The 230,686-nt window shown below is 48.2% G+C and carries 199 protein-coding genes, 2 tRNA genes and 1 pseudogene (2 of these 202 only partly in view); 110 read left to right on the top strand and 92 right to left on the bottom strand.

Annotated features, from left to right (window positions below; genetic code table 11):
• Positions 1–10, bottom strand: the beginning of a protein-coding gene (locus IT233_02010; GenBank protein MCC7301394.1) for a peptidoglycan DD-metalloendopeptidase family protein. It extends 1,010 nt beyond the left edge of the window; the window shows 10 of its 1,020 coding nt (coding positions 1–10); its start codon is at positions 8–10; the stop codon falls past the left edge of the window.
• A gap of 88 nt (positions 11–98) precedes the next feature.
• Here IT233_02010 and IT233_02005 point away from each other — a divergent pair, with 88 nt between their 5' ends.
• Positions 99–1,100, top strand: a complete 1,002-nt coding sequence (locus IT233_02005) for an SRPBCC family protein (protein ID MCC7301393.1) — start codon at positions 99–101, stop codon at positions 1,098–1,100.
• 61 nt (positions 1,101–1,161) lie between these two features.
• Here the strand turns inward: IT233_02005 and IT233_02000 are convergent, their stop codons facing one another.
• On the bottom strand, positions 1,162–1,938 hold the full coding sequence (locus tag IT233_02000; protein ID MCC7301392.1) for a YdcF family protein: 777 nt from the start codon (positions 1,936–1,938) through the stop codon (positions 1,162–1,164).
• A 105-nt stretch (positions 1,939–2,043) separates the two neighbouring features.
• Here IT233_02000 and IT233_01995 point away from each other — a divergent pair, with 105 nt between their 5' ends.
• The 3 genes from IT233_01995 to dacB all read left to right on the top strand — a co-directional run bounded on the left by IT233_01995 (position 2,044) and on the right by dacB (position 8,188).
• On the top strand, positions 2,044–5,424 hold the full coding sequence (locus tag IT233_01995) for a methylmalonyl-CoA mutase family protein (GenBank protein MCC7301391.1): 3,381 nt from the start codon (positions 2,044–2,046) through the stop codon (positions 5,422–5,424).
• 131 nt (positions 5,425–5,555) lie between these two features.
• On the top strand, positions 5,556–6,632 hold the full coding sequence (locus IT233_01990) for a beta-lactamase family protein (protein ID MCC7301390.1): 1,077 nt from the start codon (positions 5,556–5,558) through the stop codon (positions 6,630–6,632).
• A complete protein-coding gene (gene dacB, locus IT233_01985) occupies positions 6,632–8,188 on the top strand; it encodes a D-alanyl-D-alanine carboxypeptidase/D-alanyl-D-alanine-endopeptidase (protein ID MCC7301389.1) in 1,557 nt (518 codons plus the stop codon). Before IT233_01990 ends, dacB begins: the two co-directional genes overlap by 1 nt.
• Here dacB and hisF read toward each other — a convergent pair.
• The 6 genes and pseudogenes from hisF to pseB all read right to left on the bottom strand — a co-directional run bounded on the left by hisF (position 8,180) and on the right by pseB (position 14,980).
• Positions 8,180–10,151, bottom strand: a pseudogene (hisF, locus tag IT233_01980) (imidazole glycerol phosphate synthase subunit HisF). The gene dacB and the pseudogene hisF overlap by 9 nt on opposite strands.
• Complete coding sequence (gene hisH, locus IT233_01975) at positions 10,145–10,762, bottom strand: imidazole glycerol phosphate synthase subunit HisH (GenBank protein ID MCC7301388.1); 618 nt, start codon at positions 10,760–10,762, stop codon at positions 10,145–10,147. Before hisH ends, hisF begins: the two are co-directional and overlap by 7 nt.
• Positions 10,740–11,813, bottom strand: coding sequence for a pseudaminic acid synthase (gene pseI / locus IT233_01970; GenBank protein MCC7301387.1), 1,074 nt, complete (start codon positions 11,811–11,813; stop codon positions 10,740–10,742). The genes hisH and pseI overlap by 23 nt, the downstream gene beginning before the upstream one ends.
• Positions 11,810–13,240 (bottom strand): GNAT family N-acetyltransferase, encoded by a 1,431-nt coding sequence (locus tag IT233_01965; GenBank protein ID MCC7301386.1) that lies wholly within the window; start codon positions 13,238–13,240, stop codon positions 11,810–11,812. Before IT233_01965 ends, pseI begins: the two co-directional genes overlap by 4 nt.
• Positions 13,237–13,956 (bottom strand): glycosyltransferase family protein, encoded by a 720-nt coding sequence (locus IT233_01960; GenBank protein ID MCC7301385.1) that lies wholly within the window; start codon positions 13,954–13,956, stop codon positions 13,237–13,239. The genes IT233_01965 and IT233_01960 overlap by 4 nt, the downstream gene beginning before the upstream one ends.
• A 7-nt stretch (positions 13,957–13,963) precedes the next feature.
• Positions 13,964–14,980, bottom strand: coding sequence for a UDP-N-acetylglucosamine 4,6-dehydratase (inverting) (gene pseB, locus IT233_01955; protein MCC7301384.1), 1,017 nt, complete (start codon positions 14,978–14,980; stop codon positions 13,964–13,966).
• An 8-nt stretch (positions 14,981–14,988) separates the two neighbouring features.
• Between pseB and rdgB the strand changes: the two genes are divergently transcribed.
• From rdgB to IT233_01930, 5 genes are all read left to right on the top strand, one after another.
• On the top strand, positions 14,989–15,585 hold the full coding sequence (gene rdgB / locus IT233_01950; GenBank protein ID MCC7301383.1) for an RdgB/HAM1 family non-canonical purine NTP pyrophosphatase: 597 nt from the start codon (positions 14,989–14,991) through the stop codon (positions 15,583–15,585).
• A gap of 54 nt (positions 15,586–15,639) precedes the next feature.
• Positions 15,640–18,306: a D-alanine--D-alanine ligase gene (locus IT233_01945; protein ID MCC7301382.1), complete on the top strand. Its 2,667-nt coding sequence runs from the start codon at positions 15,640–15,642 to the stop codon at positions 18,304–18,306.
• Positions 18,303–19,148 carry a PASTA domain-containing protein gene (locus tag IT233_01940; GenBank protein MCC7301381.1) on the top strand — a complete coding sequence of 282 codons (846 nt, stop codon included), beginning with the start codon at positions 18,303–18,305 and terminating at the stop codon, positions 19,146–19,148. The genes IT233_01945 and IT233_01940 overlap by 4 nt, the downstream gene beginning before the upstream one ends.
• Before the next feature lie 124 nt (positions 19,149–19,272).
• Entirely contained in the window at positions 19,273–21,051 is a 1,779-nt protein-coding gene (locus IT233_01935; protein MCC7301380.1) for a T9SS type A sorting domain-containing protein, read from the top strand.
• Between the two features lie 65 nt (positions 21,052–21,116).
• On the top strand, positions 21,117–22,157 hold the full coding sequence (locus IT233_01930; protein MCC7301379.1) for an RluA family pseudouridine synthase: 1,041 nt from the start codon (positions 21,117–21,119) through the stop codon (positions 22,155–22,157).
• A gap of 9 nt (positions 22,158–22,166) precedes the next feature.
• Here the strand turns inward: IT233_01930 and IT233_01925 are convergent, their stop codons facing one another.
• The 7 genes from IT233_01925 to IT233_01895 form a co-directional block, all read right to left on the bottom strand.
• The gene (locus tag IT233_01925; protein ID MCC7301378.1) at positions 22,167–22,637 is read right to left on the bottom strand and encodes a redoxin domain-containing protein; all 471 of its coding nucleotides are present in this window, start codon (positions 22,635–22,637) and stop codon (positions 22,167–22,169) included.
• Between the two features lie 28 nt (positions 22,638–22,665).
• Positions 22,666–23,298 (bottom strand): peroxiredoxin, encoded by a 633-nt coding sequence (locus tag IT233_01920; GenBank protein ID MCC7301377.1) that lies wholly within the window; start codon positions 23,296–23,298, stop codon positions 22,666–22,668.
• A 143-nt stretch (positions 23,299–23,441) separates the two neighbouring features.
• A complete protein-coding gene (locus tag IT233_01915; GenBank protein MCC7301376.1) occupies positions 23,442–24,314 on the bottom strand; it encodes a flavin reductase family protein in 873 nt (290 codons plus the stop codon).
• Between the two features lie 2 nt (positions 24,315–24,316).
• The gene (locus tag IT233_01910; GenBank protein MCC7301375.1) at positions 24,317–24,730 is read right to left on the bottom strand and encodes a DUF4258 domain-containing protein; all 414 of its coding nucleotides are present in this window, start codon (positions 24,728–24,730) and stop codon (positions 24,317–24,319) included.
• A 2-nt stretch (positions 24,731–24,732) separates the two neighbouring features.
• Complete coding sequence (locus tag IT233_01905) at positions 24,733–25,956, bottom strand: alanine dehydrogenase (GenBank protein MCC7301374.1); 1,224 nt, start codon at positions 25,954–25,956, stop codon at positions 24,733–24,735.
• Positions 25,957–26,010: 54 nt separating this feature from the next.
• Positions 26,011–26,448, bottom strand: a complete 438-nt coding sequence (tsaE, locus tag IT233_01900; GenBank protein MCC7301373.1) for a tRNA (adenosine(37)-N6)-threonylcarbamoyltransferase complex ATPase subunit type 1 TsaE — start codon at positions 26,446–26,448, stop codon at positions 26,011–26,013.
• Entirely contained in the window at positions 26,448–28,001 is a 1,554-nt protein-coding gene (locus tag IT233_01895) for a PglZ domain-containing protein (GenBank protein MCC7301372.1), read from the bottom strand. The genes tsaE and IT233_01895 overlap by 1 nt, the downstream gene beginning before the upstream one ends.
• Positions 28,002–28,069: 68 nt before the next feature.
• On the opposite strand from IT233_01895, the gene hemE reads away from it, so the two are divergent.
• Positions 28,070–29,119 (top strand): uroporphyrinogen decarboxylase, encoded by a 1,050-nt coding sequence (gene hemE / locus IT233_01890; GenBank protein MCC7301371.1) that lies wholly within the window; start codon positions 28,070–28,072, stop codon positions 29,117–29,119.
• 147 nt (positions 29,120–29,266) lie between these two features.
• Here hemE and IT233_01885 read toward each other — a convergent pair whose 3' ends face one another.
• The 4 genes from IT233_01885 to IT233_01870 form a co-directional block, all read right to left on the bottom strand.
• Complete coding sequence (locus tag IT233_01885; GenBank protein MCC7301370.1) at positions 29,267–30,085, bottom strand: DUF3108 domain-containing protein; 819 nt, start codon at positions 30,083–30,085, stop codon at positions 29,267–29,269.
• Between the two features lie 107 nt (positions 30,086–30,192).
• Entirely contained in the window at positions 30,193–30,798 is a 606-nt protein-coding gene (locus IT233_01880; protein ID MCC7301369.1) for an ATP-binding cassette domain-containing protein, read from the bottom strand.
• The gene (locus tag IT233_01875) at positions 30,795–33,083 is read right to left on the bottom strand and encodes a patatin-like phospholipase family protein (GenBank protein MCC7301368.1); all 2,289 of its coding nucleotides are present in this window, start codon (positions 33,081–33,083) and stop codon (positions 30,795–30,797) included. Before IT233_01875 ends, IT233_01880 begins: the two co-directional genes overlap by 4 nt.
• 33 nt (positions 33,084–33,116) lie before the next feature.
• A complete protein-coding gene (locus IT233_01870; GenBank protein ID MCC7301367.1) occupies positions 33,117–33,866 on the bottom strand; it encodes an ABC transporter substrate-binding protein in 750 nt (249 codons plus the stop codon).
• Positions 33,867–33,921: 55 nt separating this feature from the next.
• Here IT233_01870 and IT233_01865 point away from each other — a divergent pair, with 55 nt between their 5' ends.
• On the top strand, positions 33,922–34,353 hold the full coding sequence (locus tag IT233_01865; GenBank protein ID MCC7301366.1) for a peptidylprolyl isomerase: 432 nt from the start codon (positions 33,922–33,924) through the stop codon (positions 34,351–34,353).
• A gap of 3 nt (positions 34,354–34,356) precedes the next feature.
• On the opposite strand, the gene IT233_01860 is transcribed toward IT233_01865, so the two are convergent.
• From IT233_01860 to IT233_01840, 5 genes are read right to left on the bottom strand one after another with little or no spacing between them, the layout of a single operon-like run.
• The gene (locus IT233_01860) at positions 34,357–35,712 is read right to left on the bottom strand and encodes a pyridoxal-phosphate dependent enzyme (protein ID MCC7301365.1); all 1,356 of its coding nucleotides are present in this window, start codon (positions 35,710–35,712) and stop codon (positions 34,357–34,359) included.
• Positions 35,713–35,723: 11 nt separating this feature from the next.
• Complete coding sequence (locus IT233_01855) at positions 35,724–36,965, bottom strand: pyruvate dehydrogenase complex dihydrolipoamide acetyltransferase (protein ID MCC7301364.1); 1,242 nt, start codon at positions 36,963–36,965, stop codon at positions 35,724–35,726.
• Positions 36,966–36,975: 10 nt separating this feature from the next.
• A complete protein-coding gene (gene pdhA, locus IT233_01850) occupies positions 36,976–37,998 on the bottom strand; it encodes a pyruvate dehydrogenase (acetyl-transferring) E1 component subunit alpha (protein MCC7301363.1) in 1,023 nt (340 codons plus the stop codon).
• A gap of 56 nt (positions 37,999–38,054) precedes the next feature.
• Positions 38,055–38,534: a cytidine deaminase gene (locus tag IT233_01845; protein ID MCC7301362.1), complete on the bottom strand. Its 480-nt coding sequence runs from the start codon at positions 38,532–38,534 to the stop codon at positions 38,055–38,057.
• 31 nt (positions 38,535–38,565) lie between these two features.
• Entirely contained in the window at positions 38,566–39,294 is a 729-nt protein-coding gene (locus tag IT233_01840) for an SOS response-associated peptidase (GenBank protein ID MCC7301361.1), read from the bottom strand.
• Between the two features lie 65 nt (positions 39,295–39,359).
• Here IT233_01840 and IT233_01835 point away from each other — a divergent pair, with 65 nt between their 5' ends.
• Positions 39,360–39,914, top strand: coding sequence for a hypothetical protein (locus IT233_01835; protein MCC7301360.1), 555 nt, complete (start codon positions 39,360–39,362; stop codon positions 39,912–39,914).
• Here IT233_01835 and IT233_01830 read toward each other — a convergent pair.
• A complete protein-coding gene (locus tag IT233_01830) occupies positions 39,841–41,322 on the bottom strand; it encodes a hypothetical protein (GenBank protein ID MCC7301359.1) in 1,482 nt (493 codons plus the stop codon). The two genes, IT233_01835 and IT233_01830, sit on opposite strands and share 74 nt — an antisense overlap.
• Before the next feature lie 143 nt (positions 41,323–41,465).
• Between IT233_01830 and IT233_01825 the strand changes: the two genes are divergently transcribed.
• The 8 genes from IT233_01825 (at position 41,466) to IT233_01790 (ending at position 49,483) form a co-directional block, all read left to right on the top strand.
• Positions 41,466–41,657, top strand: a complete 192-nt coding sequence (locus IT233_01825; GenBank protein MCC7301358.1) for a hypothetical protein — start codon at positions 41,466–41,468, stop codon at positions 41,655–41,657.
• A gap of 25 nt (positions 41,658–41,682) precedes the next feature.
• Positions 41,683–43,206, top strand: coding sequence for a CotH kinase family protein (locus tag IT233_01820; protein ID MCC7301357.1), 1,524 nt, complete (start codon positions 41,683–41,685; stop codon positions 43,204–43,206).
• A 41-nt stretch (positions 43,207–43,247) separates the two neighbouring features.
• A complete protein-coding gene (locus IT233_01815; protein ID MCC7301356.1) occupies positions 43,248–46,310 on the top strand; it encodes a CotH kinase family protein in 3,063 nt (1,020 codons plus the stop codon).
• 3 nt (positions 46,311–46,313) lie between these two features.
• Entirely contained in the window at positions 46,314–46,721 is a 408-nt protein-coding gene (locus IT233_01810; GenBank protein ID MCC7301355.1) for a hypothetical protein, read from the top strand.
• A gap of 5 nt (positions 46,722–46,726) precedes the next feature.
• Complete coding sequence (locus IT233_01805) at positions 46,727–47,287, top strand: hypothetical protein (protein MCC7301354.1); 561 nt, start codon at positions 46,727–46,729, stop codon at positions 47,285–47,287.
• Complete coding sequence (locus IT233_01800) at positions 47,284–48,045, top strand: polyphosphate polymerase domain-containing protein (GenBank protein ID MCC7301353.1); 762 nt, start codon at positions 47,284–47,286, stop codon at positions 48,043–48,045. Before IT233_01805 ends, IT233_01800 begins: the two co-directional genes overlap by 4 nt.
• Before the next feature lie 73 nt (positions 48,046–48,118).
• Entirely contained in the window at positions 48,119–48,763 is a 645-nt protein-coding gene (locus IT233_01795) for a DUF4956 domain-containing protein (protein ID MCC7301352.1), read from the top strand.
• 24 nt (positions 48,764–48,787) lie between these two features.
• The gene (locus IT233_01790; protein MCC7301351.1) at positions 48,788–49,483 is read left to right on the top strand and encodes a DUF2490 domain-containing protein; all 696 of its coding nucleotides are present in this window, start codon (positions 48,788–48,790) and stop codon (positions 49,481–49,483) included.
• 4 nt (positions 49,484–49,487) lie between these two features.
• On the opposite strand, the gene IT233_01785 is transcribed toward IT233_01790, so the two are convergent.
• Positions 49,488–50,717 carry an ABC transporter permease gene (locus IT233_01785; protein ID MCC7301350.1) on the bottom strand — a complete coding sequence of 410 codons (1,230 nt, stop codon included), beginning with the start codon at positions 50,715–50,717 and terminating at the stop codon, positions 49,488–49,490.
• Between the two features lie 46 nt (positions 50,718–50,763).
• Here IT233_01785 and IT233_01780 point away from each other — a divergent pair, with 46 nt between their 5' ends.
• On the top strand, positions 50,764–51,963 hold the full coding sequence (locus IT233_01780; GenBank protein MCC7301349.1) for a DUF1343 domain-containing protein: 1,200 nt from the start codon (positions 50,764–50,766) through the stop codon (positions 51,961–51,963).
• An 11-nt stretch (positions 51,964–51,974) separates the two neighbouring features.
• Here IT233_01780 and IT233_01775 read toward each other — a convergent pair whose 3' ends face one another.
• Together IT233_01775 and IT233_01770 are read right to left on the bottom strand one after the other, a co-directional pair.
• Positions 51,975–52,580 (bottom strand): leucine-rich repeat domain-containing protein, encoded by a 606-nt coding sequence (locus IT233_01775; GenBank protein ID MCC7301348.1) that lies wholly within the window; start codon positions 52,578–52,580, stop codon positions 51,975–51,977.
• Complete coding sequence (locus tag IT233_01770) at positions 52,577–53,497, bottom strand: bifunctional riboflavin kinase/FAD synthetase (GenBank protein MCC7301347.1); 921 nt, start codon at positions 53,495–53,497, stop codon at positions 52,577–52,579. Before IT233_01770 ends, IT233_01775 begins: the two co-directional genes overlap by 4 nt.
• A gap of 199 nt (positions 53,498–53,696) precedes the next feature.
• Between IT233_01770 and IT233_01765 the strand changes: the two genes are divergently transcribed.
• From IT233_01765 to IT233_01755, 3 genes are read left to right on the top strand one after another with little or no spacing between them, the layout of a single operon-like run.
• Positions 53,697–55,205, top strand: coding sequence for a F0F1 ATP synthase subunit beta (locus IT233_01765; protein MCC7301346.1), 1,509 nt, complete (start codon positions 53,697–53,699; stop codon positions 55,203–55,205).
• A 46-nt stretch (positions 55,206–55,251) separates the two neighbouring features.
• Entirely contained in the window at positions 55,252–55,488 is a 237-nt protein-coding gene (gene atpC, locus IT233_01760; GenBank protein MCC7301345.1) for an ATP synthase F1 subunit epsilon, read from the top strand.
• 53 nt (positions 55,489–55,541) lie between these two features.
• Positions 55,542–56,525 (top strand): GNAT family N-acetyltransferase, encoded by a 984-nt coding sequence (locus IT233_01755; protein MCC7301344.1) that lies wholly within the window; start codon positions 55,542–55,544, stop codon positions 56,523–56,525.
• Here IT233_01755 and IT233_01750 read toward each other — a convergent pair.
• Positions 56,517–58,886, bottom strand: coding sequence for a gliding motility-associated C-terminal domain-containing protein (locus tag IT233_01750; GenBank protein ID MCC7301343.1), 2,370 nt, complete (start codon positions 58,884–58,886; stop codon positions 56,517–56,519). The genes IT233_01755 and IT233_01750 overlap by 9 nt on opposite strands.
• A 195-nt stretch (positions 58,887–59,081) precedes the next feature.
• Here IT233_01750 and ric point away from each other — a divergent pair, with 195 nt between their 5' ends.
• Complete coding sequence (gene ric / locus IT233_01745) at positions 59,082–59,810, top strand: iron-sulfur cluster repair di-iron protein (GenBank protein ID MCC7301342.1); 729 nt, start codon at positions 59,082–59,084, stop codon at positions 59,808–59,810.
• Positions 59,811–59,822: 12 nt separating this feature from the next.
• Complete coding sequence (locus tag IT233_01740; GenBank protein MCC7301341.1) at positions 59,823–60,278, top strand: hypothetical protein; 456 nt, start codon at positions 59,823–59,825, stop codon at positions 60,276–60,278.
• A 6-nt stretch (positions 60,279–60,284) separates the two neighbouring features.
• Here the strand turns inward: IT233_01740 and IT233_01735 are convergent, their stop codons facing one another.
• From IT233_01735 to IT233_01695, 9 genes are read right to left on the bottom strand one after another with little or no spacing between them, the layout of a single operon-like run.
• The gene (locus tag IT233_01735; GenBank protein ID MCC7301340.1) at positions 60,285–60,719 is read right to left on the bottom strand and encodes a hypothetical protein; all 435 of its coding nucleotides are present in this window, start codon (positions 60,717–60,719) and stop codon (positions 60,285–60,287) included.
• Entirely contained in the window at positions 60,712–61,632 is a 921-nt protein-coding gene (locus tag IT233_01730; protein MCC7301339.1) for a bifunctional molybdenum cofactor biosynthesis protein MoaC/MoaB, read from the bottom strand. Before IT233_01730 ends, IT233_01735 begins: the two co-directional genes overlap by 8 nt.
• Positions 61,625–62,086 carry a molybdenum cofactor biosynthesis protein MoaE gene (locus IT233_01725; GenBank protein ID MCC7301338.1) on the bottom strand — a complete coding sequence of 154 codons (462 nt, stop codon included), beginning with the start codon at positions 62,084–62,086 and terminating at the stop codon, positions 61,625–61,627. Before IT233_01725 ends, IT233_01730 begins: the two co-directional genes overlap by 8 nt.
• Position 62,087: 1 nt before the next feature.
• A complete protein-coding gene (locus IT233_01720) occupies positions 62,088–63,212 on the bottom strand; it encodes a HesA/MoeB/ThiF family protein (GenBank protein ID MCC7301337.1) in 1,125 nt (374 codons plus the stop codon).
• Entirely contained in the window at positions 63,209–63,442 is a 234-nt protein-coding gene (locus IT233_01715) for a MoaD/ThiS family protein (GenBank protein ID MCC7301336.1), read from the bottom strand. Before IT233_01715 ends, IT233_01720 begins: the two co-directional genes overlap by 4 nt.
• On the bottom strand, positions 63,439–64,023 hold the full coding sequence (locus IT233_01710) for a molybdenum cofactor guanylyltransferase (protein MCC7301335.1): 585 nt from the start codon (positions 64,021–64,023) through the stop codon (positions 63,439–63,441). The genes IT233_01715 and IT233_01710 overlap by 4 nt, the downstream gene beginning before the upstream one ends.
• Positions 64,023–64,760, bottom strand: coding sequence for a sulfite exporter TauE/SafE family protein (locus tag IT233_01705; GenBank protein ID MCC7301334.1), 738 nt, complete (start codon positions 64,758–64,760; stop codon positions 64,023–64,025). The genes IT233_01710 and IT233_01705 overlap by 1 nt, the downstream gene beginning before the upstream one ends.
• 38 nt (positions 64,761–64,798) lie before the next feature.
• Complete coding sequence (locus tag IT233_01700; protein ID MCC7301333.1) at positions 64,799–65,140, bottom strand: LysR family transcriptional regulator; 342 nt, start codon at positions 65,138–65,140, stop codon at positions 64,799–64,801.
• 56 nt (positions 65,141–65,196) lie between these two features.
• Entirely contained in the window at positions 65,197–66,384 is a 1,188-nt protein-coding gene (locus tag IT233_01695; GenBank protein MCC7301332.1) for a molybdopterin molybdotransferase MoeA, read from the bottom strand.
• 124 nt (positions 66,385–66,508) lie between these two features.
• Between IT233_01695 and IT233_01690 the strand changes: the two genes are divergently transcribed.
• From IT233_01690 to IT233_01670, 5 genes are all read left to right on the top strand, one after another.
• Positions 66,509–66,895, top strand: a complete 387-nt coding sequence (locus IT233_01690) for a cytochrome c (protein ID MCC7301331.1) — start codon at positions 66,509–66,511, stop codon at positions 66,893–66,895.
• Entirely contained in the window at positions 66,892–68,226 is a 1,335-nt protein-coding gene (locus IT233_01685) for a cbb3-type cytochrome c oxidase subunit I (GenBank protein ID MCC7301330.1), read from the top strand. Before IT233_01690 ends, IT233_01685 begins: the two co-directional genes overlap by 4 nt.
• A gap of 1 nt (position 68,227) precedes the next feature.
• On the top strand, positions 68,228–69,427 hold the full coding sequence (locus tag IT233_01680) for a proline dehydrogenase family protein (GenBank protein MCC7301329.1): 1,200 nt from the start codon (positions 68,228–68,230) through the stop codon (positions 69,425–69,427).
• Positions 69,428–69,726: 299 nt separating this feature from the next.
• A complete protein-coding gene (locus IT233_01675; protein MCC7301328.1) occupies positions 69,727–72,288 on the top strand; it encodes an adenosylcobalamin-dependent ribonucleoside-diphosphate reductase in 2,562 nt (853 codons plus the stop codon).
• 84 nt (positions 72,289–72,372) lie between these two features.
• Positions 72,373–74,133, top strand: coding sequence for a hypothetical protein (locus tag IT233_01670; GenBank protein ID MCC7301327.1), 1,761 nt, complete (start codon positions 72,373–72,375; stop codon positions 74,131–74,133).
• Here the strand turns inward: IT233_01670 and hemN are convergent.
• Together hemN and IT233_01660 are read right to left on the bottom strand one after the other, a co-directional pair.
• The gene (hemN, locus tag IT233_01665; protein MCC7301326.1) at positions 74,117–75,475 is read right to left on the bottom strand and encodes an oxygen-independent coproporphyrinogen III oxidase; all 1,359 of its coding nucleotides are present in this window, start codon (positions 75,473–75,475) and stop codon (positions 74,117–74,119) included. The genes IT233_01670 and hemN overlap by 17 nt on opposite strands.
• Positions 75,463–75,897 (bottom strand): 6-carboxytetrahydropterin synthase, encoded by a 435-nt coding sequence (locus tag IT233_01660; protein ID MCC7301325.1) that lies wholly within the window; start codon positions 75,895–75,897, stop codon positions 75,463–75,465. Before IT233_01660 ends, hemN begins: the two co-directional genes overlap by 13 nt.
• Before the next feature lie 156 nt (positions 75,898–76,053).
• Here IT233_01660 and IT233_01655 point away from each other — a divergent pair, with 156 nt between their 5' ends.
• Genes IT233_01655 through IT233_01645 form a run of 3 tightly spaced genes read left to right on the top strand, consistent with a single transcriptional unit; the run spans position 76,054 to position 78,673 of the window.
• Positions 76,054–76,509, top strand: a complete 456-nt coding sequence (locus IT233_01655; GenBank protein MCC7301324.1) for a hypothetical protein — start codon at positions 76,054–76,056, stop codon at positions 76,507–76,509.
• Positions 76,499–77,884: a tryptophanase gene (locus IT233_01650; protein ID MCC7301323.1), complete on the top strand. Its 1,386-nt coding sequence runs from the start codon at positions 76,499–76,501 to the stop codon at positions 77,882–77,884. Before IT233_01655 ends, IT233_01650 begins: the two co-directional genes overlap by 11 nt.
• A gap of 51 nt (positions 77,885–77,935) precedes the next feature.
• Positions 77,936–78,673 carry a Crp/Fnr family transcriptional regulator gene (locus IT233_01645; protein ID MCC7301322.1) on the top strand — a complete coding sequence of 246 codons (738 nt, stop codon included), beginning with the start codon at positions 77,936–77,938 and terminating at the stop codon, positions 78,671–78,673.
• Here IT233_01645 and IT233_01640 read toward each other — a convergent pair.
• From IT233_01640 to IT233_01615, 6 genes are read right to left on the bottom strand one after another with little or no spacing between them, the layout of a single operon-like run.
• Entirely contained in the window at positions 78,663–79,199 is a 537-nt protein-coding gene (locus IT233_01640) for a hemerythrin domain-containing protein (GenBank protein ID MCC7301321.1), read from the bottom strand. The two genes, IT233_01645 and IT233_01640, sit on opposite strands and share 11 nt — an antisense overlap.
• Complete coding sequence (locus tag IT233_01635; protein ID MCC7301320.1) at positions 79,196–80,128, bottom strand: FAD binding domain-containing protein; 933 nt, start codon at positions 80,126–80,128, stop codon at positions 79,196–79,198. Before IT233_01635 ends, IT233_01640 begins: the two co-directional genes overlap by 4 nt.
• 1 nt (position 80,129) lies before the next feature.
• Positions 80,130–82,925 (bottom strand): molybdopterin-dependent oxidoreductase, encoded by a 2,796-nt coding sequence (locus tag IT233_01630; protein MCC7301319.1) that lies wholly within the window; start codon positions 82,923–82,925, stop codon positions 80,130–80,132.
• A gap of 10 nt (positions 82,926–82,935) precedes the next feature.
• Positions 82,936–83,673, bottom strand: coding sequence for an SDR family oxidoreductase (locus tag IT233_01625; GenBank protein ID MCC7301318.1), 738 nt, complete (start codon positions 83,671–83,673; stop codon positions 82,936–82,938).
• Positions 83,652–84,434 (bottom strand): XdhC family protein, encoded by a 783-nt coding sequence (locus tag IT233_01620; GenBank protein MCC7301317.1) that lies wholly within the window; start codon positions 84,432–84,434, stop codon positions 83,652–83,654. Before IT233_01620 ends, IT233_01625 begins: the two co-directional genes overlap by 22 nt.
• Positions 84,431–85,045, bottom strand: coding sequence for an NTP transferase domain-containing protein (locus tag IT233_01615; GenBank protein ID MCC7301316.1), 615 nt, complete (start codon positions 85,043–85,045; stop codon positions 84,431–84,433). The genes IT233_01620 and IT233_01615 overlap by 4 nt, the downstream gene beginning before the upstream one ends.
• A gap of 96 nt (positions 85,046–85,141) precedes the next feature.
• On the opposite strand from IT233_01615, the gene bcrC reads away from it, so the two are divergent.
• From bcrC to IT233_01550, 13 genes are all read left to right on the top strand, one after another.
• The gene (gene bcrC, locus IT233_01610) at positions 85,142–86,305 is read left to right on the top strand and encodes a benzoyl-CoA reductase subunit C (protein MCC7301315.1); all 1,164 of its coding nucleotides are present in this window, start codon (positions 85,142–85,144) and stop codon (positions 86,303–86,305) included.
• Between the two features lie 37 nt (positions 86,306–86,342).
• Positions 86,343–87,644, top strand: a complete 1,302-nt coding sequence (gene bcrB, locus IT233_01605; GenBank protein MCC7301314.1) for a benzoyl-CoA reductase subunit B — start codon at positions 86,343–86,345, stop codon at positions 87,642–87,644.
• A gap of 35 nt (positions 87,645–87,679) precedes the next feature.
• A complete protein-coding gene (locus tag IT233_01600) occupies positions 87,680–89,101 on the top strand; it encodes a benzoyl-CoA reductase subunit A (protein ID MCC7301313.1) in 1,422 nt (473 codons plus the stop codon).
• A 90-nt stretch (positions 89,102–89,191) separates the two neighbouring features.
• Complete coding sequence (locus IT233_01595) at positions 89,192–90,031, top strand: benzoyl-CoA reductase subunit D (protein MCC7301312.1); 840 nt, start codon at positions 89,192–89,194, stop codon at positions 90,029–90,031.
• Positions 90,028–91,773, top strand: coding sequence for an AMP-binding protein (locus IT233_01590; GenBank protein ID MCC7301311.1), 1,746 nt, complete (start codon positions 90,028–90,030; stop codon positions 91,771–91,773). The genes IT233_01595 and IT233_01590 overlap by 4 nt, the downstream gene beginning before the upstream one ends.
• 2 nt (positions 91,774–91,775) lie before the next feature.
• Positions 91,776–92,990, top strand: a complete 1,215-nt coding sequence (locus IT233_01585; protein ID MCC7301310.1) for a 2-hydroxyacyl-CoA dehydratase — start codon at positions 91,776–91,778, stop codon at positions 92,988–92,990.
• Between the two features lies 1 nt (position 92,991).
• A complete protein-coding gene (locus IT233_01580) occupies positions 92,992–94,821 on the top strand; it encodes a 2-dehydropantoate 2-reductase (GenBank protein ID MCC7301309.1) in 1,830 nt (609 codons plus the stop codon).
• A complete protein-coding gene (locus IT233_01575) occupies positions 94,796–96,271 on the top strand; it encodes a hypothetical protein (GenBank protein MCC7301308.1) in 1,476 nt (491 codons plus the stop codon). Before IT233_01580 ends, IT233_01575 begins: the two co-directional genes overlap by 26 nt.
• Positions 96,272–96,275: 4 nt before the next feature.
• Positions 96,276–97,538 carry a thiolase family protein gene (locus IT233_01570; GenBank protein MCC7301307.1) on the top strand — a complete coding sequence of 421 codons (1,263 nt, stop codon included), beginning with the start codon at positions 96,276–96,278 and terminating at the stop codon, positions 97,536–97,538.
• Positions 97,535–98,602, top strand: a complete 1,068-nt coding sequence (had, locus tag IT233_01565) for a 6-hydroxycyclohex-1-ene-1-carbonyl-CoA dehydrogenase (GenBank protein ID MCC7301306.1) — start codon at positions 97,535–97,537, stop codon at positions 98,600–98,602. The genes IT233_01570 and had overlap by 4 nt, the downstream gene beginning before the upstream one ends.
• A 4-nt stretch (positions 98,603–98,606) precedes the next feature.
• A complete protein-coding gene (oah, locus tag IT233_01560) occupies positions 98,607–99,701 on the top strand; it encodes a 6-oxocyclohex-1-ene-1-carbonyl-CoA hydratase (GenBank protein ID MCC7301305.1) in 1,095 nt (364 codons plus the stop codon).
• 7 nt (positions 99,702–99,708) lie between these two features.
• Positions 99,709–100,482, top strand: a complete 774-nt coding sequence (locus tag IT233_01555) for an enoyl-CoA hydratase/isomerase family protein (GenBank protein ID MCC7301304.1) — start codon at positions 99,709–99,711, stop codon at positions 100,480–100,482.
• 88 nt (positions 100,483–100,570) lie between these two features.
• Positions 100,571–101,584: a COX15/CtaA family protein gene (locus IT233_01550; GenBank protein ID MCC7301303.1), complete on the top strand. Its 1,014-nt coding sequence runs from the start codon at positions 100,571–100,573 to the stop codon at positions 101,582–101,584.
• A 16-nt stretch (positions 101,585–101,600) separates the two neighbouring features.
• Here IT233_01550 and IT233_01545 read toward each other — a convergent pair whose 3' ends face one another.
• From IT233_01545 to IT233_01520, 6 genes are read right to left on the bottom strand one after another with little or no spacing between them, the layout of a single operon-like run.
• Positions 101,601–101,912, bottom strand: coding sequence for a hypothetical protein (locus IT233_01545; protein MCC7301302.1), 312 nt, complete (start codon positions 101,910–101,912; stop codon positions 101,601–101,603).
• Positions 101,913–101,929: 17 nt separating this feature from the next.
• Positions 101,930–102,655: a respiratory nitrate reductase subunit gamma gene (gene narI, locus IT233_01540; protein ID MCC7301301.1), complete on the bottom strand. Its 726-nt coding sequence runs from the start codon at positions 102,653–102,655 to the stop codon at positions 101,930–101,932.
• Between the two features lie 2 nt (positions 102,656–102,657).
• A complete protein-coding gene (locus IT233_01535) occupies positions 102,658–103,386 on the bottom strand; it encodes a hypothetical protein (GenBank protein ID MCC7301300.1) in 729 nt (242 codons plus the stop codon).
• 7 nt (positions 103,387–103,393) lie between these two features.
• Complete coding sequence (gene narH / locus IT233_01530; protein MCC7301299.1) at positions 103,394–104,884, bottom strand: nitrate reductase subunit beta; 1,491 nt, start codon at positions 104,882–104,884, stop codon at positions 103,394–103,396.
• Between the two features lie 20 nt (positions 104,885–104,904).
• Positions 104,905–108,546 carry a nitrate reductase subunit alpha gene (locus tag IT233_01525; GenBank protein ID MCC7301298.1) on the bottom strand — a complete coding sequence of 1,214 codons (3,642 nt, stop codon included), beginning with the start codon at positions 108,544–108,546 and terminating at the stop codon, positions 104,905–104,907.
• Between the two features lie 34 nt (positions 108,547–108,580).
• On the bottom strand, positions 108,581–109,507 hold the full coding sequence (locus tag IT233_01520; protein ID MCC7301297.1) for a c-type cytochrome: 927 nt from the start codon (positions 109,505–109,507) through the stop codon (positions 108,581–108,583).
• Between the two features lie 443 nt (positions 109,508–109,950).
• Between IT233_01520 and IT233_01515 the strand changes: the two genes are divergently transcribed.
• The 4 genes from IT233_01515 (at position 109,951) to moaA (ending at position 114,661) form a co-directional block, all read left to right on the top strand.
• Positions 109,951–111,531 carry an MFS transporter gene (locus IT233_01515; GenBank protein ID MCC7301296.1) on the top strand — a complete coding sequence of 527 codons (1,581 nt, stop codon included), beginning with the start codon at positions 109,951–109,953 and terminating at the stop codon, positions 111,529–111,531.
• A 30-nt stretch (positions 111,532–111,561) separates the two neighbouring features.
• Positions 111,562–112,878 (top strand): hypothetical protein, encoded by a 1,317-nt coding sequence (locus tag IT233_01510; GenBank protein MCC7301295.1) that lies wholly within the window; start codon positions 111,562–111,564, stop codon positions 112,876–112,878.
• 122 nt (positions 112,879–113,000) lie between these two features.
• Entirely contained in the window at positions 113,001–113,663 is a 663-nt protein-coding gene (locus IT233_01505; GenBank protein MCC7301294.1) for a hemerythrin domain-containing protein, read from the top strand.
• Complete coding sequence (gene moaA / locus IT233_01500) at positions 113,660–114,661, top strand: GTP 3',8-cyclase MoaA (protein MCC7301293.1); 1,002 nt, start codon at positions 113,660–113,662, stop codon at positions 114,659–114,661. The genes IT233_01505 and moaA overlap by 4 nt, the downstream gene beginning before the upstream one ends.
• On the opposite strand, the gene IT233_01495 is transcribed toward moaA, so the two are convergent.
• Positions 114,662–115,705 carry a YncE family protein gene (locus tag IT233_01495; protein MCC7301292.1) on the bottom strand — a complete coding sequence of 348 codons (1,044 nt, stop codon included), beginning with the start codon at positions 115,703–115,705 and terminating at the stop codon, positions 114,662–114,664.
• Positions 115,706–115,769: 64 nt separating this feature from the next.
• Between IT233_01495 and IT233_01490 the strand changes: the two genes are divergently transcribed.
• The 11 genes from IT233_01490 (at position 115,770) to IT233_01440 (ending at position 126,760) form a co-directional block, all read left to right on the top strand.
• Positions 115,770–116,471, top strand: coding sequence for a thioredoxin family protein (locus IT233_01490; protein ID MCC7301291.1), 702 nt, complete (start codon positions 115,770–115,772; stop codon positions 116,469–116,471).
• 278 nt (positions 116,472–116,749) lie between these two features.
• Entirely contained in the window at positions 116,750–118,204 is a 1,455-nt protein-coding gene (locus IT233_01485; GenBank protein ID MCC7301290.1) for an SAM-dependent DNA methyltransferase, read from the top strand.
• 203 nt (positions 118,205–118,407) lie between these two features.
• Entirely contained in the window at positions 118,408–119,334 is a 927-nt protein-coding gene (locus IT233_01480; protein MCC7301289.1) for a restriction endonuclease subunit S, read from the top strand.
• Positions 119,331–121,646 (top strand): DEAD/DEAH box helicase family protein, encoded by a 2,316-nt coding sequence (locus IT233_01475; GenBank protein ID MCC7301288.1) that lies wholly within the window; start codon positions 119,331–119,333, stop codon positions 121,644–121,646. The genes IT233_01480 and IT233_01475 overlap by 4 nt, the downstream gene beginning before the upstream one ends.
• Before the next feature lie 57 nt (positions 121,647–121,703).
• Positions 121,704–123,107 (top strand): tetratricopeptide repeat protein, encoded by a 1,404-nt coding sequence (locus IT233_01470; protein MCC7301287.1) that lies wholly within the window; start codon positions 121,704–121,706, stop codon positions 123,105–123,107.
• Between the two features lie 80 nt (positions 123,108–123,187).
• Entirely contained in the window at positions 123,188–123,889 is a 702-nt protein-coding gene (locus IT233_01465) for an endonuclease/exonuclease/phosphatase family protein (GenBank protein ID MCC7301286.1), read from the top strand.
• 69 nt (positions 123,890–123,958) lie between these two features.
• Entirely contained in the window at positions 123,959–124,414 is a 456-nt protein-coding gene (locus tag IT233_01460) for a virulence RhuM family protein (protein ID MCC7301285.1), read from the top strand.
• Positions 124,415–124,425: 11 nt separating this feature from the next.
• Positions 124,426–124,788, top strand: a complete 363-nt coding sequence (locus tag IT233_01455) for a hypothetical protein (protein MCC7301284.1) — start codon at positions 124,426–124,428, stop codon at positions 124,786–124,788.
• Positions 124,789–125,251: 463 nt separating this feature from the next.
• The gene (locus IT233_01450) at positions 125,252–125,485 is read left to right on the top strand and encodes a helix-turn-helix transcriptional regulator (GenBank protein MCC7301283.1); all 234 of its coding nucleotides are present in this window, start codon (positions 125,252–125,254) and stop codon (positions 125,483–125,485) included.
• Positions 125,482–125,814 (top strand): HipA N-terminal domain-containing protein, encoded by a 333-nt coding sequence (locus tag IT233_01445; GenBank protein ID MCC7301282.1) that lies wholly within the window; start codon positions 125,482–125,484, stop codon positions 125,812–125,814. Before IT233_01450 ends, IT233_01445 begins: the two co-directional genes overlap by 4 nt.
• Positions 125,807–126,760: a HipA domain-containing protein gene (locus IT233_01440; protein MCC7301281.1), complete on the top strand. Its 954-nt coding sequence runs from the start codon at positions 125,807–125,809 to the stop codon at positions 126,758–126,760. Before IT233_01445 ends, IT233_01440 begins: the two co-directional genes overlap by 8 nt.
• A 56-nt stretch (positions 126,761–126,816) precedes the next feature.
• Here the strand turns inward: IT233_01440 and IT233_01435 are convergent.
• From IT233_01435 to IT233_01405, 7 genes are all read right to left on the bottom strand, one after another.
• Positions 126,817–126,891 (bottom strand) — tRNA-Val (locus IT233_01435).
• Positions 126,892–127,040: 149 nt separating this feature from the next.
• Positions 127,041–127,115 (bottom strand) — tRNA-Val (locus IT233_01430).
• Positions 127,116–127,213: 98 nt separating this feature from the next.
• Entirely contained in the window at positions 127,214–128,518 is a 1,305-nt protein-coding gene (locus IT233_01425; protein MCC7301280.1) for a bifunctional folylpolyglutamate synthase/dihydrofolate synthase, read from the bottom strand.
• Positions 128,515–129,291: an energy transducer TonB gene (locus tag IT233_01420; protein MCC7301279.1), complete on the bottom strand. Its 777-nt coding sequence runs from the start codon at positions 129,289–129,291 to the stop codon at positions 128,515–128,517. Before IT233_01420 ends, IT233_01425 begins: the two co-directional genes overlap by 4 nt.
• Before the next feature lies 1 nt (position 129,292).
• Positions 129,293–129,697: a biopolymer transporter ExbD gene (locus tag IT233_01415; protein ID MCC7301278.1), complete on the bottom strand. Its 405-nt coding sequence runs from the start codon at positions 129,695–129,697 to the stop codon at positions 129,293–129,295.
• A gap of 2 nt (positions 129,698–129,699) precedes the next feature.
• Positions 129,700–130,425: a MotA/TolQ/ExbB proton channel family protein gene (locus IT233_01410; protein ID MCC7301277.1), complete on the bottom strand. Its 726-nt coding sequence runs from the start codon at positions 130,423–130,425 to the stop codon at positions 129,700–129,702.
• A gap of 113 nt (positions 130,426–130,538) precedes the next feature.
• A complete protein-coding gene (locus IT233_01405; protein ID MCC7301276.1) occupies positions 130,539–131,324 on the bottom strand; it encodes an energy transducer TonB in 786 nt (261 codons plus the stop codon).
• Positions 131,325–131,752: 428 nt separating this feature from the next.
• Here IT233_01405 and IT233_01400 point away from each other — a divergent pair, with 428 nt between their 5' ends.
• Entirely contained in the window at positions 131,753–132,190 is a 438-nt protein-coding gene (locus IT233_01400) for a hypothetical protein (GenBank protein MCC7301275.1), read from the top strand.
• 47 nt (positions 132,191–132,237) lie between these two features.
• Here IT233_01400 and IT233_01395 read toward each other — a convergent pair whose 3' ends face one another.
• Positions 132,238–133,302 (bottom strand): anhydro-N-acetylmuramic acid kinase, encoded by a 1,065-nt coding sequence (locus IT233_01395; GenBank protein MCC7301274.1) that lies wholly within the window; start codon positions 133,300–133,302, stop codon positions 132,238–132,240.
• A gap of 72 nt (positions 133,303–133,374) precedes the next feature.
• Here IT233_01395 and IT233_01390 point away from each other — a divergent pair, with 72 nt between their 5' ends.
• Positions 133,375–134,514 carry an acyl-CoA dehydrogenase gene (locus IT233_01390; GenBank protein MCC7301273.1) on the top strand — a complete coding sequence of 380 codons (1,140 nt, stop codon included), beginning with the start codon at positions 133,375–133,377 and terminating at the stop codon, positions 134,512–134,514.
• On the opposite strand, the gene IT233_01385 is transcribed toward IT233_01390, so the two are convergent.
• The 4 genes from IT233_01385 to IT233_01370 all read right to left on the bottom strand — a co-directional run bounded on the left by IT233_01385 (position 134,515) and on the right by IT233_01370 (position 139,173).
• Entirely contained in the window at positions 134,515–135,141 is a 627-nt protein-coding gene (locus IT233_01385; protein MCC7301272.1) for a hypothetical protein, read from the bottom strand.
• Between the two features lie 3 nt (positions 135,142–135,144).
• On the bottom strand, positions 135,145–136,476 hold the full coding sequence (gene murF, locus IT233_01380; GenBank protein MCC7301271.1) for a UDP-N-acetylmuramoyl-tripeptide--D-alanyl-D-alanine ligase: 1,332 nt from the start codon (positions 136,474–136,476) through the stop codon (positions 135,145–135,147).
• A gap of 61 nt (positions 136,477–136,537) precedes the next feature.
• Positions 136,538–138,136 carry a gliding motility lipoprotein GldJ gene (gene gldJ / locus IT233_01375; protein ID MCC7301270.1) on the bottom strand — a complete coding sequence of 533 codons (1,599 nt, stop codon included), beginning with the start codon at positions 138,134–138,136 and terminating at the stop codon, positions 136,538–136,540.
• Positions 138,137–138,213: 77 nt separating this feature from the next.
• Positions 138,214–139,173, bottom strand: a complete 960-nt coding sequence (locus IT233_01370; protein MCC7301269.1) for a type IX secretion system membrane protein PorP/SprF — start codon at positions 139,171–139,173, stop codon at positions 138,214–138,216.
• A gap of 137 nt (positions 139,174–139,310) precedes the next feature.
• Here IT233_01370 and porU point away from each other — a divergent pair, with 137 nt between their 5' ends.
• Genes porU through IT233_01355 form a run of 3 tightly spaced genes read left to right on the top strand, consistent with a single transcriptional unit; the run spans position 139,311 to position 144,987 of the window.
• Positions 139,311–143,225 carry a type IX secretion system sortase PorU gene (gene porU, locus IT233_01365; protein MCC7301268.1) on the top strand — a complete coding sequence of 1,305 codons (3,915 nt, stop codon included), beginning with the start codon at positions 139,311–139,313 and terminating at the stop codon, positions 143,223–143,225.
• A gap of 41 nt (positions 143,226–143,266) precedes the next feature.
• A complete protein-coding gene (gene porV, locus IT233_01360; protein MCC7301267.1) occupies positions 143,267–144,505 on the top strand; it encodes a type IX secretion system outer membrane channel protein PorV in 1,239 nt (412 codons plus the stop codon).
• Positions 144,506–144,513: 8 nt separating this feature from the next.
• The gene (locus IT233_01355; protein MCC7301266.1) at positions 144,514–144,987 is read left to right on the top strand and encodes a 2-C-methyl-D-erythritol 2,4-cyclodiphosphate synthase; all 474 of its coding nucleotides are present in this window, start codon (positions 144,514–144,516) and stop codon (positions 144,985–144,987) included.
• Between the two features lie 47 nt (positions 144,988–145,034).
• On the opposite strand, the gene IT233_01350 is transcribed toward IT233_01355, so the two are convergent.
• The 10 genes from IT233_01350 to IT233_01305 form a co-directional block, all read right to left on the bottom strand.
• Positions 145,035–145,907 carry a hypothetical protein gene (locus tag IT233_01350; protein MCC7301265.1) on the bottom strand — a complete coding sequence of 291 codons (873 nt, stop codon included), beginning with the start codon at positions 145,905–145,907 and terminating at the stop codon, positions 145,035–145,037.
• Positions 145,908–146,071: 164 nt separating this feature from the next.
• Complete coding sequence (locus IT233_01345) at positions 146,072–147,202, bottom strand: T9SS type A sorting domain-containing protein (protein ID MCC7301264.1); 1,131 nt, start codon at positions 147,200–147,202, stop codon at positions 146,072–146,074.
• 86 nt (positions 147,203–147,288) lie between these two features.
• The gene (gene groL, locus IT233_01340; GenBank protein MCC7301263.1) at positions 147,289–148,920 is read right to left on the bottom strand and encodes a chaperonin GroEL; all 1,632 of its coding nucleotides are present in this window, start codon (positions 148,918–148,920) and stop codon (positions 147,289–147,291) included.
• 20 nt (positions 148,921–148,940) lie between these two features.
• Complete coding sequence (locus IT233_01335) at positions 148,941–149,219, bottom strand: co-chaperone GroES (protein ID MCC7301262.1); 279 nt, start codon at positions 149,217–149,219, stop codon at positions 148,941–148,943.
• Positions 149,220–149,362: 143 nt separating this feature from the next.
• Entirely contained in the window at positions 149,363–149,707 is a 345-nt protein-coding gene (gene secG / locus IT233_01330) for a preprotein translocase subunit SecG (GenBank protein MCC7301261.1), read from the bottom strand.
• 3 nt (positions 149,708–149,710) lie between these two features.
• Positions 149,711–150,757: a hypothetical protein gene (locus IT233_01325; GenBank protein MCC7301260.1), complete on the bottom strand. Its 1,047-nt coding sequence runs from the start codon at positions 150,755–150,757 to the stop codon at positions 149,711–149,713.
• A 1-nt stretch (position 150,758) separates the two neighbouring features.
• Complete coding sequence (locus IT233_01320; GenBank protein ID MCC7301259.1) at positions 150,759–151,256, bottom strand: LptE family protein; 498 nt, start codon at positions 151,254–151,256, stop codon at positions 150,759–150,761.
• A complete protein-coding gene (locus IT233_01315) occupies positions 151,253–152,506 on the bottom strand; it encodes a sigma-54-dependent Fis family transcriptional regulator (protein MCC7301258.1) in 1,254 nt (417 codons plus the stop codon). Before IT233_01315 ends, IT233_01320 begins: the two co-directional genes overlap by 4 nt.
• Positions 152,507–152,508: 2 nt before the next feature.
• The gene (miaB, locus tag IT233_01310; GenBank protein MCC7301257.1) at positions 152,509–153,945 is read right to left on the bottom strand and encodes a tRNA (N6-isopentenyl adenosine(37)-C2)-methylthiotransferase MiaB; all 1,437 of its coding nucleotides are present in this window, start codon (positions 153,943–153,945) and stop codon (positions 152,509–152,511) included.
• An 85-nt stretch (positions 153,946–154,030) separates the two neighbouring features.
• The gene (locus IT233_01305; GenBank protein MCC7301256.1) at positions 154,031–155,344 is read right to left on the bottom strand and encodes an amino acid permease; all 1,314 of its coding nucleotides are present in this window, start codon (positions 155,342–155,344) and stop codon (positions 154,031–154,033) included.
• A gap of 166 nt (positions 155,345–155,510) precedes the next feature.
• On the opposite strand from IT233_01305, the gene topA reads away from it, so the two are divergent.
• The 7 genes from topA to gldN all read left to right on the top strand — a co-directional run bounded on the left by topA (position 155,511) and on the right by gldN (position 165,380).
• The gene (gene topA, locus IT233_01300; protein ID MCC7301255.1) at positions 155,511–158,087 is read left to right on the top strand and encodes a type I DNA topoisomerase; all 2,577 of its coding nucleotides are present in this window, start codon (positions 155,511–155,513) and stop codon (positions 158,085–158,087) included.
• Positions 158,088–158,093: 6 nt separating this feature from the next.
• Positions 158,094–159,266, top strand: coding sequence for a formimidoylglutamase (locus tag IT233_01295; protein ID MCC7301254.1), 1,173 nt, complete (start codon positions 158,094–158,096; stop codon positions 159,264–159,266).
• 146 nt (positions 159,267–159,412) lie between these two features.
• Positions 159,413–160,354, top strand: a complete 942-nt coding sequence (locus IT233_01290) for a PorP/SprF family type IX secretion system membrane protein (GenBank protein MCC7301253.1) — start codon at positions 159,413–159,415, stop codon at positions 160,352–160,354.
• A 154-nt stretch (positions 160,355–160,508) separates the two neighbouring features.
• On the top strand, positions 160,509–161,942 hold the full coding sequence (locus IT233_01285) for an SUMF1/EgtB/PvdO family nonheme iron enzyme (protein MCC7301252.1): 1,434 nt from the start codon (positions 160,509–160,511) through the stop codon (positions 161,940–161,942).
• Positions 161,943–162,003: 61 nt separating this feature from the next.
• Positions 162,004–162,819, top strand: a complete 816-nt coding sequence (gene gldL / locus IT233_01280) for a gliding motility protein GldL (GenBank protein ID MCC7301251.1) — start codon at positions 162,004–162,006, stop codon at positions 162,817–162,819.
• A gap of 50 nt (positions 162,820–162,869) precedes the next feature.
• On the top strand, positions 162,870–164,495 hold the full coding sequence (gene gldM, locus IT233_01275) for a gliding motility protein GldM (protein ID MCC7301250.1): 1,626 nt from the start codon (positions 162,870–162,872) through the stop codon (positions 164,493–164,495).
• Positions 164,496–164,519: 24 nt separating this feature from the next.
• Complete coding sequence (gene gldN, locus IT233_01270) at positions 164,520–165,380, top strand: gliding motility protein GldN (GenBank protein ID MCC7301249.1); 861 nt, start codon at positions 164,520–164,522, stop codon at positions 165,378–165,380.
• A 70-nt stretch (positions 165,381–165,450) separates the two neighbouring features.
• Here the strand turns inward: gldN and IT233_01265 are convergent, their stop codons facing one another.
• Complete coding sequence (locus tag IT233_01265) at positions 165,451–167,640, bottom strand: glutamine synthetase III (GenBank protein MCC7301248.1); 2,190 nt, start codon at positions 167,638–167,640, stop codon at positions 165,451–165,453.
• A gap of 170 nt (positions 167,641–167,810) precedes the next feature.
• Positions 167,811–169,568, bottom strand: a complete 1,758-nt coding sequence (gene sppA / locus IT233_01260) for a signal peptide peptidase SppA (GenBank protein MCC7301247.1) — start codon at positions 169,566–169,568, stop codon at positions 167,811–167,813.
• Between the two features lie 80 nt (positions 169,569–169,648).
• On the opposite strand from sppA, the gene folK reads away from it, so the two are divergent.
• The 12 genes from folK to IT233_01200 all read left to right on the top strand — a co-directional run bounded on the left by folK (position 169,649) and on the right by IT233_01200 (position 183,943).
• Positions 169,649–170,134: a 2-amino-4-hydroxy-6-hydroxymethyldihydropteridine diphosphokinase gene (gene folK, locus IT233_01255; GenBank protein ID MCC7301246.1), complete on the top strand. Its 486-nt coding sequence runs from the start codon at positions 169,649–169,651 to the stop codon at positions 170,132–170,134.
• Positions 170,131–170,757: a deoxynucleoside kinase gene (locus tag IT233_01250; GenBank protein ID MCC7301245.1), complete on the top strand. Its 627-nt coding sequence runs from the start codon at positions 170,131–170,133 to the stop codon at positions 170,755–170,757. The genes folK and IT233_01250 overlap by 4 nt, the downstream gene beginning before the upstream one ends.
• 125 nt (positions 170,758–170,882) lie before the next feature.
• Positions 170,883–172,619 carry a hypothetical protein gene (locus tag IT233_01245; GenBank protein MCC7301244.1) on the top strand — a complete coding sequence of 579 codons (1,737 nt, stop codon included), beginning with the start codon at positions 170,883–170,885 and terminating at the stop codon, positions 172,617–172,619.
• Between the two features lie 89 nt (positions 172,620–172,708).
• On the top strand, positions 172,709–174,130 hold the full coding sequence (locus IT233_01240; protein ID MCC7301243.1) for a PQQ-dependent sugar dehydrogenase: 1,422 nt from the start codon (positions 172,709–172,711) through the stop codon (positions 174,128–174,130).
• 56 nt (positions 174,131–174,186) lie between these two features.
• Positions 174,187–175,770, top strand: a complete 1,584-nt coding sequence (locus IT233_01235; GenBank protein ID MCC7301242.1) for a DNA polymerase/3'-5' exonuclease PolX — start codon at positions 174,187–174,189, stop codon at positions 175,768–175,770.
• Positions 175,770–177,287: a GH3 auxin-responsive promoter family protein gene (locus tag IT233_01230; protein MCC7301241.1), complete on the top strand. Its 1,518-nt coding sequence runs from the start codon at positions 175,770–175,772 to the stop codon at positions 177,285–177,287. The genes IT233_01235 and IT233_01230 overlap by 1 nt, the downstream gene beginning before the upstream one ends.
• On the top strand, positions 177,256–178,074 hold the full coding sequence (locus IT233_01225; protein ID MCC7301240.1) for a hypothetical protein: 819 nt from the start codon (positions 177,256–177,258) through the stop codon (positions 178,072–178,074). The genes IT233_01230 and IT233_01225 overlap by 32 nt, the downstream gene beginning before the upstream one ends.
• Before the next feature lie 75 nt (positions 178,075–178,149).
• Entirely contained in the window at positions 178,150–178,779 is a 630-nt protein-coding gene (locus IT233_01220; GenBank protein MCC7301239.1) for a deoxynucleoside kinase, read from the top strand.
• Positions 178,780–178,839: 60 nt separating this feature from the next.
• A complete protein-coding gene (locus IT233_01215; GenBank protein ID MCC7301238.1) occupies positions 178,840–181,338 on the top strand; it encodes a T9SS type A sorting domain-containing protein in 2,499 nt (832 codons plus the stop codon).
• A 3-nt stretch (positions 181,339–181,341) separates the two neighbouring features.
• Complete coding sequence (gene panB, locus IT233_01210; GenBank protein ID MCC7301237.1) at positions 181,342–182,163, top strand: 3-methyl-2-oxobutanoate hydroxymethyltransferase; 822 nt, start codon at positions 181,342–181,344, stop codon at positions 182,161–182,163.
• A gap of 13 nt (positions 182,164–182,176) precedes the next feature.
• Positions 182,177–182,851, top strand: coding sequence for an RluA family pseudouridine synthase (locus IT233_01205; GenBank protein ID MCC7301236.1), 675 nt, complete (start codon positions 182,177–182,179; stop codon positions 182,849–182,851).
• A 30-nt stretch (positions 182,852–182,881) separates the two neighbouring features.
• Positions 182,882–183,943, top strand: coding sequence for a T9SS type A sorting domain-containing protein (locus IT233_01200; protein MCC7301235.1), 1,062 nt, complete (start codon positions 182,882–182,884; stop codon positions 183,941–183,943).
• Here the strand turns inward: IT233_01200 and IT233_01195 are convergent.
• Positions 183,940–185,196 (bottom strand): 3-deoxy-D-manno-octulosonic acid transferase, encoded by a 1,257-nt coding sequence (locus tag IT233_01195; GenBank protein MCC7301234.1) that lies wholly within the window; start codon positions 185,194–185,196, stop codon positions 183,940–183,942. The two genes, IT233_01200 and IT233_01195, sit on opposite strands and share 4 nt — an antisense overlap.
• Positions 185,197–185,199: 3 nt before the next feature.
• Positions 185,200–185,952 (bottom strand): hypothetical protein, encoded by a 753-nt coding sequence (locus tag IT233_01190; protein MCC7301233.1) that lies wholly within the window; start codon positions 185,950–185,952, stop codon positions 185,200–185,202.
• 96 nt (positions 185,953–186,048) lie between these two features.
• Between IT233_01190 and IT233_01185 the strand changes: the two genes are divergently transcribed.
• Both IT233_01185 and IT233_01180 read left to right on the top strand, forming a co-directional pair.
• Complete coding sequence (locus IT233_01185) at positions 186,049–187,167, top strand: DegT/DnrJ/EryC1/StrS family aminotransferase (protein ID MCC7301232.1); 1,119 nt, start codon at positions 186,049–186,051, stop codon at positions 187,165–187,167.
• A 5-nt stretch (positions 187,168–187,172) separates the two neighbouring features.
• Entirely contained in the window at positions 187,173–188,480 is a 1,308-nt protein-coding gene (locus IT233_01180) for a UDP-glucose/GDP-mannose dehydrogenase family protein (GenBank protein MCC7301231.1), read from the top strand.
• On the opposite strand, the gene IT233_01175 is transcribed toward IT233_01180, so the two are convergent.
• From IT233_01175 to IT233_01165, 3 genes are read right to left on the bottom strand one after another with little or no spacing between them, the layout of a single operon-like run.
• Positions 188,481–191,207, bottom strand: coding sequence for a hypothetical protein (locus tag IT233_01175; GenBank protein ID MCC7301230.1), 2,727 nt, complete (start codon positions 191,205–191,207; stop codon positions 188,481–188,483).
• Entirely contained in the window at positions 191,208–191,810 is a 603-nt protein-coding gene (locus IT233_01170; protein MCC7301229.1) for a ribonuclease HII, read from the bottom strand.
• The gene (locus IT233_01165) at positions 191,791–192,918 is read right to left on the bottom strand and encodes a glycosyltransferase family 4 protein (GenBank protein MCC7301228.1); all 1,128 of its coding nucleotides are present in this window, start codon (positions 192,916–192,918) and stop codon (positions 191,791–191,793) included. Before IT233_01165 ends, IT233_01170 begins: the two co-directional genes overlap by 20 nt.
• 46 nt (positions 192,919–192,964) lie before the next feature.
• Between IT233_01165 and IT233_01160 the strand changes: the two genes are divergently transcribed.
• The 4 genes from IT233_01160 (at position 192,965) to IT233_01145 (ending at position 197,949) form a co-directional block, all read left to right on the top strand.
• The gene (locus IT233_01160) at positions 192,965–194,410 is read left to right on the top strand and encodes an oligosaccharide flippase family protein (protein MCC7301227.1); all 1,446 of its coding nucleotides are present in this window, start codon (positions 192,965–192,967) and stop codon (positions 194,408–194,410) included.
• 117 nt (positions 194,411–194,527) lie between these two features.
• A complete protein-coding gene (locus IT233_01155) occupies positions 194,528–195,571 on the top strand; it encodes a hypothetical protein (protein MCC7301226.1) in 1,044 nt (347 codons plus the stop codon).
• Positions 195,564–196,505, top strand: coding sequence for a hypothetical protein (locus tag IT233_01150; protein MCC7301225.1), 942 nt, complete (start codon positions 195,564–195,566; stop codon positions 196,503–196,505). Before IT233_01155 ends, IT233_01150 begins: the two co-directional genes overlap by 8 nt.
• A 4-nt stretch (positions 196,506–196,509) precedes the next feature.
• Entirely contained in the window at positions 196,510–197,949 is a 1,440-nt protein-coding gene (locus tag IT233_01145; protein ID MCC7301224.1) for an O-antigen ligase family protein, read from the top strand.
• Here IT233_01145 and IT233_01140 read toward each other — a convergent pair.
• The 3 genes from IT233_01140 to efp all read right to left on the bottom strand — a co-directional run bounded on the left by IT233_01140 (position 197,926) and on the right by efp (position 200,790).
• Positions 197,926–199,149, bottom strand: a complete 1,224-nt coding sequence (locus tag IT233_01140) for a PP2C family protein-serine/threonine phosphatase (protein MCC7301223.1) — start codon at positions 199,147–199,149, stop codon at positions 197,926–197,928. The genes IT233_01145 and IT233_01140 overlap by 24 nt on opposite strands.
• Before the next feature lie 83 nt (positions 199,150–199,232).
• Positions 199,233–200,180: a UDP-3-O-(3-hydroxymyristoyl)glucosamine N-acyltransferase gene (locus tag IT233_01135; protein MCC7301222.1), complete on the bottom strand. Its 948-nt coding sequence runs from the start codon at positions 200,178–200,180 to the stop codon at positions 199,233–199,235.
• 49 nt (positions 200,181–200,229) lie between these two features.
• A complete protein-coding gene (gene efp / locus IT233_01130; GenBank protein ID MCC7301221.1) occupies positions 200,230–200,790 on the bottom strand; it encodes an elongation factor P in 561 nt (186 codons plus the stop codon).
• Positions 200,791–200,922: 132 nt separating this feature from the next.
• On the opposite strand from efp, the gene IT233_01125 reads away from it, so the two are divergent.
• From IT233_01125 to IT233_01095, 7 genes are all read left to right on the top strand, one after another.
• On the top strand, positions 200,923–202,374 hold the full coding sequence (locus tag IT233_01125; protein ID MCC7301220.1) for an MFS transporter: 1,452 nt from the start codon (positions 200,923–200,925) through the stop codon (positions 202,372–202,374).
• A complete protein-coding gene (locus IT233_01120) occupies positions 202,346–203,275 on the top strand; it encodes an ROK family protein (protein ID MCC7301219.1) in 930 nt (309 codons plus the stop codon). The genes IT233_01125 and IT233_01120 overlap by 29 nt, the downstream gene beginning before the upstream one ends.
• A gap of 14 nt (positions 203,276–203,289) precedes the next feature.
• Positions 203,290–206,229: a GH92 family glycosyl hydrolase gene (locus tag IT233_01115; GenBank protein MCC7301218.1), complete on the top strand. Its 2,940-nt coding sequence runs from the start codon at positions 203,290–203,292 to the stop codon at positions 206,227–206,229.
• A 67-nt stretch (positions 206,230–206,296) separates the two neighbouring features.
• Positions 206,297–208,564: an aconitate hydratase gene (locus IT233_01110; GenBank protein MCC7301217.1), complete on the top strand. Its 2,268-nt coding sequence runs from the start codon at positions 206,297–206,299 to the stop codon at positions 208,562–208,564.
• Positions 208,561–209,685 (top strand): DUF4421 family protein, encoded by a 1,125-nt coding sequence (locus IT233_01105; protein ID MCC7301216.1) that lies wholly within the window; start codon positions 208,561–208,563, stop codon positions 209,683–209,685. Before IT233_01110 ends, IT233_01105 begins: the two co-directional genes overlap by 4 nt.
• The gene (locus IT233_01100; protein ID MCC7301215.1) at positions 209,685–210,959 is read left to right on the top strand and encodes an MFS transporter; all 1,275 of its coding nucleotides are present in this window, start codon (positions 209,685–209,687) and stop codon (positions 210,957–210,959) included. Before IT233_01105 ends, IT233_01100 begins: the two co-directional genes overlap by 1 nt.
• Positions 210,960–211,007: 48 nt before the next feature.
• The gene (locus IT233_01095) at positions 211,008–211,727 is read left to right on the top strand and encodes a (Fe-S)-binding protein (protein ID MCC7301214.1); all 720 of its coding nucleotides are present in this window, start codon (positions 211,008–211,010) and stop codon (positions 211,725–211,727) included.
• 15 nt (positions 211,728–211,742) lie between these two features.
• Here IT233_01095 and IT233_01090 read toward each other — a convergent pair whose 3' ends face one another.
• A complete protein-coding gene (locus IT233_01090; protein ID MCC7301213.1) occupies positions 211,743–212,366 on the bottom strand; it encodes an NUDIX domain-containing protein in 624 nt (207 codons plus the stop codon).
• 37 nt (positions 212,367–212,403) lie between these two features.
• On the opposite strand from IT233_01090, the gene IT233_01085 reads away from it, so the two are divergent.
• Both IT233_01085 and IT233_01080 read left to right on the top strand, forming a co-directional pair.
• Positions 212,404–213,048 (top strand): orotate phosphoribosyltransferase, encoded by a 645-nt coding sequence (locus IT233_01085; GenBank protein ID MCC7301212.1) that lies wholly within the window; start codon positions 212,404–212,406, stop codon positions 213,046–213,048.
• A 3-nt stretch (positions 213,049–213,051) separates the two neighbouring features.
• On the top strand, positions 213,052–213,447 hold the full coding sequence (locus IT233_01080) for a hypothetical protein (GenBank protein MCC7301211.1): 396 nt from the start codon (positions 213,052–213,054) through the stop codon (positions 213,445–213,447).
• On the opposite strand, the gene IT233_01075 is transcribed toward IT233_01080, so the two are convergent.
• Positions 213,440–214,201 carry a biotin--[acetyl-CoA-carboxylase] ligase gene (locus tag IT233_01075; protein MCC7301210.1) on the bottom strand — a complete coding sequence of 254 codons (762 nt, stop codon included), beginning with the start codon at positions 214,199–214,201 and terminating at the stop codon, positions 213,440–213,442. The two genes, IT233_01080 and IT233_01075, sit on opposite strands and share 8 nt — an antisense overlap.
• Positions 214,202–214,268: 67 nt before the next feature.
• On the opposite strand from IT233_01075, the gene rsfS reads away from it, so the two are divergent.
• The 4 genes from rsfS to IT233_01055 are packed head-to-tail and all read left to right on the top strand — an operon-like array spanning position 214,269 to position 218,266.
• Positions 214,269–214,688, top strand: a complete 420-nt coding sequence (gene rsfS, locus IT233_01070; GenBank protein ID MCC7301209.1) for a ribosome silencing factor — start codon at positions 214,269–214,271, stop codon at positions 214,686–214,688.
• A gap of 6 nt (positions 214,689–214,694) precedes the next feature.
• Entirely contained in the window at positions 214,695–216,770 is a 2,076-nt protein-coding gene (gene ftsH, locus IT233_01065; GenBank protein ID MCC7301208.1) for an ATP-dependent zinc metalloprotease FtsH, read from the top strand.
• A gap of 3 nt (positions 216,771–216,773) precedes the next feature.
• Positions 216,774–217,415 carry an LUD domain-containing protein gene (locus IT233_01060; GenBank protein ID MCC7301207.1) on the top strand — a complete coding sequence of 214 codons (642 nt, stop codon included), beginning with the start codon at positions 216,774–216,776 and terminating at the stop codon, positions 217,413–217,415.
• Positions 217,416–217,417: 2 nt separating this feature from the next.
• Positions 217,418–218,266 carry a phosphatidate cytidylyltransferase gene (locus IT233_01055; protein ID MCC7301206.1) on the top strand — a complete coding sequence of 283 codons (849 nt, stop codon included), beginning with the start codon at positions 217,418–217,420 and terminating at the stop codon, positions 218,264–218,266.
• Here IT233_01055 and yidC read toward each other — a convergent pair whose 3' ends face one another.
• The 3 genes from yidC to ung all read right to left on the bottom strand — a co-directional run bounded on the left by yidC (position 218,267) and on the right by ung (position 222,604).
• Positions 218,267–220,129, bottom strand: a complete 1,863-nt coding sequence (gene yidC, locus IT233_01050) for a membrane protein insertase YidC (protein MCC7301205.1) — start codon at positions 220,127–220,129, stop codon at positions 218,267–218,269.
• Positions 220,130–220,213: 84 nt separating this feature from the next.
• A complete protein-coding gene (locus tag IT233_01045; GenBank protein ID MCC7301204.1) occupies positions 220,214–221,842 on the bottom strand; it encodes a CTP synthase in 1,629 nt (542 codons plus the stop codon).
• Between the two features lie 75 nt (positions 221,843–221,917).
• Positions 221,918–222,604 carry a uracil-DNA glycosylase gene (gene ung / locus IT233_01040; protein ID MCC7301203.1) on the bottom strand — a complete coding sequence of 229 codons (687 nt, stop codon included), beginning with the start codon at positions 222,602–222,604 and terminating at the stop codon, positions 221,918–221,920.
• Positions 222,605–222,909: 305 nt separating this feature from the next.
• On the opposite strand from ung, the gene IT233_01035 reads away from it, so the two are divergent.
• The gene (locus IT233_01035; GenBank protein MCC7301202.1) at positions 222,910–223,056 is read left to right on the top strand and encodes a hypothetical protein; all 147 of its coding nucleotides are present in this window, start codon (positions 222,910–222,912) and stop codon (positions 223,054–223,056) included.
• Positions 223,057–223,100: 44 nt separating this feature from the next.
• Here IT233_01035 and IT233_01030 read toward each other — a convergent pair whose 3' ends face one another.
• On the bottom strand, positions 223,101–223,511 hold the full coding sequence (locus IT233_01030) for an OsmC family protein (protein ID MCC7301201.1): 411 nt from the start codon (positions 223,509–223,511) through the stop codon (positions 223,101–223,103).
• 45 nt (positions 223,512–223,556) lie between these two features.
• On the opposite strand from IT233_01030, the gene IT233_01025 reads away from it, so the two are divergent.
• From IT233_01025 to gap, 4 genes are all read left to right on the top strand, one after another.
• Positions 223,557–224,348: a hypothetical protein gene (locus IT233_01025; protein ID MCC7301200.1), complete on the top strand. Its 792-nt coding sequence runs from the start codon at positions 223,557–223,559 to the stop codon at positions 224,346–224,348.
• A gap of 12 nt (positions 224,349–224,360) precedes the next feature.
• A complete protein-coding gene (gene lipA, locus IT233_01020; GenBank protein ID MCC7301199.1) occupies positions 224,361–225,239 on the top strand; it encodes a lipoyl synthase in 879 nt (292 codons plus the stop codon).
• Positions 225,240–225,369: 130 nt separating this feature from the next.
• On the top strand, positions 225,370–228,600 hold the full coding sequence (locus IT233_01015) for a T9SS type A sorting domain-containing protein (GenBank protein MCC7301198.1): 3,231 nt from the start codon (positions 225,370–225,372) through the stop codon (positions 228,598–228,600).
• A 68-nt stretch (positions 228,601–228,668) separates the two neighbouring features.
• Complete coding sequence (gene gap, locus IT233_01010; protein ID MCC7301197.1) at positions 228,669–229,667, top strand: type I glyceraldehyde-3-phosphate dehydrogenase; 999 nt, start codon at positions 228,669–228,671, stop codon at positions 229,665–229,667.
• A 6-nt stretch (positions 229,668–229,673) separates the two neighbouring features.
• Here gap and IT233_01005 read toward each other — a convergent pair whose 3' ends face one another.
• Positions 229,674–230,686 carry the 3' portion of a T9SS type A sorting domain-containing protein gene (locus IT233_01005; GenBank protein ID MCC7301196.1) on the bottom strand. 2,680 nt of this gene lie beyond the right edge of the window, so 1,013 of the gene's 3,693 nt are visible here — the last part of the coding sequence; the start codon falls outside the window, past its right edge; it ends in the stop codon at positions 229,674–229,676.

Below are 230,686 nucleotides of genomic sequence, written 5' to 3'. Positions count from 1 at the left end.
TGGTCTTCATAATGAGGAGTGCTAAACTAAAAAAATCAAGCGGAAATCCAAGGAATATTCACCATTCTTATACCTTTGGAGAAATTAAAAAGACCCTCATGAAAGTAGTTAAATACCTGATTATCACTACATTGGTAATTTTTACCGGATGGTGTGTTTGGGCTGTAACCCTCCCTTCAAAAATGCATATTGAACGTTCCCTGCTCATTCAATCAGACCCCAATACCACCTTTGGACCCGTGAATGATCTGACCCAATGGATCAAGTGGTCATACTGGGATAATATTGATCCCAACATGAAAACCACTTTTGAAGGCCCGAATGCAGGTGTTGGTGCTATCCATCTTTGGGAAAGTACAAACGACAGTGTAGGAAAGGGTTCAATTGAAATCTTGAAGAGTGATGCGGGAAAGCTGGTTGAATATAAGCTCACCTTCGAGGGGATGGGAGAAAGTATTGGTGGATGGGTATTTCAGGATTCTGCAGGCGCAACGAAAGTGACTTGTTACATGGATATGGAAACTCCTTTCATGCTTCGGCCTATGATGGCCCTGGTGGATATGGATGCCATGTTGGGTGCTGATTTTATGAAGTCGTTGAACGGTTTGAAAACCTTGGTGGAGAGCTTTCCAAAATGGACACCCGTTGCCATGGAAGAAGTAGACGCTGCTCCCATGAATGTGGTGACGATGAAGGTTTCCTGCACCCCTTCAGAAATTTCTAAAACCCTGGGCGAGACATATGGAAAGATCGGTGCCATGGCAGGAAAAGCAGGTTCGAAACAAGCCGGACCGGTGTTCGCTATTTACATGAACTACACGGATACCAAAGTGGACATGGAGGTTGGTTTTATCGTAGATAAGCTTCCTGTAAAAACAGATGAGGGATTTAATGCGTATTCTACCACTCACACCAAAGCTTTAAAAGTCTCCTATTTCGGAGGGTATAAGAGTATGTATCCTTTCCATATGGGAATCAGCGAATGGTTGAAGGTTAATGGCAAAGACGTTCATGCTCCTCGTTGGGAATTGTACATCACGGATCCGGGCGCTGAACCGGATTCAACAAAATGGCAGACGGATATTGTAATTCCGCAATAAAACGTACGAATCAAGAGTCAACGGAGAAAGTTGTATTTCTTGAATCTAGACGCTTACTTGTTTATACATATCCCATCACGGTATATATCACCATCCCTACCCATTCGTGGAAAAGTTTATCCCAACTGCTTAATGTTTCCACATTGGGAATAAACAAATGATCAAACTCCCATTTGCGTTCTCCTGAATTACGATCGGTTGAATACGGAGTAACATTCATCCCTTCCATTCTGAAACAAGCAACTGCCCTGTTCATATGAGATGCTGAAGTAACCAGAAGTATTTTCAGATCCAGGTCTTCCCATCCCGGTTTTTTTGTGTCCAGCAGTTTCCGTGTTGCCGCAGCATTTTCATGTGTGTTCTTCGAATCATTTTCAATGAGCACCACGGAATCCGGTACCCCTAAATGTTTCATCATTCTTCCAATCAGCTCTCCTTCCTTCACGTGCTGGTGAAGTATACTTCCAGAGCCACCGGCGAATAAAATGCGTTTAACTTTTCCCTCCTTGTACAAACGGATGGCCTGAATAAGCCTGTCGGCCCCCCGCTGCATTTGGATCCGGTCAATTTTTCCATCATACGTGCTTATCCCTCCCAATACAACTGCTACATCATGTACTTCTAGTTTTTCATCAGCAATAGCCGGAACTTCCCAGGCACGCATGAATTCATCCTGTATAAAGGGATTGGAGAAAAACAGAAAGAGGATCAGTGTCCAGCGGAATAATTTCTTTTTCCGCAACGGATCTTTGCATAGAATGCCCCATATCAGGACACCTAAAATCCAGGTAAATGGGCTGATCAGGAAATGAAGCAGTTTGCTGAATAGAAAAAACATCCCGTAAAGATAGCAATAACCCTGATTATCAGTATTTTCACTGCTCTTTTGGAGGTCACCTGAAGGAAGGGTAAATTTGTTGGTTATCCCCAGCTAAAGTGGAATATGATTCAGACGGAAGTATATCAACCGAAAAATAAGATCAGAATAGTAACCGCAGCTTCGCTGTTCGACGGACATGATGCAGCCATCAATGTGATGCGCAGGATCATTCAGGCCAGCGGAGCGGAGGTAATCCACCTCGGACACGATCGTTCCGTGAAGGAGATTGTTGACTGCGCCGTGCAGGAAGATGTGCAGGCCATTGCAATCACATCCTATCAGGGCGGACACATGGAATTTTTTAAATACATGCACGATCTGCTGAAGGAAAGAGGCTGCGGACATATCAGGATCTTTGGCGGCGGTGGCGGAACAATTTTGCCTTCTGAAGTAAAGGAGTTACACGCCTATGGTATCGCCCGCATTTATTCTCCTGACGACGGAAGAGCAATGGGTTTGCAGGGCATGATCAATGACCTGCTCCAGAAGAGCGATTTTCCTAGCGGAAAGAATCTCAACGGAGAGGTAAACCATCTTCAATTGAAGGATCCCAAAGCCATTGCTTCTCTTATTTCCGCATCCGAAAATTATCCCGGAGAGGTAAAGGGTATGCTGGACGAGGTGCGGACTCGTGCAGCTAAGAAGAAAATTCCTGTTCTGGGAATTACCGGAACAGGAGGCGCCGGGAAATCTTCACTTGTAGACGAACTCGTTCGCCGGTTTTTACTGGATTTCCCTGACAAAACAGTGGCTATCATTTCGGTGGATCCTTCCAGGAAAAAGTCCGGAGGGGCTCTTCTGGGTGACCGCATACGTATGAATTCCATCAGCAACGATCGCGTGTATATGCGCTCACTGGCTACCCGCCAGAGTAATCTCGCCCTTTCAAAGTATGTGAACGAAGCAGTATTGGTGGTTAAAGCAGCAGGGTATGATCTGGTCATACTTGAAACGTCCGGGATTGGACAGAGTGATACAGAAATTGTTGATCACAGCGATCTTTCCCTTTATGTGATGACACCAGAATACGGCGCCGCATCGCAGCTGGAAAAAATAGATATGCTGGATTTCGCAGATGTGGTGGCCCTGAACAAATTTGATAAGCGTGGTGCTCAGGATGCGTTGCGGGATGTGCGTAAACAGTATAAACGCAACCGGAAGGATTTTGCCGCTGAGGACGAAAATCTCCCGGTATTCGGAACCATCGCTTCTCAGTTTAACGACCCGGGAATGAACAGGCTCTACCGTTCCGTTCTGGGAAAGATCGCGGAGAAGACGGGATTAAATTTCAATTCTAAACTTTCCGCCGCCGCTGAGGTAAGCGAAAAGATCTTTATTATTCCGCCCGGACGTACAAGGTATCTTTCAGAAATATCAGAGCAGAACAGGAGCGAACGACAGTGGATTGAAGAGCAGGCCGCAGTTGCCGATGAACTGTTCGGAATCGAAAAAGCTATCCAGTCGCTTGCGGGCTCCTCTATGGATGATAAAGACCGGATGATCCGGAAACTCAAAGAGCAGCTTGAACTACGGAGAGAAGTCCTTCTGCCGGAGTGCAGAAAGATCCTTGATGGATGGACCTCGAAGCGTAAACAGTACAAGGATGAGGTTTTTATTTATAAGGTACGGGGAAAGGATCTGAAAGTTTCTACACAAACGGAATCCCTTTCACATATACGGATTCCAAAGGTGGTTACTCCCTCTTATACAGGGTGGGGAGATATTCTGCGGTGGAACCTGAAGGAGAATGTGCCCGGAGAGTATCCTTATACGGCAGGCGTTTTTCCCTTCAAGCGGGAGGGTGAGGATCCTACACGCATGTTCGCCGGCGAAGGCGGCCCGGAGCGTACCAATCGCCGCTTTCATTATGTGTCTCTGGGTATGCCGGCAAAAAGATTATCTACTGCGTTCGATTCAGTTACACTATATGGTCGCGACCCTGAAACACGTCCGGATATTTACGGCAAGATCGGAAACAGCGGCGTTTCCATTTGCTGTCTGGACGACGCAAAGAAATTATACTCCGGTTTTAATCTTTCAGATCCAAAAACCAGCGTAAGCATGACCATCAATGGTCCGGCTGCGGTTATGACCGCGTATTTTATGAATGCGGCAATAGATCAGCAATGTGAATTGTATATCCGTAAGCAGGGAATGGAAAAGGAAGTGGAGGAAAAGATCCGGGAGATCTATAAGAAAAAGGGAGTGCCCCGTCCGGCCTACCAGGGACCACTTCCCGAAGGAAACGACGGACTGGGACTGATGCTGCTGGGTGTAACAGGAGATCAGGTGTTGCCGGCATCCGTGTATAAAGAGATCGCAGAATGTACGCTGGCTGCCGTACGCGGTACAGTTCAGGCGGATATTCTGAAGGAAGATCAGGCGCAGAATACATGTATTTTCTCTACGGAATTTGCATTACGTCTGATGGGGGATGTACAGGAGTATTTCATTGAGAACAGTATCCGTAATTTCTATTCTGTTTCCATTTCCGGGTACCATATCGCGGAGGCTGGTGCGAATCCTGTTACCCAGCTGGCCTTCACACTCGCCAATGGTTTTACATATGTGGAGTATTATCTCAGCCGGGGAATGGATGTGAATGACTTTGCACCGAACCTTTCATTTTTCTTCTCCAACGGTATTGACCCTGAATATTCCGTGATTGGACGTGTTGCTCGAAGGATCTGGGCGCGGGCCATGAAAAACAAGTATAAAGCCAATGAACGCTCCCAGATGTTGAAGTACCATATACAGACATCTGGCCGGTCGCTTCATGCACAGGAAATTGATTTCAATGATATTCGCACAACGCTGCAGGCACTCTATGCTATCTACGATAATTGTAATTCCCTGCATACGAACGCGTATGATGAAGCCATCACTACGCCAACAGAAGAATCTGTACGGAGAGCAATGGCGATTCAGCTCATTATTAACAGGGAGCTCGGACTTTCTAAGAACGAGAACCCTATGCAAGGCTCTTTCATTATCGAAGAGCTGACGGATCTGGTGGAGGAAGCAGTACTGTTGGAGTTCGACCGGATTAATGAGCGGGGAGGCGTACTGGGTGCCATGGAAACCATGTATCAGCGCGGAAAGATTCAGGAGGAGAGCTTATACTATGAAACGATGAAACATACGGGTGAGCTTCCCATCATCGGAGTGAATACGTTCCTGTCTTCCAAAGGATCCCCTACGATTCTGCCGCGTGAAGTAATACGGGCAACAACGGAGGAGAAGGAGTACCAGATTAGCATGGTACAGCACCTGAACAAAGGAAACGCCGGCAAAACGGCAGATTGCCTGAAGGATATGCAAAAGGCAGCAGTGGAAAACCGGAACCTGTTTGCATGCCTCATGGAGGCAGGAAAATACTGTTCGCTGGGACAGATTACTACGGCCTTGTTTGAAGTCGGTGGCCAGTATAGACGCAATATGTGATCATGTTCCGCTTTTCTCCTCATTCACGGCCACCACTACCACTACTACTACCACTACTACTCATTCTTTCCTGTGAGTACCGATCTATTCAATTAAAGCATTTCCCTGAAGCAGATCGGTTTTTTCCCAGTATGACTGAAGGCCATCACGCCCCTCTGATCGTTCAGCGATTGGATACACTGTTTCAACGCAAGGTGCAGAATGGATTTAACGGAAATGTGCTGATCTCGCGAAAGGGAAAAGTGATCTATAAGAAGTGCTTTGGATACCCGGATAAGTCAAAGAGTACGGAACTTGATCCCACTACATCCTTTCAGGTGGCCAGTGTAACAAAAACGTTTACCGCAACCGCCATATTGATCCTGTATCAGGAAGGGAAAATCAGGCTGAAGGATAAAGTTGAAAAGTATATCAAGGGATGGCCTTTCAAGGGAATAAGTATTGATCTTCTTCTTTCGCATCGGTCCGGATTGGGCGAATACCACTACTTTTCTGAGAAGTGGTATCCCGATTCTGAAACGCCCGTGAAGCTGGATGACATGATCCGGGCAATTTGTGATTCCAGTCCTCCCAGGTATTATAAACCCAATGAAAAGTTTGATTACTGCAATACAAATTATATTGTACTTGCAAGAATAATTGAAATTGTAGGTGGAAATACATACGCGGAATTTCTGGAAGAAAAAATATTCAAACCACTGGAGATGAATAATACATGGGTGGGAGGAATGTACGATGACCCTTCCAGAATCCGTGCCCGGGGGTATAATTCAAAGTGGGAACCTGAGAAAAATAATTTTCTGGATGGTTGTGTGGGTGATAAAGGAGTATTTACCAATGTGGTTGATCTGAATAAGTATGATAAGAGTTTTTACAATCATACCTTGCTTGCGGATACGGTGATTGAACTGATGTTCAAGCCCCGGCAGAAGGAGCGTAAAGGGATCTATAATTACGGATATGGATGGAGAATTCTCCGAACAGAAGATTCATTGCCTGTGGTATTTCACAATGGCTGGTGGCATGGATACAATTCTTGTTTTTACAGACGACTCCAGGACAGCACAACCATCATCATCCTTGGTAATAAATTTTCAAAAGAGCCCTACCGGCTGTACGGGGTATTGGGAATATTGGACAACAAGACGGCCGGAGGCGATGGGGAGATAGGCGAAGAGCATAACTCAGGTATCAAAGAAGAAGAATAATGTTGCGAAAGCACTTTTCTTGGGTAGCAGGAGCCGCATTAGGAGCCGCCCTGACCTTGTTGTTACTGGTGTTTTTCGGAGTTTTCCGGAAAGGGGAAACGCCAACAAAAAAGTTCATCAAAGGGGTAAGGGATGCTGTAAAAACACCGGGGAATGAAATGCCGCGTACAGCATTTCAGCAATTGAAATATGCGCTCGACAGTATCCGGAATTCTCCGGCCATGCGTTACGGAGCGTTTGGGTTTTGCCTCTTTGATCCGGATAGCGGGAAAGTGATCCTGGAGAATGATGCGAACCGTTCCCTGGTTCCTGCCTCTGTGCTGAAGGTACTTACTACCGGGGTTGCTTTATCCAGGCTAGGTTCCGGATTCCGGTTCGCTACACGCCTTCAGTACGATGGAAAGATTGAGAGTGGTATCCTGAATGGAAATATCTATATACAAGGAACCGGAGATCCGAGCTTAGGTTCAGAGGTGTTTGGAAGTTCTTCGGATAAGGTAATGTCCGCTTTTGTAGCCGCAATAAAAAAGCAGGGCATCGACAGCATCACCGGAAGGATTATTGCTGATGCAGAGCTTTTTGAATTTGATCCTATCCCGCTTGGATATGCATGGGAGGATATTCAGAATGATTACGGGACGGGTGTATGTGGATTGAATTTTTGTGAGAACTGGTTTGAGATTGATGTAAAGGTGCAGAATAAGACAACCTATATTAAGTCAAGGCAGGATGTACCCGGGTTAATCCTCCTTAACCAGGTTTTCTATAATCCGAAGATCCACAAAAGCTATGTGTATGTACACAGCGGCCCCTATAATCCTGAACGTGTGGCAATGGGAGAAGTAGCCAATGATTTTATGGCAAGAGCGCCCATCCCCGACGCGCCACTCTATTGTGCCTATACCCTGAAGAATAGCCTGAAGAGTGCAGGCATTCGGGTGAAGGACACTGTGCAGACTATCCGCAAATTAAAGGTGAATGGCATGTACGAAAAGCGGGAGCGAAAGACATTTTATTCAATGGTTTCTCCTTCTTTGTCGCAATTGGTATTTCACACCAATCAAATTTCTCAGAACTTTTACGCAGAAAGCATTTTGCGAGGCCTGGGATTACAGCGTCATGATTTCGGATCCACGCTCAATGGTGTTTCTTCGGTGATGGCTTATGCAAAAGAGCATAAAGTAGACCTGGGAGGATTTTACATGACGGATGGCAGTGGGGTGTCTCGCTTCAACGGGATTACCTGTAAGCAACTTACGCTGATGCTGAATGCATATACAAGAGACACAGCGATGTTCGGAGTTTTTTACAATTCACTGCCTACCGCCGGGGAAACAGGCACTTTGCGCAGGATAGGGGAGGGTACAAGCGCTGATGGTAAGATCCGTGCCAAAAGCGGGTACATGACCCGTGTGAGAAGCTATGCAGGGTATGTCACCACCAAATCCGGTCGTAGATTATCTTTTTCCATGATCTCCAATAATCATCAGCTGGATGCAATAGGGATACGGAATGTTATGGAAAGGTTGATGATTTTAATGGCGGAGTTAGAGTAAATTATCCTTCTTCCATTCCCCATCTTTCCCCTTCCACCACACTCTCGGATCCCTGAAAGTGTCTGCAACTTTATCAAATTCCTCTTCGGTCCAGCCTACATATTCCAGCCAGCGCCGGAGGTCCTTTGATTTAATGGGATCCATCTGGTTCACGATTCGGATGCCTTCCTCACGGGTCATTTTTCCGGCACGGATGTCTTTACACACGTGATCTGTAGCGCGGCCATATCCGAACTTGATGTATTTCATATAATCGTGTATGCCGTTCTCGTGCATATCGTCCAGGTTCGACATGCGGCGATACGTGCGTTCAAAAGGCTCTTCCGCTTCTTTGAATCCGTAGAGTTTTTTCATCAACTCACCATGCTCATTCGCTTCCCACCTGAAATAATTGGAAATATAGATCCCGCGGACTCCAACGCGATCAATTTCATCATCGGAAGGATACACCCAGGGCGTAAGATCTGATTGACAGAGGTTTTCATTGTATGCCGGTGCAGCAGCCAGAAAATCATTCCATTCATACCCTCGCAAACAATGCTCATGCCTGTATCTGTAAGTAAATTCTACAAAATCGTTGTAAGAGTGCATGCCACCCAGATCCATGAACCCGTGTTCACCCCAGATCATCAGGGGAATGTTCTTTTGCACTGCCTCCCGTATAGGGTAAGTAAAGATTCCGGCGTGTGCATGCCAGTTCATATCTCCCATCATGCGCATTCCCATCCGGTTCAGCGTTTTCAGGACTTCAATATTGGGAGTAAAAAAAACATGATCGCACCCGAATACCTCACGCATGTTGATGAGGTTTTTCATACCCGTGGGTGTGTAATTGTTCCCATGATACGTGACGAGCAAGGGGTTAAGGCCGTATACCTTTTTGATAATATGTATTTGAAAGTAAGAATCCTTTCCTCCGCTTACGGGAATCAAACAGTCATAATTGTTACCGTCTTTGCTTCTGTACGTTTCTACGAGATCACGAAATTTTTCTTCCCGGGCTTCCCAGTCTATGTCCACCCGTTGTTCTGCAGCCCTGCATCCAGTGCAAATCCCATTTTCGTCAAAGGCAAGTGGTACCGCGGAACTTGCAGGGTACACACATTTTTTGCAGTACCGCATGGCAGCAGGCCGATCAGGTTCGATGAAGTACTTCTTATCTGACATCAATGCCTGACTTTTTTAAAAGTTGCTTCGCCCTGGGATAACTCCGTTCCGTAAAATGAAAGATATTTCCTGCGGCTACACCGGACACTTTGCAATGTTTCGCCAAAGTTACAAAGTCCTCCATTGTTCCCGCACCCCCGCAAGCCACCACGGGCAACCGGGTACTATCCACCACCAAACCAATGGTCTCCAGGTCATAGCCATTCCCCTTCCCATCCCTGTCAATAGAGTTTAGAAATATTTCACCTGCGCCCAATTCTTCCAGTTCCTTTACCCAGCCCAACAGTCCACCGGCACACTTGCCACCAAATCCTGTGTATACTTCCGCTTTTACACCGGAACCTTTATAATCAATGGAGGCTACTACCGCCTGTCGGCCATATTTCTCCGAAACCTTTTTTACAAACCCCGGATCTTCCACCGCGATTGTATTCAATGTGATCTTATCCGCTCCGCCCCGTATCAGCGTATCTACCTGTTCCATATTGCGGATTCCTCCCCCGAAAGTTAATGGCATGAAGCAGACATTGGAAATCAGGTTTAATATATCTGGAAGAGAGGAGTAAGATTCCGTTTTGTGATCATCACGACCGAGGTCGTATATTTTATCACGACCGAGGTCGTATATTTTATCACGACTTATATCCAGGCAAATCAGCTCATCTGCTTTCCATTCGTTATAGCGTTTTGCCTCATCTACCACATTTCCGATCTTTTGGTGGATTGTAAAATCCTCACTGCGGACGATATGCCCGTTCAGGATATTCAATACCGGAATGAGACGTGTTTTTACCATTCCGAAAAGTTTTTTAGTACCTGCAGTCCGGCATCATGGCTTTTTTCAGGATGAAACTGACAAGCCAGGATGTTTTCTGTTTCAAGGGCGGAAACAAATTCCTGGCCATAGTTTGTATGGTATCCTGTGATCTCTGCGGAGGGTTTGCAATAATAGCTGTGTACAAAATAAAAGCATGGGTTTTCTACATGCTCAAGCAACCTTGATCCTTGACCTTTTATTTTTTTTACCTCGTTCCATCCCATGTGAGGGATCATAAGGGTTAACCCCAGTTCTTCTATACTCCTTACCTCACCCTTTAATATCTTCAGTCCTTCATTCTTCCCGCCTTCTGAACTGCTTTCAAATAGAAGTTGCATTCCCAGGCACAATCCCAGCAGTTTGTTTTCTTTCGTAGCTAGAAAGTTGGGTATGGCTATGTCAAACCCTTTATTTCTCAATGCATCTATGGCCGGTGCAAATGCCCCCACTCCGGGCAAAACGATCTTTTGATAGGTTTTTAGTTCTCCGGGAGTGCTGACCAATTCCGTTTCAACGCCTATGGCCTCAAAAGCACGACGGACAGAGCGGATATTTCCCACGCCATAATCAATGATCCCGATCTTCTTCATCTGCGGGTTTTGCAATACAATCAATGGTCAGGGCTGTGCCGGGTTGAAGATCCCGGGTAGCATTTTTTCCGAGGAGAAATTCATAATGAGCCGGTTCCATGCCACCAGAGGGGCGAATGATGCGAACATTCCGCTCCGTGAATTTCTCACCTGCAAGAATAGGTTTAACCACATAAATGGAACGCTTAAATTGCAGGCTTTGGCTTTCTCTTTTGGATAGATCATAATAGACGTAACCAATGGATAAAGCCGCCTGAGTGGCCTCCGTGACAAGTTGTTTCAATTCGTTGGGTTCAAGTGAGAAAGCGGCATCTACACCTCCGTCGGTTCTTGAAAGGGTGAAATGCTTTTCGATGACACAGGCGCCAAGTGCAACCGCAGCCAGGGATACCCCAATTCCCGGTGTGTGATCAGAAAGCCCTATGGTGCATTTGAACTTTGCTTCCAGATCAGGAATAGTGGCCAGGTTCGATTCGGAGGCGGAGGCCGGATAGGTAGACGTGCACTTCAGCAGGATGAGATCCTTGCATCCGTAACGCTGAAGGTGGTGAACAGACTGTCTGAGATTTTGTTCGTTAATGAGTCCGGCAGACATAATCACCGGTTTTCCCGTACGTGCCACTTTTTTCAGCAAGGGCATGTGCTCATTTTCGAATGAGGCTATTTTGTAGACCGGACAGCCCAGCTTTTCCAGTTTATCCACGGCCACCTCATCGAAGGGGGAGGAGAAGCATAGGATCTTCTTCTCCTTTGCGCGTTTGAAGATCGCTTCGTGCCACTCCCAGGGCGTGTGGGCTTCCTCGTATAATTCATACAGTGTTCGTCCGTGCCACAACGACTTCGGATCGTCGATGGTGAACTTACCACCTTCCATCGGTATGGTCATGCTGTCGGCAGTATACGTCTGCAACTTGATTGCATGGGCGCCGGCCTCCGCTGCGGCATCCACAATGGCCAATGCTCTTTCCAGAGACCCATTGTGATTTCCGCTCATTTCCGCAATAATGAAGGGAGGTTGTCCCTTCCCGATGATAGTTCTTCCCAGTTTCATAGTTTTTTATTCATTTGAATAGTTTGAGTTCCCTGGTACAGGAAACGATTTACAAAGCTGAAGCCCGCTTCCGTAAATGCACGCGCAGAGGCTTCATTACCGTTTTTAATCAACGCGCTGATGCAGTGTCCGGGATGTTGGGCAAAATAGTGCAGGCAAGCTCTTCGAAGAACCTTTGCCCCCAACCCTTTCCCCCGAAATTCTTTTTTCAGATTCACACTGATTACTGCGTTACCGGATACGAATGAATCTTTAGAAGGATCTATTCGAATGAAGGCAAAGGGTTCTCTGATGTCTTCTGCAATCCAGGCCGCGGAGCTTTTGTTATTTAATTTTGTTTCAAACCAGGTGTGGTGTGCTTCCTTCGTGATTGCTGTGGTGTTGAATGAATTATTTCTTGTTCCTTCCTCATTCGACCACTCCAGCAGCATTTCTTCGTCCAGCGCATGTATTTTTCGGAGAGTGAGGTCGTCGGAAAGCGACTGAAAGATCTCACGAAGGCGCCGGTCGCTGTTCCCGTCAAAGTATTTTTCCTGAACAGCAGGCTTACCGGGGAGCAGGGGAGAGGGTGGAAGGGTTAACTCCTCGGGCGAAAGAACGCCATCGGCCAGCTGATGGTTCGTCAGGAAATCGAACATGGGTTGCTGATTGTCCGCAGTTGGTAAAACAAGCAGTGGAATTCTTGAGGCGCAGGCCTCGTACGCAACCGTAGAGGCCGAGGTAATAGCAAGTGCGTGGGTGCGGAAGATTTCTGCCATTCCCGCCGCAGTAAGATTATTCTGCAGTGAAAAGGAGGGATGCGTTGCAAGGAATTCACGTAGTTCCTCATGCGCTCCGTACGCCGGACCGGTGACAAGGGTAAAGTACCGGCCGGGATAGGCGGTGGCGAGCACCCTTGCGGTACGCAGCAGGTAGTTTTTCGGATCTGCGCCTCCGAAACAGATAAGGGTATTTTTTTTCTCAGAATATACAGGCATCCGGGAATTCTGGAGAATTTCAGCACGGAGGGGCGCGAATGCAGGTCCGGAAAAGAAAAGAAGAGGAGGGTCCTGCACCACGGATGCGCGAACATCTCCGGCGGGGCATATGAACGCATGAGCCGTGCATTTATCCGTTTCATCTACCAGTGCTACGATCCGTGCTCCCAGTTCCGCCAATTGCACATCGATACCTGCAGGAATTCGGTACGAATCCATGAGAACAATATCTCCGGCGTCGGGAATGATCAGCGCTTCTTCCCAGTCGTTTACCACTGATTTTCTGAAGCGATTTTTCAGAACAATGCTTATTGCTTCGGTATGATCTGAAGGCAGCACGAATTCTATCCGGAACATATCCCGCAGCGTGGTGGCAATGGCCAGGCATCGCATAAGATGCCCCATGCCGGAATGTTTATCACCTTCTGTAAATATGTATAGATTCTTCATTCTTCCTTCTGACGTATATGTGCGTTGATTGCTGCCAGTTGGGGATGAGTGGTCAGAATACGGGTAATTTCCTGTGCGGGGAGCAGGTGAGCACGGTGTTCAAGCACGAGTTGCCGGATCAGTTCCAGGTCTTCCGCTGTGTCTACGGTAACGCGGAGATCGGAATGGTTTTCCGGGTCGGTGATGTGATGCAGTGATTCTGCGTTAGCACGGATCCAGGGTGTGACATGTTCTTTTTCGAAAGCCGTCGCCGCATGTTCCTTTGCCGCGCGCAGCATATCGAAGGAAAATATTTCAAAATCAAAACCCCGCGGATAGGTTCTTTCTATCGTGTTGGAGGTATACAGATCGTTACGCTCAAATGCAAGATGTTCCTCCAGGCCTCGCAGAATCAGGGCGGGATCAATGAGTGGACAATCAGAAGTGACACGAATCACAGGGTCAAACTCGAAGTATTCTGCCGTTTCGAAAAAGCGGAGCAGTACATTTTCTTCGCTTCCCCGGTAAACATTCAGTTCGTATTTCTTTCCGTAAATAATAAAAGCATCATCGTCCGGCTTTTCTGTTGTGGCTATTGCAAATTCTAATCCGGTCTGACGCAATCTTCCGAGGTGAATGTCCATCAGGTTCCCGTTCCCAACTGAGGAAAAAACTTTCCCCGGCAAACGGGTGCTGCCCATTCGCGCCTGGGTAATGATACCGGGACGTTTTTTCATCCTCACATTACAGTTTCACTCCGAGGTGTCTGGTGATCATGCGGCGGATAGCGGCCTCATTGAGCCATTGTTTATTCTTTCCTGAATTATAGGAAAAGCCTTCTTTCACTTTTTTTACGCGGTGATTTTTCATCCACTTCTGAACATCCCACTCCGGAACAGTGGGAAGAATGATATAAAGTCCTTTCATCTCTACGGTATTCAGGGAATCATCGGCGGTGATCATTTCTTCATGGATTTTTTCACCGGGTCGTATGCCGGTGATCACCTGCTTTGCCCGGGGTGCGATAGCCCTTGCAAGTGTGGTGACTCTGAACGAAGGGATTTTGGGAACGAATATTTCTCCCCCCATCATGGTTTCCAGTGCGTGGAGGGAAAGCAGGACACCTTGTTCAATTGTAATGTTAAAGCGTGTCATCCGGCGATCCGTGATGGGAAGGATTCCTTTTTCGCGTTCACTCAGAAAAAAGGGTACTACCGATCCGCGCGAACCCAGCACATTCCCGTAACGCACCACGGAAAAGCGCAGGTCTTTTTTCCCTGCCATGCTGTTGGCGGCTACAAAGAGTTTGTCGGCGCAGAGTTTAGTTGCTCCGTATAGATTAATCGGGGCCGCAGCCTTGTCGGTGGAAAGAGCCACTACCCGCCTCACATTGCTGCGCAGACAGGCATTGATCAGATTTTCTGCTCCAAGTACATTGGTCTTTATCGCTTCCATTGGATTGTACTCTGCTACGGGCACATGTTTGAGTGCAGCGGCATGTACTACGGCTTCGATGCCGTCCAGGGCATGCAGGAGTCTTTGTTCGTCCCGTACATCGCCGATGAAATAGCGCAGCTGACGGTACGTTGATACGGGAAACTCCCGGTTCATTTCAAATTGCTTTTGTTCGTCGCGTGAGAACACCACGATCCTCTTTACTTCAGGATGCTGCTCCAGGATCTCCCGGACGAACGCTTTTCCGAAGGTGCCGGTCCCGCCGGTCACCAATACGGAACGGAATGATAACTTTGATGTTTTCATAGAACCTTATGCCCCGTAAAGATACACTCCCTGAGCTGGTTTTCGCTACCCAAAATCCCAATAAAATCAGGGAAATACAAAAGGCTTTAGAGGGAAGGGCCATGATTCGGGGACTGGAGGGCTTTTCGCTTGAGGAGGAGCTGCCGGAAACAGGACAAACCCTGGAGGCCAACGCGCTTCAGAAAGCCCGCTTTGTGGCCGAGCGCCTCGGAATCGACTGTTTTGCCGACGATACCGGTTTAGAGGTGGAAGCGCTGAATGGCGCACCGGGGGTTCTGTCTGCCCGCTACGCGGGAGACAGAAAAGATGAAGTGGCCAACAGGAAGAAACTGCTCAGCGCACTTACAGGCAAGCCTTCACGGAAGGCCCGTTTCCGTACCGTTATTGCCCTGGTTCTGGCGGGAAGGGATTACCTTTTTGAGGGATTCGTGGATGGCGAGATCACGGAAGAGGAAACAGGTAGCGGCGGGTTCGGGTACGATCCCGTTTTTCGTCCTTTTCCCCATTCACGCACCTTTGGTCAGATGAGCCTCGAAGAGAAAAATGCGCTTAGTCACCGGGTTCGGGCTGTTAATAAATTAGTGGAATTCCTTGCTAAACGCTGAGAACGCCGCCCCTCAATAGCGGTAAATTTGGAAGGCATTTTCCCTATGAAAAAAATCAGGATCGGTATTGTCTTTGGAGGCTTCTCCCGCGAAAGAGAGATCTCCTTCGCAGGGGGGCGAACTGTTTATGATAACCTCGATAAAAACCTTTTTGAGGCCGTACCCCTTTTCGTTGACAGTTTTGGGAATTATATCCTTCTCAACTGGGAGTTTATTTACAAGGGAAGTATCCGCGATTTTTATCCGCCCGTGAACTTTCTTCCGGCCGGCAATGAAGAGTATCAGCTTTACGCCGAATCACTGGGCAGGGAGAAGGCCGGGAACATGGCGGCGGCCATCGGTAAACCGGTGAAGCCCGAAGAACTGCCGTCACTAATGGAGATGGCGTTTCTCTGCCTGCATGGTCCGTACGGTGAAGATGGAAAAGTGCAGCGTTTTCTTCAGGACCTGGGCATCCCCTATACCGGTTCCGGCATTCGTGCTTCTGAGATCGGAATCAATAAAGCGCTGCAAAAAGGGCTGATGGTAGAAGCCGGATTCAACAGCCCGGCATTTCTCACTTTTAAAAGAGCCGATATCCTTGAGAGAGTGGAGGAGGTCAAAAAGGAAATCAGGGAGAAGATAGCTTTCCCGATGGTTGTTAAAGCGGCGAATCAGGGTTCAAGCATTGGAGTCAGCATTATTGAAAGTGCGGAACACCTGGAAGCAGCACTGAAAAAGGCGCTTTTTATTCACCCGGTAAGCGCCTCACTCTGGCATTCGTTAAAAGGGAAAGAACGTACAGAATTCGTGCGTTCCCTATGTGATATCCGTGAAGGTGCCGGACTTCCCGCAAAGATTGGATCGCTAACGGTAATGACCCCGGCAGAACTGACGATGGAACTGGACCGGATACTTTTGCAACAGGCACGCACGGAGGTAGTGGCGGCTGATGGTGATGAAGAAGTAGTGGTAGAAGGATTTATCGCGGGTAAGGAATTCTCATGCATTGTGATTCAGGATGAGAAGGGGCATCCGGTGGCACTGCCTCCAACGGAGATCCGTAAAGGGAAAGAGCTGTTTGATTACCGTTCCAAATACCTGCCCGGCCTGTCACGTAAGATAACGCCTATCGAGGAAAGCGATGAAGATATTATGAGAATCCGCACGGAATGTGAGCGGCTTTTCGGAGAATTGAAGTTCGATGTATATGCGCGGATTGACGGTTTTTTGGGAAAGGACGGAAGGATCTTTCTCAATGATCCGAATACTACCTCGGGCATGATGCCATCCTCTTTTTTCTTTCATCAGGCAGCGGAGATCGGCCTGGATCCTTCACGGTTTCTTACGTATATCATCCGGACATCTCTGGTATGCCGCAGCTCGGATATGAAGGAGAAGAAGATAGTTGCGGAAATGCTCGTTCGTCTGGACCATTCCATTTCCCATCATACTTCTTCCATTTCCCGGAAAAAGCGGGTGGCTGTAATCCTGGGAGGGTATTCTTCAGAACGACACATCTCCGTGGAAAGCGGCCGCAATATTTACGAGAAACTGGCTTCTTCCGTAAAATACGCTCCTGTTCCTGTTTTTCTTACCGGCCATGCCGGTCAGCACAAAATGTTTGTGCTCCCGGTAAATATGCTGCTGAAGGATAATGCGGATGATATCAGAGAAAAGATTGAAGCCTGGAAAGTGCATCCGGTGATACAACGGGTTATGGACCGGTGCTCAGACATCACCCGGAAATATACAGGTGCCGCCGCACCGCAGGCGCCGGAGCCTCTGGATTATTCTCAGATGAAAGAGCGATTCGATGCGGTGTTCATCGCTTTGCACGGACGGCCTGGAGAGGACGGAGCCGTACAGAAGAAGTTAGATGAGTTGGGTATTCCATACAATGGTTCAGGGGTGAAAAGTTCAGCAATCACAATTGACAAATACCAAACCTGTGAGTTACTTAAACAACACGGCTTTTTAGTTGCGGAGCATTTACTGATAGAAGAAGAAGACTGGAGGCAGCACCCGGCGGCAGTTATAGAGAGGATCCGATCTGTATTGGGGTTCCCGTTTATTGCCAAACCCGTAGACGATGGGTGCAGCTCCGCAGTAAAAAGGATCAAGTCGGCCGAAGAGTGGGATGCTTTTGCCACCCTGATGTTCCGCAACGCACCGGCCTTGCCCGCAGCGGCTGCAGAGAAGCTTAAAATTAAGCCGAAGGAAGAATTTCCCCGGAAAAATGTGATCCTGGCTGAGGAACTGATCTCCGCGGGAAATGCCAGGCACTTCCTGGAAATCACCGGAGGAATGCTCACACGGTACGGGAAGAACGGAGAATTGGAGTATGAAGTATTCGAAGCCTCAGAGGCGCTTGCGGAAGGAGATGTGCTTTCTCTGGAGGAAAAGTTTCTGGCCGGACAGGGACAGAACATTACTCCGGCGCGTTATTCCAAAGATCCGGTGGAGCGGGAAAAAATATCAGCACAGGTGAAACATGTTTTGGGTGCGGCTGCAAAAGTACTGGGAGTGGAAGGATATTGCCGGATTGACGCATTTGTGCGTATCTTCAGTCCGGAAAGGGTGGAGGTAATTTTCATTGAGGTAAATTCACTTCCCGGAATGACGCCCGCTACCTGTATCTTTCATCAGTGTGCCATTCAGAACTACAAACCCCTCGAATTTATTGACCGTATTCTTACCTTCGGTGAAGAAAGGGCAGCGAAAAAGAAGATAAGCGAATGAAAGAGTGGCTGAGATTCCTATACAGCAGGCGTTTCCTGAAGCACCTGGGCCTGACAGCCGGTATTATCGGCCTGTCTGTTTTTCTGGTGTTCTGGTGGCTCAGCGCATATACAGATCACGATGAGTATTATAGCGTGCCGGATTTCAGTGGTATTGAGCTGAAGGAACTGGATCGTTTCGTAGACGACAAAAATGTAAGATTCAGGATTATTGACTCAGTATATGATGCAAAAGCACCGGGCGGTACTGTTCTGCGGCAGGAACCCCTGGCGGGAACGCAGGTGAAGTACAATAGAATGATCTATCTCTACGTTGTAGCCACAGTTCCGCAGCAGGTGAATATGCCCAATCTCGTGGACGCCTCTCCACGGCAGGCAGTTGCCCTTCTGGAATCATACGGTCTGAGATTGAAGCGAACCGTTAAGAAGCCGGGCCAAAGTGCGGTACTGGCACAGTTGTATAAAGGGAAACCCATTGTACCGGGTACGCCTCTTCCCAAGGGCTCTGAGATAGAGCTTTGGATTGGAAAAGGAGAAGATGGTGAAACATCAGGAGTTCCCTGTGTTACGGGAATGAGAATGGAGGATGCGGTGAATGAGATTACGGCGGCAGGTTTGGCTGTTGGAGCTATCGTGTGCAGGGAATGTAAAACAGCCGGTGATTCGGCGGCCGCCCTGGTGTTCCGCCAAAGCCCCGGATGTACCGGGGAAAACAACGTGGTAAGCAGCGGCACAAGTGTGGATATATTCTTAACTTTGGAAGGAAAGCAGATTAAACATGATTCAATACCCCCGAAGGAAGTTAACAAACCTAAAGAGGACAAAAAGGGTAAGGGCAGGTAGCCTGTTTCTTTTCATTGTTATATCATTTCCCCTGCTGTCCCAGGAGAAACTGAGTCCTGTTTATGGGAATGATATACTGAAAGCATCCTGGAAGAAAATACAATCCTCACCGCTCAATCGGATAATGTCGCCAGGAGATACCCTGAGCCTGCCTTTTTCAGATGATTTTTCCTATCCGGATATTTATCCGAAATCAGCTTACTGGATCGATTCCAATGTGTTTGTGAACAGAGATTTTCCCGTGGCACCTGTGACCCTTGGCGTTGCTACGTTCGATGGGGTCAGCAAGAGCGGTTGCCCATACGATACTGTTTCTACTAATTTTACCCCCCTGCGTTGCGATTCTCTTACCTCCAAACCGATTGATCTTTCCTACCAGCAAACAGACGGAGTGTATCTTAGTTTTTATTACCAGGCGCAGGGAAGGGGCGAAGAACCGGAGACGGGCGATTCGCTTCTGCTGCAATTCCGCTCACCCGTGGCAGGCTGGACAACCGTGTGGGGTGCCGATGGATACAGCCTCACCTCCGGTGATACTTCTTTTCGCCGCGTAATGCTGCCCATCACTGATACCACCTGGCTGAAATCAGGGTTCCAGTTCCGCTTTCTGAATTTAGGTTCCCGGCAGGGTAATGTAGATATGTGGCACCTGGATTATGTTTACCTGAACGATCAGCGCTCAGCGGCGGATACGCTGTTAAAAGACATCTCTTTTGTTTATTCCGCCAATTCTTTTCTTACTAAGTATAAGTCCATGCCCTGGAATCAGTACATCACCACGGAAATGACCGCATCGGTATACAACCTGATCCGGAATAATGATTCCGTGATGAAAAATACAACGTACGAATACCGCGTATACGATCAAACGATGACTCAGATCAATACCACTTACAGCGGAGCAGGTAATATTAACCCGTTTCTTACTGCAGGATATACTAACTGTACCGTTCCAAGTCCCTGCCCGAACATTCTGCAACCCAACGTGTCTACTTCCCCGGCTAATTTCAACTTCCCTTCCATGTCGGATAACACTACCTATACCATTGAACACCGCATTACCGCAAGTCCGAACCTGATCGCAGCGAACGATACCCTGCGTTACAGACAGGTTTTTTCCAATTATTACGCTTACGACGACGGAACAGCAGAACATGCTTACGGACTGAGTGTGATTGGAGCAAAGCTCGCGTACAAATTCACTCTGAACCAGGCCGACACCATTCGCGCGGTGGACATGTATTTTAACTGGATGCCAAACGGACTCACCAATCCACCTTCGAATTCCGTAACGCAGCGTGCATTTCGTATCACAATCTGGAACGATCAAAACGGGCAGCCCAACAGCATAGTGTATCAGGATTCGGTTGTAACGCCGGGCTATCACTATGAAGAGCATAATGACTGGGGAAATCTCAGTAATCATTTCTACCGTTATTCCCTGACATCTCCCGTACTTTTGTCGGGAACATTTTATGTGGGATGGGTTCAGTACACGGACGACCTGCTGAACATCGGATTTGACGAAAACACGAATAACAGCAGCAAAATATTCTACAATACCAGCGGCAGCTGGACGAATACTACATTCAGTGGCTCGCTGATGATCCGTCCGGTGTTCGGAACTCCGGCAGAAGCTGCCGCGGGAGAAAGCGAAATCAGTACCGACGGCGGGATCCGTGTTTATCCGAATCCCTCCACCGGAAGTGTTATGTTTGATTTCTCCGGTAGTGAAGAATATTCTGTCCGGCTGGCGGATATAAGCGGACGCATGCTTCGCTGCGGCACCCTTCGCAGCGGGCAAAGCTGGGATGTTTCAGATCTGGCGAACGGGGTGTACCTTTTGTTGTTCAACAATAGCGCCGGACAGCATTCGACGATACGATTGATCCTGCAGAAGTAATCTGTTCGGTCGGCCCGGAGGAGAGACCATTCAGCTTTTTGCATTTATTGATACTTTTGCAGCACATGGAGCCGGAACTGCCACAGGAGGAAAATTCGGAGTTATTCGAACATTACCGTTTTGAAGCGGATAAGGGACAGGGCCCGGAACGATTGGATCGTTTTGTAATGCTCCGGATCGAAGGCGCCTCCCGCACCCGTGTGCAAACGGCCATTGAGAACGGGAATGTGCTCGTGAACGGGAAGCCGGGAAAATCAAGTTATAAAATTAAACCCCTCGATCTGGTACAGGTTGTATTTCCGCAACCTCCGAGGGAAATTGAACTTATTCCCCAGAATATTCCCATTGAGATCCTCTTCGAGGATGAGGACCTGGTGATCGTAAGTAAAGCAGCCGGAATGGTAGTGCATCCGGGTTACGGAAATTATACCGGCACACTGATTAATGCCCTGATCTATCACTTTCAGCATTTGCCGGTATCCCGGACAGGGCCGGAAGGAGAGATCCGGCCGGGGCTGGTGCACCGTATTGATAAGAACACCTCCGGCTTACTGGTGATAGCTAAAAATGAAGTAGCCATGACGCGGCTGGCAAAAGTATTTTTCGACCGGGACCTGGACCGCAGGTATGTGGCTTTGGTTTGGGGGGATGTAAAAGAAGACGAAGGCACAGTTACAGGCCATATCGGCCGTTCGCTGCGAGACAGGAAGGTGATGCAGGTATTTCCGGAAGGTGATCAGGGGAAACATGCCGTAACGCATTACAAAGTGCTCGAGCGTTTTGGCTATGTTACGCTCGTAGAGTGCAAACTTGAAACGGGGCGCACCCACCAGATTAGGGTACATATGAAATACATCGGTCATCCTGTTTTTAACGACACGGAATACGGCGGAGACCAGATCCTGAAGGGAACCACTTTTACAAAATACAAGCAGTTTATTCAGAATTGTTTCGGAATTATGCCCCGACATGCGCTGCATGCACGTACACTCAGTTTTAAGCATCCGCGAACAAAAAAGGAGCTTCATTTTGAAGCTCCTCTTCCGGCAGATATGACGGCAGTAATTGAAAAATGGCGGGTCTATATGAAAAACCGTCCCGAATAATCGCCTGTTCTATTTCAACCCCTCCAGCGTAGCTTTGATCTTATCAAAGCTTGGGAAATCGCCCGGACTGGGGAGGATTTCCGCAAAACGTACGGTACCGTTTTTGTCAATGACAAAAGAAGCACGTTTGGCGACGCCGTTATATACCCCGGCGAACTGATCGAACAGAACGCCGTATGCTTTTGCAGCTTCCTTGTTAAAATCACTCAGAAGAGGGAAGTTGATTTTTTCCGATTCTCTGAATTTTGCAAGTGAAAAGTGCATATCAACGGAGATGCCGAGTACTTCGGCGTTCATGCTGTTGTAAAAAGTCAGTTCATCGCGGGTCTGGCACATTTCCTTTGTACATACGCCTGTGAAGGCAGCAGGAAAGAACAGAAGAACTACGTTCTTTCCTTTCCGTGCATTCAGGCTGTGCATGTTTTTTTCTGTGTCCGGAAGATTGAAATCCGGCGCGGGGGATCCTACAGTAATGTTCATAATCAGGGTCGTTAGATTGATTGTTAATTTATTTTTTGCTTAGATAATCGGCAATGCCGTCATGGGTTGCCTTAAGACCTTCTTTTCCTTTCTGCCAGTCGGCCGGGCAAACTTCACCATTTTCTTCATTGAACTGCAGGGCATCTACCATGCGCAGGGCCTCATCCACATTGCGTCCAAGCGGAAGGTCATTCACCAGTTGATGACGCACCAGTCCGTTTTTGTCAATGAGGAATAAACCTCTGTAAGCTACAAGTTCACTGCTCGCTTCCCAGGTGCCATTCTCATTGATTTTCAGACTCCCGTTGAGAACATCGTAGTTAGCTGAGATCGTTTTATTGGTATCCGCCACAATGGGATAGGTAACGCCCTGAATCCCTCCCATTTTCTTGGAGGTCTGGAGCCAGCCCCAGTGTGACTGTTCCGTGTCTGTAGAAACAGCCACTATTGCGGTGTTACGTTTTTCGAATTCCGTCAGCTTTGCCTGGAAGGCGTGCAATTCGGTTGGACAAACAAATGTGAAATCCTTGGGATAGAAGAAAAGGATCACATATTTTTTTCCATGATACTGGTCGAGGGAGAAGTTGTCCACTATCTCGCCTCCATTTACGACGGCCTTGGCTTTGAAAGCCGGCGCCTTTTTTCCTGTTAATACTGCCATTTTTTTAGGGTTTTAATTTTCGGTGCAAATATCCGAATTAAATAAGTTCAATTCGCAGGCGGAGGAGATGACCTTATCTCGCAACAAGCTCATTTTCAATATAATTATTTTAAGCGGCGAAATACGTAACCGGTCAGGCGTTTTCAGCTGCAGGAGCAGAGCAGAAGCCAGGCCTCCTTTACCCTGCCATTATCCAGCAGGGTTTTTGCCTGAAGATGCACCGATGTTTCGTTACCATTTCCCAACGAGTGAAAAAGATCGGTTTTTTTAAATTCAGTAATATCAGCAGGTGAAGGATATTCCGGGAGATTGCCCAGTTGTCCGATATTGTTTCCGGTGAGTATCTTACTGTTCCGGACGGAGGCAGGAAGCTTATCAACCCCCATTCCGGGTGCACCGAGAGGTTTATCAACTTCAAAAAGCGAGTTACCGGAACTGCGGGAATACCAATTTGCCCCGGCCCTGGCCACCAAATCAATTTTATGCTGATCAATCATTCCTTCTTCATTCAGCACTTGTTCATTTACGTGGATAAGCACGATTTCACAAATAATCAGATTTCCTGCACCGCCCTGTTCTCCCAGCTCTTTCACCTCCTTCACCACGCACTCCATCTGTACGGGCGATTCAGCCACACGGAAGGGTTTAATCTTTTCGGAGGGAAGCATGGTAAACCCTGCTTTCTCAAATTCATTCACTTCTTTTGGATATTCTGTACTGGTCAGGCTCATTTGCTGAACCATGGAGAAATTGACAGTATTGATCACTACCTCCGGAATTTCTCTTATATTTTCATGTGTGTGCTTGAGCGCACCGGTTCTTCCGCTCCGCGCGGGAGAAAAAATAGCGATCGGAGGGTTAGCGGAAAAAATATTAAAGAAGCTGAACGGGGCAAGATTCGGATGGCCTCCGGCGTCTATAGTACTTGCAAACGCGATCGGACGCGGGGCAATACTGTGCAGAAGATAACCGTGTAAGCGGGAAGTTTTTAGTTCTTTTGGATCGATCCGGAGCATATTCACTGGCATTGGCAGGTGTCGTCTTCAAAAATAGTTCCCCTCAATTCAATAATGTGTGCAGTACTATCGTCGCACAACTCGGCACGCACGTTGATTCCGTTTCTGGTATGAACGGAATACACCGGACATGGTTTGCGCTGTGTTTCACTGTTTTTAAAGTCGACAGAAGCGGAATCCATGGCCGATTTCAGCACTGTTTCCGTGATGTTGTTGCACTGCATCTGACACTTTGATTTGTCCGTATAGGTATAAGCATACATTTTCAACCGGCCTGTGACCTGGCGTTCAGGTGTCCAGTAGGAAAGATCCCGGTCTTTTATGAACATAAAATAAGAGATTATTCCTCCCAGCACTACTCCAAAGAGGTAGAGACGGATCTTTCGGAAGAGTCCCTGGTCTGGTTTATTAAGCATGCTTACAGGGCAGACATCAGCAGATCAAGGTCTGTTGATGGGATATTAAAGATTTCTCCAAGGTATTTGTTGGTGAGCATTCCATTATAAATGTACACACCGTTTCTGACTCCGATATTGTACTTCAGCAGTCGTTCTACTCCGCCTTTTTCACCGATGTCGAGAAGAATGGGGGTAAAAATGGTGCTGAATGCGTACGAGGCAGTTCGCGCAACGCGGGAGGGAATATTGGGAACGCAATAATGAATCACACCATGCTTCCGGAACACAGGATTGGTATGGGTGGTGGGCTTGGATGTTTCAAAACAACCGCCCTGATCAATACTCACATCTACCAATACGGAACCGGCTTTCATTTCACTGACCATGGCCTCGGTAACCACACACGGCGTGCGTCCTTCCTTCGAACGGATGGCGCCAATGACCACGTCGGCGGTCTTGAGGTGTTTCGCCAGCACTTTAGGCTGAATAATGGAAGTCCAAACCCTGGTACCGAGCGAACTTTGCATGCGGCGAAGCTTATACACCGAATTGTCAAATACTTTCACCTGAGCGCCGAGGCCGAGTGCGGCCCTGGTGGCAAATTCTCCTACCGTTCCGGCACCGAGAATAATTACCTCCGTGGGAGATATGCCGGATATCCCACCCAGAATTGCTCCCTGGCCCGAATTCGCGTTGCTGAGATATTCCGCAGCTACCAGCACGGCAGTTCCCCCTGCGATTTCTCCCATCGAACGAATTACAGGATAAATGCCGTCCTGATCACGTATCCAGTCGAATGCGATGGCTGTGATCTTTTTAGCCATCAGGTGTTTTACAAAATTTTCAGGCTGGATGGTGAGCTGCAATGCGGATAAGAGGGTCTGCCGGGGTTGCAGGTAGTCCACTTCTGCGGGAGAGGGCGGAGCTACTTTGATGATGATATTCGCTTTGTAAACGTCTTCAGTACTATAAGCAATGTCGGCTCCCGCTTCCGAGTAATCGTGATCCTGAAAATTACAATTTTTGCCGGCCCCTGTTTCAACCACCACGCGATGACCGTTGTTTACCAAAAGTGCCACCGCATCCGGTACCAGCGATACCCGGTTTTCCTGAAAGGAGGTTTCCCGCGGAATACCAATAAAAAGAGCGCCTTTTTTTCTGGCTACTTCCAGCATCTCTTCCTGGGGCATCAGAACGCCTTTGGACAGGGACTGAAGTACTTCTTTAGAGCCTTTGACTGACATGGGGAAGGATAGCAAAGGTACGAAAAAAGGAGGAATCATGCCCCCTGCCGATCTCTACAAAGAGAGAATTTCTTCCGGTGCCCCGGCGCTTAAGCGGCGTACGGCGTCCAGGGTTTCAATTTTCACTGCAACCGACTCCTCCGGAATCAGGGCAGGAATCCTCTCCGGCCATTCTATGAAACAATAATCGCCACTGTAAAAATACTCCTCAGCACCTATATCCAGGGCTTCTGTTTCGTTCTTCAGGCGATAAAAATCGAAATGACAGATCCGTTTTCCTTCGGGGGTGAGGTATTCGTTTACGATGGAAAAGGTGGGACTGCCGGTGGAGCCTGTAACACCGAGGGCTTTGCAAAACCCCTTGATTAAGGTGGTTTTACCGGCACCCATATCACCCTGCAGTAGCCAGATTCGCCTGCCGGGAAATGTTTGAAGCAGTACTCCGGCGATACGTTCCGCGTCCTCCGCGGTGGGCATAAGATACGAATTCATCAGCGCGGATTCAGACTGATATACGGTATGATCATTTCTTCCATCGAAATCCCGCCGTGCTGGAACGTATTACGGTAATAGTTCACATAATGATTGTAGTTGTTGGGATAGGCAAAGAAATCACGGTTCCGGGTGAATACAAAAGCCGAGCTTACATTCATTCTGGGAAGAAAGATATCTTCCGGGTTCCGCACCTCAAACACTTCCTTTTTATCATAACTCAGGCTCTTCCCGGTTTTGTAGCGCAGGTTGGAATTGACCTCGCGGTCGCCAACAATTTTCACCGGATCACTCACCTTAATGGTGCCATGGTCCGTGGTAATCACAAGGCGGGCCTTTTTTTCGGACGCCTGCCGGATGATGTCAAGGAGCGGAGAATGTTCAAACCAACTCAAAGTGATACTCCGGTATGCACTGTCGTCATCGGCCAGTTCGCGAATCACCTCCATTTCCGTTCGGGCGTGGGAAAGCATGTCCACAAAATTGTAAACAATCACATTCAGTTTGTTCTGCATCAGATTATTCAGTCCTTCCGAAACCTTTTTCGCGAACGAATGATTCAGGACTTTGTGGTAGGAGAATTTAATATTCTTTCCTGCGCGTTTAAGCTGTTCTCCGAGCAATTGCTCTTCGAACTGATTTTTACTCCCTTCCTCGTTCTCGTTTACCCAATACTGGGGATATTTTTTTTGAATCTCGGAGGGGAGCAATCCCCCGAAAAGTGCATTGCGGGCGTACTGCGTTGCAGTGGGAAGTATACTCATGAACATACTTTCCTTTTCCACCTTGTAATACTCATTGATAATGGGTTCCAGTATCTTCCACTGGTCATATCGCAGATTGTCGATGAGGATAAAGAAAACCGGAGATGATCCCTCCAGCGCCGGAAAGAGTTTGTTTTTCAGCAACACGTGCGACATAACGGGAGGGGAGGAAACCTTCCCCTGCAGCCATCCTGTATAATTTCGTTCTATGTAACGGGAAAAGAGCTGGTTTGCTTCTTGCTTCTGGGTTTCCAGGATTTCAAACATGCTTTTATCTCTGTTCTTCTCCAATTCCAGTTCCCAGAATACCAGCTTGCGGTATACTTCGCACCATTCGTCCCAGCCCAGCCGGTCGCTCAGACTCATGCCGATACTCCGGAATTCCTGCTGGTAGGCGCTGCTGGTTTTTTCATTTACCAGTCGTTTGTTATCAAGAATCTTCTTTAGCGCAAGAAGAATCTGGTTTGGATTCACGGGTTTAATCAGGTAGTCGGATATCTTGGATCCAATGGCATCTTCCATTATGCGTTCTTCCTCACTTTTAGTGATCATGATTACCGGGAGCTGAGGAAAGGTGTTTTTCAGCCGGTTGAGCGTCTCCAATCCGCTAAGACCGGGCATATTCTCATCAAGGAATACAATGTCAAATTCCGACTTTCCCAGCAATTCCAGCGCCTGATCTCCGCTGTTAGCGGTAAGAACCTCATATCCTTTTTCAGTAAGGAAGATAATGTGGGGTTTGAGATGTTCAATCTCATCATCGGCCCATAGAATTCGAACTTTTTGCATGTCAGGTTAAAGATAAGGGTTTGTGATCAGAGTGGCCTTCTCATTAGTATTTTACGTTTCTTTGCGGGATGATTTTCCGCAACGATCTTCTGTTGAGAGTGGCCAGGGGCGAAGAGGTTCCCCGTACACCGGTTTGGCTTATGCGGCAGGCCGGAAGGGTGCTTCCTGAATACCGGGCCGTACGAGAGAAAGCCGGCAGTTTTATCCATCTCGTCAAAACACCAGAGCTGGCTGCAGAGGTAACAGTGCAGCCGGTGGATATTTTCGGTGTGGATGCTGCAATCATTTTCTCAGATATTCTGGTCATCCCGGAAGCCATGGGACTTCCCTATGAAATGGCAGAGGCCACGGGTCCGCGTTTTCCTGCCGTAGTAAGAACGCAAAGGGATGTTGAATTATTGCGCGTGGCCGACGGATCTGAGCTGAAATATGTAACCGACGCCATCGCCCTGGTGAAGAAAGTACTCAATGGGAGAGTGCCACTCATTGGGTTCGCAGGCGCCCCCTTCACGCTTCTGGCGTATATGGTGGAAGGAAAAGGTTCGAAAACTTTTTCGGTAGCCAAGCAATTTCTTTATACGAATCCCACCGCCGCCCACGCCCTCCTCGAAAAAATTACCGCCTCCACACTGAATTACCTCTCCGCACAGGTAGAGGCTGGTGCGGATATTGTCCAGATCTTTGATTCCTGGGCCGGAATACTTGGTCCGGACATGTATCGCGAATTTTCCCTGCGTTACCTGACCGTGCTTTGCAGGGAGATTAAACGCAGATTCAAGATTCCGGTGATTCTTTTTCCAAAAGATGCTCATTTCGTTCGTTCAGAAATCACGGAAACCGGATGTGATGTGATGTCGATGGATTGGACGATGGACATTGCTGAGACCCGCGCGATGACGGGAGACCGGATAACACTTCAGGGGAATGCCGATCCCTGCCTGCTTTACGCTTCAGAAGAAAGAATTGTTGAAGGAGTGGTGGAAATGCTCAGGGCTTATGGTCCGCACAGGCATATAGCCAACCTCGGACACGGATTATACCCGGATATTGAGAAAAGTAAGGTAAAGTTGTTTGTTGATGCGGTAAAGGATTTCCGCTTTCAGGGAAGAACAGGATAGAACAGAAAAAGAGCCAGCAAGAACAAAAAAAGAACGGAAGGAACGGCTTTGTTATAAAGACAGGAGTTCTTCGGGAGAGGTTGCAGGGATTAGACCAATAGCAAGCACCGGTCGATAAACCGGGGTTTATATCCGTGGAAAGAAATTTTACTTTTTTACAACGGGGAGATCGGATGCGAGGCCTTTCACGCTGATCAGATCCATTTTGATGGAACCAAAAAGAATTTCACACTGTCCCCGCACCGGAACGTGATTATCATCGTCGGAAATCCAGATGCTCAAATCGTCTTCCGATTTCCATATCCGTCCTTTTTGAACAATGGGGCAGAATTTCAGGCACTTGATTCTTCCCAGGTCCGTTTTCACCGTCTCCCTTCCCAGGAATTTAATCTTCAGATCCCAAAATTCGTTATCTACAAAGGCAGGCACTGAAAAAATGTCACCTTTTTTAGCGTTGCCGAAATCCATAGTGCGGGCGTAATAGAAGGCCGAAAGCATATCCTGAATGCCGTCGGGCGTACTAAAGATCTTTCCGTCGGAATCCACTTGTTTTTTAAAGTGATTGAAAACCTGGTTTTGTTCGATCTTGTATCCGCCTTCATCCACGCGCCGGATAAATACCCAGGGAACAATCGCCTCATCATCAATGTACGTCTCGTACCGGTCCCGCACCTTGAAAAAGAGATCGAACGACCCCTTCGATTTTCCTATTCCCACCACGTGCAACGTATTCCTGTCGGCAAACTTCCGGTTCTCATCGGTAATCTCCAGGGTGGCAACTGCGGCGTCGATGAACCCGTAATGCATTCGGTACGTAAGTTTTTCACCGCGGCGGAATGATTTATTCTCCACATTGCGCAGGGTTTGTTTGAAGGTGTTGGAATTGATCTCCTGAAAGGGATCGGACTGTTTACCTGTAAATGCGGCGAGTGCAATCAGAAGAGAGGGAAAGAGGAGCGATTTCATCGGTTACCAGTTTGAATAGTGAGGCTCAGTGTCTCTTGTTTTGTAAAGTTATCCCAAATCCTGTGCCAAACCAATTAGTATAAGTACCTGTAAAACAGGCTGATGTGTCATTTCCATTGTTTCATCTCCAGCAGTTCACGGCAGAGTTGGTATTCTTCCGGCTGGTGGTTGGAGCAGATGAAAAGGGTACGGTTTCCCAGAAATTTTTCCAGCATTTCATTGAACCATTGTTTTCCGGCGGTATCGAGGTTGGTGAAGGGTTCGTCTACGATCAGAACTTCGCTTCGGGTAAAAATAGCAAGACCAAGTTTTACTCGTTGTTTCATGCCGGAGGAAAAGGCTTTGATATGTTTGTTTCCTGTGTGGGAGAGACCGGTGAGTTCCGCGAATTGGCCGGGAGAAAATCCGGTGATACAAGCGCGCATGGAGAAGTGAAATTTGCTGAGTTCACCCGGTGTGAATTCATCCGGAATATCCAGGTACGGAGAGGTGAATGAGACCTGCAGAGGCAGCGCTTCGCTTTCTAAACCCGTATGTATTTTTCCTTCAGTGAGACTAAGAAATCCTCCGATCACCTGAGCCAGCGTGCTTTTTCCCGAACCGTTGCTTCCAAGGATTGCATAACGTTCTCCAGCTGCAAATTCTTCATTCACGCCCCTGAAGATCCATTCGGAGGAAAATCGCTTGCCGGCGTTCTCAAGTTTTATGTTCATTCGAGCGAGCGTTTATTGAAGATGATATAGCCGAAGTGGAAGAGGAAGGTGAAGGGTTCCTTCTCTTTGTGATAATAATTACCGCCAACACTTACCGGTCCGATGGGTGTGTTGGCAACCAGGCTTGCATTGGCAATGATGTAACTGTTTTTCCATGGTTCGGAATATTCCGGCCCTTGTGTGGTGGAGTTTTCTACGATCAGCTGGTAGGGAAGATAATAGAATCCTTCCAGCCTGAATTCAAAGATGCGTTTAAAAACGAATACGTTTCTCACGCCGGCAGCCGCATATTTATGTGCCCGGAATCGTTCCAGAAACAGGGTTTTTGTTTCCGGTGTAGGCATGAATGCAGGGGCGGCAAGCACGCTGGCAATATAATTGCTAAATAGTGTTTGTCCGGAAAATACGCCTTCAGCCATGAGTCCGGGCTTCCAGAAAATTCCCGTGTTAAAGTACTTTTCAAAATTTACTTTCAGTATGAGCCATTGGTGATAATTGAATCCGGTATCTTTCACCACGGCCGTACTGCCGGGAATAAAGGTTTCTTCCCCATCCACGTAACGGAAGGATACTTTCCACGCAGCACCTTCGTTGGCGTATTGTTTTCTGTTGAGGGTGTTCCGTTCATAGGTGATTTGGGCGGTGTAGACATAAAAGTTGGTCCGGTCGGCCGTATCCTTCTCGGTAAAGGAAGAGCTCCGGTAATACAAGTGGGCATTTTCGGCATAACTTCCTGAAAGTTCCAGTTTGCCCTTATTCCCTGCAGGAAATCCGAAAGTCGCATCGCCGAAGCTCTCATACTGTATAAGGTAGGGCGGACGGGCGGTTTCCAGAAACGCTGTGCTGCTTTTAAAGAAGTCGAACCGATTGTAGATCAGGTTACCCTCAAAGTAGAAGGGGATGACGTTCGGAAATTCCAGTCTCAGACTGCCCATAGCCGAACCGTAAAGTTTGCCGGCATAAATATTTCCGGTCAGACTCACACCTATTCTTCCGAGGTAATTGTACCGCAATGAAAGAAAACCCATATTGATAGGCCGGTTCGAGAAGTTGCCACCTACCTGAGCGATCAGCTCTTTTTCTTTTTTTACATCCAGGTTCAGCTCATAGAGACCGGATGTGCGGTTCAGCTTCGCTGTGGGATAAAGTTGTTTGATCCGTTCATCTGCTGCCAGGTGAAAGTACAGTGGTCGCAGTTTGTCAACGGAAGTGAATTTGTTACGACGAGCCAGGTGATTCTTCACATAGCGTGATGCTCCCCGGTTGATTCCTGAAACATTGATCTTGTCGAAGTTAAGGGGGATCTGTTTTTTCCGGAATTGATCTCTCTTGGCCGCGATCTCCTCCGGACTCACTGTTCTGTGAATATACTTCTTCATATCCTGGATCCGTCGCAGAGTTGCGGTATATCCGCTGTCTATGCATTGCCGGATCAGATCGAAATTAAATGTACCAATGCCGGATACATTTGGTTCAATGATAATGCCATTCTGGCAAAGAACATCGAAGTTTGTTTTTGACAGCAGCATGGTCTTCAGTTGCGAGATCAGATTGTCTTCGCTGGGTGGGGGTTCATTGCTGGACACATTACTGCCGATGATGATATCAGGAAAAAATTCATCATACATGGTGTTGCTCGGAAAGTTGTTGTAGATCCCGCCGTCGAAGAGCAGTACTCCGTCAATGCTGATGGGTTTGAGATAGAAAGGATAAGACATAGATGCTCTCACACATTTCCCAAGGTCGCCGTTCCGGAACACAATGCTCTTTTTATTTTCAATGTCGGCCGCAAGACACCGGAATGGCAGCATCAGACTGTCGAAGTTGTACTGTGCGGCTGCAATCGGCGCACCCATCATTTCCATGAGTGAGAAGTCAATCGGAACCGGGTTCACAAGGTTGGTGGGAAGCGAGGTTTCAATATTTGAATCAAGTGCCAGCTTAACGGTGATCCAGGAGGCATTATCGGGGTGGCGTTTGAAATGATAGATATATTGTTCATCCATGATGCCCTTTGCCTGTCTGCGAAAGCTTTCCGAAAGGTACATGGCCTCAATCTCGGCAGGAGAATAGCCGCAGGCGTAAAGCGCTCCAACCATAGCACCCATGGAAGTACCTGTAATGTAGTCGATCGGAATACCGTTTTCCTCCAGAGCACGCAAGACTCCAACATGAGCCAGTGCACTGGCTCCGCCACCGCTCAGCACAAGCCCAACCCGCTGCGCAGGAAGCATTTGTGAAAGCAGAATGATTAATACGATGAAGGTCGCCCGTTTCAGGAGCATGCTCAAAGTTACAAATTACTATAAATTAGACGATTAGGAAGTTCTAAGGTTGCTCACCAGCTCCCGGAAATATTTCTCGGCCGGTAACATACGGTAACCATACCAGGAAAACATCTCTCCGTTCGTACATACAATTTTACTGAGAGGAAACTTTTTTTGATACTCATGCCTGTGTTTTTCGGTATAGGGAAAGGGCTCGGAGGACAGAAAAATGAATTCCGGAGAGAGTGCCCGTATTTCTTCTTCTGTAATTACAGGATACCTTCGGTGATGGCCGGTAATAACGTTTTGCATTCCGGCATGCAGTAACTGATTTCCGATAAAGGTGTGTTCACCTGCCGCCATCAATGGGTCATTCCAGATCATGTACAGGCATGTGCGGGGAGTATCTTTTTTCAGCAGGCTGTCTGTTAGTTGCATTTCTTTCCGGATGTTCCGGATCAGTGCCGCTGCTTTTTCCGCCCGCCCTGTAGCAGCTCCCACTTCCGATATCATTTGCAGGGCATGCTGGGCCGTATCGATATCTGTGACAAGTACCCGGTATTCTTCCTGCAATTCTTCAATTTGTTCCTTTGTGTTTTCCTCTTTATTCGCAATGATCAGATCAGGAGTGAGTGAATGGATAAGCGGAAGGTGGAGATCTTTGGTGCCACCAACTCTTACTTTGGTGCGAAACCATTCCGGCGGATGAACACAGAATTTCGTAATTCCAACAACTTCCCGGTCGAGTCCGAACGAAAACAGCAGTTCGCTTAGCGAGGGAACGAGCGATACAATACGCATGTCCCGAAGATAATTAACATTATTTATTACCTTCGTCTCCCTTATTTATTCTGATATGAAAGCAACAATTAAAACAGAGAAGGGCGACATGGTGGTATCTTTTTTCGAAAAGGAAACGCCGGTCACCGTAAAGAATTTCACAGATCTGGCGAAAAAAGGTTTTTATAACGGACTCACTTTTCACCGGGTTATACCCGGCTTTGTGCTGCAGGGCGGTTGTCCGGACGGCACAGGGGCGGGCGGTCCCGGTTACTCTATCCCCTGTGAAACGCATGCAAAGATGCAGTTCCATGAAAAGGGTGTGCTCTCTATGGCTCATCGCGGCAAGAATACAGGAGGATCACAATTTTTCATTGTGATTGACCGGCGGACTACTTCACACCTCGACGGCGTGCATACCTGTTTCGGGAAGGTAACAGAAGGACTGGAAGTGATTGATAAGATCAGTCAGGGCGACAAGATCCTCGAAGTATCAGTGACGGACTGATACTCACTTCATAAGATCAAACCGGGTGATAATGTATGTTTTTTCATTCGGGAAATCCCGTACGATAACTGCGGGACACTGCGGGGTGATCATGGGCGCGAGGAGTTTCACGGGAGTATGTATATCCACAAACGGATAGGCCTTTTCCATTATTGCAGACAAATCTTTGTTTCGCAATCCGGGATCTTTCATCAGGCAGGCGTATAAATGACTTTCACTGATTGCTCCAACGATTCGGTTGTCTTTGGTTACAGGAATCTGCGAAAAGTCTCTTTCGGTCATTATCCGGATAGCGGCGGATATTTTTTCACCGATATCCAGGGTCAGCAGTTCACTTTTTCTGTCTTTAACAAGGTCTGTTACAGTGGGGCCCTCCACGGTTTCATAGCCTTTCGCGCACATCCAGTCGGGATTGAACATCTTACCAATGTACCGCGAACCATGATCATGGAAGATCACTACTACATTTTCTCCTTTTTTGAACCGGTGTTTGAGCTGCAGTAAACCGGCGATTGCTGAGCCGGCAGAATTTCCGACCCATATTCCTTCCTGTCTTACGATTTCACGAGTATAGATCGCAGCGTCACGATCGGTGACCTTTTCAAAATGATCTATCAGCGAGAAATCAACGTTTTGCGGCAGAAAGTCCTCTCCAATGCCTTCGGTTACATAGGGATAAATTTCATGTTTATCGAACTCCCCTTTTTCCTTGTACTTCTTAAATACAGAACCGTAGGTGTCGATACCCCAGACTTTCAGGTCTGGTTTTTTTTCCTTGAGATACTTTCCCGTTCCGCAGATAGTTCCCCCGGTTCCTACGCCCACGACGAGATGATCTACCTTCCCCTCCAGCTGTTCCCATATCTCAGGCCCCGTAGATTCATAGTGGGCCTGCGCATTACTGAGGTTGTCATATTGATTGGCCTTCCAGGAGTTGTGTGTATCTTTCACGAGCCTGGATGAAACACTATAGTAGGAGCGGGGATCTTCCGGGTCCACGTCGGTCGGGCACACAATAACCTCTGCACCGAAGGCCTTTAAGGCATCTACTTTCTCCTTCGATTGTTTATCCGTGGTGGTGAAAATACATTTGTATCCTTTGATGATGGCAGCAATGGCCAGTCCCATTCCTGTATTGCCACTTGTTCCTTCGATAATGGTATAACCCGGTTTGAGCAGCCCCTTTTTTTCGGCATCCTCAATCATTTTCAGTGCCATTCGGTCTTTGATACTGTTCCCCGGATTAAAGGTTTCCACTTTTGCATAGACAGTGGCAGGAACAGAGGACACAATCTTGTTGAGCCGGATCAGCGGTGTGTTCCCTATGGCACCAAGAATATTGTCAAATACGTTTTTCAAGTGAATCGGTGTTAGATCTCATTCATTCCTAAGAGCAGCACAGGGTTTTCCAGCAAATCGCGGAATGTTTGCAGGAAAGCGGCACCTGTTGCACCGTCAACCACTCGGTGATCGCAGGACAAGGTCACTTTCATAACATAACCGGGAACAATCTGACCATTTTTCACAACAGGCCGCTGACTGATACCGCCCACAGCGAGGATACAAGCGTCGGGCGGATTAATGATTGCTGTGAATTCATCAATGCCATACATACCAAGATTGGAGACGGTGAAAGTGTTTCCTTCCCAGTCTTTCGGTTCCAGTTTTTTATCTTTTGCACGTTTTGAAAACTCTTTCACTTCCGCACCGATCTGTGTCAGCGGCTTCGCATCTGCGAAACGGATTACCGGAACAAGCAGGCCTTCATCTACTGCAACGGCTACACCTATGTGAATATGATTGTAGTACCTGATTACGTCACCTTTCCAGGAGGCGTTTACCTTGGGATGACGCCGCAGAGCGGCAGCGGCGGCTTTCACTACAAAATCATTATAGGAAACTTTAACGCCTGCTGCATCATTGATGAGTTCACGAGCTTCCACCGTGTTGTCCATGCTGATCTCCATGGTAAGATAAAAATGCGGAGAGGAAAATTTGCTTTCGGCAAGGCGTCGCGCGATCGTTTTTCGCATCTGTGACACACTTTCCTCCGTGTAACTTTCAGTTCCTGTTACCGTTCGGAGACTACCGCCCTGATGATGGAACAATTCAATATCCCGCCGGGTGATACGGCCTCCATCGCCGGTGCCTTTGAGTTTGTTCAGGATCAGTCCTTTTTCCTTGGCAAGCTTTTTTGCCAAAGGAGAAGCCTTGAGCCGGGTGGGAGAGTGGGTGGGAACCGGAGTTGAGGTGGAAGGAGTGGCTGAAACGGGAGGTACAGAGACAGGTTCTTCTTTTTTCTGAACTTTCTTGTGTTCTTCCCTGGGCGGAACGGTTTTATTTTCCGCTTTCAGAATATCAGAAATATCCTCCCCCTCCTTTCCGATGATCGCCAATATGGCATCCACGGGGGCACCTTTTTTTTCTTCCACACCAATATGCAACAATACGCCGTCGTAAAATGATTCGAATTCCATCGTGGCCTTATCACTATCGATCTCGGCAAGAATCTCACCTGACTTTACTTTATCACCCACCTTTTTGATCCATCGGGCAACGGTGCCCTCGGTCATGGTATCTGAAAGCTTGGGCATGCGAACAATTTCGGCCATAGGGTCAGGGTTAATCTTTAATGAAAGGGTAATCGACTTGAGTATATACATCTTTGTACAGCTCCTCCGGTTCAGGGAAGGGAGAATTTTCTGCAAACCGTACACTCCGCTCCACGATGGTCTTCACTTTTTCTTCCATCGCTTCCACCTCACTGTCGTTTATCCATTTATTTTTCTTCAGCGTGTTCAGTACCAATTCGATCGGATCCACTTTTTTGTATTCTTCTACTTCGTCTTTGCTCCTGTATGTTTGCGGATCGCTCATGGAATGTCCACGGTAACGATAGGTTTTAATTTCCAGCAGGGTAGGACCTTCTCCCTTCCGTGCCCTGTCCGCAGCCTCCTTCACGGCACTATGCACTGATTCACAACTCATCCCGTCTACCTGGAAAGAAGGCATAGCATAGGCGAGGCCGAGCTTAAACAGATCATGAACGTTAGAGGTTCTTTCCACGGATGTTCCCATGGCGTAATTATTATTTTCGATCATGAAGATCACCGGAAGTTTCCAAAGCATGGCCATATTGAAGGCTTCATGCAGGGCACCTTGCCTTACCGCACCGTCGCCCATCAGACAAAGAGTAATGTCATCTTTTCCGTTGTATTTATCTGCAAAGGCAATTCCTGCTCCCAGGGGAATTTGTCCTCCTACAATCCCATGACCGCCGTAGAAGTTATTCGCTTTGTCAAAGATGTGCATGGATCCACCCTTGCCTTTTGAACAGCCGGTGGACTTTGCGAATAATTCAGCCATGAGCAGATCGGGGTTCATTCCTCGTGTGATGGGAAGGCCATGGTCGCGGTATGCAGTTATAATCTTATCGGATTTCCGGATGGCAGTTTCAGAACCGGCAGCCACGGCTTCCTGACCGATGTAAAGATGACAGAATCCGCGGATCTTCTGCTGAATGTACAGCTGTCCGGCCTTCTCCTCGAAGCGCCGCATGAGCAGCATATTCTCATACCACCATAAATAGGTTTCCTTAGGGAAGCCGGATGTTGAAGAAGCTTTTTTCTCAGCCACTTTTCCCATAGCAAGGGTCTTTTAAAGGAATCAAAATTAAGAAATATCCCTGTAAGCTATCCCTGTTAATGTTCCAGGCGAAATGGCCAGGGCATTAATAATGAGGCACTTGCCAGAATCCAGACGGGACCTTCTTCTCCGCGAAGAATCAATGGCAGTGGACTGCCGCTGCGTGTTTCCGCTTCCAGAAGGATTTGCCGGCAGGCGCCGCAAGGAGTTTGTGGTGTTCTTATCCGGTCTTTTTCAGAGCGGCACACGATGGCCATCGCAGTGATTTTTCGATCGGGAAAATTTGAAAGCACATGAAAAAGTAAGGTACGTTCGGCGCAAAGTCCGCTGGGAAATGCTTCGCTTTCCTGATTGCTGCCGGTGTGAATGCTTCCATCATCAAGCCGGAGCGCGGCGCCTACTTCAAAGCCGGAAAAGGGCGCGTAGGCTTTTGTTCCGGCTGCTGCAGCGGCGGCGATGAGTTCCCGCTCCGCCTCCGGCAGTTCCAGGGGAGAATCGTATTCCTTTAAGTTAATGCGGAGTTCCACCGGTTTCATGCAACAAAGGTAATCAGGAAAGAGCACTCTGTTACACGGTCACTGCCGGTAATTCAGGATAAATAAACGGTTCACTCACCTCCGGTACATTGGGATTTTCCGTTCGGCTGGTGATGCGCCTTGAAACGGAATGGAACTGAAGCATGTGGTGAGGGCATGGTTTCATCATGTTCTGCAGATCTTCCTTACCGGTTAGCGTATCCAGCCATTCTTTCTCACTTGCTTCCGGCAGAATCAGTGGCATTCTTTTCTTGCTGTTGTGGATCTGATTCATAACCGGGTTAGCGGCGGTTGTAACGATGGAAAAGGTATCGCGTATCTCTCCGGTTTCTTTATCCACCCATGAATCCCAAATACAGCCAAGACTGAATGTTTCTCCCTGCGCGGGAAAAATATAATAGGGATATTTTTTCCCTTGGTAATCCCGCCATTCATAAAATCCATCCACGGGAAGGATACACCTGCGAGAGGAGACAGACCGGAAGGAGGGTTTATCAAATATCGTTTCGGAGCGGGCATTCGGTGTCATGTCGCTGATCTCTGTTGCCTGCCTGCGATCACGGCACCATGAAGGGATAAGCCCCCATTGCATGGTGCGCAGGGTACCGCCGTCTTCTCCGGTAATAACGCGGAGACCGGGATGAACGAAGGCATTCACGGCGTGAAAGCTGATAGCGGTTTGGGATCCGTGATTCATCAGTCGGTCCCTCAGCGCCTTACGCTCCACGCGGTCCTGCAGTTGTTTAACAGTGTAGCACATTTTTACAAATTGTAAATACAGCCACCGGCTTGTCAGGACGAAATTCGTGAATATTTTTCATTGAGATGGAAGAAGAGAGGATACCGAGATGTTCGGCGAGGATCAGGGATACATTTATCCGGGATTACAGGCACTACCTGGAGCATGCACGCTTTTTTGTAAGACAGGAGGTGAGTTACCGGCGGGATCTAACGGTGGTGAAGGTGCACCAGCCGGTGAACACACGAATGAAAATATATCCCCAGGTGAGTTCCTTTGATCCCTGGGACATGCGGTTAACTTTTCTCACGGAATACTCCCGCTGCACGGAACGGGATCTTTTCAGCGGGGAAGTGCGAGCCATTCCGATGATTTCCCGTTACCGGGTTAGGGAATCCCGTCCTTTTCACATCATCTTTCGGGAGAAAGTGAGCCTGCCTCCGCTTATTGTTGTTCAGGAAATGAAAAAGCGCAGGATCAATGCGATTTGTTTGCTGGACTATGACGGGCCCGTATTGAAGAGAGCATTCCGCGATCAGTTGATGCAGTTCGAGATCGAAGTGGTATTTATCCGCGGCCTGAACCCGCTGAAGCCGGCTTCAGTTTCTTCCGGATCCAGCCCGGAACATCAAAATACATAAATACTTTTTGTTCAAGAGGATCACGGCTTAGTGTTTCCATTTCAGCAAGTAAAGCAGACCAGGAATGAACGGAAGCCTCATGATGGGAATGTTCACGGAAGAAATTCAGCATTTTTTGCTCAAACTTCAGCATTCCTTCAGTGCGTTTGAAGTGCCTTCCGGCCCGCCGTACCATCGATTCGAGGCTCTCAAAGTTGCCCCGCTCGTAAGCAAGCAGGAGTTCGGAGATGCGCGCAACGGCCATTACCTCCGGCTTGGCTTCGATCGTATGGTGTAGGATCTCGTTGAGCCACAACTGCGCCTGGCGAAAACGTCCGGTCTGAAAGCAGGCCCGAAATGCATAATAAAGCAAATGTCCGGTGTAAACCGGACTAAGCCTTTTCGCGAAGGAAGGGTATTCTTCTTTCAGGGCCTCTGAAAGTTCATACGCTCTCTCTTGTTCTCCCATCTTTTCAAAAAGTTCAAATCCTGTATTGAAGCGGCATATGAAGAGCGCATTCTTGTCCTTGATGGAATCGGATTGCAACGCATTGAGCTTACGGATCAGTCGCTCCGCAGATTCAAACTCCCGCAGGTATAGATGAACAAGGATCAGGTTGTTCAGCGAGGAAACGTAGAACGTGAAACTGGAAGGGAGTACACCCGGATGTGCGTCAATAAGATCCACCAGTGCCCGGAGATTGTTACGGGATGATTCCAGGTCTCCTTTTACATTGTGGTAATAAACGAGGCAGTTGAGAAGGTATACGCCTCCGGTAATAGTGCCGTTAGGTGCCGGATGTTCGAGAATGTGCGTAGCTTCTAAAAACAGGGAATGATAGCGCTCTTCCTGTTCCGCTGTTCTTCCCACCCCAATGGTTTGGAAGAGTACCAGCATACGCGCGTTCAGCTGACGGGCATGCTCGGTGAACCGGATGTTTTCCAGCAGTTTTGTTTTTTCATCAAGGATTTCTTCCAGATCCCGGCGGAGGTCTGGCCGGATGAACTGCCAGGCCAGCTGCTCCAGATTCAGGCACTCCAGCCCGAGAAGATGGTCCTCCCGTTTCAACGCGGCTTTTTTTGCCCGCAGCTGCAGCTTAATGCATGCGTGGAAGAGTGAACGTTCAAAAAGTACTGTTGCCCGTTCAAGATCACGCCTGGCACTGCGTCCTCCTTTCCCGGCATCCTGAGCCAGTAACGAATCAAGTATGGAATGCAGCAGATAATGTTTCCCGGCAGAGAAAAGAGAGGTTTCATTGTAACCGCTGTTTTTCATAATGGCCTTCTCTTTATGCGTCTCGCTCGCAGCCATGGCGTTAAAGAGATTTCGGTAGGATTCCGAACCACGAAGGCGGTGTTTCCTGAAGTAGGATTTCTCCGGTTTGCTCAAACTTCGGATCAGTTGCCATAATGTACTTTCTGAATGCATTGAAGACTAATATTAAAATAAGATAAATGACGGAAAATCAGTATAATATATTCAATAATATGTTGAATGCCACATAAAGATACCCTTTTTTTATATTGAAAGGTTATATCCGGTTGCTGAGTTTTGTACTAAATGCTAAAACCATGATAATACAGATAATGATTTGTATTCTGGCTGATAAGCCTGCTGATGAGCAATTTCGTCACCGGTCTCAGGTGGAAGTGATACGCGAAATCCGGCAACGACTCCTGGAAGTGGAGGCCAACCGGGAGGAAAATCATACGCAGGGAAATCCGGTGCAAAAAGAATTAGTATCTTATGTTAAACAAATGTGAACGCCACAGGTCTAAACCAGCAAACATGAAATCACGTTTTCTTTTTCTCGTTCTTCTCCTGTTCGCGGCGGGAACCGGTATCCGCGCGCAGCAGTATAATAATGATGGGGATACGCTCTTTGGATCTGATTTTATCCATGAGATCCGTTTTAATTTCTATCATCCGGCCTTTTACGACTCTCTTACGGCATCCTATGTGAACGACACCTATTACGTTTGCAATATGGTCTTCGACGGCGTAGCCTTTGATTCCATCGGACTCAAATTCAAAGGAAATTCTTCATACAACAATCCCAGCGTGAAGAAATCAATGAAAGTGGATCTGGACTATATCATCAGCGCCCAGGATCTGGACGACATTAATAAATTCAACCTCGGAAATGGCTTCAAGGATCCTACCTATATGAGGGAGAAGATCATGTCTGACCTGTGCGTGAAAAACGGAATTCCTGCCCCTCGTGTAACGTATGCCAAAGTCTATTACAATAACACCCTTTGGGGTTTCTTTACGCTGACAGAGGAGGTGAATAAGGATTTTGTGGACGGTTGGTTCGATGATAAAAAAGGTAACCTTTTCAAGGGTGATCCCAGCGGAGACCTGAAATGGATCAACAATAGCCCTTCTTCGTACTATTCAAAATATGAACTAAAAACCAATGAGACACAGAACGACTGGACCGATCTGGTGCAGCTCATTGATAAAATCAATAACACAACACTTACTGACCTGAGAGATTCCCTGGATAATCATTTCAATACGGCACTCTTTTTCCGTTCGTGGGCGGCTTGCAACGTTTTTGCCAATCTGGATTCATACATCGGCAGCGGACATAACTATTTTATCTACCATGATTCCCTGGATTACCGCTGGCAATTCATCCTGTATGATATGAATGAAGCATTTGGTGTTTTTGCACAAATGATGACCATCTCACAGCTGGAGAACCTCAGTCCGTTATACCTCAGCAGTCCCAGTAACCGTCCGGTCTGCAACCGGCTCCTGCAGGATCCGGCCAGTCTTCAACAACTGATGTATGAGATATGTGATTTTATCCAGCCGGATAAATTCAGTAATTCAAATCTGGATCCGAAAATCGACAGCCTGGCGAACCGCATCAGGACGGATGTGTATGCGGATCCGAATAAATTATACTCCAATCAGAATTTTGAAGATAATCAGATTATGAACCTTAATATTGTCGGCCCAGGTGGAGGAAATTTTCCGGGACTCAAGTCCTTTATCACTAACCGGCGCAATTCCCTCATCACTTCGCTGGCGGCCTATGGTTGTTTCCTGGGTATGCAGGATGAGGACGTTGAACAAAAATTTCTGCTCGCTCCCAATCCTTCTGCCGGGCAGCTTACGATCCGATCTGCAGAAGAGCTCATTCAATCTGTAGAGATAAGCTCCATCAGCGGTCAAACTGTTTACCGGCTAACGGACATTCAACAGCGGGAGGCCTCACTTGATCTGGCTGCACTCCCCGCCGGGGTTTATTACTTGAGAATAAACACTCAATGGGTTCAAAAATTGGTGATTACGAGATAATTATGCCGGGATTTTTGTTAAATTTACTTTAACAAAGTCCCATGCGGTTCCGACTACCTTTTTTGTTATTTGCCATCATATGGAGTTATACGACTCGGGCGCAGGTCATTATCAATGAAGTTTCCGGGTCCAATGTAAGCACTGTGGCAGATGAGGACGGAGATTTTGAAGATTGGATAGAACTATATAATAGCAGCAGTCAACCGGTGGATCTGGGGAATTATTCGCTTACGTTATATGACGGAAAAAACTCAACCTGGGTTTTTCCATCCATCATAATCAAACCCTACCAGCACATGCTGATCTTTGCCTCTGAAAAGAACCGGCGAACTGTTCTTAATCATTGGGAAGTTCCCGTGTACTACAACTTTCCCTGGAAATACTGGGTGGGAACTTCCGAGCCGGATACGAACTGGAGGAAGCCGTCTTTTAATGATGCTTCCTGGCTTACAGGAGCGGGCGGGATTGGTTACGGAGACGGCGATGATACCACCGTGATCGGCAATACTTTTTCGCTTTATATGCGGATGACATTCAACATATCGGATACATCCAAGATTTCCGCCGGACTCTGTTTGATGGATTTTGACGACGGTTTCGTCACCTATCTTAACGGTGTTGAACTCGGACGGTATAATGTGGGCATTCAGGGTGTGCCGCCGTATCATACGGATCTGGCCTATGAGGAGCACGAGGCCACTTTATATCAAACGGGGCAGTATTCGGCGGGGTTTATTCTCTCCAAGGAATTGATGCGAACTGCCATTAGACCGGGACTTAATGTGTTCGGAGTTCAAGTGCACAACACGGACTTCTTTTCTTCTGATCTCACAGCCATCGTCAACTTTTTAACAGGCAAGTCGGATACAACGATAGAATACTTTCCCATTCCTGCCAGCTCTAACCTGCACACCAGTTTCTCCCTTCCCAGTACCGGATTCACCTTAACACTGTACGATGCGAATGGAAATATTTCAGATATGAAGCTGGTGGAGGAAATGCACCCGGACAATTCCAGGGGAAGGAAAACCGATGCTTCTCCTGACTGGGTTCTGTTTGCCATACCAACACCGGGTGACACGAATGCCACTTCGGCATGGTATACAGGTTATGCGGGAGTTCCGGAGTTTACACTGGCACCCGGCTTTTACCAGGGGAGTCAATCGGTTTTTGCTACCGGTGGCACCAACGGTGTGATTCGTTATACAACCGACGGCAGCATTCCCAAAGCATCTTCTCCGATATTCAGCGTTCCGCTCTCCGTAGACTCCACACGGGTTATCAGGGCACGTTTGTTTTCTTCGAATTCCCAGATCCTGCCGGGAAAAACCATAACAAATACTTATTTCATAAACGAGAATATTACGCTTCCGGTGGTTTCACTCTCTGCCAATCCCCAGGATATCTGGGATTGGAACACCGGAATCTATGTTATGGGACCGAATGCCGATACCACTTTTCCCTTTTACGGAGCTAATTTCTGGCAAGGATGGGAGAAGCCCGGACATGCGGAGTATTTTGACAAAACCGGGAATCATGGCTTTGAGCTGGATAATGTGCTGAAGATACACGGCAATTGGTCGAAGGGTTTTCCTCAACGTTCCTTCCGCGTTGTCGCAAACGATGATTACGGCCAGACCCGTATTCCCTTTAATCTGTTCCCGGAAAAGCAACTGAAGGAACTTAAGGCCTTCAATTTGCGTAATGCGGGGATCGACTGGAATACCACACACATGCGTGATGGGTTGATGCAGCGGGCGGTTCGTAATACGTATAACGACATCATGGATCATACCAGCTGCGTGGTATTTCTGAACGGTGATTATTTCGGGGTGTTTGAAATTCGCGAAAGACAGGATGAATATTATATAGAGGAAAATCACGGTGTGGATAAGGATGAGATGGACCTGTTGCGGTTTCACGGAGATATAATGACCGGTGATAACAAGCAATTCCTTTCAATGGTGGAGTGGTTTCGGCTGAACGATCTGACACTTTCATCAAATTACGATTCGGCACGGCACCTTCTGGATATTCAAAATATAACGGATTATTTCACCGCGGAGATCTATTATTCCAATCCGGACTGGTTGGGAAACAACATCAAATTTTGGCGGAAAACAAACCCTCCGTCGCCCTGGAGATATATACTTTGGGATACGGACGGAGGCCTGGGATTGTTCAGTCTGGTAACGGACAATCTTCTGCCGTATGTCACGAATTCTGATACCAATTCAATGTATTATCCGAACCCGCATTCTACCATAATGGAATCTCTATTGCGTAATACGGAATACAGAAACTATTTTGTTAACCGGTATGCGGATCTTATGAATACCACTTTTCATCCGCTAAATCTGGGCAGCCTTGCGCAGAAGATCTACGATAATATGGCTCCGGAAATGCCCCGGCACTTTTCCCTGTGGGGAATTCCGAATTCCAATCCCTTCGGCATGGGTCCCTGCCTTGATTCATCCGACTGGGCATTTGAGTTTTCACTGCTGATGGATTTCATTAATGACCGGCCTCAATATGCACGGTACTGGGTACAGCAGGAATGGAACCTGCCGAATCAGGTGCGTGTGACACTGGATGTTGATCCGGCCGGCGCAGGAAACATTCTGATGAACACAATTTATCCTGATTCTTTTCCCTGGGCGGGTATTTATTTCAACGGAGTTCCTGTAAGTATGACGGCAGCGGCATTCCCGGGGTATAAATTTTCGCACTGGACTTCCGATGTACAGCTTTCCTCTCCGGTTTACACAAATGCGATCCGGCTCAACGTCCCTTCCAATGAATCTTTTACGGCGCATTATCTGCCAATCAACGTGGACATGCAGGTTTATCCTAATCCTTCCGATCATGAATTTAATGTGCTTATAACGGTTCCGGAGGATGCTCAGGTGGAAGTGGTGGTATATGATATCCTGGGTCGAAGAGCAGGAGATATACTGAGTAATGATCACATTACACCGGCAGGAGAATACCGCCTCAGTTTCTTTCCTTCGCAGTGGGGATTGAGCGCAGGACTTTATTTCATCCGGATGACCAACGGAGAACATACCGAAACAATACGGATTATTTACACTGATAAAAACTAAACTATGAAGAGTATTTGCCCATCGCTTACATTCCTTATTTTCTGCAGCGTTTTTTTTCTCAGCTCTTGCAGCAAGGGCCCGGGGGAAGGAGGGAATTCTTCTATAAAAGGACATGTTTGGGTTAAGGATATCAATGCCACGTTTCAGGTGCAGGCGCAGTACGACGGATACGACGAAGAGGTGTACCTGATCTATGGCGATGATATTTCGTTTTCGGAGCGGATCCGGAGCAGTTACGACGGGGTGTTTGAATTTAAATACCTGCGGCCGGGTAAGTACAAAGTATTTATTTATTCGGAGGATTCGGTACCACCCGCATCCAATCCCAATAACGTAACTATTCTGAAGGAGATTGAGATCAGCGGCAAGAAGCAGCAAGTGGACGCAGGCACCTTTAATATTTTCAAATGATGCGTATGAAATATTTACTGAGCATTGTTCCGGTAATTATCTGGCTCTCGGTTCCGGCACAAACGAAGAAACAGGTAAAATCCAACGGTATCAGGATCACCACCGAATACATGGTGAGCACTGAGAACGGGAAGGATGTTACCTGGAAGGAATCCACAACCTCTTTTGACAAATCGGGAAATGTGATAGAGGAGGTACAGTATAACCGCGATGGCTCTGTGAAAAAGAAGAGAACTGCAAAATTTGACGGATCCGGTAATATGACAGAAGAATATGAATACATTCCGGAAAAGAAGATTGACCGAAAAGTAACGTGGAAATATAATTCCGGAGGTGAAAAGACAGAGGAAGTGGAGTATGACGGCAAAGGAGCTGTACTGAAAAAGATTGTTTTTACCTATAACAGCAGGGGCGAGAAAACAGCTGAAAACCATTACGACGGAGCAGGTAAGCTTCAGAAGAAACATGTATTTACCTACGACAAAAACGGCTTAAGGGTAGAGCGTAAAACATACAATGCGGATAACGTACTGGAATCTGTTAAAAAGTACATCTACGGCAAGTGAGAGCGGAGTTGAATAACATACTTTCTGGCTTTGATGCCATAACGCTGGAGCAGATGGATGCGGTCAAGCTGATGGATCGCATGGATACTAAATTTATCTTCAGGAACAGCATGCTCCCGGAATACCTGGATCAGCTGCGGAAGCATTACCGCGTACTGGAGATTGGCGGGTTACGGGGCGGTCGGTACGAAACGCTATATTACGACACCGAGGGTTTCAGCCTGTATCATGCCCATCAGGCCGGGAAGCTGAACCGGTATAAGGTGAGAAGCCGGAAGTACTTAGATAGTAACCTCTGTTTTTTTGAAGTCAAGTTCAAATCCAATAAGGGACGTACCGTTAAGGAGAGGATCAAATGTCCGACGATCGAGGAAGTAATCAGCGGGCGAAGTGCTGATTTCCTGGCCGAAGCTTCGCCATTGAAAGCAGCTGCCCTCTGTCCGAGTGCATGGATCTATTATACCCGTATTACGATGGTCAACAACAATTCACCGGAGCGGCTCACGCTGGATGTGGATCTGAATGTAAGATTCGGGGGAAGGGAAAAGTCATTTTCAGACATGGTGATCGCCGAAGTAAAGCAAAGCCGTTCAACACCCTCTCCTTTTATCCGGCTGATGCATGACCGCCGGCTTCGGGAGGGGTCTATCAGCAAATACTGCCTGGGAGTGATTCATACTCAGAGCAATGTAAAAATCAATAACTTTAAACCCCGGCTTCGCCGGATCAATAAGGTCATTTATGGAAAAAGTATGTAGAATATTGAAATCAGCCTTACTGATCCTGATGCTTGCAGGACCTGTTGTTTCCGCTGTGGCACAGGAAGCGGACATGAACACTGAAACCGATCCCGGAACGGAAGACAAAAAGAAGAAAAAGGGAACGGATGCTGATTTTTTTGATTTTACCATCGATAAGCTGAATGAAAAGTTTTTCTCCAGGCTGGCGATCAACGTACTGTGTCTTTTTCTGCTGGTCCGTTTTATCTACTACCGCAATTACCGGAACACGGAGTTTCTGTTTACGTTTTTTATTTTCAATCTTGTTATTTTTCTGATCACATTCCTGCTGAACAAAGTCGATATGTCCCTCGGAGCGGCCTTTGGTCTCTTTGCAATCTTCAGCATGCTCAGATACCGCACGGAAGGAATTACTGCAAAAGAGATGACTTATCTTTTTGTGGTGATTGCGATCGGACTGATCTGCGCCGTGGCGAAGGGTACGGCGGTTGAACTTTTGTTGATCAATCTGATGATCATTACTGCGATCTATCTGCTTGAATCTTCTATTTTCTTTAAGAGGGAATCTACGCAGCTGATCAATTATGAAAACATCGAAATGGTGAATACCCAGACACGTGAGGCGCTGATTGAAGACCTTAAGAAGCGCACAGGACTGAACATTCACAGAATCGCCATCCTGAAGTTGGATTACCTCCGGGATACGGCTCAGATTAAGGTTTATTTTTATCAGTAAGTAACGGCCAAAGAAATGTATAAAATGAGAAAGCATCTGAATAAAGTTCTGTTGGCGGCGGGTTTCCTGACCCCATTTGTAAACCCCGCACAGGTAAAGGATGCCGGTCTTTGGGTGGCGGGTACGGCAGAGTATAATTTCTCTCTGGAACTTTCGGCCGAGCTCACGGAGGAACTGCGGTTCAATGAGAATATTTCAGAACTGGGTACGCACTTCACGGATATGGGGGTTTCTTATAAGTTGCTCAAGGGATTAGTGAGACCTTCCTTTCATTACCGGTTCGTTCATAAAAGGCGGGTGGATGATACGTATAGTAAGCGGCACCGCTGGTACTTTGATCTGGCGCTGAGGAAAAAGGCCGGTCCCTTTGACCTCTCAATACGGTCGCGGTACCAAAGCCAGTATACAGATGTCTTTGTTTCGGAGGATGGGGTTGTACCCGACCTTACATGGAGAAATAAGATCACGGTGCGGTTTGATACAGAGAAGAAGCTGGTACCGTATATCAGTGCAGAGCTTTTTACAAATATTCGTAACCGGATCAATGAAAATGTTCGCTTCAGTGCAGGCCTCGGCTATAAATTGAATAATATGCACGAATTCGGTGCCTTCTTTATGCATCAGCGTGAATTCAATGTAACCAATCCGTACTGGGATTATATCTGGGGATTGAATTATTCTGTAGCGCTGGATTACCTTATAGGAAAAAAGACGGAGTAATTAATTACCGGAAGCGAATGGAGCGAATCGGGGTGATGCGTGTTACAAGGTAGGAGGGAAGAAGCATCATGATCATACAAAACGCCATTGCTCCGCCATTGAGCAGGGCGATCATAATCCAGTCGAGGTGAATGGGAACACTGGATAGAAAGTAGGATTCCGGATCCAAAGACAAGAATTTATAGTGTTGCTGCAAAGCGCAGAAACCAACTCCTAACAGATTTCCGAGCAGAAACCCTACGCCGGTTAGGTAAAAGGCATTGTACAAAAATATCTTCCTGATTCCGGTATTGGTAGCACCCAACGCCTTCAGAATGCCAATCATTCCTGTGCGTTCCAGGATCAATATTAGGATTGCTGAGATCATGTTGATGCAGCATACAATCACAATAAGAGCGATAAGCAATACAGCATTGATGTCCTGGGCGTCAAGCCAGGAGAAAATTGTTTGGTGCACCTGCCGTATGGAATAGGCGCGCAGATCATACGGTATTGCGCTGTTTACCCATTCTGTGATTGCATCAAGTTCTTCAAAATGTTCCACCGCAATCTCAAAGCCTCCCACCATGGTGCTGTCCCACCCGTTCAGTTCCTGCACAAGCCGAAGGTCCGAAAGTGCCAGCACGTCATCGAACTGCCCGCTCATTCCCGTATTATAGATGCCCGCCACCACCAGTTTTTTTACACGCTGCTTTTGATCCTGAACAAAGAAAAAAGGTATTGTATCACCCGTACTCAGCTTCATCCGGTCAGCCACCAGGCGTGAGATGACCATCTGCCTGGCTGTACCTTTACCTCCGAAAACAGGTATTTCCCCTTCCTCCAGACACGAAGCGAAAAAGGAGGGATCAAATTGCATGTCGACGCCTTTGAGCACAACACCTTCACTTTCCATGTTGGCTTTGAGTATGCCCGCTTTGGTAGCATAGGCCTGGATATGACGGATGCCGGGGGTGGAATTAATTTCGGAGACAAATTCCTGATGGAGAGAGATGGGGGAGGGCTCGTAGGATTCATTATTGTCATAGGCGCTTACCTGTATATGCGAGCCGAATCCGGACACTTTGTCGCGGATCTCCTTCTGAAAGCCCGTGACTATGCACAAAGACACAATCACCACAGCTATACCAAGAACAATCCCGAAAATAGCAATCCGGATGATAGGCCTTGAGTAGCGTACCCCTCCGGCCTTGCCGCTCAGGATTCTACGCGCTATGAAATGTTCGGTATTCAATTTGCAGGGAAGTACAGGTGCAGTTCAAAAATACTAAATTCGTGACATGAGGTTTCTATTCCTTTGCCTGTTTCCCTTTTATGCCCTCTCACAATACCAGGTGGTATCCACCCAAGAGGTGGTTACTGATAAGGAGGTCAGAACCGGAGCTGTACGAACGGACGTGTATCTTCCGATGCTGAAGGGTAAGAGGGTGGCGGTGGTAGCCAATCATACCTCCCGGATCGGCAAGGTACATTTAGTGGATTCGCTGCTTCTTCTTAAGGTGAATGTGAAGAAGATTTTTTTCCCTGAGCACGGATTCCGGGGAACGGAAGATGCAGGAGCGGAGGTAAAGAATTATAAAGACAAAAAAACAGGCCTTCCCTGTATATCCCTGTACGGAAAGGAGAACAAAAAGCCAAAGGTGAAAGACCTCGCGGATATTGACGTGGTGCTTTTTGATCTTCAGGATGTGGGGGTGCGGTTCTATACTTACATCTCCACCCTTCATTATGTTATGGAATCCTGTGCGGAGCAGAAAAAGCAACTCATCGTACTGGACCGTCCGAATCCGAACGGATATTTTATTGATGGACCTGTACTTCAGGAAAGCTGCAAGTCATTCGTTGGCCTTCATCCCGTGCCGGTGGTGCACGGTATGACAGTAGGTGAGTATGCCCAAATGATCAATGGGGAGAAATGGCTGACTGCAGGCGTGGTATGCGACCTCAAGGTGATCACCGCCGAAGGATACGATCACAAATTATACTATCAGTTGCCTGTACCTCCTTCTCCCAACCTGCCCAATATGCCCGCCGTATACCTATATCCCAGCCTTTGCTTCTTTGAGGGAACGATCGTGAGTGTGGGAAGAGGCACAGACAGACCTTTTCAGCAATTCGGTTATCCGGGTATGCCATCCAATGGTCATACCTTCCTGCCGGAACCCAAACAGGGCGCAAGCATGGATCCCCCCTACAAGGGTCAGATCTGCGCTGGGTTCGACGTGAGCCTCTACGGCGAAATGTTTATCCGTCATAACAAGGCGCTGTATCTATATTGGATTATCCACACGTATCGTAATTGCCCGAAGAAGGAAACCTTTTTTAACCCTTATTTCCGGAATCTGGCCGGAACAGATGAATTAAGGAAACAGATTGAGCAAGGTTGGAGTGAAGAACAAATCCGGAAGACCTGGCATTCCGACCTGGTAACATTCAAAGCGATCCGGAAAAAATACCTTTTATACAAGGATTTTGAATAACGCGGTATTTTTTACCCACCCCCGGTGCATTTGCAGTCCGGGTCCATGTAAATTTTTGTGTTGGGGAGCCATTCACGCAATTTGGACTGGGTTTCGTCATTGATCAGAATATTTCGAAGATCCAGTTTACGAAGGCTTTTCATGTTCTTCATGTCCTCAGGGAAATAACCGATCTCATTACTCCATAGATCCAGGACACGCAAACCTGTAAGATTCCCGATATGGGCAGGTAAGGCGGTTAGTTTGTTTTTGTTTGCATAAAACTTCTTAAGGTTCGTGAGTTCACCTACACTTTTTGGGAGAAGCTCCAGGTTATTTCCGGATACATTCAGGATCTGCAGTTTTTTTAATTTACCGAGGCTGTCGGGAAGCTCCGTCAGCCTGTTTTTGCTGAGATCCAGATCCTGAAGGTTTTCGAAGAGAAAGATCTCAGGCGGAAATACTGTCAGCTTCTTTTTATTCAGGTGGAGCCGGTAAACCTTGTACGGTTCTTTTAGCGCTTCTTCCAGGGAAGTGTAGATGTAGGCCGTTTCCAGTTCAATGGAATCAAGAAGCTGTGCTTGTCCGCGGCAGGCGGCAAATGAAAGTGCAATACACAGAATCAAACGGGTTCTCATCCCTGAAGTATTACTTTTTTATCTTTCAATAACTGTGCCTTTAGAGCCTCTGGTCCGCTGAATTTAATCTCATCTCTCAGTCGTCGGAGAAAGGCAATCTTCAATGTTTTTCCGTACAGATCACCATCAAAATCAAGAAGATGCACCTCCAGCCGGAGTTCGTTCCCACCCATGGTCGGCCGGTATCCAATATTCATCATGCCGCGATATGCTTTCTTATCCAGTACAGACGTAACTTCATAAACACCGTTGGCCGGGATTAGCTTAAATTGATCACTGATGTGAAGATTGGCAGTGGGGAATCCCAGTTTTCGCCCTTCTTGCTCGCCGCGCACCACATGGCCGGAGAGGAAATACGGATACCCCAGATAGGTAGTAGCGGTGGCAATATCCCCTGACAGCAAGGCAAACCTTATCTTGGTGGAGCTTACTTCTACGTTTTCAACATCAAAGGCGGGAATTTCTTCTACCTGAAATCCGTAAAGCGGCCCGAATTCACGGAGATGTTCAAACGTTCCTTCCCTGTTCCGGCCGAAATGGTGATTGAACCCGATAACCAGTTTTTTAGTCCCAATACGTTTAACAAGCACGTTCCGTACAAATTCAAGGGATGAAGTACGGGAGAATGCTTTAGTGAAGGGGATAATAATCAGATGATCCAGCCCTATGTCTTCAAGAAGTTCTTTGCGCTCTCCGGGTGTTGAGAGAAGGCGGAGATCGTTGTCGTCCGGAAACAATACAGTACGTGGGTGGGGATGGAATGTCAACAGTACCGTCTCGCCCGCTGCCTCCCGGGCGCATTCCTTCAGACGCGACAGAATTCGCCGGTGCCCTGTATGCACACCGTCGAATGTGCCGGCCGTGACTACCGCGTTTCCCTTTTTTGGAAACTGACTTATGTCATCCCAAACCTTCAATATATGTTGTGGTTATGCACATTCCAATCATTCTTCGGTCGCTTGGTAACTGTCATAAATCCTGAGGGTTAGACTTCTGGAGCCGTACATCAAAATTAGGAAAATTAATTATCAACAGGCATTCCTTTTCTGCAGGTAAAAATCCTACTTTTGCCCCGGAAATTTCACAAGGTTTAACGATTTATTAATTACGCAGATAATGGCTCAAAAAACAGGCAGAATCGTACAGGTGATCGGTCCGGTGATTGATGTTAGTTTTGATACGGAAGAAGGGAAACTTCCTAATATTCTGGATGCACTGGAGGTGTTAAAAACAGGGGGCCAGAAAGTGGTGCTGGAATGCCAGAAGCACATTGGAGAAGATACGGTGCGAACCATTGCCATGGACTCTACGGACGGTCTGGCCCGCGGGATGAAGGTGGTGGCCACAGGAACATCAATAAAAATGCCTACAGGAGACAAAGTGAAGGGGCGCCTTTTTAATGTGGTAGGCGAAGCTATTGACGGGATTAATACGATTTCAAACGAAGGCGGATATGCCATCCACCGGGAACCGCCTAAGTACGAGGATCTGTCTACTTCAACCGAAGTGCTTTTCACAGGTATTAAAGTCATTGATCTCCTTGAGCCTTATGCAAAGGGAGGAAAGATTGGTCTGTTCGGCGGTGCCGGGGTGGGCAAGACAGTTCTTATTATGGAGCTGATCAATAACATTGCGAAAGGATACGCAGGATTGTCTGTATTTGCAGGTGTTGGTGAACGAACCCGCGAAGGAAATGACCTCCTCCGTGAAATGATAGAGTCCGGCGTAATAAAATACGGCGATGCATTCAAACACAGTATGGAGCAGGGAGGTTGGGATCTGAGCAAGGTGGACATGAAGAGTTTGGCCGAATCACAGGCCACTTTAGTATTTGGCCAGATGAACGAACCTCCCGGAGCACGTGCACGTGTGGCACTTTCCGGACTCACGATGGCAGAATATTTCCGTGACGGAGATGAAAAATCAGGCGGACGAGACATTCTCTTCTTTATTGACAATATTTTCCGCTTTACGCAGGCTGGATCAGAAGTGTCAGCACTTCTGGGGCGGATGCCTTCCGCGGTGGGTTATCAGCCTACACTGGCTACGGAGATGGGAGCCATGCAGGAAAGAATCACCTCCACAAAACGCGGCTCTATTACTTCGGTGCAGGCCGTTTATGTGCCCGCAGATGATCTTACCGATCCTGCACCCGCAACTACATTCGCGCACCTGGATGCCACCACCGTTTTGAGCCGTAAGATCGCGGAACTTGGTATTTATCCGGCGGTGGATCCCCTCGATTCTACTTCGCGGATTCTGTCTCCCGCGGTGCTGGGTGAGGAACACTATGGATGTGCGCAGCGTGTGAAAGCCATTCTCCAGCGCTATAAAGAATTACAGGATATCATTGCCATTCTGGGAATGGATGAGCTTTCGGAGGAAGATAAACTTGTAGTGCACCGCGCACGCCGAGTACAACGCTTCCTGTCACAGCCTTTCCATGTGGCAGAGCAGTTTACCGGGCTGAAGGGTGTGTTTGTTTCCATCGAGGATACGATCAAAGGTTTCAATATGATTCTCGACGGTAAGGTGGATGAGTATCCGGAGGCGGCGTTTAACCTGGTTGGTTCTATTGAACAGGCTATCGAGAAGGGAAAGAAGATGCTGGCGGAAACCCGCTAAGCATTCCCTTTAACACGGAATACCCTAGTTCAAAAAATGAAACAGAATGCAGCTTGAAATAATCAGTCCTGATAAAAAGATATTCTCCGGAGAGGTGAAATCGGTTTCACTGCCCGGTGTGGATGGTTCTTTTGGGGTACTGAACAGACATGCTCCCATTATCTCTTCGCTGAAGAAGGGGAAAGTAAAGGTTCTGGATAATCAAAGTGCTACACATATCTTTGAAATCAACGGTGGTGTGGCAGAAGTTCAGAATAATAAACTGATCATCCTGGCAGAGTAAGAGATTTACTATGTTTCGCTCTCCCGGGTTAGCCATACTAATCCGGGTTTTTTATGAAAATTCATCTTATACATCACGACAATCAAATCTCTTTCTGCCGGGACGAATTCTATGCCTTGCGAAGGAAGATGGATGCGTTGTATTACGATCCCCTTACTTCTGCAGACGCAGCAGAACTGGAAGAGGAGGTGATGGGATCTGTTCAGGCATCGGATCATATGTTATGGGGAATCCTGGAGAGAGATGGGTACTATTTCGGGTACTTTCGTTACGTTACCATGCCCGACGGCATGGCCAATACGCTTTTTCTTTTTGCACCGCAGGAGGAGGCCGGTGAGGAATTGGTGAATAAGGTGTGGGAGATGGTGACCTGGCGAATGAAAACCAAAGCTCACCGGGAGCTGGTGTGGAGAAGCAGGCAGGAGTTCTGGATCCCTTTCAAGGAAAAATTAGGCGGAAGAAGAAGTAATAGCGGATTTTCATTCCGTCTGAACCTGAGCGATGTAAACCGGAATCAGCTGGAACAATGGATCCGTGAAGGAGAAGATGTTAGTAAGGGTTTTTCTGTGCTGGAACAAGATTACCTGGAGGAGAAGTACATTGAAGAAATGGCAGGTTTGACCAATCAGCTGGTCCAGGATATGCCGCGGGAAGACGGGGACCTTGTCTTACGTTCATCTGCTGAAATAATCAGGACCCTCCAGCAACAGGGCCGGAATGCAGGCATGAAACAGCTGCAGCTGGTACTGTTCGATCCGCAAAACAAAATAGCAGGAACAACATTGATCCGTTATAAACACGAACACATGGAGATCGATCAGCGGATCACCGGGGTTCACAGGAATTATCGCAGGCGCGGGCTTGCAAAGTATTTAAAGGCGCTGATGATGAAAAAAATTCTTGAACAATTCCCTGATTGTCCTTCCGTTCGCACAGAATGTTTTGCAATGAATCTTCCTATGATCGCACTGAATAAGGCCATGGGGTACCGAATTGCCGCCAGGGAAGCCGATCACGTGTTTCAAAACCTAATGTAATACCTGGAACCAGCCGCTGTAGGTTTTCCCGAGTTCGGCAACATGCAGTACAAAATAGTAGGTACCATCGGTGAGTTTTTCAGGACTCCAGTCGTTCAGGTAACCCTCTTTTGAGAAGATCAGATTTCCCCATCGGCTAAAAACCTGAAGATTATTTTCGGGAAAGGCTTCAAGATACATAAAGGAGAGAACGTCATTGGTATTATCGTTGTTTGGAGTCACCACATTCGGAAGCAGCACATCCGGTGCAATCACTTCGATTGCCCGGCAAATGGAATCCACACATCCGTTGCTGGTGGTTACAGTCAGGCAAACAGTATAATTTCCTGGATCTGTGAATACATGAGTTGGACTCTGCTGTGTAGAAGTATTTCCGTCGCCAAAATCCCAGCTCCATCCGGTGGCGGTTCCGGCGAAGATTTGTGAAATATCTGAAAACTGCGTACTCACAGCTGCAATAACAGGTGAGGGTGTGAAACTAAAATCTCCTAATGGCAGCGGATCCACATCCACGGTCGGAAGGATGGTGTCTGAACTGCAGCCATTATAAGTCGCATAGGCGTTGAATGGAATGGTATTTACCGTAGTGCCGGAATTGAAAAGAGTATCTGAAATAGTGCCGGTTCCGCTTTCATTATTGCCCAACCAGTTATTGGTTGCACCCGATATGCAACTACTCAGACCAATAGTGAACGGGTCACCGGAGCAAATCACCTGATTCATCGGGCTGGCGTTGATATCGGGAACTTCTTTCAGCAGAAGTACGCGTGTGGGCAAGCCGGTAACTACGGCACCGCAGGCATCGGTTACGGTGGGTGCCGGAATGGTAATAGAGGAGGTGGTGTCGCATATCCTCGGACAACCGGGGACCGTGAGATTCAGAAAAACCTGTTGGGCCCCGGTGGAGCATCCGTTATTCGTGTTTCCCTGCGTAACCGGGTTCTGCATCCAGGGGTGGGTGATGGTATAAGGCGGTACACCGTAACGCACATAGGTGGTGCACTGGATAGTGCACAAGTTACCGCAAATCGGAGCCGAAGGTCCTAAAAACTGATTGAGATATCCTTCCGGAGTTCTGCCTACCACCAGCGCGCTGAAGGGCCAGGAGGTGGTTACGGGATCGTAGCGAATGTATGTGGTGTTACAGCCTGTGGATGGTTGGGTTCTTCCCAGTAACATCGTCAGCCAGAACGTGCGGGTAGAACATGAATTCTGCATGCAGCACATCATGGGATTTTTCAGATCGAAACTGTCGAGATAGGCTGTGCCGGGTGTATTTCCCTGCGGGGGTGCCACTGTAAAAGTAGTGGAGGTGGCACAGGAACTGCGGAAACGCAATGCCCCGTCAGCCATCACCGCTGTAGTGAAGGGGTTGGCGTAATAGGAAGAAGTGACATAGAGACCGATAATGGAAATTCCTGCTGGCACGGTTACCTGGATGCTGTCGGCATTATATTGCGGAACAATGCAGGATGGCATCTGTCCCCCTGTCCACATTGCGGTTGGTCCAATCACCAGTGGATCTATCACCACAGGAAACGTGCGTTCCGGATCGCGCAGCCATTGCGCAGGAATTCGAAGAATCAGCCGCTTCTCTCCGGCATTTTCTCCCAGATCAAGTGCCCAGGTACCGGTGATCCATTTTCCGGAAGCATCGAAACATACAGGGGCAGTAAAACGTGCGATCTCTTCGTTCTTAGAATTCAGTAAACTCAGATCGCCGCTCCACCCGCCATTTTCCTCCTTTCCTCCGTTCTCCAGCCGGGTGAACACATGGCCGTTGGGAACACTCACCACTTCAGAAAATTCAATGTATTCCCCCTCCATCACCGGAAGTGAATGCAGAATGTAACTTGTTTTGAATCCGTTTTCCCGGAGAATGATCTCTTTGTCCACTCCCGGAAAGAATTGATTAAACCGGATATTCTTTCCCGTTCGCACCGGCGCTACGAATGCTTTTTTTCCGTTCATACGGCAGTCGGTATTGAAACGGATCAGTGCACCATTTCCTACCGAAATGGAAGTGGAACCGTCCTTCGCTGCCATGGTTGGAAACTGCTGGGCCGGGATAATCCATCCTTCCGGACATTCATGCACTTCAAGATCCACCGGTAATAATCCGCCGTCTTTCCCGTAAAAACAAATAGGTCGTTTGCTGTACTGATAAACAATTCTTCCGTCGGGCAGTAGCCAGCTTCGTGAATACAAGGTTCTTTCCTTTTCCATCTCCTTCCAGGTGTGGAGGGGAGGCAGATCCGTTCTTCCGGATTGCATCGGTTGGTCAGGACTGGTAATTACCTGAGAAACAATAACAGATGAGACGAAGAAAAAAATCCCGGAAAGCAGGCAGCGCAAGAACATGGGCAGTGTAAAGTTCAAATATATGAAATGAAGAGGTGGCTTCCACTGGCATGAATATAATTATCTGATTATCAATATGTAATAGAAATATTTTTCATACTGTGAGATCACATCTGAGGTTGCTTGCGCTGATAAGAGTCATAGGTGATTATATGTAGTAGTATGAAATTTGGTCTTCTTAAAAGACCCTTTATCATGAGTCAATACGGTGAGAGTACCTTAAAGGAACTCGTTTCTAACGATTACCGAAAGGCAGAAGTATTCAGAAAATACGGACTTGATTTTTGCTGTGGTGGGAAGAAGCAGTTACAGAAAGCTTGTTCCGACAAAGGCATATCGCTGGACCAGGTTGAAAAGGAATTGTCGGTGGCTGAGCAGCAACCCGTTGTTCCATCCCAGGATTACAATCAGTGGGGTTTGGATTTTCTGGCGGACTATATTGTTAATACGCATCACAAATATGTTGTGCGCACTATTCCCACCTTGTACGAATACACCCAAAAAGTTTCAAAGGTGCATGGAGGAGAGCATCCGGAGGTGAAGGAGATCGCAGATGATTTCCTGAAAGCTGTGGATGAGTTGAACCGGCATATGATGAAGGAGGAGCATATTCTTTTTCCATACATTAAGGTGCTGGTGGAAGCGGAAAAGGCGGGAACACAGGTTTCACCTCCCGGTTTTGGAACCATTGCCAATCCAATACGGATGATGGAGATGGAACATGAGCTGGTAGGAGATGTAATGGATCATATTGAGAAGCTCTCTTCCGGGTTTAATCCTCCTCCGGATGCATGCAACACCTATCGTGTGAGTTTTGCGAAGTTGAAAGAATTCACGGATGACCTGCACCAGCACATACATCTTGAAAACAATATTCTGTTCCCAAAGGCGATTGAGCTTGAGAAGAAACTTTTAAACCCCTGATCCGGTAAATTGATGGACCCCGTTGCCGATACCCCCGATCTTACCGAAGCCGCATTTGATTTTTGGTTTCGTGATCATGACCATATCCGTTCCCCGTTCCCTATGTATATACGGGAGGCTTTGCGTGAACAGGCGCTTAAGCGGTTCACCCACTGGTGTACACATCTGAAGCCGGAGGCGAAGAAAGAAGTCAATGATGAGATTTTTGCAGAGAAATTCGAGGAAATTCTGTTTGAAACGGGTATGGGACTGGTAGTAACGGAAGATGAAAAGCTGAGTATCCGCTATCCGTTTATGCCCCGGATCGGTGATGTAATCCGTGTGCAGGAAGAGAAGGATGCTGCCGGTGAGAGCAAGGTAACAGACCGGTTCTATCACAAACGTGGAGACGAGGCATTTCTAAAGGTAAAGCTCATCCGGCTCAACACGAACGAAGCGTGGGAAACGGAGTTCGAACTTCCGGACTAACCTGGTTTATTGGCTTTCAATACGGGAACCGTCCTGCCTGTAATTTGTACACGGCCCGGTAAGAATATCGTTTTTGTATTGGCATTCCTGCTCCTTCCGGCCGCCGGGGTAATACTTTACAAAGAGGCCATTCAGTTTGTCGTCGTTATAATGACTTTCCGTGACTTTGTTACCCAGGCTGTCCCATGAGGTCCAGAGACCCACTCGCCGGCCGGACTGAAAATTTCCTTCCAGTTGTTTTTTCCCGTTAGCGTAGAACCAGATCCAAAGCCCTTCATCTTTTCCGTTCATTTTACTTCCCACTACTTTCGGTTGTCCGTTCTCGTGATTCCAACTCCCGGCACTGTACTGATATTGAAAGTATATGTAGACAAGCACAATGCTAATCACAATGATCCTGTGATAGCGTAGATTTTTTTTCAGACCGGAACGATCAGCCATTTTGATAGTGTTGAGCACCTTCCATTATTCTGAAGACGTGGAGCACGGAAGGGAACAATGCATCCATTGTCTCACGAGCACCTTTCGTTGAACCAGGCAGAGCGAGCACCAGCATATTTCCGCAGAGACCTGCCACTGACCGGGAAAGCATGGAGTAAGGTGTGCGATCCTGCCCATAATTCCGGGCGGCCTCAGAAATGCCGGGTATTTCGCGATCCAGTAAAGGCCGTATTGCTTCGGGAGTCACATCCCGGGGAGAAAGACCGGTTCCCCCGGTGAATATAACCAGGTCAAATCCGGAGGCGCGTTGTGCATTTAATGTGTCTCGGATGATGTCGCTTTCATCGGGAATCACCGAATAGTGACTGACGGTGACACCGTTCTTTTCCAGAGAAGCCATGATGGCTTTACCCGCCTTGTCCTCTTTTTTTCCTTTGGAGATGGTATCAGAACAGACAATTACGGCTGCTTTAAGGTCTTTACGGAACTGATCTGTAAAGTCTGTTTTCCCTCCCTTTTTTTCCAGAAGCCGTATCCCGGTGATCTCAATCTGTTTATCAATCGGCTTGAGCATATCGTACATGGTTAGGGCAACCACTGAAACGCCATGCATCGCTTCTACTTCCACCCCGGTGCGATAGATAGTTTTTACTTCCATTTCAATCACTACGGATAAGCCTTCAACGGAATACCTCACGGCCGCAAATTCTACGGGTAGCGGATGGCAATCGGGAATCAAGTCACTGGTTTTCTTTACTCCCAGCAAACCCGCTGCTTTAGCCATTTCAAAAACATCTCCCTTGGGAACGGTTTTATTCCGGATGGCATCGATGGTTTCCTGCCTGCTTACTTTCAGTGTAGCAGTGGCGATTGCGTGCCGAAGCGTGGTAGGTTTATGTGTGATATCAACCATGTGCAGTAAAATTTTGATTTTCTTTTTTCCAAACGCTGCTTTCATCCTCCAGAATTTCTTTTCCCCATACAGGAGCCTTGGCTTTTATCTCCTCAACGATCCAACGGCAGGCATCGCAAGCCGCCGCACGGTGAGGGGAGGAGGTAAACACGAAAAGACAGATCTCTCCGGCTTTTACCGTCCCAAGGCTATGATAGATGTGCATGCACGTTAATTCAAACTTTCGGAAAGCTTCCTCCCGTATGCGGTGCATTTCTTCATTGGCCATTTCCGTGTATGCAGTATATTCAATCGCACGCACCGGTGTGCCTCCGATGACATCCGCACGTACCTGTCCCAGAAAAATGGAATGCCCTCCAATGCTTGTCTTTACGCTATGCTTGGCGATGCTGTCTGCAATGAATGCAGTTCCGATGGGTCCATCGCGGAACACGTTTTTTGGTTCTTTGGTCATTTCAGCTCATATTATTTTGCAGCCAGGCAAGGATTCCTCCACGCAGGCTGTAAAGGGTGGATAGTTTGCTTTGCCGGCCAAGAATACGGGCAGCTTTGCGGCTTCGGATGCCGCTCTTACAAAACAGGATAACCTGTTTATCTTCCGGAACAGTATTGCCGGCGCCTTCCAGTGTTGAAAGGGGCCAGCGCGCATCCGCCAGTCCTTCATCTTCCGGGAGTTCCCCGTGTTCGCGCACATCCACTATAAACAATTCCGTTCTGTTTTCAAGCAAGCGGGAAAGTTCTTCCGGTTCCAGTTCAGAAATATCGCCGGACTTTTCTGTTGTGCCGCACGCGAGATCGTAATCCGTTCTCAAAAAATGTTCCCGGCTGATTGCGGGATGGGCTTTTCTGCTGAAATGCAGTGTGGTGAACTCCATAGTAAGGCTGTTCATCAGCAGTAATTTTCCGCTCAGTGGTTCGCCGGCACCTGTGATGAGTTTAATTGCCTCGGAGGCCTGCATGGTACCGATCATTCCCGGCAGTGTGCCGAGTACACCAACTTCAGAACAGTTGCCAATGCTGCCCTGTGCAGGTGGTTCTGGAAACAAACAACGGTAAGTGGGTCCGCGCGTACCATCAGGTAAAAGAGCGTTGAAAACAGAAAGCTGTCCTTCAAAACGATGGATGGAACCATAGATCAGCGGGCGGCCGGTAAGTACACAGGCGTCATTTACCAGGTAGCGTGTGCTGAAATTATCGCTGCCGTCAATAATCACATCGTATTCAGGAAACAGTTCAAGCGCTGCAGCGGTATCCAGTTTGCGGTCATAGACCTGAATACGAATAAGGGGATTCAGTTCGGAAAGTCGCTCGCCTGCTTTCAATGCCTTCGACAAGCCTGTATCGGAGGTGCGGTAAAGTACTTGTCGCTGAAGATTACTTATTTCTATGCGGTCAAAGTCAATGATTCCGATTTTTCCCACACCTGCCGCCGCCAGATATAAACCGGCCGGACAGCCTAAGCCCCCAGCACCTATAATGAGCACACGGGAGGAACAAAGTTTCTCCTGTCCTTCCGTGCCGACTCCTTCCAGTAACAAGTGCCGGCTGTAGCGCTCTATTTGATCTTTGTTAAGCATCATCCACCGGAAAAAGGAGGTAAGAGAGCAATCTCATCGCCCGGGTTTAGTCCGCCTTCTATATCCCTGACCTGCCGGTTTACGGTTACAAGGTACGTTTGTCCCTGAAGAGCAGGATACTGTTTCTGTAGTTCCAGGATCAATTCCTGCAATCCGGTCGCGAACGGCATCTGCGTTTGCGCTGAGCCGGTGAGGTCGGCAATCTTTCCGAAGAAGCGTACGGTATAACTCATGATATCAGTGTTTCAATCACCCGGAACTCATCCGGAGTATTCATGCTCCGGAAGGAACGTACAAAGATAGGTGTTGGAAGATCAATAAATTGCGTTTTGAGTTTATTCAGAATATCCTTCAGGCGATAATTTTCCCCGCGTAATGCAGCTTCAAAGTGGGGCAGTGCTTTCCGGGAATAAAGGCCGCAAAGTGGTTCCGCTTCTCCGTTATGACGGATCACTACCGCATCCTTCTCTTCCCGGTGGGCAGCAACCAGCAGATCCAGCACCTCTCCATCGAGCAATGGCATGTCACATCCCAGAAACAGCAGCCATGGTGTTTCTGTTTTTTTTATGCAGCTGATCATGCCGCCAACAGGGCCCATATTGGGAATTTCATCGACAATTCGGGGTGCTCCAAACCGGTCGTACGCTGAATTTCCACTGCTGATTATTACACTGCCACAGTATCTCTGTAGAAGATAAATCGCACGCGAAACGAGGGGAGTGCCGTTCACCTCTATGAGTCCCTTGTCGCGACCCATTCTTGAACTCTTCCCTCCGGCGAGTACAATTCCCGTGATTTCAGTGTTCGGATTCATTATATGGTTAGCAGTTTATAACAGGCCACAGTCAGAACCAATGCCAGCGACCCCTTCAGAATTTTCTTATTAACAACCGAACTCCCGAACCAGGCACCGGCCGTTCCTCCCAGCACACCAGCTCCAACCCAGATCCACAGATAAGGATCAGGATCAAAGCCCTTCACCATCATTCCACCAAGCCCACTCAGCGAATTAAGAAAAATGAATAAGGCCGATGCCGCGGCGGCTTCCTTTAAATTTCCCCAACGCAAGAATAGAATCACCGGCGAAAGAATTATTCCTCCTCCGATGCCAATCATCCCCGACAAAAACCCAATTCCTGCACCAAGGATAAGCGCTACGGGAACAATCACCTTTCTCTGTTCTTCCGACTCTTTCCCGAAAAGACCCAGAAGCCGCAGTACCGGAAACAGAAGAATGATTCCAAGGATGCGTTTATATAACTGATCGTCCACATCTACCATTGCCCCGAGAAAAGCCGCCGGCACTGCCGGCAGTGCGAACCAAAGAAGTAGTCTCCACCGGAAGTATCCGGCGCGGTAGAATTGCAGGAAAGCAATAAAGGACACCAGTACGTTGAGCACCAATGACGAGGATCTCATAACAACGGTGCTAAAGCCGAATAAAGCCATGAGAGCCAGATAGCCGCTCGCGCCTCCGTGACCAACAGATGCGTAGAGAAACGCCACTGCGGAAAGCAATACGGTAAAAAGTATCAGTTCACTTAATGGCATCGTTATATATAATTAAGAATAACGCACATGAAAAAAAATCAAAGCTTGAGATCGCGGGTAAGATCTTCCCTGAACCGGGAAAATTCATCGTTCAGCTTTCTGTAGGTGGCAATTGCTCTTCTTCCTTCCGGAGTCAGTGAGGTGCCACCACCTCCGGTTCCGCCCGAAGCTGTTTCTACCAGCGGGCTCCGCGATTCTTTATTCATAGAGTTTACAAGTTCCCAGGCTTGCCGGTAGGACATCTTCATGGCACGTGCGGCCTTTGTAATGGAACCAAATTTTTGAATTCCTTCGAGAAGCAAAACCCGACCGTGCCCGATAAAGGCACCGTGTTTTCCTTCAATCCAAATACTTCCGTTTACACGGTACTTTGATTCCATCAGATAAATTTCCCTCTTTTTACGGAATAAAAAAAATGACCTCAGTCAGGTGATTACTATAGTGGATGTACTTCAATATCAGCGTTTTCCAAAACAGTTTCACAGTCTTCGGGGATACAAACCAGGCAATTGGCTTCGGCGAAACTTCTTAGGATAAAGGATTCCTGGCCTACCGTAAGCCGGACTTGTTTTCCGTCGTGAATTCCTTTGAGGAAATGCGTAAGTCCCTTCTTTTTAGAATAGGACCCGATCAGGGGTAAACGCAGGGCCGGAAGTGGCGGAGAGGGGAGTCCCATCACCCGGTACACTGCGGGTTTAACATATTCATAGAAGCAGGTAAGCGCGGCGGCTGGATTTCCGGGCAGAGCGAAAATGAGTTTCTTGTTTTTTGTGCCGAAGCAAAGGGGTTTACCGGGTTTTTGTTTCACCTTATAAAATACTTCATCCACACCGGCCTTTTGCAGCACACTCCGCGTGAAGTCGTAATCTCCCACAGATATTCCTCCGGTCAGGAGCAGGATGTCACATTCTTTAAGTGCTTTTTTTACTTTTTTCAGCAGGAGAACAGGATTGTCAGGGCAGAATTCTTTTTTAACATCCCGTACATTCATTTCATGCAAGGCGGATTCGAGCATTAGGGAGTTGGATTCATGGATTTCTCCTTTTTTAATTTTAACTCCGCTTCGTTTCAGTTCGTTCCCGTTCACCAATATATGGATTCGCGGCCGGGCGAATATTTTCAGTTTGGTAATTCCCATTGAAGCAACAAAACCAATGGCCGCCGGACCCAGTAAAGTTCCGGTCGGGAGGGCTACTTCCCCTTTTTTGATCTGGGATCCTGCCAAACGGATGTTTGCGCCCCGTGGAGGAATAACACGGATACTCAGTACCCCGTTAATGACTTCGGTATTTTCCTGCATCACCACCGTATCAGCTCCCGGTGGAATTACTGCGCCTGTAAATATCCTTATAGCCTCTCCCTTACTTACTTTAACGGTTTTGGTTTTTCCGGCAGCGGCAATGCCGGCCAGGCGCAGGGTTTTATGCTCCTTAAGATCGTCTATACGAAAGGCATATCCGTCCATGGCACTCTGGTCAAAAGCTGGCAGTGATGCAGGAGCAGAAACGGGTTCTCCAAGCACGAAGCCCAGAGCCTTTTGAGCGGGTACCGCTATCCGTTTGCCGCTTCGGCAGGTTTCGAGGATGAGTTCCCGGGCAAATTCAACACTGATCATGTAGTTCATAACAGGCAAAAATCCCTAATTTAGTCGCTTTAAAGTCGACACGTTTCCGTTTCCTGCGTGAAGGTACGCTATTGAAAGAATTGCTATGCAAATTATAGTCCGGCGTTTAATTTTTTATTCCCTTGTGGGGACGTTCGGTGTGTATTCCTGGATGGTTTACGAGAGCGGAGCGGGGGAAGAAAGAGGTATGGAGATGCTGACGGAGGACGCGAAATCCGGGAAATTGAAATTTCAGGAACGGAATTGTATCGCCTGTCATCAATTATATGGCTTGGGCGGATACATGGGACCGGATTTAACCAACGTGATATCTGCCGCCGGGAAAGGACCCGCTTATGCGGAATCATTTCTTCGAAACGGCTCATCCCGCATGCCGGATTTTGATTTTTCAGAGGAGGAGATAAGGCAATTGCTTGCGTTTCTCGCGTATGTTGACAAAACCGGAATCTCTCCGCCCACCGATGCTGTGATTGAAAAGGACGGCAGCCTTACTTTACCCGGATCCAGATGAAAAAGGAGATTGGGGTCATATTCTTTCTGCTGGCTTGCGTAGCTCTTCTCATTGGGCTCGTGTTTGGCGCCATAGCGGCATTTCAGTTCGTTCAGCCGGGATTACTGGAGGCGATCGGTTTTCATAAAACCCGTCCTATCCATGTGTCTTTTGTGGTGGGATGGATCTTTCTTGCTTCCGTAGGAGGAATCTACTTTTACTTACAACGAAACCTCGGGCTCACACTCTATTCACGTCCGCTGGCCAAGATCCATGCCTGGCTGTTTGTGATCACGGCCGCAGGAATCGGCGTGAGCTACCTGGCCGGGAAATTCGGTGGACGCGAATACTGGGAGTTTCCCGTAGCCTTTGCTGTACCCATCGCCTTATCCTGGATTCTTTTTGCCTGGAACTATTTCCGCACGATCCGTAAACGCAAAGAACCCTGGCCGGTGTATCTCTGGATGTGGTCAACCGGAGTGATTTTCTTTTTGCTGACCTTCTCCGAGTCCTACCTCTGGCTCATTCCTTATTTCAGAGACAATATTGTACGCGACCTTACCGTGCAGTGGAAGGCCTACGGCGCACTGGTGGGGTCCTGGAATATGCTGGTCTATGGTACTGCCATTTTTTTGATGGAGCAAACACGCAAGGATGGGTCGGTGGCTAACTCACGGCTGGCATTTTTGATGTATTTCCTGGGATTCACCAATCTTTTGTTCGGGTGGGCACATCATTTATATACCGTACCCAATCAGCCCTGGGTGAGGTACATTTCCTATTTCGTGAGCATGACAGAACTGATCATCCTTGCCCGGATCATATATAAATGGAGAGCCACCCTTACCGATGCGATGAAGGAATTTCATTTTTTCCCTTCCCGCTTTCTGGCTGCATCCGAGTGGTGGGTGTTTTTGAACCTCATCCTCGCCCTGGCCATCTCCGTTCCGGCGATCAATCTCTATACCCATGGAACCCACGTAACGGTGGCCCATGCTATGGGCAGTTCCATTGGTATCAATACTATGATTCTTATGGCTTCTCTTACCTATGCGGCAACACTGGTGGGACCCTCCGAATACGATGCAGGTGAAAAAAAGCGAATGATCTTTGGTTTTTGGTTGTTGCAGATCTCCCTGTTGGTTTTCTGGTGCAGTTTGATCGGTGCAGGGGTGTACCGAGGAATCCACATCATTGAGCGGGGAACTTCTTTCGGAGAAATTATGAACGGAGCCAGACCATTTTTTTGGGTCTTTGCCTGGTCCGGCCTGGGGATCCTTGCCGGTTTAGCAATTATTTTATTGCCCCTGACAGATAAATTTTTTGAGTACCTGAGAAAAAAAGAAGATTAATATGTCCGACCCCGTTTCTTTTGATGATACACAACGCGCCTTTGTTGCCCGGAACGACCGGCAGTTGAGGAAGGCCGGATGGCTGTTTAAACTGATGGCCCGCCCGGGTTTGGTTCGCTTCTTCTCCGGAGCCACACGGCTTGCTTTGCGAGTGGGTATGCCTATACGCAGACTAATCCGTGGCACTATATTCGAACAGTTCTGCGGAGGGGAAACACTGGAAGAGAGCAAGGCGGTAGTAAGTGAACTGCACCGTCATAAAGTGGGTTCTATCCTGGATTATTCAGTGGAAGGAGAGGAGAACACAGAAGATCTTGAAAGCACCAGAGAAGAAATTTTACGCATTATTAAAAGTGCCGAGAAGAATCCTGCCATTCCTTATACCAGTGTTAAGCTTACCGGACTCATGCCCTCTTCGGTTTTGGAGAAAGCCAATGACGGAACCTCGCTCACGGGGAAGGACCTGGAAGAATGGAATACCGGAACTGGCCGGATACGTATGCTATGCGAGGCAGGAAGATCAGCGGGTGTACCGATCTACTTTGATGCGGAGGAAAGCTGGATTCAGAATTCCATAGACCGCATCGCCGAGGAACTCATGCCGGTATACAATAAAGAGAAGGCCATTGTGCTGACCACACTGCAGATGTACCGGTGGGATCGGCTGGAATATCTCAATGCCCTGATCGCACGGGCCCGTTCCGGGAATTTCCGAATCGGGATCAAGCTGGTAAGGGGCGCTTACATGGAAAAGGAAAACAACCGGGCTGCGGAGAAGGGCTACCGTTCACCCATCCACACTTCCAAAGAAGGAGCAGATACCGATTTTGATAAAGCCGTGGAGATATGTCTGCGTAATGTAGATCTGATTACCCTGTGTGCGGGAACACACAATGAGGCCAGCACATTGTTTCTTGTGCGGAAGATGGCGGAGCTCGGAATACCTAATAACCATCCTAACGTGTACTCCTCCCAGTTGTATGGAATGAGCGATCACATTACCTATAACCTGGCAGATAAAGGTTATAACGTAACGAAATACGTTCCTTACGGCCCCGTGAAGTCCGTTATCCCTTACCTGATCCGGAGAGCGGAAGAGAACACCGCAATCGCAGGACAGATGGGACGGGAGTTGAGGCTGATCCTGGAGGAAAAAGAACGCAGAAAGCAACAAGCTTTATTACCGCAAGGACATCACTGAAGTCTGCACATCCACGCCTCGTACATTAATTTCATTTTTTTTTCAGCAATTTTATAAACAATTTGTTTTGTCCGTTTTCGTGCAAACACGCCCAAACCTGTAAACTGAGGTGAATACGTAACTATATGATTATCATACTAAAAGGGGTATATGGAAGGTGACTTGTTCAAAACAACTTGGCAATGTTAAAAGTTTGGAAATCGTTCCAATTTTTTTGCGATCTAATTTCGTCGCAGAACAAATCACAAAAACCTTAATCCCAAAAAAAATTAGAATTTATGGAAGTATTGACCGCTGAGATGCAACGGAGAACCGCAAGTAAGAAGACACAACATTACACCTATGAAGAGGTTTTAGCGGCATGTATAGAATATTTTAACGGAGATGAACTGGCAGCTACCACCTGGATGAATAAGTATGCCATGAAAGACAACATGGGATACTTTCTGGAGATCATTCCGGATGATATGCATTTGAGAATGGCCAGCGAGTTTGGTCGCATTGAGCGGAAATACAAATCCAAAGCTTCACTGAATGGCGATATAAAGAATCTTTCTGCATACGGGCAGGAGCGCGGAGAGCTTACGGAGAAGAAGATCTACGAGTTATTTAAAGACTTTAAATATGTTGTGCCGCAGGGCAGCGTGATGTCGTCGTTGGGTAATCCCCACCAGATTGCTTCCCTTTCCAATTGTATTGTGCTTCCCGAAATATTTGATTCCTACGGAGGAATATTTTTCACTGACCAGCAGATGGCACAGTTGTTCAAGCGACGCTGCGGGGTAGGGGTGGATCTGTCTACCCTTCGTCCGGCCGGTATGGGCGTGTCCAATTCGGCAGGAACCACCACGGGAGCCGTTTCATTTATGGAGCGTTTCTCCAACACCACCCGCGAAGTAGCACAGAATGGCCGCCGCGGAGCACTGATGATTACCCTGGATATCGCTCACCCCGATGTGGAGCAGTTCATCACAGTTAAACAGGACCTTTCAAAAGTTACGGGTGCCAACATTTCCATTCGCCTTTCCGATGAGTTCATGAAGGCAGTTGCGGAAGGTAAAGAGTTCAAGCTGCGCTGGCCGATAGATTCCCAGCAGCCGCAATACGTGAAAATGGTTGATGCAAGGGATTTGTGGAACTCGATTGTGAAGTGTGCGCACAATACAGCTGAACCCGGACTTATCTTCTGGGATCGTCAGCATCATTATTCCACCTCTTCCGTGTATCCCGGTTTCAAGAACGTTTCTACCAACCCCTGTTCTGAAATTGCCATGCAGGGTGGCGACAGCTGCAGGTTGATTGCGATTAATCTGTACAGTTTTGTAGAAAAACCTTTCTCCAACAAGGCGAAGTTCAATTACAAGAAATTCGCTGAAGTAACCTATGAGGCCCAGCGCCTGATGGATGATCTGGTTGATCTGGAGCTGGAAGCCGTAGAACGAATCCTCGGCAAAGTGGATCAGGATCCTGAACCCGACTTTATCAAAATGGTGGAGAAACAAACCTGGGAGCTTCTCTATAATTCCGGAAAGAAGGGGCGCAGAACCGGACTCGGCTTTACTGCACTGGGAGATACCCTGGCAGCGCTTGGAATGAAATTCGACTCGGATGAAGCCCTCAAGGAAGTAGATAAGATCATGCGTGCGAAGTGTGAGGCGGAGTTCAACAGCTCCATTGATATGGCGATCGAACGCGGGAAATTCGAAGGATTCAGCCCTGCTATCGAGAAAAACTCTGAATTCATCAGCATGATGCAGGATGAGTTCCCCGAACTCTGCCAGCGCATGATGAAGCACGGCAGAAGAAACATTTCCATCAGTACGGTGGCTCCTACCGGCACATTGAGCATTCTGGCACGTTCGTCCTCAGGACTCGAACCCGTCTTTATGCTCTCCTACAAGCGCCGCCGCAAGGTTAACCCACAGGAGAAGAACGGGCGGGTAGATTTTGTAGATAAAATGGGAGACTCCTGGCAGGAATTTACCGTCTATCATCCGAAAGTGAAAACATGGATGGATGTAACCGGGCAGGAGGACATCTCCCAAAGCCCGTATTTCGGATCTACCGCCCCTGAAATTGATTGGGAAAAGCGTGTACTTCTGCAAGCTGTGGTGCAGAAGTACACCACCCATTCTATTTCCTCTACAATCAACCTCCCGGAAGATGTGTCTGTGGAAAAAGTAGGAGATATCTATATGGAGGCCTGGAAGAACGGACTTAAGGGAATCACCGTTTACCGCGAGGGATCGCGCAGTGGCGTTCTTGTGGCTACCGATAAAAAGAAGAAGGAAACCACGCAGGAAATTGTAGAAACCCGTCCCCCGAAGCGCCCCAAAACACTGGATGCGTCTGTTGTGCGTTTCATGAACCACGACGAGAAGTGGATCGCTGTGGTGGGAATACTGAATAACCGCCCCTACGAGATTTTCACAGGAAGAGCAGAGGATTCCTTCAGCATCCCATCCTGGGTAGATAAAGGATGGATTATCAAGAATTCGGGTGAGGATGGAAAAAAGAGGTACGATTTCCAGTTCATGGATAAGGAGGGATACCGCGTAACAATTGAAGGTCTCTCCCGTTCATTCAATAAGGAGTATTGGAACTATGCAAAACTGCTTTCAGGCATCCTCCGCCATGGTATGCCATTACCTCATGTGGTGGATCTGATCGAAAACCTGCATCTCTATAACGAAAATATCAATACCTGGAGAAGTGGCGTTGAGCGCGCCCTCAAGAAATTCATCCCCGATGGCACCAAGGCTGCAGACAGAAGATGCAGCGAATGTGAAAGCCCGGACGGACTGGTTTATGAGGAGGGATGCGTAAAGTGCAAGAACTGTGGTAGTTCCAAGTGCGGATAGGCCTAAGGGAATAAAACTTGTCACATAGATATGTGACAAATACCGTTAACTTTGCAGGATTACCCTTTTTAAGGCAGGGTCGGTATGCAGGCGATTTCCCCACATACGTTTCATATTCCGGTAATGGGCTTGGGCTACACGGTAGATACACCGGTAAAAGTAGCCCGCTTCGGAATCAATTCCGTGGTGTCCATTATTCAGGATCAGCTGCTCGAGCAAATGCGAAAGTATTACCTGGAGCAGCGCCGGGAATCGTATGAACCTATTCCGGGATCAGATCCCGACCACCGCTGGAAAAGAGTAAGGGAATACCTCGACCTTCTAAAAAAGATGGTGGACGAGCAGCTTAACCGCCTGCGCATGGAACCCTTCGAAGAGGGAAGGGAAATCATGAAGTATTTCAGAATGCTGCCCTCCGGACACGAATTGCGCGAGCGCTTTATGAGCTTGCTTGATCTTACCGGGAATAAGAGGAAAACGGAAGAGGATGCCCTTCGTGAATTTATTACCCCGGGTTCAATCGATGTGAATATCATGACCAAGATCGACTCCCCGGCCTTCGACCGTGAGGGTAAGGTGCTCCCCTATGAATATTCACTGGCTGCAGCCGCACTCAAAGGTTTTGGCATGAGCACACTCCGCTCTTCTGTGGTGCTCTCTGCGGGTATGAACCCCAGGCTGTATTCATTCATCACCGGCTTTGATGACTTCTTTCCGGATAAGAACGGGAAAATTAATAAACGAATCATTCTTAAGGTAAGTGATTTCCGTTCCGCCGATATTCAGGGAAGATTCCTGGCAAAAAAGGGAATTTGGGTTTCCGAATTCAGAGTGGAGTCGGGCCTCAATTGCGGCGGGCACGCATTTCCAACCAACGGTTTGCTCCTGGGGCCGATTCTGGAAGAATTTCTTGCCGGAAGAGAGCGGCTTCAGTCGGAGTTGTTCCGTTTGTGTAATGAATCCCTTAAAACCCTCGGAAAGCCTTCCCTGGCAGAGGATGAAACCATCCGGCTCTCAGTGCAGGGCGGAATTGGTACATCAGCTGAGGACAATCTGCTGCGCGAATATTATGGCGCAGATTCAACCGGCTGGGGAAGTCCATTTCTTCTGGTGCCGGAGGCCACTAATGTCGATCGCGGTACTATTGCTGATCTGAATGCGGCAAAACCGGAAGATTATTTTATCAGCCATGCCAGTCCGCTGGGAGTGCCCTTCCATAATTTCCGGAAAAGCTCAGGACAGAAGAACCTCAAGGAGCGGATTCAGGCCGGCCGGCCCGGAAGTCCGTGCTACCTGCGTTTCTTGTCCTTCAACACAGAATATACGGATAAACCCATCTGCGTTTCTTCCCGTCAGTATCTTCATGAGAAGAGCCGGGAAATCCAGAGCGGAACGGGAAGTGAAACGGAGAAGCAAAATATGATGCGGGAGATAGAGGAAAAGGAATGTTTGTGTGAAGGACTTTCTGTTACTGCCCTCCTGTGTAATAATATCCCGGTACCGCATAATCTGGAAGCGGTAACTATTTGCCCCGGTCCCAATCTCGCATATTTTTCCGGCACTTATACATTGGAGGAAATGGTGGATCATATCTACGGCAGAAAAGCTATCCCTCTATCGCCTCTCCGTCCGCACTTTTTTGAAAAGGAGTTTTCTCTCTACAAGAATTATATGGAGCAGTCGGAGCCGCGGGACCGCAAAGGCTTCACGGAAAATCTCGCAGCCGGCGTGGAGTATTACAATGAGCTGAAAAAGAGACTTTCTCATTCTGGTCTGAAGGGACTCAACGCCCTTACTTTTAATGCGGCTGCTTATTCCGAAACGGAAATCAAACTGCGGAACTGAAGATCTGTGTAGTTGGCAGCGCCCTCCACAATTTCGCATCGAACGCCATACAGATATTTCGGAGAAACGTTCTCCCACGAAGTGTTACTTCCATACTGTTTGGACCCAGCCGCACCAGTCCGTCACGTTCAAGTGGTACCAGCCGTTCAATACATAGCGGCAGAACTTCACACTGGTCTCTGGACTGATCCCAGGAGGTCCGGAACCTGCACATGATATTCAAAATATGTTTGCGAAGTACAAGATCCTCCCCGTCTAAGAGATGTCCTCTGAGAACAGGAAATTTTCCGGCCAGTACTGTTTGCTCATATTCCTCCACCGTTTTTAAATTCTGAACGTACGCATCCCAACAGTCGGAAATGGAGGAAACACCAAGCCCGATCATTACCCTTGTGTAATTGTGGGTATATCCCATAAAATTACGGTGCAGCTTTCCTGTGCAGGATGCCCGGAAGAGACTGTCCTGTTCCAGAGAAAAGTGATCCATCCCGATATCGTAATACCCGTTCTTCTGAAACAATTCCCGTCCTATCTCATAAAGCTCACGCTTTACCTCGTCTGCAGGAAGATCCTTTTCTGTGAACTTTCTTTGACCGGGTTTTACCCATGGAACGTGTGCGTAAGAATAAAAAGCAATCCGGTCGGGTCCTAAGTTCAGCACATGGTTCGCCGTTGTGCGTATGCTCTCTCTTGTTTGAAACGGGAGCCCGTAAATCAGATCAAAATTTACAGATGTATATCCGCATTGGCGGGCCATTTCTACCGATTGCCGTACCTGCTCCATAGACTGCATGCGGTGAATCGCATCCTGCACCTTGATGTCAAAATCCTGAATGCCGTAACTCACCCGCCGGAAACCAAGCTGATAAAGCGTTTCCAGGTGCTCTCTGGTTGTATTGCCGGGATGCGCTTCAAAACTGAATTCCGCCTCGGGATGATGTTTCGCTCCCAGCATAATTCCTTCTATCAGCATGCGCAGATGCGCGGGGCGAAAAAAAGTAGGGGTGCCTCCTCCAAGATGGATCTCGCGGATAACCGGTTTTCCGGGCAATGCCTCAAGATACAATTCCCATTCCCGCAACAGCGTTTCGATGTACGGTACCTCAACGGCATGATTCACCGTTATTCGTGTGTTGCAGGCACAATACGTGCAAAGTGTTTCACAAAACGGAAGATGAATGTATACACTGATGCCATCCTTTTCGTTGCTGATCTCAAACGAGTTTCGTAAACGCAAGATCCACTCTGCAACCGGGGGAGCCTGCTTGTCCCAGTAGGGCACGGTCGGATAGCTCGTGTACCTGGGAGCCGCAACGTTGTATTTTTTGATCAGGGGATCCATTCAGCCGAAGCGTTAGCAGTTTCATAAAGCACAAGCCGCTCCAGCTTTACATGGGAAGGTAAAAGCGGCTGAAGTTTCCGGGCTATTTCACACACCAGGTTTTCGCAGGTGGGCTGGAAGGGAAATACAATAACCTTTTCAACGGAACGAACCATGTTGCCCAATGCAAGTGGATCCGACTGATTCAGGATCAAGGCGTGATCGAACAGCGCAAGCACCGACCCTTCTATCAGCCGGTCAAGTTCAGAAAAATCAATCAGCATTCCATCCTTCGGATGCCCGGGCTCCGTTCTGGGTTCGCCACCTAACACCACCTTCAGCCGGTAAGAATGACCATGAATATTCTTGCACGGACCATCATGCCCGTGTAAACAATGCGCTGCCTCAAACTTATAGAGCTTCCGGATCCTGATTTTGCCCATGACCCGCAAAGTTCCTATGACCTTTTGTGGCAGGATATGACATTGGTCAAAATTCTGCCCCCGGACACAAAGTAAAACCTGATGCTTGTCAGTTTTTCGGCCTTTTGAATGACCGGTGTCATTGCTGAATATGAGAAGGAGTAGGAATTTCAGGCGGTGGAAACTGCAAAAACCCTGTCCATGGATAAGGAGATTATTTCCTTCCTGGCGGTGCAGGGTGAGTTAACGATTGCCTTGTCGGACGACGGACGACCCTATGCCGCTTCCTGTTTTTATGCCTTTCAGAAAGAAACAGGGTATTTAATTTTCAAATCGGAATTGCATACGCATCATATACAGGTTGGCCTGAAGCATGCACAGGTGGCAGGAACGGTGGTAGAGAAGAACCGTTTACCGGGAATCATTAAAGGAATTCAGTTCACGGGAATGCTTAGTCTTGCCAGGGATATGGAGAAGGAAAGAGCACAATCCACTTATTACGGACGTTATCCTTTCGCGCGCGCGTTTTCCGGCGAGCTGTGGATCATACGTCCTGACTGGATTAAAATGACAGACAACACCCCGCTGACAGGGGGGAAGAAAATTTGGAAATCAACTGAGCATGGAATATAAAACGATTATTGAGCCGTTCAGGATCAAAATGGTGGAACCGATCCGCATTTCTAACCGTTCGGAGCGTGAAGGGTATCTCGCGAAGGCCCACTATAACCCCTTTCTTCTTCAGTCGGAGCAGGTGATGATAGATTTTCTTACAGACAGCGGAACTTCCGCCATGAGTTCCGGGCAATGGGCGGGTATTATGAACGGTGATGAATCCTATGCCGGCGCCCGCAGCTGGCAAAAGATGGAAAAAGCAATTAAGGAGCTTACCGGGATGCCGTATATTTTTCCTACGCATCAGGGCAGGGCAGGGGAACGGATTCTGTACGGGGTACTGGGTGGGAAAGGAAAATGCTTTTTAAGCAACACGCATTTTGATACTACACGTGCAAATATTGAATTTACCGGCGCGGAGGCACTGGATATTGCAGTGCCGGAATCATCTCGCCCCCAGGAGATCCATCCTTTCAAAGGGAATATGGATAGTACGAAGCTGGAGTCAGAGATTCGTGCGCGGGGTGCGGAAAATATCGGCGGAGTTATACTTACCGTCACAAACAACAGTGGCGGTGGGCAGCCCGTGAGCATGGAAAATGCCAAGCAAGTAGCAGCGATTTGTAAAAAGTTTGGCGTGCTTTTTATTTTGGATTGTTGCCGCGTAGCGGAAAATGCCTACTTCATAAAGGAGAGAGAAAAGGCATACGCTAATTCATCCTATGAAGCCATTGCGCAGGAAATGTTCTCTCTGGCCGATGCTGCCGTGATGAGTCTGAAGAAGGATGCGTTGGTGAACATGGGCGGATTTCTCACCCTGCGAAGCGAAACCCTGGCAGAAAAATGTAAAAACCTGCTGATCATAACCGAGGGATTTACCACCTATGGTGGTTTGTCCGGCAGAGATATGGAAGCCATCGCGATCGGTCTGAAAGAAGTGTTCGATCCGCATTACCTTCAATACCGGATCGTGAGCACAGCTTACCTCGGTGAGAAACTGCATCAGATGGGCGTTCCTGTAATGAGGCCGTCCGGGGGCCATGCCGTTTACGTGGATGCCAGGGCTTTTTACTCCCACATTCCTGTGCATGAGTACCCGGGACAATCACTCGTATGCGAACTCTATCTGGAAGGCGGTATACGATCGGTAGAAATTGGTTCAGTGATGTTTGGGAAGTATGATCCGAAGGGTCAGCTCATCCCTGCGCCGATGGACCTGGTCCGGCTGGCCATACCCCGCCGGGTTTATACTCAAAGCCATATCGAATACGTTATCGAGGTTTTCGGAAATCTGCTCAGAAGTAAGGGAAAAACAGCAGGTTACAAGATAATCCGCGAGCCGAAGTTTCTGAGGCATTTCACCTCAGAGTTCGCCCCCCTGAATCCGGGCTAGGCCATAGCCTGAGAAAAGTCATATTTTTAGGGGTTATTATAACGGAACTTAGTGCCACCAAATGCCCTGGACGTGCCTAGTGTTTTTCTGAAGGACATACCACCCTGTGACCGCTGTGAATCAGCGCATCAGTCCATTTTCTGCGCCCTTTCCAAGCCGGAACTCGGGGCCTTGTCGGAAGGGAAAACTGTGATCAATTACAAGAAGGGCCAAATGATTTTTTATGAGGGGAATCATCCTCAGGGTCTCTATTGCATTTATTCCGGTAAAGTAAAGATTCATAAACTTGGACAGGATGGGAAAGAGCAGATCCTTCGCCTGGCACGGAAGGGTAATGTGATCGGTTACAGGGCCATTCTCAGCAACGATCATTATCATGCTTCAGCCACGGCACTGGAGGATTCTCAGATCTGTTTTTTTTCAAAGTCCGCCTTTCAATTAAAGATAATAAGCAATCCGGTGCTGGCCGAGCAGATAATACGGCTCTTGTCGAATGATTTAAAAGCAGCCGAGCAAAAAGCGCTGAACCTGATCCAGAAACATGTGAAAGAGCGAATTGCGGAAACTTTACTGGTGCTGAAAGATTTTATCGGACTGGAGCCGGACAATTCGACTTTCAATTGTGTGCTCACCAGGGAAAGCATTGGTTCCATCGCGGGAACAACTACAGAAACCACCATCCGGGTATTATCGGAATTTCAGAAGAATGGGGTCATTGAGATTGTGGGAAAAAAGATCCGTATTCTGGATTTCCATGCATTGGTTCACATCGCCAATCTTACCGACTGATCGCTGAGGCGAGCAGTTCCATTTGACGTACCAGATCCTGCTTTTGCGTTTCTCCCAGTTCACGGTCAATATCTTCAAACCGGAAGTACATTTTTTCCTTCTCTGAGCTGCTGAGTTGCGATGCTGCGATTTGGAACAATTCGTCGTTCTCAACAGCAATATGATCCAGCAGGGCTTCCGAGTAAATCGCGAGACTTTGCTGTGCGCCGGAAAGATCTCCGTTGTGCAGCTTCGCGGAGGCTTCCCGCATCATTTCCCGCATGGTCTCATGTTGCTCCAGCATTTCCTTCAGGATGCCGTCTTCCAGAAGGGGAGAAGTTTCTCCTAAGAGTGGAAACAATAACTCCTCCTCTTTGTGATGATGATAACGGTCTGCATATTCGCGAAAGAACAGGATCAGTGTTTGCAGTGAGTTTCCCTTCAGCTCATCCTTTTCCTGTGAACGAATCAGGTCTTTCAGGGTGTTTACCGCTTTCAGGATGATATCATGCTCATCCATGAGGTATTGTACGGGATCATGATTCATAGAAGTCCAATTTCATGAAAACTTCGCTGTATAAAAACGCTGATCATTTTTTTGCGGTAATCCCTGCTGAATACATCATTGTCCACGATACGTGCTTTTTTGAGCACTGCGGATAGCAGCTCATCCTTTTCTGTGGCAACCCCCTCAACACTGATGGGGCGGGGGTCAACGCCTCCCAGAACCAGCTTTATTTTTCCGGTACGCTGAAGTGCAACGGCCGTTGTCAGAGAACTGAACTCCATGCTTTCCCTCTTTCTCAGTTTCTTAAAAATAACCTTTGTTCCCTCCGGAGCCGGAATATGAATGGACTTGATGAGTGATGTTTTTTTGAAGTGGTGTGGTTTCAGTCCGTCACCGGTATAAATATCTTCCAGTGGGGTAATGTAACTGCTTCCGTACTCAATCACTTCTACGGACGCATTCACGCTGATCAGCGGAATGGCCAGGTCTGAAACGAAGCGTGAAAAGCACTTTTTTGCGCCGCCGGTAGCGATGCAGATATCTCCCTCGCATTTCAGGCAAAATCCTACGGCTTCTCTCCACCAGGCACTTTGGTTATAGAAAATACACCGGTTTTCACATAGAATATTTCCGCCAACCGTTGCCGTTTTCCGGATCACCGGACTGGCAATAGCGGCCGCAGCGGTACTTAACCAGGGGGCATTAGCGGCAATCTCCGGATGGCGGGTGAGTTCTTCAAGGGAAACCACCGATCCGATCTTGAGGTTTTTACCGGTTTTCTGAATCTGCCGCATTTCCTCCACACCTGTGATGTCGATGAGGCAACGTGTGTCATCATTCCCCTGAAACTTATTGACCATTACATCTGTTCCGCCGGCAATGAATCTGAAATCAGATTCATTCTCATGTGCCATTTGAACGGCGTCCTCAATACGCACAGGGGTCAGGTATGTTTTTATTTGACTCATATCAGGCTTTTTCTAAGATCGGATTCTGTGAATTTTTTTCTCTTAGTTTGCTGAGAATATCTTCCGGAGAAATCGGAAGCCGCGTAATCCGGACACCGGTGGCATTATAGATGGCATTCGCTACGGCGGGTATAACCGGATGCAGAGCTCCCTCCCCGCATTCTTTTGCTCCGAAGGGTCCTTCCGGATCCTGACTTTCTATGATGTGTGTATGGATGTCAGGTGTGTCAAGCGAGGTCGGTATGCGGTAGTCAAGAAAGTTATTATTGAGCAACAAGCCATTGTGGTATTTCATCTCCTCTGATAGAGCCTGACCGATTCCCATATGCCATGAGCCTTCCAGCTGTCCTTCTACGGCAAGCGGATTCAGCGCCTTTCCGCAGTCGTGGGCTCCCCAAACATTAAGAATCTTCACGATGCCCGTATCCAGATCCACTTTTACTTCGGCCACACAGGCCCCGAAAGAATAGGAGGGACTCAGTCCGGCACCGGCGCCTTTAAAATCACCGCCAAGTTTCGGGGAGATATACTTTCCGCTCACTGTGAGTGCTCCCCGTCCCGCCGTAGCCACAGCAATGGCTTCCTCCCAGGTCATCTTCACCTTTCGATCGTTGCTGCAGACCATATTGTCAGCAAAAACAATCTCTTCAACAGGCAGCTGGAATTTTTTGGCTACTGCATGGGCGATTTCATTGCGCAGATTCTCTGCCGCTTCTCTTGCTGCGTTTCCGGCCATGAATGTTACACGACTGGAATAGCTTCCCATGTCAACGGGAGTCAGCAGGGTGTCGGCGGCAAGCACAGCGGTTTTTTCTAAATCAATGCCCAGTACCTCGCTTACCACCATGGCCAGCATGGTATCACTGCCCTGTCCAATATCGCTGGCACCGGAAGACACCACCACCCGGCCATCAAAATCTACTTTAAGATGCACCACACTTTGCGGCAGTTCATTCCAGATGATGGGAAGCGCGCTTCCGCTGATAAAAAATCCGCAGGCTACACCCATTCCGGTTCCTTCCGGCATTTTGCCGTAGCGTTTTTTCCATTGTGAGCCTTCCATCACTGTTTTGAGTGCTTCCTGGCTTCCGTTGGAAGTGATGCGGTATTGACCTACAGTGGTAGAGTTGCCGCTTATAAAATTCCGCATACGCAGTTCACAGGGATCGATGCTGAGATCACTGGCCAGCTGATCCATCAGACTTTCAACTGCGAACCGGGAATTGACGGCTCCATGGCCGCGCATTGCTCCGCATTGAGGTTTGTTGGTATACACCCGGAAGGTGCGGAATCCAAAATTGTCGATCTTGTAAGGTGCCTGCAGTAAAACGCCGTTATAATAACTGGTCACCACTCCGAAACTTCCGTATGCACCGCCGTCAATCTCAATCTGTGCATCCAGCGCTTTGATTTCTCCCTTGAGACTCATTCCCATGGCCACTTTCATGCGCGACGGATGCCGTCCGTGATTGGTCAGAAATACTTCCTCCCGTGTGAGTCGTACACGCACAGGTTTCCCGGTTTTGCGCGCAAGATGACTGATGATTATTTCATGTGGGAATGGGTCGCTCTTTCCGCCGAATCCTCCTCCCACTATTGGCTTGATCACCCGCACCCTGGTGAGCGGCACTTCCAGTACTTTTGCAAGTGCCCGGTGCAGATAGTGGGGTACCTGCGTTGCAGTGATAATGGTGAGGCCACCCTCATCCCACCAGGCTGTGGCGGCATGTGGTTCGGTAAATGCATGATTAACTCCTTCGAAGTCGAATGACATTTCTGCTATCCGGTCGGAGGCCGCCAACCCGGCATTCTGATCTCCAAACCGGAGCTCAGCCTTTTTATGAATGTTATTATTAAACTTGGTGTGGCTGTGAATTTTTTCTGATTCACCTGCATCGTTTATAGATTCATCAATATTGAGGAATGCCGTGATCGGACGATAGGTCACTTTAATCTTTTTTATGGCTTCCGCAGCGATTTCCTCTGTGTCTGCGGCTACTGCGGCTACGATCTCTCCGGTATACCGTACCTTTTCAACTGCCATGGCGGTCTCGTCCTGCGAAATCGGTAACACCCCGAAGCGAATCGGAAGCTCCCGTCCTGTGGCGATGTACTGTACGCCGGGCATTTTCATCGCAGCACTGATATCCAGTTTTTCAATATGAGCATGCGGATGCGTGCTGCGGAGAAATTTGCAATGGAGGGCATCGTGCGTGTGAATGTCATCGGCATACCGTGCCGTGCCGCTGACCTTTTTCTCTACTTCGATATACGGCCGCGGTACGCCGATTCCTCCCGGAATCACGCGGGGCTTCTGCTTTTCACCTTTGCCTGCCTGTTTTTCTCTGGCATATTCAAGTACTGCTTCCACAATTTTCTTATAGCCGGTGCAGCGGCAGACATTGCCGGACAAGGCTTCTTTTACTTCGAGCGGAGTGGGTGTCGGATTTTTCTCAACGTATTCCAGGGCTGTCATCACCATACCGGGTGTGCAAAATCCGCATTGAACGGCACCTTTTTCGGCAAACTTTTTTTGCAGGGGGTGAAGACTGCTGTTTTCTGCCAGGCCTTCGATGGTAATAATCTCAGCACCGTTGCAGCGCATCGCAGGGGTGATGCAGCTGAGAACAGCCTTGCCGTTGAGCAGAACCGTACACGCTCCACAGCTTCCCTGATCGCAGCCTTCTTTGGTTCCGGTCAGCATGGCCTTCTTACGAATCAGGCTCGAAAGCATTTCATGCTCCGCGGCCAGCAGATCGTATTGTTTTCCGTTAATCTTAACTTTAATGTGTTTCATGAGATAGGTTTCAGATTCCGGCACCAATGGACTTACCCCCGTCTACGTACAGGGTTTGCCCGGTGATGAATCGGGTTTGTTCGTGAAGAAGAAAGGATACCGCCTGTGCCACATCTTCCGGATTTCCCATGCTCCGGGTAGGTTGGGCCTGAATCAGCTTTTCCCTTACTTCGGGTTTCAGCTTTTTAGATAGCGGTGTGTCAATGAGTCCCGGAGCCACCGCATTCACAAGTACTCCGTTTTTCCCCAGTTCCAGCGCAAGCACACGGGTAAGTGCCACTACACCCGCCTTGGAAGCGGAATAATTCGACTGGCCGGCATTGCCCAGCCAGGCCCTGGAGGCGATGTTCACGATGCGCCCCGACTGCTGCTCTCTCATCACGGATGCTGCTTCCCTGCACATGAGCCAGGTGCCGCGCAGGTTGATATCAAGCACAGCATCAAACTCTTCAGCAGTCATTTTCCAGATCATGTTGTCACGGATAATTCCGGCATTGTTTATCAGCGCGTCCACCCTCCCGTATCTTTTTACTATTTCCCTGAACAGCGCCTTTACAGTTTTTTCCTTACCGATATCCGCTTTGGCGAAATGAAGGTCCTTCTTGCCGAAGGATGCCAGGAGCTTCTTTCCCGCTTTCGCGTCAATATCCACGGCCACGGCTTCATAGCCATCTTCAATCAGCCGCCGGAGGATCGCCAGGCCAATTCCATTACCGGCTCCGGTGATTACCGCAATTCTTTTTTCCATTTTTTTGTTTTGTTCTTCACTTCAATAAGCCGGGCGATCACACTTACGGCGATCTCCTCCGGTCCTTCCGCACCAATGGAGATACCCACGGGCATTTCTACTCTGTTTAGTTGTACTTCACTGATCCCCGCTTCCAGAAACATTTTCCGCGTGACCTCACATTTTCTCCGGCTTCCGATCATGCCAAGCCAGGCTGTTTTTTTCTTCAGGAACTGAAACAGGATTTCCCTGTCGGAAGTGTGATCATGGGTCATAATGCACACATATGTGCGCTCATCGGAAGGAAGTGAGGCCAGGGTGTGATCATAAAAAATATTCATTTTATTCACTCCGGGTTCTTCCACCGCGTGCAGGTAGTCAAAACGGTTATCTGCCAGGTAAACATCAAAACCCGAACGGACTGCCAGATGGGCCAGTGCTTTTCCGGTGTGCCCTGCTCCGAAGATATACAGGCGCAATGGTTTCTGAACCGGCTCCATGTAAACGTCCACCGTGCCGCCGCAACACATGCCGTGTTGGTGCAGAAGATCATGTCTGCTCGTTCGGGACTCCCCGTTTCGTATCACTTCAATGGCTTCCCGTATCACGTGCTCCTCCAGCGCCCCGCCTCCGATGGTTCCCCGTATGCTGCCGTCCTCAAACACAATCATTTTTGCACCCACTTTCCGGGGCGTGCTTCCTTTCTTCCCTACAATAATGCAAAGCACAGACTCCCGTGGATCGGTGCCTGCCTTCTGTAACTCTGCTGAAAGATCATTCATGCAGAAACTGTTTGAAGGTATTTGAAATATTCATCACGCGTATTGAGATTGCAAAGCACATGATCCGCCTCGCTCTGTACTTCAGTTCTGGGATAACTTCGCAGAAACTCACGAAGATGGAGTTCCTTTTCCGGCTGCCCCCGGAGGTCATTGAGTACTTTTCGGGGAAGCAGTATCGGATGACCGCTCTTACCCCGGTATACAGGAACAGTTATTCCATCCGGATTCGCCGATTGGATCATCCGGCTCAGCAGTGATAGGTCCGCCGGAGGATTATCTACGTTCTGAAGAAAGCAGAAGTCATGATCTTTGAGCTGCCGTAGTCCCAGCATTAAGGAATGTGACCGCCCCAGATCCGGTTCATGGTTTACAACCAAACGGGCCTTTCCGGAGAGCCGGGATAGAAATTCATCCCACCCCCCTCCGACTAGGTGGTGATTCACAACTATATAGACGGTGGAGATGCCGGCCTCCAGATACTGATCGGTTATCTGTTCTGCCAAACAACGGCGTTTTAATAATAAGAAAGCCTTAGGGTACTGCATTCGCTCCGAATGCCCACCTGCCAGGATCAACGCTCCGTGATCCGATATGCCCGGTTGCCGATCCACCAGAACGAAAGTACCCCCGCCACTAAAAAAAATATATGACGATGCTCATAGTTTTATTTTCACTGGAAGATTTATTTTGTTACAAACCTGAATCAAATGGATGCGTTACAAAAGGTGTTGAACTATTGTGAAGAAACCGCTTTTGACCTGGATTTCAAAAAAGCAAAGCAATGGAAATCGGCGGCAAAAAACCGCGTGCTTGTAGGCTATCTTCCTATCTATTTTCCGCGTGAAATCGTACATGCTGTCAATGGGCTTGCGGTAGGAGTGATGGGTGCCGGAGACCGAAAGCAAATCATTAAGGGCGATGCCTATTATCAGTCCTACATTTGCCACCTTCCGCGCGGTGTTGTGGAGATGGCACTGGATAATAATCTCAATGATTTCGACGGCTTCGTTTTTCCGGCTATCTGCGATTGCGTGAGAAACCTTTCCGGAATGTTCAAGCTGGTGAAAAAAGGTAAGTTCCAGAGGTACTTTGATTACCCGCAAAATTTCACGCCGGAAACCGGTGGTGTTTTCTACCGGCATGAACTGGAAAAGATCCTGGACGATACATTTAAGGTTAATGGGCTGAAAACCAGCGTGGAAGCTCTCAATAAAGCCATTGGTTTATTTAACCGGAACCGGAAACTAATCGAAGAGATATATGATATTCGTCAGCTTTTCCCCTGGAGATTATCCGCAGTGGATACCTATCATGTCCTGCGGGCCGGCCTTGCCATGCCTGTAGAAGAACACAATGTGATACTGGAGGAAGTACTGGGACATATCTCAAAGGAAAGAGGGGAGGAGATGGACAATATCCGGGTGGTTGTTTCCGGCTCCTTCTGTGAACAGCCTCCGGTAGGGCTTATTAAATCCATCGAAATGGCAGGGTGTTATATTGTGGATGATGATTTTATTCTGGGTTCCAGATGGATCCAGGGCGCAATTAACGACACAAGCAGCGACCCGCTGGGAGCCATCACGGACGCTTTCCTAAACCAGAGCACCTTCGCTTCCTGCTATTATGATGTGGGCAATCCCAAAGGGAAAAGACTGGTAGAGCTCGCCAAGCGTCGCAAAGCCGACGGGGTGGTATTCTCTGCTGCCAGCTTCTGTGATCCCGCACTGCTGGATCGCCCGGAAATGCAAAAAGAGTGTGATGCGGCAGGCATTCCACATGTGAATTTCCAGTTCCACGAGAACACCGGACAGTTCAAGGTGATTAAAGAACAGGCCGGAACGTTCTCGGATTCTATTAAGCTTTGGTCATAAAATAAGGAGTTATCTCCTGAAGAAAACAATTTAGAAAATGGCAAACCCAAAAGAAGCAGTTAAGGAAAAGAGCATGGTCATCCAGAAGGAGATGCTCGCGAAACAATTCAGTGAACTCAGCAAGGCGAAGGAAACCGGCAAAAAGGTTTGCTACACCTTTGTTCCCGGAAACCTGATTGAACTGATCATGGCCTTCGATATGCTCCCGGTGTATCCGGAGATCAATGCCCTGCAGTCGGGCATGAGAAAGAAATCCGGCGGTTATATCAAGGACGCTGAAAAAGTGGGACATTCGGAAGATGTTTGTACATACGTAAAATGCGACATTGGAATGTTCCTCAACGGCAACATCGGTCCAACGGGCGAGAAGCTTCCGGAGCCCGATCTTCTGCTCCTGAGTTATACCGGATGTTTCACCTTTCTTAAGTGGTTTGAAAACCTGAACCGGCTCTACCCAAATGCAGAGGTAGCCATGCTGCACACGCCTTACCAGGAGGACGGAAAAATAACACAGGAGCAGATCGATTACATGGTAAAGCAGCTGAAGGAGGAAGTGATCCCGAAATTTGAAAAGGTTACAGGAAAGAAATTTGACCCGGCAAAACTCACCGGCCTGCTGCAGAATTCAGTAGAAGCGGAAAACTATTGGGTAAAGATCCTGGAGATGGCCAAGAATAAACCTTCTCCGATTGACGCATACTTTGCAGGGGTATATTACATGGGCCCCATCAATACGTCGTTCCGTGGAAGTCCTGAATGTGTGGAGTATTACAAGGAACTTTACAAGGAAGTGAAAGAACGGGCGGATAAAAAGCTGCTCCCGGTTACCCCTGAAGGAGAAATGGAGAAGGAGCGATTCCGGCTGGTAGTGGAAGGACCTCCGAACTGGACCAACTTCAGAGAGTTCTGGAAAATATTCTACGATTTGGGAGCAGTGATTGTGGCCTCTACTTATACCAAGGTGGGAGGTGTATATGATCAGGGCTACCGTCAGGATCCTTCCAAGCCGCTGGAGAGTATTGCAACGTATTGTATGGGGTGCTACACCAATTTGAATTTGCCGCAGCGCGTGGATCTGATTGAAAAGTATGTAAAAGAATATAAGGCAGACGGATTCCTGATTAATTCCATCAAGAGTTGTAATTCATTTTCCGCAGGGCAGCTGATGATCATGCGGGAGATCGAACAGCGCACGGGCGTACCAGTGGGATTCATTGAATCGGATCTCGTTGATCCGAGGTATTTCTCCTATGCAAATATTAAAAACCGGCTCGAGTCTTATTTCCAGATGCTGGAACAGCGGAAAATTATTCTGGAACAGGAACAGGTGCAGGCCTGATTATTAAACATTCACTAACCAAGAAACATTCAGTCATGAGTAAATATTATCTCGGTGTTGACCTCGGCTCTACCACTTCCAAAGCAGTAATTATTAACGAAGCGGATGAGATTATTGGCAGAGGCATCACAAATACACGTGCCAATTATTCTGTTGCCGCAGATATAGCACGCGATGAGGCCACCTACAATGCCCGCTTCTCTGTTCTAAAAAAGAACCTGGAAGATGAAATCAAGGCAAAGCCGGAATACCGGAAATACATTGCTGACCTGGAGAGTGTGTTCCAGTATGAGCAATTCAAGGTGAAACTTGACCGGCTTGGCGAGGAGCTGGTGAAAACCTGCGACAACTTCTTCACGGAGAAGACCCTCAGAGAAACAATGCTGAATCACCTCCGGGCCATTCGCCGCGCTTTTAAGCCGAAAATCAAACATGATTATTTGTACAACGACCTCGGTTCCAGGAATCAGTTCTTCCGCGATATCGTTTCAGAGAAATATAACGAGGAGGTCAATAAGCTGGACGCAACCCTTTTTGAACCGCTGATGACCGTGTGGGATAAAAGTATTTCACCGGCGGAAAATGAACGAATCAAATTCGACTTTAAGGAACTCGTTCATAAAGCAATGGATGAATTAAAAGAGAAATACAAAAACCTCCCGGAATCTTCGCTTGATAACAAGAGCGTGCATTTTGACGCCGAGATGAATCTGCTGCGCGGAAATTTCGACCATGTTTCGGATACGCTCCGTAAACATATTGATGATATCGCTGAACTGGATTTTGAAATCGAGAACATGACCGGCACTGGGTACGGCCGCGCTTTGCTTCCCTTTCCGCAGGAATGTATCCGCTCGGAGATCCTCTGTCACGCTTTTGGAGCGCATGCTGTATTCCCTGAAACACGTACCGTACTGGACATCGGAGGACAGGATACCAAGGCCATTCAGGTGGATAAATACGGACTCGTAACAAGCTTTCAGATGAACGATCGTTGTGCCGCAGGATGCGGTAGATACTTGGGCTATATCGCAGATGAATTAAGCATCTCCCTGAATGAACTCGGGCCGCTGGCCATGGAGGCTCAGAAGGAAGTGAACATCTGCTCAACCTGTACGGTATTCGCAGGAGCAGAACTCAGAGAACTTACCAACCTTGGAGAAAAGCGGGCCGATATCCTCGGCGGATTGCATAAAGCCATTATCATGAGGGCAATGTCCCTTATCGCCCGGTCCGGTGGTGTGTTTAACGAATTCACCTTCACCGGAGGCGTGGCCCGAAACCCCGCGGTCATTAAGTACCTGGGCCAACTGGTGCGTGAAAACTATGGGGATAATATTAAGATCAATATTCATACGGATAGTATCTTCATGGGTGCCCTGGGCGGAGCAATGTTCGCCCGCAGGAACATTAAGGCGGACCTGCCCGGAGCTAAAACCGGAAAAGCGGTAGCATGACGCTAATCATATTATGATGCTGATCATACATATTTTTTGTCACGAAGCGTTACTTTAAAAGACATTCAAGAGCTAAATTATCTCAATACTATGGCAAAGCAGATTCTGACACTTGGCATTGATGTTGGCAGCAACTTCATCAAAAGCGTTCTCATAGATTATTCCGACAAACCGAAGATCATCGACAAGGTCACCGAGAAAATCCGTAAACGTAACCCCACACAGGTGGCCGATGAAATGATTCAGTCTATGCTTACACGGAATAAGTTGAAGTACGAGGACCTTGCCTATCTCGCCTCCACGGGAGAAGGTGACCTGGTTAAGCGGAAGAAGGGTCACTTTTACGGAATGACTACGCATGCCAGAGGAGCCAATTTCTTTTTCCCCGATGCGAAAACAGTGGTAGATATGGGTGCGCTGTATGTGCGCGCAGTAAAGATTTCCTCCGATGCGAGAGTAGAGGACTATAAAATGACCGGACAATGTGCATCAGGATCCGGACAGTTTGTCGAAAATATTTCCAGATACCTGGGTCTTTCTATTGAAGAGGTAGGAGATGTTTCATTGCAGTCGAAAGAGCCCGAAGTTTCCTCCGGAATCTGTGCGGTGCTGGCTGAAACAGATGTCATTAACATGGTGTCCCGCGGTATTTCCACTCCGGATATTATCAAGGGAATTCATATTTCGATCGCTAACCGTATCATTAAACTTTTAAGTTCTCTGAAGGCAGAGTCGCCCATCGTTCTCACCGGAGGTATGGCCCTCAACAAGGGCATGCTTCAGGCAATCGGTGACCAGTTGGATGAGACCGGAAAAAAGTTTGAAATCAAAACGCATCCCGATGCGATCTATGCAGGTGCCATCGGTGCCGCATTGTGGGGTGGTTTCCGTTATCTGAAATTGCGCGATAAGCAACAGGCTGCGGCATGAGCGAGATGCATTCGGAACCGGCTCCCGAGTTACGATTTCCAAATGTGGGAAGTATGCTCGGGCATAATGCGCTCCGCTTCCCTGATCATCTGGTATTTGCCTCCCGGTTCGGAGAGGATTATATCGGAATCACATGGAAGGAACTTCATGCCAATGTTTGCCGCATCATTGCATTTCTGAATAAACAAGGTTTCGGCCGCGGAAGCCGGCTCATGATTTTTGCTCCTAACTCGGTGCAGATGCTGCAGACCGAACTGGCGGTAATGAGTATGGGGGGTGTTTGCATTCCTGTTTTTGCGTGGTTCAAAGCACACGTTTTTCACTCACTCTTCGAGCATTCTGATGCTACGTTTCTTGCGGTGGGAGGAAAAGAACAGATTGCTCAACTGGGAGAGGCTGCCAGGTGCAGACATATTATCGTATTTGACGACACCGTTACCGGCATTGCCTGTAATACCACCGGATGGAAGAGCGTGCTGGAAACCGTGCCTGGGGAAAACGACAAGCCGGATACTACGGTCAGCCCGGATGAGATATGTCTGAATATGTATACCTCCGGCACAATGGGCATTCCCAAAGGAGTACAGCTCACCCACCGGAATATTCTTTCCCAGCAGGATGCGTTGTGCAAGCGATGGAACCTGGACCATACGGATCGCTTTCTTTCTTACCTCCCCTGGCACCACAGCTTTGGAGGTATATTCGAACTCTTCGCCGCACTTTATAACGCCGCAACCCTTCACCTCGAATCCGGTTACGGAAAGGATCCTGCAAAAATCCTTGAGAACTGGGAAAAAGTGAAGCCTACTGTTTTCTTCAGCGTACCAAAAGTATATCAGTCGCTGGCCGAACTCGCTCACTCCGACAAAAAAAAGGAAGACCTCTTCTTCCGGTCGGGTCTCAAATTTATTTTTACGGCGGCAGCCCCTCTTCCCAGAACGCTCAGCGATGAATTTGAAAGTCACAGCATCGCTGTCATGGAAGGATGGGGCCTGACCGAAACCGCCCCCTGTTGTACATTAACCATCCCCGGCAAGAAAAGAGAACCGGGTGTTGTTGGATTTCCCATTCCGGGTGTAAAAGTGCGCCTCTCTGCAGAAAAGGAAATTCAGGTGAAGGGTCCTAATGTTATGAGGGGCTATTACAAGAACGATCGCGCCAACGAAAGCGCCTTTACCCCGGACGGCTGGTATTGTACGGGCGATGTTGGAGAAATCTCTCCAAACGGGTTGAAACTCATTTCCAGGAAAGACAGGATATTCAAATTAACAAACGGAGAAAAGGTGATCCCTACCGAAATGGAGGAGATTATCCAGATGAAGTGCCATTATGTGATGCAGGCAATGGTGGTGGGAGGTGGAACAGAGTATCCTGTAGCCGTTATTTTTCCCAACCGGAAATTATTTAATAATCCGAATTATGTAAAATCTCCTGATGAGGGATGTTATTGCCCGCGCACAATGGATGAGCTGGGGAAATGTCTGCAGGGTTGCCTGCGTGACGCAAACTGCCTGGTAAGCCAGAAGTTTTCCCGGATCCGTTTTGCCATGATTATTGATGATGAATTGTCTATCGAGAAAAGCACACTTACTCCTTCACTGAAAATTGCGCCCGGTCGGATTCAGGACGTATACAAAGCGCATATTGAAAATATGTACGGGGCCAATCACCCGGTAAGCGAGGAAGTGTTTATTGTTAAACTTGATTCGGATGTGAATAATCCGGCACCGGTTACCCGATGAGTATGTACGAAATAAAAAGTACGGTCAACCTGAAGAAAGTCATGAAAGACTACTTCACGGATTTTCTGAAACCCGGAAAGGTAGCCTGGTGTACAAGTGTGGGTCCTGCAGAATTACTCCGTTCCTTCGGGTTCAAAGTTTATTTCCCGGAAAACCACGGAGCTTTGCTTGGCGCAACCCGGCTGGCCGGAGAGTACATCCCGGAAACAGTAAGTATGGGATATGCGGGTGATATCTGCTCTTACCTTACTTCCGATATTGGCGCGTATTTGAAGGGAGAGACCCCGCTTACTAAGCATTATGGTCTTCCTTCCATCCCGAAACCGGATCTGATTGTTTACAATACAAACCAGTGCAGAGAGGTGCAGGATTGGTTCAACTATTACGGAACCCGTTTTAATTGTCCTTCTGTGGGAATTTTCCCGCCCCGTCATATCAGCGCCATTACGCAAAGTGAGATAGACGACGTAGCGCGTCAAATGGAGGAACTGGTACCGGTTTGTGAAAAAACCAGCGGCGTAAAATTCGATATCGACCGCTTCCGTGAAGTACTGAAGAAAAGCAAAATAGCTACCAACCTCTGGAAAGACGTGCTGGCTACTGCAAAAAACACACCTGCACCGCTTTGTTTTTTTGATGGCGCAATTCATATGGGGCCTATCGTTGTTCTTCGCGGAACAGATGTGGCCGTGGAGTATTACCGGGGATTGCTGCAGGAACTGAATGATAACGTGAAGAAGGGACTGGGAATGATTCCTGGAGAACGTACCAGAATGTATTGGGACGGCATGCCGATATGGGGGAAACTGCGGAATCTTTCCGATTTGTTTTGTGCAAATCATTCCAGTGTAGTTGCATCTACTTATTGCAATAGCTGGGTGTTCGATGCCTTCGATGAAAAGGATCCTTTCCGCTCATCAGCAGAGGCGTACACCGTTATTTTTATCAACCGCAGTGAGGAAGCTAAATTTCAGTTGCTGAAATCCATTGCGGAAGAATATAAAGTGGATGGAATGGTATTTCATGATGCGAAAACATGCTTTAACAATTCCAATTCAAGATTCGGACTGCCCCAGCGGTTTTCCTCCGCTACCGGAATTCCCTCCCTGGTTATTGAAGGCGACCTGTGTGATCTGAGATTTTATTCGGAGGGGCAATCGGTAACCAAACTGGAAACCTTTATTGAACAACTGGAAGGTATAAAAGAAATAAGCTGATATGAGCGCGGCAAAAATAAACAGGGTAGCTGTGGTTGGGATGGGTCCGGTAGGAATGATCCTCAGTGCACATCTGCAGGAAGCCGGACTTGAAGTGGCCGTTTGTGATCTTGATAAGGTCAAGATCAATAGTATCCGCGATCAGGGTATCACGCTATCCGGCGCCATCAACCGGAAGGTAAAGTTCAAGGAGGTCTACTCTTCCGTGAAGGAACTGGCCCATCTTAAACCGCAGATCATATTTCTCTGTCTGAAAACAACGCAGCTGCCGCAGTCAGTGCGTGACGTGGAGGCGCTGGATCTCGGAGACGCTGGCGTGGTGTGTGCCATGAATGGTATTGATGTGGAGAAGATGATATCTTCTGTGCTGGGAGAGGGGCGCACGTTCCGGATGGTGATCAATTTTGCCGGAAACCTCACAGACCCGAGATCTACAAATGTTACATTTTTTAATCCGCCGAATTACCTGGCATCCATGGATGATTCCCGGCGGGATCAGGCGGAGTTTATTTCAGCCAGGCTAAGTGAGGTTAAACTGGAGACCACCCCGGTCACTTCATTCCAGATCCTGAAGTATTCCTGGGAAAAAACCATTCTGAATTCGTCGCTGAGTGCCTTGTGCGCCGTCGGACGGCTCACCATCAAAGAAGCGATGAGCAACCCGGATACCGTAGAACTTGCAGAGCAAATTATCGAGGAGGCGGTGGAAGTGGCAGAGTCGGAAAAAATCAAGTTCGAAGACGATTTTATCCGGAAATGCCTCCGGTATCTTGCAAAGGCGGGAAACCATTTCCCTTCCCTTGCGGTGGATTTGCTGAATAACCGGCCTACGGAGATTGATTATCTGAATGGGAAAATTGTTGAGTATGGCCGGAAGCATTACATCCGGACCTCGCTGAATCTTACGTTTACTAATATGGTGAAAGCCATCAGCGGAAAAAGCATTTCTTCCAGCGTTCAGAGCACACGGCAGGCGGTTCTTGCAAATATCACCCCGGTGGCCAACGGCAAAGAGAAGCAGGTTCCGAAAGGAGATTGTTTCTTAGGTGCCGACCTGGGTTCGGCCTACACGAAATTTACGATCATTGATTCTTCGGAACGTGTGGTGTTCCGGATGGCAGTGAAAACACTGAACAGGGAAAAGATATCCGTAAAGCATGTTATCGAGACACTGAAAAAGGAATTTCCCATCGTACGAACCTGTGCAACCGGTTACGGACGCCGCCATCTGCCGGCAGCGGATCTGGTGAAAACAGAATTGAACTGCGCATCTGTTGGTGCGGAAAAAAGTCTGGCCGGACAGAAGACTATTATTGATGTGGGGGGTGAGGATATCAAGATCATTCGCTGCAAGGAGGATGGCTCCATTGATCAGTTCATAATGAATGATAAATGTGCCGCCGGCACCGGATCTTTCATTACTGAGATTGCGGAGCGGGCCGACATCCGTATCCAGGATATGAGCGACCTCGCACTGAAATCGAGTTTCGGGCGTGAACTGAACAGCTTCTGTACTGTGTTTGCAAAAACAGAGGTCATGAGCTGGCTTTTCGAGGGAATGCCCATTGAAGATATCGCCAGGGGAATCTATGTATCCATCCTTAACCGGGTGGTGAAAATGCGAATTGATCCTAAACTTCCCGTGCTGATGATTGGCGGAGTTGTCGCCCATCACCCGCTCCTGGCAAAATTACTTCAGGAAAAGATCAATATCCCCGTAACAATTGCGGATCAGCCCCAGTTCGTTGTTTCACTGGGTGCTGCATTGTATGCCAGAAGAGCAGATCAAAAAAGCACGAAAGAAAATGATGAAGCTTACATCAGGTCGTAGCAGGTGGATGGCTTTTTTCCTGATCGGATCTGCCGCCTTGTTTCATGGCTGCACGAGGGATACGGGTACTGCGGATTATTACGGATACCCGCACGAAGTGGGAAAGATCCTGATTAACCGCTGCGCTAACTCCGGCTGTCATGATCAGAGAAGCAAAGACGCCTGTGCCGGCCTGGATCTCTCGTCCTGGGAAGCATTGTTTCGCGGCAGCCGGAATAATTCCGCGGTAATACCTTTTCGGCCGGATCAGAGCTTCCTCCTTTTTGCGGTGAACACTTTCAGCGATCTGGGCCCTCAGCTCAGTCCAACCATGCCTTACAACAAACCGGCCCTGACCCGTGAAGAGGTCATGACCCTGCGTGACTGGATTGCCAATGGTGCGCCGGATGAAACCGGATTCGTAAAGTGGTCTGACCAGCCAAACCGGAGAAAAATATTTCTGGCCAACCAAGGATGCGACCTTCTCACCGTATTCGATGCTTCATCGCGATTGGCCATGCGCTGCATTGATCTCGGAAACCTGCCTGCAACGGAAGCGCCGCACGATATGTATGTTTCCCCCGATAATCAGTACCTGTATGTGTCTTATTATGTCAGTGATATTTTCCAGAAATTCAGAACCTCCGACTACGTTAAGGTGGGCGAGCTTAATCTGGGTGTTTACAGCTGGCACTCCCTTTCTATATCCGGCAATTCCCAGTATGCCATTGCTTCACATCTTGCCTCGGACGGAAAGGTGGCACTCCTTGATCTGAATACCATGCAGGTTATTGTAACGTATGAGGGCAGCGGAACATTTATCTATCCGCACGGCAACGCCATGAACTATGATGGTACCTTGGCTTATATCACCTGCCAGCAGGGAAATTTTATTTACAGAGTGGATATGACCGATCCTTTCAACCCCGATATCTCACAGGTGGTGCTGCAAACCGGTGATTTCCCCAACACCAGTGGTATCTATAAACCCTACGACGTTGAATTTTCTCCGGATTATTCAAAATATTACGTGACGTGTCAGGGGACCAATGAGTTGAGAATTTTTAAGGCATCGAACGACAGCCTTCTTCAGGTAATCCCTACCAGCGGCGTTCCGCAGGTGATGGCCTTCTCGGATGTGAATCCGTATGTGTTTGTACCGTGTATGGAGGATACAGCGAATCAGGTTACCACCAGTTCTGTAAACGTAATTGATCTGAATACGAATCAGCTGATTACCGCCATTTATACCGGGCACCAGCCCCGAAGCGTGGTGGTGGATGATGCCACCAATTGTGTATGGGTTGCCAACCGGAATCTCTTCGGGGTAGGGTGGGCTCCGCATCATACTACGGCCTGTGCCGGCCGGAACGGATATCTCACGCTGATCAACCAGTCTACGCTCCAGCTTGTTCCGGGATGGAAATGTGAAGTTTCCGTTGACCCTTACCATATAACGATCAAGCAGTAAGGGAATGAAGGGTTATTTTAACAGGGCCAAAGGTGTAGGCATCAGCTTTGATGACATTTTTCTTGTTCACGGGGCGCGAACAGGTTTTGGTAAATACTGCGGCACCTTAAGTCAGGTTTCGCCCACGGACCTGGGTATTATTGCTGTTAATGCGGCCCTGCAAAAGGCCGGCGTAAAAGCGGCGGAGGTGGACCAGCTCATTGCTGCCAACATCGGCCAAAGTTCTGCTGATGCCTATTTTCTGCCGCGGCATATCTCTCTATTTACCGGTATTCCTATAGAGGTTCCCGCCTTAATGGTTCAACGCATATGCGGCTCGGGATTTGAAACACTGGTAACGGGCGGCGAGCAGATCACACTTGGGAAGGCAGGACTTATTGCATGCGTGGGAACAGAGAACATGTCGCTGGCTCCAACGGTGAATTTCGGCGGAAGAATGGGTTATCCGTTAGGGCGGCCTGTTTTCAAAGATATGTTGTGGGAAGCGTTAGACGATACCGCCGCCGGTTATCCCATGGGATTTACCGCGGAAAATGTAGGGCGGCGTTATAAGATTAACAGAAGGGAAGCGGATGAATTCGCTGCACTTTCCTTCGCGCGTGCCCTCGCGGCGCGCGACAGAAAGTTTTTTGAGGAGGAAATTGTTCCTGTAAGCAGTGGCACCTTTGAACGCCAGGATCTGAAACCACGAAAATATTCACTGCCCGCAGGCGCTGAAGGGTTTTCCCGCGATGAACATGTACGAGCCACCACCATGGAAAATCTTGCACCCCTCCGGCCGGTATTTGAGAAGGTGGGAATTCTTACCGCGGGGAATTGTTCAGGTATCGTGGACGGAGCTGCGTCCCTGATTATCGCATCCGGCAATGAAATTAAAAGCAGGAATTTGAATAAACTGGCACGCCTCGTTGCAGGCGCCAGTGCGGGTGTTGATCCGCGTGAAATGGGATTAGGACCTGTTCCTGCCATCCGCCTGCTGCTGGAAATAACAGGATTGCATCTCGATGAGATCGGACTCTTTGAGATCAATGAGGCGTTTTCTGCACAGGTAATCGGTTGCGAGAGAGAGCTGGGCATCAACAGAGAGAAGCTCAACGTAAATGGTGGCGCCATCGCCATCGGACATCCGCTGGCAGCTACAGGTGTGCGTCTTTCGCTGACACTCGCCAGAGAAATGAAAATCAGAAAAGTAAAATATGGGATCGCCACTGCCTGCATCGGCGGAGGCCAGGGTACGGCGATCCTTCTAGAAAATCCCGCAGTATGAGCACAGAGAAAATGCATCAATGGCAAATGGCAGAGCTGGGAAAAGAATTCCGGCTCGCATCTGCAGAATTACCCGTCCCGGGTCCGGGCGAAGTGGTTGTTAAAGTCGCAGGTTGCGGCGTATGTCATACCGATTTAAGCTTCTGGCACAGTGGCGTGCAAACCAAGCATGCGCTTCCTCTTACACTCGGACACGAGATAAGCGGCAAGGTGGTCGCCGGAGATCCTGCGTGGATGCATAAGTCGGTCATTATCCCTGCCGTTCTTCCCTGCGGGCAATGCGAATTCTGCAAAAACGGACGAAGTAACATCTGCCGGAAGCAATTGATGCCGGGTAACGATTTCCATGGCGGATTCGCGTCGCACATTAAGGTGCCATCGGCTTTCCTGTGTGAGGTACCGGAGGCAGTACTCAGGAAATATCCCCTGGAGCATCTGGCTGTAATTGCGGATGCCATATCTACTCCGTATCAGGTGGTAAAAAAGTCGGAACTCTCAGCCGGAGACCTGGCCCTTGTGATCGGCGTAGGAGGGGTGGGAATCTACGGCGCTATGCTGGCAAAAATTGCCGGGGCCAAGGTGATCGCCCTGGACATCAATGACGATAAATTACGCATCGCTTCTGAAAATGGTACCGATGCAGTGCTGAATACAAAGGGATTGGATATTAAAGGGGTAAAGGATAAAGTCAAGGAACTTGCCGCAAGCATCAACGCCCCGAAATTCGGATGGAAAATATTTGAATTCTCAGGAACGAAACCCGGGCAGGAGCTTGCCTTCAATCTGCTTACATTTGCATCCACATTCTCTGTGGTGGGATTCACAATGGACAAAGTAGATGTTCGGCTCAGCAACCTGATGGCTTTTGATGCGAAACTCATCGGAACCTGGGGCTGCCGTGCAGAACTCTACCCTGAAGTGCTGGACCTGGTGGCGAAGGATAAACTGAAAATAGCACCCTTCATTCAGACATTTCCTATGTCGGAAATTAATACCGTATTTAAGAATACACTTGAACATAAATATACCCGGCGCTCGGTGTTAGTCCCGGATTTTAAAAACTGAAACTATGGAACTGAAAAATCATGATCTCACACAGGTAAACTACCGGGAGATTAGCTATGAAATGAAACCTGTACTGGATAAGAATGGCTCACCGGTGGCAGGCCTTCACATCGCGTGGATCGCACTCAATAATCCCAAACAGTATAATTCTTATACCACCGGCGCAGTAAAAGAAATCATCCTGGCCTTCGGACAGGCATCCAATGACCGAAGTGTGGTGGCTGTAGTGTTTACTGCCGTGGGCGACAAAGCGTTCTGTACGGGCGGAAATACCAAGGAGTACGCTGAATATTACGCAGGTAATCCACAGGAGTATTCCCAGTATATGCGTTTGTTTAACGACATGGTTTCTGCGATCCTCAAATGTGAAAAGCCGGTGATCTGCCGTGTAAATGGTATGCGAATCGGAGGAGGTCAGGAGATCGGAATGGCATGCGACTATACCATTGCCAGCGACATGGCTAAGTTCGGCCAGGCGGGTCCTAAGCACGGGTCGGCACCGATCGGGGGAGCTACGGATTTTCTGCCTCTTTTCATCGGCGTGGAACGCGCCATGTCTTCGCTAACGCTATGTGAACCGTGGTCTGCCCATCAGGCGTATCACTTCGGCGTTGTCACCGAGATAGTTCCTGTACTTAAATACCAAGGAAAATTTATTCCTAATCCGCTGGTTGTTACGGATCGTATGGTGGACGAATTCGGAAAACTTGTGATAGGCACACCGAAGAAGGGAGCCGACCTTGCCAAAGGAAAGGAGATGATGGCGGCGTCGGAGGTGGATCTGAGCCTGCTGGACGGTGCAGTAAACGGTCTGGTTACTAAATTGCTCTATACCTTCCCGAATTGTATGAATAAAACCATCAGTGAAGTCAGAAAATTCAAACTGGAACACTGGGATAAAAATAAAGAAAGCAGCCGCGAATGGCTTGCCCTGAATATGATGACCGAAGCCAAGGCCGGTTTCCGGGCTTTCAACGACGGACCAAAGGATAACAGGGAAGTGGACTTTATACTTTTACGTCAGCTGCTGGCTAAAGGGAAGGAATGGGGCACAGAGATGGAACAAGCGATCGCACCTGCACTGCACGAACAGAAATAAAATAGGTATGGAAAAAATCAAACTGAATTATTCCCACTCAGGTACGGTGGCCAGGATCACTCTGGCAGCCGAGAAGGGAAATATTCTGGACAGCATCATGATGAATGACCTGAAAAAGGCCTTTATCGAATTTGCCGGTAAGCCGGAAATTAAGCTACTGGTCTTTGAAGGCGAAGGAAAACATTTTTCCTTTGGTGCAAGCGTAGAAGAACATAAAAAGGAACATGCGGCGGAAATGCTCCGTTCCTTCCATAATCTGTTCTATTCTATTCGCGATCTTGCTGTACCCGTAGTAGCGCTGGTAAGCGGACAATGTTTGGGGGGGGGAATGGAAGTGGCACTGGCAGCCAACTTTATTTTTGCAGACCAAAGCGCGCGGTTCGGTCAGCCGGAAGTGGTGCTGGGGGTTTTCCCACCTCCGGCTTCAGTTATTCTGCCGGAAAAAATCGGACTCGCGCGTGCCGAAGAATTATTACTCACCGGAAAGTCTGTAACAGCGGCAGAAGCCCATCAGATGGGACTGGTAAATAAAGTATTTGAGAGTAAGGAAGCAATGAATATCGGACTGGAGGAATTCATTCGTGATTTTATCGCTCCCAGAAGTGCCTCGTCTCTTCGCTTCGCAGTAAAAGCTTCCAGGGCCAAGTTCAATCATGTGCTGGGGAATTTCCTTGCTCACCTGGAGGATATGTATGTGAATGAACTCATGGAAACGAACGACGCATGCGAGGGCATCAATGCCTTCCTGGAAAAGCGCGCGCCGGTTTGGAAAAATCGCTGAGAATTCACTGATAGTCAGGTTGCTGGAGCTTCCGAAAACAGGGGCTTCACGGCCGCAACGGTAAAAGCGATATATTCGGGGACTTTCTATGTCCCTGCGCTCGAATCCTCATTTCCCTGTGATCGTATGGCTTACCTCCGGTTGTGTGCTGGTGCTTTTTATGGTTTTGCTGGGAGGTGCAACCCGACTCACGCAGTCGGGGCTCTCAATGGTGGAATGGTCGCCTCTTGGATCATTGCCTCCTATGAACGAGGCCGACTGGCAAAGGGAATTTGAAAGCTACCAGACTTCGCCGGAGTATAAAATTCTTAATAAGCATTTTTCGGTAGAGGATTTCAAGGAGATTTACTGGTTTGAATTTATACACCGCATGACCGGGCGTTTCATCGGTATTGTATTTATCATACCCTTTCTCTGGTTTTTAATCCGCCACCGGTTTCCGCCCGGATTCCTGAAGAAAATGCTCTTGCTGCTTTTGCTGGGAGCATTACAGGGTGTGGTGGGATGGCTGATGGTGAAAAGCGGACTTCAGAAAAATCCTCATGTAAGTCATTATCGCCTCGCGGCACACCTGCTGATGGCGCTGACGCTCTTCGGTTTTATTTTCTGGTTTATGCTGGATCTTATTCCCGGAAAAGAGAAAAGTACCCGTTCATCCCGCTGGCCAATGGGTTTGCTGCTGTTGTTGTTACTGCAGATCTTTTATGGAGCGCTTACGGCCGGGTTAAAAGCAGGATATCTCTACCCAACGTTCCCGCTGATGGGAGACCGTCTTATCCCGCCGCTCAGCGTGCCGGGATCCGGCTGGGAAGTGATACTGGAAGGCCAAGTTGCCGTTCAGTTCATTCACCGCCTGATTGCCTTTACATTATTATTTCTTTCAATGGCGTTCTTTTATTCGGTGCGCCATGTTGATCCGCGCAATCCACTGAGAAGGGGTGCACAACTTTTTATTTTGGGAATGGGAATACAGGTGTTATTGGGAGCACTTACCGTATGGACAACCGTGCACATTGTTCCGGCGGTGGCACACCAGGCCATGGCATTCATTCTGACAGCGATTCTATTGTGGACGCTGCACAGAATGCAAATTCAGAAATAGAAGAAGCGGTTCTCTTTCAGGAAGAGAAAACCCAGATCATCGCACAGGCGAATACCACCAGCACCCCTACCGTAACGAGTTTTGGATTCGAAGCGGCTGACCGCAGAATAGGGAAGTGGAGAGCTGTTTCTCCTCCGTGTTCACGTAAGGTATGATTCGCTACCATGAAGGAACGAAGAACCACCAGCAAAAGCAGCAAACCACCTCCTGCCAGTACGATATAGGTAAATACCTCGTTCAGGGTCATTGGCGCCGGAGCTGCATTGCTCTGTGCGGCAAGAGTTCCGCAGGTAAGTGCGGCAAGAAGAAATGAACCGGTTCTTTTCATTGGCTTGAAATTTAGAATCAGTTATTGTTGGTTTTATGCCCTTCTGAATGTGCGCGGGAGGTGCGGATATGCTTCCGGTTCCAGTTCCAAACCACCTGCTGGTAGCTTCTCCAGAGATAATCCACAGGATACACCAGGAAGTGAATGAAACGGGTGAAGGGAATAAATCCTACCAGTGCGAAGGCGCTGATCACGTGCACTTTGAGCGAGAGCGAAGTTACACTGGCAATACCGTCAATTTGCGGATCCAGTACGAAGATACTCTTCAGATAAGGGCTCAGGAACGCAGCGAACCAGGAAGATCCCCAGCGGCTGTAGTAGGCAACCAGCAGTCCGGAAATGATCTGGGTAAGAAGAATAATGTACACTACCAGATCCATCGGAGAGGTAACTATCTGAAGCCTGCGGTTGCTCAGGCGGCGAATGATCAGCATGACGATACCGAACAAAGCGCAAAGACCAAAGGCAAAGGAGGTGATCTCAAGAATCAGCAGCCGAACCGGTGTACCATTCCAGGCCAGCACGGCACGCGGGAACAGAAACGCAATGAGGTGTCCGAAGAAGAGGAAAAACAATCCCCAGTGAAAAGGCTGGCTTCCCCAGAAGAGTCTCCGCCCTTCCAGAAACTGAGAGGAGATGGAGGAAACAGTGAAGCCTCTGTTGATATACCGGTAAATGGAGCCTACAAGAAAGATCGCCAGACAGGCATACGGGAAGGCAACAAATAAGAGAAAGTTCGTCATAACTAATCGAGTTTATAGTTGTTAACTAAATCGTTTACTTCGGTATTCGTCATGTATGGAGCAGTGGTATTCACACCTTGTTTTTCAATAAATGCTTTATGATGCTGCAAATTCGGGATCGGGCCTGTAACGGCTTCAAAATGGACGTGAGAAAAATCCTTTTTCAGCATGTACACAAGCGCGGAGAACAGATTGCGAAAAACATTCTCACGGTTGAGCTCTTCCTGAATAATGGCCCTGTGCATCTTTTTCAGCACTTTAACTTTCAGGTCAATGCGGGCTTGTGCAAATTCGGAAATCATTTTTTCCACGCCGGGAATGAGAATCCGCACTGCAAGTTCTTCCGCCAGCGTCTGATTATCGGTCTTGGTGTACCATACCAGCACGTTGCTGATATTGTCGGACAAATCAGTACCGCAGTCGTTTCCGGCTTTCCGCTGTTCCTGTTGCATGTGCAGAAGAAATGCTCCCCTCTTGTAATCTTCTCCGAAAATAACAAAGCCGAGATCAAGGTAGCAGATAGGCTGTACATCAAATGTTTTTGTATACAACTCCTCGCGTTCGTCCTGGGTATGCGTATTCATGTATTCCAGAAACGGAAGCATTTCTTTTGCTGCTTCCGGATAGCGTTCCTGCAGCATGGCAAGACAATCAGCACCCCGTTTCGTGTAATCATCACCGGGATACCTGAGAAGGTCGGCAAACAATGTATAATGTTGGTACTTCTCCATTGTCTTGTTATAAACCTCTGGCGGGGCGTTCTTTGAATCCGAATCCTGTGGCACCCTTGAAGTCAGCTGTGTTCTCCAGCATTTCAATGGCTTCTTCTCTGTGTGCAGCGGGTATTACAAAACGCTCCTCAAATGTGGCCAGAGAGGTAAGGCGGAAAATGGCATTGGCCATATCCGCATCCATGTTAACCTCGTTCATGGCAGAAGATATTTCTGCAGAGTTCAGGTCTCCTACGGTTACACCACGACGATGCAGTCGAACGGCCATCAGTCGTTTAAATACCTCAACAATTTTGGTGGTGTTGCCCGCAGAGAACAGCGAAGCGAGGTACTTCATCGGAAGACGGTTGTTTTCTACCGGGTTCCACAGCGATTTTCCGGTGGAGTTGTATACTCCGTCAGAAACGGTAGCCATGGTCGGAAGCAACGCCGGAACATAGAACAGGTTCGGCAATGTCCGGAACTCGGGGTGCAAGGGCAGAGCGAGTCTCCACACTTTTACGAATTTGTAAACAGGAGAGTTCTGTGCAGCAGTAATGGTAGAATCGGCAATACCGTTCAGACGAGCCTGTTTGATCACTTCCGGATCAAACGGATCCAGGTAAATACCCATCTGCGCATTCACCAGTTCATCTTCCGGAGCAGATGCTGCCTTCTCGATCTTATCTGCATCGTAGAGCATTACTCCCAGGTAACGGATACGTCCCACACAGGAATGGAAACAGGCGGGCGGTTGCCCGGACTCCAGACGGGGGTAGCACAGAACGCACTTTTCTGACTTGCCGGTATTCCAGTTGTAATAACTTTTCTTATACGGACAAGCGGTAACGCACATCCTCCAGGCGCGGCAACGCTCCTGATTGATCAGCACTACGCCGTCCTCACCTCTTTTATAAAGCGCACCGGACGGGCAGGATGCCACGCAGGCGGGGTTCAAGCAATGGTTGCAGATACGCGGCAGGTAGTGGAATGTCATTCTTTCCAGCTGGAACATGGCTTCCTGCTCGGCCGGACTGAGGCTCCTGAGATTAGAGTCCTGACGGGCGTAATCAATCGAACCGCCCATATCATCATCCCAGTTAGGACCGGCCTTCAGATCGATCGGTTCCCCGGTAACGAGTGAAATGGCTCGTCCTGTGGGCTGGTCATCGCCCTCGGGTGCTGTAAACAGATCCTGGTACTTGTAGGCCCAGGGCTCATAGTAATCATCCAGCACCGGCATGTGCGGGTTATGGAAGATATTCTTTAGCCCTTTAAATTTTCCGGCACCTTTGAGCGATACAGAATCTCCGTTTTTCTCCCAACCGCCTTTGTAAATATCCTGGTTTTCCCATTTGGTGGGATAACCGGTTCCGGGCTTGGTTTCAACGTTGTTCCACCACATGTATTCTGCGCCCTTCCGGTCGGTCCAGATATTCTTACAAGCTATCGAGCAGGTATGGCACCCGATACATTTATCGAGGTGAAAAACCATTGAAACTTGTGACCGTACATCCATATATCTAGTTATTAGAGTGATTAATATTCAACTTTTTCCATTTTCCGTACCAGAACGTGCGTGTCGCGATTTACACCCACAGGGCCCCAGTAGTTGAAGTGATAAGAGAATTGTCCGTAACCGCCGCACATCAGGTTCGGTTTCAGGTGAACACGGGTGAAGGAGTTGTTCATTCCGCCTCGTCTCGGTTCGCCGTTCTTTCCTCTGCGCTCCTGTGACTTCGGAATGTTGTAGGTTCTTTCTACCGCGTGGTAAACCAGACACACACCCTTCGGTATACGCGCACTCACACAGGCGCGGGTAACGTACGTTCCGTGGTCGTTGTAAACCTCCACGTGGTCATTGTCTTTGATTCCCAGATCAGCAGCATCCTGCTCGCTCATCCAGCAGGGCTCATTGCCTCTGGAGAGTGTCAACATGCGGAGGGTATCTCCGTAGGTGGAGTGGATGTGCCACTTTCCGTGCGGAGTAAGGCAATTGAGTATCCTGGCTTTTCCGTCGTTCACGGTAACGCGCAGGTCACCGTACGCCTCCGGTGTTGGAGATGGTTTGTAAGTCGACAGGTGTTCACCGAACGCGATGTAAGCGTCATGATCCAGGTAGAAATGCTGTCGCCCGGTTAGTGTTCTCCATGGCACAAGGAAATCAACGTTGTAGGTGTAAGCCGCGTAGGTTCGTCCTTCGTGCATTACTCCCGACCAAAGTGGTGAAGAATTGTAACGCTTTGGCTGTGCCTGCAGATCTCTGTATTCAATATCAATCTGTTCATATCCGTCGCCCAAACGCTCAATTTCCGGCATGCCAATCTTCTTACCCATGATTTCGTAAGCACGTTTTGCCAGCTTTCCGTTCGTGAGGGACGACAGCTTTAGTACAGCGTTGATGGCTTCCACATCTTCCTTCAGTGAAGGATACTCCGTTCCGTCATTCCACTTGGTGATGTGCTGACGGTGTGTTAACATTTCCTTGTAGATGTCGTCTACCGGGAAGCCTACACCGTGAGCGCTTACTCCGTTCTTCTCAACGCCCTTGCCCAGGGAGATGTACTTGAGATAGATTTTTGAATAATCTCTTTCAACGAAAGAAATCTTATGCATTGTTTTTCCGGGGATGGCTTCGCACTCGCCTTTGCTCCAGTCCTGCAGACGCGGCTGTGTGATCTCGTCCTTGGAGTCATGCGACAGCGGAGAGTTCACTACATCCTTCATGATACCGGGAAGATAGTTGGGAGCCATTTCGCTCACCAGTTTCGCCAGTGCTTCGAAGATCTGCCAGTCCGACTTCGATTCCCAAACAGGGTCAATGGCGGCACCCAGCGGATGGATAAATGAATGCATATCCGTAGAGTTGATATCCGCTTTTTCATACCATGATGCTGTAGGTAATACGATATCCGAGTACAGGGCGGAGGTATCCATACGGAAGTTGATGTCCACCACAAGATCCATCTTGCCTCTCGCGCCTTCTTTCTTGTAAACAATGTCCTCCACAAGATCTCCGGCTACCTCATTGGCAATTTTGTTGGTGTGCGTTCCCAGGTAGTGATCCAGGAAATATTCGTGACCTTTTGCGGATGTTCCGATGGCGTTCCCTTTCCAGATGAACCAGTTTCTCGGGAAATTCACTTCCTCATCCGGTTCAACCACCGAGTGTTTCAGCTTGCCGCTCTTCAACTGCTCCACGATGTAATTCTTCATCTCATCGTCTGTCTTGCATCCGGCTGCCTGTGCATCCTTTACAATCTCAAAATTATTCTTGTTGTACTGGGGATAGTACGGCATCCATCCGTTCCGGACTGCTTTTACTGCCCAGTCTGCTGTGTGCATATGAGCCAGTTTGTTCTCCGGTACTGAGTTGTAATACCTCTGGTTGCCATCGTATCTCCACTGAGAAGAGTTGATGTAATGCCAGATGGGACCTTGCTGCAGTCTTGCAACAGTTCCCCAGTCTTTTGAACTCATGATGGTGGACCAGGAATCCATCGGTGCCAGTTTCTCCTGACCTACATAGTGGTTCATTCCTCCACCATTCTTACCGTTACAGCCGGTAAGCATCTGCGCCATAATAGCGGCACGGTACATCAGGTTACCATGGAACCAGTGGTTGATGGCTGCTCCTACGATCACCATGCACTTGCCTTCTGTGATCTCGGCGGTGCTCGCCCATTCGCGGGCTAACTGCAGTACGGTATCTCTTCCGATGCCGGTGAAAATTTCCTGCCAGGCGGGGGTATAGGCCTGGTTCTTGTCGTCATAAGATTTAGGATAATCGCCTTCCAGTCCGCGGCTAACACCGTACTGGGCCATCGTGAGGTCATAAATAGTGGCTACCGCTACTTTCTCTCCGTTGGCAAGGCTCAGGTACCTCACCGGTACACCGCGCATTGCTTTTTTATCCAGTCCGTACTCCACAAATTCCACCTGCAGCACACCTTCATTTTTTGCGAGCAGGGACAACTCCGGATCATATTCCTTATCGGTTACGGTGTCTTCATACTTCAGATTCCAGTTGCCTTGCTTATCATCCCAGCGATGTCCCATGGAACCTTTCGGAACAACAACTTTTCCTGTTTTGGTATCAAAATTCAGGAATTTCCAGTCGCCGTTGGTAATGTCCTTATACTGCGACATCTCGTTGGCACGAATCATGCGTCCCGGCACCAGCTTACCGTTTTCGGTATTCAGTCGAACCAGGAAAGGACAATCTGTATAACGCTTAACGTACTCAATGAAATAAGGTACCTGGCGCTTTACATGGTATTCTTCAAGAATAACGTGGGTAACGGCCATCCAGAAAGCTCCGTCGGAACCGGCATGGCAGGGAATCCACTGATCGGCATGCTTCGCAACCATGCTGAAGTCAGGTGACATAACAACCGTTTTGGTTCCGTTATGCTTCGACTCCGAGAAGAAGTGAATGTCTGGAGTACGTGTCATTCCCAGATTGGCTCCCATTGAAACGCAGAACTTGGAATGATACCAGTCAGCACTTTCACAAACGTCGGTTTGTTCACCCCAAATCTCAGGGTAAGCATTCGGGAGATCGCAATACCAGTCATAGAACGAAAGGTTCACTCCGCCCATAAGCTGTATATATCGTGCACCGGAAGCATAACTGAGCATGCTCTTGGCAGGAATCGGAGCAAAGCCGATGATCCGGTCAGATCCGTATTTCTGCACAGTATAAATATTTGCTGCAGCAATAAGCTCCAGCACCTCACTCCATCTGGCTCTTCTGAAACCACCCTTTCCTCTGGCGCGCTGATAGCGTTTGCGGGCCTCGGGATTCGACTGCAGGTTAGCCCAGGCTTTAACAGGGTCTCCGCCTGCTGCCTGCTTTTCTTTATTGAACAGATCCATCAGGGCTCCCCGCATGAGAGGATATTTTACCCGGATGGGACTATATAAATACCAGGAATAGGAAATACCCCTCTGACAGCCTCTGGGCTCATAAGGAGGAACTTCCTTGTTGAATTGAGGATAATCAACCTGCTGCATTTCCCATACAACAATACCATCCTTAACGTGAATGGCCCAGGAGCATCCGCCGGTGCAGTTAACGCCGTGTGTGCTTCGCACCACTTTGTCATACTGCCAGCGGTTCCGGTAAAATTCTTCCCACTTACGTGTTTGCGGGGAAATGATGTCTTCAATCCAGCTCATATGTTTGTTTTTATAGGATCGTTATTAAAGAGAATTACTTGGTGGTTGATTTCAATTGACGATTGTAAATTTCCTTCTTTACCGTATCCTTCTTGCGAATAAACCATATCCCGAAGATCAGCACCAGCAGGCCAATGGCTGCTGCACAGCCTCCGAAACGGAGAATATCGCCGGTTTTCTGCTCCTGATTGGCAACATCCTTATCTACATGGCTAAGGAAGGCCATTAGGGCATTTATCTCTATGGAATTCAATGGTTTGTTGAGGTATGCCGAGGTCATGGCAGGGAAGGGTGGAGCACCCAGGATACCCTGTAAGCCGGCAGTACCTCCCAGTCGGCTGAATGCATTCGTGAGATCCTTCGCCAGCAAACCGCCCGGAATCACATCCTTATGGTTGATATTATGACAGGAGATGCAGGAGGCTCCTCCTTCCATAAACCGGATGCTTCCTTCAAATAATTTTCTGCCCAACTCAATCTGCTCCGGTGTGGCTGTAGTGGTAACATCTGCCAGTGGTGCAGCGTTGGCCGTATCGGCGCCCGGAGTGGGGGTGGGTGCTGAGGCTCCCCAGGTGGCTACATAGGCATAAATCGCTTTCAGATCGGCATCGCTCAGGTTTGGAAAATCCTGCATGGTGATCTGATTAAACTCATCAAAGATGGCCTTTGCATCGGCGTCTCCTGAAGCAATGAAGGCAGTGGAGGATTTCGTCCACTTCAACAGCCATTCTTCCGTTCTCTTGGTGGTTACCCCGGCAAGATCCGGCCCTACCAGCCTGCCGCCGCCGCCATCCTTATGACACGCGGTGCAGTTCGCTTTAAAAAGTGCTGCGCCATCCTGTGCATGAACAGGTGTGGCGGTGAATGCCAGAGTGAAAATGCCAATGGAAATCCATCGGCCGATGGAAATCATTTTCGGTTTTTTTCCCGGCTCCATTCGGTTGTGAATTGTGTTTATCATAGGCTGATAATAGTTGGAAAGACAGTTTGGCTTGCGAACAAAAGTGTTGGGAAATAGTACCGCAAACTATGATTGTCCTCAGAAAAAACCCTGACCTGCATCAGGCCAAAGGGGGGGGGAGCCCCCCGGAACCCGTCTGAAATCGGGAAAAGAACCTGTTTTTTATCAGTTTTTCTGTCCATCCAGCCGAAAATATATATCACTTTTTATTCTGACAGCAGTCATCGCCGCCCCCCCTGCGCTCCGATACCTTTGACACGTTGAAGTGCAAATCAGGTAATAAATAAGCGCAATCGATATGGCAGGTTTCAAAACTTTTTTAAAGTCGGGGCATCCGCCCACATTGCTGCCGGAAATCGTAATCAGAGGATTGTACACTAACGCCTATATTTAGCCCCGACTAACATTAAATAACAACCTCTAACCTCTAAATCTCTAACCTCATGTCAAGTTGGCTTAAAAACTGGAATCCCGAGGACAAAACATTCTGGGAAAACGAAGGCAGTAAAATTGCCTGGAAAACATTATGGGTAACCACCATAGCCCTGATCTTTTCTTTTGCTTCATGGTTCATGATGAGTGCTATTGTGACCAAACTTCCTTCGATCGGATTCACGTTTACCCAGAATCAGTTGTTTTGGCTGGCGGCCATGCCGGGTCTTGCGGGGGGCACATTGCGTGTTATTCACACTTTCCTTATTCCCATCTATGGAACAAGGATGACGCTCACCATTTCAACATTCATTAAATTATTACCGGTGATCGGGATCGGGCTGGCTGTAATGGATCCGGCAACACCCTTCTGGGTGTTCATGGTGCTGGCATTCACCGCGGGTTTCGGCGGAGGAGACTTCTCCAGTTACATGCCATCCACGAATATGTTTTTCCCAAAGCGTTTGAAAGGAACCGCACTTGGTATTCAGGCCGGGATTGGAAATTTCGGAGTGAGTCTTGCGCAATTTATGACACCCGTAATGTTCGGCGTGGCGATGTTCGGCAGCTCGCAAATTTCTACAACCATTGATTCAAAAGAGGTGGCGGCCGCATTTAAGGAAATGGATTCCACCCGGATCGTTACGGTCTTTAACAACCTGGACACGGCGGTACAAACCAGGATCATTGCGGCCTTTGATTCAAAAAAGCGGGATTCAGTGAAAGCGACTTTAAACAGCCCGGATAAAGCAACACTTTTTTATAAGATGCCGGCCAAAGCGAAGGCACTCGGGAAAATACATCCCAAGGCAGCTGAAAAAGTACTTACGGCTTATGATGCAGCGGGAGTAAAGAATAAAGATATCTATACCCAGTCTGCCGCCTTCTGGTACATTCCCTTTCTTCTGATCATGACGGTGGTATGCTGGTTCACCCTGCGCTCCGTTCCTGTGACCGCATCCTTCCGTGAGCAGCTGGATATTTTCAAGGAAAAGCATACCTGGTATTGTACGATAACCTATATGATGACATTCGGAACCTTTGCCGGATTGTCTGCCGCGTTTCCAATGATGATTAAGGCCCTCTACGGAAATTTTCCCGATGCACCGGATCCGCTGGTGTACGCTTTCTATGGACCGCTCATCGGCTCCACCAGCCGCGTGCTTTTCGGCTTTGTAGCCGATAAAACAGGAGGAGCAATCCTTACCACCATAACAGGCCTGGGACTGATCGCAGGTACCTGCATGCTGGTTTTGATGGGACTGGTTGCTCCTGTATCCATGGATTCCTTTCCTATGTTCGTAGCGGTGATGCTGGGAATGTTCTTCTTCGCAGGCATAGGGAATGCGGCCACCTTCCGCCAGTATCCTATCGTGTTCCAGCATAATCCGCGTCAGGCTGCAGGGGTGATCGGCTGGACCGGCGCCGTTGCGGCCTATGGTCCGTTTATTTTCTCCATGCTGATCGGTTCGGCGATCGGTGCATCCGGAAATGCGAATATGTTCTTCTGGGGACTCTTAGTCTTTCTGGTGATCGCCACTGTGGTGAACTGGCATTTTTATAACCGGAAAGGGTGTGAACGGCCCAGCTAAACGCTAAAACATTTTTTAAACTACACACCTATGAAAAACATCCTGAAAGTAACCGCCGGTAGCGTCCTGATGATCTTCTCCTCGCTCCCTGCTAACGCGCAGTTCTCCCTTACGGGTGAGCTTATTCCAAGAACCGAATACAGGCACGGGTACCAGGCACCGCTGGATTCTCTGGTAAAAGGATCCGTGGCCACGGGGCAGCGTTCGCGTCTGAACTTCGGATACAAGTCCGATAAATTCAAAGCAAAGGTTTCTTTCCAGGATGTAAGGGTGTGGGGAAGCACCGCTACGGCGAATACTACCGATGGATTTACCTCATTGCATGAAGGATGGGGACAGTATTTTTTCACACCCAAGTTCTCACTTAAAGCCGGACGGCAGGAATTATCTTATGATGATGAACGCTTGTTCGGTGGTTTAAACTGGACCTTTCAGGGGCGCAGCCATGATCTGTTCCTGTTCGCCTTTGAGGATACGAGTCTGAAACTGAATGTACATGCTGGAATCGGATACAACCAGGCAGCGATGACCAACAGCGCGGCGAGTTATACACTCAGCAATTATAAAGAGATGTATTACCTGTGGGCAAATAAAAAGTTCGGAAACCTGAGCGCCAGCCTGCTTGCAGTTATAACCGGTGTTGAAATTCCCAATGCCCTCAACAGTTCCTACCTGATGAACACCATTGGCACTCACATCGAGTATAAAAAGGATGCGCTCTTTGGTTCCCTGCGGTTTTACAGCCAGAGCGGCGAAACCGTAATGGGAGGGAAGCGCGCGGATGTGAATGCCTACATGGCAGGCGCTGATCTGAAATACACGATTGCAAAGAAGTTCACTGTTGGTGCCGGTATGGAGATGATGAGCGGGCAAAGCCAAACCGATACTACCAAAGCTTACAAGGAAGTACAGCACACTTTCAATGCTCTTTATGGTACCGGCCACAAGTTTAACGGCTATATGGATTATTATTTTGCCGGAAGCGGGCATGGCAATGTGGGCTTGCAGGATATTTATCTCAACCTGAAGTATAAAGCGGATAAATACTGGGTAGCGCTGGATGTTCACATGTTTGCCGCCACCGCCGAAATCTTCGATCCGGTGAAGTCCGCACAAACCGGAACTATCGAATCCATGGATGCTAACCTGGGTAACGAGATTGATTTCACCTTTAATTACGCATTTACAAAGCAATGTGCTGTTCAGTGCGGTTATTCTACTTACCTGCATACGGCATCCGTTGCGTATCTGAAGGGTGTTCTGGACTGGGAAGGAAAAGGATATACCGGTAACCAGGCAGGCTGGGGCTATGTGATGCTGGTTTTAAAGCCTGAATTCATTAAGTAGAGGTTAGAGATATTCAGGCGGAATCGCCCCCTGAAAGGGGGGCGATTTTTTTTAAGATGACATTCCTCATTTTTTTAGCATCTTTGTGTACCGTAATTTGTTTTCAAGCATAACGCCCTGATATGGACCTTAAGACCCTCTCTAAGAATGACCCCCTCAAGCGAAACGCCGAGAAGGGCCTGGAACATGTGGAGCATTCTCCCATGGATCCGCCCTCGGCCTATGAACAGCCCGGGAAGGCAGACCTTGCTGCTGTTACCGCCGTTCCTGTGAGGGAGCTGATGGAGGAACATAAACATGCCATAGAGGTGGCTACACGTTTTGAAAACGCGCTCATTGCCTACAAGGCCGGCGGCTATAAAATGGACGAACAGATCAATAAGGCATTTGCTGAATTCTACCGTTTTGTGGACGATGATCTTTTACCGCATAACGACAAGGAGGAGAAGCATCTTTTCCCCCTGTTGCGCGAGAAACTTATTGCGAATGGTGAGCACAGTGTAGGCGAGGAGAAGTTTACCGCCATTGAGGTGATGGAGGATGATCATGTAAAATTCATTCAGCTCAGCACGCTTTCTTTCAATTTATTGGGATTGGCCACGCGTATCCGCGATGAGGTTTCACGCATCTTCATTCTGGATCATGCCTACGAAAGCGCAAGGGAATTTGTAGAGTTGCTGAAACTGCATATTTACCGCGAGGATGTTACATTGTTCCCCCTGGCGGAGAAGTACTTTTCAGAAGCGGAAATGAAAAATGTAGAACTCCGCATGCATGGAAAATGAGTGAATTCCCCTCTATAACAGATCCTTTCGGACGTGTCCACGATTACCTGCGGATATCCCTCACGGAGCGGTGTAATCTGCGGTGCTTTTACTGCATGCCGGAGGAGGGAATTCCTCTTCGTCCGAAAGCGCAATTCATGACCCGCGACGAAGTGCTGAAGATTGCTTCGGTATTTGTGGAATCGGGCGTGAAAAAGATCCGGCTCACCGGAGGTGAACCGCTGGTGCGAAACGATGCCGCCGAAATCATCCGCGGGCTGGGGCAACTACCCGTTGAGCTGGTGATCACCACCAACGGTGTACTGGCCGACGGTTTCATAGATGTGTTTAAGGAGTCCGGGATACGATCCGTCAATGTCAGTCTGGATTCCCTGAAGCCGGAGCGCTTAAAGCAGATCACCCGGCGCGATCACGTGGAGAAAGTACTTACGAATGTGGATCGTTTGCTGGATCAAGGATTCAGGGTTAAACTGAATGCCGTTCTTATCAAAGGAGTGAACGATGATGAGATAACGGAGTTTATTGAATACACACGCGACCGCGCTGTTTTCTATCGTTTTATTGAGTTCATGCCGTTCGACGGTAACAAGTGGAACTGGAGCAAGGGAGTATCGTACCGGGAAATCATGGAAAGAGCTGCAGAGAAGTACGGCGAAAAAGTAGAGCGGCTGGAGGATGCTAAAAATGATACCTCCAGGAATTACAGGGTGAAGGGATACAAAGGGGGATTCGCCGTTATCAGCACCGTTTCCAACCCCTTTTGTGATACCTGCAACCGCATGCGCCTCACTGCCGACGGAAAAATGAAGAACTGTCTTTTTTCCGGAACAGAAACGGATATTCTGGGCGCCCTTCGCTCAGGGAAGGAGATCCGTCCGCTCATCTATGAATCGGTATGGCATAAGAAGAAGAGCAGGGGAGGAATGGAGAGCATGGAGGAACTTTCAGATCCGCTGCTGCACCGGAAGAACCGGACGATGATCAGTATTGGAGGCTGATCAGTAACAATTACATTTCATAACAGAAATTCCGTTGGGCTTTTCTCCCACCGGCACAGTACCGATCACTGTCAGTGATTGCGCGTCGACCACGCTTACAGAATTATCCTTCAGATTGGTTACAAAGATGCGCGTGCCGTCGGAATTCGTCACCACTCCATGAGCGCCGTTCCCAACCGTTACCGTATTTGTAACCGTATTTGTGCTTGTGTTTATTACATAGAGTTTATTGGAGGAAGGATTTCCGTTCACAATACCCTGGTCGCAAACATAGATCCTTTGCCCGTCCGGTGAAGGATACATCTGTATAGGTCCCTCCGAACCGGCAGGAAGCGGAATGCGCGTAGTATCACCTGTACTCACGTTGTAGCGAACCACTTCTTTAAGATCGTACACCGACACGAATACGGTGTTTAATCCGGGAATCACGGCCGTTTGAACCGCAATCCCGCCCACAGGTATATGCGTAACGGTGCCGCTCTCCGGTTCCACCACGGCGATACTTTGAGATCCCATGCATGCAACATAAAGTTTGCCGTTCATATAGCGCATACCGTGCGGTTCGCTTCCGCTGCCGATATCAATGCGTTTGATCACTTTGTATTTCTGCGCATCCATCATGATCACCTGTCCGGGTTCCGTTGCGGTAATATACGCATACGTAGAAGCATCATCCACCAACACATGTGCAGGATGTTGTTCCGTGCCTATGCTGATGCGGTGAGCATCGCGGTCGCGTTTACCTTTGAGCACCACCACGCGGTCATCTCCTTCACCGTGGTGCATATTAGGAGCACTTATCCATACGGAGCGCTGATCAGGAGCCACCTGCACATTATGGGGCATAAACATCTCATCCTTATCATCAAGGTCCACGGTTTTCAGCACCTCCAGATCATCGGCATCAAAAATGGTTACGGTACCGGACATCTCATTGGCCACATACACTTTTTCGATGATCTCTTTCTTACAATTATGCTTTCTGCACCGGGGTGCGGCCAGAGCGATTACGAATAGAAATAGCAATAATTGTCTGGTTTTCATTGGCTGTGCATTAGTTTTGAAAGTGTACAAATTTACTGCTTTTTTATATGAGCAGAGTCATGAAATGCGGGCTTGGGGTTGCGGAACTGACACACATCATACCTCAGGCGTAAGTGAGGCCGAACTTTGCCATAAACAGAAGAGGTATATGAATGCGCAGGAATTGTTGAAGAAAATAAATCATTCGTATCGTTATCACGAGTACAGCGAGTTGGTACAACGTTTAGGAGCTGAGGGTAAGACAAGCGGTACAGAGCAGAAGGAGGCACAATTAGCGGCCACCAAACTTAACGCACAGCGCATGAAGCGGCTGGATAAGACCGCTGTAATTCCGGAGGCACTCTGTGCGAAGCTGGGAGGGCTGCATCGCAGGTGGATATGGGTATTGCTCACGGAGGCATGGTGTGGAGACGGCGCGCAGAATATTCCATACATCGGAAAGCTGGCGGCCTGTTCACCGCAGATTGATCTGCGTTTGATTTTGCGCGACGAGCATCCGGAGATTATGGATCAGTTTTTAACAAACGGCACCCGTTCGGTTCCGAAGCTGGTATGCATTGATGCGGAGAAGATGCTGATACTGGGAAGCTGGGGGCCACGTTCAAAAGAAATTCAGGATCGCGTGTTGCAGTTCAAAAAGGAGCATCCGGCGGTACCCCACGAAGAGTTCCTGGAAAATCTTCACGGCTGGTATGCAAAGGACAAAGGCGCCGCATTATTTGCAAGCCTGGAACCACTGCTAACGGAGTGGATGGCGCATATATAAATTGCATAGCTCAGGAAATACTTCGCCAAATTAAAAAAGCCTTTCAGTACTTCTGAAAGGCTTGATTTCGTTGGGTGGGAGCCTGCCCGCTCGGAGGCGGGCTACAGTCCCTCATATTAATCAGTTAATTTCTTGAATACTAAGCCCTAAGGATTCCGCTTTTAAACGCCGGTGAAGCACAATTGAAGCAGGTTCTTAGTCAAAACCAAAGCTACATATTTTTCCTATATTTGATACCCTTATAACTATATTGATTTTGAGCCATTTAACCACTGATTATGTTTGAACAAGTCTTCAAATCCATTGACGACATCCTGCGAAAGGAAGCCGGTTGCCAGAGCGAGCTGGACTATGTGGAGCAGACCAGCTGGGTGCTGTTCCTCAAATACCTTGACGCGCTCGAAAAGGAAAAAAAGACCGCAGCCGAACTTTCCGAAAAAAAATATGAGCCGATCATTTCTTCGCAGTATAAATGGGAGAACTGGGCGGCACCGAAAGGCAAGGATGGTAAACTCGATCACCACAAGGCGCTCGGTGGTGATGACCTTATTGATTTCGTGGACCAGAAATTATTCCCGTACCTGAAAAAATTTAAAAAGGATGCGGAAGGATATGATACCATCGAATACAAGATCGGGGAAATATTTTCGGAACTGAAAAATAAAATCCAGAGCGGATACAACCTGCGCGAAGTGATAAATCTTGTGGACGAACTGCGCTTCCAGAAATCGGAGGAGAAGCACGAGATGAGCCATCTGTACGAGGATAAGATAAAAAATATGGGCAACGCCGGACGTAATGGCGGAGAGTATTATACCCCTCGGCCCCTCATCCGCACCATTGTGAAAGTGGTTGCCCCGGAAATTGGAAATAAAATTTACGATGGGGCTGCAGGCTCCTGCGGTTTTTTAGTGGAGGCCTTCGACTACCTGAAATCAAAAAAGAAACTATCCACGGGCGACATGCGAACCCTGCAGAAGAAAACATTCTACGGCAAGGAGAAAAAATCGCTGGCGTATATCATCGGTATCATGAACATGATCCTGCACGGCATTGAAGCACCCAACATCATCCATACCAACACCCTTGCCGAGAACCTGGCCGACATTCAGGAAAAGGACCGCTACAATGTGGTGCTGGCGAATCCTCCCTTTGGGGGAAAGGAGCGTGCCGAGATACAGCAGAACTTTCCCATCAAGAGCAGTGAAACGGCATACCTCTTCCTGGAGCATTTTATAAAAATGCTGAAAGTCGGGGGCAAGGCGGGCATTGTTATCAAGAACACTTTCCTGAGCAATACCGATAACGCATCCGTTTCCCTGCGCAGGCACCTGCTTGAAGCCTGTAACCTGCACACCGTGCTCGATCTGCCGGGCGGAACTTTTACCGGTGCCGGAGTAAAAACGGTGGTATTGTTTTTTGAAAAGGGCACGCCCACCAAAAAAATCTGGTATTACCAACTGAACCTTGAGCGCAACCTCGGCAAAACAAACCCTCTGAACGAAAATGACCTTGCAGAGTTTATAAAATTGCAGAAAACATTTGCTGAAAGCGAAAACTCGTGGACTGTAAAACTGAAGGATGTGGACGAAACCACCTGCGACCTCTCGGTAAAAAACCCGAATAAAAAAGACGAAACAGTTTTGCGCGAACCGGAAGAAATACTGGCGGAGATGAAGAAGTTGGATACTGAAACAAACGAAATTCTTGAAAAGATTTCTGAACTTATATGAGAAATGGTTGGGATATAAAAAAGCTATCGGATTTATTGAGAATTCAAAATGGTTTTGCATTTAACTCCAAATTGTTCAATGGCGAAAAAGGAATGCCATTAATTCGAATTCGGGATATAAAAAATGGTATTAACACTGAAATAAAATATAATGGGGAGTTCGACAAAAAATATATCGTCAAGAAGGGGGATTTTCTGATTGGAATGGACGGAGAGTTTGAATGCCATGAATGGAAAGGAGAAAATGCACTTCTTAATCAGCGGGTCTGTAAATTGCAGGATTTCGAAAAGTATATTTATCCAAAATTTCTCTTTTACGGAATAAACAAGTATCTGAAAGCAATAGAAGAGGTTACTGCATATACAACCGTCAAGCATATTTCTTCTCGGCAAATAGAAAACATCGAATTCCCCCTTCCACCCCTCCCCGAACAAAAATACATCGTAGAAATTTTGGACAAAGCCTTTGCCGCTATTGACAAAGCAAAGCAAAACGCAGAAAAAAATTTGCGGAATGCAGGGGAGCTTTTTGAGAGTTATTTAAGCGAGATATTTTCGAAAAATGATTGGGATGTAAAAACATTAAATCAAATTTCTGTTAATCTGGATAGCAAACGGGTACCCATAACAAAAAAGATTCGTAGCGAAGGTTCAATTCCTTATTATGGTGCTTCTGGCATCGTAGATTACGTTGCCGATTATTTATTTGATGAAGATTTATTATGCGTTTCTGAAGATGGGGCAAATCTTTTGGCAAGAGTTTATCCAATCGCATTTTCCATATCAGGAAAAACTTGGGTGAATAATCATGCCCATGTCTTGAAGTTTGAAAATATGGTCAACCAAAAATTTGTCGAAGTATATCTTAACTCGATAAAGTTGGATGATTTTGTCAGTGGAATGGCTCAGCCCAAATTAAATCAAGCCATGCTTAACAAGATTCCTATCCCATTTCCTTCAATGAAAGAACAACAATCTATAGTCAAGAAACTGGATTTACTTTCGACTGAAACGAAAAAATTGGAAGTGATTTACGAACAAAAAATAAATGCATTGGAAGAATTAAAAAAATCTATTCTGCAAAAGGCATTCAGTGGTCAATTAACTGCTAAAGAAGCAATACCCGCATGACGGAAGACGATACAAGAGCAGATTACATTGACCCCAAACTGCGCGAGGTTGGCTGGGATAATAAAACCGTGGATGTAAAAATTCACCGCAACTACCCCATTACGCTAGGGAAAATAAAAGCTACCGGGGGCAGGGGCATACCCATTCGCGCAGATTACCTGTTGACCTACAAAACCCGAAAGATGGCCGTTGTAGAGGCAAAAGCGTATGACATTCCGGTTGGAGAAGGAGTTGCACAGGCAAAAAACTATGCGGAGAAATTGCAAGTGGATGATGCCTATGCTTCTAACGGGCGGGAAATCTATCACATTGATATGGATTCCGCCCAGGAAGGGTTGCGGGATAAATTTCATACCCCGGACGAACTCTGGAACAAGGCATTCCCGAAAACAAACGAATGGCAGGATAAATTTGATTCCGTTCCGTACGAAGATAAAGGCGGAAGCATGGGCGGGCGCTTTTACCAGGATATTGCCGTAGAGCGCACTCTGGATGCCATAGCTAACAAACAAAACCGCATCCTGCTCACGCTGGCCACCGGTACCGGAAAAACATTCATTGCCTTCCAGATTGCGTGGAAGCTATTTCATACACGCTGGAATACCAGTTACGAAGCAAGTCGCAGGCCGCGTATTTTATTTCTTGCTGACAGAAATATTTTGGCAGATCAGGCCTACAATGCGTTCTCTGCATTTCCGGAAGATGCACTCGTGCGCATCCGTCCAAGTGAAATAAAAAAGAAAGGGAAAGTCCCTACCAACGGAAGTATTTTCTTCACCATCTTCCAGACCTTCATGAGCGGCCCGAACGATACGCCCTATTTCGGAGAATACCCGAAAGACTATTTCGATTTCATCATCATTGACGAGTGCCACCGTGGAGGAGCGAATGATGAGAGCACCTGGCGTGGGATCATGGAATATTTCAGTCCCGCCGTGCAAATAGGACTCACAGCCACCCCAAAACGCAGGGAAAACGCCGACACCTATAAATATTTTGGTAAGCCGGTTTTTATCTATTCATTAAAGGATGGCATCGAGGACGGTTTTCTTACACCCTTCAAGGTGCGGCAGATAAAGACTTCATTGGATGAATATACGTACAAGGAAGAAGATCAGGTATTGGAAGGAGACATAGATAAAGAAAGGACCTATACCGAATCCGATTTTAACCGTATCATTGAGATCAAGGCGCGGGAAGAAAAACGGGTCAGGTTGTTAATGGATATGCTTCACCCGGATGAGAAGACGCTGGTATTCTGCGCCAACCAGGATCACGCCGCTGCCATCCGCGATCTCATCAATCAATACAAGAAAAGCAAGGAAACAAAATATTGCGTACGGGTGACGGCCAACGACGGCGAACTGGGAGAGCAGTATCTGAGGGAATTCCAGGACAATGAGAAGAGTCTGCCTACCGTTCTCACCACATCCTACAAACTGTCCACCGGCGTGGATGCACGGAATGTTCGAAATATTGTCCTGCTACGCCCTGTGAATAACATCATTGAATTCAAGCAGATCGTAGGACGGGGAACCCGCTTATTTGACGACAAGAATTTTTTTACGATTTACGATTTTGTAAATGCCAGCGAACGGTTCAAGGATCCGGAATGGGATGGGGAGCCGGTGGAACCGGTCATTACCGACGATGACCCGAATTATGAACCGGAAGAAGCCAGGGCCTTTGAGGATCCAGAAGCTCAGGAGGAACGCGAAAGGAAGGCAAGGGTGAAGATAAAACTAGGCAGCGGGAAAGAGCATCAGATTACGCACCACATTTCCACCACCTTCATCGGACCCGACGGAAAGCCCTTGACCCTGCAGGAATTTCTGGACATGCTTTATGGGAAAATACCGGAGTTTTTCAGAAATGAGGAAGAGCTACGGAGGATATGGAGCCAGCCGGACACGCGAAAAGCGTTATTGGATCAGTTGGAAGGCGCAGGGTTCGGTGTGGATGAGCTAAAGACCCTTCAAAAAGTCATAGATGCCGAAAAATGCGATCTTTTTGATGTACTGGAATACATAGTCTATTCCGCAAAGCCGCTTACGCGAGAACGGCGGGTGGCAGGCGCACAGCGGACGATCTTCAGCTCGTTAGAGCCCGCTCAAAAGGAGTTTATCGAGTTCGTTCTGGACCAATACATTCAATCCGGCGTTGAAGAGCTGGACCAGGAAAAGTTACCGGTGCTGCTGGAGCTGAAATACCAGTCGGTTTCCGATGCCACCGAAAAACTCGGCGGAGTTTCTAACATCAGGGACTTATTCATTAATTTTCAAAAGGAGTTGTATCGGGAGGGGGTAGCGTGAATTATGTTAGATCTCTGAATCATTGAAATCATTCCATTAGTTTTATATAGTTTAACAATGAGAAAGCTTACAAAAAGACTCATACTATTAACATTTCTCTTTATTTTTTTTGTACCTATATCGGCACAAATCATTGACACGTTACTAATAGATTCTTTCCTTTTAAAATCCTCACAACTCGTTACAATTAATCCCGACTCAGCCAGACATTATATAAAAAGGGCCCATTATCTAATATCAAATTCAAAATCTAAATCCAGAATCCCACGTTGGGGTTTTGTCATGGGACAATTAGAGCATCAACGGGGTAACCTATCAAACGCCGCTCATTATTACAAAGTCTCTTCATCGGCGTTCAAGAAGTTGAATAATGATGAGATGTTTGCAAAATCGACATTCAATCTGGGGATAGTGTATTTTGAATTAGGAGACTATACACAAGCGCTTTCTCATTACCTCAACGCCCTAAATATATTTACAAGGCATAATTTTATACCCGACTGCATTTCAGCAAACAATTCTATTGGAAGTCTTTATTATCAGATGCACAATTACAAAGAGGCACTTTTTTATTTCGAAAGAGCAATCAAACTTTCAAAGGAGCTCAAACTGGAGGCTCATACTGCCATGCTCAATGGAAACATAGGAAATACGTTGTCTGAATTGGGTAGAAATCAGGAAGCGATGTCTCATTATAAACAATCTATTGCCTATTACAATCAAATAGATGACAAAAAAGGTCTTTCTATTTTATATGGAAATATTTCAGTTGAATATGACCTCCTGAATAATTCTGATTCTGCAATATTTTATGGAAAAAGGTCATTAGAACTGTCGGAAAATCTTTCAAGAAAGCTTGGAATATGTATACAAACCGCCTCATTGGGAAAGCTATTCTACAAAAAAGGAGATTTTCCCATTTCGGAAAAGTATTTATTACAATCCCTTGAGATCGCTCAAAATTTGCCATCCCTTGACGACACAAAAATTGCAGCATTATACTTAAGTCAACTTTACGATACAACTGGCAACACTTTAATGGCTCTGAAATATTTTAAGTTATACTCAGAGGCGAAGGACAGCCTGCTGAATGAGAGTAAAAGTGAAGAAATTGGAAGATTACAAGCAAAGCATGAGTTCGATCAGGTTCAGGAAAAAATGAATTTAATACATGAATACGAGTTAAAACTCGCAAGTGAAAGGGAACATAGGCAAACGCTTTTAGCATTGACTATGATTATCTGTTTGATATTAGTCATTATTTTTCTAGTAATAATTTATAAAAGATTTATGTTAACTCGTAAGCAAAAGAAATTGATTGAAGAACAAAAAATACTTGTTGAACATAAACAAAGGGAAATTCTGGACAGTATCAATTACGCCAGAAGAATTCAACTTTCGCGTATGCCTTCTGAGAATTTAATTAAAAAGGAATTAGAGCGTTTAGTTTTTAAACAATAATGCTAAGCTGGTTCTCTATGGTGTATAGTTAACTGAGCATCTGTTTAAGACCTGCATTGTTCGCTAGATTATCTAACTCAATGAAAATCCTCACCTGGAACATACGGCACGGAGGAGGAACCCGTGTGAATGAGATCCTGGAAGTTCTTTCAGGGAAATACGCTGAGACCGCAATAGTGGTTATGAGCGAATTCCGGAGCAACACCCAGGGAGGGAGGATAAGGCAGCATTTGAAAAAAGCCGGATACGTTTACCAGTTTGCACCGGAAGCCGGTGAAAAAACAAACACGGTTCTGGTCGCCTCCAGGCTGGAACTGAACTTTTCGGTATATCCTCGCCTGGGAATTCATTCACACCGGGTGGTCGGGGCTGAAGGAACTGACTTTCAAGTGTACGCCTGTTATTTTCCCCAGCAAGATGAAAAGAAGCAAGTATTTGAATTTCTTCTGCAGGAAATTCAGGATGGCCCTGATAAACCGGTCATCATTACAGGCGATATCAATACCGGAAAGCATTATATTGATGAGGAGGGTGCCACGTTTTTTCATTCGGCTTATCTGGAAAAACTCGAAGCGACAGGTATGCTTGATGCTTTCCGCCATTTTCACCCGGATGCTCGTGAATACTCCTGGTACTCTAACCGGGCAAAGAACGGATTCAGGATAGATCATTTTTTTGTCTCAGCCAATTTGAAGGACCGCGTGTTTTCCTGTCTCTATTCCCATGAAGAAAGGGAAAAGAAGATTAGCGATCACTCGGTAATGATGCTGGAGATAAATTGACAGTGGAAGGCATGCCCCTACTAAAACAAACCTACCTTTGAGCTTTCCGGATTGTGAAAGGCAAATGAAATGAAAGAAATAGAGATTTATAGAACCAAGGATGGCAAAATCGAGGTGGATGTGCGGTTTGAAGAAGAAACGGTATGGCTGAGACAGGGTCAGTTGGAGATTCTATTTGCAACAGATCGCTCCTCTATTACCAAGCACCTCCGTAATATATTCATATCCAAAGAGTTAGATGAAAAACGAACCTGTGCAAAATTTGCACAAGTTCAAACAGAGGGCGACCGCAAAGTAAAAAGGGAGGTACTGCATTATAACCTGGATGCAATCATATCCGTCGGGTATAGGGTTAATTCAAAGAGAGGAACCCAATTCCGCCAATGGGCCACACAAAGATTGAAGGAATACCTGGTAAAGGGATATTCCATCAATCAAAAACGCCTCGATGAACTGGGCAAAATGGTAAAACTTATCGAGCAATCCGCCAGAACGGACTCCTTGCAGATGCAGGAAGCGAGTTAGTTTATTAGCCAATGAAAACCACCTCCTACCTCTCCATCATCTGCCTTGATACCCGATGGGTAAAAATTAAGGATTCTCCGGATGTCATGATGATTGTCGCAATTGATGTTCATACCACACGGGCTATTGCCGTAGAAACCCTGCAGGTGGATTCCAGCCGTACCTGGGCGGCATTCATTCGCTCACGTGTGCTAAGCGATCCGGGTTTCAAAAACCGAAAGGCGCCAAGTTTGTTTTACCTGAACACCGAACCGGAATCCGTCCCTCTGATCAGTGCTGATCTTGGTCCACCACATACTTACCGCCCGGATGACGGCAGATGCGAAAAGGTGTGCCGGGAGTTTTTTGAGGGGTTTGAGAAGAGGATGAAGTAATTTGCCCCGAAATACCAGGATGCTCCTGGCTTTTTTTGAGGCCATTTTTTCCGCGCTGCCGGGAGACGGATTCTCAACTTCTATCGGTACTCTAACCGGACAAAGAACGGATTCAGGATAGATCATTTTTTCATCTCAGTCAATTTGAAGGATCGCCTCCTCTCCTGTGCCTATTCCCATGAAGAAAGAAAAAAAAAGATAAGTGATCACTCGGTGATGATGCTGGAGATCTGAAAAGGGGAGGGCCCAGCACAAGGGGTGGGCCCTGGGGCGGCTGTTTTCGAGGCAATGTTAATTTGTTTATTGGTAATCAATAAGTTATGCTTTTATTGAAACCGGGCGATTTGCTGCGAAGAAGCGCTATATTATATGCGAATGCATACAATATGCTTATTAATTGTGATATTATACGAGATAGCATATAAATATCTATATTTGCAAATAATAAATGCGATCGCATATAATGAAATCCTTGTCCGAATTTGTAAAAAGTAAACGCAAAGACGCCCGTCTGACCCAGGCACAGTTCGCCGAAAGAGCAGGCGTGGCGCTCACCATAGTGCGAAAAATTGAACAGGGGAAAGAAAATGTAAAACTGGAAAAAGTAAACCAGGTTCTTAAAATGTTCGGACATGTATTGGTTCCCGTAAGTCAAAGAGAACTGTTATTGAAAAAGGAGAACCCGGAAGAAAAATGAGGCGCGCAAAAATATACTACAAAGATGAACTCGCAGGTGTCCTGACGGAAACGGATGATGGCCAATACACCTTTCTGTATGAAAAGGAATATGCCTTAAAGTACCCCGGGCAGTTCATCACTTTTTCAATGCCCATTACTGAACGTCCGTATATCGAAAACCGGTTGTTCCCATTTTTTGAAGGCCTTATTCCTGAAGGATGGCTCCTGGATATCGCATCGAAGAACTGGAAAGTAAATCCGAACGACCGGATGGGACTGCTTTTGGCCTGCTGCGGGAATTGCATCGGGGCGGTAAGCGTTAAACAAATTCCGGGTGAAGATGAATAGGAAATGCTTGTATTGTTATCAAAAACTGGAGGCTGAGAGTAACAGCGAGTTCCATGAAAAATGCAGCATGGAGTTTTTTGGAACAACAACCGCGCCCGCCTTACCCTACACAATCGGCCAAATGTCGGAACTGGCGAAGAGTATCGTAGAGCGGAGCATTGCCGTGCCGGGTGTACAACCCAAATTATCCCTGTCGCTGGTGAAAGATACGATAGGAACTAAAAACAAATCTCGTCTGACCGTTGTTGGCGCACTGGGAGGAAATTTCATTTTCAAGCCACCCTCTGAGCATTACCCCGAAATGCCCCAGAATGAGCATGTCACCATGCGCATCGCCGATGCGTTTGAAATACGTACTGTGAAGTCAAGTTTAATACGTCTGCAATCGGGTGAGCTGTCCTACGTCACTAAACGGATCGACAGATCCGATAGCGGAGAAAAAATTCACATGCTGGATATGTTTCAGGTCCTGGAAGCCCATGACAAGTATAAGAGTTCATTGGAACGCGTGGGAAAGGCGATACATCAGAATTCTGATAACACCTTATTGGATACCGTCCGGTTTTTTGAGTTGTGTGTCTTTTGTTTCCTTACAGGGAACAACGACATGCACCTGAAAAACTTTTCGATGATCCTGTCTGGCGGGCACTGGTTGCTCGCTCCGGCCTACGATCTGCTCAACGTAAGTGTGGTGAATCCGGAGGATACGGAGGAACTGGCACTGACGCTGGAAGGTAAAAAGAGGAAGCTGCAGGGCGGGCATTTCGAACGCCTGGGTCTTCTGCTTGGATTAAATGATAAGCAGGTAAAAAATGTATTTAACAGATTCCGTGAAAGCCGCCCCCTTGCGCAACAATGGGTAGAGAATTCTTTTCTCTCTGCCGGAATGAAGAGCAACTATAATGAGGTGATGAACAGGAGATACAATGTCCTCATGCAGAAATAAAAGTATGCTTTACAAAAAAGCCTTTCAGTACTTCTGAAAGGCTTGATTTCGTTGGGTGGGAGCTACAGGGTTCGAACCTGTGACCCCCTGCTTGTAAGGCAGGTGCTCTGAACCAGCTGAGCTAAGCTCCCATTTAATTCTTACTCTGAACCAACTGAGCCTGCCTATACGCTATTTTGTATAGGCTAAGCTCCCTAATTGAGGGATGCAAATATACTATTTTACAGAATTCATGAAAATATTGCAAGTAATTGAATATTAGAACAATACACTTGCATCGTGGGCAATACGGGATTCGAACCTGTGACCCCTACCTTGTCGAGGTAGTGCTCTAAACCAACTGAGCTAATTGCCCATCCTACTAAAGAACCAACTAAGCCTGCCTGTACGCTACTGCGTATAGGCTAATTGCCCGGAGGGCAAATTTAGCATTTTGAAAATTCCCCCTTGAACTCACATTACCTCCGCCACTACAAACACACTGCCTGTTACCAGCACAAGGTCTTTCTTGCCGGCCATCGCCCGAGCGCCTTTCAAGGCCTGTTTTACATCCGGATAGCACACTCCGTGCAGGCCGTATTTTCCGGCCCTCTTCACCAGCTCATCTACCGGCATGGCGCGCTCAATGTTCGCACGGCAAAAATGATAGAACGCTTCTTTCGGCAGGCGTTTTAATAAACGAACCGGACTCTTATCTCCCACCACACCGAAAATGATGTGCAGGTTCTCATGCGGCGTTTCTTCCAGCATCTCCAGCACCGCTTTCATGCCCGCCTCATTGTGTGCCACATCTGCAATCACCGCCGGATGCTGCCGCAGCACCTCCCACCGCCCGCGAAGCCCCGTGTTCTTCATCACGTTGTATAGTCCCTCTCCTGCATGACGCAGATTAATCTTCAGGTTGCGGTGGCGGCTCAGCAATTCAACCGCCAGCAAAGCCGTGCGGATATTCTTCGCCTGGTAGTAACCCGGCAGATCGCATTTTACGTCGCGGAAAACACGCCGCGTGCCTTTTACGGAAATATCACACTGCAAACACAGTTTTCCCTTCGACCATACATTGCGCAGATTGCTGATCCGGTAGGCATCTTCCGCACTCCTCAGATCCGCGTTTTTTTTCTTCGCGATGCGCCGGAATACGGGCCATGAATCTTTTTGCTTTTCCCCGATCACTACCAGACCACTCTCCTTAATGATACCGCCTTTCTCCTCCGCAATCCTGCGAAGGGTCTTCCCAAGCAAATTAGTATGATCGTAACTGATGTTCGTGATCACCGACAACTCCGGATCCAGCACGTTCGTACTGTCCAGACGCCCGCCCAAACCGGTCTCGATCACGGCAATGTCTACCTTGTTCCTTGAAAAATGATCAAAAGCCAGTCCTACCATCATTTCAAAGAAAGAGGGCTTTATACGCTCAAATTCTTTTTTGTGTTTTTTTACAAAAGCAATAACGCGTTCCCGCGGAATCATTTTTCCATTGATGCGGATGCGCTCCCTCAGATCTTTTACATGCGGAGAAGTATATAATCCTACTCTGTACCCCGCCGCGCGCAGGATGGATGCGATAATATGTGAGGTACTTCCCTTGCCGTTCGTACCGGCTATATGTATACTGCGGAAATTTTCATGTGGTTCACCTAACACTTCCAGCAGCGCCCGCGTGTTGCCTAAACCCGGCTTCAGCGCGGCGGGCCCTGTGCGATGAAACATGGGAAGAGTGGAGTAGAGGTAATCGAGCGTTTTCTGCCAGCTCACTTCAGTGTGAAGATGAAGGTGATGCTCCCGCGCTGTTCGTTGTTCCCTCCGCTCTCACTGAATTTGGTGAGGAATGCGGCCTGCCTCGCTTTCTGACAGAGCGAATAATTAGGATTTTTGGATTTTGAACGGTTTACTTCTGCCCAGGTCACTTTCCCCTTCTCGTTAACGGTTATGTCCACTACAATAACACCTTCTTCATCAAAATCGTTGATCGCCGGTGGAGGGTTCTTCATCTTCCGCCCATTCAGACTCCACTGCAGACCCGGTCCGCCTTCGCCGGGCGGCCCGTCATAATTGTTGGAATTGGTGCCGTTCGGATCGCCCTGATTGCCGGGCTTGTTGCCATCGCCGTCGGAAGAATTATTCGTGGGCCCATCATTACCGATATTGTTCAGCGCGTTGAGAAGGTTCTGATCCGTTGGATCCGCATTCGTAGTGTTCGTTTTCGGCTTGTCGGTTTTCGGTTTGGTGGGAACCTCACCGTCGTCCTGCGTTAGCTGCTGATCATCCGGCGGACTCGTCGGACTGCTGCTATTGTTGCTGTTGTTGGCATCATCAGGATTGTACGGCGTCATCGAATGATCGTTTCCCATGCCCTCCGGATCGGTACCAAAATCTACTTCAATGCCGGCCTTCAGCGATGGTTCAAAAGGTGGATCGGGGGGTATAATCTTGTACCAGATCAGAAAAAGGAGCATTAACAAGAGGAACCCTACTGTTCCGCTGCCCGCGATGGCTCTGTCTTTTGCCGCTGTTTTTGCGTAGTCCATCTCAGTTCGCGTTAGCCGGTTTTGTGGCAATAACCATTTTCGTTTTCAGCTTCGCGCCGATCTCCATTACCTCCACCAGATCCTGTACTGTAAGGGAATTATCAAAGTTGAGCGACAGGGTAGCCTTCGGATTGGTGCCGATCTCCTGCTGAATGGCCTTCTCCAGGTTGAAATAATCCACCATTTTACGGTTCACATAATACTGGCGCTCTGCGTTCATATATACAAACACGGGTTGTGTTTCTACATCTACATTGTTTTTAGAGGTGGGAAGATTCACCTTGATCACACTGGGATTGGCCAGTGTGGAAAGAATGAGAAAGAACAACAGCAGAAAGAACATAATATCGTTGAGGGAGTCCGTAAAGACCTCCACTCCTTCCCGTTTCTTTCTTCTGATGTTCATGTTCAGCGCCCCGGTGATTGAATGATATCCAGAAATTCCATGGACTCAGCTTCCATAGCCTGTGCCTTTCGGTCAACCATGCTCTGAATGATGTAATGACAGGCAAAGGCGAATATTCCCACCGTAAGTCCGCCCGCCGAGGTGATCATCTTCTGGTACAATCCTTCTGAGATCACATCAATCTCCACGGTATTGGCCAGGGCTATCTTGTAAAAAATATTGATCACTCCCACGATCGTTCCGATGAATCCCAGCATAGGGGCAATACGTCCGATAATTCCAAGTACACCCAGGTTCCGTTCCAGGCGGAAGAGCTCCAGCTTTCCGCTGTTCTCCATACTTTGTTCTATCTCTTTGATGGGTTTGCCCAGTTTGCCTATGCCTTTAAGTATCATTTTGGATGCCGGGCTGGAGGTGCTCATGCACAACGCTTTTGCCGCGTCCATGTTGCCACCGGATATGAAGTCTTTTAAGCTGGGAATAAAATTGGAAGGACTTTTGGATGCACGGCTTACTACAATCAGCCTTTCGATGAAAAAGTACAACGCCATCACAAAAAGAATTCCAATGGGAATCATCACCGGACCACCCTTCCACAAAAGTTCCAGCAAGGTCAGGGGTTCAGGCGGGGGAGGGGTAAGACCGGGAGTAATGGGGGTGTTCACCACGGCGTTCTTCACCGTATCCGCACCCGCGGTCATCGTTAGCTGCAAGATCACATTCAGCATGTTCTTCCTTTTGGTTAAAGAGTAAAGTTACCCCCATGCTTTTGCTTATTAAAAACAAACAACCGACTTTTTAAACAGCCGGTTGTTAGTACGGAGTCCGTTTTAAAAGGTTTCTATTTTAACTCGAAATTAAAAGGTACTGTCATAGATACTTTCACGTTGTGCTTGCCGTTATTCCCGGGGGTCCACTTCGGACAGCTGCTCATCACCCGGAGGGCTTCGTTTTTCAGGAGACTGTTGGCTTTCGGATTCACGATTTTCAGCCGGGTGACCTCGCCCTGCTCGTTGATCACAAAGTTTACGTACACTTTTCCGTCGATGCCGTTGTCTTTTGCCAGCTGGGGATAAACTGTTGATTTTTTTAGCCAGCGCAGAAAATCACCGCTGAAGGCGGGCATGGTATGGGTGAGTACCTGAACGGAAGTATCCACGGGTTCGGGCTTTACAACACTGATGAGTCCGTTGTGATCGCCAGTACCTGTGGTGCCGGTATCTCCGTTGCTGGGACCAATCAGTGAGGTATTTAAATCCACAACCGTTTTAATGCTGTCGTCCTCTGTGTTAGAGGGCGTATAATTCGCATCAGCGGTTTTTGGTTTTGACACGGTCTCCTTTGTTTTTTCTATTTCTTTATCTTCCCACGGGTTCTCGAACACATACACTTTCACGGAGTCAGGTTCTTTAGCGTTATCGAGGATGTTCACCAGAGCTTTTACCGGCTCTCCTCCGCCGAAATGTGTTCCAATGGCGGCGGCGGCGAATATCAGACAGGTAAAAAGAAGCCCCAAAAGGGTGCGTTTGTCCTCCTCTTTGCGGAGTGCATAAGCGCCATACATCTTGTTTCGGTTCTCGAAGACCACCTCGTTGAGGCCTCTTCCGGTGCGGTTACTTTGGATCATGTCAGGTGTTTTTTTAGTGATACGATTCTGTCATTTGGATGCGCCGAAGCGCGGAATTCCATAATTTGACCTAGGAACACCTGGAGGCTTGAGAGGGATGTTTGATTCGAATTAGCTGAAAATCAGCTCATTCCTCAATCAAACAGGAATCAAAGGGGGCAGAATGCAGGGGAGGGGGATGGGATGTAAACGGAGGGAGACCGTTTTTATTGTGGTACGGCAAAGTAAAGGCAAAGGTTACAGAAGGCCCCCGGCCTGCCGCCCTCCGGCTGAAAAAAGGGAGGTGGATTGAAAAAAAGATAAATTTGCGATTCCTGCGCTTTTTCGTGCGGAATCTCTTAAACGTTTTTTGTTTAATTTCATATCGGTTTTAACTTTACAGAATCACAGGTAAGGATGCCTGTTGTCTGACCCAAAAAAACGAACAGATGGCAAAATCCAAAGTCGCAAAGAAGAAAAAGTCCGCGCCGAAGAAAGCCAAAAAGGCTGCAAAGAAGCCGGCAAAGAAGAAGACCAAAAGTAAACCGGCGAAAAAGAAAAAGCCGGTGAAGAAGAAAGTGGTCAGGAAGGCGAAGCCTGCAAAGAAAGCAGCAGCGAAGAAACCTGCTCCCAAAAAAGCCGTACCCAAGGCACCGGCCGCACTAAAGGCACCGGCGCCTAAACCCGCTGTGCTGAAAATGGAGGAGGAGTGGAAGGATGAACCGGAAGCGATGGAAACCGAGGAAACTACACGCGAGGTAGAGCTGGATGATATGGATGATCTGAGTGAAGACGAACCCGAGAACCTGGAGGAATTCAACGCCGGCGAGGGAGAGGAGGACGAAGAGGAAAATACGAGTGGGGGATTCTACGAAGAGAATTTTTAACGCTCAGTGATATATTGTTTCCGGTCTCGGCACTCCCGGGACTTTTTTTATGCCCTGAACAATTCTCCGCCGCAGTGATCTGCCGCTGCGCCGGTAACGGAGGCCAGAATATTATTCCGCCCTGTCATTTTCAGCACACCGAGCAGCCCGAAGATCAGTGCTTCTTTAAAGGAAAGGATATCTCCGGACGCTGTTTCTACAGTGGCTTTTGTTCTTTGCTGAAGCAGGCCTACGAATAGTACATGCCTTGCTCCCCCTCCGCTGACCAGAATGCGGTCATGTTCTTCCGGATTTTCAGCGTTAATGATTGCTGCGTTCACTTCCGCAAAATGTGCGCATGCAGTGGCCATCAGATCCCTTACCGGCAGCGAATGCTTGTTCAGTACAGGCATAAAAGATTCTTCCACCCATTCACGCCCCAGGGAGCGCGGAGGAGCGTTACGGTAAAACGGGAGTGCGTTCAGTTCATCCAGAAGTTCGGGATTCACCGTGCCCGATGCACTCAGCTTTCCGTCTTCGTCAAAGGGAAACCCTTCAAGCGCGGCCAGTGCGTTCAGTACCTGATTGAACGGACAGCAGTCGAAGGCCATTCTTTTTCCGTTTTTTTCATAAGAAATATTCGCGATGCCTCCCAGGTTCAGGCAAAACCGGTATCCGGGAAAAAGATAGCGGTCACCTATGGGTACAAGCGGGGCACCCTGACCCCCGGCTGCTACATCTCCTCTCCGGAAATCGGCTGCGGTGAGAACACCGGTCTGTTTCGCGATCAGCGCCGGGTTGCCTATTTGCAGTGTAATACCCAGTTCCGGCCGGTGGAAAACGGTATGCCCGTGCGAAGAAATAAGATCCGGTTGAAACCCTGTAGAATGAATTATCTTTTCACATTCCATCCCAAAGAAAATACCCAGTTCATCGTGCAGTGCAGCGAGTGCATGAGCCGGCAGCCTGTGAGCGTTTACAATTCGGTCCAGTAGTTGGGCAGGATAGGGGACAGTGAGCGCATGGAGGATTTTCCATTTCCACTGATCTCCTGAAAGCGTGAATTCACAGCAGGCAATATCCAGTCCGTCGAGTGACGTTCCTGACATAAGACCGATGGCTCTGAATCGCATTTTTTCCCTCTATTAAGACCCTAAAAATACCCTATAAAATCCTACATTTGGTGGCTTTATAAACCCGACCCCATGAAATTCGAATTATCAGAAGAACACCTGACTGTACAGAAAGCAGCCAGGGATTTTGCCCAGGAAGTGCTTAAGCCAGGCGTAATTGAGCGCGACAATGAACAGCGTTTCCCCGGAGAACAGGTTAAGGAGCTGGGAAAGCTGGGCTTTATGGGCATGATGGTGGATCCCAAATACGGCGGAAGCGGAATGGATGCCATATCCTATGTGCTGGCCATGGAAGAGATATCCAAAGTGGATGCTTCCTGTTCGGTGGTGATGTCGGTGAACAATTCCCTGGTATGCTGGGGACTCGAGCAATACGGAACAGAAGAGCAGAAGCAAAGGTACCTGGTGCCACTGGCTAAAGGTGAGATCATTGGAGCATTTTGCCTGTCGGAACCGGAGGCAGGCAGCGATGCCACCTCCCAAAAGACAACGGCAGAGGATAAGGGCGATTATTACCTTCTCAACGGTATTAAAAACTGGATCACCAACGGAAGCAGCGCATCTGTTTATCTCGTGATGGCGCAAACACATCCCGACAAAGGGCACAAGGGTATCAATTGCCTTATCGTGGAGAGGGGAATGGATGGATTTGTGGTGGGAAAGAAAGAAGATAAAATGGGAATACGGGGTTCCGATACACATTCGCTCATGTTTACAAATGTGAAAGTGCCGAAAGCGAACAGGATAGGGGAGGATGGTTTTGGTTTTAAGTTCGCTATGAAAACGCTGGAGGGCGGACGCATCGGGATCGCCTCACAGGCACTGGGAATTGCATCGGGTGCCTTTGAGCTGGCCCTGGCGTATTCCAAAGAGCGCAAGGCATTCGGTAAGGAGATCTCGAAGCATCAGGCCATTCAGTTTAAACTGGCAGATATGGCTACTGAGATTGAGGCCGCCCGCCTGATGTGTCTCAAAGCGGCATGGCTGAAAGATAATCATATGGATTATGCGCTGGCTTCTTCCATGGCCAAGGCCTACGCGTCCAAGGTGGCAATGGAAGTTACCACAGAGGCCGTTCAAGTGCACGGCGGATATGGTTTTGTAAAAGAATATCATGTAGAGCGTCTTATGCGCGATGCCAAGATCACGCAGATATATGAAGGAACAACGGAGGTACAGAAGATCGTAATCTCCCGTGCTATACTTTCCTGATCAGGGTTCAGGGGGCCTTCTGAAAAAGGCGCGGAGAAGGTGAAATACCGTGTACAGGAATGACGCTCCCAGCAGTGCGAAACCTGCGAGTATTATCAGAGCCAGCCCGAAACCGAATCCACCTCCCAACAGCAGCAGCCTGCTGGCAGTGAATAGTACCCCCCCCCCGGCATACAACCATAAGTCGTTACGGAAAATTCTCCCTTTGCCAAACGCCAGGAAGGCTCCCAGCGGAGGAACAAAGCAAGCGAGTAACAGCGCGGTGATGAATGTGGCTGTTGAGAAAGGATCAGGCGGAACAGAAAGCGGCCGTTTTACAAACCGTAAACCCGGATGCGAAAGCGGAGAGACGATTCGTTTCGTCCGGATGGTGGGAAGGATATTCTTTTTTGGTTCTGCATTAAAGCTTGTATGCATTTCCGCAAGAGGAATGAATGCACTATCCGGAAACACCGAAGGTGTTTTCCGCAGTTGTTTGCACAGCAGGGGAGGAATCGTCTCGCCCCTGGAGGTGCCGGAACGGTTAAAGTCTAAATAATAGCCCCGCCGGAATTGCCTTTTAACAATCAGACATGAAGGAAGAAGCAGTGCCGGGATAAGAATAAGAATTATTCCCGCCCGCCGCATAGATCAGAATAAACTTTCCAGATCTTCCAGTTTGATACCCCTGGAGCCTTTGATGAGAACAAGGTGCCGGCGCAATTTGGAAAGTTTGCTTTTCATTTTTGTTTGAGCCTCTGAAGTATTTTCAAAGGCATCGCAGGACGGCGCATCCTTCATTCCGGTGATAGCCTTTGTGAAGGCAGGTCCTACCAGTATGCACTGTCCGAATCCTTTTTCACGGACCAGATGTAAGATTTCCGCATGTTCTTTGTAACTGTGATCGCCCAATTCGAGCATATCTCCCAAAACAACCATTTTATCCCCTTCCATTCCTGAAAGATTTTCCAGGGCGGCGCGCATGCTGGTTGGATTGGCATTATACGAATCCAGAATAAGTGTATTGCGGTCGGTTTCTTTTACCTGTGAGCGGTGATTTCCCGGCATATAGGAGGAAATACCCGCATTGATTTCCTGAGCGGGAATCCCAAATACGGTACCTACTGCAATGGCGGCAAGCACATTTTCCAGATTATATATTCCGGTAAGATTGGTTTGTACCGGGGAGTGTTCCTCCAGCGGTGCATTATCATTGTTGGTTTTCCAGCGCACCGAAAGCAGCGGGCCGTTTCCTGCCTGTCTGCCGAGAATATTACACAGCCCGGATGTACCGTACGTGAAGGTATCTGCTTTTTTAATCAGCCCGGTGAGCACCGGGTTATCGCGGTTCAGAAAGATCTTGCCGCTGTGCTGTTCGATATACTGATACAGTTCGCTCTTTGCCCTGATCACACCTTCGGGGCCTCCGAAACCTTCCAGGTGGGCTTTTCCGATGTTCGTGATGATTCCGTAATCCGGCGCGCAGATCTCACAAAGTGCGGCAATCTCTCCCTGATGATTCGCCCCCATTTCAATAACCGCGATTTCCGAATCATCCGTTACACTAAGTACACTGAGAGGAACCCCGATATGATTATTGAGATTTCCTTCCGTGGCGAATGTTTTAAAGCGCCGGCTGAGCACGGCACGGATAAGTTCCTTGGTAGTAGTTTTTCCATTCGACCCGGTGAGTCCGATGAAGGGAATCTTTAGAAGGGAACGATGAAATTTAGCCAGATCCTGAAGGGTCTTCAGTACATCTTCTACCAGGAAATATTTTTTTCCTTTTACAACCGAAGGGTCATCTACCACGGCGAGGGTACACCCCTGTTCTAAGGCTTTTTCCGCAAACAGATTACCATTGAACTGGCCGCCTTTTAAGGCGAAGAAAATTCCTCCTTTGATAAGCTTGCGTGTATCGGTACAAATGCCGGCATGCTTGCGGAATGCGGCGTAAATCTGGTCGGTGGGGTGAAACTCCATTCTGTAAAAATAAAAAGTCCTGCCCGGTGGGCAGGACTTTTTTATCAACACTGAAGCAGTTCTACCGGGCTCTCTTATTTCCCAAACCTACAGGACTTCCCACGCGATCCATAGCGCAACGGAATCCCAGCCAGGAGGCCGATTGTTGCTGATCGAGGAAGCGGCGGGTGCCCGGAACCATCCAGTAGGCACGATCCTTCCAGGATCCGCCCTTGTAAACCTTTGATTTGTTGTTGATCAGGCCATTCTGCCCCAGATCATCACGTTGATTCTGGATCTTGTTGGCAGGAACAGGATACTGATACATCAGGTAGTTATCACCGGGGTTATCTGCATAGTAGAAGATGGAGGAATTCTTGTGATCTCCATCCAGGTAATTGATGTTGTCAGAATATTTGTAGTTGCGTCGTTCATCCAGACGGTCCTCTTTATACTTGATGTCTACATTCCGCATCATCACCGCTCCGGGTTTGGAAAGGATGTTGCCGTCTGCATCTGTCAGCAGGAATCCGGAAGAGTCGACCAGCAGGGTTCCGTCGTCGACCATGATGGTTCCATCTGTAGAATCTTTCAGAGCGGTCTTGAATACGTTTCCGCGGAACGGACGAAAATCATCCATGTCTTCCGGGCTCAGTGTACGGTAGGTATCCAGAACCCACTCGCTCACGTTGCCTCCCATGTTGTAGAGACCGTAGTCGTTAGGCCAGTAGGAGAACACCGGCGCAGTGATGTCAGCGGCATCGTTGAGGTAACCCGCGATACCCATATTATCTCCGCGGTCGCGTTTAAAGTTACCCATGAAATCTCCGATAAACTTCTCCTCAGGGTTACGAACACCCTGACCATTCCAGGGATAAAGTTTACGCTCCTTGATAATATAGTCGGGTGACATGTTACCAATAAGGCCGAGCGCGGCATATTCCCATTCCGCTTCTGTGGGCAGGCGGTACTTGGGCAGGAAGATACCATCTTCCATTCTTACCTTACGCTCTGAACCATCGGGCTTGGGAATAAGCTTCTTCACGTTTCCTTCATACTTCCCCGCAAGGTAAGCGTCGGTATTAAAATTGTTGGCGCCATTGGCATTGGGATCCCAGTCGAGGATGCCCTCACGCACAAGAATATATTCGTTCACACGATCCGTTCTCCACGAACAGAAATCGTTCGCCTGCATCCAGTTCACTCCAACCACAGGATAATCCCTGTAGGAAGGGTGACGCAGGTAATACTCCACATAGGGTTCATTATATCCCAGCTTCTCTCTCCACGCCAGTGTGTCGGGAAGGGCTTTAACATAGATCTGCTTGAAAACGTCATCCGTTCCGAAAACCCTGCTTAGCCACCAGAGGTACTCCAGGTAGTCCAGGTTGCGGACTTCGGTTTCGTCCATATAGAAGGAGGAAACAGTTACGGTTCGCGGAATGTTACTCCAGTCATATAGTACATCCTGCTCGGTTCTTCCAAAGGTGAAACGCCCGCCCTCCACCAGTACCAGTCCCGGACCGGTTTCCTGCTCAGTGTAGGGGAGTACTTGGAATCCGCCATTATCCGGGTCGTTATAGGCCCAACCCGTTACCGGGGAAGTCTCTTTGTTACAGGCAGTTAGCGCCAGCAGGCCTGCCAGGAACAAAGCTTTTCCGGTGATTTTCCTGATCTCCATCTTCTTGGTTTTTAATGAAATAAGTTCAGTTTATACTGGTTATTTCTGAAAAGGTTTCGAAATACGTAAAGAAAATTTTAAAAGGAAGGACAGCTTACGGTGCGGAACTTCCTCTTTTTAGGCTTACACTCCAGTTGAAGCTGGAAAGAGATTTCATGAGAACCCGCCGTTGCGTTGGCAAGTTTGGAGACTGTTACATCGTAACTATATCCCATCTTCACCAGGTTCTGCTGAATTCCGATAACGGCAATAAAAGAGTCTTCGTTGCGGTACCAGAGTCCTCCCACAATGGATCCTTTCTGCACGTACAATCCAAGGTTCAGCTGGCGAAAATCCTGCTGCTGCTGGTATAATATGTTGGGAGAAATGCTGGCGTCTCCGTTCCTTCCGTCCAGGGGAATAACGGCACCGGCATGCCCTGTGTATTTCATGGGAAGAGGAGAAGATCCCAAAAAGCCTTCGTCTGGCTCGGTAAGGTGGCTTACCGCAAATCCGAAAAAGTAACGCTTGCTGTATCCCAGTACGCCGGCGGAGAGATCAATATTGGTTCTTGCTGTCTGATTCTTTTGCTCTAGAGTGGTATAAACGAATCCGCGACGGGGATCAATCATGTCTCCGAAGGTGAGCTTATCCCAATCTACTTTTTTCTGAGCATAGGTCGCCTGAAATCCGAATTTCATTGAGAAGGTTCTCGTCAGGTTTAACTGATAGGAATACATCCCTGAAAAATTGGTTGTGATCAGTGTTCCCTGCCCGGCCTTGTCGTTCGTAACAAGAAAACCAAGTCCCCCGGAAAGATTGTCAAAATGCTGATCGTAGGATGCACTGTACGTGACAAATGTTCCTGTTAATGCCGGCCACTGGTTTCTGTAATTCAGCACAAAACGCGGACAGCGTGCTGTTCCTGCGAATGCCGGATTAAGATACAAAGGGTTGGCGTAGAACTGGGTGAACTCAGGATCCTGGGCAAAGGCCTTCTCGCTGAGGAAGAACAGGGAGAGGAAGGTTACGCAAGATAATGCAAGCCGCTTAAGCATAGGGGACTATACGTTATTCAATTTACAAAGTTAAGAAAAACTTATCTCAAAAAAAAATTAATATTCTACCTGAATTACAATAATTTAAGGGCCGTTTCGTTGGTAAAAAAGAGCATCTCTACCCTTACCTGACCTTCATGAATAAGACGCTGAACAATCTAATGGTTGCCTGCTTGTTGGCAGTTATGGTTCCGATCTCTTATAGTGCTAATAATAAGGGATTTAACTATGAGATTCGATGGGAGAGCCCCCTTGTTGCTCCGGATCCCGACGGAAGTCCGGGTAAATACCTGTGTTTCGCCAATGCCCAGTACCGGGAAATGCCGGTTAGCCCCCTCCCTTTCTGGACCACCCAGATTGCATTACACACACTGATTCCTCAAAGTGTAAACGTGTCCGTAGCGGATGCAGTGTATGCACCGCTCGCAAAAAATGAGGATGCAGTGTTCAGTACATACAAAGAGGATCAGTTGCGGAGCATTGGTTCGGCCGTAGTGGTAAGGGCTTCCTGCGCCGAAATAAAGAAGAACTATTTTGCTCAGGTGGATTTGCTTCCGTTCCGTAAAACGGCGGCTGGGTACGAAAAGCTGATATCCTTCCGCTTGATTCTGGAAACGAGTCCTGTTTTGATGACAAGACAAAGCCCGCAGTCGTTATGGGCCGCCAATTCAGTGCTGGCATCCGGAGACTGGTATAAAATCGGGCTTACCGCTGACGGTGTCTATATTCTGGATTATGATCAGCTGACGGCGCTTGGGATGGATCTCGGCACATTGAACCCCAACGAGCTCAGGATCTATGGCAATGGGGGCGGGCAACTTCCGTTCTCCAATTCCGGCCTCCGGACTGACGATCTGGTTGAAAACGCAATTTATGTTTCCGATGGAGGCACTCCCAATGTATTCGATCCTTCCGACTACGTTCTTTTTTACGGAATGAGTCAGCATCGCTGGTACCTGGACACAGCGGCCTGCGGAAAGTTTAAGCATCATGTGCACGATTATTCCGATACCACCTATTACTTTATCACATCGGGGTCGGGGCCGGGAAAAAGAATAACGCTTCGACCTTCCGATGCGAACCCTGAAAATCAAACGGTCAGCACCTTCGATGATCATCGCTTCCACGAATCCGACCAGTACAACCTGATCAAATCCGGAAGAGAATGGTACGGTGAGCTGATGGATATTACCAACAGCTATTCCTTTGCTTTTAGTTTTCCAAATATAGATCTCACCGCTCCGGTTAATTATACAGCGGAACTGATCGGCAGATCCCACCAGGTAAGCGGAAGTTTTACAGTAACATCAGGGCCTTCCTCCTTTTCACTTTTGACCAACGGCACAGATATGAATTATTACGCCGCCATTTTCGCCTACGTGGCAAAGGGTTGTTCCAGTTACATTCCCACCTCTTCCAATATTCTTGTTAGTGTTACTAAAAACACTCCCGGTCCCGCCATCGGATGGGTGAACTATATTGAAGTAACAGCCCGGCGCGCACTGACGATGTTCGGCGACCAGATGACATTTCGGGACAAGAACAGCATCGGACCGGGAAACATCAGTCGCTTTGTTCTCGCCAACGCAAACACGGGTACCTTGGTTTGGGATGTTACCGATCCGATGAACGTTGTTCAGCAGGGCGGACAACTCATTGTAAGTCAGTTTGAGTTTAAAGTCGTTACCGATACCTTGCGGGAGTTTATTGCTTTCAGCGGATTGAATTACCTGAAGCCGGTTAATATCGGCTATGTTCCCAACCAAAACCTGCATGGCCTTGCACAGGTAGATTATATTATTGTGGCCCACCCTTTGTTTCTGGCAGACGCGAACAAGCTCGGCGCCCTGCATGCGCAGCGCGATAACCTGAGTTATGCGGTGGTTACACCGATGCAGATTTATAATGAATTTTCTTCCGGCGCTCAGGATGTTTCTGCAATCCGGGATTTTGTAAGAATGTTCTATGAGCGTTCTACCGGGCCTTCCGATGCACCTAAATACCTTCTTCTATACGGCGACGGATCCTATGATAATAAGTACCGCCTGGCCGGAAATACCAACTTTATTCCTACGTATCAGTCCCTGAATTCTACCGATCCCATTCGCTCGTATGTGTCGGATGATTTTTATGTACAGCTCGGACCGCTGGAAGGTGACTGGGATCCGGGAGATCCCGACAAGCCGGATCTGGGGGTTGGAAGGATTCCGGTAAAATCGCTCGGAGAATCGGATGGCGTATACAGCAAGGTGGAACAGTACGTTTCGGTTCCGGGAACGGTGAATACGTCCAATTCTACCTCCTGTTCTTCTTCACAATGTGTTTCATTTGGTGACTGGAGGAATATGATCACATTCGTTGGGGACGATGAGGATGGAAATACCCACGTTTCACAATCGGAAAACATTGCCGGGTTTGTAGATACCGCCTACAACTCATATAATATTGAACGCATTTATCTGGATGCCTTTGTGCAGGTGGCCACACCCGGAGGCAGCCGTTACCCCGACGCGGTAGATGCCATTAACAAGCGCATGGACAGGGGCTGTCTTATTTTTAATTATATCGGTCACGGCGGGGAAGTGGGGCTTGCACACGAGCGGATTATTGAGGTGAATCAGATTAATAACTGGAGCAATAAGTGCAATCTTCCGCTGTTTTTTACCGCTACCTGTGAATTCAGCCGCTGGGATGATCCGGCAAGAACTTCCGCGGGAGAATACGTGCTGCTGAATGCCGATGGCGGAGGGATCGGACTTTTTACAACAGTCAGGCTCGTGTTCTCCGGACCCAATTACAGTCTGAACAGAAACTTTTTCAACTACGCGCTGGATACGATGACCGGAGGCATTTACCCCCGCCTCGGTGATTTAAATATGCTCACGAAGAGTACGCTGGTGCCGGACGACAATCACCGGAATTTCACCCTGCTCTGTGACCCTGCACTTACCCTTGCTTATCCTGAACACCGGGTAGTGGCTACAACTATCAATTTATCACCTGTTGTTCCTTCTGCACCCGATACACTGCGCGCACTGAGCCGGGTAACTGTTACAGGTGAGGTAAGAGATGTGTTTGGTAATAAAATCACCGGATTTAACGGGATACTTTTTCCCACGGTGTTTGACAAACGTGCCCTGATCACCTGCCTGGGTAACGACGGAGGTTCGCTTCCGGTTTTCTCCTTCTATGCCCAAAAGAATGTGCTCTATAAGGGGAAAGCAAGTGTTACAGGTGGTGATTTTACCTTCAGCTTTATCGTTCCCAAGGATATCGCATACCAGTACGGAACCGGACGCATCAGCTTTTATGCGCACAACGGATACGAAGATGCGCATGGATTCAACGAAGACATTATTATTGGCGGATCCGACACAACAGCACCACCGGACCTTACCGGACCGGAGATCAAATTGTATATGAATGATGCGAGTTTTGTAAGCGGAGGAATCACCGATGAAGATCCGGATATTTATGTGCAGGTGTTTGATACCAACGGAATCAATACGGTGGGAACAGGAATAGGACACGACCTTGTTGGTATACTTGATGGAAATTCTGCCGACCCCTTGGTATTAAATGAATATTATGAAGCCAATCTGAACTCCTACAGCAGAGGATCTATTCGCTACCCGCTCGAGAATTTGCCTTCAGGAACACATACCCTTTCTGTGAAGGTTTGGGATGTGTACAACAATTCCGCCACTGATTACACTGAATTTACGGTTGCTGAATCCGCCGTACTTGCCCTGGATCACGTGATGAATTATCCCAATCCGTTTACCACACACACGGCGTTCTTCTTCGAACATAATAAGCCCTGTGGCAATCTGGATGTTCAGATACAGATATTTACCGTTTCGGGAAAACTTCTCAAAACAATCATTACCGAAATGGCATGCGACGGCTACAGAAACGCCGGAATCGAGTGGGATGGCCTCGACGATTTCGGAGACGCGATCGGAAAGGGTGTGTATTTCTACCGCCTGAAAGTGAGGACCACGGAAGGGGAAGTGGCAGATGAGTACAATAAACTGGTTATTTTAAAATAAATACATACATTTAGCGTTCTGTTGCGACGAATATTCTAATAATGAAGCAGTTAGAAATAGCATCCCTGATCGCCGGGCTTTGTTGCGGTGGACTTGCTACGGCTCAGATTGATAAAAATGAGCTGCTCGGACAGATCAACGTTCCTACTACCGCTGTTCCTTTTTTAATTATTTCCCCGGATTCCAGAGCGGGCGGAATGGGAGATGCCGGTGTGGCCTCCACTCCGGACGCCAACAGCATTCACTGGAATGCAGCCAAGATGGGATTCCTGAAAAAGAAAATGGGATTGTCCGTGTCCTACACACCCTGGCTCCGCGCATTGGTTCCTGATATTAACATTGCGTATCTGAGCGCCTACCGCAAAATAAAGAAAGCAGGTGTTTTTGCCGGTTCATTACGGTATTTCTCGCTGGGGAACATCACCTTCACAGACATCGCCGGGAATGAGATCGGACAATTCAATCCGAATGAATTCGCCATCGACGGAGCCTATGCAACCAAACTGGGAGATAATTTCAGCATGGGAGGTGCCATGCGATTCATTTATTCCAATCTCACCGGAGGACAAGCTGCAGGAGGGAATACAACCAAAGCAGGAACCGCTTTCGCGGTAGATATCTCCGCCTATTATCACAATACCAAGGTGGAAGTGGGTGGAAAGAAGTCCACCTTTATGGCCGGTCTGAATATTTCTAACATTGGTTCTAAAATTTCTTACACCAATATTGCCGATTCAAAGGATTTTATTCCAATCAATCTCCGGCTGGGTGCAGGCCTGGATATGAATATTGACGATTTTAATACCGTAGGTTTTTTGTTTGAAATCAATAAGCTGATGGTTCCCACACCGCCCGTTTATGAAAAGGATGCGAACGGGAACCCGGTACCTGGGCCGAACGGAACGTACCTTATCGCGGCAGGGAAGGATCCCGACCGCGGTATTGTAAGCGGAATGTTCGGTTCCTTCTCCGACGCTCCGGCAGGTTTTGAAGAAGAACTCAGAGAGTATAACCTCAGCGGTGGATTGGAATACTGGTACGATAAACAATTCGCGGTGCGTGCCGGATATTTTTACGAACATGAAACCAAGGGGAACAGGAAATATTTCACCGTGGGCATTGGACTGCGATATAATGTTTTCGGACTGGATATGGCCTACCTGATTCCAACGGTTCAGAAACATCCTCTGCAGAATACACTTCGTTTCACCCTTCAGTTCGATCTGGATGCCTTTAAGGATCAGGATAAGAACGGAGGCGGAGATCAACCGACCAATTAATGAGTGCCATTCCCAGAATAGGATTCGGCTTCGATGTACATGTTCTGGAAGCCGGCCGGCCTTTTTACCTGGGTGGGATAAAACTGGATCATACATCCGGTGCCGTAGGGCATTCGGATGCGGATGTGCTCATTCATGCCGTGTGCGATGCGATTCTGGGAGCGCTGGCACTGGGAGACATTGGGCTGCATTTTCCCAATACCGATGATGCCTACAAAGGAATCGACAGCAAGGAATTACTCCGGAAGGTGTGCGGACTGATGAAAGAGAGAGGCTATCGTGTGGGAAATATTGATGCTACCATTTGCCTTGAGAAACCAAAGGTGAACCCGCACATCGCCGCAATGAAGAACGCCCTCTGTCCGGTTTTGGGAATTTCCTCCGGTGATTTGTCTATCAAAGCCACTACGAACGAAAAATTAGGATACGTAGGACGCGAAGAGGGGGTGGCTGCTTACGCTGTAGCACTTTTGCTCAAATAAAAAAGGCTGCCCTTAGGAGGCAGCCTTTTCGTTTTCTTCTTTAAAGCTTATGGGAGTGTTACCGTGTACGTGTTGTTGTTGATCGTAACCGTGCACTGATTGTCGCAAGTGCCGTTACCCATGTCTACATGACGTACAGGCCGTGAACCAGGGGTAAAATCAAAGGTTCCCTGCGTGAAGTACCTCCGGAAATTTGATGCGCATGTCATATCGCGTACCAGCGGTGCAGTTACGGTTACACTGAAGCTCTCACCGTTGGCTGCTGTTCCGTTTACATTTCCGGTCAGCTGCCATTTGGCCTGCAGCCAGTTGATGGGAGCATTGTAAACGGTCTCACCCTGCAGAAGCACTTTTGTTTTATTGGTCTGCCATGTGATGGTTCCCCCGTTATTGGCCAGAATAACCTGACCGTTCACCGTAATATCCCACTGCAATCGTCCCTGGTTGATATGCCCGCGGTTTGTTACAACCTTGGTTCCGAGAATCTGGTGATTGTTTACAAAATAATTGCTGGGAGTGATTGTGGCTACCAGCCCCGAATCACGATAATGCTGCCCCCCGGTGTAGGAAACAATAACCTTTCCGCGACGGTAACGGTTGTCTGAGCAGAGACAGTTAGTAGATCCGAAGTCAATTGTAAGTGTATCTATATTGGACTGGTTAAGGGTATCCCATGTAATAATGGCACAGGCGCTGAGCAGGGTTCCGTTGTCACCACCGGATTTAAAGGTATTCATACTTCCATCCGATGCCTGTTCAGCAATGGAGGAAAGGTCGTTGAAGCAGCCTTCAGCGAATGCATGGTCGCTCGCCGATGAAGTGTCATTGTCTTCCTCTTCACGTTTGCGGCAGCCTGTGAATACTACGGCCGCGGCAGTGAATAATAGAAGTGAACTGATGATGAATTTTTTGGTTTTCATTTTTATTGGTTTTTGTTCTTTTTTTTCGGGTTTGCAAGTAAGACGTGGCAAATGCCCCAGCGTTTAACCGGGGAGAAAGAAAATATTTAAAACACTGACATAGAGCGCATTAAATCATCATTCCCTTCGTTGCCGCCAACAAGATATTGAAAATGACGGAAATTTCAGTGCAGTGCTATTCTGCCGGAGTATTTCTTTCCTCCTGCAAACAGGGTATAGGAATACATCCCGGCCGGGAGTAATTCTCTTCGCAGAACTCCCTGCTCACCTTCCCACCTTTCCCTTCTTGCCAGTTGCCCGGTGGCATCGTAGAGTTCAATTACAGTTTCCGATCCGCCCAAAGCGGCCAGGCTGAAATATACGTCTCCGGATGAAGGGTTAGGAAAAACGGAGATACTAACCGGATCCGGGTCGTTTACGTTGGTGATATTTTCCGGCAGCAGCATCCACAGATCCTGGTGATTGATGCCATTGGTTCCTGTGCAGAGATATCCCCGCCCGTTGAGTGTGAAGGCAACTGCGTTCTCCCGGGTATCTCCGGGAAGGTCATCAATTTGCCTCCATGAGTTGGTCGCAGGATTATATTCCCAGAAATCGCGGATGTTGTCGCTGATTACACCATCGCCGCATCCGGCATAAATTTTTCCACCCGCTTCAAATGCAGAGGCTTGTGTTCTGCTTTCCCCGGGGAAGCTGGCCAACTGCGTATAGGTATTGGTAGCGGGGTCGAATCTTACGGTACCCGTACCTCCCTCAAAAACGGTATACATAAAACTGCCAATGGAAACTCCCGGGCCGTAGATATTCTGATTGGGGGTGGGCGTTAGCGTTTGCCAGCTGTTCACGGAAGGATCATATACCATCAGTATATTCCAGTCCGACATATACAGTTTATTGTTCAGATTGATAGCATTGCTTTCCCAGAATGCAGCCTGAGGCGCACTCGCCTTTGCAGTCCACGTGTTTGTTGCGGGGTCATATTCATAAAGAGCTGCGCCAAGGGTGCCTCCGGTGACATAGCCTTTACTACCTATTCCCACTCCGGAACTGGTGTAAAAATTGGTGGGTGTATTGGCCCGCTGCGTCCAGGAATTGCTCGCCGGATCGTATTCCCACATATCATTCCACATGGTCCAGCCATTCCAGCCACCGCCAACATATGCCTTATTACCGGTTACAAAGGAAAATCCGCGGTGTCTGCCAGGTCCGGGTAAGGAAGGTTTTTGCACCCATGGACCTGCGCTAATCAGGTCTGAAAGAAGAAGAAGAAAAAGGAGAGGTAAAGAACGGAGCATACCCAAATGTACTTCCCCGAAACGATTCTGCCAAAAAAAACAAAAGCCCCGGTAAAGAGGGCTTTTGTTTTGCATTGAAATTCAGATTAATAGTCCATTCCACCACCCATTCCTGGAGGCATAGCCGGAGCGGGTTTGTCTTCTTTGATATCGGAGAGCACACACTCGGTGGTTAGCAGCATACCGGCCACGGAGGCAGCATTTTCCAATGCCACGCGGGCCACTTTTGTGGGATCAATCACTCCTGCAGCCAGCAGATTTTCGTACTCTTCCGTACGTGCGTTATAACCATAATCTCCCTTTCCTTCACGGATCTTCTGCACAACGATGGATCCTTCTCCGCCGCAGTTGGCAACGATCTGACGAAGGGGCTCTTCAAGAGCGCGCTTCACGATCAGCACTCCGGTTTGTTCATCTTCGTTAGCGCCTTTCAACTTATCCAGTCCGTCGATACAACGGATGTATGCAACGCCTCCGCCGGGAATAATCCCTTCTTCCACTGCTGCGCGGGTTGCATGAAGCGCATCGTCTACGCGGTCTTTCTTTTCTTTCATTTCCACCTCTGTAGCTGCTCCTACATACAGAACCGCAACTCCTCCGGCCAGTTTAGCCAGCCGCTCCTGAAGCTTTTCTTTATCATAATCGGAAGTGGTGGTTTCAATCTGTGCTTTGATCTGACCTACGCGGGCAGTGATATCCGCTTTTTTACCAGAACCGCCAACAATGATTGTATTGTCTTTATCCACTGTAATTTTTTCAGCTTTTCCGAGGTAAGATAAATCGGCGTTCTCGAGTTTATATCCCCGCTCTTCGCTGATCAGTGTTCCGCCGGTAAGAATTGCAATGTCTTCCAGCATGGCTTTTCTGCGGTCGCCAAACCCGGGAGCTTTTACTGCGCATACTTTCAGTGAGCCGCGGATCTTGTTCACCACCAGAGTGGCCAGCGCATCACCGTCCAGATCTTCCGCAATAATCAGCAGGGGTTTTCCGGTCTGAACTTGCTTTTCAAGGATCGGGAGAAGCTCCTTCATATTGGATATCTTCTTCTCATAAATAAGGATGTGCGGAGTTTCAAGCACCGCCTCCATATTGTCGGCATTTGTAACGAAATAAGGAGAGATGTAACCGCGGTCAAACTGCATTCCTTCCACCACTTCAACAGTGGTTTCTGTTCCTTTTGCCTCTTCAACGGTGATCACGCCTTCCTTCTTTACCTTGCCCATCGCCTCGGCAATGAGTTTGCCAATGAAACTATCGTTGTTGGCGGAAATTGTTGCAACCTGTTCGATCTTTTTATTATCGTCTCCAACCTTTTGCGACATTTTGCTCAGTTGCTCAACAACGGCGTGTACGGCCTTGTCAATTCCCCTCTTGAGATCCATGGGGTTTGCACCTGCTGCAACGTTTTTAAGACCGGCTGTTACAATCGCCTGAGCCAGAACGGTAGCAGTTGTGGTTCCGTCGCCGGCCACATCCGCTGTTTTGGACGCAACTTCCTTAAGCATCTGTGCGCCCATGTTCTCGATGGGATTCTTCAGCTCAATCTCTTTTGCTACGGTTACTCCGTCCTTGGTAACGGCAGGAGCACCAAATTTCTTATCAATGATCACATTACGTCCTTTGGGACCTAATGTAACTTTCACTGCATTCGCCAGTGTGTCCACTCCTTTCTTGAGCTGGTCACGGGCATCCACATTGAAGGTGATTTCTTTTGCCATGTTGATTCTGTTTTTTTAAATTAGAGAATTGCGAAAATATCAGACTCTCGCATAATAAGGTATTCTTTACCGTCGATCGTGATCTCTGTTCCGGCGTACTTACCGTAAAGGATCTCGTCACCGATTTTAACGGTCATCGGTTCTTCTTTTTTTCCGTTTCCGACGGCTACTACTTTTCCGCGCTGGGGTTTTTCCTTAGCGGTATCCGGTATAATAATACCGGAAGCTGTCTTTTCTTCGGCGGCTGCGGCTTCTACCAGCACGCGGTCGGCCAGTGGTTTTACGCTGATCTTTGCCATGTGATTGATGTTTATTGAATTGTTTTTGGTTTAACGTTTCCCTGTAATCGAAATCGGTGCCAGACCGGAAGAACAGGACAAATTTTCAGTCAGGCAGAACGGATGTCAATATTTAATTGAAAAAATGTCAGAACAACACTGATTCACGGTGTACCTGTGGAGGGCGGCGGTACGGTAGGTGAACTGATTCCCGGAGGATTCACAGAAGGCACGGGGGTTTTTACCGATCCTTCCTTTACCTTGGAGTCTGTTGTTTTTCTTTCAATCGCTCCTTTGCTTCCTACCCCGGCACTTACACACAAGATCATGAGTGCGATCATCAGGCCCCAGGTTACTTTTTCAATATACTCGGCCTGCTTCTTTACTCCTACCACCTGCGTGTTCGATGCAAAATTAGAAGCGATGCCACCACCTTTTGAATTCTGGATGAGCACCACTAGGGTCAGCAGGATACTGATTAAAATGATAAGGACTGCTACTACTCCCATGACTTAACTGTTTAAATTCCTGTTTTTTATCTCCTCAATAAGGGCGGCAAAGTAAGTGCTTTTTTCCGGAAACTTCAAGCTTAAAATGTCATAGATCCGGATGGCCTTCGCGAAATTACCTTGCTTTATATAGATTCTTGCAAGTGTCTCAGTTACAAGCTCTTCATCATCTACCACACTGTGTTTGGCCATATTCACAGGATTGAAGAACTCCTTTTTGGGTTTGGATAGTTTGGGTTCTTCCTGAATGAATTTGTCAATAATGGATTCTATGGACGTGTTTTGAACCGGATGCTCGGCAATCTCGGAGGGGTGTTCCCTGCCTTCGTCAATGTCTGTAAGCCAGTCACTCAACGTGCGCAAGCGTGGATGTCCTACGCGTTCTAACAATTCCTTGGCCTCCGCCCGTACTTCTTTGCTCTCCTCGCCTGTGCCGATTTTGTCACCGGTATAGGTCACTCTCACGGCCTCCTGCTTCATGTCTTTATCCAGCTTTACAGCATCTTGCTCGGTCTTCTGGATTTCCTCAAGCTGGATCTCACCCGGGGTGTCCAGAATTTCCAGTTTTTCTTCTTTCAGGTTCCGAACCAGTATTTCTTCAGCGGTACGCTTTTTTTCTTCTGTTACTTCAGATTGTTCACGCGCATTCTTAGCCAGTTGCAGTACCTTGGCGGCCGCCTGTTCTTCTTCCTGCAACTCTTTCTTCTTTTCGGCAATGTATTCGCTCACCGTTTTCGAACCGTAGGTTTTTTCCGGAGTACTAACCGGTTTTTTTTCAGTCGGCGGGGTTTCTTTTTCAGCGGGTTTTACACTTTCAACGGGCAAATGAATGAGTTCGTAGAGTGCGCGCCGGTCCGGAACATGCAGTGCGCCTTGCTGCAATTGGGAAGGGTAAAGGATATGCTCAGTGGTATGCAGCGCTTTCAAATACAGTAATCGTGCCGTGGTAAACCACGGGTAAGTGTTGATGACTCCTTCCAGATCGGTGAGCGCATCGCTTTTCAGCTGGGCAGGCTGGGAGAGGTATTGATGAAAACGTTCACGGTTCATGCTACCAGTCCTGCAATGTTTTATTGATAATGTCCTGCACGAGCTGCTCTGTAATGTCGCGAATGAGCTGATCTTCCACGGCGGCCAGCGACTGCCCGGCACTGAAATCGGCATAACGCGTAAACGCGGACTCAAAACTTTTGGAATTGTTTTTTATGTCGGTGAATTTAAGCTGCACGGTAATGGTCAAACGGTTCATTGCAGCCTGATCATTTCCCTGAATAGCCACCGGCGCGGTGGAGTAACCGCTGATGGTTCCTTCATAAACGAGGTCGGCGCCGGAATTCACCAGGTCCAGTTTCCCCTGTCCGGAAACGGCGTCTTTCAGTGCTTCGGTGAATACCTGCCCTACAGTTGGTTTCGCAAGCGAAGCCACCGGTGTAAAAAACTTTACAGTGGCAGTGCGCGCATCTGTATTTACTCCGGTGAAAGATAAATTCATCCTGCAGGATGTAACAGATCCCGCTAAAAGCAGCACGGTCAGAAATGCAAGTCTCATTCTTTTATTCCATATTCGTTGATCTTCCGGTAGAGCGTTCTCTCGGAAATTCCCAGCTCTCCTGCAGCCAGTTTTCTTTTTCCCTTAAATTTTTCCAGTGAGCGCCGGATCATTTCCTCTTCTACCTGGGAAAGTGTTTTGGGTTCCTCTACCACTTCTTCTCCCAGCTGTATTTCTTCACCGTTTCCTATCAGCGTACCTGAAAGTGATGGGGAGTTCTGCCCATATCCCAGCTGAACGTTCGTCTCCGGTAATCCTACCTCATTGTAAAGCTGCTTGATAATTTGTGCATTTTCGGGTTTGAAGTCCTGCTTCAGCCCTGTGTCATTTTCAATAAGGTCCACCACAATTTTTTTCAGATCGTTCATGTCCTTTTTTAGCTCGAAAAGAACCTTGTACAGGATCTCCCGCTCCGAAATTTCACCGGGAGAAGTTTCCTGTCGTACAACCGCAGGCAGTTGCGTGGTCGGCTGAGCGGGAAGATACCGCATAAGAATACGGGCGTCTATATCCCGTACTTTTTCAATGATAGAGATCTGTTCGGTGATATTTTTTAACTGACGGACATTTCCGTGCCAGTAAAAAGCGGTGAGCATCTGTTCTGCTTCCGTATTCAGCTTAACCGGGGGCATCCGGTACTTCGCTGAAAAGTCGGAAGCAAATTTCCGGAAAAGCAGCAGGATGTCCTGCTTTCTTTCCCGCAGCGATGGTATCAGAATGGGAACAGTATTTAAACGGTAATAGAGGTCTTCCCTGAATTTTCCGCGCTCAATGGCCTTCACCAGGTTTACATTGGTGGCGGCTACCACACGAACATTGGTCTTCTGTACCTTTGAAGAGCCCACCTTGATGAACTCCCCTGTTTCGAGCACACGAAGCAGACGTGCCTGTGTTGCCAAAGGCATTTCAGCGACCTCATCAAGGAATATTGTTCCTCCGTTGGCTACTTCAAAATATCCTTTTCGTGTGTCGGATGCACCCGTGAACGAACCTTTTTCATGGCCGAAAAGTTCAGAGTCTATCGTGCCCTCCGGAATGGCGCCACAGTTAACGGCTATGTACGGACCATGTTTGCGGGAACTCGTCTGATGGATGATCTGAGGGAATACTTCCTTCCCTGTACCGCTCTCACCTGTTACCAGCACACTCAGATCCGTGGGCGCTACCTGCATGGCAATGTCAATGGCCCGGTCAAGCAGGGGTGATGTGCCCATGATTCCGAACCTGTTTTTTATATCCTGGATACCCATTTTCAGTAGGATAATATTTCTTTTCCTATCAGTGTTGCTGAGGTGCAATCTTCCACCATTACTTCTGCATATTCTCCTTTTCCCGATTTGCCCTTTGGGAATACCACCACATTATTCTGGGAATTACGCCCGCTCCACATGTTTTCCGATCGGCGCGACGGACCTTCAATAAGCACGCGGTGCGATTTTCCAACGGCCTCTTTTGTTCGTGCTGCAGAATGCTGTTGCTGAAGTGCTACCACTTCCCGTAACCGGCGTAGCTTCGTTTCTTCCGGAACGTCGTCTTTCATGTGCTTCTCTGCCGGCGTTCCCGGCCGCTCAGAATAGGCGAACATGAAGGCGTATGAAAATCCGGCTTCTGCCATGAGAGACAGCGTTTGCCGGTGATCATCCTCTGTTTCGCCGCAAAACCCCGTAATTATATCTGTGGAGATCTCACAGTCGGGCATAATCTGGCGAATTCTTTTTACCCGGGATAGATACCATTCCCTGCTGTATCCCCTGTTCATGCGTTCCAGCATCGCCGTACTTCCGCTCTGCACAGGTAAATGAATGTACCTGCAGATATTATCATGAGCCGCCATCGTCTCCAGCACTTTGTCTGTAATATCTTTGGGATGAGAAGTGGAGAACCGCACACGGAGTTGCGGAGATATGCTCGCCACCATTTCTAAAAGCCCTGCGAAATCAACCGCACCGGCCTTCTGCTCATCGGAGAGGTCTTTTTTCAATCCTCCCCCCGCCCAAATGTAGGAATCCACGTTTTGACCTAACAGGGTCACTTCCCGGTAACCTTCCCGCATCAGTTCCTTCGCTTCTTGCACAACGCTATGCGGGTCGCGGCTTCTTTCCCTCCCACGCGTGAAGGGAACCACACAAAAACTGCACATGTTGTCGCAACCCCGCATGATGCTGATGAATGCGGAAACTCCGTTACTGTCTAAACGTACCGGACTGATGTCTGCGTACGTCTCTTCCCGGCTTAAAAGTACATTCACCGCCTTTTGTCCGCCCTCTACCTGCCGGATGAGTCCGGGCAAATCTCTGTAGGCGTCTGGTCCTACCACGATGTCCAGCATCTTCTCTTCTTCGAGAAATTTAGATTTCAATCGTTCCGCCATGCATCCCATCACCCCTATGATGAGACCGGGTTTGCGCTTTTTTGCTGCATTGAATTCCTGCAGACGGTGGCGCACTTTCTGCTCGGCGTTTTCACGTATCGAACACGTATTGATGAGTACCAGATCAGCTTCACGGTAATTATCGGTGGTTGTAAATCCTTCGGAGGCAAGCACGGAAGCTACAATCTCGCTGTCTGAAAAATTCATCTGACATCCGTAACTTTCAAGAAATAGTTTCCGGCTTCCCTGCTCTGCTCTGCCTTGCATCATCAGCACTTCACCCTGCCGGCCTTCGTCCAAAAGTTTATTTGTTTCCATTTTCTCTTTAAACGGGCTGCAAATTTACCGAAAATGCGTTAGGTGACAAAATGTCACAGAAGGAATTAACCTTCATTAACGTCTACTAAATCAGAGTTTTACGCCTCTTTCTGAAAAACAGATAAACGATCAGCCCTGAACTGAAAATGACCAGCGCAGCCAGGGCCTGCACCGGATGGGAGTATAATCCAACCCCCAGAAACAGAACTGAAACGGAAAAGTAGAACAGTGGCAGTAAAGGATATAGCGGCGATCTAAACCCCGGAGGTTCCTGAATTTTTTTTCGCAATACAATAACGCTGAGGGCGGCCATCGCAAGGAATACTCCTTCGGTAAACGTGACATATTCAATCAGATTCGAAAATGTTCCCCAGAAAAAAAGCAGGAGAATGGCCCAGCCGGATTGGAGCAGAATGGCCGGTATAGGGGTGTGAAACTTCGGGTGAATCCTGGTTAATCCCGAAAAAAATACTCCGTCCGATGCCATGGCAAAATAGATCCTGGGGGCGGTCATAGTATAAATGGCGATGGTTCCGAAAACAGAAATGCTTACAATAATTGCCATAATCCTGGATCCATATCCGGGTAGCACCTCTTGCATCATGTCGGCTGCTACTCGTTCGGAAGCTGCCACGGAATCCAGGTCCATCACGTTCATGTATGCCATGTTCGACAGAAGGTAGATCAGCATGACCGCACAGGAGCCCTGGATCATCGCTTTTGCGATGTTTTTACCGGGATTTATTACCTCCGAACTGATGTAGGTGGCGTGCTGCCATCCGCCGTAGGACCAGTATACTCCCGTGAGTGCAAGAAAAAACGCCTGAACTGTAGCGAAATTCACTTCAGGAGTGTGATACATAGCACGGGATTCCCCGTTGAAAACAAACAGTCCGCAGAGAATAATAAATACGATCCCGGCTACTTTAAGTGATGTAAATAAATTTGAAAAAAACTGTCCGACCTGTACCCCGAAAACATTCGCAACGGAGGTGATGATCAGAACCCCGGCCGCAACCGGCAACCGGTAGGGTTCAATCTCCGGAATCACCAGTCCGAGAAATTGTGTGAAGGCCAGCGCCAGCGCGGCAAGTGCACCGCTGGTTACGGCAGTGAGTACCACCCAGCCGAATAAAAATGCCCACACGGAACCGAATGCTTCCCGCAGATAAACATACACGCCTCCTGCTTGGGGAAACCTCGATGCCAGCTCTGCATAAGATAAAGCCCCGCTGATGGTTATCAGCCCTCCAACAATCCACAGCAGAAGTATAAGTGATGGAGAATCAAGAAGTCCGGCGATCCGCGAAGGCGTTATAAAGATCCCTGATCCTATACAGCTGCCAATGACAATCAGTGTCAGTCCTGTGCCGGTTATTTTCGGTTTCAATTCCGCCATACTACTATTTCAGATCAGGGGGGGGGCAAAAAAAGTTTTGGAAAGTTATATATATATATTATATATATATATAAACCGACCCCGGTTTTAAGGCAAATTTGGAAATGTGGGTTTTGAATCGTTTTCTTTGCAGCCCTGAATGTCGGAGAAAAAGAAAATGTGAAGCATGGCAAAAAATCTTGTGATTGTTGAGTCGCCTGCAAAGGCAAAGACTATCGAGAAGTTCCTTGGGAATGAATTCAAGGTCAAATCCTCGGTAGGTCATATTCGCGACCTGGTGAAGAAAGGTATGGGGGTGGATCTGGAAGATAATTTCCGCCCCAGCTATGAAATATCCCCGGATAAACGGGATGTGGTTTCGGAGTTGAAGAAGCTGGCTAAAGATGCGGATATGGTTTGGCTGGCAACGGATGAAGACCGTGAAGGGGAAGCTATTTCCTGGCATCTTTTTGAAGTGCTGGGACTTAAAAAGAGCAAATACCGCAGGATCGTTTACCATGAGATTACAAAAACCGCGATCCAGGATGCCATCAATTCTCCCCGCGAAATTGATCTGCATCTGGTTAATGCGCAGCAGGCCCGACGGGTACTGGACAGGCTGGTGGGATTTGAGCTTTCTCCTATTTTGTGGAAAAAGGTTCGTTCCAATCTCTCGGCCGGAAGGGTACAGAGCGTAGCTGTTCGCCTTATTGTTGAGAGGGAGAGAGAGATCATGGGACACGAATCCAGGGCTTTTTATAAAGTGACCGGATTTTTTCTTTCCGGTACTGCTTTAGTAAAAGCCGAACTGGACGAGAAATTCAATACGGAAGCAGAGGCACAGAAGTTTCTGGAACAGATAGCACGCGCGAGTTTTACTGTTCAGTCCATCGAGAAAAAGCCGGGAAAGAGAACTCCTGCAGCACCATTTACTACGTCCACGCTTCAGCAGGAGGCTTCCAGGAAGCTTGGATTTTCCGTATCCCAGACTATGACGGTGGCGCAGCGACTTTACGAAGCGGGAAAGATTACTTATATGCGGACAGACAGCGTCAATCTTTCCGGTTTTGCCATCAACGCCTGTAAAAATGAGATCCACCGGCTTTTTGGTGAGGAATATTCACACAAACGCCAGTTCTCCACCAAATCAGCCGGCGCGCAGGAAGCCCACGAAGCCATCCGTCCAACCTACATGAGCAACAGAGGTATAGACAGCGGAGAACCCAATGAACATCGCTTGTATGAGTTGATTTGGAAAAGAACCATCGCCTCTCAGATGAGCGATGCGAAACTTGAGAAAACGATAGTGAAGATCGGAAACAACCAGAACCAGCACAGTTTCACTGCCACCGGAGAGGTGATATTGTTCGACGGTTTTCTCAAGGTTTATATGGAAAGCAGTGATGAGGAGGGGGAAGAGGATGAAGGTATATTGCCGGCAATGAACGAAGGTGAAACGCTCGGCGTGAAGGAGATTACCGCCGTGCAGAAGTTTACCGCCCCGCCGGCCCGGTATTCGGAGGCTTCGCTGGTTAAAAAAATGGAACAGCTTGGGATCGGAAGACCCTCTACCTACGCGCCAACCATTTCCACAATCGTAAAAAGACAGTATATCGTGAAGGAAAGCAGAGAAGGCCGGCCGCGCGAATACACCGTTCTCCGAATGGAGAACGGAAAAGTAAGTTCAGTGCAAAACACTGAAACTACCGGAGCAGAAAAAGCCCGGCTATTCCCAACGGATGTGGGAATGGTTGTCACCGATTTTCTTCAGAAGAATTTTCCGCATATTATGGATTACCATTTCACTGCGAAGGTGGAGGAGGAGTTCGATGAAATAGCCGAAGGTAAATTGGACTGGACCGCAATGCTGAAGGAGTTCTATTCTCCTTTTCATAAAACGGTTGAAAAAGTAGAAGAGACCTCTGAACGGGCAACCGGTGAAAGAAAACTGGGCGTGGATCCGAAGACAGGAAAAAATGTCTTCGTACGGATCGGACGCTTCGGCCCGCTGGTGCAGATGGGTGAAACCGTGGAAGGTGAACCCAAGCCGAAGTTCGCGGGTTTGAGAAAGGACCAGCGCATGGAAACGCTCACACTGGAAGAGGCACTGGATCTCTTTAAACTTCCCAGAAATATGGGAACCTATGAAGAAAAGGAATTGGTAGTCAATATCGGCAGGTTCGGTCCTTACATCCGGCACGGCGATGAATTTATTTCGCTGCCAAAGGGAGAAGATCCTTATTCCGTTTCTGCGGAAAGAGTGAAGGAAATCCTGCGAATGCCGCGCCTGCCGCGCCCGGTGGGGCAATTGGAGGGAGAGGAAATAACCGCGAACAAAGGCCGGTTCGGTCCCTATCTGAAGTTTAAAAACGGATTCTATTCTCTGAAAAAAACAGACGACCCTTTTGCTATTTCCCTGGAAAGAGCGGTGGAGCTGATAGAAGAAAAGCGGGAAAAGGAACGCAAAAGCCTGATCACTGAATTTCCTTCTCATCCGGAGCTGAAGGTTGTGCACGGCCGTTACGGACCATGTATTAAACTTGGGAAAAAGTTCTTCAAGATTCCGGCAGGAAAAACTCCGGAAGATCTTACACTGGAAGAATGCCTTGCCCTTACCGGAGGCGGAAATGACAAAGCAAAAAGCGGGGATAAGAAAGCAAAAGCTTCCCCGAAGAAGTCAAAGACGCAAAAGCCTGAGAAGGCCGGGAAGAAGCCTGCCGCACCGAAAAAAAAGGCCCCGGCTAAGAAAAAACCGAAAAAGTGAGGTGACATGAAGGATATTTCAGTGTATTTCCGGCCAGTAAGTGAAGACCTTCGTCCGATAGGAGAGGAAAAGACTACCATAGCTCATTATACAAGGTTTCATTCGGAATCAGGAGGCTTTCCGGACCTGGATGGCGTACACATTGCTGTGCTGGGTGTGGAGGAAGACCGCGGGCATCCCGAGAATGCAGGTTGTGCAGCAGGCGCCGATGCCGTTCGGCCGCATTTTTACTCGTTGCGACGCGGCATCATGGAACCGGTAATCGCCGACCTGGGAAATATCCTGGCAGGAGCAGAGAAAAAGGATACCTATTTTGCGCTTCAGGAAGTCATCAATGAATTACTGCGTAAACAGATTCTGCCGGTCATCCTGGGAGGTTCGCAGGATTTGTCCTATGCGAATTACCTCGCTTATGAAAATGTGGAACCTACGATCAACGTGGTATCCATTGATCACTCTTTCGACCTCGGAACAGCGGAAGATTCAATACATGCAGGAACATGGCTCGGCAAAGTAATCCTGCATCAGCCCAACCATTTGTTCAATTTCAGCAATATAGGCTACCAGTCTTATTTCGTGGATGAAGACGCGCTGAACCTGATGGCTAAATTGTATTTCGATTCCCACCGGCTGGGACAAATGCAATCTCATATGGAGGAAGCAGAACCGGTGATCCGCCATGCCGATATGCTCACGGTGGATCTGGGATGTTTGCGTATGAGCGATTCCCCGGGTCACGCGCAGCCTCATCCAAATGGTTTCTACGGGGAGGAACTTTGCCGCATTGCACGTTACGCCGGAATGAGTGATAAGCTAACTTCAATCGGATTCTACGAATACAATCCTTCGAAAGACAGACGGCAGCAGTCTGCCATGCTCCTGGGTCAGGCACTTTGGTATTTTCTGGAAGGCTATTATTCGCGCAAGAAGGACTATCCCTTCCGCAATACCGCAGATTACCAGAAATACCACGTTGCCATCAAAGACCAAAACAGCGAAATCATTTTCTATAAAAGTCTGCGCTCCGACCGCTGGTGGATGGAAGTGCCCTATCCTCCGGATAAAAGACTCAAGGTTCAGCGACATTGCCTGGTGCCCTGCTCTTACAGCGATTACCAAACAGCGCTTGGAGAGGAGGTTCCTGACCGCTGGTGGCAGACTTTCCAGAAACTGGGCTGATCAGAGCAGGCAACCATTACCGAATGTGCCGTCTATCAGGCAAATAGGGGTAGAAACTGAGGGGGGAAAAAAATTTGCTTTCGTAAGTATTTTCCCTACCTTAGCGACCTATTAGGTGTAACTTATTAAAACCTAACACGATTGCCATGAAGAAAATTATTATCCTTTTATCATTTTCCGTTCTTGCTTCTTTGGGATTTTCCCAGCAGGATCAGCAGTTTTCTCAGTTTATGCACAATAAACTCTCGTTCAACCCCGGTTATGCCGGAACGAACGGAGCCTTGTGTGCTGTAGCCATGTACCGGATGCAGTGGATGGGATTTGACGGAGCTCCCAAATCATTGCTCTTTAGTCTGGATGCACCTTCGCGTGCTCTTCACGGAGGACTCGGTCTTACCGTGATCCAGGACCAACTGGGAAATGATAAATCCCTCTTCGCACGAGGAGCCTACTCCTTCCATCAGCCCATTGGCAGTGTGGGAGTACTAGGAATCGGCATTGGAGTCGGAATGATTCAAAAGACATTGATATACAACTGGTTACCTCCAGATGGACAGTCTTCCATTCAACCAGATGCTTCCATCCCGGATGCGAAGGAAAGTTCTATCACTTATGACCTTGATTTCGGTTTGTACTATACCACTCCCAAGCTCTATGTCGGATTGGCTTCTACACACCTTCCGGAACAGGATGTGACCAAAAACCAGATGAACTTTGGTGTGGCCCGTCACTATTTCGTTCTTGCAGGTTATACCTTCGATATTACAGGTGATATTCAGCTGATTCCCAATGTATTGGTTAAATCTGATGCGAAATCTACTATTTTCGATCTGAACGTTACCGGAATGTATCAGAAAATGGTGTGGCTGGGAGCTTCTTATCGAATGACAGATGCAATCGCCGCCATGCTGGGATATCAGAAAGAAATGGGTAAGAGTGCCTTTAAGGCAGGGGTAGCCTACGATTTTACCACCTCAGATATAAAGAACCATTCCAATGGTACCCCCGAGATCGTTGTAGGGTACTGCTATAAGATGGTTCCAAAGCAAAAGACCCAGAGTCATATCAACCCCAGGTTTTTGAAATAAAAAATAATTTATTGTAACCTTTTGATTTTATTATCGTTAAAGCAACTCTATATTGCTTCGGAAGCATATCATCCTGTGTCTAGCAGGATGATTTTCAAGTATATAGAGGATAATATCGGTAAGAATTAAACGAAGTGACAAACAAACAGAACCAATGAAAAAGTTACTCTTAGTTGGATCCTTGGCGGCAGTGCTGGCTTCCTGTAACCAGGGCAATGGAGAACTTATCGGGGTCCAGAATCGTGAACCTTGGTACGATTACGACCCCTACGGTATGTTGTACTGCCCCCCGGGTAGTTATAATATGGGTGCCTCTGACCAGGACGTGCCCTACGCCTTCACACAAAAGGCGAAGACCGTATCCGTTCAGGCTTTCTATATTGATGAAACGGAGATTACCAATAATGAATACCGTCAGTGGGTATACTGGGTGCGAGACTCCATCGCAAGGCGTTTGTTAGCGAATGCCGGTGATGAAGACTATATTGTACCTGAAGAGGATTACTTCGCAGGGAATCCTGTTTTGGTGGGTGAACCTTATCCTGATCCTCCCCCCATTGCGTGGGATTATAAGATTAAGTGGGACAGTGATGACGAGGAATACCGCCAGATACTGGAAGATATGTACCTGCCTCCGAGGGAGCGTTACTGGAAGAGAAAGGAAATTGATTCCCGCAAGCTAAACTATGCCTACTACTGGCTGGATCTGCGTACTGCTGCCCGTAAAGCGAATCGTTTTAAGTGGAAAATGTCGCCCGATCCTGATCCGGAAGAGGATGGAAAGATGTTTATCAACGGGGTGGGATTCTCTACTTCTGACACTTCGCTGGGATCTTATACGGTGAACGGTGTTCCCGGCAAAGACAGAAAGGTCTTTATTATTAAGGATGTGATTAACGTGTATCCCGACACACTTGCATGGATACTTGACTTTACTTATTCGTTTAATGAGCCTATGACCAATAATTACTTCTGGCATCCGGCTTATGATGAGTATCCGGTGGTGGGTGTAACATGGAAACAGGCCAAGGCATTCTGTATCTGGCGAACCCAGTTGCTGGATGGATTCTTCACATCTATCGGACGTACCATTGTGAATGATTATCGTTTGCCTACCGAATCGGAGTGGGAATATGCTGCCCGCGGTGGACTGGATCTTAGTCCGTACCCCTGGGGAGGTCCTTATATCCGTAACATCCGTGGTTGCTTCCTTGGAAACTTCAAACCTATGCGCGGTTCGTATTTCGTTGATGGTGGATTCCACACTGTTAAAGTTACTTCCTACTCGCCCAACGAATTCGGATTGTATTGTATGGCGGGAAATGCTTCGGAGTGGACCAGCAATGCCTATGATGAGGCAGCGTATGATTTCTCCCATGACCTGAACCCGGATTATCTTTATGATGCAAAGGACAGCGATCCTTCCGTCCTGAAAAGAAAAGTGATCCGCGGAGGATCATGGAAGGACGTAGGATTTTATCTTCAAACCTCATCCCGTACTTACGAATACCAGGATACGGCTAAGTGTTACATCGGCTTCCGCTGTGTAATGACTTACCTGGGTCGTGATAAGGGTGATGATATTTAAAACAGTATCAATACCAAACAGCAATTAACCGAATCATTAACCCCAACTAAAACCGAAGCGTATGTTTAAAGATTTCAGACCAGGAACCCGTAAGTGGAAGAATTTCATGGCCAAACTTTACGGTTTGGGTGCCTCCGTCGTAATTGTGGGCGCTCTCTTTAAAATCATGCACTGGCCCTTTTCAGGTCCCCTCCTTGTGGTGGGTCTGAGCACCGAGGCCATCATCTTTGCTTTTTCTGCATTTGAACCTATCCATGAGGAAGTAGACTGGAGTCTTGTTTACCCGGAACTTGCCGGAATGCACGGTGAGGGGCACGAGGCGAAAGAAGAACTTCCTGCAGAAGAAGAAAAACTTTCGATTACTGAACAGCTCGATAATATGCTGGAAGAGGCCAAAATCGGTCCTGAGCTTATTGCTTCCCTGGGCGATGGTATGAAAAACCTTAGTGATCAGGCAAACAAAATCTCAAATATCACAGAGGCTTCCGTTGCCACCGGTGAATATGTGAGCAGTGTGAAATCCGCTGCCAAAAATGTGAGCGAACTGTCCAGCAGCTACTCAAAGGCCGCTGAATCTATGATGGGACTCTCCATGACGGCAGGTGATTCTGCCAACTTTGGTGAACAGCTCAGTAAGGTTTCAAAGAACCTCACTTCCCTGAACTCGGTTTACGAGCTTCAGCTGAAAGGGTCTGAAGAACACCTGCGTGCTACCAACAAAATGTATGAGAGCATCGAGAGCGTGATGAGCAACCTGAGTGCCTCTATGGAGGACACCAAACGGTACAAGCAGGAAATGGCTGTGCTGGCCCAGAACCTCGAGTCACTCAACACGGTGTATGGTAACATGCTCACCGCGATGAATGTTCGCAAGTGATAAGAGCAGTGGATAATTAACGACAAGTTTCATCTTAATATTTTGATATAATGGCTGGTGGAAAAGAAACCCCGAGGCAGAAGATGATCGGTATGATGTACCTCGTACTCACCGCTCTTCTGGCACTTAATGTTTCCAAGGAGATCCTCAACGCCTTCGCTATTATCAATGCAGGACTGATCGACACGAACAGGAACTTTGCGGCTAAAAATGAAGTCACCTTCAACGACTTTGTGAAAGCCATGCAGAACGACCCCGTGAAGGTGAAGCCCTACAAGGATAAGGCAGAAGCGGCGATGAAGGATGCCAAGAACATGTATGACTACGTAGATAGTCTCAAGACTATGCTCTTTATGAAAGTGGAGCAGGTGGAGAAAAACGTGGCAGATACTCTTACGATTGAGTGGATGGATAAAAAGGATAACTATGACATCCCCACCCACGAACTGATTGGGGATGACCCCGGAAATCCTACAGGAAAAGCGAAAGAGCTGAAGCAGCGTATTATCGATTTTCGTGGAAAAATGCTCAATTACGTAGACGAGAAAGAGCGCGGGAATATGAATATTGGTCTTAAAACAGATGATCAGTATTCTATTGTGGACGGAGGAATGGTTTCATGGGAAACCAATAACTTCTATCACATACCCTGCGCTGCTGTTATCGCAATCATGTCAAGGATTCAGAATGAAATTAAAAATGCTGAGTCCGACATCCTGAAGCATCTGTATACCAAGATTGATGCCTCCTCCTTTAAGTTTGATACACTCGCAGGACGGGTGGTGGCGAGTTCCAACTATGTACTGATCGGCGATGAATACCGCGCCGAGATCTTCGTAGCAGCGTTCTCCACAACCTCCAATCCTACTGTGTTTCTGGGAGAGATTGACTCCACGCTCGCCGGACCAAAGCCCGGTGTGGTTTACGACACTACATCCGTTGTCGTGAGCAAGGGGGTGGGTGTTTATAAGCTGAGCCCTTCCTCTGAAGGAGAAAACAAGTATTCCGGTCTGATCCGGGTGAAAAATCCTTCGGATAACAGCTATAAGTTTTTCCCATTCAAGAGCGCATTTATGTCTGCCCGCCCGGCTGCGGTGGTTTCTCCCACCAAGATGAATGTGTTGTACATTGGAGTGGATAATCCGATCTCGGTGTCCGTACCCGGGGTTCCTGCAGAAAAGGTTCGTGCGGTTTGTACCGCCGGATCATTGTCTCCTTCGGGCAAGAAGGGAGATTTTGTGTGCAGAGTGAAGGGTGGTGCCAAATGTAATATCACCGTTTCGGCCGACTTTGGCGGAACAAGCAAGCCAATGGGGAATTTTGAGTTTCGTATTAAACCCGTTCCTGATCCTGTGGCCAATTTCGCCGGAAAACGCGCCGGAGACCCGAATATGGCCGTGAGCAAAAGTGCGGTTCTTGCTGCTCAGGGTGTACTCGCAGAAATGGTGAACTTTGATTTTGACCTCAAGTTTAAAGTGGTATCCTTCGAAATGTCCATGACTATCAATGGGGTGGAAGCTACCGCGAAATCCAATGGAAATATGGTTTCACCGGAACAGAAGACGTATATGACCAAGGTGAAGGCCGGTTCCAAGATTTACATAGATAACGTGAAGGTCGTGGGTCCTGATGGAACCATGCGTACCATTCCCGGATTGAGCATCAAGGTGATCTAACCGAGCAACAAAAAAAAGAGGAAGATGAAAAATGGTATTAAGTATTGTCTGATGTTCGCCCTTGCGGCGTTCTTTTCGGCCGGAGTGTCGGGACAGACCGTAATTAATCCGAATGCGCCGTATGACAGCCCCTATCTTAAGGAGCATATCAATCAGCGTAAGCCCATTCCTTATACCTATCTCCGGGAGGCGGATGTAATGTTCGCTAAGCGTATCTGGAGAGTAATTGATATGAGGGAGAAAATTAATCTTCCGCTCTACTATCCCACCGAGCCCATAAAAAACAGATTATGTCTGTTTGATGTGATCCGGAAAGGCCTGGAGGAAGGTGCTCTTCACGCGTATGATCGTCCGGCGATTGATGATGAGTTCCAGTACGAAATGCCCCTGTCACTGGTGAAATCCAAGTTGAATTCCATGGATACCGTTCTGACACCGAACATCAATACGGGACTCATGGATACTGTACTTGTTCCCCGCCAGATCGACGCTGCAAAGATCACTCAGTTTTGGGTAAAGGAAGACTGGTTTTTTGATAAGCAGCGAAGTGTGATGGAAGTGAGAATCATTGGTATTGCTCCCATGGTCGAAAAGATCGATCAGAACGGCGATTTCAGGGGCTATGAGCCGCTCTTCTGGGTTTACTTCCCGGAGTGCCGCCCTTATTTTGCCCAGTACGAAGTGTTTAACCGTTTTAACGACGCGGAGCGCAGAACGTTTGATGATATCTTCCATAAACGCCTTTTCAGCAGCTATATCCGTAAGGAGAGCAACGTGTATGACCGGGTAATTGTAGAATATGCCAAGAGTATTGATGCATTGTTTGAGAGTGACCGGATTAAGAACGATCTGTTCCTGATGGAGCACGACATGTGGCATTTCTGAGCAACACTAATCGCAATAAAAATCCCCCTTCGGTTTCCGGAGGGGGATTTTTTATTTTCAGAAGTATCCGTTATTTGGTAAAAAGCAACTCGCGGAATTTCGGTAAAGGCCAGCTCTCATCATCCACAATCAATTCCAGCTTGTCCACGTGGTATCGGATGGTTTCAAAGTGTGCTTTCACCTCATGACAATAGGCCAGGGCGTGTTTACGGTGATCATCAATGCCATTTGCCTTCTTACGGGCTTCGATCATGTGCTCAACGTTTTCCTTAATAACTGCGATGTGCTCACTGATTTCTTTAATCATGTCAAGCTGGGGGCCGGCTACCTTAGTATATTCCGAGCCTGATAAAATGTTCTTTATCCCGCTTACATTATCCACCAGCATCTTCTGATATCGGATGGAAGTAGGAATAATGTGATTCATGGCAAGGTCACCCATTACGCGGCTTTCAATCTGTATTTTTTTGGAATACGTCTCCAGGTGGATGGCATGACGCGCTTCCTGCTCGCGGTGACTCATAATCCCGTTTCGTTCAAAAAGGTCCAGCGTTTTTTTGTCTATATATGAATCAAGAGCTTCCGGTGTGGTGCTGAAATTGTTCAGACCACGCTTCTTCGCCTCCTTCTTCCATTCGTCGCTGTACCCGTTCCCTTCAAAAAGAATACGCCGCGAAGCCTTAATGTAATCTACCAGTACATTAAAGATGGCCTCATCTTTTTCCTTTCCCTTGCTGATCAGCTGATCTACTTCTTTTTTAAACACCCGAAGCTGATCGGCCATTATCGTATTGAGAACGGTCATAGGGCCGGAACAGTTGGCAGAGGACCCTACTGCACGGAATTCAAATTTATTTCCTGTGAATGCAAATGGAGAAGTGCGGTTGCGATCGGTGTTATCCAGTAACACATCCGGGATCTTTCCGATTCCCAGCTTAAGGGCCGTCTTCTCATCAGGGGTCATTTTACCGGCTTTTACTTTCTTCTCCAGATCTTCCAATACCCGGGTAAGCTGACTGCCGATGAATATACTCATGATGGCAGGAGGTGCCTCATTTGCCCCCAGCCGGTGATCGTTACCCGCCGAAGCAATCGCGGCTCTCAGCAGATCATCGTTATCGTGTACCGCTTTGATCGTATTAATAAAGAAGGAGAGAAACATCAGGTTTGTTTTTGGGTTTTTCCCAGGCGACAGAAGATTTTTCCCTGTGTTGGTACCCATGGACCAATTGTTATGTTTTCCGCTTCCGTTTACTCCGGCGAAGGGCTTTTCATGAAGCAAAACACGGAATGAATGCCGGCGAGACACTCTTTCCATGACATCCATTAAAAGCTGATTGTGATCCACCGCCAGATTGCACTCTTCAAAAATGGGAGCACACTCGAACTGATTCGGAGCTACCTCGTTGTGACGGGTCTTAATAGGAATACCTAGCAACCAGCATTCCTGCTCCAGGTCTTTCATGAAGGCAACTGCCCGTTCCGGAATGGAACCGAAATAGTGATCCTCCAGCTGCTGCCCCTTTGCGGGAGCATGTCCGAACAGGGCTCGTCCCGTGAGGTTGAGATCCGGCCGGGCATTATATAGCGCCGTATCTACCAGGAAGTACTCCTGTTCCCATCCCAATGTTGCGGTTACCTTCGTCACGTCCTTATCAAAATACTGACACACTTCCGTAGCGATCTTATCCAGCGCGTTCAGGGCTTTGAGAAGAGGTGTCTTGAAATCAAGTGCTTCACCGGTATAGGAAATGAAAATGGTGGGAATGCAAAGTGTGTTGGAATAGATGAAGGCGGGGGAGGAGGGATCCCATGCTGAGTAGCCCCTGGCCTCAAATGTATTGCGGATGCCGCCGCTGGGAAATGAAGAAGCGTCAGGTTCCTGTTGTATCAGCTGTTCTCCTCCAAAGGCTTCCATCGCACGTCCGTTCTCCACCGGCGTAAAAAAGGCGTCGTGCTTTTCTGCTGTAGTGCCGGTCAGAGGCTGAAACCAGTGCGTGTAGTGCGTTACTCCTTGTTCCATCGCCCATGCTTTCATAGCATTGGCTACCTGATCCGCTGTCTTACGGTCAATCTTGGTGCCGGATGAAACTGCACCCATAACTGATTCAAACGCATCTTTACTGAGGTACTGTCTCATCTTGTCGTGTCCGAATACGTTTGCTCCGAAAAGATCGCTGACCTTTGCAGCCTGCAATTTTACATCTACCGGTTTCCTGGTGAGTACTTCCTCCAGGGCTTTAAATCTGTGCCTTGCCATATTTATTTTGATATACCCCCCATTTTTTGAGGGGTGTTTACGTAAAATTGCGAATTTTCGTGACAAATATATCGAAAATGGGGGGGGGAGAGGAAAAAAACATCCAAATCTTTTAACAATAGAAAAGGCCCCGGATTTCCGGGGCCTGGGGATGTTGCTGCGACTGATAATTAGTTGATTATAAACTCAAAAGGCAGGCGGGCCTGTACTCCTTTCATAGCGCATAGTTTACGAAAGCCCAGAACCATGGTGTATTGATCACCTAATTCATTTCGAAGAAACTGGCGGGCCTGATCCTCGCCTTCTCCTTTGAGTTCGCTCATGAATTCTTCAAATGGTTTTTTCTGCTTTGGAAGATATATAATACGGTATTCCTTAGTACCCACTTTTTCTGCTGCGTATTTTATAGCATCCTTCAGGCCCCCTAACGCGTCTACCAGACCCAGATTCAGGGCATCCGCCCCGCTCCATACTCGTCCCTGACCTATGCTGTCAACGGCGGCAACACTCATCTTCCTGCCTGCGGCCACACGGTGGAGAAATACCTGGTAAATGTCTTCTACTCCTTTCTGAATAACCAGCCCTTCTGTTTCTGAAACAGAGCGGAAAACGCTGCCCAGGTCAGAATGTTTATTGGTGTTCACGGTATCGATGGTGATCCCGAATTTATTGGCGAACATTTTTTGCATATTGGGAAGCATGCCGAACACGCCAATGGAACCCGTAATCGTATTTGGCTGCGCAAATATTCTGTCAGCACCGCAGGATATATAATAGCCTCCGGATGCGGCCACATCTCCCATGCTTACAATAATGGGCTTTGAGGCTCTTGCGAGCACTACTTCCCGCCACATTACGTCTGATGCAAGGGCACTGCCTCCGGGAGAATTCACACGAAGTACAATCGCTTTAACCGAAGAATCAAGCCTGGCCTCCCGAATGGCCCTGGAAATTCGTTCTGAACCTATACTTTCATCGTTTCCTTCACCGCTATTGATATCTCCCACGGCATAGATCACGGCTATTTTCTTTTGAGAAAGTTTTTCCTTCTTTCCTTTTGGAGTCTTGCTATACTTTCCCAACTCTACCATGGAGATCTTTTTATTTTCCTTTATTCCAAGCTTCGTTCTCAGCTCCGCCAGCACCTGGTCTTTATACAGGGTATCGTCGGCCAGTTTGAATTTCATACAATCCCCGGCGTTCTGAACACGCATGTCGTCTGCCATCTTCATTAACTCCTCCACAGGAATCTTCCTGCTTTCGGAGATGCCTTGCAACATATGAGCCCAAAGGCTACCGAGGTATTTTTCAACCTGTTCACGGTTCGCTTCACTCATTTTGTCAAGCATAAATGGCTCAATGGCGCTTTTAAATTTACCATGTCGGAAAATTTGTGCTTCTACTTCCAGTTTTTCAAGCATACCCTTGAAGAACATGAGCTGCGCGCTCAGTCCGGCATGGGTAATCAGTCCCTGCGGATTCAACATCACCCGGTCAGCCACCGAAGCCAGATAATAAGCCTTGTGATCCATCACCTCTGAATAAGCATAAATGAATTTACCGGAGGATTTAAAGTCGAGCAGGGCATTCCGGATTTCTTCCGTTGTGGCCATACCGGCATTCACAGTTGAAATTTCCAGGAAAATACCCCGGATATTACTGTCTGCCTTGGCTTTTTCAAGATTGGCGATTATATCATCCAGACCTACAGGCATACTATTTTCACCGTCGAAGGAAAAGTTTTCAAAGGGGTTATTGGAGCCGCGTTCTAAAACAGGCTTATCCAGCTTCATGTGAAGCACTGAATTTTCTTTTGCCTTGAACTGCTTTTCTTCGGGTATCAGGGCAACAATAATGAAAATGAACAACAGGGATGCAACAAACATTGCTGCAAGTGATCCCAGGAAAGAAGTAAGAAAGTTTTTCATAGATGCGAGATGAACGGTTTTACACAGAGCAAAGGTATTCATACGCCCCTCGAGGTGCTCTGAATTGTTACTTTTGGAGTATGGCAGGGATGAACCGCTTCATTTTGTTGTTGGGTGGAAACCAGGGCGACCGCTTCGGAACCCTTTTCGAAGCGATCAATCGTCTCTCGGTACTATACCGCGTGACGGGATCCTCGCCGGTTTATCTTACGGAACCCTGGGGCATGAAGGAGCAACCATGGTTTCTGAACGCTTGTTTAACCATCGATTCGGAACTTTCTCCTATCCGCATGCTGGAGGAATTACAGACGCTGGAAACGGCTATGGGAAGAACGCGTACAGTGAAGTGGGGGCCACGAACGCTTGATATAGACATACTGGCCTGCGGAGAGTTGATCTATGTTCAGCCTGGGCTCGAGATTCCGCATCCCGGTTTATCCCGCCGCCGGTTCGCCCTGGAGCCAATGGCAGCCGTTGAGCCGGAATGGAAGCATCCCGTGGAGAAATGGAATGTAAAGGAATATCTGGCGGCGCTGGTGGCACCGGAAAAGGTGATTCGCCTGTGAGACCATCTTTTATCGCCATCGAAGGAAATATAGGAGCAGGAAAAAGTACCCTGGCCGCTAAACTGGCTCTTCACCTGAAAGCGGAACTTCTGGAAGAGAAGTTTGAAGAAAACCCCCTCTTGCCTTCTTTTTATCTGGATGCCGCCGGTTACGCTTATCCCCTGGAGCTTTCCCTGCTGATAGACCGATTCAGGGACATCAAAAAGAGGGTTATCCCCGGAAGGCCCGTAGTGGCCGATTACTGGTTTAATAAATCGCTCATTTTTGCAAGAACCAACCTTTCCCGCGAGGATTTTGCCCATTTCATGAAGCTTTTTACCAGCCTCGAATTCAAACTGCCTGTGCCTGATCTGGTCATCTATTATCACCGCAGTCCGGAAAAGGCGTCGGAAGGGATCAGAGAGCGGGGAAGGGAATATGAACAGGGTATCCCCGGAAAATACCTGGAGAAGCTGGAAAAACAGTACCTGTCCTATCTCAAACAATACCGGAAAAGCCCTGTTTTGTGGCTGGATGGCGAGCGTTTTGCCCCTGCGCGCAACCGGGAGGATATGAGCCGGCTTTTAAAGCTTCTGGATACCCCCTTCAAGCCCGGACTGAATCGTCCGGACCTGGGTATATAAGTAACAGATAGTCAAATATTTCTGAATTAGAGGGATTTCCTTCGCCATTATCAAAAATTATCTATTTTTGCACGTCAACGGCTTCATCAAGGCCTGAACCCCAAATAACTAACCATTCAACGCAAATGAAAACCAGATCTATTAAATTCTTCGGACTCGCTGCTGTGGTGGCAGTTTCATTCTCAGCCTGCCAGCTGAAGAAAATGTCGAAGAAGGCTGATTCCGTGAACTACACGGTAACGCCTACCCCGCTTGAAATGCACGGTGACAGCGTTTCTGTAACCGTAAAAGGTGTTTATCCTGCCAAGTATTTCGGCAAAAAGGTGGTGCTTACCATCACTCCGAAACTGAAGTGGGAAGGTGGTGAAAAAGCACTCGATCCTATTACCATCAGCGGAGAAAAGGTGAAAGACGCAAAGGGAAATGTTGTAAAATACAAGGAAGGCGGATCGTTCTCCTATTCTGATAAGGTAGCTTATGATCCCGGCATGAAGAACTGTAAACTGGTTTATACCGCAAACGGTGCTAAAGGAAAAAAGACCAAGGATATGCCTGAGAAGGAGATCGCTGAAGGTACCATCATTACTCCTTACCTGGTGAAGAGCGATGAAATGCCTCTCATCGGAAAAGACCAGTTCCAGCGTATCATTCCCATGACTGCTCCAATTGACATTTTCTTCACTATCAATCAAAGTGATGTCCGTGGATCAGAGATGTCTAAGAAAGAAATGAAGGAGTATAAGACATGGCTCGAAAATTCTATGAAGGCTCCTGAGAAGTATGTCTATAAGGGATACAGCATTTCCGCGTACGCTTCCCCGGATGGTGAACTGACGCGTAATGCTTCACTGGCCGACGAGCGTGCTGCTTCTGCCATTAAGTACCTGAAGAATGTTTTCAAGGATAAGAAAACTAAGTACGAAAATGGTCAGAACGACGGATTCTATGTGGTAAAAACCACTGCTGAGGACTGGGAAGGATTCGAAAAACTTATGAAGGAATCCAGCATCGCGGATAAGGATCTTATCCTGAATGTGCTTAAGATGTACCCTGACGGAGAAGTGCGCGAGAAGGAAATAAAGAACCTTTCAAAAACTTACCGCGAGGTGGCTGACCAGATCCTGCCGAAGCTCCGCCGTGCAACCAACAATCTGAACTATGATAAGGTGGGTCGTTCGGACGAGGCGCTCCTTAAGTTCGCAACCACCACGCCGGATTCACTGAATCTTGAAGAGATCCTCTATGCCGGAACACTTACCAACGATCTTAATACAAAGTTGGCTATTTATAAGGCAGCAGAGAAAATGTTTGGCAGTGACTGGAGAACGGTTAACAACGTGGGCGCTGTATACCTGATGCTTAACAAACTCAGCGATGCTGAATCTCAGTTTACCAAGGCAGACGGTATGTCACCTAATAACCCCGTAATCATTAATAACCTTGGAATCGTTGCCCGCTGGAAGGGTGATCGCAAAAAGGCAATGGAACTTTACAATAAGGCCGGAAGCGCTCCCGAAACTAAATACAACATGGGAATCTGTGAAATCCTCAACGGGAATTACGCCGCTGCGGTTACCAATTTTGGAAACTACAAAACCTTTAACGCGGCACTCGGAAACGTACTGAACGCGAATCTGGACGGAGCTGTTGCCATTCTGGACGGATCAAAAGAGAAAGAAGATGCATTGTCATATTACCTCAAGGCCATCGTTGGCGCACGTAAGGGTGATGACAGCATGGTGATCAACAACCTCAAAACGGCCATCAACAAGGATGCTTCCTTCAAGGATAAAGCACGCCTTGATCTTGAATTCTTTAAGCAGCGTAATAACGCTGAATTTAAGTCGCTGGTTGGTATGTAAACTAACCCCTTTAATACGGAACCCCGCCATTTTTCGGCGGGGTTTTTTTATGCCTTTCAATTCACTATCTTTACTGAAATAAGTTGATCATGAAAAAAGCTATTCTCTCTTTGTTCCTGGCTCTTGCCGGGGCTGCTGCTGTGGCACAGTACCAGACAACAGCCGTCATCACGAACCTGGCCTATCCCGTGGCATTTACGTTCACTCCTCAGAACAGAATCCTCCTGACCCTGAAGTCCGGAGAGATTATGTATTACGACGCGAATTATTCGCTGATTGGCACCTTTTATGACCTCAGTGATTCCACTTATAACGACTTCGAACGCGGCTTGCTTGGGATTGAAGTGGATCCCGATTATTCAAACAATGGCTATGTTTACGTTTATTACAATCATCGCTGCTGTAATCCCAGTCCCACCGGCACGCAATACCTTCGCGTGGTAAGATTCACGGAGGTGAGCAATGTGGGCACCAACCCAACAATTATCTTTAATCAGATGGTGAGCAATTCCATCCCCGGTAATCATGTGGGCGGAAACATCCGGTTTCGTCCGTCGGAACCCAATCAGATCTATATTACCATCGGCGAGCTGGCTACACCGGCGAATGCCCAGTTGATGACCAATCCGTACGGAAAAATCCTCCGGATCAATAAAAACGGTACCATCCCGACGTCTAACCCGTATTATGATGACGGGAACCCGGCCACCGGAAATGATGACAGGATCTGGACCTGGGGACACCGGAATGCCTATGATTTCTGTTTTAGTACGTTCAATGATTCCTTGTATGCATCGGAGAATGGCGCCTCAACATATGACGAAGTGAATTATGTGGTGAAAGGAAAAAATTATGGGTGGCAGGCATGCGAGGGCAACTTCCAGTATAATACCACCACGCCCTGCACCAATCCCGCCTATACCAATCCCATTGCGGTATTCGGTGCTCCCCTGCCTGCAGTAACCGGAATCCTTCATTACACATCCAGCGTGATACCTGCTTTAACGAATCACCTCCTTGTAGCTGATAACGACTATGGTCGGGTGTATGATCTTACGCTGGGGAATGCACCGCAATACAACACGGTAACGAGCCAGGTCCAACTCATGGACCTCACTACTTCGGGGGGCCTCACTACTCTTAAGCAAGGGAGCGAGGGATGTTTTTACGCCATGAAGGGCGGATACACCACCTCAGGAAATATTACACGCGTTTGTCCCGTGGGGATGAATGTCCAGACGCCGCTGACCGGGGTGAGTGATGCGGAACTTTTTCCGGTGCCTGCCCGGGACCATCTTACGGTTCGTTTCTTTCTTCAGGAGAACAGTACGGTGAAAATAATTATTACAGATTTAACCGGTAGAACAGTACTTGAAAGTGAAGAAGACTCCGGGAACAGCGGTGTAAATGAACGGCAGGTTCCATTGAACGATATTCCGTCCGGCATTTATTTCTGCACTATTATCAGCCGTGGCGCGCCGGTTACTTTAAAAATGAATGTGAGCCGATAAAACATTAGGAAATCAGGAATCCGGGGTGCCTTGGCACCCCTTTTTTATCATTGCACGTGAACACACAGGAAGTCGCCGCAGCGTTGAAACTTACGGGGAGGCTGATGGAGCTTCACGGAGAGAATCAGTTTAAAATCCGTGCGCTGGGCAACGCGGCTTTTAAGCTCACCAGGTCCGGGCTGGATCTTTCGAGACTAAGTAAGGAGGAAATTGAAGCGATCGAGGGCATCGGGAAAGGAATTGCGGCCAAGATTGTGGAGCTGATGTCAACGGGAACCAGTGCGGAACTGGAAGCTTTACGGAGAAAAACTCCCGACGGGGTAATACGATTGATGGATGTGAAAGGTCTGGGCCCTAAAAAGGTGTTTCATCTTTGGAGAGAACTGGGCATTGAAAATATTGGTGAATTGCTCTATGCATGCAGGGAGAACCGTCTGGTTGCTCTGAAGGGATTCGGAATAAAAACGCAGGAGGAGGTCCGCAAGAATGTCGAATACCTCTTGTCCAATGAGGGAAGTTTTCATTATGCTACGGTTGAGCCGGTAGCATTAGCCTGTTTAGATAAACTCAGAAATGATCTGAAAACGAACGTGGAGATAGTAGGAGAAGTCAGAAGAAAAATGGAAGTGATCCGAACGGTTCAGTACCTCGCATCATCTAAACGAGAACTGAGTGACAAATGGACCGTAGAAGGTTTACGCCTGGAGATAGCCTCGGTGGCACCGGAAATTTTTTACAGGGAGGTTTTGAAGCGATCGGCCGCGGAAGAATTCCTGAATGAACTGGGTCCCCTGCAGAATGGCAACTCCATGGAGGAGGTATTCGAAAATTCCGGACTAAAACCGGTGCCTGCTGAATGGATGGAAACGCGTAAGGCGGCCATTGCTTCCAGAGAGCACAAGGTTCCACAGCTGATTGACTGGCAGGATTTACGCGGATGTCTTCATAATCATTCCTTATGGAGTGATGGACTGCATTCTTTGAAGGACATGGCCGTAGCTTGTAAGGAGCTGGGGCTGGAGTACTTTGGCATTTGCGACCATTCGCGTTCCGCTTCCTATGCAGGCGGACTTACTATTGAAAAGGTCTATGAGCAGCACCGTGAAATTGATGCATTGAATGAGGAACTGAAACCCTTCCGGATTCTTAAGGGAATTGAATCCGATATTTTGAGCGACGGATCGCTGGACTATCCTGAAGAAGTTCTTGCGGAGTTTGAATTGGTTGTGGCTTCCGTTCATCAGAACCTGAAAATGGAAGAGGTAAAGGCTACCGAACGACTGATCAGGGCTATTGAAAACCCTTATACTCATATCCTGGGGCATCCCTGCGGACGCCTCCTGCTGAGCCGGCCAGGATACCCTCTGCAGTACTCAAAAATTATCGACGCATGCGCCGCGAACGGAGTGGCAATCGAGCTGAACGCGAATCCATGGAGACTGGACATCGACTGGCGATGGATACATGAATGCATGAACAAAGGGGTGAAGATATCGATCAATCCGGATGCACATGAAAGGGAAGGAATGCTGGATATGCATTATGGAATATATGCGGCGCGTAAGGGTGGTCTTACGGCCGACTATTGTTTAAATGCCTTAACACTTGCGGATCTTATGAAATACCTGAAGAAGAACTGATGTCGTTTCTGAATTCCATAGCCAGCTGGTGGATGCGTAAGCGAATGCATCAAATCGATCTTTTCATGAAGTATCCTATTGAGGTGCAGGAAGAGTGGCTTCAGCGGCTGCTTCGCACCGCAAGGGACACGGAGTGGGGAAAAAAGCATGGGTACTCCTCGATCAGCAACTGGAAGGAATACGCGGACCGCGTGCCGCTGCAGAACTACGAATCCATGAGTGAATACATAGATCGGATCAGAAAAGGCGAACAAAACCTTCTCTGGCCGGAGGAGATCACCTGTTTCGCGAAATCTTCGGGAACAACGAATGATAAGAGCAAGTTTATTCCGGTTTCACCGGAATCGCTGGATGGGTGCCATTATAACGGAGGGCGGGATATGGTAGCCATTTATTGCAACAACCGGCCGGAAACACAACTTTTTACAGGAAAGAACCTGGCACTGGCAGGCAGCAAAGAGACTTTCTTTCATGCAGATCACAGCTCAGAGCACGGGGATCTCAGTGCGATCGTTATTTCCCATCTTCCCCTTTGGGCAGAGTTCTTTCGCCTGCCGGACCTTTCAGTGGCCCTGATGAACAACTGGGATGAGAAACTGGAGAAACTGGCGGCAGCAACCATGAACGAGAATGTGGTAAGTCTGGCGGGAGTACCTTCATGGATGCTGGTGCTCCTCAAACACATCCTGCAAAAGAAGAATGCCCGAAGCCTCCGGGAGGTCTGGCCGTCTTTTGAAGTGTATTTTCACGGCGGGGTGAGCTTCCTTCCCTACCGAAAGCAATTCGAAGAACTTATGGGCGGTAAAGGCGATTTTATGGAATTGTATAATGCATCGGAGGGATTCTTTGGTATCCAGGACCGAAGCGGATCCGATGAACTTTTACTTATGCTGGATTACGGGATCTACTACGAATTTCTTCCGCAGGATCAGTGGAACAAAGCCGGTGGTAAAACAATTCCGCTGGGTGAGACACAAACAGGTGTCCCGTACTCGATGGTAATCACTACTACCGCCGGTCTCTGGAGATATGATCTTGGTGATACGATTGAGTTTACTTCTATCCGGCCGTATCGCTTCCGGATTACGGGAAGAACAAAGCTTTTTATCAATGCGTTCGGAGAAGAACTTATGATTGATAATGCGGAAAGAGCACTGGCGGTAGCTTGCGAGAAAACGGGTGCTGTGATAGGGGAGTTTACCGCCGGACCTATTTTTATGACAGGAAGCGAGACGGGAGGTCATGAATGGATCATCGAGTTTGAGAAAGAACCGCCTTCCCTTCCCCTTTTTTCTGAGCTGCTGGATAACGCCCTGAAATCGCTTAACTCCGATTACGAAGCCAAGCGATTCAATGATTATACGCTGCAGATGCCGCTTATCCGCTCGGTAAAGAAGGGTACATTCTTTGATTGGATGAAGAGCAAAAACAGGTTGGGTGGGCAAAACAAAGTCCCTCGACTGGCCAATGATCGTAAATTCCTGGATGATATTCTTCAGAACATACATGCCTGGTAAACCCTTTTTTCGGATCCTGCTCCCCCTGGCAATGACCGCACTGATTTGCGCCGTTTCTGTCCAGACATGGATCAGTGGAAAATTTTCCGGAATGGCTCTGGATGCAGCGGGAAATATTTATACCCTGCGCGATGAGCAACTCACAAAATGGGACGCAACGGGGTTGGAAATGTACACCTATTCGGAAAAAGCCATGGGTGATCCCCTCTCCGTGGATGTAAAGGGTGGTCATCGGGTATTGCTCTTCTATCCTGCAACCCGGCGAATTGTTGTACTGGATAATACCTTAACTCCCGTAGGAGCTCCTCTGGATATGAAGAATTTTGGCATCATTGATCCCCATGCGGTTTGTTTATCCGGAGAATCCGGATTCTGGGTCTATGACGGCGGACGCGGCTTTATTGAGCGCTTGAGTTTCGATGGAAAAGAACTGGTGGTTTCTCCGCAGTTATCGGAGCTCTTCGGTGAACGAACGGTGCAAAGGATGCTGGACAGAGATCAATGGCTCATCATTATTTTTAAGGACGGCTCTGCCGAATTATTCGACCGGTTTGGCACACCGGCCCGCTCGGTACCTGCTCTCCCGGGACGCCGAGCAGTGGAGTTTTCCGCCGGCCGCATGTATTCATTAAATCAGACGGGTGATTCATTATTCTGGAAGAATATTCATACCCTGGAAACAGGTGAAATGAAGCTCCCTGCTGACTCCGTCTCCTCCTTCGGTATATCCGCGGAAAAACTGGTATTGATGGAGCCCCGCGGCGTGGGTATTTATTATCAAAAATGAAGAGGCATAGTTATTAACACCTGACTTGCAAGGCAAGCGGGATTTTGTACTTTAGTCCGCTCAACCACTTGAATTATGCATGTAGCTGTTGCAGGTAATATCGGATCCGGTAAAACAACCCTTACCACTCTCCTGGCAAAACATTATAACTGGACACCGCATTTCGAAGATGCCGACGATAATCCATACCTGAATGATTTTTATGAGGACATGCAGCGTTGGTCCTTTAACCTTCAGGTGTACTTTCTGAATAGCCGTTTCGCCCAGATGCAGGCCATTAAGAAGAGTAAAAAAACGGTGATCCAGGATCGGACTATTTATGAAGATGCCTACATTTTTGCGCCTAACCTGCACAGCATGGGTCTTATGACTACACGTGATTTTGAGAGTTATTTCAGTCTTTTCAAAGTCATGGAATCATTCATCACCCCCCCGGATCTGCTGATATACCTGAGAGCAACCGTACCCAACCTCGTCAATAATATCCAGAAAAGGGGTCGGGATTACGAAAATGCCATTCGTATTGATTACCTCAAGCGACTCAACGAGCGCTATGAGGCCTGGATCACTACCTATGAGCAGGAGAACAAGGGGGCAAGAATTCTCTTTATTGACATTGACGACAACAATTTTTCGGAAAAAAAGGAAGATTTGGGCGTCATTATCAATAAGATAGACGCTGAAGTTCACGGTCTGTTCAAGTAGCACCGCTCAGTCTTATTCTTATCTTTGCCTTAAAGCATCCCTCAACTTTTCTTTCGGCAAATGCGTTTAATTTTTGTAGCTCTGGCAAGCCTGGGAATTCAGATCAATTCCATCGGCCAATTGCTGTACGATACCGCCATGTGGGTCCCCAACGGACCTGTTCATTCCATGGTTCGGTACAATAATGACCTTATCATAGGCGGGGATTTTAATTATGTGGGGAAAGCACTTGGGTATGGAATGGCAGTGGATACCGTCAATGGGGTGCCGGTCTTTTACGGATTTCCCGAAGTGGATGGTCCTGTATACGCCGTTTTCCCGGATACATGGGGTGGATGGTTTATTGGTGGGGATTTTACACTGGTGGGAGGACAACCCCGGAAGAATCTCGCACATATTTCCAAATCAGGGCATCTTTATCCGGGTTTTAATCCGTCACCGGACGGAGCGGTTTATGCCATATGGGTAGTGCCCTCCAATGCCTCCTCAGGCATTCCCAGACCGGAAGTGTATGTTGGCGGAGATTTCACCATCATCGGTGGAGAGACACGACACCATTTGGCGGTACTCAACCCCTATAACGGTGCTCCTTATATTAACTGGGATCCAGTACTTAACGGAAGAGTCCGGTGTATTACAGGTAAAGGAAGAAGTACTGTTTACGTCGGCGGTGATTTTACATTGGTCAACGGATATTCGAAGCTGCGGCTGGCAGAATTTAACCAGGTTAACGGTGCCGTGTATGTAGCGGAGACACTTAAAGTTTTCAATAATGCGTTCAATGCCTCCGTGGAGGCCTTATATTATGCTTACGGGGAATTATTTATCGGAGGGGCTTTTACCACCGTTGACAATCAGCAGCGCAAGTATTTGGTAAAATATATCGCCGGGGCAGACTCCATTGACACAGGTTTTAATCCGGGTGTAAACGGCCCTGTTTATACCATCGGTAAGGAAGGATATGTAGTAAAGTACGGAAGTACAGGACCTCCGCCTCCCGCGCGAATCGGCGACCACCAGGAATATAATGAGCGCATGTTCATGGATACCACGATTCTCTTCGGTGGATTTTTTTCGCTCGTGGGAGGGCAACCTAGAATCAATATAGCCGAAGTGAGTACTACGGACGGGTCGGTGACTTCACTTAATATTCAAACCAACGGCCCTGTCAACAGCCTGAACTGGTCAAAACGGAATGGTGATATTTTTATTGGCGGAAATTTTACTCTTGTTAATGGCCAGCCACGACGACATTTCGCTCAGACAGATTCTCTGGGAGCAATAAAAAATCTCCAATTTAATGTGTCAGATCCGGTGCGATGCCTGGCGCTAAGCGATTCGCTTCTATATCTCGGAGGAGAGTTTGTCTGCCGCGACGGTGTGGAAAGAAACAATATCGCCGCTATTGATCTGACTACTAAAACCGCAGGGAGTTTTAATATCGGAGCCGACCGGTATGTCTCTTCTATGGTGCTTACCGGCACTGGCAAACTTCTGGTTGGCGGTAATTTTCTTGCACTGGGCGGACAACCGCGTATGGGTGTGGGAGGGATTGATCTGAATACGAATTCTGTGATGCCCTTTGTTGCAAATGCTAACGGGCTTGTGCGAACAGTTACATACATTGGAAATAAGATGTATTTCGGCGGATTGTTTTCCACCGTGAATAATATCCCCCGTACGAACATGGGTTGCGTAAATATTGTGACAGGCCAATTGGAGAACTGGCATCCTGATCCCAACGGTACGGTCAATTCTATAGAAGCGGGTTCAGACAGGATATGGGTAGGAGGATATTATACAAGCATCGGAGGTTTTCAGAAAAATCATCTTGCCGTTGTAGATACACTCGGCGGATATTGTATTACTTCTTTTAACGCAGCGGTGAATGATGGTATCTATGATCTGGATGTAGATGGTTCCCGTCTTTACCTGGGCGGCTGGTTCAGCACATTAGGTTCCCAACCCAGAAGCAATGCGGGCATGATGGATCCGTATTCCGCTGCGGTCAGTTCCTTTAATCCCAACCCCTCGAATTATGTGCGATCCGTTCAGCAAATTGATCCGTCTACGGTGGTGATAGGGGGTGACTTTACCTTAGTGGGAGGACAAGACCGCGACCATATGGCTCTGGTGACCTCAGCCACTGGCACTCTTCTGCCGCTGAACCCCGGACTGAACAGAGCCCCGCTGTGTTATATCAAGGAAAACAACATACTTTATACCGGCGGATTGCATACAGCTATTTCAGGAAGAGTTCACGCATTTCTGAACGCCATCAATTTACAATACACCCCCGGATTCCCGGAATCGGACTACCCTCATCAATTGCTGATCTATCCAAATCCGGCCGGGGAATTTATTATGGTTAGCCTGGCATCTCCGGTGGACGGAATGAGTCTGGTCATCCGGGATATGACGGGAAGGGAAGTGCTGCGGGTAATAATCACCGGGGCGGAAGCCATGCTGAATATTTCAGATCTTACTCCGGGTATTTATATGGTTGGAGCAGAGGGAGGGCATATCTCATTTCAGCAGAAACTGATTATAACCCGATAATACATGTCAGCCGTAAAGAAAAAAGAAGCAAAGCGCATTACGACCCACGTTCTGCAGGAAATGAAACGCAGCGGGGAGAAAATCTCCATGCTTACGGCCTATGATTTTACAATGGCACGTATTCTGGATGCTGCAGGCATTGATGTGATTTTGGTGGGCGATAGTGCCTCCAATGTAATGCATGGCCACGAGACGACCCTGCCGATCACCCTCGATGAGATGGTTTCGCATGCGGCGGGTGTGGTGAAAGCAGTCACCCGTTCTCTGATTGTAGTGGATCTTCCATTCGGAACTTACCAGGGAAATTCCAAGGAAGCACTCAATTCAGCTGTCCGGCTGATGAAAGAGACCGGGGCTCATGCGGTAAAGCTGGAAGGTGGCGCAGAGGTGGTCGAAAGTGTTGAACGGATTCTCTCTGCCGGTATACCGGTGATGGGCCATCTGGGACTTACCCCGCAGTCTATTTATAAGTTCGGTACCTATACTGTGCGGGCGCGCGAAAAGGCAGAAGCAAAAAGACTGATGGAGGATGCACATGTCCTGGAAAACGCAGGTTGTTTTGCACTGGTACTTGAAAAGATCCCTGCGGCACTCGCCGGTAAAGTGGCAAAGGAACTTGCTATTCCTGTGATCGGGATCGGAGCGGGAGGACAGGTGGATGGTCAGGTACTGGTGACTCATGATATGCTTGGACTTACTTATGAATTTTCTCCGCGCTTTCTCCGCCGTTATCTGAATCTTTTTGATGAAATAAAAGGAGCCGTTGAAAGTTATATAAAGGATGTGAAACGTAAGGATTTTCCTAACAAGAACGAGCAGTACTGAGGCTCCGGACGATATGGAGATCCTTTACGAAGACAATCACCTCATTATTCTTAATAAGTGCCCTGGAGAAATAGTTCAGGGAGATAAAACCGGTGATGTTCCCCTTTCGGAAAAACTGAAGCAGTTTCTGAAAGATAAATACGGAAAACCAGGAAATGTTTTTGTTGGAGTGGCTCATCGTCTGGATCGCCCGGTGAGCGGTGTTGTGATTTTTGCGAAAACTTCCAAAGCGCTGGCCCGTTTAAACGAAATGTTACGGAACAGGGAAATTGAGAAAACCTATTGGGCAGTGGTCAGCGGCGATCCTCCTCCGGAGGGGCATCTCATTCACTATCTCCGGAAAAATCAGGAAAAGAATATAAGCAGGGCATACGAAAAGGAAGTGCAGGGCAGCCTGCGTGCTGAGCTTAAATTCCACCGGGTCACTTCATCGGATCATTACCACCTGCTGGAGGTAAACCTGATGACCGGACGGCATCACCAGATCAGGGCGCAGCTCAGTGCTGCAGGCTTTCCCATTAAAGGAGATGTTAAGTATGGTGCACGGCGTGCGAATGAGGACCGGTCTATTCATCTGCATTCCAGAAAGACGGTATTTCTTCACCCCGTAAAACGGGAAATGCTGGAAATTACCGCCCCACCTCCTGCTGACGCACTATGGCAGGCATTGCAGGGCATAAGTAAATAGTTGCGTACCTTTGCGGAAACAATCTGTTCTATGAAACATCACATCACACTCCTGTCCGCCTGGATATTGTCCGTAGCGCTGTTTGCGCAAACCACACTTACATTTAACTACACGGGCAGTGTCCAGACCTTTGTGGTTCCAGCCAATGTCTATCTTCTTTCTGTGGATGCGTTCGGTGGGCAAGGAGCGGATAATGGTCCGGCACCGGGAGGCCTGGGCGGAAGGGTTCAGGCATTGATAAGTGTGAACCCCGGTGACATTTTAAATATTTATGTGGGAGGGGCCGGTATCAATTCACTCAGTCAGCCGGCTTCTGCTTTTGATGGCGGAGGTGGTGTGTATTCTTATACTTCATGCGGTACGGCAGGTACCGGAGGTGGTGGAACGGATATACGGTTTAATGGCACAACACTGAGCGACAGAATCGTGGTGGCAGGAGGTGGCGGAGGCGCCGGCGGATATGTTTCCGGAAATCAAACCTACGCCGGGGGTGCAGGTGGTGGTCTCATCGGAGGCGATGGTGTTATATGGCCTTCCTGGCCCCAGTCAGCAGGTGGCGGAGGAACACAGTCGGTCGGTGGTGCCGGAGGTATCGCCTGTTGCTCGTGTCCACAATATACTACCGGAGGCGCTCTGGGCGTAGGAGGTAATGGTTCCGGCGATTGTGCAGGCGGCGGTGGCGGCGGCGGCGGATATTACGGTGGGGGTGGTTCTTGCTTCGGCGGCGGCGGCGGCGGATCCAGTTACACTGGAACGAATGTAACGCAGGTAGTCCATACACAGGGTTACCAGACCGGAAACGGAATCGTGATTATCAGCTACAATGTTAGCTCAACAGGAATCCCAGGTGAATATTTTTCAGCTAATTCTGTTTATCCGAATCCTTTTCGCGACGTGTTGTTCCTGAACCTGTCCGTGTTTCCGGGAGCAGGTTTCATTCTCACGGATATCACTGGAAGAACAGTGCTTGAGGGAATAGCCGGAGCCGGTGTAACTGAGCTTTCTACTTCTTCTTTGTTACAGGGCACCTATCTGCTGACAATCAGCACACCGGAAGGAGTCTTCCGGAGAACCCTGGTAAAGAAAGACTAAGGCGTAAAAATAGCGGTGTAGAGGCGTTCGGTAGCTCCGGTTCGGCGAACTACGTATTCTCTGCTTGTCATCGAAGCCATTCGAAGAAGCATGGGATCACTGAAGAGAAAGTTTATTTTCATTTCCAGATCCTTTGCATCGGTTATACAGAAACCGCCCCCCGCACGCATGAGCTCTAGCGCTTCATTGAATTTATGATGCTGTGGTCCGAAAAAAACCGGTTTTCCGTAAACGGCGGCCTCCAGTAAATTGTGGATTCCGGAACCGAACCCGCCTCCAACATAGCATACGTGCCCGTATCGGTATAGTTTGGAGAGTGAGCCAATGTGATCAATCACTAACATTCGGCAGTCTTCCGGAACAGAATTGTTTTTAACCGCGGAATGCAGGCTCGGACGAAGGGAAGCAAACCTCCTGAGTATTCCGTCCAGGTGAGCCGGGCCGGTCTCGTGAGGTGCAAGAATTAAACAGAAGTCTTTCTTGTCGCCGGTCTCACACCAGCGGGCCAGCAACTCTTCGTCTGCGGGCCAGGTGCTCCCGCATACCATCACGCTGCGGTTTTTTGAAAAGACTTCCGAAACAGATTCTCCTGCCGGATCGGCCGCCAGAGTGTTCACGCGGTCAAAACGCGTGTCACCACTCACCTCATGCGAAAGAATGCCGATGGTATTGAGTAGGGAGGCGGATTCGTCATTCTGCAAAAAAATCCGGTCATATTTCTTGAGAAATTCCCGAAACCAACCACCGTACCATTTGAAAAACACCTGATCCGTCCGAAAAATGCCGGAGATCAGAAAGTGAGGGATCTTGCGCCGGGCCAGCTCTCCCAGAAAGTTGAACCAAAATTCATATTTCACAAAAATAACCTTGGTGGGTACCGTAATGTCAAGAAATCGTCTTGCGTTACCCGGAAAATCCGCCGGTAAGTAGGAGATGATGTCAACTCCCGGATAATTTTTGCGGATCTCATACCCCGAGGGTGAAAAAAAAGTGAGGAGGATTCCTGCTTTGGGTTGTTCCTTTCGGATGCGCTCAATGAGCGGACGCCCCTGCTCGAATTCTCCAAGGGAAGCACAGTGAATCCAAATGCGCTCCTCCGCCGACCGGAATGTTCCTCCGTTTAGTTTCTGTTCAAGTTCCTCCCACAGGTGTTTCCGCCCGCGCTGCCATTGAGCAGCCTTTTCATTAAACAGTGCGGCGATCCGGATGGCGCAGGTATAGAGAAAAATACCCAGATTGTACAAAACCTTCATGGTTCAGTGATAATAGATCTCCCTGGCAGTTCGTTTGTACAAGGGAAGCACCCATCCTGCACGTAAACCGAAGAGCAGATCAAGACGGGAAGAGGTGTCTGCGGTCATGGTATCGTAATTGAAGGACCGGCGGCTGGTCGTAAATCCCTGATACGATTCCACGCATAAAAAGAAATTGATCATCTTCCGGCTGCCGATATACTGATAGCCGAACGATTCGCCCACCAACGTTCCTGATGTGAGCCGGTCATATCCTTTTTTGTATTCATCAGTCAGCTGGTAACTCAGATTGCCAACATCCTCAATACGAATCTTGTGAAAGATCCCGCCTATTGACAGATCAAGATAGAATCCGCAGTTAGGATTAGGACCAAGGGCAGGGAATAAACGCCCACCGGTAAACATCCAGGTCATGCCCCGTTCAAACAAACGTATACTGGCGAACTGCCCGTTACTGTTAATGATGGCACCGGAGGAGGTTGCGATACTGTCAAGAATTCCGTTCTCACGTACTTTGTCTCCAAAAATGTAACTCACTCTTCCTCCAAAACGCCAATTACTTCGCGTTTTGATCATGAAATCAAGAGCGATATCCGAGTTACTTCCGAAACGATCGGAAAGGTCAGCACCGGGGATCTGAAAACTGTAGGAGAACTGCATCAGAGGAACAAAAATGGAGCTGTCTTCCACCTGTGCAAAGAACCTCAGTGATCCCAACAGGAAAAGTATGCAGAATAATGCCTGTTTCACCTTCATTTTCACGAAGATACGAAAAACAGGAGGGTCCCATTCTGCGATTTTCAGTATCTTCGCTCTCCAATCTAACGGCCGATGGAACAAGCAGTTAAGAAGATTCCGATGGTTGATCTTAAATCGCAATATGCGAAGATCAGGAAGGAAGTGGATGCCGCAATGCACGCTGTGCTCGATCATTGTGGTTTCATTAACGGACCGGAGGTGAAAACATTTGCCTCCGATCTCGCCGCCTATCTCCGCGTGAAGCATGTCATTCCCTGCGCCAACGGAACGGATGCTCTTCAGATTGCAATGATGGCCCTCGACCTGAAACCGGGGGATGAGGTGATCACCGCTGATTTTACCTACGTTGCAACGGCAGAGGTGATTGGTCTGCTTAAGCTGACCCCTGTTCTGGTGGATGTTGATCCGGACACCTTCAATATTGATGTGCAGGCTATGGAGAAGGCGATTACTCCCCGTACAAAAGCCATTGTTCCCGTTCATCTCTTCGGACAGTGCGCCGATATGGAACCGATCATGGCCGTGGCAAAGAAGTATAATCTGTTTGTAATAGAAGATAATGCGCAGGCGATCGGAGCGGATTACATTTTCCGTGACGGGCGCAGAGCGAAAGGCGGTACCATCGGAACAGTGGGCTGTACTTCTTTCTTTCCTTCCAAAAATCTGGGATGCTACGGCGACGGAGGAGCTCTTTTTACGGATAATGATGAGCTGGCATCGCGCATACGGAAGATTGCAAATCATGGGCAGTCTGTTCAGTATGTGCATGATCTGATCGGGTGTAACTCCCGTCTGGACAGTTTGCAGGCTGCGGTGCTGGGAATTAAATTAAAGCACCTTGATGAATACGCTGCAGCCAGAAACAGGGCCGCAACATTTTATGATAACGCCTTTTCGGGAAATAAGAAACTCCGGATACCGGCACGCTCGGCACATTCTACTCACGTTTTTCATCAGTACACGCTGCAGCTGAACGGCGTGGATCGTGAAGCGCTCCGGCGGCATATGGAATCGAAGGGAATTCCGGCCATGATCTATTATCCCATCCCGCTGCATCTTCAGGAGGCATATGCCAGCGACAGGTATAAGCCCGGCGACTTTCCCGTTACTGAGAAGCTCTGTGCCGCAGTGATCTCTCTTCCCATGCACACAGAGATGGACGAGACCACACTCAGATATATTGCCGAGTCAGTTAACGAATTTGTAAAATAAATCAAATGAATATTGCAGTTGTCGGTACCGGATATGTCGGACTTGTGACCGGAACTTGTCTTGCCGAAACCGGCAACAATGTAATTTGTGTAGACATCAATAAGGAAAAAGTAGATGCCATGCGGAGAGGGGAGGTGCCCATCTATGAGCCGCATCTCGATACTATCTTTCACCGTAATATTAAAGCCGGCCGGCTGCGCTTTACGACTTCGCTTGCGGAAGCGGTGGAGAATGCGCGCATCGTTTTTCTTGCATTGCCTACTCCTCCCGGCGAAGATGGTTCGGCCGACCTGAGTTATATCCTCGGCGTGGCGGATGAATTGGGAAAGCTGATCCGCGACTACAAAGTAATCATTGATAAGAGCACGGTGCCGGTCGGAACAGCTGAAAAAGTGAGAGAATCCATCGCCAAACACTGTAAAGTAGAGTTCGACGTGGTTTCCAATCCTGAATTTCTCAGGGAAGGATTCGCAGTGGATGATTTCATGAAACCGGATCGGGTAGTAGTGGGTACACAGTCGGTGAAATCACGGAAATTGCTGGAGGAACTTTACAAGCCATATGTGCGGCAGGGTAACCCAATCGTTTTTATGGACGAGCGCTCAGCAGAACTCACCAAATATGCAGCGAATGCTTTCCTGGCTACCAAAATTACTTTCATGAATGAAATCGCCAATCTGTGTGAACGGCTTGGAGCGGATGTGGATATGGTGAGGATAGGAATTGGGTCCGACGACCGGATCGGGAAGCGTTTTCTTTTTCCGGGAATTGGTTACGGAGGATCCTGTTTCCCCAAGGACGTACAGGCGCTGGAACGTTCCGCCGGCGAGGCAGGATATTCCTTTCGCCTGTTGCATGCTGTAATGGAAGTGAATGAGGCGCAGAAAATCTCCATGCTCCCGAAAATGAGATCCTTCTTCGGGGATCTGAAAGGAAAACATATTGCCGTTTGGGGACTTGCGTTCAAACCTGACACGGACGACATCCGGGAGGCTCCTGCTCTTTATATGATTAATTCCCTCCTGCAGGAGGGAGCTACAATCTGTGCTTACGACCCCGAGGCAATGAATAATGTAAAACGCGCCTACGGAAGCCGGATCGGTTTTGCCGAAGATCATTATGCGGCCCTTGACGGTGCCGATGCTTTGCTGATCTGTACCGAGTGGAGTTTATTCAGGACACCGGATTTCTCAAAGGTGGCAGGCGCTCTTCGGTCTAAGGCGATATTTGACGGAAGAAATCTGTATGGCCTCGAGCAGATGAAGGAGGCCGGTCTTACGTATTTCTCGGTGGGTAGAGTTCCCGTCCGTTGATCATTTCCCCAGTGGCCATGCCATCACCCGCTTCCGGCCCGCCGGTGCCAGGAGATAATATACGCCGTCTTTGTTCAGTTCTCCCACAGAGAACATACCGCTGCCTTTGAATACCGTTTTGTTCAGGTTTCCCTGTTCGTCACAAAGCAGTAATTCCTCTTTCTCTCCGCAGACGACACCGATCCGGATCCGATTTCCCGAAAGCCGGAAGAGAATCGGAGCCTGTGTGATACGTGCGCCTGCGTTCACCCTGAAAAGCAACTTTTTCCCACCCGCGAAGCAGAACAGGGAGCTGTCAGCGGCAATAAGCAGGTCGGGTACACCGTCCAGGTCCACATCCCCCAATGTGATGTTACGTCCGGGACCTGGTGGCAGTGGATGTATACTTTCCTTTTTGCCCCCGGTGTAAATCTGCGTGATGTTTCCTGAACTATCAGCGATGGTCAGGTAAGTTCTGCCGGCCTGTTTTCCTTCAGTGATCATCCACTGTACCGGGTTGGGAATAGCACTTACTTTTAATTTCTGATACCATTCTCCCCTCCGGTTCATCCAATAAACCTTCCCGCCTTCGTCCACCGCGAACAGGTGGTCTTTTCCGCCGCTCCGGAGATGCCGTAGCGGAAGCGAAATCTGTTTATCGGGTAAGAGCGGCTTCCACTTATCAGCAGGAATACCCCTGATGGTATAATTCATAATCTTCCGGTCGGCGAGCGGCAGCACCAGGCGATAGTCGTGATTTTTTTCATAATCAAAAACCGCTAAGGGAGCAGTAGCGGGCGAAGGAAGGTTTACAGGGAAGCCGTCGAGGTATTTACCATTGCGGTCCAGCAGATGCAGGCGGTGATCGGTATTAAATACCAGCTGGAGTTTGTCGTTACCATAAATGTCAATCTGCTGAACGTTTCCGCGTATCATGCCGTCCAGCTTTTTTTTCCATAATAGCTTTCCTGTGTTCGACCAAAGTGAAATAGTGGCAGAGTCATCCTGAATCAGTACATCTTTGGTTCCGTTGGTATGATTCATCAGCAACCAGGGTTTCATGTGAACCTCGTATTCTGTTTCCGCTTCCCATACGGTGGCAATCTCCTGCTTGGAGGAAGCGGTATAATGAAGCAGGGCATTCGTATAGTACAGTTCCTTTTCGTTTGTGAATTGGAGTGCAAAGAGATCAAACTTGTTTAACACGGCCAGGTGGGGCTCCAGTGTCCGGAACAGTGAAGGAGTTAGATCGCTGACGATATTTTCAGAAAGGGAAGGTAGCCGGGCATATAAAAAGAAATTACATTCCTCGGAAAAATACTCATTCATAATGCCGTTCAGTTTAGGATCAGTACCGAGTGAATTCCGGAACCGTACAGATTCCGTGACCCTTACTAGTTGTTCCGCATCCTCCGAGAAGTAAACGTAATTATTCAGAATCATATACCAGGGTTCCTTCAGATCACGGAACGGTTTACCCAGGAGATGTTCATACGGTGCGCTGCCGTGTAGCCGGCGAATCTGTATACCGTTATAGTCTCTGCTAACACGGGTGATTTTTTTCACCGAATCGGCTTTCCCGCATAGTTGCTCAAGTACCTTACCTGCGGCGAGTGGATCCGGTGCGAAGAAAACCAGGCAGAGATCTGGGGGAGAATCACCCTGCTCATCAGTAAACGCTGCGGCCTGGTTGTTGGTCCAGCTTAAGAATGAACTTCTCAGATCAGGCGGGTAATTGGAAAGTGTAGGGCCGCTTTGTGTGCCTTGGCTGTCATTCTCTTCCAAAAGACGAACCCTTTCCCGGTCATCGGCATAAGTCATAAGGTCTCCGATTCCGATCGTAACTGCATAGGCAGCCGACGCAGGTATGCCGTTCAGGATATCCAGGGTTTGCGGTTCCTGTTGTCGGAATCCGGAGAGGAAGCCGGAGGGCGATGCGCCGGTGTATCCGTTCATGACCAGCTGATTGGTATGCATCGTAAGATCCAGCGCGCTCCAGTTGCCCAATTCCTCCGGAAAGGTGATGTCGGAAGCTGTTTCATTCCGTATCAGACGAAGGTATTTATTCAGCCCGGCCAGCCGCAGGTACAAATTCGCATCGTTTCGTTCGCCGGCGGAGCCGAACACCCTTGAAAATGCATTGTCATCCTTGAGCGGCAGCCCCGTTTCCGAATGAAGTATGGCTTCATTCACCAGTGCACGGGAATAACTTGCAAGAAATACGCCCTCATGAATTGAAAAAAAGAAATCCCGCTTGTCGTTGTTGAACCGTATAGCACGGATGACCGCTCCGCCAAAGCCCTCCGTTTCTTCCTTTAATGCCGTTCCGTAGCTGCCAAGCAGTTCTTCAAGTGCCGGTTCATCGCTGAGCTCCGGTAGTGCCCAGGCGAAAAGCAATGCAGCGGTACCTTCTGCCCGCAGGTGAAGGGATAAATAGAACGGCCGGTCAGTCAACCATTCTTCCTCGGTCAGCCGCGGGCCTGCGCATGAATCGATGTGATAAAGAAGCGAGCTGAGTGTATCCATTGCTCCGATATGGCGGAGTTCTTCCCACATCTGATTCGCCGTCAGTAGTTTTTCAAGTGTAGATACGGACCTTCTTGACTCCAGGATGAATAGTGCATCTCCCGGAATGCAGTCCATGGCTTCCCTAACGGGGGTACGGGCACGTTGATAATAATCATAGGCATACCAGAGTCCTGCCGCACCCGCAACAATAATCAGAACGGTTAGAATTTTCCGGAACATCTACAGATCAAGTTTAAGTTGGGGTGGTAACAGTGTGAAACTTTTTCTGTGATAAATGCAGGAGCCAAGGGCACGAATGGCTTCGCGGTGGTCCGTTGTTGGATAACCTTTGTTTTGTTTCCAGTTGTATCCCGGGTACTCGCGGCCAATCTTTTCCATGTATTCGTCGCGGTACGTTTTTGCAAGAATTGAAGCGGCTGCAATCGACAGGTAGGATGCGTCGCCTTTTACGATGCACCGGTGGGGAATATTTCTGTAAGGGTTGAAACGATTGCCGTCTATCAATAGACTATCGGGCACTATTTTCAGCTGATCCAGGGCCCGGTGCATGGCCAGAAAGGAGGCATTCAGAATGTTGATTTCGTCAATTTCCGCGGGATGAACGAAGGCAACCGCCCAGGCCCTTGCCTTTTTTTCGATTTGAGTTTTTAGTTCTTCTCTTTTTGCCGGACGAAGTTGTTTGGAATCGTTCAGACCCTCAATGTCCGTATCATCGGGAAGTATAACCGCCGCCGCCACTACCGGACCTGCCAGGCAACCCCGGCCTGCTTCATCACAGCCGGCTTCAGCCACCCCGGTCAGACTATTTCCTTTCAGCGGCATCGGTAATTAGTTTCCATAGGACGTCTGCACTTTGATTCCAGGAAAAGCGGGAAGCGTTTTTGAGTCCCGCCCCTGAGAGATCCTGGCGCAGCCCCGGATCGGAATAAAGTTGTTTCATTTTTTGAGCAATGTCATCCGGACGCTGTGGATCTGCGAGTAAAGCGGCACCGCCGGCCGTTTCGGGCAAACTGGTCACAGATGAAGTGATCACCGGTGTTCCGCACTGCATGGCTTCTATCACCGGAATTCCGAACCCTTCGAATAGCGGAATGTAAACCAGCGCAAGGGCTGCACTGTACACCGCGGGAAGTTCAGCTTCTGTGACCCTTCCTATGAAATGGATCCGCGGATTCGTTTTTATTCTTTTTTCTATGGCAAGCGTGTTCGTTCCGTGCATAGGCACACCGGCAATGAGCAACTGTACATCATGGTCGCTTTCAGCAGCAAATTGTTCATAAGCTGTAAGGAGGTTAGTGAGGTTTTTTCTGGGATTCAGGGATCCCAGGTACAGAAAGTAAGGGTTTCCATTCGTGTATTTCTGCCGGATTTGCTGTTGTGCCTCCTGACCGGCGCGCATAAACTGCGGTCCGGCTGCGTTAGAAACTACAGCTATGCCGGTTGCGGGTATGCCGTATTTCTCCTCCAGTGTTTTTGCGCTGAATTCGGAAACAGTTACCAGTTGCGTGGATTCTCTGGCAAAACGGGGAAAGTATTTTTTGTAGAATGCCATTACATTCGATGGGAGCAAGTCCTGGCGATACTCGAAATTGATATCATGGATCACGTTCACACAGGGAACCCTGGTGCCAATCGGAAGAAAACCGTCCGGTGAAAAAAAGACATCCGGTTTCCATTTGCGTAGTAGAAAGGGCAGTGTAAACCGGAGCCAGATATACCAAAGAAATGGATGCCGGGCAGGAGGGAAGGAGGAAATCAGACGAACATTGTCCGCATAGCGGAAACGGGCGTCAGGATTACGGTCGAAAACAAAAATAAATTCATGTTCCGGATGATTGCACACAAGGCGGCGGAGTAACTCATGGGTGAAAATACCCATCCCTTCCATCTGATTATGCAACAACAGCCGGGTATTCACCATGATCTTCATCCCCGCAAATATAGGCACTCCCCGGCTTTTCGTACTTTTGCAGCCCATGCAGAAGAAGTTCCTTTCCAATCTTGCCTTACTGCTGGCGCTGAACCTTCTTATCAAGACCTACTGGGTACTGGGGATAGATACGCAGGTCCAGAAGTCTGTGGGTACGGCAGATTACGGACTTTATTTCGCCCTTTTCAACTTTTCCTTTCTTCTGAACATCCTGCTCGATGTTGGGATCACCAATTTCAACAATAAGAATATCGCACAGAATAACCATCTCCTCACCAAGCATTTTTCAAGCTTAACGGTGCTGAAATTTCTGCTGGCGGTTGTATATATCCTTGTTACTGCGGTGTGCGGATGGGTGATCGGGTATGATGAAAGACTCATGCGCCTGCTGCTCTGGCTGGGATTCAACCAGTTTCTGATCTCCCTTATTATGTACCTCCGGTCGAACCTGGCCGGACTGCACCTCTTCCGTACGGATGCCGTGATCTCCGTTTTGGACCGGAGTATAATGATTCTGCTGTGTCTTGGACTGCTCTACGGCGGATGGGTTGAAGAGATGGATATAATGTATTATGTGTACGCCCAAACGGCTGGTTATATTCTCACTGCCGCGGTTACTTTCTTCATCGTGGTAAGTAAAACGCATTCCCTTCGGCTGAAATGGAGTCTCCCGTTTTCTGTGATGATCCTGAAAAAGAGTTTTCCTTTTGCTGTGCTCGTGCTGCTGATGACTTTTTATAACCGGATTGATACGGTGATGCTGGAACGAATGCTTCCGGAAGGAAAAGGTGCTTATGAGTCCGGGATCTATGCGCAGGGATACCGTTTTTTAGATGCTACGAATATGATCGCGTTCCTTTTTTCGGGATTGCTGTTGCCTATTTTTTCGCGAATGATCAAATACAAAGAGTCCGTTGAACAACTCGTGAAACTCTCCTTCACTATACTGATTACTCCTGCACTGGTCATCGGAGCGGGCTGCTTTTTTTACCAGGCCGATATTATGGAAGCAATATACGGGAAGGTGCATGTCAGGGAAGCGGAGCCGGTCTTCGCAACGCTGATGGCCTGTTTTATCCCTATTTCCACCACCTATATCTTCGGCACACTGCTTACAGCGAACGGGAACCTCCGGCAAATGAACATCATGGCGGCTACGGGGATGGGTGTCAATATCACGCTTAATCTTCTGCTCATCCCTTCTCTGAGTTCTTACGGATCGGCCCTCGCAAGTCTTATTACCCAAAGTCTCTCTGCTTTGGCACAGGTACTCATTGTTCAGAGATTCTTCCGATTTCAGGTGAATAAGAGACTGCTCGGAACGCTGGTAGTGTATGCTGCAGGTGTGGTTGGTATCAATTATTTTTCTAAAATGATACACCCCGATTGGCGCGTTAATTTTTGTACTATGCTGGTATCCTGTGTGTTATGGGCATTTCTGACAGGACTTATTACCATCAAGGGCATATTCCGCGTAATAAAATACGGCTGATTTTTTGGCGTCGGATGCACAATATTTTGTCTCCTGCCCAGTTACCCCCTCATCGGCGGAATTTTCATACTTTTGATCCCCTTCTGCTAAGGCAACTGATTTAGTTTTCAATAAGTTATGAGTAAACAAGTTCGGGAGAGTTTTGACACAACAGGACTGCTGGTCTTTCTGTTCAGCTGGAGAAAGCCCATTCTTCTCCTGACTGCTCTTGGGGCAGTCGCATCTATTGCTGTTTCTCTGGCTATACCTAATAAGTACAAGTCAACGGTTATTCTGTTCCCATCCACAACTTCTTCCGTTTCCAAGGCACTTCTCAGTCAGAATCCCGGTCAGAAGGACGATATTCTGCGTTTTGGAGAGGAAGAGGATGCAGAGCAGATGTTGCAGATTTTGCATTCAAGCAAGATTCGTGACCGGATTATTCAGAAGTACGATCTGATGAATCATTATGAAATTGATCCGGATGGTGATTTCAAAATGACCGATCTGTACAGGGAATATGAAAGCAACATTACCTTCGAACGTACTGAGTTTATGTCGGTTAAAGTGGAAGTGTTGGATACAGATCCTTTGAAGGCCGCAAACATTGCCAATGATATTGCCGCGCTCTACGATTCTACAATGAGTAGTATTAAAAAGGAGCGTGCCAAACTGGGACTTCATTACGTAGAAACGACCTACCGGAAAATCAGCGGGGAAATTAAAAAAACGCAGGATTCGCTGGATGTGCTTATGAAACTGGGGGTGAATGATTATGAATCTCAAGCCGAACGATTGAACGAAGCGTTGGGTAAGGCGATTCTCGAAGGAAAGACGGCCGCTGCTAATATGTTGCGCGATCAACTGAAGCAACTGGCCCAGTATGGTCAGGCCTATGTTTCCCTCCGCGACAATCTGGAATTTCAACGGAAACAACTCTCGGAAATAAAAACAAAATATGATGAGGCAAAGTTGGATTATGAGGAGAATCTGCCGGACAAATTTGTAGTGGATTACGCCTATCCGGCGGAGAAAAAATCATATCCGGTGCGGTGGATTATTGTCACGGTTTCAACCGGGTCCACTTTCCTTATCAGTATTCTTGGAATTATTATGCTTGAAAGTTTTCAGAGGGTAAGGAGATCTCTGTTGTCTAAGGTCAATCCGGAAACGAATGGCTGATATTTTTAACAATATGGATCTTCTTCGTCTGCTTCTGAAATGGAAGAAGCAGTTGGGAGCATTGGTTCTGGCCGCCGGCGTGCTGGCCTGGTTTTTTTCACTGCCTGTTTTTATTGCACCACAATATAAATCGTCTGCGGTGATTTATCCCAGCAACCTGATCTCCTACGGCATTGAAACTCCAACGGAACAAATGCTGCAGCTTTTTCAATCGAACCAGATCCGGAACCAGGTCATCCACAAGCATAATCTGTCAGAACATTACGGTGTGGATACGCTGAATAAGGGTGGCGTTACCAGGTTAACGGATGCATTCAATGATCATGTGCAGATCGGGAAAACAGAGTTTGAGGCAGTGGAGCTGGAAGTTTTAGATGAAAATCCGGACTCCGCATACCATATTATTCTCTCATTGATCGAGTACTTCAATACAAATACCAGAGATCTTCATCGTAAAAAATCCCTTGAGGTGGTTTCGATTATCGAAAAGCAGATGCAGCGGAAACAGGTGGAAATCGATTCGGTAAGCAGTCTGCTCCGGGAGCTTAAGGTGAAATTCGGAATTATTGATTATAAGTCGCAGGCGAAGGAAGCAAGCAGAGAGTATTACAAGTCGTTGGGAAATAATCCCAAAAAAACCTCCGATATCCTGGTCTCGATCCGGAATCTGGAGGAAAAGGGAAACGATTACATCGCGCTGAACGAATTCATGGAAGCCTCCATTAAAACGCTGACCAGTTTGAAAGTAGATCACGACAATGCGTTCCGGGATGTGGTGAAGGAACTTACGTATACGAACGTAGTGGTGAAACCGGTAAAAGCAGATAAAAAGTCCTATCCTATTCGTTGGGTGATATGCGCAGTTTCCATGATCTCTACTTTTTTGGTGGCGGTGATTGGTGTGATCATCCTCGAGCGCTCCCGTCGTTACTGAACCGATGACAGAACAAATCAAGCTGAAATGGCTGTACCTTATCGGGGGAATTTTCATCCTGATCAATACCTATTTCATCGCCTACGAATTCTTCTGGCTCAACTTACTTCCGGGTGTTTTTCTTGTAGTAATGCTGGCGCTTTTCTCTATGGACAAGCTGCTTTACATGGTTGTCTTCTTTACACCGCTATCCATCACACTCAAAGATGTAAAGGACTTTGGAGTGGCTCTCTCCGTGCCTACAGAACCTTTGCTGTTCGGGATCACACTGATTTTTGTTTTCCGATACCTTTATGAAGGATACCTGGACCGCCGGGTGGTGCGGCATCCGGTGACTATTGCCATCCTGTTTTATCTTGGATGGATGCTGGTCACCTGCGTTACGTCTGAAATGCCGCTGGTATCGTTAAAGCATTTTGCCGCCAAACTTTGGTTTATTATCCCCTTTTACTTTTTAGCGATTCAGTTGTTCCGCGAGAAGGAAAACATCAACAAGTACCTATGGGCCTATCTTTTGTCCTTTACCATCGTGATTCTATACACACTCATCAATCACGCACAGGGCGGATTCCGCGAACAACCGGCTCACGTGGCGATGACGCCTTTTTATAACGACCATACATCCTACGGGGCCATGCTCGCCATGTTTTTTCCGTTGCTGTTCGTTTTAGTTCAATGGAGCACATTTACACGCACCCAGCGCCTTTTTGCATGGATGCTCCTTGTTCTTTTTGCCGTAGCACTCGTTTTCTCCTATACGCGCGCCGCATGGGTGAGCCTGGCTGGCGCACTTTTGGTTTTTCTGGTGCTGTGGTTCAGAATTAAATTGTTCACAATAGGTCTTGGGGCCATAGCGGGTCTTGCCTTGCTGGTTACGTTTCAGGACAGGATTTTTATGCGGCTGGAAAAGAATAAGAAAGCTTCTTCAACAGATTTTACCGAACATATTCAGTCTATTTCAAATATTTCTACAGACGCATCCAACATGGAAAGGATCAACCGGTGGCAGTCGGCCCTCCGGATGTTCCGCGAGCGGCCTTTCTTTGGCTGGGGCCCGGGAACATATATGTTTCAGTATGCTCCGTTTCAGTTTTCCTATGAGAAAACCTACATCTCCACCAATATGGGTGACCGGGGAAATGCACACAGCGAATACATCGGACCGCTTGCAGAATCCGGTGTTTTAGGCATGTTATCCTTTGTGATGATTGGGGTGGCGGCGATTTGGAAAGGGGTGAGTTTGTTCAAGAGAATGAACAGGGGAGTGTACCGAAACCTGATCATAGCGTTATTGCTGGGATTGATCACTTATTTTGTTCACGGTGCGCTCAACAACTTTCTGGACACAGATAAAGCCTCTGCACCCTTCTGGGGCTTTATGGCAATTCTTGTCGCATGGGAAGTTTACCACCAGCCGGGTTCAGAAGAAACGGGCGCTGAATAAGGTGATATCATCAATGTAGGACTGGGATTCCCGGAAGACGTCCAGTTTTTTAATGATCATGGCATTCAGTTCTTCCATGCTCAGGTCTCGGTGATTCATCATCACCTGTTCCAGAGAGCCGGTACCGAATTCCACACCACTGTTGTTTTCCACTTCTACCACCCCGTCTGTATAACAAACCACCGTGCTGGGGGGCTGAAGGTGAACGAGCCCTTCGCGGATGCGCGGAATTTCATCCAGCATGCCCAGTCCGGTGCATCCGGTTCTGAGCAGCGTAGTTGTGTTTCCGCTCAGCAACACCGGCGGATTATGACCTGCGTTGATGTAGTTCAGCATTTTTGTCACCTGATTATAACGCGCGATAAAAAAGGTGATAAACTTTTCTCCCTTCGCATTATCCATAACAATCGCGTTCAGTTCGCGTACAAGATCGGTGAGTGAATTCATATGCCTCAATAAAATACGCAGGTTGGCCTGAAAATTCGACATGAGCAGGGCAGCTGCCACTCCTTTACCGGATACGTCGGCCATACAGAAGGCAACTTCATTCTCATTCAAACGGATAAAATCATAATAATCGCCTCCTACCTGACGGTGCGGAAGGTAAAAGGCTGCGATATCCATGTTCTTGTCCGATGGAAGGCTGGACGGGAAAAGCATGTTCTGCATTTCTGATGCAAGTTCCAGCTCCTTTGTGATGGCCGCCTGCTTCAGATTTTCTTTAAATAGTTTTTTGTTTTCTACCGCTACCACAATAATGTTGGTGAGCGTTTGTATGAACGGCAGATGCTTGATAATGGGACTCATTTCCAGCTCCTGCTCATTGATATCGCCGATGAGTACGTAGGCCAGCGGAGAAGATTTGTGAAACACGGGAACCACAGCATCAGAATGCTGCTTTGCGGTTTCATCGAAAATGTTGGTAAATGTAATTCCCTCTATTCCTCCCAGCTTTTGATCCACATCAAATTCAGGAACCTTGTCAACCCCGAAAGAGATAAGCGTTTTCCAGGATCCATCATGGCTGAGCAGTACAAGCCGGCCGATGTTGAGTTGTTCCCTGACCACTTTCTCGAAGATCTCCAACAACTCATTCGTTGAGAAATTGTTATTAATGGCTTTGGTAACTTGAAGCAGCGAACTGAGCTTGATCTCCATCAGCTGGGAACGGGAAAACGACTTATGGGAGGGAGTAGCCATTGTATATAAAATTAACCGGATTACCGGTATGCCAAATTAATTTAGACCAATGAGATGAATTGAACGATAAAAGTTGCGGAAGGTCAGTCTGCTTTCAGCCGCTTGAGTTTTTCGAGGATTTCAGGAATGCGCTTCACCTGTGCCAGTTCGCGCATTTTCTCACGCGCATCACCGGCCGGTGTCCCAAAATAACTCTTTCCGGCTTCCAGATTCATTCCAACACCGGACTGGGCAAGAACCACTGCTCCGTCGGCTATCGTAATGTCGCTGGAAACGCCGGCTTGTCCCCAGATCGTAACCCTGTTTCCTACTTTCACCACACCTGAAATTCCTACCTGTGAAGCCATCAGGCACATCTCACCGGTTACAGTGTCGTGCCCGATCTGAACGTGATTGTCTATCTTGGTTCCTCTTCCTACAATAGTATCTGCGGTAACACCCCTGTCTACAGAACAAAGCGCCCCGATCTCTACATCATCCTCAATGATGACCCTCCCGCAGGAGATCAGCTTTTCAAAATGTGATTCCCGCTTTTTAAAATAAAATGCGTCTGCGCCAATTACAGTGCCGGAGTGAATGATCACATGATCCCCCAGATGACAGTTTTCATAGATCACCACACCGGAATGGATCAGGCAACCGCGTCCTATGGTAACTCCATTCCCAAGAAATACTCCCGGCATAATAACGGAATCTTCTCCCACCTTGGCTGAGGGTGCGATCATCTCTTTCTGCGGCGGATACACGGGTTTGAAATGAGTGATCAAGCGATTAAAGGCACTGAATGGATCCTTCACTACCAGCAATGCTTTTCCTGCCGGTGCCTGCATTTTAGCGTTGATCAGTACGGTGGTGGCTGCACAGTTGAGTGCCTTACCGTAATATTTCGGATGGTCAACGAAAACTACATCGCCTTCCTCCACACAATGTATTTCATTGAGCCCTGTTACCGGATGACCGGGATCTCCCACCGCCTCCGCTCCCAGCAGCTCCGCGATCTCTTTGAGTGTATGAAGCCTGGAGAATTTCACAGTTCAAAGATAGATATAAAAAAACCCCTCCGGGGAGGGGTCTGCTTGATTACTTTACCCGTTCCATGTAAGAAAAGGTCCTGGTATCTATACGGATCTTGTCTCCTGTATTTACAAATAAGGGCACATTAACCACTGCTCCCGTTTCCAGCGTGGCCGGCTTTAACGTGTTAGTAGCCGTGTCGCCTTTTACGCCGGGCTCACAGTACGTAACGGTCAGCTCCACAAAGGTGGGAGGCTCTGCAAGAATGGGATTCTCTCCTTCGAACGCCACCTTTACCGTCATCCCCTCTTTCAGGAACTGAATACTGTTTCCGAACATGGACTTATTCAGGTAAACCTGCTCATAAGTGTCATTATCCATTACTACAACAAGCTCATTCTCGGGATAGATGTACTGCATTTCTTTGAATTCCACCCGGACTATTTCTACCGGTTCCCCGGAACGAAAGCGGTTTTCTACCAGTTTGCCTGACTTAAGGTTCCGCATTTTCGCCTGGTAAAAGGCCCTAAGGTTTCCGGGAGTCCTGTGTTGGTATTCAAGGATCTGACAGATCTCATTATTAAATCGGATGAAGGTTCCGATGCTTACATCTCCGGTATCGGCCATAGTTGATGTTTTTTGATTGTGTAAAAAGGGACGCAAATATATCCCTTTTTTGGCCCCGGCCAAAGTCTGATACCAAGTGCCCTGAAACCACTCCGGAGAACGGGTTCCACGATTATTTTATACTTTAGGGCTATGCCGGTGTTGGATAAAAGCAATTCAGTTTCAGGCCCTTCCGGAACCGGGGGGCTGATGATCCTGATTTCAGTATTTTTCTTTTGGGGTTTTGTAGCCGCCAGTAATACCATTCTTATTCCTGTCTTCCGTGAGCACTTCGAGCTCAGCCAGTGGGAAGCTATGTTCGTGGATGTGGCATTCTATATTGCCTATACCGCGGGTTCGCTGATTTATATGGTGCTGTCGCTGGTGCGTAAACGAGACCTGATCAATGAAATAGGTTACAGGAACGGCATCGCACTGGGGCTTTTTATTTCTGCGTTGGGTACACTTCTGTTTTACCCTGCCGCTCAGTCTTCTTCCTTTCCCCTGATGCTAACCGGATTGTTTGTGGTAGGCCTTGGTTTTTCTCTTCAGCAAACTGCAGCTAATCCTCTTGCCATCAATCTCGGAGATCCTAAAAAAGGTGCGCAGCGACTCAGTCTCGCGGGCGGGATCAACAATATTGGCACAACCATCGGTCCCGTACTTGTTTCGTTCGCTATTTTCGGCGCTCTTGACCCCGGTGCGAAGCTCGAGAGCCTGGAATCGGTAAAGGGGCCTTACCTGATCCTTGGAGCAGCCTTCATCCTGGTGGCCTTGTTTTTTAAATTCTCTTCTTTGCCCGATTATCCTCCGGCGGAAGCAGAAACAGGAGAGCAGAAACAGGAAGGCCATGTGATTCGTAATCCGCAGGTTTGGATGGGCATGATCGCCATTTTTGTTTATGTGGGAGTGGAGGTAGCCACCGCAGCCAACCTGCCTGAATTCATGAAACAGAAACTGGGCGTTCCCACGGAGGGAGTTGCTCCCTACGTGTCTTTGTTCTGGGCCAGTCTGATGATCGGACGTTGGACGGGCGCAGTGGGTGCCATGGAATTGAAACCGGTAATAAAACTCATCCTGCGGTTTATATTACCCTACGCAGCGTTTGGAATTTTCCTGCTGGTCAATTTCATCGGCGGCGCAGATCTCACTCCGTTTTATTATTATTTCGCAGTGATTCCTCTCGTGATCTTTGCGGAGGTACTTAGTAAAGGAAGCCCAGCCCGGCAACTCATGATCTTTTCGTTTCTCGGTATTTCCGCATTGCTTGTAGGTATGCTGGGAAGCGGTATGGTGAGCGTGTATGCGTTTATCTCAGTGGGATTATTCTGTTCCACTTTGTGGCCCTGCATTTTTACCCTGGCCATTGCAGGCCTCGGCAAAAAGACAAATGACGCGTCGTCTTTTCTGATCATGATGATTATGGGAGGAGGCTGGATATCCCTGGCACAGGGAAGCCTTGCCGATACAAACGTGGGAATCCAGTGGAGTTATTTTGTCGGTGTGGGATGTTTTGTTTATCTTCTCTTCTATGGGTTCAGCGCCAGAACCATCCTGAAACAAAAAGGTATTGACTATGAAAGCGGTACTGGCAGCGGGCATTGATATTGGCGGCACGAACACCGTATTCGGTTTGGTGGATTCCCACGGAAAGATCCATGCCCGCGGAAGTATTGCAACAAACCGGTTTACAGATCCCGAAGCGTTTACCAAGGAAGTAGCGACGGCTATTCACAGTATCCTGCCGGCGGAGGTAAGGTTGCTTGGTGTTGGTATAGGGGCTCCCAGCGGAAATTTCTTCTCGGGATCTATCGAGTACGCACCAAATATGCCCTGGAAAGGGGTGATCCCGCTGGCCTCTTATTTTTCAAGAGAATTGGGCTGCCCTTCATGGCTTACCAATGATGCCAATGCCGCAGCCATAGGAGAGATGTTGTTCGGTGCTGCAAGAGGTAAAAAGGATTTCATTTTCGTGACGCTGGGTACCGGGTTAGGCAGCGGAATTGTTGTGAATGGGGAACTGGTATATGGGCATGATGGTATGGCCGGCGAACTCGGGCATGTCACCGTTATACGCAATGGGAGGTTATGTGGATGCGGTAAATATGGTTGCCTTGAGACGTATTGTTCAGCCACGGGGCTTGTTATAACCTATAAGGAGCTGAAAAAACTGGAGAAGGTGGACGGGATCGACGCTAAATATATTTACACTAAAGCGATGGAAGGAGAGGCCGGGGCTGCAGAAGCATTCTCCTTTACGGGAAGAATTCTTGGTGAGGCCCTGGCCAATGCGGTGGCTTTTACATCTCCCAATGCCATCTACCTTTTTGGTGGTCTTGCAAAGGCAGGTGATCTGATCCTGCATCCAACGCTCGAAAGCTTTGAAAAAAATCTGCTGCATATTTACAGGAATAAAGTTACCATTCACTGGTCAGGACTTCCGGGTGCCGATGCCGCCATACTCGGCGCAGCATCACTGGTTTATAAGGAACTGGAGAGCCACTGAAAAAGACTTGCGATATGCGAAAATCTCTCACACTTGCCGTACTTTTTCTCTCCGGTGTTCTCGCATCCCAACAGCCAGCAGGACACGTTAACCCTTTCATCGGAACCGGCGGACACGGGCATACTTTTCCCGGAGCTGCGTTCCCCTTCGGAATGATACAGCTTTCACCCGATACACGTGTCGACGGCAGTTGGGATGGATGCGCAGGGTATCATTATTCTGATTCGGTTATTTATGGGTTCTCACATACGCATCTAAGCGGAACGGGCTGCTCTGATTTCGGGGATATACTGCTAATGCCTACCGGTAAAAGAAGTGTTTTGCGGAGCGATTACCGTTCCGGATTCTCCCACCAAAAGGAAAAAGCCTCCGCCGGATATTATGAAGTGGAACTGGACGATGAGGAGATCAATGTCAGGCTAACCACCGGTAAGCGGGTGGGAATGCATGAATATGAATGGAAAGGCAAGGAGAAATATGTGGTTTTTGATTTGGGTCACAGAGATAAGGTGCTGCCGGGTTCGTATGTGAAAATCGTGAGCAGTACCCGATTGGAAGGACTTAGAAGGAGTGAAGCCTGGGCAGGAAACCAGAATGTCTATTTCGCCATCGAATTTTCACGGCCCTTTGAATGGGAAGTTTTTATGAACGATAAAAGCATGGGAGATCAGCGCTGGATCGACAACTATTACAGCGGTGAATTTGTAAAAGTGCTCCTGAATTTTTCGGACATGAAAGCGGATAAACTGACCGCAAAAGTTTCCATATCCTCCGTAGATGTAAAAGGAGCATGGAATAATATGATTTCCGAGGTGCCCGGCTTTGACTTTGATTTAATGTACACAAATACGGCGAAAGCATGGAATGATGAACTCTCACGCATTCATATCGTTACGGCGGATAAAGACCAGCTTGCCGTATTTTATACAGCACTCTATCATTGTATGATTCATCCCTCCCTGGCTTCGGATGCCGACGGGCGCTACCGCGGAATGGATAAAAAGATTTATACGGCGGAGGGCTTCGACTATTATCATGTTTTTTCTCTGTGGGATACTTTTCGAAGCCTGCATCCTCTGCTAACACTCATCGACCGGAAACGAACTTCTGATTTTATCAAGACCTTCCTCGAGATGTACAAACAAACCAAGCGACTACCGGTTTGGGAGCTCGCATCCTGCGAAACGGAATGTATGATCGGATACCATGCGGTATCTGTTATCGCAGATGCGTACATGAAGGGTATCCGCGACTTCGATGTGCAGCTGGCGCTGGATGCTATGGTGGCAATGAGTAACCTGCCCGGATACAGGGGAATCGACGAATACAAGGAGAAAGGCTTCCTGGAGACCCATGATGAGTCCGAAAATGTTTCAAAAACGCTGGAGTATGCTTATAACGACTGGTGTATTTCGGTTTTTGCCAGGGCAATTGGAAAGGAGGAGATCTATCTTCATTATCTGGACCGCTCGCATTATTGGAAGAACATCTTTAATCCTGCAACCGGTTTTATGCAGCCCCGGCAAAACGGCGGCTGGCTAACACCTTTCGACCCGTACCGGGTAGACAATAATTACACCGAAGCAAACAGTTGGCAATACAGCTTTTTTGTACCACATGATCCGGCAGGACTTATTAACGCACACGGCGGAGATGAGGAGTTTCTCCAAAAGCTGAATCAATGCTTTCATACGAACAGAAAAACCACCGGAAGGGAGCAGGCGGATATCTCCGGCCTCATCGGACAATATGCGCACGGAAATGAGCCCTCCCATCATATGACGTATTTCTACAATTATGCCGGCCAGCCTTCGGCAGGACAAAAATGGATCCGGAAAATTTGCACTGAATTTTATAAAAATGCACCGGATGGCCTGATCGGGAATGAGGATTGTGGTCAGATGAGTGCATGGTATGTGATGAGCGCACTCGGGTTTTATTCTTTCTGCCCGGGATCGCCTGTTTATGCTATCGGATCTCCGTTGTTCTCACATGCAGAGATTCTGATATCGGGTAGTAATAGATTCACAATCCGGGCAAACAACAATGGCGGGAATACTCCGTATGTAGCCGGTTTCAGTGTGAACGGAAAACCGCCGGACGGGAAATGGGAAATAACTCATGAGCAGATTCTGAAAGGCGGGGAACTTAATTTCAGTATGACATCCGATCCCGGAAAGGTGGAAAATGGGTTGCTGAATAATGGAATGATCAGCTATGAAGGACAAAATCCAGTTCCCGTTCCGGCCTTCTCGGCCAATGGTCCCCCAGTTTTTCGTGATTCTCTTATGGTTACTCTTACAGCGCCGGATCCTCAGTTAAAAATATGGTACCGGCTCAGTCCGGATCTGTCAAAACCAGCCCTGCAGTATAAAGGACCTTTTAAGATATACAACACCCAAACAATTACGGCCTACAGCGAAACAGCAAACGGGAGTAAAAGCAGTAAGCTGGTTATGGCCACCTTTTCGCTGCATCCGCATCCGGAATGGAAAATAGAGATGCAAAGTGAGTACAATCCGCAATATACAGCAGGAGGACCTGAAGGTATTATCGACGGAATCTATGGTGATCTCGAATGGAGGAAGGGTGGGTACCAGGGTTATCAGGGCAAAGACATGTGCTGCATCATTGATCTGGGAAGCGAAAAGGAGATAAGTGAAGTGGCGCTGAGTTTTCTGGAGGATGCACGATCCTGGATCTATTTCCCCCGGGAAGTAATCGTTGAATGGTCACCGGACGGGAAAACGTATGGCCCTCCTGTTAATACAAAGAATACCTCACCCTCTTCGGATATGAACCTCGGAAAAAGAATAATGACCGTTCCTGCGGGAGCGGGTAAAAAAGTGAGGTATGTAAGAATAAAAGTGGTGAATTATGGTAAACTCCCTCCATGGCACCTCTCTGCGGGCCAGGACGCCTTCATCTTCATCGATGAAATACTGATCAGATAAAATTACAAAATATTTCCCACCCTGTTTTAGCATTTTTCTACCTTTATCATAGAGAAAAAACATTCTTATGGCTCACGACAAAGACATGATTTCCAAGGTTTACGCAAACCTGCCTGCACGCGTTGCCGAAGCGCGAAATCGTATGGGGCGTCCGCTTACCCTTACAGAGAAAATACTTTACGCTCACCTTGCTGATGCATTGCCTCAGGCTGCATACGAGCGCGGGAAGTCATATGTGGATTTTAAACCGGATCGTGTGGCCATGCAGGATGCAACTGCTCAGATGGCGCTTCTGCAATTTATGCAGGCTGGTCGTCCGAAAGTGGCAGTGCCTTCAACGGTGCACTGCGACCACCTTATTACAGCAAAAGATTCTTCCCGTCAGGATCTGGATCGGGCGGTTCAGGTGAACCAGGAGGTTTATAATTTTCTATCCTCCGTATCCAATAAATATGGCATCGGTTTCTGGAAGCCGGGTGCTGGAATTATTCACCAGGTTATTCTGGAGAATTATGCCTTCCCGGGTGGAATGATGATCGGAACGGTGTCTCATACGGTGAACGCAGGTGGGCTGGGCATGATCGCCATTGGTGTGGGTGGTGCAGATGCATGTGACGTAATGGCCGGACTTCCCTGGGAACTGAAAATGCCGAAACTCATCGGCGTGAAACTTACAGGTAAATTGAGTGGATGGGTCTCTGCAAAGGACGTTATTTTGAAAGTCGCAGGTTTGCTAACTGTCAAGGGTGGAACAGATAAGGTGGTGGAGTATTTCGGCCCCGGCGCCGAATCGCTTTCCTGCACCGGAAAAGGAACGATCTGCAATATGGGCGCTGAGATCGGTGCAACTACATCCACCTTTGGATATGATGCTTCCATGGACCGCTATCTTCGTGCTACCAACCGGGCAGACATTGCAGAACTGGCATCAAAAGTGAAAGAACACCTTACGGGAGATGCAGAGGTTTATGCAGAGCCGGCAAAATATTTTGACGAGGTGCTGGAAATTAATCTTTCCGAACTGGAACCCCATCTCAATGGCCCCTTTACTCCTGACCTGGCTACTCCGATTTCCAAAATGAAGGAAACGGCCGTTAAGAATGGCTGGCCCCTGAAAGTAGAGGTCGGACTCATCGGTTCATGTACCAACTCCTCCTACGAGGATATTTCCCGCGCAGCATCACTGGCGAAACAGGCTGTGGACAAAAAGCTAAAAGCAAAGGCTCAGTTTACTATCACCCCCGGCTCGGAACTGGTTCGCTATACCATTGACCGCGACGGATATATCGCCGCCTTCAATAATATTGGCGCAAATGTGTTCGCCAACGCCTGCGGACCCTGCATTGGCATGTGGGACAGAGCAGGGGCAAGTAAGGGTGAGAAAAACACCATTGTGCATTCATTTAACAGGAATTTCGCGAAACGGGCCGACGGAAATCCGAATACCTATGCTTTTGTGGCATCGCCGGAGTTGGTTACGGCACTCGCCATAGCGGGTGACCTGACATTCAACCCGCTGACCGATACGCTCACCAATTCAGAAGGTAAACAGGTGAAACTTGATCCGCCATCCGGTAATGAGCTGCCACTGAAAGGATTCGCTGTCGAAGATGCAGGATACCAGGCTCCGGCAGCGGATGGGGCCAGCGTTCAGGTGATCGTAGATCCGAAATCCGATCGCCTTCAGCTGCTGGATCCGTTCCGCCCATGGGAAGGTGCCAATCTTGCAGGCCTTAAACTTCTGATCAAAGTGAAGGGTAAGTGTACCACGGATCACATCTCAATGGCCGGCCCCTGGCTTAAATACCGGGGACACCTCGACAATATTTCTAATAATATGCTCATCGGTGCGGTGAATTTCTTCAATGAGAAAACAGATTCCGTAAAGAACCAGATCAGCGGACAGTATGAAAGCGTTCCTAAAGTGCAGCGCAGTTACAAAGCGGCGGGTTATGGATCGGTGGTGGTTGGCGACGAGAACTATGGAGAAGGTTCATCGCGGGAGCACGCTGCCATGGAGCCGCGTCACCTCGGGGTTCGCGCGGTTTTGGTAAAATCCTTCGCCCGCATCCATGAAACCAATCTCAAAAAGCAAGGAATGCTGGCACTCACCTTTGCAAACAAAGAGGATTATAACAAGATAAAAGAAGACGATAGTATTGATATTGTCGGACTCACTTCTTTTACTCCCGGAAAACCGCTTACAATGCTTTTCACGCACTCCGACGGCAGTAAAGACGAGATCACAGTGAATCACAGCTACAATGCCCAACAGATCGAATGGTTCAAAGCTGGTGGAGCATTGAATATTATCCGCGCCTCTGTCAAAGGATGATCCGCAGTAAAATACTCTGCCTGCTGTGTGCTGGTAGTATGCTCTCCGGATCCGGTCTTGCCCAGAACGGAAATCCTTCCGTTACGGTTAGCCCGGATGTAAATTCCCTGAAATACGATACGAATTATATTACAAAGTATCCTACCAAGCTGGTCATCGGACTCACCCAGTCGGAAAAGCACTTCGAGGTTTTTCTTAAAGACACTTTCCTGAATTATAAGGATGTCAAGTTCAAGGCGAACTCTGCACATTCCCTGGGACTTAGTCTTGATTTCGATATCCTGGGTGTGGGTTTTGATTTCTATAGCTATCCCGTTAAAAATGATCCCCTGGGAGGTAAAACAGAGTACCGCGGTCTTTCGCTGAACTTTAACGCAGGGAAATTCCGCAGCGAAAACAGCATCAAAAAGTACCAGGGTTTCTACGATGAGAATTCATTCATTGATACCGTCGAAGGGGTTCCTGTGTACGGATACATCCCGAAGGATTCCGGAGCGCAGTTCTATTATGATCCAAGTATGTCCATTTTTATGTTCAAGTCTAAATTGCTGTATACGTTCAATAACCGGAAGTTTTCCCTCGGATCGTCTTATGCCTCTGTTGCACGTCAGCTCAAAACGGCTTTTAGCTGGATGCTGGCGGGAACGATCTATACCAACCGGGCATGGTCCGACAGCGGATTGATCCCTTCTGCCTTGCGTTCCGTGCATGACTCGCTATGGGGAAACTGGAATAATCTTCAAACCAGCGGGCTGAGTCTTGGTGGCGGAGGCTCTGTAAATTTTGTGGTCCGCAAACGATGGTTCCTGAATCTTTCACTGAACGGAATGTTTGATCTGCAGCGGCAGTATTACTCCTCGCGTGAAGGAGAGATCGCTGATCTTGGTAAAATGGGCTGGAGTCAGGACGCCAGGGCGGCCTTCGGGTATAATGCCCCCAGATTTTTTATTCGAATTTTGGGAAAGTGGGACAGCAATAACTGGGCAACAGCAGATAAATATATGTTATGGGATCAGACATTTTTTTACGGAGAGTTTACTATAGGCTGGCGTTTCTCTCCACCCATTCCGAAATTCTACAAACGTTTTCAGGAGTCTAAGGTCTACCGACGCTGGTTCTGATGTCAGAAGTTAAAGGAAATAAGAGGATCATTACCGCCTGGACATTTTTCGATTGGGCAAATTCATCATACCCCCTGGTTATTACGGCTGCACTTTTTCCCATTTTTTATGAAAACCTTACGAAAGACGGAGCCGGTGACACGGTATGGGTCTTCGGGATGGAGTTCAAGAACACAGCGATTTATACCCTTGCCCTCGCTGCAGCCAATCTGATTACCGCCATTCTGGCGCCGCTCCTATCCGGTGTGGCAGATTATTCTGGCCGAAAAAAAGGATTTCTGATGATCTTTACCTACATCGGAGCGTTGGCCTGTGCGGGCTTATATTTCTTTTCTGCCAGTAACATCACGCTGGGTCTTGCAACAGTGATGCTGGCAAATATCGGTTTCAACGGCGGACTCGTCTTTTATAATGCGTTCCTTCCGGAAATTGCCGCCCCGGAGCAACAAGACAGAGTGAGCGCACGGGGATTCTCAATGGGATATTTCGGAAGTGCCATTCTGCTTATCCTCAATCTTGTCTATGTGATGTCGGCGGAGGAATCAGAACAACTGGACGCCCTCCGCTGGTCGTTTGTTTCTGTTGGTGTGTGGTGGATAGGTTTTGCGCAAATTCCTTTCGCATTACTGCCGGGTAATCTGTACAACCGGTCGCCCTCGGGAAATTACCTGCTGAACGGATACCGTGAACTGATGAAGGTACGGAAGCAGCTCCTAAAGCATAAATACCTGGCGAAGTTCCTGTCAGCCTTCTTTGTGTATAATATGGGCGTGCAGACAGTCATGCTCGTTGCTACCCTTTTTGGCTCCAAGGTCCTGAATCTCTCTTCTTCCCAGCTCATCACTACAATTCTTATTCTGCAGTTTGTGGCCATCATCGGGGCTGTTGGATTTTCCAGGTTGTCGGCGGTCAAGGGCAATGTTTTCACGCTGAGCGCCGCTGTGCTGATATGGATACTGGTTTGTGTTGCAGCTTATTTTGTGAGCAGCGCCGTTCAGTTTTACGTGGTGGCCGGCCTCGTAGGTTTTGTGATGGGAGGAATACAGGCGATGTCACGTTCCACTTACTCCAAACTACTGCCGGATACAGAGGATCATGCTTCTTTTTTCAGCTTCTTTGATGTAACCGATAAACTGTGTACTGTTTGCGGAATGGCGGTTTTTGCGCTCATCGAACAATTCTGGGATATGAGAAGTGCAGTGCTGGCACTGATACTTTTTTTCGTAGTTGGGTTTTTACTGCTGTTAAGGGTTTCAATGTCAAAAAATCAGTAAAAGCCCCTGTTCCTTCGTATATTCGCATCCAGAATACGCCCCCCCGGTATGATCGTAGATATATTCATTCCCTGCTTCATAGATCAGTTTTATCCGCAAACGGCCTTTAATATGGTCAAAGTGCTTGAAAAGGCAGGGTGTGTTGTAAATTATAACCCGGAGCAGACCTGCTGCGGACAGCCTGCTTTCAACTCAGGTTACTGGGATGAATGCAAGGCGGTAGGGGAGAAGTTTATCCGGGAATTCCAGAACGATCGTTATGTTGTTGCTCCTTCAGCTTCCTGCGTGGGAATGGTGAAGAATTATTACCCGGAAATGTTTAATAATTCGGTATTGCACAACGAATGCAGACAATTACAGAAAAACATATTTGAACTTTCGGACTTTCTTGTGAATGTGTTAAAGTTCACGGATTTTGGAGCAAAGTTTGAAGGAAAAGCAACCTACCATGATGCCTGCAGTGCGCTGCGCGAAGTACGAATCAAGAACGAGCCGCGGCTGCTGTTATCAAAAGTGCAGGGACTTGACCTGATCGAAATGGCGGATACAGAAACCTGCTGCGGATTCGGCGGCACTTTCTCTGTAAAATTCGAACCCATTGCCGTTGGCATGGCGGAGCAGAAATGTTCCAATGCGTTGGCCACCGGTGCCGATTACCTGATCTCAACGGATCTTTCCTGCCTTCTTCACCTGGAAGGTTACCTTAAAAAACAGGAAAAGCCGCTGAAAGTCATGCACCTCGCCGATGTACTGGCTTCCGGCTGGTAGATTCCGTTGTAGCGGCTACTGCCTGTTTCTTTCCATCCAGTGTTTCAGCAAATCTCCGATCGCGCCGTAACAAAACGGCATTCGCTCTGTTACCGTTTTTTCATCTGCCCAAACTGCCTCTGTGATTCCTTCTTCCTTTTGCGCGTGCAGAGCCGGAGAATTTTGCAACTTCATTTTAAACCACCAGGTTTCTTTCAGAATCGGCTCTTCTTTTTCATTATACACGTGATATGTCCGGCCGAAGAATCCTTCTGTTTCCGGCAGGGGCACACCGCATTCTTCCATTACCTCCCTAACGGCCCCCGCATCCGGTGATTCGCCGGGTTCCAGCTTTCCCTTCGGCAGATCCCATTTGCCTTTTCGGAATATCATCAGCAATTCTCCGTTCGCGTTCTGCACAATACCTCCTGCGGCAATCACCGTTTTCATCCGCTCCTTCAATTCCCCGATATGCGAAATGGGATTCGGATGAATCAAGAGCATGTTTTCCAGCAAGTGATTGTGCTCAAAGGCACGGAAAGCCTGCAATGTGGTTCCCACCGAGTCGGAATGAACCATCAGAACTCCTTTGCCGGGAGCCGTCCGGGGTGCATCCCTGACGATGGTCATGGATCGGTCCTGAAGAAAAATTTTTATCATTAGAACGTGGTGCCTTGTTTCCCGTTATATTTGGAGTATGATCCATCAAACGGAATCAGCGCTTAAAATTGCTGAATTTTTGCTCCAAATCAAAGCAATTCGTTTACAACCTGACAAACCCTTTACATGGGCCTCCGGGTGGCTTTCACCGATCTATTGTGATAACAGGAAGACCCTGTCTTATCCCAAGATCCGCACGTATATCCGCCAGCAATTTGTAAATGTAATCAATGAGCGCATCGGAAAGGTGGATGTCATAGCGGGTGTGGCCACAGGAGCCATTGCGCATGGAGCGCTGGTGGCACAGGATATGGGTCTGCCGTTCATCTACGTCCGGCCGGAGCCCAAAAAGCATGGCATGGAGAATCTGATCGAGGGTGATGTGGTCAAGGGTCAGTCGGTAGTGGTGATCGAAGACCTGGTATCTACAGGCAGCAGCAGCCTCAAGGCAGTGGATGCCCTGCGGCAGGCAGGCTGCGAAGTCAAAGGCATGAGCGCTATCTTTACCTATGGCTTCAAAGCCGCTTCGGATAATTTTAAAAAGTCGAAGTGTGAACTCGTTACGCTCTGCGGTTATGAGATCCTGATGCAGCAGGCGCTGGCATCCGGCTATGTAACAGATAAACAGCTAAAATCCCTGAAGGCATGGCGGGATGATCCTTCCGGCTGGGGAAAAAAGTGATACATGAAGATCGAAAGTCAGGTCGTAGATATTGAGAATTCACAAGAGAACGTGTTCGTCTTTCTCTCCGACTTCAGCAATTTCGGGAAAATGATGCCTCCGCAGGTCACCGACTGGAAGGCAAGTGCGGATGAGTGCTCTTTTGTGATTAACGGTATGGCCACCATCGGAATGAAGATCACCGAACGGGTGCCCAACGAGCGCATTTCGATTGTGTCGCATGGTGGAAAGATCCCTTTCTCTTTCACACTGAATGCGGTGATCTCTGCCAACGGAAGTCATAGCCGCGGACAACTTATTTTTGAATCCGATATGAACCCTATGATGCGAATGATGGTGGAAAAACCGCTCTCGAACTTTTTTAATATTCTCGCATCAAAAATGAAAGAGATCAGATAAGGAATATCAGTTCCTTATGGGCAAATGTCTCCAGCTTTCCTTCCCGCTCCACCAGGAGTAATCCGGTATCAGTGATTCCCCGTATAATCCCCGTCCAGTCGCATGTTCCGCTGCGGAACCGTTGTGGTTCGTCTTTGCGGTAAAGCAGAGAATGATATTTTTCCCTCAGATCACCGTAGTGCTGCGACCGCAGGCGCAGGTAATAACTTTCCAGGTGACCTGCCAGCTCTGTCAGCTCTGTACGAACATCATAAAGCTTTCCGGTGATCTCCCGGAGCGAAACGGAAGGAAAGGGCATCTCGCTCATCCGGGAGTTGAGGTTCAATCCGATTCCGGTAAGGGAATGCCTGACTGATGTGCCTGAAATCTGATTTTCAATCAGAATACCTGCCAGTTTCCGGTCCCCGTAATAAATGTCATTCGGCCATTTTATCCGCACACCTGCTACTTTATCAGTATTCTTCAGACGGCTTGTCACGTAGCTGCAGATGCCGAGTGAGGCAAAAAGAGTGAGCATCATCTGCTCGCCGATCCCCAAAAAGGCAGGCTTCAATAACAATGTGAAAAGCAGGTTTTCATTGGGAAAACTTTCCCATTGTGAGCCCCTTTGCCCGCGACCCGCCGTCTGTACACCGGCACTTACAATGCCCCCTTCCGGGATTTCCTCATTTTCCAGCAAACGCATGGCATGCGAATTGGTGGAGTCGGTAGAATCCAGATGAATATGAAAATGACCAAAGAAGAGAGTCGACATAGGACGTGGAAGTCCCTAAAATTAAGGCTTTTGTTGGGTAAATTTGACTAACTTTGATACAAGCAGTATGGCAAAAAAAGTAGTAAAAAAAGCAAGCCGGGGGCGCACGAAGCCCCGGGTAGTGAAAAAAACCAAAGATCCTTCGGAGCTTTTGGCTTCAGCCGTTGCAGACGGAATACGGGAGAAGAAAGGGACGGATATAGTGGTAATGGATCTTCGTGGGATTAACACGTCGGTTTGCGACTTTTTTATTATTTGTCAGGGCAATTCTCGTACACAGGTAGAGGCCATTGCAGATGCTATTGAAGAGGAAGTTAAAAAGGAAACCGGAGAGAAACCCTGGCATTCGGAAGGGCATGAAAATGCGGAATGGATTCTTCTCGATTACGGCTCTGTTGTGGCCCATGTTTTTCAGCCGGAGCCACGGGCATTTTATAACCTGGAATCTCTTTGGGCTGACGCAGGGATTTCCCATATCAAGAACTGAAGGAACATGAGCGAGAACAGCGAGAACAGGCAGGGTCAGCAAAAGGGGCAATATAAAGGGATCAAAGACAAGCTCCCAAAGAAACCGCAACTACCTAAAAACAGTATTAATTTCTACTGGATCTACGTGATCCTGGTGGTGTTGCTCCTGGGGCTTAGTTTCCTTGACTTTAAAGGTACACCGAAGGAAATTTCTCTCCAGAAAGTATCTGAACTGCTGCGCAACCAGCAGGTAGACAAAATAGATATCATCAATAAGCGGGAGGCGGAAATTTTTATCAAAACGTCTTACCTCGTATCTGAAAAGGCTCATGCGGAAGTGAAAGCGAACCGGGGACCGCACTACTATTACCGGATCCCTGAGGTGGGAAACTTCATGGCTTCAGTGGAGGAGTTCCAGCAGGATATTGCCCAGGAAAGCCGCATCATTCCTGCCGACCGTGAGCGGGTGGAGTTCGGTGATCACCTGGGGTGGATACTTCCTATTATTCTGATCGTTTTATTCTGGGTCTTTATCATGCGGCGTATGAGCGGCCCTTCCGGAGGCGGCCCGGGTCAGATTTTTAATATCGGAAAATCTAAAGCCCAGCTCTTCGATAAGGATACCAACGTTCAGATCAACTTCAATGATGTGGCAGGTCTCGACGGAGCCAAGGTCGAACTCAAAGAGATCGTTGACTTTTTAAAGAATCCCAAAAAATACACTGTTCTGGGAGCCAAAATTCCTAAAGGCGCATTGCTCGTGGGACCCCCCGGTACCGGGAAAACCCTGTTGGCAAAAGCAGTAGCCGGGGAGGCCAAGGTGCCCTTCTTTTCTCTCTCAGGATCTGATTTTGTGGAAATGTTTGTGGGTGTGGGCGCCTCCCGTGTGCGTGATCTCTTTCGTCAGGCAAAAGAAAAGGCACCTTGTATCATTTTTATTGATGAGATTGATGCCATCGGGCGCGCGCGCGGGCGCAGCGTTTCCCATGGGGCGAATGATGAAAGAGAAAATACGCTGAACCAGCTCCTCACGGAAATGGACGGCTTTGGAACAAACAGCGGAGTGATCATTCTTGCCGCCACCAACCGGGCCGATATACTCGACCGGGCTCTGCTGCGACCCGGACGTTTCGACCGGCAGATTTTTGTGGATATGCCCGACCTGATCGAACGAAGAGAAATTTTTAAAGTGCATTTGCGGCCGCTCAAACTTGATACCAGTGTTGATATTGACTTTTTGGCCCGCCAAACACCCGGATTCTCCGGCGCAGATATTGCTAATATCTGTAATGAAGCAGCACTGATCGCTGCCCGTAAAGAGAAAAATAAAGTGGATAAACAGGACTTCCTTGATGCCGTTGACCGGATCGTTGGCGGACTGGAGAAGAAGAATAAAATTGTCACAAAAGAGGAAAAGCAAGTCATAGCGTTTCATGAAGCCGGACATGCTACTGTCTCCTGGCTGGTGGAGCACGCGTCTCCACTCGTAAAAGTTACCATCGTTCCCCGCGGCCGTTCGCTCGGAGCGGCATGGTACCTCCCGGAAGAGCGTCAGATCACCACCACTGAACAACTCTTTGATGAAATGTGTGCAGCCCTGGGTGGTCGTGCCGCCGAAGAGATCGCCTTTGGTAAAATTTCCACCGGAGCCCTCAGCGACCTTGAGAAAATCACCAAGCAGGCATACGCCATGGTGGTGTATTACGGACTGAATGAGAAACTGGGCAATATCAGTTTCTATGATTCATCCGGACAGACTGAGTTCGGATTCCAGAAACCATATTCCGAAAAAACGGCCCAGACAATAGATGAGGAAGTGAGCAAATTGATTGAGAAAGCGTACAACCGGACCAAACAGCTTCTCGCCTCGAATAAGGATAAACTCACGCAACTTGCAAACCAGTTGCTGGAGAAGGAGGTGATTTTCAAAGAGGACCTTGAAACCATTTTCGGAAAACGACCTTTCTATAAAGCGGAGATTCTTCTGCCTGAAATAGAGAAGAAGAACGGTGAAACGCATTCCGTTCCGAAAAAAGATCCGGACAGTGAAACAAAACAGGAAGAGCCTGTTAAGGACGGCCCCAACCCAACCCTTTTTTGATTCATGGAAGATTCCAAATCCAGGGAAAAGATACTGAAAAAGGTGCGGGCAGCTTTGATTCAGGGCGTTCCGGAGAATCCCGCAAACCTGGATATTGAATCGGAAATTTATGTTATTCCTCCGGAATCGCCGGAGGAGGTTTTTGCCCGGCAGTTTACCGCCCTCAACGGAAAATTCCTGTTTTGCGAAAACACTACCGATGCGGCAGAGGTCGTGCGCAATTTGGTTAATGAAAACGGCTGGACCGGATTGTTTTCCTCCGACCAGTTCATTCATGAACTGCTATTCTCTTCCGGACTTACCATTGCCAGCGAGGAGAAGGATCTGATATCATCCAATGTTGGAATTACAGGTTGCGAGTGCCTCGTAGCCCGCCTGGGTGCGGTACTGATCAGCAGCAAACAGGCAAGCGGACGGAGATTGCCCGTGTATCCGCACTATCATCTGGTGATTGCGTTCACCGACCAGATTGTTATGAATATGAAGGATGGATTAAAGTTAATCCGGGAGCGGTATAAGGGCGAACTGCCTTCCATGATCTCTTCCATCGCTGGCCCGAGCCGTACCGCGGATATTGAAAAAACGCTGGTACAGGGGGCTCACGGTCCGAAGGAAATCTATGTGATCCTTATTGACCGGAACTGAAAATGTCAGAGATACTGGTAAGAGCGTTAACCGGTGCCGCTTTTGTAGCCACAGTAGTGCTGGCCGCCTGGCATTCATTTTATACTTTTTTCGCCCTGCTTTTTTTTGCTTCGCTAATGGGCCTGAATGAATTCCTTTTGATGAACAAGGACCGGATTGCTCCGCGTTTCCGGATCCCGCTTCTTTTTTTATCAGGCTTTCTTTTTTTTCTCTTCGCTTATTCTTTCGTTTTTTTACGGGAAGCAGATACCCGTGTTGTTCTATTCAGCATCAGTGCGGTGCTTGCGCTTGCCGCTTTGGTGATGATCGTAAGTCTTTTTATATCAGATCGCCGGAGTGATACTATTTTTGGCGTGATTCCGCAGGGAATGCTGTACAGCACCCTTTTTCTCTCTTCCTGGACACTGCTCTATGGATCGGATCTGTTCGGACCATGGGATGAATTCTATCCGCTGTTTCTGGGTACCCTGATCCTTGTATGGGCTAACGATACATTTGCCTACCTCAGCGGCAGAGCGTTCGGCCGGAGAAAATTGCTGGAACGGATATCTCCTAAGAAAACCTGGGAGGGAACCATTGGCGGCGCACTGCTCTGCGTTGCTTCTGCTTATATTCTTTCGTTCTTTTTTCCTCAGCTTTCCGCTTTGCATTGGATGGGGCTCGCGTTGATCGTAGCACCTGCGGCTACCCTGGGCGACCTGGTGGAATCACGGATGAAACGACGGGCCGGAGTTAAAGATTCAGGAAATGTTTTGCCGGGGCATGGTGGAATACTCGACCGCTTCGATGCCACCATCATCGTTTCTCCGATCGCCGTTACCTATTTGTTTATCGTACTGGGAAATAAATAATCACTTCTTGCGCGTGGATCCCGGGCGCTGGCGCTGCATGTCTTCCAGCCGCTTCTGCCATTTCGACTGCTTCACAGGCTTCTTTTTATTCTCTTCGATGCGGGCATGGAGTTTTTTCTCGTCTACTACAAACCGCATGGCCCAGGTTTGCCCGAATGTGATCATGTTGGCAAGGAAATAATAGTAACTCAGTCCGGCTGAGAAATTATTCATGAAGGGTAGAAACATGACGGGCATAATGTAGATCATGTACTTCATCCCCGGCATCTGTTCGTTTTGTCCCATCAGCTGGGAGTTGGAATAAGTGTACAGCAAGGTGGAAACTGTCATCAGAATTGCGAACAGGCTCATATGATCACCGTAGACGGTGTGAATCACAGGAATCACACCAAAATCCCACACGCTGTCGTACGTAGAAAGGTCATCGGCCCATAGAAACCCCTGCTGGCGTAATTCGATAGACGCAGGAAAAAACTTTACCAGCGCGAAGAGGATAGGAAGCTGCAGCAAAACGGGAATGCAGCCTGATAATGGATTTACGCCGGCTTTTTTATACAGCGCCATCTGGGCCTGCTGTTTTTCCATTGGGCTTTTACCTTCAAATTTTTTGGTGATCTCGCTGAGTTCAGGGCGAAGCACCCGCATCTTGGCGGAGGACAAATAGGTGCGGTACGCGATGGGAAAGAGAAGTATCTTGAGGATGATAGTCAGCAGCAGAATGATCAAACCGTAATTCCACCCGAAACCATCAAAGAAATTGAAAATCGGTATCACAAGGAACTCATTCACCCATCCGAAAATTCCCCATCCCAGCGGTATGACCGATTCAAACCCCTTTTCGTAACTCTCCAGCAGCTTGTGGTGATTCGGACCGAAATAGAACTGCATTTTGAAATCCTCGATCGGCTGGTGCTTATACGCAATGGGAAGCACCGCACTGAGTTTTTTAACTCCCGCACTGTCAATTCCTGAATAAGAAGACACAAACGCCCCCTGTTTATCGAAAGGTGACGCAGGTACCAGAATAGAGGAGAAGAATTGCTGCTTGAAGGCGACCCATTCTGCAGGCGCGCCCAGGCTCAGGCTGTCATCCGAACTTTCACTCAGATAATCTGACTTCTCTTCCGGGTATTTGAAATAGACCGTGGTGTATTGTTTCTGGGTTTTGAGATCTTTTTCCAGCCAGGGTGTGGCCTGTTTCCAATGCAGATCAATCAATCCCTGATTTTTCGGGATCACCGTTTCCATCCCCTTGAGCTGAATGTCGAATCCTAAGAGGTGGTCGTTCCCTTTCAATGTGTAGGTGTACCTGAGATGCTTGCCTTCTCCGGCTTGAAGTGTCATGGAAAAGGATTTACTCTCATTGCCGGTCACCTTGAAGGAGGGGCCGGAGGGAGTAAAGTAAAGGTCATTCGTATTGAATTGTGACTTATCTGTAACCAGTTCCAGTCCGAAATAGGAGGAGTCTTTTGTAAAAAGGTGAAGCGGCGTTTTCTTCCACGTCAGGTATTCTTTCAATTGTACATCGGTGATCCTTCCGCCCCTGGTAGAAAGGGTAAGGACCATAAAATCATTTTCAATGGTCAGGAATTCTTCTTTGCCTTCGGTGCTTCCGGCGAAGCTGCCAAAGGTTTCTGCCTTGTTTGCGCGTACAAGGGAGTCCTGTTTTGCCAGCGCAGCGGAGTCGGGTTCAGCGGATGCCACCAGGGTGGTATCGTTCACTTTCTGCTGTACAGTGTCGGGGGGAGTAAGTTTGGTTTCAAGAAGCGCCAGTGAGTCCTGGTAGCGTTTCTGTTTCTGTAACTCGTCGGTGGAAGGAGTAGAATAATACAACCATCCGAACAGAATGATACCGATGATCAATATACCTAAAATGGAATTTTTATCGAGGCCCTGCATAAAAAAGTGGGCAAAGCTAGCCAAAAAAAACCAATAAACAGGGGAGGATCAGGCGGTGGCCTGCAGAGAGGTAACCTGGATGGCGGCTTTTACAAAGTGAACGAAAAGCGGATGCGGATTAAGCACGGTACTCCTGTACTCAGGGTGAAACTGGACCCCGATGAACCAGGGGTGATCCCTGAGTTCCACCGCTTCCACCAGGCCGCTTTCCGGATTGATTCCGCTGGCAATCATTCCGTTTTTTTCGAAGTCTGCAAGGTATTCATTGTTGAATTCGTAACGGTGGCGATGCCTTTCCGAAATCTCGCCGGCTTTGCGGTAAACTTCCGAGATGCGGGTATTGGGAACCACTTTGCAGGGGTAGGCACCCAAACGCATGGTTCCTCCTTTATGTGTGATTTTTTTCTGCGCCTCCAGCAAATCGATGACCGGGTTGGTGGTACCGGGATTCATTTCCGTGGAATTGGCATCCCGGAATCCCAGCACGTTACGCGCAAACTCGATCACTGCGCACTGCATGCCAAGGCATATTCCGAGGAATGGAATTTTTTGCTCACGGGCATACCGGATCGCACTGATCTTTCCTTCAATTCCGCGCTGCCCGAAGCCGGGTGCCACCAGGATGCCTTTAAGGCCCTTGAGTTTCTCCTCTACATTATCTTCCGTGAGTGATTCGGAATGAATCCATTCGATCCGCACCTTGCATTCATTCATGGCGCCGGCATGGGTAAAGGCTTCCGCAATCGATTTATAGGAATCCTTGAGCTCAATATATTTTCCGATCAGGCCGATTTTTACTTCGGAACGGGGGTTTTTCAAACGGTGAAGAAAATCTTTCCAGCTCCCAAGATCAATATTCTCCGCGGCCGGCAAACTCAGTTTTTTCAGTACGGCCAGATCCAGTTGTTCTTTTTCCATAAACACAGGCACCTCGTAAATGGAAGAAGCATCAATGGCCTCAATCACCGACCCGGTTTCAACATTACAGAATAAAGCCACTTTCTTTTTCAGTTCCGCGGAGAGCGGATGCTCCGTCCGGCATACCAGAATGTCGGGCTGAATTCCGTATTCGAGCAGCACTTTTACACTGTGCTGTGTGGGTTTGGTTTTTAGTTCACCCGATGCCTTAAGATATGGGATCAGCGTCAAATGGATAACGAGGCAATCCTTCCCCAGTTCCCACTTCAACTGACGTACTGCTTCAATATATGGAAGCGATTCAATGTCTCCCACCGTTCCGCCGATCTCGGAAATAACAAACTCCTTGTTTCCAGTTTTTCCCACCAGCCGTATCCATCGTTTGATCTCATCGGTAATATGGGGAATCACCTGCACCGTCTTCCCAAGATAATCGCCCTGACGTTCTTTCTCTATTACACTCTGGTAAATTCTGCCGGTGGTTACGTTATTAGCCTGGGAGGTGGGAACGTTTAAAAAACGCTCATAATGGCCCAGATCCAGATCGGTCTCCGCTCCGTCGTCCGTAACATAACATTCCCCGTGCTCGTAGGGGTTTAATGTACCCGGATCAACATTGATATAAGGGTCCAGCTTCTGAATGGTAACGGAATATCCTCGTGCCTGAAGTAATTTGGCCAGGGATGCGGCGATGATCCCTTTTCCCAGAGAGGAGGTTACGCCGCCTGTTACAAAAATGTATTTGGTGTTGCCCGGCACCGAAAAAGGGGTTTGACAAATTTACTCTTTTTTTGCGCCCCTTTTCTGCTTGTCCGAAAGGTTATTAATAATAATTCACGGGTTAAGATCCCAGTTCACAGGCTCTTTACCTGCCGACTCCAGCAGCCGGTTCGCTTCTGAAAAATGACCGCACCCGGCGAATGCGCCTCCAGCCAGAGGAGATGGATGCGCAGCCGTTAGAATAAAATGCCGGTCGGTGTTGATCAGGCTGATCTTCTGTTTCGCAAAATTCCCCCAAAGCAGAAAGACAATGCCCTTGCCTTGCTCCGAGAGATTGCGGATCACGTTATCCGTAAATTCTTCCCAGCCTTTTTTCTGATGGGAGCCCGCAACTCCTGCCCTCACGGTCAGCGTGGCATTGAGCAGCAATACACCACGGTCTGCCCACTTCTCCAGATTCCCGCTAAAGGGAATCTCCAGCCCGAGATCCCTTTTTAACTCCTTAAAAATGTTTACCAGCGAGGGTGGGCACTTTACCCCGTCAGGAACCGAAAAGCTTAAACCATGAGCCTGCCCAGCTCCGTGGTAAGGGTCCTGACCGATGATCACCACCTTTACACGATCCACCGGCGTTCGGTTGAATGCGTTGAAAATCAGAGAAGAAGGAGGATAAACCGGGAATTGCTTCTTCTCAGCGTTGAGGAACTCCCTCAGTTTCAGGAACGAAGGCCGCCTGAATTCCTCCTGCAACAGATCTTTCCAGCTGCTCTCAATCTTCGGGTCCGCCTGTTTCTCTACCATACTTCAAAGCTATCACATCAACATATTCACATGAAAGCTGTTGATAAATAAAGGCTTATTACAGATTTGGATTATACGACTGAAAATTTATCTTTGCAAGCATTGGATTGAATGACCCTGAAAATGAATGGCAGGGATAGAAAAAGATTTTTTATGAAAAAAGTGTTTGTTTCCCTAATGATCGCAGCGTTGTTCACCATGGCATTTGCTTCATGTAAAACACACGAACGTTGTCCGGCCTACGGAAAAAAAGCTAATCAGCACGAAATCACCAAACCCGTATAACAACCCCTAAAAAACACATCATGAAGAAAGCGCTGGCCATCCTCTCTATCTCTGCCCTGGTACTTGTATCATGTGGCAAAGGAAATTGTGACGCTTACGGTAAGAATAAAAATTACAAGAGAGTAGGTGCCCACCAGGATGCCCCCTCTTCCCAGCATAAAGCCTGAAAAGGTTAAATACCTGAAATCCCGGACCGGTCGGTCCGGGATTTTTATTTTACCCAAACGAAGCTGATGTCCTGCTCAAGTTCAGGATGCAGGCTGAATGCAACAGGACAGGTTTTCGCCGCATTCTCCAGCATCTGCTTCTCCTTCTCCGAAAAACTACGCGCCGGCACGCTGATCTCCACCCGGATACCGGTTACCCTCCTCGGTTCTGTTCCCATAATTTTCGTGATCTCCAGTTCGGTTCCCTCAATATTCCATCCTTTTCGCTCTGCCAGAATTCCCATGATCGTCACCATGCAGCATCCCAGTGAAGTACTCATCAGATCGGTCGGAGAAAATGCCTCCCCCTTTCCGTTATTATCCACCGGTGCATCGGTGATGATCTCCTGCTGCGATTTCAGGTGGATCGCCTTCGTCCGGAGACCGCCTGTATAAACAATTTTTGATGTTTTCATCCGTTCTGATACTTAGGTTTATATTGTGTATATTTGTTCGTTACCATGTTCTGCGTTTCAAAGATATTCTTCTTTCTGGCTGCCGTGTTTTTCCCCTTGTTTTTCATGGGACAGGAGAAAGAGCAGAATACCGCCGGAGGGTTTAACCCCATTGGGGAGCAGGACGTTCAACTGCTTTATAAGAACGATTTTTCATTCAGTGTTTTTGCACATACCAACGGTTTCGGGCTCAATTTCCGCCGGGGAAGACATATCACCGGCTTCAAACGGGGCATCTTCGAACTGGAAATTGCCAGCTACAAGCATCCCAAAGAAGTGCGTACGGTAAATGAACGTTTCGATCATTCCAAAGGTTATTTCTACGGCAAACTGAATGTTGTTCATATGATCCGCCCGGGAGTCGGAACGTATTTTCAACTTTTCGGGAAACAGCAGAGGAGGGGAGTGGAAGTGAATCTCGTTACGTTCCTCGCCGCTTCTTTTGCGATGGCCAAACCGGTCTATCTTCAGATTCTAAAACCGGATCCCACCGGCCTTCCGAATGAGTACATTGTTTCTACTGAAAAATACGATCCCGAACTTCACCGCAAGGAAGATATTTACGGACGGGAACCCTATTTTAAAGGTTTTGGTGAAATCAAAGCCTATGTTGGTGCCAACGCCAAACTCGGCCTGAATTTCGAACATGCCGACCTCGACGATGAGATCCGCTCCCTCGAAACAGGCGTTTGCTTCGATCTTTATCCGAAAGTTATTCCCATCATGGCCAACGAACATAACCGGTCTGCTTATGTTACTTTTTACCTCAGCTTTACCTGGGGCCGGCGCTGGTTCTGACCTTTTATTCTCATGAGCGATAGTGTAACCCCTGAGCAGCTTAGGCAACAAGGTATTTCCAAACCGGAATGGCTGAAAGTAAAGTTGCCCACCGGTCCTCAATATCTGAAGGTTCGATCCCTGGTAGATAAGCACAAGCTGCACACGATTTGTGAAAGCGGGAACTGTCCGAATATGGGCGAATGCTGGGGCGCAGGCACGGCCACCTTTATGATCCTGGGTAATGTTTGTACGCGCTCCTGCGGTTTTTGTGCTGTAGCCACCGGGCGCCCTTTTCCGGTGGACGAACAGGAACCCGCTCGGGTAGCAGCCTCCGTCAGAATTATGAATATCCGGCACTGTGTGATCACTTCCGTTGACAGGGATGATCTGCCCGACGGCGGAGCGGCCATCTGGGTTAAAACAATTGAGGCCATCCGGCAGGAAAGTCCGGAGACAAAATTTGAAACTCTTATTCCCGACTTTGCCGGGAAATGGGATAACCTCGCCTTTGTACTAAACGCGGGTCCAGACCTCCTTTCTCATAATCTGGAAACAGTCCGAAGACTCACCAGGCAGGTGAGAATTCAGGCGAAATTTGACCGCAGCCTGGAAGTCCTGGCAAAGGCTAAAGCAGCAGGTCTCAAAACCAAATCCGGAATCATGTTGGGATTGGGTGAAACCACTGAAGAGGTTTATGAAACAATGGATGATCTCCGGTCGGTGGAATGTGATGTGCTCACCCTGGGGCAATACCTTTCCCCTTCCTCCAAGCACCTGCCGGTCAGGGAATTCATTAAGCCTGAGCAGTTTGCATTATTTCGCCGGGTGGCTCTCGAAAAAGGGTTCCGCCACGTGGAATCCGGCCCGCTTGTCCGGTCTTCCTATCATGCTGAAAAGCACGTAGTTTGATTTGCCGGAATCCTGCCTCATTTTTTTTGAAAAAAAGGGTTTTGAATATTATCTTTGTATGGCCCGGCCGGTTATATTTGCCGGATTATGAATTTCGGTAAGCGTCCCCTTAACTTTAAATAAATACGTCATGAGAACGAAAGGTATTCTTTTCTCTGTGCTAGGCCTTGCAATCGCCGGTTCTGCGGCATTGGTAGTGTCCTCGGCTCTTATGGATCAGTCTGCACGTTTTGCTCCGCGGAGCGGTGCTGATGGCCTCAATCAGGCAGCCTACGACCAATCCTATCAGGGCAGTGTTCAATGGTTCTTCAACCTGAGGAAGGATGCGAATACGAATACACTGAACTATGCCAATATGGTACAGGCATCTATAGATGCCAACCGGCCGGCAGGTAATTCCATTTTCACAGCGCCGCTGAATCTTCAGTGGTCTGAAATGGGACCCAGCAACGTGGGTGGCCGTACGCGTGCGCTTCTGATTGACCGGAACAATCCGGCAAAGATCTACGCCGGGGGAGTTGCCGGCGGACTCTGGATATCTGAAAACGGTGGTACCAACTGGGCCATCTACAAGGATACGATGGTGAACATGTGCGTGTCTTCTATCACACAAGGAGCCGACGGCGATATCTACTTTGGTACCGGTGAGGGTCTTTATTATCTCATGGGAACCGGAGCGGGTGGAATGGTCGGATCAGGTGTATGGAAGTCTACCGACAACGGAGCTACTTTCAACAGAATCGTGTCTGCCACTACTCCTAATAACCCCAACATCGTTTGGGCAGCGGTCAATGATATGGCTGCCTCCCCCACCCTGGCCGACCGCATTTATGCGGGAACTTCGGAGGGACTGATGATCACCAGTGATGGTGGAGCTACCTGGACAGCCGGGATCACCTCTCCCGCCAATGGAGAAGTAACGGATGTGGCGGTTTCTACAAGCGGACAGGTGATTGTGTCCTATGCCGGCAAGGTCTACCTTTCTCCCAATGGAGATCCCGGAACCTTTACCAGTATTTCTACCGGAGGGAATCAGCTTCCAAGTGTAACCCACTCCAGAACTACACTGGCTTATTCGCCGGATGATCCTAATTACGTGTATGCCTGTGTGGTTAAAACCTCAGGCTTATTGCACGGTGTGTATGTTTCCAAAGATGCAGGAACTACATGGTACCTGATCGGTCCGGGCGGCAGTTCATCTACCTTCCAGCCTTTCGGCGGCAGCCAGGGACGATACGACTGCGCTATTGCGGTTTACCCGGGCAATAAGAATAAGATCGTTCTTGGTGGTGTTGAACTTTGGACCTACGAAGAAACGCTTTCGAATCCTCCCTATGGCGGACAATGGAATCTGGCCGATAGCCAGATCGAGAGTCCTTTTAACCCCTGGTACGTTCACGCCGACAAGCATGAGATTGTATTCCGGCCGGGCAATGGAAATATTTTCTACATAGGATGCGACGGTGGTGTTTTCCGTACGATGGACGGAGGACTGACTTTCCAGCCCATGAACAACGGTTACAATGTTACCCAGTTCTATTCCGTGGCAATGTCTAAATCCGGAAATGAATACATGGGCGGAACGCAGGACAACGGAACGCAGTATGTAGATCACACGGGAAATAACTATTTCTCCGCTGATGAAGTTTCAGGGGGCGACGGAGCCTATTCCGAAATCTCCTTTGTTAATCCTGCAGCCATGTTCTCCGGTTCGTATTACGGAGCCGTGTATCGTTCATCGAACTACGGCCAGTCCATGGGAACATTTTATAACGCACGTGTGGGAGGTAATGCAGCCCTTGGCACTCCGCCTTTCGCATCCTTTGTTACTCCTTTCGTACTTTATGAAAACCTTAATGATCCCAATGCGGTTGATTCCATCACTTTCGTGAACGCACCAATGTCTTTTGTTGTAGGTTCAGCCGACGGAATCAATGCCCAGTATAATACCACCCTTCCTTTCCCGCAGGCTTCTGCGGAAATCGTTCCTAATTCTGTAACCATCACGGTTGGCAGCCAGACAGTGACCGATAACGGATCCGGCGGACTGGTGGGAAGCATCAATACTTCCGGGGTGAATACCATCAATTATATTACGGGCGCATGCACCGTAACTTTTGCCAGCGTACCTTCGGCCAATGCAGTAATTAATGTGGATTACTCCCTGCGTTATACGAATGGAGATCTCCTGGTGCTGAATTCCAACTCTGCTAATTTCCCTGTTAACCATATTGTGTCCGGAACTATTAATCCGGGTGATACACTTAGAATCCTTGATCCTGTGGTCTCCAAACTCGCGGTTGGTTTTACCGGAGCATGTTATCTGATCCGTCATCCGCTGAACTTTGCAACCAGCCCTGAATGGATTAAAATCGGGGGTGGGCAGAGCCGTACACTGCAGGGAAATATCCTGAGTCCGGCATTTGGAGGCGAAATCCAGACCATGTGCTGGAGCAACACCGGAGATCATCTTTATGTGGGAACCTCCAGCGGACATGTTTATCGAATTGATAACCTGAATACGGTGGTTGACTCTGCCGGCAATGCCGATGTGGACTCCGCTTCCGGAGGCAATACCGATTGCATTGTACGAACAACCCGCCTCGGACACTTCTCCAATACCGCTATCACCGGACTTGGGGTAGATCCCAATAATAATGATCGCCTGGTTGTTACCACCGGGGGTTATACCGGCGGAACTCACGTTTATATCTGCGACACGGCACGCATTGCGGTGATCAGTACCGGCAGCAGCAATCCTACCAAATTTGCTTCGCGCCAGGGCAACCTGCCCGCAATGCCGGTTTATGATGTGGTAGTGGATATGGTTAACGCCAATGCAGCCATTATTGCTACAGAATTCGGCACCTGGACCACTAATAATATTTCTGCTTCTTCTCCCACCTGGACCAAGGAGATCAACGGCATGGCTAATGTGCCTACGCTCATGATCCGTCAGCAAACGGCCCGTAACTGGGTTGTCAGCAATACCGGACAATTATGGGTGGGTACACATGGTCGTGGAATTTATTCCAGCAATACCCTTCTTCAGCCCATGAGTGTGGAGCCTTCTCCCTTCGGCGGCAATGCGGTTAATGTGTTTAAGTCCAGCGTGAAAGTATTCCCTAATCCTATGAGTGAACAGGGTCAGGTGAGCTTCTTTATGCCGGGAAGCGGTGAAGCGCACATAGAAGTTTATAACCTGAGCGGTAAACGTGTGAAACTGATAGAGCTCGGAAAGATGTCTGCCGGATCATATATCCAGGATCTGGACGTGAGTGATCTTGCCCGCGGAACCTACTTTGTGGCAGTGGTTGCAAACGGACAAAAGGCCGTAGCTAAATTTGTGAAGGCGAACTGATCCCGCTGAATTCATTCTCAGGCCTCCGCCCAAAAGCGGAGGCCTTTTTATTTATATACCTTTGTGAAATGAAGAAGATCTCTGTCGGGATAAACGGCTTCGGCCGTATAGGCCGCATGGCCATGAAGATCATGATGAAAGATCCCCGTTTCCGGATCGCAGGCATCAATGACCTTACCGATGCCGGCACGCTGGCACATCTCTACAAATATGATTCTGTACACGGAATTACGGAGGGGGAGATTTCCTGCGAAAAGGACGCGTTACTCGTGAACGGACAGAAGATTCCCGTAACGGCAGTGAAGGATCCTTCCGGCATTCCATGGAAGGCTTTAGGAGCTGATCTTGTTTTGGAGAGCACTGGTAAATTTCTTGATACACCCGGAGCATCCGGCCATTTGCAAGCGGGAGCAAAAAAGGTGATCCTGTCGGCCCCGGCGAAGGATAATACGGTTAAAACACTTGTGCTGGGAGTAAATGATAATACCTTCTTCTCCGGAGATACTATTCTCTCCAACGCTTCCTGTACCACCAATTGTGCCGCACCCATGATTCATGTGCTTGATAAGCAGTGGGGCGTGGAGGATGGATACATCACTACGGTTCATTCCTACACCGGAGATCAGCGCCTGCACGATGCCCCCCACAAGGACCTGCGCAGGGCAAGGGCGGCAGCAATGAGCATTATTCCTACAAGTACAGGGGCTGCCAAAGCCATTACCAGGATTTTCCCCCACCTGGAGGGTAAATTAGGGGGCTGCGGAATGCGTGTGCCCGTCCCCAACGGGTCGCTCACCGATATTACCTGCGTGCTCACTAAGCCTGTGCAGCGGGCGGAAATCAACGCGGCATTCAAATCGGCAGCGGAAGGTTACCTGAAGGGAATCATGCAGTATACGGAAGATCCTATTGTTTCGGTGGATATTATCGGCAACCCGCACTCGGTGATCTTCGATGCAGAGTTTACTTCCGTGGTTGGTAACCTGGTGAAGGTGATAGGCTGGTACGACAACGAGGCCGGTTACTCGCACCGCCTGGTGGAGCTCATCGCTAAAGCGGCCATCTGATTCCTTCTATTTCCGGATAACCAGTTTGGAACTGTACTGGTGCGTGGCGGATACCGCGTTCACCAAATAAACACCGGCACTGGTTTCCTCCGGGAGTTCTACATTCAGGAACACCACTCCGTTTTTATCCGTTACCACCTGTTCGGAAAGGATCTTCTGTCCGAGATTATTAACGATGGAAACAATAACAGGAGTTTCGGATTCGGTGCGTACCTGGATAACCAGGTTGGTACCTGTAGAAGGGTTGGGCAGTACCGTGATGCCGAGGTCCCCGCTGCTTTCGCAGTTGGCGGCAATCAGGTCAGACCACGTTTCAGTCTGGTTCTCGTCGGTTTGTTTCAGACGATAGTAAGAGATGCCCGGAAGCGGAGTTTCGTCGGTGAAATGATAGAACGACATCTGGGAAGTAGTTCCGGCTCCGTCAATAATGGCTACAATTTCGAAGTTCACCCCGTCGGAAGTACGTTCCAGGGTGTAGAAGTCGTTGTTGGTCTCGGAGCCCGTTACCCATTCAATGAGCATGGCGCCGTTTACGCAGGTAGCGTTAAAGTGTGTGAGCTCGATGGGCAGCGGCGAAAGGTTACTGGCCAGCGCCCAGGGTGAAAAAGTGGTTACGCCGGGAACCGTTACGGAGTTGGCTGTTGTAGTTTGTCCGCCCAGTGCAGGCTGCCACTTGTTGGTGGAGGACTCGTACCGCTGCGCGCGCTGATCGGCGGGCAGGTTGTAAGGAGCAATGGGTAACTCAGTTGCAGGGTCGTAGCTGAATGTAAGGGTAGCTGTGGGAGTAACTCCGGTGTGGTCAATCTGCCAAAAGCGGTTCACGGTGGCGTCGCGGTTATCGGGCAGGAGGCCGGTGGTGCTGTTCAGGTTAAGAACGGCGGTGGGAGCAGTGGGCCAGGGCAGGTTAGTGGCGGGAGTGCCATAGGTGGAGGTGGTGAGAATTCCGCCGCTTCCGGCCGTCATGTTAAAGGTAAAGGGTATATACACACCTCCCGTGGTACCATAAGGAATCGTGCGGC

Source organism: Bacteroidia bacterium (genome assembly GCA_020852255.1).
GTDB lineage: Bacteria > Bacteroidota > Bacteroidia > JADZBD01 > JADZBD01 > JADZBD01.
The sequence above is the reverse complement of the archived record's forward strand: the minus strand, read 5'-3'. Positions and strand labels throughout refer to the sequence as shown.

Coding starts and splice junctions, on each gene's coding strand:
- IT233_01515 (MCC7301296.1), top strand. CDS start 109,951: ATGTCAAGTTGGCTTAAAAACTGGAATCCCGAGGACAAAACATTCTGG.
- IT233_01995 (MCC7301391.1), top strand. CDS start 2,044: ATGATTCAGACGGAAGTATATCAACCGAAAAATAAGATCAGAATAGTA.
- gldJ (MCC7301270.1), bottom strand. CDS start 138,136: ATGGAGATCAGGAAAATCACCGGAAAAGCTTTGTTCCTGGCAGGCCTG.
- IT233_02005 (MCC7301393.1), top strand. CDS start 99: ATGAAAGTAGTTAAATACCTGATTATCACTACATTGGTAATTTTTACC.
- IT233_01815 (MCC7301356.1), top strand. CDS start 43,248: ATGCGGTTCCGACTACCTTTTTTGTTATTTGCCATCATATGGAGTTAT.
- IT233_01335 (MCC7301262.1), bottom strand. CDS start 149,219: ATGGCAAAGATCAGCGTAAAACCACTGGCCGACCGCGTGCTGGTAGAA.
- IT233_01170 (MCC7301229.1), bottom strand. CDS start 191,810: ATGCCGCTGAAAGGAAATAGTCTGACCGGGGTGGCTGAAGCCGGCTGT.
- ung (MCC7301203.1), bottom strand. CDS start 222,604: ATGGTAGAGAAACAGGCGGACCCGAAGATTGAGAGCAGCTGGAAAGAT.
- IT233_01590 (MCC7301311.1), top strand. CDS start 90,028: ATGAGCGAGATGCATTCGGAACCGGCTCCCGAGTTACGATTTCCAAAT.
- IT233_01055 (MCC7301206.1), top strand. CDS start 217,418: ATGTCAGAGATACTGGTAAGAGCGTTAACCGGTGCCGCTTTTGTAGCC.
- atpC (MCC7301345.1), top strand. CDS start 55,252: ATGCAGCTTGAAATAATCAGTCCTGATAAAAAGATATTCTCCGGAGAG.
- IT233_01600 (MCC7301313.1), top strand. CDS start 87,680: ATGAGTAAATATTATCTCGGTGTTGACCTCGGCTCTACCACTTCCAAA.
- pseI (MCC7301387.1), bottom strand. CDS start 11,813: ATGAAACTGGGAAGAACTATCATCGGGAAGGGACAACCTCCCTTCATT.
- IT233_01390 (MCC7301273.1), top strand. CDS start 133,375: ATGAAATTCGAATTATCAGAAGAACACCTGACTGTACAGAAAGCAGCC.
- IT233_01705 (MCC7301334.1), bottom strand. CDS start 64,760: ATGCCATTAAGTGAACTGATACTTTTTACCGTATTGCTTTCCGCAGTG.
- IT233_01845 (MCC7301362.1), bottom strand. CDS start 38,534: ATGAAACCGGTGGAACTCCGCATTAACTTAAAGGAATACGATTCTCCC.
- IT233_01450 (MCC7301283.1), top strand. CDS start 125,252: ATGAAATCCTTGTCCGAATTTGTAAAAAGTAAACGCAAAGACGCCCGT.
- IT233_01060 (MCC7301207.1), top strand. CDS start 216,774: ATGGAAGATTCCAAATCCAGGGAAAAGATACTGAAAAAGGTGCGGGCA.
- sppA (MCC7301247.1), bottom strand. CDS start 169,568: ATGAAAAACTTTCTTACTTCTTTCCTGGGATCACTTGCAGCAATGTTT.
- IT233_01990 (MCC7301390.1), top strand. CDS start 5,556: ATGACTGAAGGCCATCACGCCCCTCTGATCGTTCAGCGATTGGATACA.
- porV (MCC7301267.1), top strand. CDS start 143,267: ATGAAGCAGTTAGAAATAGCATCCCTGATCGCCGGGCTTTGTTGCGGT.
- IT233_01030 (MCC7301201.1), bottom strand. CDS start 223,511: ATGAAAACATCAAAAATTGTTTATACAGGCGGTCTCCGGACGAAGGCG.
- IT233_01150 (MCC7301225.1), top strand. CDS start 195,564: ATGGCTGATATTTTTAACAATATGGATCTTCTTCGTCTGCTTCTGAAA.
- IT233_01400 (MCC7301275.1), top strand. CDS start 131,753: ATGGCAAAATCCAAAGTCGCAAAGAAGAAAAAGTCCGCGCCGAAGAAA.
- IT233_01630 (MCC7301319.1), bottom strand. CDS start 82,925: ATGAAACACATTAAAGTTAAGATTAACGGAAAACAATACGATCTGCTG.
- IT233_01725 (MCC7301338.1), bottom strand. CDS start 62,086: ATGACCAAAGAACCAAAAAACGTGTTCCGCGATGGACCCATCGGAACT.
- narH (MCC7301299.1), bottom strand. CDS start 104,884: ATGGATGTACGGTCACAAGTTTCAATGGTTTTTCACCTCGATAAATGT.
- IT233_01535 (MCC7301300.1), bottom strand. CDS start 103,386: ATGGAGAAGTACCAACATTATACATTGTTTGCCGACCTTCTCAGGTAT.
- IT233_01805 (MCC7301354.1), top strand. CDS start 46,727: ATGAAATATTTACTGAGCATTGTTCCGGTAATTATCTGGCTCTCGGTT.
- IT233_01680 (MCC7301329.1), top strand. CDS start 68,228: ATGTCCGACCCCGTTTCTTTTGATGATACACAACGCGCCTTTGTTGCC.
- IT233_01810 (MCC7301355.1), top strand. CDS start 46,314: ATGAAGAGTATTTGCCCATCGCTTACATTCCTTATTTTCTGCAGCGTT.
- IT233_01200 (MCC7301235.1), top strand. CDS start 182,882: ATGAAACATCACATCACACTCCTGTCCGCCTGGATATTGTCCGTAGCG.
- IT233_01395 (MCC7301274.1), bottom strand. CDS start 133,302: ATGCGATTCAGAGCCATCGGTCTTATGTCAGGAACGTCACTCGACGGA.
- pseB (MCC7301384.1), bottom strand. CDS start 14,980: ATGAAAACATCAAAGTTATCATTCCGTTCCGTATTGGTGACCGGCGGG.
- IT233_01315 (MCC7301258.1), bottom strand. CDS start 152,506: ATGGGTATCCAGGATATAAAAAACAGGTTCGGAATCATGGGCACATCA.
- IT233_01465 (MCC7301286.1), top strand. CDS start 123,188: ATGAAAATCCTCACCTGGAACATACGGCACGGAGGAGGAACCCGTGTG.
- IT233_01320 (MCC7301259.1), bottom strand. CDS start 151,256: ATGAGACTTGCATTTCTGACCGTGCTGCTTTTAGCGGGATCTGTTACA.
- IT233_01475 (MCC7301288.1), top strand. CDS start 119,331: ATGACGGAAGACGATACAAGAGCAGATTACATTGACCCCAAACTGCGC.
- IT233_01105 (MCC7301216.1), top strand. CDS start 208,561: ATGATCCGCAGTAAAATACTCTGCCTGCTGTGTGCTGGTAGTATGCTC.
- IT233_01870 (MCC7301367.1), bottom strand. CDS start 33,866: ATGCGTATTGTATCGCTCGTTCCCTCGCTAAGCGAACTGCTGTTTTCG.
- IT233_01215 (MCC7301238.1), top strand. CDS start 178,840: ATGCGTTTAATTTTTGTAGCTCTGGCAAGCCTGGGAATTCAGATCAAT.
- IT233_01455 (MCC7301284.1), top strand. CDS start 124,426: ATGAAAACCACCTCCTACCTCTCCATCATCTGCCTTGATACCCGATGG.
- IT233_01370 (MCC7301269.1), bottom strand. CDS start 139,173: ATGCTTAAGCGGCTTGCATTATCTTGCGTAACCTTCCTCTCCCTGTTC.
- hisH (MCC7301388.1), bottom strand. CDS start 10,762: ATGAAGAAGATCGGGATCATTGATTATGGCGTGGGAAATATCCGCTCT.
- IT233_01585 (MCC7301310.1), top strand. CDS start 91,776: ATGTACGAAATAAAAAGTACGGTCAACCTGAAGAAAGTCATGAAAGAC.
- dacB (MCC7301389.1), top strand. CDS start 6,632: ATGTTGCGAAAGCACTTTTCTTGGGTAGCAGGAGCCGCATTAGGAGCC.
- IT233_01675 (MCC7301328.1), top strand. CDS start 69,727: ATGCAACGGAGAACCGCAAGTAAGAAGACACAACATTACACCTATGAA.
- IT233_01710 (MCC7301335.1), bottom strand. CDS start 64,023: ATGAATCCGAACACTGAAATCACGGGAATTGTACTCGCCGGAGGGAAG.
- IT233_01855 (MCC7301364.1), bottom strand. CDS start 36,965: ATGGCCGAAATTGTTCGCATGCCCAAGCTTTCAGATACCATGACCGAG.
- folK (MCC7301246.1), top strand. CDS start 169,649: ATGGCAGGGATGAACCGCTTCATTTTGTTGTTGGGTGGAAACCAGGGC.
- IT233_01265 (MCC7301248.1), bottom strand. CDS start 167,640: ATGGCAAGGCACAGATTTAAAGCCCTGGAGGAAGTACTCACCAGGAAA.
- IT233_01790 (MCC7301351.1), top strand. CDS start 48,788: ATGAGAAAGCATCTGAATAAAGTTCTGTTGGCGGCGGGTTTCCTGACC.
- IT233_01225 (MCC7301240.1), top strand. CDS start 177,256: ATGATATTCTTCAGAACATACATGCCTGGTAAACCCTTTTTTCGGATC.
- IT233_01685 (MCC7301330.1), top strand. CDS start 66,892: ATGAAAAAGGAGATTGGGGTCATATTCTTTCTGCTGGCTTGCGTAGCT.
- IT233_01625 (MCC7301318.1), bottom strand. CDS start 83,673: ATGGAAAAAAGAATTGCGGTAATCACCGGAGCCGGTAATGGAATTGGC.
- IT233_01090 (MCC7301213.1), bottom strand. CDS start 212,366: ATGATAAAAATTTTTCTTCAGGACCGATCCATGACCATCGTCAGGGAT.
- IT233_01765 (MCC7301346.1), top strand. CDS start 53,697: ATGGCTCAAAAAACAGGCAGAATCGTACAGGTGATCGGTCCGGTGATT.
- IT233_01520 (MCC7301297.1), bottom strand. CDS start 109,507: ATGATAAACACAATTCACAACCGAATGGAGCCGGGAAAAAAACCGAAA.
- IT233_01720 (MCC7301337.1), bottom strand. CDS start 63,212: ATGATGCTTAACAAAGATCAAATAGAGCGCTACAGCCGGCACTTGTTA.
- IT233_01420 (MCC7301279.1), bottom strand. CDS start 129,291: ATGGACTACGCAAAAACAGCGGCAAAAGACAGAGCCATCGCGGGCAGC.
- IT233_01920 (MCC7301377.1), bottom strand. CDS start 23,298: ATGGCAGTATTAACAGGAAAAAAGGCGCCGGCTTTCAAAGCCAAGGCC.
- secG (MCC7301261.1), bottom strand. CDS start 149,707: ATGGGAGTAGTAGCAGTCCTTATCATTTTAATCAGTATCCTGCTGACC.
- IT233_01580 (MCC7301309.1), top strand. CDS start 92,992: ATGAGCGCGGCAAAAATAAACAGGGTAGCTGTGGTTGGGATGGGTCCG.
- IT233_01695 (MCC7301332.1), bottom strand. CDS start 66,384: ATGAACTACATGATCAGTGTTGAATTTGCCCGGGAACTCATCCTCGAA.
- IT233_01510 (MCC7301295.1), top strand. CDS start 111,562: ATGAAAAACATCCTGAAAGTAACCGCCGGTAGCGTCCTGATGATCTTC.
- IT233_01175 (MCC7301230.1), bottom strand. CDS start 191,207: ATGTTCCGGAAAATTCTAACCGTTCTGATTATTGTTGCGGGTGCGGCA.
- bcrC (MCC7301315.1), top strand. CDS start 85,142: ATGGATGCGTTACAAAAGGTGTTGAACTATTGTGAAGAAACCGCTTTT.
- IT233_01290 (MCC7301253.1), top strand. CDS start 159,413: ATGAAGAAAATTATTATCCTTTTATCATTTTCCGTTCTTGCTTCTTTG.
- IT233_01295 (MCC7301254.1), top strand. CDS start 158,094: ATGAAGGATATTTCAGTGTATTTCCGGCCAGTAAGTGAAGACCTTCGT.
- moaA (MCC7301293.1), top strand. CDS start 113,660: ATGAGTGAATTCCCCTCTATAACAGATCCTTTCGGACGTGTCCACGAT.
- lipA (MCC7301199.1), top strand. CDS start 224,361: ATGAGCGATAGTGTAACCCCTGAGCAGCTTAGGCAACAAGGTATTTCC.
- porU (MCC7301268.1), top strand. CDS start 139,311: ATGAATAAGACGCTGAACAATCTAATGGTTGCCTGCTTGTTGGCAGTT.
- IT233_01545 (MCC7301302.1), bottom strand. CDS start 101,912: ATGAAAAGAACCGGTTCATTTCTTCTTGCCGCACTTACCTGCGGAACT.
- IT233_01220 (MCC7301239.1), top strand. CDS start 178,150: ATGCATGTAGCTGTTGCAGGTAATATCGGATCCGGTAAAACAACCCTT.
- IT233_01740 (MCC7301341.1), top strand. CDS start 59,823: ATGGACCCCGTTGCCGATACCCCCGATCTTACCGAAGCCGCATTTGAT.
- IT233_01820 (MCC7301357.1), top strand. CDS start 41,683: ATGAAATCACGTTTTCTTTTTCTCGTTCTTCTCCTGTTCGCGGCGGGA.
- IT233_01730 (MCC7301339.1), bottom strand. CDS start 61,632: ATGGTTGATATCACACATAAACCTACCACGCTTCGGCACGCAATCGCC.
- pdhA (MCC7301363.1), bottom strand. CDS start 37,998: ATGGGAAAAGTGGCTGAGAAAAAAGCTTCTTCAACATCCGGCTTCCCT.
- IT233_01080 (MCC7301211.1), top strand. CDS start 213,052: ATGAAGATCGAAAGTCAGGTCGTAGATATTGAGAATTCACAAGAGAAC.
- rdgB (MCC7301383.1), top strand. CDS start 14,989: ATGCCCCGTAAAGATACACTCCCTGAGCTGGTTTTCGCTACCCAAAAT.
- IT233_01915 (MCC7301376.1), bottom strand. CDS start 24,314: ATGCTCCGGATCGATCCAAAAGAACTAAAAACTTCCCGCTTACACGGT.
- IT233_01960 (MCC7301385.1), bottom strand. CDS start 13,956: ATGAAAAAACGTCCCGGTATCATTACCCAGGCGCGAATGGGCAGCACC.
- IT233_01780 (MCC7301349.1), top strand. CDS start 50,764: ATGAGGTTTCTATTCCTTTGCCTGTTTCCCTTTTATGCCCTCTCACAA.
- IT233_01830 (MCC7301359.1), bottom strand. CDS start 41,322: ATGCATTCAGAAAGTACATTATGGCAACTGATCCGAAGTTTGAGCAAA.
- IT233_01245 (MCC7301244.1), top strand. CDS start 170,883: ATGAAAACCAGATCTATTAAATTCTTCGGACTCGCTGCTGTGGTGGCA.
- IT233_01865 (MCC7301366.1), top strand. CDS start 33,922: ATGAAAGCAACAATTAAAACAGAGAAGGGCGACATGGTGGTATCTTTT.
- IT233_01750 (MCC7301343.1), bottom strand. CDS start 58,886: ATGTTCTTGCGCTGCCTGCTTTCCGGGATTTTTTTCTTCGTCTCATCT.
- IT233_01325 (MCC7301260.1), bottom strand. CDS start 150,757: ATGAACCGTGAACGTTTTCATCAATACCTCTCCCAGCCTGCCCAGCTG.
- IT233_01345 (MCC7301264.1), bottom strand. CDS start 147,202: ATGCTCCGTTCTTTACCTCTCCTTTTTCTTCTTCTTCTTTCAGACCTG.
- groL (MCC7301263.1), bottom strand. CDS start 148,920: ATGGCAAAAGAAATCACCTTCAATGTGGATGCCCGTGACCAGCTCAAG.
- IT233_01385 (MCC7301272.1), bottom strand. CDS start 135,141: ATGCGGCGGGCGGGAATAATTCTTATTCTTATCCCGGCACTGCTTCTT.
- efp (MCC7301221.1), bottom strand. CDS start 200,790: ATGGCCGATACCGGAGATGTAAGCATCGGAACCTTCATCCGATTTAAT.
- IT233_01460 (MCC7301285.1), top strand. CDS start 123,959: ATGAAAGAAATAGAGATTTATAGAACCAAGGATGGCAAAATCGAGGTG.
- IT233_01085 (MCC7301212.1), top strand. CDS start 212,404: ATGATCCATCAAACGGAATCAGCGCTTAAAATTGCTGAATTTTTGCTC.
- IT233_01205 (MCC7301236.1), top strand. CDS start 182,177: ATGGAGATCCTTTACGAAGACAATCACCTCATTATTCTTAATAAGTGC.
- bcrB (MCC7301314.1), top strand. CDS start 86,343: ATGGCAAACCCAAAAGAAGCAGTTAAGGAAAAGAGCATGGTCATCCAG.
- IT233_01025 (MCC7301200.1), top strand. CDS start 223,557: ATGTTCTGCGTTTCAAAGATATTCTTCTTTCTGGCTGCCGTGTTTTTC.
- gldM (MCC7301250.1), top strand. CDS start 162,870: ATGGCTGGTGGAAAAGAAACCCCGAGGCAGAAGATGATCGGTATGATG.
- IT233_01505 (MCC7301294.1), top strand. CDS start 113,001: ATGGACCTTAAGACCCTCTCTAAGAATGACCCCCTCAAGCGAAACGCC.
- IT233_01840 (MCC7301361.1), bottom strand. CDS start 39,294: ATGTGCTACACTGTTAAACAACTGCAGGACCGCGTGGAGCGTAAGGCG.
- IT233_01415 (MCC7301278.1), bottom strand. CDS start 129,697: ATGAACATCAGAAGAAAGAAACGGGAAGGAGTGGAGGTCTTTACGGAC.
- IT233_01035 (MCC7301202.1), top strand. CDS start 222,910: ATGAAGAAAGCGCTGGCCATCCTCTCTATCTCTGCCCTGGTACTTGTA.
- IT233_01880 (MCC7301369.1), bottom strand. CDS start 30,798: ATGAACATAAAACTTGAGAACGCCGGCAAGCGATTTTCCTCCGAATGG.
- hemE (MCC7301371.1), top strand. CDS start 28,070: ATGATTTTCCGCAACGATCTTCTGTTGAGAGTGGCCAGGGGCGAAGAG.
- IT233_01160 (MCC7301227.1), top strand. CDS start 192,965: ATGCAGAAGAAGTTCCTTTCCAATCTTGCCTTACTGCTGGCGCTGAAC.
- IT233_01095 (MCC7301214.1), top strand. CDS start 211,008: ATGATCGTAGATATATTCATTCCCTGCTTCATAGATCAGTTTTATCCG.
- IT233_01930 (MCC7301379.1), top strand. CDS start 21,117: ATGGAGCCGGAACTGCCACAGGAGGAAAATTCGGAGTTATTCGAACAT.
- ric (MCC7301342.1), top strand. CDS start 59,082: ATGAGTCAATACGGTGAGAGTACCTTAAAGGAACTCGTTTCTAACGAT.
- IT233_01875 (MCC7301368.1), bottom strand. CDS start 33,083: ATGCTCCTGAAACGGGCGACCTTCATCGTATTAATCATTCTGCTTTCA.
- tsaE (MCC7301373.1), bottom strand. CDS start 26,448: ATGAATTCGTATCTTATGCCCACCGCGGAGGACGCGGAACGTATCGCC.
- IT233_01940 (MCC7301381.1), top strand. CDS start 18,303: ATGAAAGAGTGGCTGAGATTCCTATACAGCAGGCGTTTCCTGAAGCAC.
- gap (MCC7301197.1), top strand. CDS start 228,669: ATGAAGAAGATCTCTGTCGGGATAAACGGCTTCGGCCGTATAGGCCGC.
- IT233_01195 (MCC7301234.1), bottom strand. CDS start 185,196: ATGAAGGTTTTGTACAATCTGGGTATTTTTCTCTATACCTGCGCCATC.
- IT233_02000 (MCC7301392.1), bottom strand. CDS start 1,938: ATGTTTTTTCTATTCAGCAAACTGCTTCATTTCCTGATCAGCCCATTT.
- IT233_01825 (MCC7301358.1), top strand. CDS start 41,466: ATGATAATACAGATAATGATTTGTATTCTGGCTGATAAGCCTGCTGAT.
- IT233_01120 (MCC7301219.1), top strand. CDS start 202,346: ATGAAAGCGGTACTGGCAGCGGGCATTGATATTGGCGGCACGAACACC.
- IT233_01180 (MCC7301231.1), top strand. CDS start 187,173: ATGAATATTGCAGTTGTCGGTACCGGATATGTCGGACTTGTGACCGGA.
- IT233_01965 (MCC7301386.1), bottom strand. CDS start 13,240: ATGAAGAATCTATACATATTTACAGAAGGTGATAAACATTCCGGCATG.
- ftsH (MCC7301208.1), top strand. CDS start 214,695: ATGAGCGAGAACAGCGAGAACAGGCAGGGTCAGCAAAAGGGGCAATAT.
- IT233_01155 (MCC7301226.1), top strand. CDS start 194,528: ATGAGTAAACAAGTTCGGGAGAGTTTTGACACAACAGGACTGCTGGTC.
- oah (MCC7301305.1), top strand. CDS start 98,607: ATGGAACTGAAAAATCATGATCTCACACAGGTAAACTACCGGGAGATT.
- IT233_01905 (MCC7301374.1), bottom strand. CDS start 25,956: ATGTCAGTCAAAGGCTCTAAAGAAGTACTTCAGTCCCTGTCCAAAGGC.
- topA (MCC7301255.1), top strand. CDS start 155,511: ATGGCAAAAAATCTTGTGATTGTTGAGTCGCCTGCAAAGGCAAAGACT.
- IT233_01925 (MCC7301378.1), bottom strand. CDS start 22,637: ATGAACATTACTGTAGGATCCCCCGCGCCGGATTTCAATCTTCCGGAC.
- IT233_01670 (MCC7301327.1), top strand. CDS start 72,373: ATGCAGGCGATTTCCCCACATACGTTTCATATTCCGGTAATGGGCTTG.
- narI (MCC7301301.1), bottom strand. CDS start 102,655: ATGACGAACTTTCTCTTATTTGTTGCCTTCCCGTATGCCTGTCTGGCG.
- IT233_01485 (MCC7301290.1), top strand. CDS start 116,750: ATGTTTGAACAAGTCTTCAAATCCATTGACGACATCCTGCGAAAGGAA.
- miaB (MCC7301257.1), bottom strand. CDS start 153,945: ATGGAAACAAATAAACTTTTGGACGAAGGCCGGCAGGGTGAAGTGCTG.
- IT233_01440 (MCC7301281.1), top strand. CDS start 125,807: ATGAATAGGAAATGCTTGTATTGTTATCAAAAACTGGAGGCTGAGAGT.
- IT233_01885 (MCC7301370.1), bottom strand. CDS start 30,085: ATGAAATCGCTCCTCTTTCCCTCTCTTCTGATTGCACTCGCCGCATTT.
- IT233_01480 (MCC7301289.1), top strand. CDS start 118,408: ATGGACGGAGAGTTTGAATGCCATGAATGGAAAGGAGAAAATGCACTT.
- IT233_01555 (MCC7301304.1), top strand. CDS start 99,709: ATGGAAAAAATCAAACTGAATTATTCCCACTCAGGTACGGTGGCCAGG.
- IT233_01445 (MCC7301282.1), top strand. CDS start 125,482: ATGAGGCGCGCAAAAATATACTACAAAGATGAACTCGCAGGTGTCCTG.
- IT233_01140 (MCC7301223.1), bottom strand. CDS start 199,149: ATGGCTACTCCCTCCCATAAGTCGTTTTCCCGTTCCCAGCTGATGGAG.
- hemN (MCC7301326.1), bottom strand. CDS start 75,475: ATGGATCCCCTGATCAAAAAATACAACGTTGCGGCTCCCAGGTACACG.
- IT233_01190 (MCC7301233.1), bottom strand. CDS start 185,952: ATGAAGGTGAAACAGGCATTATTCTGCATACTTTTCCTGTTGGGATCA.
- IT233_01775 (MCC7301348.1), bottom strand. CDS start 52,580: ATGAGAACCCGTTTGATTCTGTGTATTGCACTTTCATTTGCCGCCTGC.
- IT233_01620 (MCC7301317.1), bottom strand. CDS start 84,434: ATGAATGATCTTTCAGCAGAGTTACAGAAGGCAGGCACCGATCCACGG.
- rsfS (MCC7301209.1), top strand. CDS start 214,269: ATGGCAAAAAAAGTAGTAAAAAAAGCAAGCCGGGGGCGCACGAAGCCC.
- gldN (MCC7301249.1), top strand. CDS start 164,520: ATGAAAAATGGTATTAAGTATTGTCTGATGTTCGCCCTTGCGGCGTTC.
- IT233_01240 (MCC7301243.1), top strand. CDS start 172,709: ATGAAAAAAGCTATTCTCTCTTTGTTCCTGGCTCTTGCCGGGGCTGCT.
- IT233_01350 (MCC7301265.1), bottom strand. CDS start 145,907: ATGAAAACCAAAAAATTCATCATCAGTTCACTTCTATTATTCACTGCC.
- IT233_01115 (MCC7301218.1), top strand. CDS start 203,290: ATGCGAAAATCTCTCACACTTGCCGTACTTTTTCTCTCCGGTGTTCTC.
- murF (MCC7301271.1), bottom strand. CDS start 136,476: ATGGAGTTTCACCCCACCGACCAGATTTACGCCGCATTCCGCAAGCAT.
- IT233_01635 (MCC7301320.1), bottom strand. CDS start 80,128: ATGAGTCAAATAAAAACATACCTGACCCCTGTGCGTATTGAGGACGCC.
- had (MCC7301306.1), top strand. CDS start 97,535: ATGAGCACAGAGAAAATGCATCAATGGCAAATGGCAGAGCTGGGAAAA.
- IT233_01125 (MCC7301220.1), top strand. CDS start 200,923: ATGCCGGTGTTGGATAAAAGCAATTCAGTTTCAGGCCCTTCCGGAACC.
- IT233_01650 (MCC7301323.1), top strand. CDS start 76,499: ATGGAATATAAAACGATTATTGAGCCGTTCAGGATCAAAATGGTGGAA.
- IT233_01305 (MCC7301256.1), bottom strand. CDS start 155,344: ATGGCGGAATTGAAACCGAAAATAACCGGCACAGGACTGACACTGATT.
- IT233_01935 (MCC7301380.1), top strand. CDS start 19,273: ATGTCGCCAGGAGATACCCTGAGCCTGCCTTTTTCAGATGATTTTTCC.
- IT233_01410 (MCC7301277.1), bottom strand. CDS start 130,425: ATGCTGAATGTGATCTTGCAGCTAACGATGACCGCGGGTGCGGATACG.
- IT233_01015 (MCC7301198.1), top strand. CDS start 225,370: ATGAGAACGAAAGGTATTCTTTTCTCTGTGCTAGGCCTTGCAATCGCC.
- IT233_01285 (MCC7301252.1), top strand. CDS start 160,509: ATGAAAAAGTTACTCTTAGTTGGATCCTTGGCGGCAGTGCTGGCTTCC.
- IT233_01640 (MCC7301321.1), bottom strand. CDS start 79,199: ATGAATCATGATCCCGTACAATACCTCATGGATGAGCATGATATCATC.
- IT233_01145 (MCC7301224.1), top strand. CDS start 196,510: ATGACAGAACAAATCAAGCTGAAATGGCTGTACCTTATCGGGGGAATT.
- IT233_01835 (MCC7301360.1), top strand. CDS start 39,360: ATGGAAGAAGAGAGGATACCGAGATGTTCGGCGAGGATCAGGGATACA.
- IT233_01700 (MCC7301333.1), bottom strand. CDS start 65,140: ATGGAATCAAAGTACCGTGTAAACGGAAGTATTTGGATTGAAGGAAAA.
- IT233_01495 (MCC7301292.1), bottom strand. CDS start 115,705: ATGAAAACCAGACAATTATTGCTATTTCTATTCGTAATCGCTCTGGCC.
- gldL (MCC7301251.1), top strand. CDS start 162,004: ATGTTTAAAGATTTCAGACCAGGAACCCGTAAGTGGAAGAATTTCATG.
- IT233_01895 (MCC7301372.1), bottom strand. CDS start 28,001: ATGCAAAAAGTTCGAATTCTATGGGCCGATGATGAGATTGAACATCTC.
- IT233_01910 (MCC7301375.1), bottom strand. CDS start 24,730: ATGCTTAATAAACCAGACCAGGGACTCTTCCGAAAGATCCGTCTCTAC.
- IT233_01100 (MCC7301215.1), top strand. CDS start 209,685: ATGTCAGAAGTTAAAGGAAATAAGAGGATCATTACCGCCTGGACATTT.
- IT233_01525 (MCC7301298.1), bottom strand. CDS start 108,546: ATGAGCTGGATTGAAGACATCATTTCCCCGCAAACACGTAAGTGGGAA.
- IT233_01735 (MCC7301340.1), bottom strand. CDS start 60,719: ATGGCTGATCGTTCCGGTCTGAAAAAAAATCTACGCTATCACAGGATC.
- IT233_01110 (MCC7301217.1), top strand. CDS start 206,297: ATGGCTCACGACAAAGACATGATTTCCAAGGTTTACGCAAACCTGCCT.
- IT233_01660 (MCC7301325.1), bottom strand. CDS start 75,897: ATGGGCAAAATCAGGATCCGGAAGCTCTATAAGTTTGAGGCAGCGCAT.
- IT233_01755 (MCC7301344.1), top strand. CDS start 55,542: ATGAAAATTCATCTTATACATCACGACAATCAAATCTCTTTCTGCCGG.
- IT233_01165 (MCC7301228.1), bottom strand. CDS start 192,918: ATGAAGATCATGGTGAATACCCGGCTGTTGTTGCATAATCAGATGGAA.
- IT233_01715 (MCC7301336.1), bottom strand. CDS start 63,442: ATGAGTTATACCGTACGCTTCTTCGGAAAGATTGCCGACCTCACCGGC.
- IT233_01490 (MCC7301291.1), top strand. CDS start 115,770: ATGCGGGCTTGGGGTTGCGGAACTGACACACATCATACCTCAGGCGTA.
- IT233_01075 (MCC7301210.1), bottom strand. CDS start 214,201: ATGTCGACTCTCTTCTTTGGTCATTTTCATATTCATCTGGATTCTACC.
- IT233_01795 (MCC7301352.1), top strand. CDS start 48,119: ATGAACACTGAAACCGATCCCGGAACGGAAGACAAAAAGAAGAAAAAG.
- IT233_01230 (MCC7301241.1), top strand. CDS start 175,770: ATGTCGTTTCTGAATTCCATAGCCAGCTGGTGGATGCGTAAGCGAATG.
- IT233_01595 (MCC7301312.1), top strand. CDS start 89,192: ATGGCAAAGCAGATTCTGACACTTGGCATTGATGTTGGCAGCAACTTC.
- IT233_01575 (MCC7301308.1), top strand. CDS start 94,796: ATGATGAAGCTTACATCAGGTCGTAGCAGGTGGATGGCTTTTTTCCTG.
- IT233_01405 (MCC7301276.1), bottom strand. CDS start 131,324: ATGATCCAAAGTAACCGCACCGGAAGAGGCCTCAACGAGGTGGTCTTC.
- IT233_01470 (MCC7301287.1), top strand. CDS start 121,704: ATGAGAAAGCTTACAAAAAGACTCATACTATTAACATTTCTCTTTATT.
- IT233_01550 (MCC7301303.1), top strand. CDS start 100,571: ATGTCCCTGCGCTCGAATCCTCATTTCCCTGTGATCGTATGGCTTACC.
- panB (MCC7301237.1), top strand. CDS start 181,342: ATGTCAGCCGTAAAGAAAAAAGAAGCAAAGCGCATTACGACCCACGTT.
- IT233_01570 (MCC7301307.1), top strand. CDS start 96,276: ATGAAGGGTTATTTTAACAGGGCCAAAGGTGTAGGCATCAGCTTTGAT.